The sequence below is a fragment of the Cohaesibacter celericrescens genome, assembly GCF_002866925.1.
Classification (GTDB): Bacteria; Pseudomonadota; Alphaproteobacteria; order Rhizobiales; family Cohaesibacteraceae; genus Cohaesibacter; species Cohaesibacter celericrescens.
The window spans coordinates 115344-346029 of sequence record NZ_PKUQ01000016.1 but is presented as its reverse complement, the minus strand read 5'-3'; the positions used below and the strand labels follow the sequence as shown (position 1 = coordinate 346029).

Sequence of the window (230686 nt, the reverse complement as noted above, 5' to 3'; positions counted from 1 at the left end):
TTTCAGCAATCAACATAGGCACATTTGAAAGCCCGCCACCGACGGGCACAATCGAGGCCCCTGTGGCGTTGGCCACCAAAGCCAAGGGCGAGGCAATCAGATCGACATAAACGTCAATCGTGCGGCTTGATGCCACTTCGCCCGCCAGCCAGCGAATCATAATATCCTCAGCCTGAGAGGTTTCACCATGCAGGTGCTTATGTAGTTTTTCCATGCCGCGTGCACTGCAGGTTGCATCAATACAGCCCTTAAGGCCACAGCCACATTGAATCCGCGGCAAATCAACCGGCGGCGACCCCGCTTGGGTGGCCGCGACGGGCCCATGGCCCCATTCTCCCGCATATCCACCATGTCGATTTAACAGCTGCCCATTGACAACAATCCCGCCACCGACCCCAGTGCCCAAGATGACACCAAACACGATGTCATGCCCTTTGGCCACGCCCAGCTCGGCCTCGGCAAGCGTAAAGCAGTCGGCATCATTGGTAATGATAACAGGCAGGCCCAAAGCCTCTTCCAAATCCTGCTGCATTGGTCTGCCATGCAGGCAAGGAATATTGGCAACAACAGCAAGCCCCGTAGCTGGGTTGATGATACCAGTGATCGAGATGGACACACATTTTGGCGTTTCTCGCGCCTGTTTTACCACACTGTCCAGAGCCGCAGTAAAGGCATCAAGATCATGTCCCGGCGTTGCGATGCGCGGCACCAACTCAATATCTTCAGGGCTATTGACCAGCGCACCCTTGATGGATGTGCCACCGATATCAAAACAAACATGCATACTTATGCCCCTTGAGGCTCGGTTTCATACCGGCGCTGTCCAGCAATCCATGTTGACTGCAGTGAAAGATCCTTGTTTAGCATCAAAAAGTCCGCATCACAGCCATCCCCAAGACGGCCTTTGGTCGGCACCCCGATAGCATCAGCAGGATAGGTAGAAGCCATACGCAGAGCTATCTCTAGCGGCAAATCCAAAACATTGACCGCGTGACGCACCATCGACATCATGTCGATATCCGCACCGGCTAATGTGCCATCAGCCAAGGTCAACCGACCATCTCGCCGGTATATGGTGCGACCACCCAGAATAAACTCTGTAACATCCGTCCCAGTCGGTGACATCGCATCGGTAACAAAGAAGATTTGCCCCGGATCGCGTTTGGCCCGAAGAGCCACCTTCATTGTCGCAATGTCAACGTGAATACCATCAGCGATCAAGCCGCAATAGACAGGGTCGGTGGCGAGCGCCGCCCCGACAAGCCCCGGTTCACGGTTGGTCAGCTGGCTCATTGCATTGAATAGATGGGTGACCATCGACGCACCGGCAGCAAAATATGCAAAGGCATCCGCTGCTTTGCAGTTGCTATGCCCCAAACTCACGTTCCATCCCGCCTTGGAGAGTGCCCTAACCTGCTCAGCTGAGACATTTTCTGGCGCAACAGTAATAAGACCGCATCCGATTTGGTCTCGTCCTGCGACCAGCGCCGACAGGTCTTCGGCATCCATCGGGCGAATAAAATCGCTCACATGAGCGCCCTTGCGGGCCACAGAAAGATGGGGACCTTCTAAATGGAGCCCAAGATAGCCCGCCACTTTGGCGGCCGACGCATCCCGTCCGGCAGCCAAGGCACGATCGCGAACGTTGGCACTGTCTGTAATCAGGGTTGGCAGCAACGCCGTGGTACCAAACCGCGCATGGGCGCTGCAAATGGTCTCAATGCCAGCAACCGTCGGCTCATCGTTGAATAAAACCCCTCCGCCACCGTTGACCTGCAGATCAACAAAGCCCGGTACGATCATGTCTCCGGTCGATTGCCATTGTCTGAAATGGGACGGCACTGACGATTGCGGCAAGATCTCGACAACCTGCTCGTCTCGCACCAGCAGGGCCGCCTGCTCATGCATGCTGTTTCCGTCAAAAATCTGATCAGCGCAAAAAGCGGTTGGCTGTGTCATCGTGTAACCGTCACTTTCTTGAGTGCTGCCGGCTTGTCCGGATCATACCCGCGCCGAACAGACAAAGCCTCGACAAATCCATAAAATGGCACAATCAGCGCCAATGCATCGGTCAGCGGGTGACCCGTTGCCACAAAGGGCAACCGAACTGCATCGCCCGCTTTGTCTGACGACACATAACAATGCGGATTCTTGGACGTCAGCGAAGCAACAGTCTCAATGACAGACACCTCCGCAGCATCCCGCGCGGCAAAGGCAATCACGGGAAAGTTCCGATCGACAAGGGAGACCGGACCATGCAGCATTTCGGCAGAAGAATAGGCTTCGGCATGCAGCTCACAGGTTTCTTTGCATTTGAGCGCAGCTTCCGCGGCAATCGCCATGGTGGGGCCACGCCCCAGCATATACAAAGACTGAGAATGTGCGATTGTCTCAATCATCGGCGACCAATCCACCGCCAATGATGCGTCCAGATGCTCTGGCAGTTTTTCCAGTGCGGCTTTCAAAGCCGCATCATCGGACCAATGAGCAATAAGAGCCAAGCCTGCGACAATAGAATTGACATAAGATTTGGTGGCAGCGACCGCATATTCGGCACCCGCAGCAATATCAATGGCAAACTCACTTGCTTGCGCCAGCGGTGACGGCACCGTGTTGAGCAAGGCTGCTGTGAGAGCGCCGCCTTTGCGCGCCCCTTGCGCCATTGCGACAATGTCAGCACTGGCGCCGGACTGTGAGACAGAAAGAGCAGCCGCACTGCCCAAATGCATCGGCGCACCATAGATCGAGGCGATAGACGGCCCGAGCGACGCAACGGGCAACCCCAACTGCAGCTCAATGGCATATTTGAGAAAATAAGCAGCGTGATCGGATGAGCCACGCGCAATTGTCACAACCACCTTGGGATCAAAAGCCCTAAACGCCACCGCGGCAGGAACGATCTGTTCCGGCACGGCTTTCAACAGGCGTTCCACAGCAGCAGGAATTTGATCAATTTCTTCGCGCATTATAGTCATGCAGGACAGCCTCTTTAATTTGAAAAACGCAACTCGGCCACAAAATCGTAAGCGTCGCCGCGATAGGTGGATTTGGTCAGTTCGATTGCCCGACCATTGTCCAAATAAGAAATACGCTGGATGCTCAGCCCTGCCATCCCCTCATCGACGCCAAGCAATTCTGCTTCGCGAATTTCAAGGTTAATGGCAGAAATCTTCTGCACCGCGCGTACGGGGCGCATGCCATTGCGCCCTAAAACTTCATAGAGAGAGCTTGATACGTCGTCGGGATTGGGCAAGACATCAACAGGCAATACGGCTCTCTCGATTGCCATGGGCAACCCGTTGGCCTCCCGAAGGCGATCCAGACAAGCAACCGACGCCCCGGCAGATACACCCAGCGTCAGAACTTCATCCGGCGACGGTCTGCGAATCGTGCGCTCAAGCCAAATCGCCGAGGTTTGATAGCCACGTGCCAGCATATCTTCTGAAAATGAGGTTAGATGCGTCAGGGACTGTTCAACTTTGCTCGGGCGATCTTTGACAAAAGACCCAGACCCGTGGCGCTGTTCAACCACTCCCTTATTTGCCAGTTCCTGAATAGCCTTGCGCACAGTCACCCGCGACAATGCGGTTAAATCGGCAATATCCCGTTCTGCTGGCAAGGATGTATTTGGCAGCAACAACCCCATTGAGATTCCCCGTTCAAGGCGCATACTCAATTGTCTATAAAGCGGCCCGGATTTTTTACTCAACCAGCTACCGGGACGGAGAAAATCTTCCACATTCATGGGCAAAGGTCCTGCTCGGTTCCGAGGGCATCAATCAACGAACGACGAATCACACATCCAGCACGAGCGACGACGTCAAGATCATCAACAACGCCGGTCTGGCGCATCAACAACGGCGAAATATCAACAACATCAAACAGCTCATCCCGACACCAGCCAGCGTCAACCAAGCAACCTGCCACACGATATGCAAAGCAATCTTCCATATGCCTACCATTACACCACCCGCCTGCACAAAGAAAGGCCAAAACAATACCAAAATCCTTGGCACTTATGAAACACCATGAGAAAAATCTTTGTATTCCGCCAATAATTGAGGTGGACACATGGTATTTAAAAGGTATTATATTGATACAGAACCAAGGGGACTGATTTTGGACAGCACCACAGAGAAACAGCATAAAAGCGCCAAGAATCTCGATTCTCGTCCATTGTCCGAGATTGCGGCTTTGCTTCTGGAAAATCAGATTATTGCGGCTTCATCCGTTAATGAGGCCCTCCCGCAAATTGAATCCGGCGCACGCATCATGGCCCATACCTTACAGTTGGGTGGGCGCTTGATTTATGCCGCAGCAGGGTCCTCTGCCTTGATGGCTTTGGCGGACGCACTCGAACTCGGTGGCACATTTGGCATCGAACCAAACAGCATTCAAATCCTCATGGCTGGCGGCGTCCCAAACAACGCCGAAATGCCCGGAGACACCGAGGACGATATAGCGCCGCTTGAACATGATTTGCAGGATATCAAGCCGTGCGACACATTGATCGCGATATCCGCGAGCGGCAACACGCCCTATACACTGGCAGCCGCCAAAATCGCCAATCATAAAGGCACCCGCGTTATCGCCATCACAAACAACCCGGATTCCGCAATAGAAGCCATCAGTGACTGTGGCATATGCCTTAAAACACCACCCGAGGTGGTGTCTGGCTCCACGCGCATGGGCGCTGCCACTGCTCAGAAACTCGCGCTCAACACGCTATCGACCTTAATGGCATTTGAACTGGGCCATATCCACGACGGCTTAATGGTCAACCTAAAGGCAGACAATGCGAAACTACGCATGCGCGCCAATAAGATGGTTCAATATATAGCTCAAGTGTCCCAACAAAAAGCCCAAGAGGCCCTTGATCTCTCGGGCAACAATGTAAAAATCGCAGCTCTTCTTTCTTCCGGCGTTGCCTCAAAAGACACTGCGGAGCAACTGCTCCAGCAAACCAAAGGTCATTTGAGACAGGCGTTGGAACAGTTAAAATCAAGCAATCACAAATAATAAAAACAATAGAGCCAAAGACGTTTCAACACACAACAGAGAGGTTCATCGTGAACAAAAAATTCGTATCCCTGGCAATTCTTGCATCAACACTGCTGAGCAGTGCTGCTTTTGCCGCAGACGTAACCCTGACCATCGAGAGCTGGCGGAACGACGACCTGAAACTTTGGCAGGAAAAAATCATTCCAGCCTTTGAAGCAAGCCACGACGGCATCAAAATCAAATTTTCTCCAACAGCCCCTGCAGAATATAACGCTATTCTAAACTCCAAACTGGATGCAGGCTCTGCTGGCGATATCATCACCTGCCGCCCGTTCGACGCCTCATTGGCGCTGTATGATGCTGGCCACCTGACAGATTTGAGCGACATGGAAGCCATGTCCAACTTCACAGACGTTGCCAAATCCGCATGGCAAACCGATGATGGCTCCGCTTCTTTCTGTGTTCCTATGGCGTCGGTTATTCACGGCTTCATTTACAACAAAGATGCCTTCAAAGAAGTCGGCGTTAAAGTACCAACCACCGAGGAAGAATTTTTCGCGGTACTGGAAGCATTCAAAGCTGACGGCAATTATATTCCAATGGCGATGGGCACCAACGACCAATGGGAAGCCGCCACGATGGGCTACCAGAATATTGGCCCAACCTATTGGAAAGGCGAAGAAGGCCGCCTTGCTCTGATCAAGGGCGATCAGAAATTGACCGATCCACAATGGGTTGCCCCTTATGCAACATTGGCAAAATGGGCTGCTTATCTGGGCGACGGCTTTGAAGCGCAAACCTATCCAGACAGCCAGAACCTGTTCACTCTTGGCCGTGCGGCCATCTATCCAGCCGGTTCATGGGAAATTTCTGGTTTCAACACACAGGCCGACTTCGAAATGGGTGCTTTCAAACCACCTGTATTGAAAGCAGGCGACACATGCTACATCTCCGATCACACAGACATCGGCATCGGCATGAACGCCAAGACAGCCAATCCTGAAGCAGCCAAAACCTTCCTGTCATGGGTGGCATCCCCTGAATTTGCTAGCATCTTCGGCAATGCTCTACCCGGCTTCTTCCCGCTTTCCAAGACACCGGTTGAAATGGCAGATCCATTGGCCAAGGAATTCATTAGCTGGCGCAGTGAGTGTGAACCCACAATCCGCTCCACCTATCAGATCCTTTCCCGTGGCACACCAAATCTCGAAAACGACACTTGGGGTGCATCTGCAGCGGCAATCAAAGGCACTTCCACTCCTGAAGAGCTGGGCAAAAAACTGCAAGAGGGTCTTGCAAGCTGGTATGCGCCACAGAAATAAGCAGGCATATTGCTTAAAGATCTAATCCTCTCGGACGGGCCATCAACGCCCGTCCGAACCTGGAACCCATCCCACAAAATACCCGTGCCATCAAACATGGTTTTGTGACAAGGATCGGTGTCAATCAAAAGCTTAGAGCACAGCGGCCCACCATGGATCGCCAGAGCAATGCTCTAAATTTGGAGATCCAGATGCAAGCCCATCGTTTTCGTTGGCATATTGTCGTTTTCCTCGCGCCCGCCGTGTTGGTCTATTCGGCAGTCATGATTTTCCCACTCGCCAATACCCTGCGCCTTGCTCTCTATAACGAGATCGACCAAGTGCGTGTGTTTGTCGGACTGGACAATTTCCGCACCCTGTTTTTCGATCCTCTCTGGTCTGACCAGTTTTGGAATGCATTGGGCAACAATTTCTGGTTTTTCTGCGTGCATATGCTGGTGCAGAATCCCATCGGCGTTGCGCTCGCGGCCATTCTAAGCCACCCAAAGCTCCGCTTTGCAGCGCTTTACCGGTCAGCGATATTCATCCCCACCATTCTGTCCTTCGTGATCGTTGGTTTTGCGTGGAAGCTTATTCTGTCGCCCATCTGGGGCATTGCACCATCGATGCTTGACTTCGTGGGGTTGAAATCCCTGTTCGCACCATGGCTCGGCAAAGAAGCCTATGCCCTGACGACACTCGCGCTTGTTTCGGTCTGGCAATTTGTCGGCATTCCAATGATGCTGATCTATGCTGCGCTGCTATCCATTCCAGAGGAAATTCTGGAAGCCGGCGAGATCGATGGCATAACGGGCATTTCGGCCTTCTGGAAAATTAAATTGCCGCTTATCCTGCCTTCGATCGGCATCATTTCTATCCTTACCTTCGTAGGCAATTTCAACGCCTTCGACCTGATCTATGCGGTGCAAGGGGCATTAGCCGGTCCGGACTTCTCAACCGATATTCTGGGCACCTTCCTATATCGCACCTTCTTCGGATTCCAGCTTCAATTGGGCGATCCGAGCATGGGGTCGACCATTGCTGGAGCAATGTTTGCCATCATCCTCATCGGCGTCTGCATCTATCTGTTCGCCATCCAGACGCGCATGCGCCGTTATCAGCTTTAGGAGCCAGAATATGAACAAAGCACGCTCCAGCCCAATCAGTGCCTTTGCGATGCATGGTGCGCTGATCCTTTACACGCTGATTGCCCTGTTTCCGGTGTTCGTCATCCTGATCAACAGCTTCAAAACGCGCAAAGCCATTTTCCGCGAACCATTGTCCATGCCAAACGCCGACAGCTTTTCGCTCATCGGCTATGAAACGGTGATGAAACAGGGGGATTTCTTCCTCTATTTTCAGAATTCGATGATTGTCACGGTCGGTTCGCTGTTTTTCATCCTGTTGTTTGGCGCCATGGCCGCCTATGCCCTCAGTGAATATCGCTTCAAAGGCAACACCCTGATGGGGCTTTATCTAGCGCTCGGCATTATGATCCCGATCCGCATCGGCACCGTTGCTATCCTGGAAATGATGGTCGCCACAGGGTTGGTCAACAATCTTTGGTCACTGATTTTGGTCTACACCGCCCAAGGACTGCCGCTTGCGATCTTCATATTAAGTGAATTCATGCGTCAGGTTTCGGACGACTTGAAAAACGCCGCCCGTGTTGACGGCCTCAGCGAATACACCATCTTTGGCCGCATCGTCCTGCCGTTGGTAAGGCCCGCTATGGCCACGGTTGCGGTGTTCAACATGATCCCCATCTGGAATGACTTGTGGTTCCCACTGATCCTGACACCGGCTGAAGAAACCAAAACCCTCACACTTGGCAGTCAGGTCTTCATCGGTCAGTTTGTCACGGATTGGAACGCTGTGCTTTCAGCCCTGTCCATGGCCATCCTGCCGGTTCTCATTCTGTATGTGATTTTCTCACGCCAGCTAATTCGCGGCATTACATCGGGAGCGGTGAAATGATCAAAACACTCGTTGCAGGACTTGGCAATATGGGCTTTGCTCATGCTTTGGCCCATCACAATCATCCGCAGTCGCAAATTGTTGGGCTCGTCAATCGCTCCAACACCATCGCAGAGTCTGAGCTGTCGGATTATCCGCTGTATAGTGATTTTTCCAAAGCTCTGGCCGAGACAAAACCGGATCTGGTGGTGATCGCCACCTATTCAGACAGTCATGCGGACTTTGCCTGTGAAGCCATGCAGGCCGGGGCCCATGTCTTTGTTGAAAAACCACTTTCCACCAATGTTTCGGATGCAAAACGGGTTGTAGACACCGCTATCGCGACCAACCGAAAACTGGTGGTGGGCTACATACTGAGACACCATCCCTCATGGATCCGGTTTGTTCAGGAAGCCCGCGCGCTAGGTGGTCCCTATGTCTTCCGCCTCAATCTCAATCAGCAATCCAGTGGCAAAGAATGGGAAACCCACAAAGCCTTGATGCAGACCACCAGTCCACTTGTTGACTGTGGTGTACATTATGTCGACGTGATGTGCCAGATCACCGATGCCAAACCCATTCGGGTCAACGGCATGGGACTGCGCCTTAGCGATGAGATCGCGCCAGATATGTATAATTATGGCCAACTGCAAGTCACCTTTGATGATGGCTCTATTGGCTGGTATGAAGCAGGCTGGGGCCCGATGATGTCCGAGACCGCCTTCTTCGTCAAAGACATCGTCTCGCCCAATGGCTCGGTTTCCATTGTCGATGGCAACAAAGGCGCTTCCGCAGATATAGATGGCCACACCAAAGTCGGCGGCATACTGGTTCACAAACCCCAAGGAGATCACCGTATCGATCTGGCGGGAGAACCGGGCCACAATGAGCTGTGCGCCGCCGAGCAGGATTACATCCTGCGCGCCATCAGCGAAGACATCGACCTTTCTCGCCATATGCAAGACGCAGTGCAGTCGCTGGCCATTTGTTTGGCTGCAGATCAAAGCATCCGCACCGGCCAACCCATTAATCTGCTGGAGACAACGCAATGACCGCGCTGGCCCTAAAAAAAATAAGCAAGTCCTTCGACAAGACACAAGTGCTCAAAGACATCGATATCGAGGTGAATGAGGGCGAATTTGTTGTCTTCGTCGGGCCCTCCGGCTGTGGCAAATCCACCCTATTGCGTGTTGTTGCTGGCTTGGAAGACGCCAGCGCTGGCGAGGTCTGGATCGGCGATCAATGTGTGAACCCCATTCCGCCGTCCAAACGCGGTATCGCCATGGTGTTTCAGAGCTATGCGCTCTATCCCCATCTCAATGTGTCAAAAAACATGTCCCTTGCCCTCAAGCAAGAGGGCATTCCCAAGGATGAGATAGCCGAACGCGTTGCTGAAGCCAGCCGCATGCTCAAACTGGATGGGTATCTTGAACGATACCCTTCCGAGCTATCCGGCGGCCAACGCCAGCGTGTTGCCATCGGGCGGGCCATCGTACGCAAACCCAAGCTGTTTTTGCTCGATGAACCCTTGTCCAATCTGGATGCCGCCCTGCGCATGAACACCCGCGTGGAGCTCGCCAATTTGCATAAGCAACTCAAAGCAACCATGATCTATGTGACCCACGACCAAACCGAAGCCATGACCTTGGCCGACAAGATCGTGGTCCTGCGTGACGGTCAGGTCGAGCAGATTGGTAGCCCGATGGAACTGTATAACAATCCGGTCAATCAGTTTGTCGCCGGCTTCCTTGGTTCACCCGCCATGAATTTCCTCCCTGCGGACATCATTGGCAAGGACGCTTCCCTTTCGGTTGGCATTCGCCCAGAGGATCTCTTTCTGGCAGACGACGGCCCGCTTCTCGCCGATGTGACACATGTTGAACATTTGGGTGGCGACACCAATTTGATCGCAACGGTGGGAGAGTACAATATGACAGTCCGCCTGTTCGGCCAGCATGACATTGAACCTGATCAACAGGTCAAACTCGGCTTTGATGCAGCAAAAGCCCTGTATTTCAGTGCAGACGGTCTCCGCGCATCTTCATAGCGGACTTCAGAATTACAATATACAAAATCAAAAGCCCGCCAATGGCGGGCTTTTTCGTTTCATATCAAATGCAATCATTCCAAATTCACAACGGCGATTTACACAGGTTTTAAGCCCCGCAACACGTTTCTGGTGGCCTGTACCAGGGGCTCATGTGTCTCACTGAGAATTTGCACCCTATCAAACCGCTCCGGATCGGCGTTGACCGCCTGCCGCAAAGCCTGACCAAACACCATGCGCAATTCAGTCCCGATGTTATATTTACAGATGCGCGATGTGCGGGCCAGATGACCACGTTGCTCAAGCGGTACACCAGACCCACCATGAATAACCAACGGCACATCCGTCACCGCTTCAATCGCCCGAATGCGCGCTTCATCTAACCTGCCTTCTCGGTCTTGTTGCAGGTGAACATTTCCGACTGATATAGCCATGGCATCAACGCCCGTCTCTCGCGCAAACTGCGCTGCTTCTACAGGATCTGTGCCCGCCGATGTTTCACCGCCTGAATAACCGACAAAGCCGATTTCACCTTCGCATGACACCCCCGCCCCATGCGCCATTGCAACGATGGCAGCGGTCTCTTCAATATTCTGGATCAGAGCTTTGCGGGACCCATCAAACATTACCGACGAAAATCCGCAGTCGATGGCTTGCTGACAATCTTCATAGCTATAACCATGATCAAGATGGGCCACGACAGGAACAGATGCTTCTTGGGCTAAATGACAAAACATTTTGCCCAAGATCGGCAGCGGCGTATGCTCACGGCAGGACGGCCCCGCTTGCAGAATGACCGGACAGCCTTCTGCTTCTGCTGCGGCCACATAGGCCCGCATATCCTCCCATCCCAATGTCACCAAACCAGCCACCGCATAGCCTTGTTCAAGCGCGGGCTGCAGCACGTCTTTTAGCGTCACCAAGGTCATTTGAACTTGGCCACCATATCCATAATACCGGGAATGGTATGCAATTGAGCGGCATGGGTCGGTTGGAAATATTGTTTCAACGACCGCTGCGACAAGCCACCAAGAATGGTGAAATAATACATTTCATATCCGGGAAGCACCACGCAGGGATGATAACCTTTATCGATACAAATGGTCGAGCCATCCATAATGTGATAGGCGTCTCCGGGTTTGTTATCCTCACGCTGGAGCATTTGCATACCCGAGCCATAGTTGGGCCGGAAGCGGAAATTATAGGTCTCGTCATGCCGGGTTTCATCGGGCAACCGGTCTGTGTCATGTTTGTGGGATGGAAAACCAGACCAGCCCCCCTGCCCAACAGTAAAGAGCTCACTCACGAGCAAACGGCCCACTTTGTCGCGATGACTGGCACCCAGAATATGTTTGATCTTGCGATGGGTCTTGGTGTCATCAGATCCATACTGCACTTTATCAAGCTCGGCAGAGCGTACATCGAAAGGCTCAAGAACCTTGTCATATTTGGCCCCAGCGATGAATATTTCAGCCTTGTCGGTCAAACATGTCAGGCGCACAGTCGCACCAACGGGCACATAGACCCCTTCCGGCTCCCCATCCCAGACATCAATGGTTCGGTTGCCCACTCGAGCAAATATGGCCCCCTCGACATCGACATCTATCGTACCGGTGGCCGGTACCACACAGGTCTCATATCCGGCAACAGCATAATCAAAACTCTCGCCCTTGGTCAGCTTGATAATATTGAAATAGTTCAGAGGCACCAGTTCATTTTCGACATCAACGATGGGTTTGTTGTGATTGTCATGAGGCGCAATATGCATGGGTCTTCCTTTCAGCTGTCTGTGGGGCCGGGATGCGAAGCAAGAAACGTCTCAAGCTCGGCCGTTGTGGGCATGGCCGGGGCGCAACCAGCCTTTGACACGACAATGGATGCACAGGCAGACCCGCGCAAAACCGAGTCGCGCATGTCTCGTCCATCCGCCAGAGCCGCAAGCAGACCAGCCATAAAGCTGTCTCCTGCACCATTGGGTTTGACGGCAGTTACGGGGAAAATGCCAGTCTTGATTTCCTCTCCGTCAGCAAATGTGACCGCCCCTTCAGATCCCTTTTTATAAATGACAACGCGGCCAGGCCTTAAAGCCAACTCACGGGCTTTGTCCAAGCCTTTTTCGAGGCCACCAGCCATAAACCCAAATTCTTCGTCGTTGCCAACGATCATATCCGCTTCTTCGCCGGCCCTTGATAACACCTCGGCTGCCACCTGTGGCGAAGGCCAGGAATAGGGCCGGTAATCAATATCAAACAGAACCGGCAATCCGGCTGCTCTGGCAATTTCAAAGGCGCGGAAAGTTGCCCCTCGAGACGGCTCGGCTGCAAACACAGTGCCAGCGGTAATCAAAGCACCAAAGGAAGAATAGTCCACCCGATCCACATCCTCTGGCGTCACTTGGAAATCCACAGCTCCATTGCGATATATGACATTCTGGAAGTCTTCCATGCAGCTCTCATAGACAGCCAAAGACATGCGATACTCGCCGCCGACCTTTTTGATATAGGCCGTATCGACACCATAATGTGCCAACCTATTGAGGCAAAAGCGACCAACAGCATCATCAGAGACAGACGTCACCAACGCGGACGCACTGCCCAACTTGCACAGACCCGCACAAATATTGGCCGAAGAGCCCCCCAGATCTGCGCGAAAGCTCTCCGCATGTTCGCTTTTGGTGCCAATGGGGTCGGCAAACATATCCATGCCTGCCCGCCCGAACACCACAAATCTATTCTTACCAATGCCGTGCATAAGGGTCATGATCTTCCCCCTGTGATGCCTTTTTGCCGGTAATTTATAAGCATCACACGCCCCTTCTTTGCTTGCTGCGCGAAGACTCCCAATCAAAATGGGCCCGTCTGACATTTTCATCATCGGTGGTATGAGGCGTACCAACCTCCCACCACGCATGCCCCTGTTGGGTCCAACCTTCAAAAGCGTCAACATTCATGACGATCACACAGGTCTTATCGCTGGCCTTTGCCCGCATGAATGCTTCACCCAACTCCGCGGGATGATTGACCCGTTCGGCTTGCGCACCCATCGAGGCTGCATGGGCAACAAAATCCACCCCGAACGGCTCCGGAATTGTCGGGCAGTCCTTCAGAAGGTTGTTAAAGCTCTCATTGCCCGTGTTGTTTTGCAGTTTGTTGATGACGGCAAACCCGCCGTTGTCCAGCAGAAGCACAATCAGTTTTTTCCGGCTCAAAACCGAAGAATAAATATCAGAATTCAACATAAGATAAGAGCCATCACCACAGAAGGTAATCGTGTCCTTATCAGGCTCCTGTTCGCTCTGAGCAATGCGCGCGCCCCACGCCCCGGCTATCTCATAACCCATGCAGGAAAAGCCGAATTCGACATCGACGGTACCAATATCCAATGTGCGCCAATTGGCGGTCACTTCAGCAGGTAAGCCACCGGCAGCGGCCACAACACGGTCTCGTTTGTCACACAGGGCATTGACCACACCGATTGCCTGCGCATAGGAGTTGGGGCCATTGCCATAGGCGACATTGTCAGCCACATAGGCGTCCCACATTTTCCGTTCGGCCTGCGCAAATTGCACCCATGACTGCGGTGTTTGGTAATCCAAAGCTGAAGATAGCGCCAAGAGCGACAGTCTCGCATCCCCTACGACGGGTAAAGACATATGCTTGCCAGCGTCATGACGGGCCGCATTGATCGAGATGAATTTTGCATCATGATCAAAAGCCGTCCACGATCCGGTGGTAAAATCTTGCAACCGAGTACCAACAGCCAGAATAACATCAGCCTTCTGCGCAATACGATTGGCGCTGTCCGATCCGGTCACGCCAATAGGACCGATATTGAGCGGATGGTCATTCAACAAATTGGCTCTGCCTGCGATGGTTTCAACCACAGGGATTTGATGGCTTTCTGCAAAGCGCGTCAGCTCATTGACCGCCTTTGAATATTGCACACCACCGCCGGCAATGATCATCGGACGCTCAGCCAATCTGAGCAGCGCGATCGCGTCCGCAATCTCCGCCTCATCAGGCGTTTGGCGACGAATGCGATGGATTTTCTTGTCAAAAAGCTTGGCAGGATAATCATAGGTCCACCCCTGAACATCTTGAGGCAAACCAAGAAAAGCCGGACCGCAATCCGCAGGGTCCAGCATGGTCGCAATGGCGTTAGGCAGCGATTGAATAATTTGAGCAGGGTGCGTAATGCGATCCCAATAGCGCACCACTGGCTTAAAAGCGTCATTCACACCGAGCGTCGGGTCGTCATAATGCTCCATTTGCTGCAACACCGGATCAGGCAAGCGCGTAATAAAAGTGTCGCCACACAACATCAACATCGGCAACCGATTGGCATGAGCCAGTCCCGCTGCAGTCAACAGATTGGCTGTTCCCGGCCCTGCAGACGCGGTGCAAAACATGAAACGTTGACGCAGCCATTGCTTGGCATAACCAGAGGCAGCAAAGCCCATGCTTTGTTCATTCTGCCCGCGATAAAGCGGCAATTCATCATGTACCTTGTTCAATGCCTCTCCCAAGCAGGTCACATTGCCATGCCCGAAAATGCCAAAACCGCCACCACACAGACGCAGCTCATCGCCATCAATTTCAATATATTGATTGGCAAGCCAGCGCACAATTGCTTGCGCGGTGGTCAGGCGAATGGTGTCCTGCGGTTTCATTCTGTCTCCCCCCTCTTCAATTCTCGTAAAAGCACGCATAATTTGGAATGGCGCTTGCGAAAACACAGATCTCATGATACATATTTTGCAACCGATTGCAAATGCTATTTCAAAGGGAGGGATGTCGTGACAAACATCGGAATAGGCATTCTCGGGGGAGGTTATATGGGGAAAGCGCACGCTGTTGCTATGTCATCAGTCGGCGCAATTTTCAACACAGGCTTGCGCCCAACACTGGAGATGGTTTGCGCTTCTTCAGCACAAAGCGCAGAAGGCTACCGCCGGGCTTATGGCTTCCAACGAGCAACAGATAACTGGCGAGAACTGGTCAATGACCCGAAGATACAAGCCGTCATCATTGCAACACCACAACAGACCCATCGCGACATAGCCTTGGCCGCCTTTGCGCTTGGAAAGCCTGTTTTTTGCGAAAAGCCTCTGGGTGCGAACATGGATGACAGCTTGGTCATGACTACAGCTGCCGAGGCTTCCGGTATCGTCAATATGGTTGGCTTCAACTATATCCGCACACCCGCAAGCCAGTATGCCCGCCAATTGATAGCATCTGGCGAAATTGGCGACATCACATGGTTTCGTGGGGAACATACCGAAGATTTCTATGCTGACCCTGAGGCACCGGCAAGCTGGCGCACATCCGGCGCGTCCAATGGCACAATGGGGGACCTTGCGCCGCACATGATCAACGCAGCGCTCGCTCTCATCGGGCCTGTGGCACGGGTTATGGCCGAAATTGAAACCGTTCACCACGAACGCCCCGGCGGATCGGTCACCAACGACGACCACGCCCAAATGATGTGCCGTTTTGAAAACGGCACCATGGGGCAATTCTATTTCAGCCGCATCGCCACCGGTCGCAAGATGGGATATGCCTATGAGATCACGGGCACAAAGGGAGCAATCCGCTTTGATCAGGAAGACCAAAACGCCTTATGGTTATACCGAATGGATGGCCCAGAAGCTAAGCGTGGCTTTACCAAGATCCTGACCGGCCCTGCCCATCCCGACTATGAACCTTTCTGCCAAGGACCAGGCCACGGCACCGGCTATCAAGATCAGATCATCATTGAGGCACGCGACTTTCTCAAAGCCATCGAAACGGGTCAGTCGATCTGGCCAACCTTTCGTGACGGACATGAGGTCAATTGCGTTGTAGACGCCGCCATGGCATCCGCACAAAGCGGTGCATGGCAAGATATATCTAAGCTCCAGGCACAGGAGAGCATCAAATGACAATAAGAATTGGGAATGCCCCTTGCTCGTGGGGTGTCGAATTTGCGGATGATCCGCGCAACCCCACATGGCAGTCTGTTTTGAAAGACTGCGCCGAAGCGGGATACAAGGGTATCGAGCTTGGCCCTGTTGGTTTTATGCCCGAAGATCCAGCCATTTTGGGCGAGGCTTTGTCCGAGTATAATCTGCATTTGATTGGCGGCGTCGTGTTTCGCGCCTATCACGACCCTAATGCCTGGGAAGATGTTTTGGATGCAACCCACCGCACAGCCAAAGCACTCAAAGCTCATGGCGCCCAACATCTGGTTTTGATTGACTCTATCTCCCCACGCCGTGCGCCCACCGCAGGCCGAGCGTCTGAAGCAGAGCAAATGGATTTGGCGGAATGGAAAGCCTACCGTGACCGCATCACAGAATCCGCGCGCATCGGAGCGGAAGAATACGGACTGACCGTCGGCATTCATGCCCACGCAGCCGGCTTTATGGACTTTGAACCCGAGCTGGAGCGCCTGCTAGACGAAGTGGACGAAAAAATCCTCAAAATCTGTTTTGATACCGGCCACCATTCTTATGCCGGCTTTGATCCTGTTGCCTTCATGAAGCGCCATATTGATCGCATATCCTATATGCATTTCAAAGACATAGATCCAAAGGTGAAAGCTGAGGTCGTTGAAAAGCGCACCGGTTTTTATGACGCCTGCGGCCAAGGCATTTTTTGCAATCTCGGTGATGGCGATGTGGACTTTCCGTCTGTCCGCCAGATCCTGATTGATAATGATTTCCGGGGCTGGTGCACAGTAGAGCAGGACTGCGACCCGACCCTGAACCCTGACCCAGTGGGAGACGCCCGCAAGAACCGTGAATATCTTGAATCCATTGGGTTCAAATAGGGAGCAATAACCATGGCAAAACTAAAATGGGGTATGATCGGTGGCGGCGAAGGCAGCCAAATCGGACCAGCCCACAGACTGGGCTCAGGACTTGACGGATTGTTCGAATTCACCGCAGGTGCGCTGGACCATCGCCCCGATGCCGGACGTGCTTATGGCCAACAGCTTGGCCTTGCTGCAGATCGTGCCTATGGCGATTGGCAGGAAATGCTGGCGGGCGAGAAAAACCGCGATGACCGCATCGACCTTGTTACGGTTGCAACACCCAATTCAACCCATTTCGAGATCACCAAACGGTTTCTGGAATCCGGTTTTCATGTGCTTTGCGAAAAACCCCTGACCATAACTGTTGAGGAAGCCGAAGAGATCGTTACCATCGCCAAAAATGCAAATCGCATTTGCGCCGTGAATTATGGCTACAGCGGCTACTCACTGGTCCGCCATATGCGAGCTATGGTGGCACGCGGCGATTTGGGGAAAATCCGTTTGGTAAAAGCCGAATTCGCACACGGTCACCATGCGGACGCTGCCGATGCAGACAATCCCCGCGTCCGTTGGCGCTATGATCCGGCACAAGCTGGCGTCAGCGCGCAATTTGCCGATTGTGGTATTCATGCGTTGCACATGGCATCCTTTGTACTGAATCAAGAAGTCACGCGCCTATCCGCAGATACGGTTAGCTGCATAGAGAGCCGCGAGCTGGAAGATGACGCAATGGTCAATTTCCGGATGGATGGCGGTGCCGTTGGACGGCTATGGACCAGTTCGATCGCTATTGGACGCCAACACGGCTTGACCCTACAGGTCTTTGGCGAAAAAGGCGGGTTACGTTGGGCGCAGGAACAACCCAACCAACTCTATTGGATGCCGCTCGGCGAGCGGCTTCAAACCATTGAACGCGGCGAAGCAGGCCTCAGCCCAGAAGCGGATCGTTCCTCTCGGGTGACAATTGGCCATGCAGAAGGCATGCCGTTGGCTTTTGCCAATATTTACAGTGACTTGTCCGAAGCCATCCATGCTCGAAAAGACAATCGACCAATGGATCCAGCCGCGAATTTATATCCACGCGCAGAAGATGGCTTGCGCTCCATGGCTGCCATCGCAGCCGTTGCAAAGAGTGGCAAAGCAGACGGCGCTTGGGTTGATGCCCGCCCGCCAATGTTCCGATAACCAAAGGGGAGACAGCAATCCTGTCTCTCTTTCAAATTGCCCACCCATACTCAAATTTTATAAGCTATTTTGGAAGAGATCTCAGCGTTCCGCGCTCAACAACAGAGCAAGGAAAAATCCGGGATTCCGGACATCTGTCAGGATCATTTAACATAGTCACCATCAACTCGATTGACGACGTCACAATCTGCTGAATGGGCTGATGAATGGTGGTGAGATTGATGTATTCCCACTGGGACATTTCCATATCATTCAGCCCCAAGATACCAATATCGTCCGGCACTGAAAGGCCATTTTCTCGTATCGCAGACAAAGCCCCGATGGACAAAACATCGTCCCCGCAAAAATAGGCCTCTGCCGGTTCACTCTCAAGAAGACGAAGCATTTCCCTGCGCCCTGCGGCAAAAGAATAAGCAGAAGCGAAGGAATAGCGCGCCTTGATCTCAGGATGGGCAGCCATTTCCGACATGAAGCCGGTATAGCGATCTTGCGTTGACGTCGCTCCTTCCGGCCCTCCCAAAAATGCAACATGCTTATATCCGCGCGCCAACAAGGTTTGAGCAGCCATCCTGCCGCATTCGACATTGTCGATACCCACCACATGCACCTCTGGCGTGCTGGACCGGCGACCGAATGAATGCACCACAGGCACCCCTGCATCGCGAAATGCCTTGGCAAATCGGGGCTGCAAGGTGGACGACGCCACCACCACACCATCGACCGAATATTGACGTAGCATACGCACCGAATTTTCAGGCTCGGTTTCATCTGTCAGATTGACCAAAAGCGGCCGCAACCCCCGATCCTGCAACCCTCGGGTAAACTGGTCAAAGATTTCAAGAAAAATCGGGTTCTGAAAGTTATTGGAAACAAGCCCGATAAGCTTGGTGCGTCCGGTGGTCAGAGAAGAGGCGAGAGCGTTGGGGCTATAACCAAGTTCGAATGCAGCCTTTTCCACCTTGCGGCGCATCTTGTCCGAAACGGATGCACCATCGGTAAAGGTGCGGGAAACAGCGGAACGAGAAACCCCTGCCCTAACTGCAACCTCTTTCAAAGTGATGGCCATATTCACATCTTCCTTGCTGGTTATCTGCCTTTTTTTATATGGAATTAGTAAGGAAGGCAACAAATAGCAGCTATATTAATGTTTTGCAATCGGTTGCAAATATGAATATGATATGCTTTAATCATTCTCGGAGGAACGAGCACATTTGCTCACTTACACTATCTAATTTGTGAATCTTGGGAGGAACACATGACTTCACTGGTAAAAAAACTAGCCCTTGCGACCGCGCTGATTGCAGCACCACTTATGGCTGCATCATCTGCATCCGCTGAAGGCGAAAAATACATTCTGGTCAGTCACGCTCCAGACAGCGATAGCTGGTGGAACACCATCAAAAACGGCATCGCACTTGCTGGTAAGCAAATGGATGTTGAAGTGGAATACCGCAACCCGCCAACAGGCGATCTGGCTGACATGGCTCGCATTATCGAGCAAGCCGCAGCCAGCGGCCCCAACGGCATCATCACAACATTGAGCGATTATGACGTCTTGGCTGGCCCAATCAAAGCAGCCGTCGATTCTGGCGTTGACGTGATCATCATGAATTCCGGCACACCAGAACAAGCCCGCGAAGTCGGTGCGCTGATGTATGTCGGCCAGCCTGAATATGATGCAGGCCATGCAGCAGGCATGCGCGCCAAAGGCGATGGCGTCAAAAGCTTCCTCTGTGTCAACCACTATATCAGCTCCCCCTCATCCACCGAACGCTGTCAGGGCTTTGCCGATGGTTTGGGCGTTGAACTGGGCAACCAGATGATTGATTCCGGTCAGGATCCCTCAGAAATCAAAAACAAGGTTCAGGCTTATCTATCTGCCAATCCAGAAACCGATGCAGTCTTGACACTTGGCCCAACCAGCGCCGATCCTACTTTGCTTGCGTTGGACGAAAATGGCATGGCCGGCGATATTTACTTCGGCACATTCGACCTTGGTGAAGACATCGTGAAAGGCATTAAAGCCGGAACGATCAACTGGGGTATCGACCAACAGCCATTCCTACAGGCCTATCTGCCCGTGGTCGTTATGACCAACTACCATCGTTATGGTGTTCTTCCCGGCAACAACATCAACTCTGGCCCAGGCTTTGTAACCAAAGACGGTTTGGAACTGGTTGAAAAATACGCAGGTGAATTCCGCTAGAATCCTCCCGACTGGGCGGCCAAACACACATTGGCCGCCCTTTTTGTATCTTATAAGGGATTTGAGAGCACACCATGTCTGACCCCTATATTGAAACTCTTGATGACGAACGGATCAAGTCCCGTTCCTCATTTCGCGAAGCGCTAATACGACCAGAACTGGGTGGGATTGTCGGCACCATCATTGTTTTTGCGCTCTTTTTATTGTTTGCGTCCGACAGCGGCATGTTCGGCAGCAGAGGCGTACTAAACTGGAGTCAGGTTTCTGCCCAGTTTATGATCATCGCTGTCGGCGCTTGTCTTTTGATGATCGCCGGTGAATTTGATCTCTCCGTCGGCTCGATGATTGGCTTTGCCGGAATGATGATTGCCATCTTTTCCGTCACTCTGGGCTGGCCGGTCTGGATCGCCATTCTGGTAACCTTTGCCATAACCCTCACAATTGGTGCGTTGAATGGCATTATTGTGGTGCGCACGGGCTTGCCCAGCTTTATTGTTACCTTGGCATTTTTGTTCATTTTGCGCGGCTTTACCATTTTTTTCCCGCAGTTAATCGAACGCAAAACAATCATTGGTGGCATCAAAGATGCCGCCCAAGGCGATTGGCTTGGAGCCGTATTTGGCGGCAAAATTCTGACCGGCCTGTTTATCTGGTTTGGAGATATCGGGCTGATCGAAACATTCTCCCGTGGCTCGCGCAAAGGGCAGCCTGTGGTGGATGGCGTCCCCATGCTCATTATATGGGCGATTGTCCTTGTCATCATTGGCCATATCGTCTTGACCAAAACAGCCTTTGGAAACTGGATTTTTGCTTCGGGAGGCGACGCTCAAGCAGCGCGCTATACCGGCGTCCCGGTCAATCGCGTTAAGATTGTTATGTTCATGTTCACGGCTTTTTGCGCAACCGTTTTTGCCACCTGTCAGGTGATGGAGTTTGGATCGGCCGGTGCGGATCGTGGATTGCTCAAAGAATTTGAAGCAATCATCGCGGTGGTTATCGGCGGCGCTCTTCTAACCGGCGGCTACGGCAGCGTTATTGGGGCGGCGCTTGGCGCATTGATCTTTGGCGTTGTACAGCAGGGCTTGTTTTTTGCTGGCGTGGAAAGTTCATTGTTTCGGGTGTTCTTGGGTTTAATCCTACTCTTTGCCGTCATCCTGAACACCTATATCCGTCGCATGATCACTGGGGAGAAATAACATGAATCCTGAACATGCTCCTCTCGTACAGATGAAAAAAATTGCGAAGCATTTCGGTTCGGTCATTGCTCTGGCCGGTGTATCTCTTGAGGTTTTCCCCGGTGAATGCCATTGCCTTTTAGGAGACAACGGTGCGGGCAAATCAACCTTCATCAAAACCATGTCCGGCGTGCACAAGCCAACGAAAGGGGAAATCCTTTTTGAAGGCAAACCGATGAATTTTGAGCGGCCCCGTGACGCAATCGACGCAGGCATTGCCACGGTTTATCAAGACCTTGCCATGATCCCGCTTATGTCAATCAGCCGCAATTTTTTCATGGGCAACGAACCCACACGCAAAGTCGGCCCGTTCAAATTTTTCGACCATGAATATGCTAATCAGGTGACCATGGAAGAAATGAACAAAATGGGCATTAGTTTGCGCGGACCGGATCAAGCCGTAGGAACCTTGTCGGGCGGTGAACGCCAGACAGTGGCCATCGCCCGTGCCGTTCACTTTGGTGCCAAACTGCTCATTCTCGATGAGCCGACGTCTGCCTTGGGTGTGCGCCAAACAGCCAACGTTCTGGCGACAATCGATAAGGTCCGCAAACAAGGCATCGCTGTCGTTTTCATCACCCACAATGTGCGCCACGCACTGGCGGTGGGTGATCGGTTTACCGTGCTCAACCGAGGAAAAACATTGGGAACGGCACAGCGCGGCCAGATCACGCCGGACGAACTACAGGATTTGATGGCTGGAGGACAAGAACTGGTGGCACTGGAAGGCAGTCTCGGCGGCACTGTGTAATCAATTCCACTCAGTTACAACGAACAGACTCAACACCGCCGCTTTTGTGGCGGTGTTTTGTAGTGAGCCCGTTTTTAACGGCGCGACATGACCACCAAAACCCGAAACGGTTGCAGATCTCACAAACACTACCACTTCATGCCGAAAAATCACCTAAATATCTGATGACAATACATCTATTTCCACCAAACAGACAATTTACGTTTGACGTCAGGCCCATATTTTCCTTCAATGCAGCAGACGTGGCGTTGCAGAGACGCACATTTATCTGGGAGGAAGACCATGAAAAAATTTATGATAGGTGCCATTTCGGCGCTTGTTCTTACTGCGTCCGGAGCGATGGCAGACGACTATCCTTCAAAAGAGATTCAGGGCATCATCCAATGGGGAGCTGGTGGCTCGACTGATACCGTGATGCGTTCTATCACGCCGCATGCCGAAAAAATCCTCGGTGGCACAGTGGTCATGCAAAACAAAACCGGTGCAGTGGGCGCAATCGCTCTGAACTATGTCGCCGACAGCAAGGCCGATGGCTATACGCTTCTGATGGGTGCTGAAAACCCCATGCTCTATAAAATCATGGGGCTGGGTGACAAAGACTATAGCGAATTTGTTCCGGTTAGCATTCTGGCGCGCGGCACACCCATTCTGGTGGCTGGCAAGGATGCTCCCTTTGATGATTATGCCGGTATGCTGGCCTACATCGAATCCAATCCGGGTGAGCTAAAAATTGGCGCGACGGGTCCCGGTGGTCTACCATCTGTCATCACCGCCATGATGAACACAGTCGAAGGCAAGCTGGACATGATTGCAGTGCCTTATGATGGTGACGGTCCGGCAATTACAGCGTTACAAGGTGGTGCCATTGACGTGATGCCTGCTGTATTGGGCGTCGCAATTGAAGGCATCCGCGCTGGAACGATCAAGCCATTGGCTGTTTTTGACGTTGTGAAAAACGAAAAACTACCTGATACCCCGCTCGTCACATCCTTCAACGATGGTTACAATGCCTATTTGCCGTGGGGCCCGTTCTTCGGCGTCTTCACTCCCAAAGGCACGCCGGATGACGTTGTTGCCAAACTCGGCACAGCCTATGCAGAAGCAGGCAAAAACGCTGACTTTGTCAAATTGATGGACAACCGTGGTTTCACTCTCATGGGCATCAGTGGCGACGAAGCACAATCATTCCTGACCAAATGGCAGCGTGGCACAGCTTGGTTGCTGCAGGATGCAGGCCTGACCAAAGCCTCCCCTGAAAAATTTGGCATCGAGAAACCAAGTAAGTAGCGATCCCAGATTGCGAACATCTGGCCTTTTGGCCCACACCAGCGTGCCGCCCACCTTTCGGTTGGGCGGCACTTTGCGGACTTCATAACCGCAAGAGAAACAGCAGCAGGAAAGTAGAATGGATAGAGAGTTCCGAGGTGACCAGGACCATCATAACTGGATGTCTGATGCCGTGCCGGGCGGATATGCGTTACAGCAACGACCGGGTGAAACCGTCTTTGCATTGCTCCTGTTGGCCGCAAGTCTGTTTTTGCTCTATAGCGCCTTTGGTATTTCTGGTTTTGAGGCCCTTTCCGCACCGGGCTCTGTGCCCATGGCCACGACCTTTGTGATGGTTGTCTCGGCAGCTTATATCGTCTATCGCACCCTTCCCCAGCCAGTCGTCAAGACAGAAAGCATCCGCCGACACATTCTTCCGACGGTGGTGGTGCTGTTCTTCGGATTTCTGATCGCATTCGGCATTCTACTCAAACCTTTGGGCTTTTTGCCAACTGCGGCCCTCTTTTTGGTCATCGCAATCAAAGTTTTGTCACGTCGGAGCTGGATCTTTTCCTTCAGCGTCGGGCTAGGCTCGTTGTTGGTTGTTTGGCTGCTCTTCCGCATCGTCTTTACCGTCCTGTTGCCCTCGGGCATTGTGCCTGAAGCCGAATTTATCCAGTTATTCCGCGAACTCTTTGCCGGGGTGCTCGCATAATGGACACCCTTCTCGCTTTCCTGACGATTTTCACCCATCCGCAATTGTTGATGCTCGTCGCCTTGGGCACATTTGCAGGCATCTATATCGGCGCGATTCCGGGCCTGTCGGTCACAATGGCCGTGTCGATCCTGATATCCTTCACTTTCTCGTGGGACGTTTATCCGGCGCTCTCTCTCATGGTGGGGATTTATATGGGTGGTGTTTATGGCGGTTCCCGTACGGCGATCCTTCTCAATATTCCGGGTGCACCGTCAGCGATAGCCACCGCATTGGATGGTTATCCCATGGCCCAGCGTGGTGAAGCAGGACAGGCCATTGGCGTCACCACGGTCATGTCCTTTTTCGGCGGGCTGATTGGCATCATCACGCTTGCAGTCGCCGCCCCCCTCGTATCCGACTTTGCCCTCGGGTTTCAGCCGCGCGATTATATGCTGCTGGCAATCATCGGCATTCTTCTTGTCGGGTCTCTATCGACCGGCAGTCTGGTCAAAGGCATCTTTTCAGGCGCTTTGGGCATTGCCCTTGGGGCCGTTGGACGCGATCCGCTGACCTTCGCTGAACGCTTCACCTTTGACTTGCCCATGATGCAAAGCGGCATTTCTTTCATCGCCGTGATGATTGGAATGTTCGGCGTCTCCGAAGCCTTGCTGCAATTGCACAATGTCAACTTGCCTGCGGTCAAACAGAAAATCACAAAAGTCGTACCGTCATTCAGCACCATCTGGAAATATCTACCCCTATCGCTCCAGACCTCGACCATAGGCGTCATCATTGGCGCTCTGCCCGGCACCGGTGGCGACATCGCAGCGCTCATGGCCTATGACCATGCAAAGCGCGTGACGAAAAACCCCGAAGAAGAATTCGGCAATGGCGCGATGGAGGGGCTCGTCGCCCCCGAAACAGCAAACAATGCCGCAGTGGGCGGCGCTTTCATCCCGATGATGACATTGGGCATTCCCGGTGATGCTGTTACTGCCATCATGATTGGCGCGCTCTACATTCACGGGCTGAACCCCGGACCAATGCTGATGATCGATAAGCCGGATATGTTCTGGTTCATCGTTGGTGCGTTGGTAACTGCCAATTTCTTCATGCTTTTGTTTGGCATGACCGGCATCAGAGTGTTTGCAAAAATCGTCGAAATGCCACGCTCAGTCATTATTCCACTGATCATGCTGCTGTCTATTGTTGGAGCTTATGCGGTCAACAATTCAATCAATGACGTTTACTGGATGCTGGGATTCGGGGTCTTTGGCTATTTTATGCGCCTGTATGGTTACCCATTGGGGCCAGTGATCCTTGGTGTGATCCTGTCGCGTCTTCTGGATGAAAACTGGCGCCGCGCTATTATTTCAGAGCGAGAAGATCTTGGTCGCTTTTTCGAAGGCATCATCAGCAGCCCTCTATCCCTCACCCTGTTTGTGGCAGTACTGTTTATTTTCTTCTCGCAAACACCATTCTGGCCAAAATTGAAGGCGCGGCTAAGACGCCGATAGCGCAAGAAATATGCGAGGGCAATCACTCGACGGTGGCCCTCGCCTTTTCAGATCTCAATCAATGATCTCGAACAAGCCTGCTGCGCCTTGTCCGCCCCCGACACACATGCTGACCACCCCAAGACGGGCACCCCTCCTGCGGCCTTCCAACATCAAATGTCCTGCCATGCGAGCGCCAGACATGCCATAGGGATGACCAATCGAAATAGCCCCGCCATTGACATTGAGTTTGTCGTCAGCAATGCCCAGTGTATCGCGGCAATATAACAGCTGAGCGGCAAAAGCCTCGTTGATTTCCCATAGATCAATATCGTCAACACTCAGCCCATGACGGGTCAGCAATTTGGGAATGGCAAGCACTGGACCGATGCCCATTTCTTCTGGCGCGCACCCCGCAACAGCAAACCCGCAAAACACGGCCAAAGGCTTCAAACCGCGGCGCTGCGCTTCCCCTGCCTCCATCAAAACACAGGCAGAAGCCCCATCTGACAATTGGCTAGCATTGCCGGCAGTGACACATTTTTCGGGGCCCATAACAGGCTTGAGAGTAGCAAGCCCTTCCAGGGTGGTACCGGGCCGGTTGCATTCATCACCGGTCAAAACAACCGTTTCCTCATGCACATCACCGGTCGCTTTGTCCTTGATCTGTTTGATCGCCTTAACAGGCACAATTTCATCAGCAAACAGGCCAGCAGCCTGCGCTGCCGCTGTGCGTTGCTGGCTTTGCAGGGCATAAGCATCTTGCTTGGCACGACTGACGCCATACCGCTCCGCGACAGTTTCTGCCGTTTCAATCATCGACATATAATAACGATCAGCGACAGTAGGGTCACGATAACGATGACCATTCCAATGGGCGTTTTGCACCAGAGAAATGCTGTCCAAGCCACCGGCGACGGCGACATCGACACCATCGGAGACGATCATATTGGCCGCAATAGCAATGGCATTGAGACCAGACGCGCATTGACGATCGATGGTCGAACCAGCAACGCTATCGGGCAACCCGGATGCCAACACGATGTGACGAGCCACATTGATGCCTGTGCTGCCTTGGGTCAATGCAGACCCGAACACCAACTCCTCAATTGCCCCAGCTTCAACACCAGCGCGTTCGACCGCCGCCCGAACCGCGTGAGCAGCAAGGCTGGGGCCTTCCAGATTGTTAAAAGCCCCACGATAGGCTTTACCAATGGGAGTACGGGCAGTTGAGACGATGACAGCTTGACGCACGATATTTTCCTTAAAGGGATTCTAGGCCACACCAGTTGGCAATAAACAGGGCCGTTGTTTGCGTAACGCGGCGAATGCTTTCCAGCGACACCCGTTCATTAAACCCATGAATAGATTCAGCACGAGGGCCATAAACCAATGCAGGCGTATTGGCGTATAGCCCAAAGAAACGGGCATCGGTTGTCGCGGTAATTGCGACATGATCAAGACGATTGCCAGTCACAGCTTCATGGGCCGTTTCCAGCGCGGAAATAGACCCCTTCGCCTCTTCGCTTTTATCTTCAGACAGCGCATAACCTTCAGCCTGAAAACCATGATAGACGATGGCGGGTTTGTTGTTTCTCAAGAAAGCATTGTCTTGTGCCGCGTCCGTCAACACCGCCTCAATCTCAGCGCGAGCCAACTCCAAATCCTGACCGGGGAACACGCCCATACGCACATCAAACACGCACCAAGCAGGTACAGAACTCGTCCAGTCACCGCCTTGAATTTTGCCAATGTTCAGATTGAGTGGATGATGCACATGAGCAAAATCGCCATGACGGTGCTCTGGCCCGTTCCATTTTTCTTCCAGCTTATGCAAGGCATTGATCAGCGGAATGGCCGCTTCAATGGCATTGGCCCCATCCCCTGCATAGGCCACATGTGTGGGCAAACCTTTGAGATGGACCTGAAACCAGATCACCCCGACCTGCGCGGTGATCAAATCTTCGGCGAAAGGCTCCGGTATCAAAACGGCCGCAGCCTTATAGCCGCGTTGCAAGCAAGCCAACGCGCCGTTGCCAGTGCATTCTTCTTCCACCACAGACTGAAAATAGACATCAGCAGCAGGCGCGAACCCAAGCGATCGCAACGCATCCAGTGCAAACAGATTACAGGCCAGACCGGCCTTCATATCGCCAACACCACGGCCATACATCCAGTCGCCATCCACATGAGGCTCATAGGGAGGCTGATCCCACATATCCAACGGGCCTTCCGGCACCACATCAATATGACCATTAAGGATCAGAGAGCCTTTTCCTTTGCTCCTGCTGTGATGGCTGCCCACAACATTGACTGCATCCTCGTAATTGCCAATCACAGGGGAAAAACCCGGCAGACCTTGGATATCGGCGACATCAATTTGCCAGCGATCCACATCAAAGCTGCGGTTGTTCAAAGCATCAGCCATAAAGCTCTGAGCCGATTGCTCGTTACCTCGGGTTGAGGGATGTTTGGTCAGTTCGGCAAGAAAACCGACTTCTTCGTCGAACAAATCATCAACGGCAGACATAATCTGGCTTTGTGCTGCTTTATCCATAGTCTCTGCCTCGTATACGCCTCAGAATTTGGGAATATCCCCATCAGGAACAATCAGAGTGGCCCCTGTCGCATCCTTGACCTCAGCGAGGCTGACGCCTTGCGCCAACTCACGCAGGACAAACCCCTCATGCGTCACATCAACCACTGCCATATCCGTAAAAATCCGTTTCACACGTCCCTTGGCAGTCAGCGGAAGACCGCAGTCAGCCAACAGTTTAGGACGCCCCTTACGATCGGTATGGGTAGTCAGGACGACAACCCGTTTGGCCTTTTGTGCCAGCTCAATGGCACCGCCAACGCCGGGGGAGAATTTGCCCGGTATCTTCCAGTTGGCCAAATCCCCATTCTGCGCCACTTCAAAGGCGCCAAGCAGAGTCAGATCCAACCGTCCGCCCCGAACCAGCGCGAACGAGGTGGCGCTGTCAAAAAAGGCACTGCCCGGCAGTGTTGATATATAGGCCCCACCCGCATCAATCAGATCGCGATTTGCTTGATCATAAGGCAAAGTCGGCCCGATGCCGGTCAATCCATTTTCGGTATGCAGACAGACGGGCATGTCTTTGGGCAGGTAATTCACCACTTTGGTTGGCAGCCCGATCCCAAGATTGACCACCATGCCAGAGGAAATCTCACGCGCAGCTCGCGCGACCATTCGGCTTTTAGCGTCTAACAACGGCATATTCCTCGCTCAATTGTGCAAGCGGCACAACATGGTCGACAAAAGGTCCAGGAACATGAACCTGATCAGCACCGACACCACCCAACGGAAGTAAAGTCTCGGTTTCTGCGATGACGCAACTGGCGGCCATGGCCATCAATGGATTGAAATTGCGCGCTGTTGCCGCAAAACAAAGATTGCCAAAGGGGTCTGCACTATTTGCATGGAGCAATGCCACATCGGCCCGCAAAGCTGGCTCAATCAGGCAAGACTTTCCATCGACAGTGACGACCGATTTGCCCTCGGCCAATTCGGTCCCCTCCCCAATATCGGTTAAAATGCCAATCAAACCCGCACCACCGGCGCGCACCCGCTCCGCCAAAATTCCCTGCGCGCAAAACTCGACAGCAAGCACGCCTTCATTCATCATTTCAATCGCTCGACCATTGAGCCCGATATGGGTGGTTATGAGACGACTGACCTGTCCATTGGCCAGCAGGTGATCAATGCCCATACCCATTTCGTTGGCATCATTTTTGATGATGGTGAGGTTTTTCTGCCCTTGACGAACCAACTCGGCAATAAGAGAAAAGGGCGTACCGGGAACGCCAAAGCCACCCACCATGACAGTGGCACCATCCGCAATCTGCGCAACCGCATCCTCGATCACCGCGGATTTATCAGACAAACTCATGATCCATTCACCGGCAGATTATTTTGCCGTGCAAAAGCATCTAGGCTGTCGATCAAAATCGCCATGATTTCTTCGATTTGTTCAGGAGTAATAATAAGCGGAGGGCAAACAAGGAAATGATCGCCTTCAACGCCCCCACGGGTCCGCCGCGAATAAATGATCAAGCCCCGCTCATAAGCCAATTCAACCAACGTCAAATAGGCATTCAATTCCTTGGGAAGCGGTGTCATGGTTTCGCGATCACTGACCAGTTCAAACGCCAACAACAAGCCTTTACCGCGAACATCACCAATGAAGGGATAGCGCTCCATAAGATCGGTCAGGCGCCCCTTTAAAATATCACCCATATTGGCCGCGTTGCTAACCAGTCCGAGTCGTTCGACTTCTTGCAAAACCGCCAATCCGGCAGAACAGGCAAGCGGGTTGCCGGCATAGGTATAGCCATGCAAGAAACCGCCAGCATCCAACAGCGCTTCAACCATCGAAGCTTTTGCAACCACCGCCCCCAGAGGCGCATAGCCAGCAGCGAAGCCTTTCGACATGGCCACAATATCGGGCACAATACCCCAGTGATCAGCTGCGATGAAGGCTCCTGTGCGACCAACGCCGGTCATCACTTCATCATAAATAAGCAGAATACCGAATTCGTCACAAATCTCGCGGATCCGCGCATAATAGCTATCTGGCGCCACAAGCGCCCCGGTTGACGCGCCCCCGATCGGCTCCATGATAAAAGCCAGCACACTTTCCGGCCCTTGCGCAATAATCTCCTCGCGCAACAAGTCGGCGTATTTCAAACCACGCGCTTCATCGCTCAAATTATCCCGATCCAGATAACAAGTCGGCGCAGCGATCTTGGGCATATCTCGCATCATCGGATCGAAAGGTCTGGCCAGCGGATCATAGCCTGTCAAAGCCAACGCACCCAACGTGCAGCCATGATAGGAGGGAAAACGGGAAATCACTTTCCATCGGCTCGCTTGGCCCTGTGTGATCGCATATTGCCGAGCCAGCTTGATCGCGCTCTCCACGGCTTCCGAACCACCGGATACAAAGAAAACCCGATCAAGACCTTCCGGCATCATACTCGCTGCCTTGGTGGCCAGAAATTCGGAGGCTTCCGTGCGAAAATGCAGCCGATACCCAAACGTCGACTTATCCATTTGCGCCTTCATTGCCGCCAACACATTTGGGTTGGAGTGGCCAATATTGGACACCATGGCGCCAGACGAGCCGTCAATATATCGTTTGCCCGACTGATCATACATGTAGATGCCTTCAGCCCGATCCAAAAACGGCCGGGGCTGGCGAGCCATGTAAAAAAGATTTGAAACTTCGCTGGTCATAGGACGCCTTCAAGATGCTTGCTTAGGAAATTTCGGGTGCGTTCTTGGGTCGGAGCTTTGAAGATGACTTCCGGTGGTCCTTCTTCGACCACCACGCCGCCATCCATGAACAGCACGCGGTCACAGACAGATTCAGCAAACCCCATTTCATGCGTTACAATAATCATCGTCATATGCTCTTCAGCGAGCATTTTCATAACCTGATTGACCTCTTCCACGAGCTCAGGATCCAAAGCAGATGTTGCCTCATCAAACAGCATAAGCTTGGGTTTCATGGCCAGCGCACGGGCAATAGCCACCCTCTGTTTCTGACCACCGGACAATTGCGACGGGTAATAATCGATACGATCCGACAGCCCCACATGCTCGAGCTGTTGTTCTGCCAAATGATTGGCCTCGTCCTCTGAAATGCCCTTGAGCAATTTGGGCGAGAGCGTCACATTCTGCCGCACCGTCAAATGCGGAAACAGATTAAAATGCTGGAACACCATGCCAATTTGCTGACGCATGGCATTGATGTGCAGCTCATATTGCCGGTGTGGCAACTGCTTGTTGACCTGCACTCCATCGAGCCACACTTCACCCGAAGTAAGAGGGTCCAGATCGTTGATCGCCCGCAAAAGCGTCGATTTACCGGACCCGCTGGGCCCGATGATCGCTACGATTTGACGTTGATCGACCTGTAAACTGATATCCTTGAGCACTTCAAGGTCGCCGAAGCATTTCTGCGCATGGCGGATTTCAACAAAGGGACGGTTGTCTGACATGATATTGTCCTTCCGGCACAGTTAACGGGCGGCGCGAACGCGGCGTTCGAGCCGGCGCAAGACGGCTTCCATACCCAAATTGATGATGTAGTAACAAACCGCTGCCACCACATAAAATTCGAAGGGGCGATAAGTCCGCCCAATGGCAAGCTGCGCTGACAGGGTCAACTCGGTCACACCGATGACGGACACCAACGCGGAATCTTTGAGCAATGCGATCATATTGTTGCCAATCGGCGGAATAACATCACGCACGGCCTGCGGAATAACCACATAACGCAGCGACTGCATTCGGCTAAGCCCCAGCGTGCGAGCGGCTTCGGCCTGCCCCTTATCCACGGCCAGAATAGCGGTCTGGATCAGCTCTGAATTATAGACGGCAAAATGCAGCCCCAAGCCCAAAACCCCCGCGACAAAAGCGGGTAAATCAATACCCACCTGAATGAGCCCGAAATAGATCAAAAACAACTGCAATAACAACGGCGTTCCCATAAACAACCATTCAAACAGACGCATCGGCCAACGAATGACTGCAGGAGCATAGAGCGCGATAACGCCGAAAAAAATACCACCGAAAAAGCTTAACAATGCTGCGCACACGGTGATGGCGATCGTCCAGACAACCCCCATCAAAATGACGTCATAGAATTGTGGAACGACGGAAAAATCAAGACCCATGCCAGCCTCCTCTCAATTCTTGAATCATCATGGTATCCGAACCTTGCGATCAAGCCAGTTGATGCCGCGCCCAGTGATAAAAATGATGATCATGTAAAGGACACCGGCGATAAAAAACATTTCAAACGGCTTATAGGTCGAACCGATGAAACGCTGAGCGGTGTAGGTCAGCTCAACAACAGAAATAGCTGCCACGAGAGCGGTTCCTTTGATCAATGCATTGATGTTGACGCCCAGAGGTCGGACCATCAAACGAAAGGCTTGTGGCAGAACGACTTTTCTCATCGCTTGCCAACGGCTCATACCCATCGTACGCGCCGCTTCGGTCTGGCCCTTATCGACGGCCACAATGGCCCCGCGAATGGTCTCGGTCATGTAGGCGCCAATATTGAGCCCCAAACCAATCACACCGGCCTCAAAAGCATCCAGCTGGATGCCAATCTGTGGCCCGCCAAAGTAAAGCAAAAACAGTTGAATCAGAGCGGGAGTGCCCCGAAACAGGCTCACATAAGCGGCGGCAACATACCTTATGACAGCAAATCGCGAAAGCCGCGCTGCGGCACCCAGAGCGCCGCAACTAAGTCCCAAGATGGTCGTCAGTATAGAAAGCTGAATGGTGACCCAAGCCGCTTCTACAAAAAAAGGATAAACCTTGAGGATGAGTTCGGTATCCATATGCGTTCCCGTTCTCAGTGGTGATCTTTTCGTTGCAACAATGGCAAGCGTCTGATCTCGCGCACCAGTTCGGTTGTCTCGTCAATGGCCGCTTCTAAAAACGCCTTGCCCGTCTCTGCATCTGCTAGCGTTGGATCTCCCATCGTGCCATCGGGAGTAACCTCGGACCACCAGCGCATCAACATGGCTTTGCCACCGCCAAGCGCGAGATCGAGATTGAAAAACTTGCTGTCCGGATTGTGCAAATTTTGGTCGACGGCCTTCTCCAGATGAACAAGATCAGGATGCAAATGTTTATACATCGCAGCCTCGAATTCACCGGCATGAGCGATCCCGCCAATCTCGGATTTACGCACTGCGTTGATTTTGTCGGCGCACAAATTCCAATAAGACGCTGAAACACAGATAATGCCTGTTTCGATCACTGTCTTACGGGCAGCCAGATCCAACACCGGATGGTTCGAGCCATGCGAGTTAAGCAGCAATATCCTGCGAAATCCGTGATGGGCGAGCGACTTGGTCACATCCGTAACAAACGCAATCAGTGTTTCGGGCTGTATCCAGATCACGCCTGGAAAATCTTTGTGATGCTCGTTAAAGCCATAAGAGATAGGCGGCATAATCAACACCTCGGCAGGTGCTTTTGATGCCACACCATTGGCCACTGCCATGCCCAGAACCGTATCGGTATCCAGCGGCATGTGAGGGCCATGGTCTTCTGTTGCTGAGACATTGAGGATCACAACACGATCTTTATCCGCGTCGCGCACCTCTTCCCAGCTCAATTTACCATAGTCGGTTTTCATGGGAGGGGTCTTTCAGGCCAGGAGAGCCCGCCAACGAGTGGCGGGCTGCATAGGATGGATTTTAGCGAATATCGCCACCAACCCATTCATTGGCAATCGTCAGATAGGTGTCGTCTGCCATCAAAGCATCGAGTGCTTTTTGCATGGCGTCTTTCAGTTCCGGATTGCCTTGACGGATGGCAATACCAGCACCAAAGGCTTCGGTTTCCAAATCCTGGATCGCGACAAAATCATAGCCATTTTTCTTCATCGCCAAAATAGCGGCGATAGAATCATTGGCAATGGCATCTACACGGCCATGTTCCAGCTCGAGCAACAATTCAGGCAAACCCTTGTATGTACGGATCTTATAACCCTGTTCGCGGGCCCAAGCTTCATGAGTTTCGCCAAGTGTTACACCCAGTGTTGCATCATCAAGCTGCTTGGTCGTGGTGATATCAGAACCGGCTTTTGTAAAGACAGCGCGCTTGGTGCTGTAATAAGGACCAACAAAATCAACAACTTTGGCACGTTCTTCTGTGATAGTCATGGAACCAACGATGGCGTCATATTTGTTGGCCAATAGACCGCCAATAATCCCATCCCATGCCGTTGTGATGATTTCGACTTCAAGGCCCATACGCTTGGCGATCTCTGTTCCAATAGCAGGATCAAAGCCAACCACTTTATTTTCTTCATTCACGAAGTTGAATGGAGGATAAGCACCACTCATTGCGATCCTGATCACGCCTTTTTCTTTAATCGTATCAAGCTCTTCTGCGCTGGCTGTATTGTTGATAGCAAGACCTGCCACAAATACGGCGGCAATGGTGAAAGCGCTTTTGAGTAGGCTTCTGCGATTGGTCATGGATGTCTCCGTTAGCTGCAAAACTGTTCCCTGGAAGAAATATCTTATTATCGATAACGACATTATCGCCGCTTTACAGAAAACTTGCACAGTGGCTATTATTAAGCAAATAGATATATTGAATTTTGAATATTGAGGAAATCTATCATGCGTCCCTATGAAATGCGTTTCCCATGGAATCTGGATTGGAACCTGTTGCGAACATTCATGGTGGTCGTGGAACAAAAAAGCATAACCAAAGCTGCAGATTTCCTTGGTCTGAAACAACCAACGATTAGCAGTGCTCTCAAGCGACTGGAGGACACCACAGGACACAAACTGATTGTTAGAAAGCCCAACCAGTTCAAGGTCACCCGCGTTGGTGAAATTCTATATTACGAATGTTCCACCATTTTTGGCAGCGTCTCCCAATTGCCTTCCCTGTTGAATAAAGGGGAAGAAGAATTACGCGGCCATATCAACATTGTCATGGCAAGCCATGTGGTCAGCCCGCATTTTGACGCTGTGCTCTACAAATTCTCTGAACGCCACAAAAGAGTGACATTCTCCATTACCATTGACGACAGCATGGAAATTGTCAGCCGTGTCGGGCAAAACCGTGCCAGCTTCGGCATCTGCTTGCTCAACGGAGCACCAGACCCCATGAAAGCAAAGGTGCTCTATAGGGAGTTTTTCGGGCTCTATTGCGGACCAAAACATCGGCTTTTCAATCGTGATTCAATCGACATTACAGAACTTGAAGGCGAAGAATCGGTCTCGTTTCAAACGGAAATGGAAGGTGGGCCCCTCGAACCTGTGGCGCATCTGCGCGCACGGGTGAAAGCGGCGTTGGGCTGGCGTGGCGTGTCATCCAATGTTCCCGAGATTAGACGGATGATAGTTGCAAATATCGGTATTGGCGCCCTGCCCGTCCATGTCGCTGACCGCGATGTGAAACTGGGTAATCTGCGCCAGCTGCCTCCCTACGACGATCTTCCCGCGGTCGATGTCTATCTATTGACGAACCCCAAACGCCGCCTTTCTGAGGCAGAGGCTGAATTGTTGCACATGTGTGAGCAGTCAATATTTGAACTGCCCATAGAAGAGCGGACCTATCACACAGCCTAACGCGCGACTGCATTGATGCATCAAAACTCATCCCGAAAGATCGTGTAATAAATCGCTATATATAGATGTCTAGCCTTCAGGTTGCAAAGCACCAGAAATAGCCACTTGCAGAACACAGCAAGAACATGTATTGTTTGTTCGTGATTTGTGCCACAGATGTTTCATCGAGATTCGGGGTGTGGTTGGAAAAGCGGGAAACTGGAGTGGGAAATGCTTACTAGAAAACAGCATGAATTGCTGATGTTCATCAATGAACGTATCAAAGAATCTGGCGTTCCTCCCTCCTTCGACGAAATGAAAGATGCACTTGATCTACGATCAAAATCAGGCATCCACCGCCTTATCACCGCTCTTGAGGAGCGTGGCTTCATCCGCCGTTTGCCCAATCGGGCCAGAGCGTTGGAAATATTGAAGCTACCAGAATCAAACTTACCCACCATGAACACGTCTACACGCGGGTTTTCACCCAGTGTTGTTGAAGGTGGTCTAGGCAAAAAACAGCGGTCAGAGCCCGAGAAAACTGAACCCGATCAAGAGATCAGCGGTGTTATGGTCCCGGTCATGGGGCGCATCGCCGCTGGGGTTCCTATCTCCGCCATTCAACACCAATCCCATTCCATTTCGGTTCCGATCGAAATGTTACGCGGCGGCGAGCATTTCGCCCTTGAAGTGCGTGGCGACTCCATGATTGAGGCTGGCATTTTGGACGGTGACACTGTGGTGATCAAAAAATCACAGGACGCCGTCTCTGGCGACATTGTAGTCGCCCTTGTTGATGATGAAGAAGCCACTCTCAAGCGCCTGCGCAAAAAGGGTGCCTCCATTGCGCTGGAAGCAGCCAATCCAGCCTATGAAACCCGCATTTTTGGCCCAGATCGAGTGAATGTACAGGGCAAACTGGTCGGTTTGCTAAGGCAGTATTGAGCCTTACGCCCGCTTTTCTGCGTTCCCGTCGTCAATTGATGACGGGATGCCAAGGCCTTTGGCCTGTCGGCAATGCCGTTGTTTGGTGCAAAGTCCATACAGCTTGTGATGCATTTGCCAATGGGTTTCTTTGGCCGTCACCACGATCGAGATTCGCTTCTTGGTGGCGCTTGAAATCGACAAACCGTGCGCCCTCTTGTTTCAAACGATCTGGCCCGACCACCAACAGAGGTGCAGTGCAGTTATTTGGAACGGGTAAAGACGTAACAAGAATGGACCGTTTATCACACTCTTCTTGAAATGCAGAAGCATGGCGAACAATAGCAACCGAGAGATCACTTTTCTCGCCGCGCATATTCATTAAACCTTGCGCATAACAAGCCTCCTTATCACACCCCTTCAAGACTGCATTTCCGTTTGTGCTCTCAAGCACCTCTGAGCTTTTGCTGATCGCACCAGACCGCAAGGCACGTGCATCACCGTCGGAACGCAACAATGCCGTAACTTCCAACGTCTTGCGGTTTGAGCCCAGCGTTTGCCAAGCATGATTGACATCCCGATAGGCCACGCGGTTGCCTTTTTCTGAGATCCACAAATCAGCGCTTGGGGCTGTCCACCACATCAAGAAGGCAGCACACAATGGGACCAACGCAGCGTAAGCCAGCTTACCACGGTGGATTGCGAAGATTGCCAGAGCCAAAATCACCAACGGAATAAAGTGCCCCGCACCTCGTATCACGAGATAGTCGGCGCCGGATCTGGCTGAAATCAAGCCAGCCAGCGTGATGACCCAATCCAGCCCCCACTCCACACCACTCAACGGCACAGATTGCAACCCCAACGGCGCCAACAAAACAGACAGCAGCCCCAGTGGCATCACAACCAGACTGACAATGGGCATCACCAACAGATTGGCAATCAACCCCAACGGTGCCATTTGTTGAAAATGCGCAATTGAAAATGGCAACACCGCCAATCCAGCAATCAATGATGTCGTGCCGATGCCCATAAACCAACGCCCAACACCACCCAAAGCCCTTCCCGTCAGGGTCGCCACACCAGCCCCGCGAGACTGTTTTTCAGGTTGATAGCCCCTTATTCGCATCCTCTGTAACCGGTCGTAGGATGCGATCAGGGCCGCTGTTGCGGCAAATGACATTTGCATCCCGGCTTCGACAACACCATAGGGCTGAAACAACACCAAGAACAAAAGTGCCAGCGCCAGGTTATGCATGGTCAATGCGGGCCTGCCGACAAAAATAGCCACCAAAAAAATGGCCGTCATAAAAAACGCGCGGATCGTCGCAACAGAACTTCCAGATAGGATGAGATAGCCTCCAGCACAGACAAGCGCGATGGCCGCGGCCCATTTTTTGATTGGGTAATGCAAGGCAAGATGGGGAATCAGCGCTAAGGCTGTGCGCGTGCCCCAAAACACAGACAAAGCCACCAAAGCCATATGCAGGCCGGAAATGGCCAGAATGTGAGCCAGACCACTTTGCCTAAGAGCATCCTCAGCTTGACTTGAAAGATAATTTCGTTTCCCCACTGAAAGAGCAATTGCGAGGCCTCCAGCCTCCCCGTCAACCCGCTTGGCAATATAACCCGCGATGCGCGTGCGCGCTCGCTCAACACGCACCTGCAGGTCATGGCTGAAGCCCGAAATCAAACCCACAGGCGCCAGAGGCAGTGTCTCGATGGAGCGACTGAGATATCCTTGCCCCCCAATGGCACGTGCCCAAAGATAGCGACCATAGTCAAATCCGCCAGGAAAGGCAGGCCGCTGCAAGGGAATAAGGTGGGCGCGAACACGGATCCTTTGCCCCGCTACAAACTGCGCACCATGGGACTTGCGAACCAACAACAAGCGCCGAGGCGTCTCCTCTGCAGCCAGCTTGTCAATTGTTTCCACTCTGACGGTCCAACGCTCATCAGGCCTACCATTGCCAGACCGCAGCTCCACACGTTCAATCACGCCTGTAATTTGTGCAGAGAAATTATCTTTTAGAACTGGTGTAGAAGAAAATGTGCCATGAAAACTGGCTGCAGTCAGGCCAATAAAAGCCATTGATACAACAACCAAAGCAAAGACGGAGTGCCCCTTGGTTGCCCGCCGAAAAACCAACAAACAGAGCGACAGGGACAAAGCCAAAAGCACATATATACTAGGCTCATCCGGCAGGAAATAATACCCCGCAGCTCCGAAGGTCATGGCCATTGTTGCCCAGAGAAACTGCGCATTCTGTTGCTCACAATCGGTAATCCAACGATCACTCACCCGTTGAACAATAGCCTCAAATGCGAAGCCAATCCGCCGCCCAAAGCTTGGTTGGCGAATAAACGGTTGCAGATGCTCGCGATCAGGATTGAAGCCGTATTGCTGCTGCACAAAAGGTTCAATTTGGCAATCGCGGTCCACTTGCGCCAGATTTTCTGACGCATGCACTTCTTTTACACCCTTTTCCTTGCGTCCCGAAGCCATGAGGCCTTTCACCCTGCGGTCAAGCTGTGCTAAATCCATGTCAAATCAAATTGCCGGATATTGAAACGACTGTATAAATCGTCTGCATCGACACAGCGACAACACAACCCGCTTCAATCTCAGGTTTACTATACCCCGAACAATAGGTCTCTGATAGCATTATGTGTTCACAGGTTGTAACGCGCTTTGCCCCCTCCCCAACTGGGTATCTCCACATCGGCGGGGCTCGCACCGCTTTGTTCAACTGGCTCTATGCCAAAGCCAACGGCGGCAAAATGCTGCTCCGCATTGAAGATACGGATCGGGAACGGTCTACCGATGCTGCGATTGATGCCATTGTAGCCGGGCTTGACTGGATGGGGCTGTCTTATGACGGCGATCCGATTTCTCAACATTCTCGGGTTGAGCGGCATCGCCAAGTGGTTGATCAGCTGTTGGCAGACGGCAACGCCTATCGGTGTTATTGCACACCTGATGAACTGACAGAAATGAGAGAAAAGGCGCGAGCCGAAAAACGCGCACCTCGCTATGACGGCACTTGGCGTGATCGTGACCCATCCGAAGCTCCAGCAGGGGTAAAACCAGCCATTCGTCTCAAAGCTCCACAACAGGGCGAAACCATACTGGAAGATCAGGTACAGGGCACCGTGCGGTTCCCCAATAAAGACCTGGACGATATGATCATCATGCGCTCGGACGGCAACCCAACCTATAATCTGGCTGTGGTTGTTGATGATCATGACATGGGTGTCACCGTTATCATGCGTGGCGACGATCACTTGACCAACGCCGCCCGCCAGTCGCTTGTTTATAAAGCAATGGGATGGGATATCCCAACGATGGCTCATATCCCGCTCATTCACGGCCCCGACGGAGCCAAGCTGTCAAAACGTCATGGTGCACTGGGCGTAGAAGCCTATCGCGATATGGGCTATTTGCCAGAAGCTATGCGGAACTATCTTGTTCGGCTGGGCTGGGCCCACGGCGACGACGAGGTCTTCTCAACAGAGCAGATGATCGAATGGTTCGGCTTTGACGGCATGAACAAAGCAGCCGCCCGCTTTGATTTCAAGAAGCTGGAAAATATCAACGGCATTCATATGCGCAATGCGGACGACAACGCATTATATGAGCAATTCATCGCTCTGCTGCCGTTTGTAGAAGATGGCCAATCAATGCTGGACCTAATTGACGATGCCAAAAAGAAACAGATCATGATGGCCATGCCCAGCGTCAAGGAACGGGCAAAAACGCTGCTCGATCTCAAAGCAGGACTTGCCTTCCTATTTGATACGCGCCCGCTGGCCCTAGAAGAAAAAGCGGCCAAATTGTTGAGCGATGATGCCCGCGCCATGCTCGGAGACCTGATCCCACGCTTCGAACAGCTCACCGATTGGACGATTGATAGCACAGACGCATTGGTTCGTACCTTCGCAGAAGAAAAAGAATTGAAACTGGGTAAAGTAGCTCAGCCTCTGCGCGCAGCACTGACCGGACGCTCAACATCACCGGGCATATTTGATGTTCTTCTGGTCCTTGGCAAAGACGAGTCCATCGCACGCCTGAAAGATCAGATCAGCTAACACCGATTAGCATATTCTGTCATCCAACAGGCCGCACCATAAGGGGCGGCCTTTTTTATAACCCCGATCTCGGCACCCCAATTAAACACACAAAAATGCGTAGTCAGAAAGCGAATCTCCACAAGGTAAAAATAGGTAAACCTACTTAATTCGTAGACCAAAATAATGTGAACTTAATCGGTATATAATACAGTCATCAGCTCATACTTTTGTAGGCATGGCGCTGAAACTGTTATATAATTCATCATCTTCTTTCTTTATTCAACTCTATGGGTGCTTGCAGTGCAGCAAAAAATCATATACCCAGAGTTCAGTTCCTTTGTTGCCTAGGAGGGTTCGCTGCGACCTAACGCACCCTTCCATTCCGACAGCAACAACAAATTGTTTTCAAAATTTGGGAGTAGCCGAATGAGTGACAACAAAGCAACACTGAAGGTTGGTGATAAATCTTGGGAGTTTCCGATTAAAAGCGGAAGCATTGGCCCGGACGTCATCGATATTGGTACTCTCTATAAAGAGACCGGTATGTTTACATTGGACCCAGGTTTTACTTCAACCGCGTCTTGTGAATCAGAAATCACCTATATCGACGGCGACGAAGGCATCTTGCTTTATCGTGGTTATCCGATCGAACAACTGGCAGAGCATGGCGACTTTTTGGAAACCTGCTATCTGCTTTTGTATGGCCACCTGCCTACACCTGAAGAAAAAATCGATTTTGACACCCGTGTGACTCGTCACACGATGGTTCATGAGCAGATGAGCAAATTCTACACTGGCTTCCGCCGTGATGCTCACCCTATGGCTGTTATGGTTGGCGTGATTGGGGCTCTATCTGCCTTCTATCATGACTCCACAGACATCTCAGATCCACATCAGCGCATGGTTGCATCCTTGCGCATGATCGCCAAAATGCCAACAATCGCGGCGATGGCTTACAAATATACCATTGGACAGCCATTTGTTCATCCACGCAACGAGCTCAGCTATGCGGCCAACTTCCTGCATATGTGCTTCTCTGTCCCTGCTGAACCTTATGAAGTGAATCCGGTTTTGGCACGCGCCATGGACCGAATTTTCATTCTTCATGCGGATCATGAACAAAATGCGTCCACCTCAACCGTTCGTTTGGCTGGTTCTTCTGGCGCCAACCCGTTCGGCTGTATCGCTGCGGGCATCGCTTGCTTGTGGGGCCCTGCACATGGCGGTGCCAACGAAGCAGCTCTCAACATGCTACATGAAATCGGCACAGTTGATCGTGTTGCAGAGTATGTTGCAAAAGCGAAAGACAAAAATGACCCATTCCGTCTTATGGGCTTTGGTCACCGCGTTTACAAAAACTATGATCCACGCGCTCGCATCATGCAGGCAACCTGTCATGAAGTTCTAAATGAACTGGGCGTCAAGGATGATCCAACCCTTGAAGTCGCGATGGAACTGGAAAAAATCGCTCTGAGCGATCCATATTTCATCGAGAAAAAACTCTATCCAAACATCGACTTCTATTCAGGGATCACTTTGCGTGCATTGGGCTTCCCTGCTGAAATGTTCACCGTGCTCTTTGCTCTGGCCCGTACCGTAGGCTGGATTGCACAGTGGAAGGAAATGGTTGAAGACCCATCCCAGCGCATTGGTCGTCCACGTCAGCTCTTCACTGGTGCTCCCAGCCGCGATTATATCGAAATGGAAGACCGGTAAGATCTAACAATTTCAAGATCTTGCCTATCAAACAAAAAAGGCTCCCTTATGGGAGCCTTTTTTATGACCATTCAATAAATCTGAGAGGTCAATATTCAGCGGGTTTTTGGCATATGTTCCAAAATATTAGCCGCCGCTTCTTGGCTTGGAGCGCCTTGCGGCAACCGCATTTTATCGTCCAGCAAACGCAACGCTTCTAACTGCTTTTCTCGCTGAGTGCTTTCTTCAAGCAACGGCAACACATGATCCGCAAGCGTACGCGCATTTGCATTCTCGTCGAGAAACTCAGGAATAGTATTATCCCCAAGCACCAGGTTCGTCAAAACGATGGAGTGTGCTTTTAGCAACCATTTAAATTGCCGCGTAAGCCAATCCACCTTATAGGCAACCACCATCGGAATAGCGGCAAGTCCAAGTTCTAACGTCACCGTACCAGACGCAGCCAGCGCGGCATGCGCCTGTCGGAATGCAGCAAATTTAGCCTCCTCGCCCTCAACCACTTCTGGCTGAACGGGCCAACTTTTTAGGCCCTCGTCAATCAAAGTGCGAAGATGACTAACGGCAGGCAAAATCACTCGCAGATTGGGATATTTGTCTTTTGCAAGCGCTACCACTTGCCCAAACTCAACCATCAGGCGTGACACCTCGCTACGACGCGACCCCGGCAAGACCAATAAAACAGGCGCGTCAAGCCCGGCACGCTCGCTTTTTGCGGGACGCAAGACATCCAAACGCTCAATTAAGGGATGGCCGACATAGCTACAAACTGGGCCAGATAAATCCTTATGGGCCTGAACTTCAAACGGCAACAGCGCTAAAACATGATCCACATAGCGTGCCATTTTTTTGGCACGCCCCGGACGCCACGCCCAAACGCTCGGAGACACATAATTGACAATCGGGATATCAGGACGCTGTTTGCGGACACGTTTGGCGACAGCATGAGTAAACTCGGGGCTATCAATGATCAAAAGCAAATCTGGATTTTTGTCCAAAATATCAGCGACCACATTCATGCCATGGCGATGAAGACTCGGATATTGCTTGATAATATTAACAACGCCCATGACTGCAATTTCAGACAATGGAAAAAGAGAAGCCAGCCCCAGACTCTGCATCCGTTCACCGGCTAGACCGGCAAACCGCAGCGTTCCTCCGGTTAATGCGTTGAGGGCCAGAACAACCCGCGCGCCCAACTGGTCGCCGGATTCTTCGCCAATCACGATATAGATGAGCGGTTCTTTTTGATCTGTCATTGCCGCCTCTTTGATCAATGAAACAAGCCAGACGATTGGCTTTCCTTGATCCGGTTTTAATCAGATGTCACGTCAGAGAGATAACGTGCCTGCAAAAACAATCCCGCCTCTTTTGCCAAATGGATGGTTTGATCCCGACAGGCGCACAAAACTTCTCCCTGAGCACATACAATGCCGGCAAGGCCGGCCTTTTGAACAAATTCCACGGTACGCGGGCCAATGGTTGGCATATCAAATCGCAAGTCCTGCCCCGGCCTTGCACGCTTTAAAAGCAACCCCGCTTTACCAAAATCCCAACGCGATCTTCGCTCGAGCCTTATTCTCTCGACCCGCTCTAGCATTTGGTCCGTCCCTTCCGGGCCTTCCATAGCCAGAACCCGACCGTTCGCCACAACAACACCCTGCCCGACATCCATCGCGCCGATCACAGCAGCCATTTTTGCAGCCAAACGAATATCTGCCTCGTTGGTAGCAGCCAATTTGTCACCCACAGACAAGGCCGCACCAACGACTAGAGATGGGGCAATATCCGGTACAGATACTAGCCGCAAACCACGTTTTTCAAAGAAATTGGCAACACCGTTTAAAAGGCTTTCATCACCCCCACCTGCCATTATTTTAAGAATATCCGGCAGGGCTTTGATGGCCCCGAAATCAAGACGAATAGACCGGAAATCGGGGCGAGCCTTGACGGAGCCGATGCACAAGAGTTCCTCAATGCCCTTTTGTTCAAGCGTGTTGAACAATAGGCCGATCTCACCCCACTTCAACCAGATGTGCGGATGCCCTTCGATACGCTTGTCTGCCTCACCAACAAGACCGAACAAAAAATAATCACGCCCAGCACCTTGCAGAGCATCTATGATTTCAAAGGGAAGGTCCTGACCACCGGCGATGATTCCCACCGGCCCACCACCGGAAAGCATCATGCCTAGTCCTTTTGCTTACGCGGGGTACATAGCGCTTTTTTAGCGTCCTTGCGAATAAAATCAACGATTTTCATCACATTCACATCGTCAGAATAGTCAGCAGCAACCTTCTCGACTTGCTCGATTACCGTGCCCTCATCAGAGAATAGTATTTTATAGGCATGGCGAAGATTGTGAATTTGATCCCTGCTGAAGCCGCGACGTTTGAGGCCGACAATATTGAGCCCCCCCAAATGGGCCCTGTTACCCAAAACCGAACCGAACGGGATAACATCATTTTCCACGCCAGTCATCCCACCAACGAAGGCATGTTCGCCAATACGTGCAAATTGAATGACAGCAGACATACCTGCGACCATTGCATGGTCACCCACTTCCACATGTCCGCCTAAGGTTGCGTGATTGACCAAAATAACATGATCGCCAACAAGACAGTCATGCGCCACATGCGCACTAACCATGATGTGGCAATGGTTGCCAATACGCGTGATCGACCCGCCACCTTTGGTTCCAGGATGAATTGTTACATATTCACGAATATTGACATGATTGCCAATCTCGCAACCAACATCTTCACCGCCAAACTTCAAGTCCTGAGGCACGAGCCCCACCGCCGCAAACGGGAAGATCTCAACGTTGGTGCCAATCTTGGTATTGCCGTCAATAACCACGTGAGAATGGATCTTGCCACCAGCACCAATGCTGACTTTTTCACCAATGATGCTATAGGCACCGACTTCAACATCATCAGCGAGACAAGCACCGTCAGCAACAATTGCGGTTGGATGAATCTGAGCCATTATATCTGATCGTCTCCCATAAGCATCGCACTGACTTCAGCCTCTGCGACCTTCACCCCGTCAACCTTCGCTTCGCAAGCAAATTTCCAGATATTGCGGCGATTGCGGACCTTTTGGACATGGATATAAACAACATCCCCCGGCACCACAGGCTTACGGAACTTGGCTTTATCAATTGTCATGAAATAAACGACACTTGGTGGACCAGATTCTTCACGGTTGTGAACACACAAAGCGCCAGCAGTTTGAGCCATCGCTTCAATAATCAAAACGCCAGGCATGACGGGCAATTGCGGAAAATGACCGATAAAATGTGGCTCGTTAATGGTCACATTCTTAACACCGATACCACTGTTATCACCATCCATTTCAATGATTCGATCAATCATTAGAAAAGGATAGCGATGAGGCAATAATTCCATGACTCGCATGATATCAGCAGTACCAAGGGTCGTCTTCTCGCTCATAACTTCTTCCCTTCATCGCCTTATTTCACCTGCGAAGACCAGACCCACCCGGCATTGCAGACATTATTTTTCAACGAACAACGGCCAGCCTTGTCACAATGGTATCTTTGACACCAGTGATGGCTAGTTCAAGATTTTTTTTCTGCCAGTTTTTTTAATGCAGACATTTCCCGGAACCATTGTTTTACCGGCTTGGCAGGCACACCACCATAACGCCCACCCGCAGGCACATCATCTTTAACAACACTGACAGCCGCGATTTGTGCACCCATACCAACCGTAATGTGACCAGCAACACCGGACTGTCCACCAATGGCGACAAAATCTTGTAACGTTGACGATCCTGACAAACCAACTTGCGAGACAAGCACGCAATGGCGTCCAACTTCAACATTATGACCAATCTGAACCTGATTGTCGATTTTAGTACCCTCTCCAATGATCGTATCGCGATTTGCTCCACGGTCTATTGTGCTATTGGCACCGATCTCAACATTGTCCTGAATGATAACACGGCCGATCTGGGGCACTTTTTGATGTCCCGTCGCACTCATGGAAAAGCCAAATCCATCCTGTCCACTGCAAACACCAGGATGCAAGATCACACGATCCCCCACCAAGGTATGCTGCAATACACAATTCGCTCCGATATGACAATCGCGCCCGACTCGAACGCCTTGTCCGATAACAGCATTCACACCGACTGTTGTACCTGACCCAATCTCAGCCAAAGCACCAACACTAGCGCCAGGTTCCACACAAACGCCGGCCTCAATTTTGGCCGATGGATGAATATGGGCAGCCTGTGAAATACCACCTTGAGAGTCAAAATACGCAAGTGGTTTTAAGGCCTCTGGATAGAAAGCCGCCGAGATTTGAGAAAAGGCAAGATAAGGATTTTTCACCTCAAGTGCGACAACGCCATCGGGAACCTTGTCGACATACCGTTTGGCACAAAGAACGGCACTGGCTTCAGTCTTCTCAAGATCTGCGACATACTTGGGGTTATCTAAAAAAGTAATCTGTCCACTTGCCGCAGCATTAATTGGAGCCACTGTATCAATGAGCATCGAACCGTCAGCATTGTCGGGCAACTGAGCATCAACGAGCTCAGCAAGATGCCCAAGACTGAGAGATTCGATTTTGGTAAAAAAAACTGGATCTGTCATGATAGCTTTCATAAAAAAAGCCGCCGCCCGAAAGAGCAGCGGCTTTTGATTTGTATGGTCAAAACCTTAGAACTGAGACGCAGCACCAAACCGGATAGCTTGGGTATCATCATAGCTTTCTTTGCTCAATGCGTACCCATAGTCAACCCGCAGCAATCCAAATGGGCTAGCCCAAACCAAACCGGCACCCACTGATGAACGAATACTCGTATCACTGTCGAACGTCCCCTTGGTCGCATCGGAGCCAAACAATGTACCTGCATCCGCAAACACAGCGCCACTCAAACCGACACTATCCAGATAAGGAATCGGGAATTGCAACTCTGCAGTCGCGTTGAAATATGTTTTACCACCGAGGGCTTCATTTGAAGCAGTATCACGCGGACCATAACCACTCGAAGCGAAACCACGAATGGTCTCTCCACCCTTATAAAAGGAATCGAGCAAACGCACATCATCACCGCCAATACCTTGAATGTGACCGGCACCAACTTTGACCATGCCAACAAGGCCCCAAGCAGAATACAGCTCATGATAATAACGTGCATCAATAGTGGACTGGATAAACCGCACATCCCCGCCAAGCCCGGCAAATTCCTGATTGAACTTCATATAAACACCATTGCTTGGATTCTGCATGTTATCGATGGTGTTATAAACCAGACTATAGCCAATTGCCGATTTAAGGGTTTTGCCTTCATCCTGCGCTTCTTCAATCGCAGGAGACGCAGACGCAAGTCCATAATTCTCGTAATTCGAGATCTGTTTCTGTTCGAGCGTATAGTAAGGATTGAAAGAAAGCTCATCGGTAATGGGAAGCCCAAAACGTATAGTTCCGCCAACCCGTTCATAATCATATTCGCGGGTATCAGTATCTTCATAAGAGTCTTTGAACAAATCAAAGCCAGCAGACATACGACGACCTAGGAAATAAGGCTCGGTGAAGGACAGATTGTAAGACCGCTTGGAAGTACCTCCGGATGCAGCGACTTTCAAATACTGCCCACGCCCCATGAAGTTGCGCTCTGATACCGAAACATCAGCAATGAAACCATCACCCGTGGAATAACCACCGCCCAGCGACAAAGACCCTGTGCCTTTTTCAACAACGTCAACATTAAGTACGACACGATCGGGCGAACTACCCGGAGCGGTATTGATGGCAACCTTCTCAAAGAATCCCAAATTATCCAAGCGACGCTTGGCACGATCCAAAAGAACCCGATTAAATGCATCGCCTTCGGCCATATCGAATTCACGACGGATAACAAAGTCGCGTGTACGAGTATTACCGCGCACATTGATACGCTCGATGTACGCACGCGCGCCTTCATCAACCTGATAAACTAGATTTATGGTCTTGTTTTCATAGTCACGGTCTGCGCGTGGTGTCACGCGGGCAAAAGCATAACCGGATTTGGAAATCTCAATCGTGATGTCTTCAAGCGACTCAGACACAGCGTCCATGCTATAAACATCGCCAGAATCTGTTTTAAGCTGACCGCGCAGGGATTCTGCATCAACGTCAGGAACAGCACTATCGATTTCGACATCACCAATACGATATTGCTCACCTTCATCAACCGTAATGGTGACGAAGAATACGTTACGCTCACGGTCAAGATCAGCGACGGAAGAAACAACACGGAAATCTGCATATCCGTTATTCAGATAAAACTTACGCAAACGCTCTTCATCAGCAGCCAAGCGCTCCGCATCATACACGTCATTGGAAGATAGCCAGCTCAACCAACCCGTTTCTTTGGTAGTAATGACTTTCTGCAACCGACCATCGCTGTAGGCTTTGTTGCCTAGGATAGCGACACGTGAAACAGATGTCTTTGCACCTTCGGTAACTTCAAAAACCAAGTCGGCGCGATTACGGCCAAGATCAATAACCTTAGGCTCAACACGGGCACCAAAACGACCGGCACGACGGTAAGCTTCCAAAATGCGCTGAGTATCTGTTTGAATACGGCTTTCACTTAGAATTCCGCGGCTTTTGGACGTAACAATACCCTCAAGCATCTTGTCTTTCAGGCGGTCATTGCCTTCAAAAGCAATTCTATTGATGACTGCATTTTCTTCAACACTGACAATCAGACTAGAACCACTGCGCTTGATCGAAACATCCTTAAAGAGCCCGGTCTGAAAGAGAGCTTTCAAAGACTCATCAATTTCATAGGCTGAAGACCGCTGCCCAGGCTTAATCAACACATACGAACGAATGGTGTCATCCGAAACGCGTGCATTGCCTTGAACGACAACTTTGCTGATCGTTTGCGCAAATGCAGGACTGGCAGCAAAAAGATCAACGGGTCCAAGAGGCACAACCACACTCATCACCGTAGCGACGGCCGCTCCCCAAGCGATTGTCTTTAAATTTTTCATCAGCCCAAACACTCTTTATATCTGTATCATCAATTCGTTTTGGGCACATGCATGCCCCCGAAATGGAATCTTTTTCTCTAATAAGGTTTTACCCTGAATCCAGAAAGGATCAACCCCTGAAGTCTCATAACAACGTCAATCATCACAATCAGTTGCTAGTAAGCCACATTTTTCTCACTGATTCATCGAACATTTTCCAAAACCAGCGACATCAACCCATCAATCAATCACTCAGGAAAATATGAGTGATGTCATTAAACGTTGCAAAAACCATCAGCGACAAGACCATTGCAAGGCCGATTTTGAATCCCAATTCCTGGCTTTTTTCCGACAGTGGTTTGCCTCGTATTGCTTCTGCAGCATAGAAAACCAGATGACCACCATCAAGCATCGGCACCGGAAACAAATTGATCAACCCGATACTCACAGACAGCATGCCAGCCAGATTAACAAGGGCAACAATACCAAGCGTCGCAACCTGACCAGAGACTTGGGCCACACGGATGGGGCCGCCCAACTGGTCTGCGTCTTCTTTGCCAACAAAGATGCGGCCGATATAGCCCAAAGTGCGTGTCGCGATGAAATAGGTTTCTTCCACCCCACCCCACAAGGCATCAACAGGCCCGAACTGTTTTCGAACAACATCGTCAGGGTTACTCTCATGCCGAATGCCAAGTACGCCTATCTTTTGTTTGTTGCCAAACTGGTCAGTCACTTCAGTCCGCCGAGGCGTCGTTTGCAACGTAATTAGGCTACCGCCGCGATCAACAACAACCTGCAGCACATCTTCAGAGCTCAAGGCGACCAAACGCTGCACATCTGAGAATGCTTCGATAACACCCCCGTCAATCGAAACCATAATATCGCCGGGCTCGAAGCCAGCTTCTTCTGCAGCACTACCAGCGACCACGGAATCGACACGGGCGGGCGTCATTGGCTTGCCATAAGCAAACAAGAGCATGCCAAAAATAACGATTGAAAGCAGGAAGTTTGCAACAGGACCCGCAGCCACAATTGCAGCGCGCGCCCAAAGCGGCTTGGCGTGCAAAGAGCCTTCACGCTCATCTGCACTCATTTTTTTCATCGCTTCTTCGTCTGGCACGCTGGCCGCATTTTCATCGCCTTCAAACTTAACATAGCCGCCAAGCGGAATGGCGCTGAACTTCCAGCGCGTGCCGTGCTTGTCATAAAAGCCAAAAAGCTCTGGTCCGAAGCCAATAGAGAATGCCTTGATCGTTACGCCACACCAGCGACCGACCATAAAATGGCCCAGCTCGTGAAAGAACACCACAATCGTCAGCACAAAAAGCGCCGGAATAGCATAGCTCAGCAAGCCTGAACCCGCAGAAAAGACGCTCTGAAGGAATTCCATTCATATCTCCAATTTCTCTCAACCGAGAGAGTAGCCGACAGTCTCTAAAGAAGGCTTAAATAGGGTGAAAGTATGGACAGATCAACCAACCATTGGCCCTGAAACCAACAACAAGGAAAAAAAGCCGCTTGATTAGTCTTTTAAAGCGGTTATTTCGACAAAACGAGCAGCCGCTTCAAGCGTTCGAAGGCTCGGTTTATAATGCGCACTATAGTGAATAAATCCGTGGATGGCCTGACTGTAAAAGTCATAAAAATGTGGCACGCCGGCCTCTACCAGCTTTGATGCCAACCATTTGGTATCGTCTGCAAGACAGTCACATTCCGCTTCGCACAAATAGCATGGTGGCAGGTCAGTCATATCTGCGTCTGTTAAGTCAGCATACACCGGATCTGCAGGGCCAGACGTATAGTCATTCCACATATCTTTCATCGCAGTGGTCATGAGCATATTGTCCTGATCGCCATAGGCGGCATGGGAACGGGTATCAAAAAATTGACGATAACAGCCATACCACAGCAAGAGCGCTGAAATTGGCAAGGTCTCGCCCTCGTCGCGCAATCGCAATGCCGTTGCCAAGGCGAGATTCGCACCTGCGCTGTCGCCCGCAAGAATAAGATCACAATCATATCGTCTGTGAATATCCTGCACCTTGGCAATGACCGCATCCAACGCCGCAGGATAAGGAGCCTCTGGCGCCAAAGGATAGCTAACACCAAGCACGTCACACCCTGTTTTTGCAGCCAAATCCGTCATGATGCTTGAATGAGTAATCACATCACAATTACGCCACCCTCCACCATGGATATAAACCACCACACGACGCGAGGCCGATGCTGATTTTATGGGGGTGAAACTACGGCCGAAATCCGTATCGGCAATGACCACATCATCAACATGCCTGCCAACCAATTGCTTGCGGATTTCCCTACCTTTTATGCGGATCTGTGATAAGGGCTCCGAGCCATCCGGATTGGGTTTGTAGGAATAACGGGCAGACAATTTCAAAAGATCGGCATCAGGGAACGAGGACATAACAAAACTCCAACCAAATAGCTAAAGATCAATAGAAGACAGACCAAACAGAATCAAAACCAGAACACCCAATAGTAAACTGAACCCGATGCGCCAACCTGGGCTAGAGTCCTGCAAACGTAAAAAATACCGCAAGATCAGTTCCGCTTTCAGCATGCTCAAGGCAAAAAGAACGGCAAGAGCAAGGATCGATAGCTCTTTTACATCGGTCCCCGCCTGCGCGTTGACCATGCTCATAACAGTCAGTCCGATCAATACAGCCCAGATTACTAACAGTCCATTCGGAGAAGATAGCAGTCTTTTCATTCCTTACCTCGCCAAATACACAAGTGGATACAACAGCACCCAGATCAAATCGACCATATGCCAGAATGCACAGACGGTCTCAATGGTTGCATGGCGGGGCCTCCAAATGCCAATTCCAAGCAGCACCATGCCAAACAGAACATGCATAAAGTGAAAACCGGTCATGAGAAAAAACAGGGTGAAGAAACTATTCGTCTCCACCCCAATGCCTTGTTCATACTTGTCGACATATTCCAGTATTTTGATGCAGCAAAAAATCCCGCCTAAAATAATGGCGGCGGAAAGCAGCATACGCGTTTTGGCAACCTTCCCGCCCTCAAGAGCAAGCAGTGCCAGAGCACACAAGAAACCGCTTGTGATTAATACGATGGTATTGATCCCGCCAAGAACCCCATCAAGAAGAGATTGAGATTGCGCGAAACTATCTGGTTCCATCACGCGTGAGACCGCGAAACTGAGGAAAAAAGCCCCAAACACCAAAAGCTCACTAACGATCAAAACCCACATCATCGGATCACCAGGAAGGCTATCCAACGCGCCCCAACCGCCGCTGTCTTCTTGCTCAGTTGTAACGCTATCACTCATTTCAAACACCAATCAAAAAGGAATGAAACCGATCTTTTTTAAACGACCCAAATTCCAACGATGTTAATTAGGTCATCAGGGCGATTATTGCACCATATCCTGTATGTCTGTTGCAACCCGACGAGCAGCAGCATCCATCGCTAAAACGTCACTTATAGAACCGGCATCCTTGATATCTCCGGTTTTGATGAAGTGCTTCATTGTGCCTTCAACTATTTTCGGAATACCGCCAAACATGATCTTGCGTTCAAGAAAAGCCGCAACAGCGATTTCGTTGGCAGCATTCATAATATTGGGCAGACTGCCCCCCGCTTCCAACGCTTCAAGCGCAAGCCTCAAACAAGGGAACCGCTCGACATCCGGCGCTTCGAACGTCAGCTTTGCAATATCAATCAATGAGATCCGACGCGTATCTGCTGGTGCGCGGTCCGGCCATGCCAAACAATGCGCAACCGGAATGCGCATATCGGCAGCCCCCAGATGAGCCAACATCGACCCATCGCTATAGGTCACCAGACCATGAATGATAGACTGCGGATGCACCACCACCGACAATTTGCTAGCAGGCAATTGATAGAGGTGATGCGCTTCAATGACCTCAAGCCCTTTATTCATAAGAGATGCCGAATCGATGGTAACCTTTGCCCCCATGGTCCAATTGGGATGGTTGAGCGCCTGCTCGGGGCTGGCTTGCTCGATTGCCTCTTTGTCCCACGTGCGAAACGGCCCACCTGAAGCGGTAATCGTAACGTCTTCAATCTGGTTCCGATTGTCCTGATCAAAAATCTGAAAAATAGCACTATGCTCAGAATCGACAGGCAGGATCGGTTGGCCTGAACGGGCCGCTTCCGCCATAACAAGATCTCCGGCACAAACCAAGGCTTCCTTGTTGGCCAACGCAACTTGATTGCCAGCTCTTAAGGCTGCCATGGTGGGGCGAATGCCAGCGGCACCGACAATGGCACCCACCACAATATCGGCAGGCATCGACGCAGCGTCTTCAACAGCGCTTGGGCCCGCACCGGATTCAATACCAGTGCCAGCCAATGCCTGTTTCAAAGCACCATATAAGGTCTCATTGGCCACCGCAGCAAAAGTGGCCCCTGTTTCAATCGCCACTTTGGCCAGTTTTTCAACATTGCTATTGGCAGTCAGGGCATGGGCCTTATAGCGCTCAGGTGACGATGCGATGATATCAAGCGTAGAGTCCCCGACAGAACCGGTTGCACCCAAAACAGATATGGTCTTTTGACTGATACCCGCGTCAGTGCGAGGCATTGCTTTTAACGGGGCCGATTGGGTCATACTTAGTGCCATTCATTTTGTCTTGCATTAAAGGGGCGCGTCACCAAATCAAAAAACCGGTCGCAACAGACCCGATATCACCAAATATCGAACCGAACAGGGCTGCAAATACCACTGCAACCAACAGCCCATCGACGCGGTCCATGACTCCCCCATGTCCGGGAATAAGGTTACTCGAGTCTTTTACATTGAACAGCCGTTTCATATGTGACTCCGCCAGATCTCCGGCTTGGGACAAGATCGATAAACCACCCAGCATCAACGTCAGTTTAACTGTCGGGTCGATACCCAAGACCTTAGCCACCAAAAGGGCAAGACCGGTGCCTAGCACCAAACCACCGACAGATCCGGACCAGGTTTTTTTGGGAGAAACGCGGGGCCACAATTTCGGCCCTCCAAGAGACTTACCGGTAAAATAAGCAGCGATATCAGTGCCCCAAACCAAAGCGAACAGGATAACAATTGCCGCAAAACCATAAACCGGATCACTGCGAAGGATGAGTATAGCCAACCCAAACGAGGCCGCATACAGAACACCAAATCCACACCAACGCGCAGAGGGATAAGAACAGCGCACAAGAAACAGAAATCCAGCACCAAAGAAGGGCACAACCAAAGCGGCTTGCCATGCACCAATCAACAGACCAATGAGCGAAGTAAGAAGGGCACCAAAGCCAAGAAGAGCCGGAATGCCGTAAGGTTGCTCACCAACAATGGCAACCCATTCCTTAAAGATCAGCAGCGTGACGATACCGAAAAACACCGCAAAGGCGACCCCACCCCACCAAGTGACGGCAGAAGCAGCGATGGCAAGAACAACACCGGACACAGCACGCAGAGCCAGATCTGACCACAATGTATTGTTTTTGCTTTTCTCATTTGTGTCTGAGACTGATTTATTGTCGTCGGTCAGAACAATGTCCCCCGTCAAAAGTGAAGGGCCAGTTCCGCCCAAAATCTCCAAAGATTAGCCTCTGGAAGCAACAGCCTTTGCGCGAACGCCGTCATCCTCGATCGACAAGCCACCAAATCGCCGATTGCGCCTTCCATATTCAACCAGCGCCAATTCTAACTGGGCTTTGTCAAAGTCCGGCCAATAACAATCGACAAAAACAAACTCGGAATAAGCAGCCTGCCACAAGAGAAAATTGCTCAGCCGTTGCTCGCCGCTTGTCCGAAGGATGACATCAGGGTCCGGCACGCCCGCCGAGTAGAGCGACGTCGCAATGAGATCTTCGGTGATCGCATCGGGATCAAGCCGCCCCTCTTTCACCTCTCGGGCGAGGTGGCGCACCATGTCTGTCATTTCTTGGCGTGACCCATAATTGAAAGCAATCACCAAGGTAAGGCCTGAATTATCGGCGGTCTTTTCTTCTGCTTGTTGCAACAAGGCAACGATATCAGAAGGAAGGCCAATCCGCCCGCCAATAACCAAAACGCGTACATTCTGTTTATGTAGCGTCGCAAGATCCTTGCGAATAAACATCTTGAGCAGACCCATAAGGTCTCGCACTTCGGTCTCGGGTCGCGACCAATTTTCTGAACTGAAACTGAAAAGAGTCAGGTAGCGGATACCAAACTGGCTTGCATTTGCCACAATTTCGCGGACTGCAACAACACCCTGCCGATGGCCTTGCGTCCGGGAAAGCTTTCGCTCCTGAGCCCAACGACCGTTGCCATCCATAATGACTGCCAAATGACGTGGGATAACCATATCACTCAGATCAGGGGCTTCGGCAATACTCGATTGGCCACCCATAAATACCAGTCCCTTCAAAATCAGTCAGAAAGAATGCTCTGTAAGGTTCTTGATCGAAGAATCCAAACACGGTCCGTAAGTCATCTGAGAATAAGCTCAAGCCCCATAAATGGAACCCAAAAAGCGCAACACTAAAAAATACGAGAGCACAATCGAGACGAAGCGGCCGGCCAACAAAAAAACCGGCCCAACTCCGACTCAAAAATAGCTTAGTTAAACCGTCATAATCTCGGCTTGTTTGGATTCAAGCATTTTATCAATTTCGATAATCCGGCTGTTGGTCAGCTCTTGAATCTCATCCTGATACACCCGCATATCATCTTCACTCATGCCGTCTTTTTCTGCCTTTTTACACATGTCCATGCCATCACGACGCACGTGACGGACCGAAACCTTGGCACTTTCGGAATAAGAATGCGCAATCTTGACCATCTCCTGACGGCGCTCTTCATTCAATTCAGGAATCGGCAAACGCAACAATTGACCATCAACGACCGGATTAATCCCGATATTCGACTCGCGGATCGCTTTTTCGACAGCCTTTACCATGCTCTTGTCCCAAACCTGAATGGACAGCATCCGTGGCTCGGGAACAGAAACCGTTCCGACCTGACTGATCGGCAAAGTTTGCCCGTAGGCTTCAACGGAAATTGGCTCCAATAAATTGACAGACGCGCGGCCGGTTCTCAGGCCAGACAATTCTGTTTTCAAGACGGAAATAGCGCCTTTCATGCGGCGCTCAAGGTCATCAAGATCCAGTTCTTCGGCAGACATGGCAAAGCCTCTTAATCGTTTCTATGTTAACAGTTATGGCCCGATCACCAGATCAAACCAAGGCAGCCCCAATCATGAGGCAGGCCAAGTGTTCGATCAACTCACCTACATTGAATCGCACCCCATGCAGGGTGTGTGATCGAAGTAAAATCACCTGATTGCCTTCAAAATACAATCAGTCGTGAAGACAGCCTAGTCAGAAACCACAGTCGCCCGACCACCACCTTGCAAAATAGCCACAAGGCCGTCTGGCTCATGGATTGAAAATACAATTATCGGTATATTGCTGTCCTGAGCAAGGGCTATTGCAGCGGCATCCATAACCTTAAGACCCTGTTTGAGCACTTCAGCATGGCTAATGGTATCATAACGCACAGCATCAGGCACCTTTTTGGGGTCAGCGGAATAAATTCCGTCCACTTGCGTGCCCTTCATCAAGGCATCGCAGCCCATTTCAGCGGCCCTCAAAGCAGCACCAGAATCAGTGGTAAAGAAGGGGTTCCCAGTTCCAGCGGCAAATAAGACAACCTTACCTTCTTCCAGATGCCTTTTAGCACCACGTTGCGTGAAGCTTTCGCAGATTTCAGGCATCGCAATGGCCGTCAACGGCACAGCAGCAACACCCATAGCATTCAGCGCATTGGACATGGCCAGACAGTTCATCACCGTGGCCAACATGCCCATATGATCGCCGACCACACGGTCGCCCCCTTGCGCAGCGACAGAAACACCACGGAAGATATTGCCACCGCCTATAACAACGCAAATTTCAGCGCCCAGAGCCTGAGCCTTTTGAATGTCCTGCGCAACCCGCGCCACGACTTTCTGATCAATCCCAAAAGACTGGTCGCCCATTAGAGCCTCGCCAGACACTTTTAGCAGAATGCGTTTGTATTTCAGGTTTTCCATATTGTCGGCTGCCCTACGAATTTAAAAACACAATCAACTCAGTCGCGGTGTCACGATGCCTCACCCTTACACGGTGACATCATCATGCCATCTCGGCGCCAACCACAGGGATGAACGCTGAAAAAACATACGCGCGTTGATAAACAGCCCTTGAATACACGAAGGGCGCTGGTTCGTCATCCCCAGCGCCCTCGGTTTTTTCAGTTTTTAACCCCACAGATCAAACGGGGGTGAAGATCAGACTAGGATTGACCACTAGCAGCCGCAACTTCAGCAGCAAAATCTTCTGATTTTTTCTCAATGCCTTCACCCAGCGCAAAGCGGGCAAAACCGGTAAGTTTGATAGGCGCGCCAACATCAGATTCGGCGTTTTTGATAGCCTGCTCGACAGTATTTTCACCGTCGATAACGAAGGTCTGTTTCAACAAGACAACTTCTTCGTAGAATTTACGCAGACGACCAACAACCATTTTTTCAATGATATTGTCAGGTTTACCAGAGGCACGAGCCTGCTCGGAGAACACAGCTTTTTCGCGTTCGATAGCAGCAGGATCAAGCTCTTCAGTGGTCGCAGCCAAAGGATTGGTCGCAGCCACATGCATTGCAATTTGTTTGCCCAATGCGTCCAATTTGGCCGCATCGCCGTCAGATTCCAGCGCAACCAAGACACCGAGACGACCAAGACCAGGAGCAGTCGCATTGTGCATGTAAGAAGCAACAACACCTTTTTCCACGCTCAACACAAGCCCACGACGCAGGTTCATATTCTCGCCAATGGTAGCAACCGCGCTTGTAATGGTGTCAGCAACAGTAGCGCCACCAGGATAAGCCGCAGCCAAAATATCGTCGAGATTGGAACCCGCAGAAACAACAACACCAGCAACATTGCGAGCCAGTTCCTGGAACTGTTCGTTGCGGGAAACAAAGTCGGTTTCCGCATTGAGCTCAACAACAGCCGCTTTGTTGCCTTTATCAGCAACAGCAATCAGTCCTTCAGCAGCAATACGACCGGATTTTTTAGCAGCCTTTGAAAGGCCTTTGGTGCGCAACCAATCAATAGCGGCTTCCATGTCGCCATTGTTTTCGGTCAGCGCCTTTTTGCAGTCCATCATGCCCGCGCCAGAAGTCTCACGGAGCTCTTTAACCATTGATGCAGTAATAGCCATTGCAGCCTCACATCCTTTATCAAACAAGCCAGAAGCCGCCCGGACAAACCCGGGCGGTCATATTCTATCTAACATGGGGACAAACCCCATAACCTTGCGGTCAAGCCTTAAGCTTCAGCAGGGGCTTCTTCAGTCGCAGCAGCAACGTCTTCCACAACCACTTCAGCTTCAGCCAATGCAGGCTCAATCAAGCCTTCTTCAGCTTCGCCCATATCGATGCCGGTTTCGCCAGCGGAGCGGGAAATACCATCAATGGCAGCAGCCACGATCAGGTCAGCATAAAGCGTGATAGCGCGTGAGGCGTCATCGTTGCCAGGAACCGGGAAATCGATACCATCAGGATCGCAGTTGGTATCAACAATCGCAGCCACAGGAATGCCCAGACGGCGCGCTTCGTTGATTGCGATGGTTTCTTTGTTGGTGTCGATCACGAAGATCAAATCAGGCACACCGCCCATGTCCTTGATACCACCAAGTGCGCGTTCCAATTTATCGCGCTCACGGGTCAGCGTCAGGCGTTCTTTCTTGGTGAAACCCTGAGCTTCGTTGCCCAGAAGATCATCAAGTTTACGCAGACGCTGGATGGACTGGGTGATGGTTTTCCAGTTGGTCAGCATGCCGCCGAGCCAGCGGGAGTTTACATAATACTGAGCGCAAGATTTAGCAGCTTCAGCAACAGGGCCAGACGCCTGACGCTTGGTGCCAACGATCAAAACGCGACCACCACGAGCCACTGTGTCAGAAACCTGTTTCAAGGCTTCAGTCATCAGAGGAACTGTCTGGGACAGATCAATCACGTGGATGTTGTTGCGGGCGCCAAAAATGAACTTACCCATTTTCGGGTTCCAGCGGTGGGTCTGGTGACCAAAGTGCACGCCAGCTTCAAGCAGAGCGCGCATGGAGACTTCAGGAAGAGCCATGTCTTTTTCCTTTACCGGTTTAACCTCTGCGGGATGTGGCCATACTGGGCACCGGATGGATATCAGAGCATTTCTCCGCTCTGCGACCCTATTCCCGCATGTGGATTCGAGGGGCCTTATAGGACGCATTCCAAGTGATTGCAAGCAGCAATATGCCGGAAAACCATAGCCATCAAGATGACGTCCATTTACGCACGTCTATTGATCCTCAAATCGCACTGGCCCGATAAGACGCCGGTGTCATTCCCATTCCAGACCTGAAACTCCGCGTAAAATGGCTCTGACTGCTGAAGCCACAAGAATCAGCCACTTGTACCAGCGAACCACCAGCACGGATCATCGCCTTGGCGCGCTCCAGCTTGCGATGGGCAATCCAGACATTGGGGGAGACACCACAGCTTTGTTTAAAACTGCGCTGAAGATGATATTCACTGAGGCCGGCAATCTGCGCCAGAGACCGCAAGCGAATGCTCTGGTCCAGATGGGCTTCGATATAGTCAACCAGCCTGCGCTTCACAGACGGAGCCAACCCACCGGCCAAACGCGCCATACGGTGCTCGCAAAAGCGGTCTTGGGCGATCACATGCCCGATCAGGTCAAGCATAGCTTCTTCTGCGCCAATCACATTGGTTGATCCAAGCGCGCGATGCAAATGTGCAAATGGCTGCGCCAAATCACCGGCAGGCGCATAGGTGATATCGGCCAAATCCAGCATGCGCCCATCCCTGTCGGTCCATTCGCTATACATGCGACGCAACTCTTGATCTGGCAAATACAAATGCACCATTTCCAGAGGCTGGGAAATCACCCACTCCGAGCTTTGACCATGTGGAAAGATACAAATAGCCCCCGGCCAGCCATGCACAGGCTTTTCATCAACCCGCCAAACACCCAGACCGCCTCGCACATAAAAGCTGAATGTATGCCCTTCAAGCTGTTCATAGAAAACATGATCATTCTGATTGACCCAGACCGCGCAGGATCGACCAAAGCCCAAATCAAGACTGGCTGTCTTACTGGCTGTCGGAGACGCATACAAAAAACTGGAAACAGAATTCGAGGGCTTTTTCATACTGAGCAGTCTGACAATATCGGTTTGTTGCAGGGAGGCACAATCTACCAACACGAAGACACAAGGAAAAGGCACTGAACGCGCCAATCGCATTTTTTACCGCAAGATCGTGCAAAACATAAAAGCAAAATGTGGCTACCAGCAGGGTTCGTTTATATGAGGTAACACTGATGATCCCGTTTCTGTTCTTATCTACCGTTCTGATCTGGGGCACCACTTGGATCGCGATTGCGATGCAGGTGGGTGCCGTCCCCGTTTTGGTATCGGTTTTTTATCGCTTTGCTTTGGCAAGCATTCTGTTTCTGATCATTCTCGCCATAAGCGGCCGCCTGAAGCTGCCAGAAAAGAAGCATCAAGTCGGCTTGATCTCTCAAGCCCTGTGCCTTTTTAGTCTCAATTTCATATGCTTTTATACCGCAGCAGCCTTCATTCCTTCAGGCCTTATCTCGATCATCTTCTCACTAGCAACCATCTTTAACGCAATCAATGCCCGCCTCATATTTGGCGACCGCATAACAAAACGCGTGCTTCTGGCCAGTCTACTGGGTGTTTCAGGGCTAGCCTTATTGTTTGGGAGAGATATCATTTCCAGTGAAACGACAGAAATATTCCAAGGTATTGCTCTGGCTGGCCTAGGCACTTTGTTTTTCTCACTGGGCAACATGGCCTCCCGTCGCAACTCACAAGCAGGCATTTCGCCCACCATCGCCAATGCGTGGGCGATGGGCTACGGAGCCGTGATCCTGCTTATGCTGATTGGCCTAACCGGCACCCCCGTTGTTGCACCACCCGATAAGACCTATTTTGGCGCCTTGGTTTACCTTGCGACCTTCGGTTCGATTGTCGGATTCACCACCTATTTGGTGCTCGTTGCAAAAATTGGATCAGCCAAGGCCGCCTACGCAACCGTTCTGTTCCCGATTGTCGCGCTGACGCTGTCCACAATCTATGAAGGATATATCTGGCATTGGAGCGGAATCCTTGGTCTGGTCTTAGCCCTATCAGGCAACGTCGTTATGTTTGCTCGCAAACAATCCCTGCAACCATCTCCAGCTCAAGAACCACTAACAACCAAATAAAGCCGCAGACAATGGGAGCATCCAATGGGGAAAACGGCCCAGAAAACGCCCTTAAGGCCGATATTTCAAACAGCCCATATCCTTCAAGGTCGCCCGCAGCGCATCATCCAGTTTTGTACGCGGCTCCGCACCCAACAATTGCACAAGGCGGCTATTGTCCAAACGCAAAGGATGATGCCAGTGAGGTGCAATCTCTGCCGCTTCCCTTGCAAAACCGCCAAATGGAGCTACTGCCTTAAGGGCCCACCACGGGAAACGACGCACTGGCAATGCACGCCCGACAACTCGGGACAGCCCATCAATTAAGTCTTGCCCCCTTTCATCATAAAGCCCCTCAAACTGAAGCACTTCAAAGTCCGAAAGCCTCTCTCGCTCTTCGAGAAGCAAAGCGAAGCTTTCCGCAAGGTCAGGCAAATAAGCCCAGCTATGCCCCCCGCCTCGGGCCGGATTGACCAACTTGGCAACCGGCTTACCAGATTTCACCATCAATTGAGAAAACCAACTAGACCGTGCTCCGGGACCAAAAAAATCACCGGCACGAAGAATGAGCGACGGAACCTCAGGTGCAGCATTCTTGAGCCTTTGTTCAAGAGCAATCCGTATCTTGCCTTTTGCGCTGTTTGCTCGTTGCTCTGTTTGCCCATCAACGACAGGTGTCGTAGCCGCATCGTAATTATAGATCGTGCCAGGCAAAACGACTCGGGCACTGCCCCCTGCCCCTCTCGTGTCGCGAGCAGCGGCAATAGAATTGTCGATCATCGGCAATACCAATCGATCCCAGTTGCGATAACCAGCAGGGTTAACCGCATGCACAAGCACAGACACACCGTCCGCGGCTCGGGCAACATCACCCGATCGCATTGCGTCACCCTCAATCCATTCAATAGCGTTCGGCCCTTTCCGGCTGGCTTTGCTAACATCCCTTGCCAACCCGCGCACATGCCAACCATGCCTCAACAATGCAGATGCAATTGCCCCACCGATTCCACCCGTCGCTCCCAATACAAGCGCCATTTTATGACAACTATTCTCTTTGATCATTTCTCATCTCCAAACGTTGACTGCTCACAATGTGCGCACCAGCGAGTTGAAAAGAAATTGCAATTAATCTTACAGCAGCTAGTATAAAAGTTATGAGCAAACATATTTCATGGGATGATCAACGCTGTTTTTTGGCGGTACTGGAAGAAGGTAGCCTTTCAGGAGCGGCACGGCGCTTGGCAGTGTCTCACCCCACGATCAGAGCCCGCATTGCCGCGCTAGAAGAAGGCCTTGGCACCGTCTTATTCACGAGATCGGCCAATGGCTTAACCCCGACAGAAAGCGCCCGTGCCTTGCATGAATCCGCAAGTGCTATGGCAATGGCCTCTGAGCAATTCATCAGAACCGCTTCCGCTCATCCGGGCGAAATAGCAGGGACTGTTCGGCTCAGCGTACCCGAATTCATGGGCGTAGAAACATTACCCAAAATGCTGGCCAAATTGCGTGTACAACACCCTGCGGTCCGGATTGAGCTGGAGTTAAGCAACCTGCCAGCCAACATTTTACACCAAGAGGTGGACATCGCCGTCCGAACAACAACACCGACGCAAGCGGCTTTGATTGCCAAGAAAGTCGCCAGCATTCCGCTTGGATTTTTCGCCAGCACCAGCTATCTCGACAATCACGGGACACCAGAAACTCTGTTAGATTTGCGTAGCCATGACGTGATCGGGCCAGACCGGAACGAAAGCGACTGTGCATTGTTTGACGCACTGGGGACTAAGCTACCCTTGTCAGACGCTGTTCTGCGCACCGATAGCCATCCCGCCCAGATAGCGGCCATGCGCGCTGGTGTGGGCATTGGCATTACACAACATCCCATTGGCAGGAATGTCCCCGACCTCCGGCAAATATTGTCACAAGTGAACCTGCCACAGTTGGATACCTGGATTGTCACCCACGAGGATTTAAGGCATGTCCCACGCGTGCGGGCCGTTTTTGACAGTTTGGTTTCAAGTTTTAAAGACTACCGTTAGCCCTGCGCGCCCGATCGCTTGCAAAGATCAATAGGCACCCACCTGCACATCAACAATGCCGGGTATCGCCTTGAGCGCGCGCCCCACTTCAGGCGAGACATAATATTTGCCATTCAGCCGCATCTCAACTTCACAATCGCCTTCATCAAGCATCACGATCACAGAAACATCCCCATCGCCACGATCATCAAGCTGTGCTTTCAAAGAATTGAGTGGCTTTGGATCACGCACAAAGACACGCATGGTCTTCTGCAAGCCATCCCCCTCCAACGGCCGCACATTGTTAATCCGCACGGACACCCCTTCAGGTCGCTCATCTGCACCGACTTCCAAAATGACAGTTTTACCGGGCGTCAACATATCGCGAAAACGGTGCAAGGCTTCTGAAAACAAGACCGCCTCATATTGCCCCGTGGGATCCGATATATTGATGATCCCCATCTGGTTACCTTTTTTGGTCTTGCGTTCTTGACGACCAGTGATGGTGCCGGCCAAGCGCCCCGCGCTGGCACCTTGCTTGACCGCAATTTCAAAGGGTTGCCACAGCTGGATGCGCATTTTTTCAAGCTGCGGGATATATTCGTCTAGCGGATGAGCTGAGAGATAAAAGCCAATGGCGCTATATTCTCGCTGCAGTTTTTCTTCGCTCGTCCAGGGACGCATATCCGGTAACGGAAGCGGAGCCGCTTCTTCCGCACCAAACAATCCACCCTGCCCCGACGAGGAATCTCGCGCATGACTGGCAGCTTCCCCCATGATGACATCAATCGACGCCACAACCTGAGCGCGGTTCGGATTAAGCACATCAAAGGTGCCTGCCGCCGCAAGATTTTCAACCGTACGCTTATTCAAAACACGCGGACTGATCCGTTTGGCAAAATCAGCCAGATCCTTGAAGGGGCGATCGCCGCGCACCTCCATGATATGTTCTGCGGCTGGTTGCCCAACCCCCTTAATGGCAGCCATTGAATAAACAATCGCACCATCTTTCACAACAAATTCGACGGCTGACTCATTGATTGACGGAGGCCGCACTTCAATGCCCAACCGGATGGCATCCCTGCGAAATTCGGACAATTTATCCGTATTGTTCATATCCAGCGTCATGATCGCTGCCAAAAACTCAACGGGATAGTTAGCCTTCATATAAGCGGTTTGATAGGCAACCAACGCATAAGCCGCAGCGTGTGATTTGTTAAAACCATAATCGGCAAATTTAGCAACGAGATCATAAATCTCGGATGCTTGTTCTCGGCGCACCCCACGCTCTTCAGCACCATCACAAAAACGGACCCGCTGCTTTTCCATTTCTTCGCGGATCTTTTTACCCATCGCGCGGCGCAGCATATCAGCTTCGCCAAGGGAGTAACCCGACAGGATCTGGGCGATCTGCATCACCTGTTCCTGATAAATGATAATGCCGTATGTTTCATTCAGCACAGGCTCTAGCAGCTCGTGCATATAATCAGGCTCTTCGTCCCCACGTTTACGAGCACAATAAGTGGGAATGTTGGCCATAGGACCGGGACGATATAACGCCACGATAGCGATGATATCTTCAAACCGGTCAGGGTTCATATCGAGCAGTGCTTTGCGCATGCCCATACTCTCAAGCTGGAACACCCCAACAGTCTCACCCTTGGCAAGGATGTCGTAGGACGGTTTGTCATCAATGGGAATTTCGGCCAAATTGATCTCAATACCGCGCTGCGCCACAAACCGAACGGCATATTCGAGTACGGTCAGGGTTTTTAGACCCAAAAAGTCGAACTTAACCAGCCCGGCTTGCTCAACCCACTTCATATTATACTGGGTAACAGGCATATCCGAGCGCGGGTCTCGATACATCGGAACAAGTTTATCAAGGGAACGGTCACCAATCACGATACCGGCAGCGTGTGTTGAAGCGTGACGGTACAGACCCTCCAGTTTGAGTGACATGGTGATCAACCGGTCAACGATTTCCTCTTCTTCTCGAGCAACCCGAAGGCGTCTCTCCTGTTCCAACGCTTCAGGGAGAGAAACCGATACGGCCCCCTTCATCGGCACCAGCTTACAAAGTGTATCAACTTGCCCAAACGGCATTTGCAACACGCGCCCCACATCGCGCAAAACAGCGCGCGCTTGCAGCGTACCATAAGTGATGATCTGGCCTACATTCTCGCGTCCATATTTGCGCTGAACATAATGAATAACCTCTTCACGCCGGTCCTGACAGAAGTCGATATCAAAGTCAGGCATCGAAACACGTTCAGGATTCAAAAAACGTTCGAACAGCAAAGCAAAGCGCAACGGGTCAAGGTCTGTAATGGTCAAGGACCACGCCACCAACGATCCCGCGCCAGATCCACGGCCCGGTCCGACAGGAATACCCTGATCTTTTGCCCATTTGATAAAATCAGCAACGATCAAAAAGTAACCCGGGAACTTCATCGACTGGATAATTCCCAATTCGAATTCAAGCCGATCCCAATAGTCTTTCTCTTCTTTGTCCGGCGCAAGACCATGCACATCCAGACGCTTTTGCAGCCCTTCTCGTGCCTGCCGTGCCAATTCATCAGACTCGTGTTTTTCCGCTTCGGCAGGGTCGGCATCAGCACCGGCAAAACGAGGCAGAATAGGCTGAATCGTTCGAGCCCGCGAAGAACATCGCCTAGCAATCTCGATGGTATTGTCCAAGGCTTCGGGTAAATCAGCAAACAGCTCTGCCATCTCATCCTGAGTCTTAAAATAATGTTCGGGCGTCAAATGCCTGCGATCATCCTGAACCAACACCTTACCCGCAGCAATTGCGATCAGCGCATCATGGGCTTCAAAATCATCACGCTCAGCAAAGTAAACATCATTTGTAGCAACCAAAGGAATATCGAGCCCATAGGCCAAATCCAATATCTGTGGTTCGACAATGGCCTCATGCGCCATACCGTGTCGCATGATCTCAATATAAAGGCGATCAGCGAACATTTCCTTGAGGCTTTTCAGTCTGTCAGACGCCAATTCTACATGATGGTTGAAAAGAACGCGATCAACAGGCCCATTGCCGCCACCGGTAAGGCAAATCACCCCTTCTGAAAATTCGGCCACATCAGCCATGGAAACATGGGGGTCCTGATCATCTTGCGGCGCCATGAAGGAACGCGAGACCAGTCGCACCAGATTAGACCAGCCAACATCCGTAGCGCCTATTAGAACGAGTGTCGGATAATCCGTGTGCCCGACCCCGGCCAGATCGCCATCCTGAAAATCAACCTCAACCTGACAACCAAGAATAGGCTGAATACCGTCACCGGTGGCTTTTTGAGAAAACTCCAATGCACCAAACAGGTTGCGCGTATCAGTCATCGCAACAGCGGGCATACTCGCGCCCTTGGTCTTTTTAAGAAGTTTACCGACGGGCAGCGCGCCCTCAAGAAGCGAATAGGCAGAATGAACATGCAGATGAATGAACTTAAGCTCTTTGGATATCTCGGCCATGGTTCATTCACCTTTCCAGCTCATCAAAATACAAAGAACCGCTCTTTACGACCAGTACAGTTTGAAGGCGACAGAATAGGTCACAGATCAGTGAGTCGCAAAGCCTCTCATTTTTCTTTCCCCGTTTATGCCAAACAACATTTGTTGCTTTGATTGTCCCAATCGACACGCAACCAAAAGCCCACAGCAGCAGAAACATATCCACAAAGCGGATAACGGCCCCACTTTCATTGTTAAACGAGAATTTGTGTCCACACACTGAGCATCGACATAAAGGTAATTAGGGAACCAAGGGCCAGAACATCACGAATAATCATTTTGAAATCCTCAGGTTTGTTCTATATTTGAACTTATTATGTATTTGTTTTGTTCTTTTAACAAGCTAAAAATTCCTAAGCAATATTTTTTTAATAGTATACTATTTACAATGACTTACAGGATTATGTTCACCTTTTATTCACAGGCGCCACACAATAACAGGCTTAGGGCCCACCCCCTTTGCAGCACCGAACCCCGTTCACATTGCTGCCATAAGCTTGCATGCTAGATCACACAGCTTATTCAGGACGCATTCACAAATAAAACGCAGAAAGGCGGGGAAAGCAGACAGTTATCCCCACCTGTCCAAAACTTTTCAACAGCCATAGCAAAGCCACCTGACCGGCCAGATCGGATCAGAATATTCGAAATGAAGAGAAAATTGATTGCTCGAACCTACAGCTCGACGATTTTGCCATCCACCAATGTAATCTGACGATCCATTCGTTCTGCAAGAAACAGATTATGCGTCGCCACCAAAGCAGCAATTCCGGACTGTTTAACCAGTGAGTTAAGCGCGCGAAACACATAATCAGACGTTGTGGGATCCAGGTTCCCCGTTGGCTCATCAGCCAACAAAACGCGCGGTGCATTGGCCATGGCACGGGCAATTGCTACGCGCTGCTGCTCCCCGCCAGACAATTCCGAAGGGCGGTGAGATGCTCGATGATCAACCTTCATATAGCGCAACAGTTCCAAAGCGCGGCTTTGGGCCTCCGCGACCTTTTCACCATGAATAAGCTGTGGCAACGCGACATTTTCCAATGCAGAAAATTCAGCCAACAAATGATGGAACTGATAAACGAACCCGATTTCATTGCGACGCATCAGTGTACGCTCCCGATCCGGCGCGTTGCCCTGCGGGTGCCCAGCAATATAAATTTCACCTGCACTGGGCCGCTCCAATAACCCTGCAATATGCAGGAGCGTCGACTTACCCGCCCCTGACGGCGCAACCAAAGCGACCATTTCACCAGCACGCACGGTCAAGTCGGCTCCATCCAATACAACCAGATGATTATCCGCCTGTTCATAGGAGCGTGTAATATTCTCCAGAACAAGCAACGCATCTCCTTCATGGATCACTTCATCTTCATACCCACGGCCTCCCCGTGCAGTCTCTGCCGATGGCATCACTGGCGACGATGGTGCGGCAGGAATGGATGACAGTGCCGACGGCATAACCGCTTCATGCGAAGTGGTGTAGGTTTGGTTCGGCATTTCACTCTGATAATAGTTTTCATCCGATGGCATCGCCGGTGCAGCAGGAGCATCTGAAGACGAGCCGTTAGAAGAAGACCCGCGATCAACATCCGAGGCACGCAGGCGTTTCTCTTCCTCGGATAAGACAGGCCAGAAAAAACTTTTCCTATTCATAACGTAGCGCCTCCACCGGATCGAGTGTAGCAGCACGCCACGCAGGATAGATGGTCGCAAGGAACGACAACACCAGGGCGATCAATAACACCGAAACCGTTTCGGTCATATCCATGTCTGCCGGCAATTTGGATAGGAAATACAATTCTGGCGAGAAGAGCTCGGTACTGGTCATCCAGGAAACAAACTGGCGAATGGATTCGATATTGAGACAGACAACAAGCCCCAATATGAAGCCTGCCATGGTGCCGATGAAACCGATCGCAGCACCCGTAATCATGAAGATTCGCATGATAGAAGCGCGTGTTGCCCCCATGGTGCGCAGAATAGCAATATCATTGCCCTTGTCTTTCACCAACATGATCAACCCGGAAATAATATTCAAAGCAGCAACCAGAATGATGAGCGTCAGGATGATAAACATCAGGTTTCGCTCGACCTCTAATGCAGAGAAGAAAGTGACATTGCGAAAACGCCAATCCGTAATAAACACCTGCTGGTTGACGGCTTCTTCGACCGGAGCACGCAGAACCCCGACTTCGTCAGGATCTTCCACATAAACCTCAATCGCCGAAACTTTGCCTTCCTGATTGAAATAGGCTTGGGCATATTCCAAGGGCATGAAAATGAAGGTGCTATCATATTCACTCATGCCGATTTCAAACACCGCCTTGACAGGATAGGCCTTGATCCGTGGCGCGACACCCATAGGCGTCACCGCTCCATTGGGCGAAATCAATTTGACTTTATCACCGACCACGACCCCCAAGGTTCGCGCCAAACGAGAGCCAAGCGCCACACCTTCTGAGGCATCAAAATCGCTAAACGTCCCCTGCAACACTTTGCTTGAGACTGCCTTGAGCTTTTTCAGGCTTTCTTCCGTCAAACCACGCACCAGTGCGCCGCTGGATCCCCCAGCCCCAGAAGCAAGGATCTGCCCCTCAACAAAGGGCACCACAAAGGTCACGCCATCCACGCCTTCAACGCGCTTGGTAATGGCATTATAATCTGTAAGGTCGGTATCTTGCGGCTGAACAACCAAATGTCCGTTGATGCCAAGTATTTTATCCAGAAGTTCCGTTCGGAACCCGTTCATCACGGCCATCACAATGATCAGCGTAGCCACGCCCAACATGATTCCGAAGAAAGATAACCAGGAAATAATGGAAATGAAAGCTTCCCGCCTGCGCGAGCGCAAATAGCGGAACGCCATCATCCACTCAAACAGCGCGAATGATGATTGGGCCTTTGACGCGGACATTCACTTCTCCAGACGGGGGCCACCAGATAGATGCAATCCACAGGGCGGCCCTTCAAGCAGTATTGTCGAATCAATTACTTGCGATGATACGATCAACCACTGCATCGAGGGAAACCAATTCGCGCTCTCCGGTGGCGCGATCTTTGATTTCCACTTCATTCGACTTCAAACCACGGGGTCCAACAATAAGCTGCGAGGGCAGGCCAATCAGATCCATAGTGGCAAACTTGGCACCAGCTTGGCCGGTGCGGTCGTCATAGAGAACATCAAATCCGGCATTTCCAAGGCGCTCATACAGCTGTTCACAGGCAGCATCAGTCTCTTCATTGCCAACCTTCATGTTGATCAGACCAACATCGAACGGACTGACCGATTTTGGCCAAATAATTCCGTTCTCGTCATGGCTGGCTTCAATGATACCGCCAAGAAGACGGGAAACACCGACACCATATGATCCCATATGAACGGGATAGTCCTTGCCATCAGCGGCCATTACTGTCGCGCCCATAGACTCAGAGTATTTTGTACCAAAATAGAATATGTGCCCCACTTCAATGCCACGTGCCGCAATCTGGTCTTCTGCCGGAATAGCATTGAACGCAGTTTCGTCATGCATCTCATCGGTAGCGGCATATTCTTTTGTCCAATCGGCAATATAGCCGGACAAATCACTATCAAAGTCAACATCATCACCGGGCACCGGTTTTGTGAGATAACTTTTATGGCAGAAAACCTCGCTCTCGCCGGTATCTGCCAGAATAATGAACTCATGGCTGAGATCACCACCAATTGGGCCTGTGTCTGCCTTCATGGGAATAGCCGTCATGCCAAGACGTTTGAAAGTGCGCAAATAGGCCACGAACATCCTGTGATAAGCCTCACGCGCCCGTGCCTCATCGATATCAAAGCTATAAGCGTCTTTCATCAGGAATTCTCGCCCCCGCATCACGCCAAAACGCGGGCGGATCTCATCGCGGAATTTCCACTGAATATGATACAGATTGAGCGGCAAATCTTTGTAGGATTTGACCGAAGAACGGAAAATGTCGGTGATCATTTCCTCGTTGGTCGGACCAAATAACATATCGCGATCATGGCGATCCACGATGCGCAGCATTTCCTTGCCATAGTCATCGTAACGCCCGCTCTCTTTCCACAATTCAGCAGGTTGCAGTGTCGGCATCAGCAATTCTGTTGCACCGGAGCGATTCTGTTCCTCGCGCACAATCTGCTCGACTTTGCGCAGCACTTTCAATCCCAATGGCAGCCAGCTGTAAATACCGGCCTGCTGCTGACGGATCATGCCAGCGCGCAGCATATAGCGATGCGAGACAATCTCTGCCTCTTTGGGATTTTCTTTAAGGATAGGCAGGAAATAGCGGGAAAGACGCATGTGACTTGGCTCTTTCTATCAGGATCAGAAACGAAAAGGTTGCACCGACTATGCGCAACACAAGGCGCGCGAGTCTTGGAACCGACAAGCGTTGTTGCCGTCTTTATAGACTGAGAATAACCATGCGACATCAAATATCGACAAAACCACCGCCCCATACTGTTTTTACACAGGATAAGCAGTATACCGCGCGCCAAATAGCGAGCAACAGCACCTTAAATATTCGACTTTATGCTTAGACGCTACACCCATACAATTGGTACAACCGAAAAGAGATCATGAAATTGCGAAAAACTACGCAAATGTCTAAAAATGAGGATGACAAAACTAATTATTGGGATTACTCTCCCGACATAATAATAAGAGATACGCTCACCACTGTTATCTCATCTCGCGCGAAAAATGTCTTGGGAGGATACAGATCTCGGGCGCGCTTCACGCTGCTGCCGCTCTCTACTAGCCAAAATAAGCAAGTTGAGTACAGAGATCACGTCGCGATTACTCTAAAAGCAAGGCTTTCGGGCCTTGTTTTTTTTATGTTCTTTTCCCTATATTTTTCATATGGTTACTGTTGGTTGCTTAGACAAGCATGCTTGTATGTCTTATTTGGGTTTCAATACATATTTATGACAATCATCCGATTTTAAGCACAACACCGTCCAAAAAAAGGGTCCATTGCACATAAGCAACAGACCCATTGTATTTTTGTAATCAGAACAGGTATTTAACGCAGATCATCGGGCATCGGCATGAAGGTCAGGTCATCCAGACCCAGTCCCATAATCTCAACGGCCCAATAGAATGCGCCGAACAAAAGACTTGCCAACACCGTTGTGGCCAAGATTTTACGCAGCATCATTGCTTTGGCCGGGGCGCTTGGCGCGGTGCCAAGACGCATGTCATCCCCTTCCGTCTCAGCTTGTGTTTTTACCCCAAAGGGAAGCACGAGAAAAAGCGAAATCCACCAAATAATGAAATAGACTGCGAGGCCACTAGCAAGCGTCATATAGTCTGTCCTGTTTTCGAGCGTAAACTTAAATTTGTTCCAGCTCGGTCAAAGTACCGCAAAAATCTTTAGGATGCAGAAACAAAACCGGCTTGCCGTGCGCACCAATTCTTGGTTCGCCATCTCCAAGCACCCGCAGCCCTGCCGCTTTGAGTTTATCACGCGCCGCAAGCAGATCTTCGACTTCGTAACATACGTGGTGAATGCCACCCATTGGGTTCTTTTCAAGGAATTTAGCAATCGGGCTGTTCTCACCCAAAGGCTCGAGCAATTCAACCTTGGAATTCGGCAATTCCACAAAGACCACACGCACGCCGTGATCTGGCTCGTCCTGCGGTTCTGACACTTTTGCACCCAGTGCGCCACCATATACAGCAACACCGGCTTTCAAATCAGAAACAGCAATAGCAACGTGGTTGAGACGACCAATCATTTCTTAGAATCCTTTCACTGTCTCGCCTTTATAGCCAGCAAGTCCCGTACGGGATCACATAGCTGGCGAGGAAAACGTCACGTATGTCATACAAGGTTGATCATGACGGCGACAACTGGCTTTTTAGACCAATATTGATGAACTTCTCCACGGACAGAACGTCGCACCGCTTCTCTCAGCAGGTCAACATCCTTACGCTTTTTGGCAGGCATGCCCTTTAGGGCACCAAAGATACCGGATTCAACAATGCTGATGAACAGGCGCCCTTTGGCGTCACGCTCGGGGATACCCGCAAGGCACATTTGTGGTTGCCCCAGCACCTCCCCTTGGCGATTGACCGTAATCGACACCGTGATATGCCCGACAAAAGACAATTTGCGGCGTTCCTGAATGCCCATATCTTCAAAGGTGCCAACCAGTGAGCCGTCTTTGTATAAGCGGCCACCGCGATTCGTATCCCAGCTTCTCACCTTGCCACCAGCAAGACGCGCCATCCAACCGTTACGCACATGCAAAACTTCACGCACACCCAATTCGCGCGCCAACTTGCCATGTGCTTTCAAATGCATTTCTTCCCCATGCACAGGAATGGCCATTTCGGGTTGTATCCACTCATAAAGTTTGCGCATATCACCACGCTTTGGATGCCCGGACACATGCACAGGGGCGTCTTTTACGGTAATAACGTCGACATCCTGTCGTGCAAGATTATTGATCACTTCACCAATCGCCCGCTCATTGCCAGGGATGGTCTTGGACGACATGATCACCTGATCCCCCTTGGAGAACTGCACCGACCGATGCTCCCCACTGGCAACACGCGCCAATGCTGCGCGTTTTTCGCCCTGTGAGCCGGTCAGGATCGCCACGACCTTGTCTCGAGGTAGGTAACCATATTCGTCATCGGACAAAAACTCCGGAACATCCGTCAAATAGCCTTGTTCCTGCGCCACTTCGATGAAACGCAAAAGCGCACGCCCCACCACCACACATTGGCGGTCATTGGCCCGCGCTGCGCGGGCAATAGCCTGCACCCGAGAAACATTGGATGCAAAGGTCGTCACCGCCACGCGATGCGGCGCTTTGGCAATCAGACGCTTGAGCTCTTCCTCAACATCACGTTCAGAAATAGAAGAGCCTTCCGTCGTCGCATTGGTGGAATCTCCCACCAGCGCCAACACACCTTCCTGCCCCAGTTCTTTCAAACGGGCAATATCCGTGCCCCGCCCGACACCGGGTGTCTCATCCAGTTTCCAGTCACCGGTATGCAGCACAAGCCCATGCTTGGTACGAATGGCCAAGGCATTGGCTTCCGGTATGGAGTGGGAAACGGGCACAAATTCAACATTAAAGGGACCAATCTGAACCGCCTCACCTTGCGCTACGCGGGTCACCGGAACATCCTCGGCATCATACTCGGCTTCGCCCTTGGCGGCCACCAAATCGGCCAAAAACCCAGTCGCATAAACAGGCGCACGCAACTTGGGCCAAAGAGAAAACAAAGCGCCAAAATGGTCTTCATGCCCATGGGTAATGACAATGCCTTCGATCCGATCCTTTTCATGCTCGAGAAAACGAATATCAGCAAAAATCAAATCAGCACCAGGGTGCGCCTCGTGGGCAAATGCAACACCAAAATCAACAATCAGCCAACGCCTGTCGTCTTTAGGGCCAACACCATACAGCGCCATATTCATGCCGATTTCGCCGACCCCGCCAAGGGGCATAAACACCAGTTCAGAAGCTTCCATACATCTCTCTCAGTTCGGCGCACCTACGCGCCATTATGTCAATGTGCCGGGCGAGAAAACGTCGCCAGCATAAATCACACGTCGCGTACCGTCGGGCAGCAGCATTATCAAGCCGCCTTTTTCGTCCAATTGTTCAAACACCCCGTGCACTTCTTCATTCGGAAGGCGCGCCACGATGGGCTTGCCCAAACCGCGTACGCGACTAAGCCAATCTTCGCGAATATCGGCCAATCCAAGACCACCATTCCAACAATCAAGCCGTTCCGCCATGTGGAATGCCAGTCGTTCAAACAAAGCGAGTGGATCAACGTCATATCCGCTCTGCGACAGGTTGGTGGCCGATAGACCGTCGGTTCTGTCTGGATGCGTGCGGCAATTGACGCCAATACCAACCACAACAGCCTGATGCCCCGACAACAGCCCACTGCTCTCAAGCAAAATTCCACATATTTTTTGATTATCCCAGAGCACATCATTGGGCCATTTGATGCTGATAGCTCCGCGCAGATGCGGCGGTACCACGTCACAAATCGCACGATGCACAGCAACGGCACTGACCAATGGCAATTGACCGATATCTTTTATGGGAGCGGGATCAATGAGCAACAAAGAGGCAAAGAGATTGCCTTCATTCGAACTCCATGGGCGTCCGCGACGGCCGCGCCCATCGCTTTGCTGGCCAGCTGTCACCCACAAATTGCCTGCGTCGCCCTCGGCGGCCACTTTCAAGGCATATTTATTGGTTGAATCAAGAGTATCAAACGAAACGTGACGATAGGAACCGGGTAACTTGGCCAAAAAAATCTCATATCAAAGGATTGAAAAACAACACTGCCCGAGGCAAGCCTCGGGCAGGCAACTCATATCACACGAAATGATATCTGTCTTGTGAAACTAGGTCCGTACTGATCCGCACCTAAAAGAAGCTCTTGGCCGCAGCTTCAGCCATCGCCCGTATGGGACCGATGAAAACCACCATCGAAAAGACAAACAAACCACACAGCACCAACACCAGCCGAAGCTCGACAGAGGTTTTCTCAAACACCGGCGCCGGATCATCAAAGAACATAATCTTGACGATACGCAGATAATAGTAAGCCCCCACAACAGAGGCCAAAACACCAATGATAGCCAGCGGGTAAAGCCCCGCTTCAACAGCAGCAAGAAACACAAAGAATTTACCGAAGAAACCACCCATCCATGGAATACCCGCAAGCGAGAACATGATCACGCTCAACAGAAACGCCATGGGCAGATCGGTTTTGGACAAACCGGATAGATCATCAATACTTTCCACCATGCCATCTTTGCGCCGCATCGACAAAATGGCCGCAAAAGCACCCAGCGTCATAACGACATAAATGATCATGTAAATGATCACGCCTTCAACGCCGGCCGCGCTGCCCGCAGCCAGACCAACCAACGCATATCCCATGTGACCAATGGAAGAATAAGCCATCAGTCGTTTGATATTCCGTTGTCCGATGGCAGCAAAAGATCCCAAAACCATCGAAAGCATAGAGACAAAGATGATCACTTGCTGCCATTGACTATCGAATGGCTCAAAGGCACCAAAGACAACCCGAACAATCAAACCCATTGCCGCCACTTTGGGCGCCGCGGCTAAAAATGCAGTGACAGGTGTCGGTGCACCTTCATAAACATCCGGTGTCCACATATGGAACGGAACAGCCGAAATCTTGAATGTCAGGCCAGCCAAAATGAAGACCAAGCCAAAGATCGCACCAATACCGGCTTCATCAGTATGCAGAGCCTCGGCAATACCAGCAAAAGACGTTTGTCCGGTAAAGCCGTATATCAGGCTCATGCCATACAGCAGCATACCCGACGACAATGCACCCAAAACAAAGTATTTTAGGCCCGCTTCTGTCGCCTTGGTACTGTCACGTTTGATCGACGCGACAACATACAGCGCAAGGGATTGCAGCTCCAACGCCAGATAAACAGCGATCATATCATTGGCCGAGAGCATCATCATCATGCCCAAAGTCGCCAGCAGGATCAGCACCGGAAACTCGATGGTCTCGAATTTTTCCACTCTGGAGAAACCGACTGACATGGCCAAAGCGACACCTGAGCCGACCAAAACGAGAATCTTCATCAAACGCGAAAACGGATCTTGAATGAAGGCACCATTGAATGTCACCACCGTGCCACCAGGACTTAACAGCAAGATAGCACCAGCAATGATCAAAAGCGCCACGGCAAGACCGGTCACCATCTGACTGGTGCGCGGGCCACCAAAGGCACCGATCATCAACAACACCATAGCGCCCACTGCCAGCAGAATTTCCGGCAATGCCGGCATCAGGTCCGGAAGCGCAGCCAACTCAGAGGTCATGTTTCACTCACTTCATTTTGCGATTGCCTACAAGCCTATTGGGCCAGAACAGCAACCTTGTCTGCAGCAGCCAGAGCTGCTTGATAATTGTTGATCAGATTTTCCACCGACGCCGCCGTCACATTCTGAATTGGGGCCGGATATAGCCCGAATAGAATGGTCAACACAGCCAGTGGAACGAGAATGAACTTTTCGCGCTGGTCCATATCAAGAATGCCCTTAAGGCTTTCTTTTTCCATCTTGCCAAAGACCACACGGCGATACAGCCACAAGGCATAGGCCGCGGACAGAATAACCCCTGTCGTCGCGAAAAAGGCCACCCAGTTATTGACTTGAAAAATGCCCACGATGGTCAGGAACTCACCGACAAAACCGGAGGTTCCGGGCAATCCGACATTGGCCATGGTAAAGATCATGAACAGGGTCGCGAACACCGGCATGCGATTGACCAACCCGCCATAGGCAGAAATTTCGCGTGTATGCATGCGGTCATAGACAACACCGACACACAGGAACAACGCCCCCGAAACCAACCCGTGTGACAGCATCTGGAATATGCCACCCTGCACACCTTGCGAGGTCACCGTGAACAACCCCATCGTCACATACCCCATATGAGCAACGGACGAATAGGCAATTAGCTTTTTGATATCCTTTTGCGCCAAAGCCACAAGAGATGTGTAGATGATGGCGATAACCGACAGAGTAAAGATCATCGGCGCAAACATGTCAGACGCCAGCGGGAACATCGGCAGCGAGAATCGCAAAAAACCGTAGCCTCCCATTTTCAACAAAATACCGGCAAGAATAACGGATCCAGCGGTTGGCGCCTGCACATGCGCATCGGGCAACCAAGTGTGAAATGGCCACATCGGCATTTTCACCGCAAAGGAGGTAAAGAATGCGATCCACAGCCAGAACTGCATCTGTTGCGAGAAAGGATGCGCCAGCAACAACACGATATCAGTCGTACCCGCTTCCCAATACATCGCCATGATCGCAAGCAGCATCAAAACCGAACCGACCAGCGTATATAGGAAAAACTTGAAGCTGGCATAGACCCTGTTCTGTCCACCCCACACGCCGATGATAATAAACATCGGAATGAGCCCTGCTTCAAAAAACACATAGAACAGCACCATATCAAGCGCGCAAAACACGCCGATCATCATGGTTTCGAGCACCAAAAAGGCGATCATATATTCTTTGACGCGCTTGTTGATTGAATTGCGACTGGCAAAGATGGCAGCAGGCATCAAAGCGGTTGTCAGAATGACAAACAGCATCGAAATGCCGTCGACGCCCATCCGGTAGGAAATGGTTGCGCTTAGCCAATCCGCCCTTTCCTGCATTTGAAAACCGGGGCTGGCATTGTCGAACTGGTTCCAGATCAACAATGAAATCAAAAACGTCACAATCGTTGTCCAGAGCGCGACATTGTTGATGTTTCGACGGGAAAGCTCGCTGTCGCCCTTGACCAAAAGGATCATCAAGGCACCCACCAGAGGCAGGAAAACGACGGTCGAAAGAAGTGGCCAATCGCTCATTAATGCGCCCCCCCGCTAAGCATGGTATAGGTGATAATCAGCGCAACACCGATCATCATGGCAAAGGCATAGTGATAGAGATAGCCGGTCTGCAAACGAACGATCCGATTGGTCATCCCCATGACCCGTGCCGCAATGCCGTTGGGGCCAAAACGATCAATCACCTGCTCATCGCCCCTCTTCCATAACAAGGCACCGAGTTTCTTGGCGGACTGTACGAACAAAACGTCATAGATTTCGTCGAAATACCATTTGTTGAGCAGAAACTTATACAACCATGTGTGACGTGCAGCCAGCCGCTTTGGCAGATTGGGTGCGCGAATATAGAATATATAAGCCGTCACAAGACCGATCAGCATCATAACGAACGGCGCCAGTTTCACCGCCCACGGCACATCATGGAAGGCGTGCAAAATGTGGTTTTCTTCACTTGTGAACAATGTGCCATTCCAGAAGGCATCATAATGCTCCCCGAAGAAGTAGCCAGAGAACACCATGCCCGCAAAGACCGCACCAACGGCCAGCAGCATCAAAGGCAGGATCATAACCTTGGGACTTTCGTGAATATGGGCTTTCACATCCGCGCTCATGCGTTCTTTGCCGTGGAAGGTCATGAAGATCAAACGCCAACTGTAGAAGCTGGTGAACAACGCAGCGATAACCACCATACCAAAGGCATAACCACTGACCGCATTGTGGGCCGCATAAGCTGACTCGATGATGGCGTCCTTGGAATTAAACCCAGCAAATCCGATAATCGTTCCGGGAATGCCAACACCCGTTAGCGCCAGCGTTCCAATCATCATCATCCAGTAGGTAACTTTGATATGTTTAGCCAAACCGCCCATGCGGCGCATGTCTTGCTCGTTTGACACAGAATGGATCACAGACCCGGCACCAAGGAACAACAGAGCCTTGAAGAAGGCATGCGTAAACAGGTGGAAAATTGCAGCGCCATAAGCACCAATACCCAACGCCACAAACATATACCCCAACTGGGAACAGGTCGAATAGGCGATCACACGCTTGATATCATTCTGAACCAAGCCGACGGTCGCAGCAAAGAAAGCTGTTGTCGCCCCGACAAAAGTAACCACTTCAAGCGCAGTGGGAGAAAGCTCGAACAAAGGAGACAGACGCGCGACCATAAAGACACCGGCGGTCACCATTGTTGCGGCATGAATGAGTGCGGAGACAGGCGTCGGGCCTTCCATCGCATCTGGCAACCATGTGTGCAGTAAAAACTGAGCTGATTTGCCCATCGCGCCCATAAACAACAACAGGCATACGGTGGTCATCGCGCTCCACTCATGCCCCAAAAACACAATCGTCTTATCTGCCATAGAAGGAGCCGCCGAAAAGATGTCGGCAAAGCTGGTGGTATCAAACAAAACATAGATACCACAGATACCCAGCAGGAAGCCGAAATCGCCAACACGGTTGACGATAAAGGCTTTCATGGCAGCCGCATTGGCGGACGGTTTTTGATACCAGAACCCAATCAACAAGTAAGACGCGAGGCCCACACCCTCCCAGCCAAAGAACATCTGAAGCAGGTTATCAGCCGTGACCAGCGACAACATCGTAAAGGTGAACAAAGACAGATACGCAAAGAAGCGTGCCCGATGCGGATCATCATGCATATAGCCGATGGAATAGACATGCACCACGGCAGAGACCGTATTGACCACCACCAGCATAACCGCGGTCAGTGCATCAACGCGGATCGTCCAGTCAATGGAGAGTGTACCGGAATGAATCCAGCTCATAACGGGCACAATTTGAGGTTCGGTTTGCCCGATTGCAATTGACAAAAAAGCGATCCATGACAATAGAGCGGCAAGAATAACCAATCCACTAGTAATGGTCTCCGCTGACCTATGCCCGATCGAGCGGCCAAAAAGACCGGCAATCAAAAACCCAAACAACGGTAAAAAGACGATGGCCGAATACATGGTTTCCTCAGCCCTTCATCATGTTGATGTCTTCAACCGCGATTGATCCGCGGTTGCGATAATAAACGACCAGAATGGCCAACCCGATGGCAGCCTCTGCCGCAGCGACAGTCAAGACAAACAGGCCAAAAATCTGGCCTGACAAATCGCCCAGATACGAAGAGAAGGCGACAAAATTGATATTCACCGCCAACAGGATCAACTCGATTGACATCAGGATGACAATGACATTCTTCCGATTGAGAAAAATGCCGAACATCCCGATCACAAAGAGGATCGCTGCAACGGTCAGATAATGGCTCAGTCCGACTTCCATCTCTCTGAGTATCCCTTCTTCGCACGTCCCGTCCTAAAACGGGTTAATTGGACAGAAGAATTGGCGGGCTATATGCCCTTGCCTGATTCAACCTGTTTGATTTCAATCGAATTCTCGACAGTACGGCCAACCTGACGCGTAATATCCTGCCGTTTGACGTCTTTGCGATGATGCAATGTCAGCACAATCGCGCCAATCATCGCCACCAAAAGGATCATCGCCGCGCTCTGGAAATAATAGATATATTTCGTATAAAGCAGCGCACCGATCGCTTCGATATTCGAGACAGTTGCCATATCCGGTATTGGCTCGCCCAAATGCCCGGTCAGCTCAGGGGTAATCGCCCAGCCGCTAAAGGCAATCAGCAATTCGGCCAACAGCACAACACCGACCACCAGTCCAATCGGCATATATTGAAGAAAACCGGACCGCAGTTCGGAAAAATCCACATCCAGCATCATGACGATAAACAAGAAAAGCACAGCAACGGCACCGACATACACAACAACCAGCAACATCGCGAGGAACTCAGCCCCCAACAATACGAACAACCCTGCCGCATTAAAGAATGCCAAAATAAGAAACAGCACCGAATGAACAGGATTGCGGGACCCGATGACCATAAGGCCCGACCCCAACAGCACCGCTGCAAACAGATAGAAGAAAAAGCTTTGAAGGATCATATCTTTCTCTCTTGGCTCCGCTAGAGAGCCTCCTTGTTATTATCGTTGCATTCGCATCCATCGCATCAGCGATAAGGTGCATCCATTGCAATGTTGCGTGCCAGTTCCAGCTCCCAACGATCACCATTTTCCAAGAGTTTATTCTTGTCATAGAACAGCTCTTCGCGCGTTTCGGTCGCAAACTCAAAATTGGGACCCTCAACGATAGCCTCTACTGGACACGCCTCCTGGCAAAGCCCGCAATAGATGCATTTGGTCATATCGAGGTCATACCGTGTGGTCCGGCGCGTACCATCGTTGCGGCGTGGGCCCGCTTCAATCGTGATTGCCTGAGCAGGGCAAATAGCTTCACACAATTTGCATGCAATGCAGCGCTCTTCCCCGTTTGGATAGCGACGCAACGCATGCTCGCCGCGAAAACGAGGCGAAACCGGCCCTTTTTCGAACGGATAGTTCACCGTCGCTTTGGGCGCAAAGAAATAGCGCATCGACAAGAAGAAGGCAGAAACGAACTCCTTCAACATCAGCGATTTTGCAGCTTGTGCAAGTGCCATAATTTGTCTCTCCAATGCGGCCTATCCGGCCCAAATAACCAGCCCCGACGAACCAGTTCCAACTAACCAGCCAGCGACGCTCCGGCCCAATAACCAATGAACGGAAACAGCAGTTGGGTTCCGCAAAAAACCCCGAATTGAATCCAGTCACCATATTTTTTTGTGTTCGGATGATTGGCCAAGCCCTTCTCCGAACGCATTTTCATCCACTTGGCGCCGATCAAGCCACCAAACATTTTAAAATCAACCCAACCGATCACGCCTCCGACGAGAGCACCAACCATTCCGGGTAAAGACAGGTCAAGCATAGGAACCCTCTCCGCTCATGGTGCCCAACCAGTAAACTGCAAGACACCGGCCACCAACACGACATAAAACAGCGAGACAGGCAGGAAGACTTTCCAACCAAGACGCATCAGTTGATCATAGCGATAGCGCGGCACAAAGGCTTTCACCATGGCAATCATAAAGAATACAGCACCGGATTTGAGGATGAACCAGACCACACCCGGGATCCATGTGAAGGGCGCGAAATCCAACGGAGCCAACCAGCCGCCCATAAACAGGATTGCCGTCAAGGAACACATCAGCGCAATCGCGACATATTCTCCCAGCATATACATCATGTAGGGCGTCGAGCCATATTCGACCATGAAACCGGCAACCAGCTCGGATTCAGCTTCGGGCAAATCAAACGGCGGACGGTTGGTCTCGGCAAGAGCCGAGATAAAGAAGATGACGAACATCGGAAACAGCGGTAACCAGTACCAATTCAAGAAGGTCAAAGACGGCAACCCCACCGCTGTTGCAAAACCGGTTTTCTGCGCCAAGACAATTTCGGTCAGATTAAGCGATCCAGCGCACAGCAGCACGGTCACGATCACAAATCCGATAGACACCTCATAGGACACCATTTGCGCAGCAGAGCGCAGCGCCGACAAGAATGGATATTTGGAGTTGGAAGCCCATCCACCCATAATGATGCCATACACACCAAGGCTTGAGACTGCCAGAATATAAAGCACCCCTACATTGATGTTGGCAATCGCCCAGCCTTCCGACACCGGCACCACGGCCCAAGCCGCCAAAGCGACAGTCACAGTGACCAATGGGCCAAGCAAGAAAATAACCTTATTAGAACCAGATGGAATGACCGGTTCCTTGAGTACAAATTTGAGCAAATCGGCAAAGGACTGGAACAGTCCCCAAGGCCCAACCACATTCGGCCCGCGCCGCATTTGCACCGCCGCCCAAATTTTGCGGTCAGCCAGCAGAATATAAGCAATCACGATCAATAGAACGACCAGCAGCAGTAGCGATTGCCCCACCATGATCGCACCCGGGATCAGCCAATTTGAGAGAAATTCACTCATTTATCAGTCCTCTCATTCCGCAGCCTCGGCCGCACGCCCTTTTGCCAAAGCGCTGCATTCCGCCATGACAGCAGAGGCGCGGGCAATAGGGTTGGTCAGATAATAATCAGAAATCGGCGATACCAGTGCCTGACCTTTAACGGCCTTAGCACCCTTTGCCAGCGCTTCAATCGCAGCAACCTCACCCACCAGACAGTCATCCAATCGGGTAAGATCGGGGTGTTCGGCAAACAGTTTTTCACGCAATTGCTGAAGGCTATCAAAAGGCAGTGTCTTGCCCAGAACCGCAGACAAAGCCCGTAAGATGGCCCAGTCCTCTTTGCCTTCACCCGGCGCGAAATTGGCCCGAACCGTCATTTGCACCCGACCTTCGGTGTTCAAATAGAGGCCGGACTTCTCGGTGTAGGTCGCAGCGGGCAAAATAACATCGGCCCCATGCGCACCAGCGTCTCCGTGGCTACCGATATAGATTTTAAAGGCCGTATCAAAGGCATCAAAAGCCAATTCATCAGCCCCCAAAAGGAACAACACATCTACGCCGCCTTTTTGCATGGTCGCAATATCTTTGCCACCCGCTTGAGGCTCAAAACCGATTTCCAAAGCACCAACAGCACTGGCTTCGGTATGCAACACTGAGAAACCATTCCATTCAGAACCAACCGCACCACAAGCAACCGCCAATTTGGCAGTCTGCCCAAGCACAGCCTCACCATCATCATGGTTGATTGCGCCCTGCCCGATCAGGATCAAAGGACGCTCGGCCTTTTTCAATACTGAGAAGAAGTCGCCTTTGCCTGCGGCCAAGTCAGCCAGCGCATCAGAGCCTGCTCCGAGATAGTCATAGGTATATTTCAAGTCGGCCTGTTCGCCGATCAAACCGATTTGGGTATTGCCATCCAACCAGCTTTTGCGGATGCGCGCATTGAGCACAGCCGCTTCTAGACGCGGATTGGCACCAACAATAAGGATCGCGTCGGCCTCTTCGATGCCTTCAATCGTAGCATTGAAGAGATAAGATGCACGGCCCATCGCAGATGTCAGAACCGACCCATCTTGACGTGCATCCATATTGCCCGAGCCCAACGCCCCCATCACAGATTTCAACGCGTACATTTCTTCGATTGATGCCATAGACCCGGCAATCGCGCCGATGTTGTCACCGGACACACCATCCAACTTGGCAGCAACGGCAGCAAATGCTTCATCCCAAGCCACAGCAACGAGTTTGCCATCCTTGCGAACATAAGGCCGATCCAGACGCTGAGATTTCAACCCATCCCATATGAAGCGGGTTTTGTCAGAAATCCACTCTTCATTCACCGCTTCATTGAGCCGAGGCTGAATGCGCATCACTTCCCGACCGCGGGTATCGACCCGAATGTTTGACCCCACCGCATCCATCACATCGATGGTTTCGGTTTTGGTCAATTCCCATGGTCGGGCAGCAAAAGCATAGGGCCGTGAGGTCAAAGCCCCAACAGGACACAAATCAATCACGTTGCCTTGCAACTCGGACGATAGCGCCGCTTCCAGATAGGTGGTGATTTCGGCGTCTTCGCCACGTCCAATCAACCCCAACTCCTGAATGCCAGCCACTTCAGTGGTGAAGCGCACGCAGCGGGTGCAGTGAATGCAGCGGGTCATCACGGTTTTAACCAAAGGCCCGATATATTTGTTCTCTACGGCGCGTTTGTTCTCGCCATAGCGAGAGCCACCCTTGCCATAAGCAACAGCCTGATCCTGAAGATCGCACTCGCCGGCCTGATCGCAAATCGGGCAATCCAGAGGGTGGTTGATGAGCAAAAATTCCATCACCCCTTCACGAGCCTTTTTGACCATTGGCGATTTCGTGAAAATTTCTGGCGGCTCACCGTCGCGACCGGGACGCAAATCGCCTACACGCATCGCGCAGCTGGCCGTCGGTTTAGGCGGTCCACCTTTAACTTCAACAAGGCACATACGGCAATTGCCCGCAACGGACAGACGTTCATGGAAACAGAAACGCGGAATCTCCGCCCCGGCCTCTTCAGCAGCCTGCAGAAGAGTATATTCGCCAGGAACCTCGATTTCATGTCCGTCAACGACCAGCTTTGCCATGATCAGCTTTCCTCACCGCTCGTTTGCTGCGCCTTCCAAGCGGTCATAAGCGCAGTCACTTCAATTCCGTCTATGGTCATGCCTTCCAAACGGCAGGCTTTGATCGATGCTCCCGCAAGGTTGGCATCTTTCAACTGCAGCCCCGACAGGTTGGCATCGCGAATTGAGCAGTCTGAGAAATCAACATCCGAATAGCGGCCGCCCGATAAATTCGCATCCTCGAATGAACAGCCGGACATGTTGACATCTTGGAACGACGAACCGGACAAATCGCAAGTCGCCGCTTGAATTTGATGTTTTTCCTGATGTAGCTTCATCACACCCTCACTCCGCAGCAACCAACGGGGCATCATCCGGTTTCGGATTGGCCGTATATTGATCAATTCTGTCCTCAATGACCGGACGGAAATGCCGGATCAACCCCTGAACCGGCCATGCGGCAGCATCCCCAAGAGCACAGATCGTGTGACCTTCCACCTGTTTGGAAACTTCAAACAGCATATCGATCTCTTTTTTCTGCGCTTCACCGCGGACCATACGTTCCATCACGCGCCACATCCAGCCGGTGCCCTCGCGACAAGGCGTACACTGTCCGCAACTTTCGTGTTTGTAAAAATAGGACAGCCGCGCAATGGCCTTGATGATATCCGTGGATTTATCCATCACGATCACCGCAGCTGTGCCGAGTCCGGACCCAAGGCCCTTGAGGCTGTCAAAATCCATCGGACAATCCATAATTTGATCCGCCGGCACACAAGGCACCGAAGAGCCACCGGGAATGACCGCGAGTAGATTGTCCCATCCACCACGAATACCGCCGCAATGTTTGTCGATGATTTCCTTGAAAGGCACAGACATTGCCTCTTCGAAGGTCGCCGGTTGATTGACGTGGCCAGACACACAAAACAGTTTGGTGCCATGATTATTCTCGGCACCAAAACCTTTGAACCAGCTAGCACCACGTCGCAAAATCGTCGGTGCAACAGCAATCGACTCCACGTTATTCACGGTCGTAGGGCAGCCATAAAGTCCGACATTGGCCGGGAAAGGCGGTTTGAGGCGCGGTTGCCCCTTTTTGCCTTCCAGAGACTCAAGCAATGCAGTTTCCTCGCCGCAAATATAAGCCCCCGCGCCATGATGCACATACACGTCAAAATCATAGCCGTGAATATTATTCTTTCCGATCAACCGCTTTTCATAAGCCTGATCAACCGCCGCCTGCAGCCGCTCGCGCTCGCGAATAAACTCACCGCGCACATAGATATAAGCAGCATCCGCATTCATGGCAAAACCGGCAATCAGGCAACCTTCCACCAAGTGATGGGGATCATGGCGCAAAATTTCACGATCTTTACACGTACCCGGCTCTGACTCATCGGCGTTGACCACCAGATATTGAGCACGGCCTTCCTGTTTTGGTGGCATGAAAGACCATTTAAGCCCAGTGGGGAAACCAGCGCCACCACGACCACGCAGGCCAGAGGCTTTCATCTCTTCAATGATCCAATCACGGCCCTTTTGAATAAGACCCTTAGTGCCGTCCCAACTTCCGCGTTTGAGCGCGCCTTCAAGACCCCAGTCATGAACACCATAGATATTGGTGAAAATCCTGTCTTTATCCTCAAGCATCGTGACCATTATTTGTCTTCCCCGCTCTTGGTGTCAAAAGTCTCACTGGCCTTTGCTTTGGCCTGTTCCACCCAATTCTCGCGGCCAATGCGGCCTTTAAATGCCAACTGTCCGTCAACATAGGCGCAATTCTCGGCATCCCAACTTGCGATCTGCGAGAAATGATAAACGCCCATGGCATTGAGTTTTCGTTCAATCACAGGGCCGATACCGCTGATTTCTTTGAGATTATCGGCTTTGCCATCGATTGGTTCAGCCAACAACGCCGGTGCAGGCTCACCCACTTTCAATTGATCTGGCTTGATAGCGGGCGCCGGTTTGGCTTCTGCTGCGACTTCTTTAGCGACGGACTTGGTTTTTGTTTTGGTCTTCGCTTTTGTCTCTGGTGCAATTTCCGCATCAAGGACGGCACCGACCGGTGCAACTTTTGGCTCATCAATGCCCGCGCCAAGGCCATATTTAACCATAGAGCCATCGTAAAGGGACGGATCTGTCAGCGTCGTCTGGCCTTGAGCAGCAGCCCCGTTGATACGGTCTTTTTGCTGGGTACCGGGAATGATCTCTTCACCGGCATCAATTTTGGCAATCAGCTCTTCAAGAATTTCAGGGGTCAAATCTTCATAAGTATCTTTGAAAATCTGAATCATCGGCGCGTTGACGCAGGTTCCGGCGCACTCGACCTCTTCCCAGGAAAAGTTTCCATCTTCGGACAAAGACAACGGCTTTTGCGCAATCTTGTTTTTACAAACACGGATCAGGTCCTCAGCGCCGCGCAACATGCAAGGGGTTGTGCCACAGACCTGGATATGGGCTTTTTTACCGACCGGCTGTAGCTGGAACTGAGTATAGAATGTCGCCACTTCCAAAACGCGTATATAGGGCATGTCCAGCATGTCAGCGACATATTCAATCGCCGGCTGCGTGACCCAACCTTCTTGCTCTTGTGCTCGCATCAACAAAGGAATCACCGCAGAAGCCTGACGGCCTTGCGGATATCGTGTGATCACATGCTTGGCCCAATCGAGATTTTCAGACGAAAACTCAAATGATTCTGGCTGTTCGCTATGAAGGCGACGGACACTCATGTCTGCCGTTCCCATCTTTGTCTCGACTTGTTTTGCAGAATTGGCAAAACAGGTCTCAGTTCAAATCTATTTCGACCAGCCAATTATTGGCAACTGGTCAAATCACAAATCTTTATCGGTCTATCTCGCCAAATACCACGTCGAGCGATCCGATAATGGCCGACACGTCAGCCAGTTGATATCCGCGCGACAAAAAGTCCATCGCGGACAAATGCGCATAACTCGGCGCACGAATCTTACACTTGTAAGGCTTATTGGTCCCATCAGAGACCAAATAGACACCAAATTCACCTTTGGGCGCTTCCACTGCGGTATAAACTTCACCGGCAGGAACGTGGAACCCTTCGGTATGCAGCTTGAAATGATTGATCAAGGCTTCCATCGAACGCTTCATCTCTGCGCGTTTTGGCGGCACGATTTTATCATTCTCAGCGCTAACTGGCCCCTGACCGTCAGGTTGACGCAGCTTGTCGATGCATTGACGCATAATGCGAACAGACTGCCGCATTTCTTCCATGCGCATCAGATAACGATCGTAATTGTCGCCATTCTTACCAACCGGAATATCAAATTCGATTTCTTCATAGCATTCATATGGCTGGCTTTTGCGCAGATCCCACGCAACACCGCAAGAACGCAACATGCAACCGGAGAAACCCCAAGCCCATGCATCATCCAACGCAACAACGCCAACATCGGCATTACGCTGCTTGAAAATCCGGTTGTCCGTTAGCAGCACGTCAATGTCATCAACGACTTGCAAAAACGGATCACACCATGCTTCGATGTCATCGATCAGGTCTTGCGGCAGATCCTGATGCACACCGCCAGCGCGGAAATAATTGGCATGCAAGCGGGCGCCACAGGCACGCTCATAAAACACCATCAGTTTTTCACGCTCTTCAAAGCCCCAAAGCGGCGGCGTCAGCGCCCCCACATCCAAGGCTTGTGTGGTGATGTTGAGCAGATGATTCAAAATGCGGCCGATTTCAGAATAGAGCACGCGGATCAACTGCCCCCGGCGCGGCACTTCCAACCCCAGCAGTTTTTCAACCGCCAGACAGAAAGCATGCTCCTGATTCATCGGTGCGACATAGTCCAGTCGATCAAAATATGGCGTCGCTTGAGCATAGATTTTATGTTCAATCAGTTTTTCGGTGCCGCGGTGCAACAATCCGATATGCGGATCGGCACGCTCGACGATTTCACCATTCAGCTCCAGAATCATGCGTAACACACCGTGCGCGGCAGGATGCTGCGGTCCGAAGTTGATATTGAAATTTCTTACATGTGCTTCAGCCATATCGCCTCAGTCCCTCTCAGCCCCAAACTTAACCATTGGCTTTTTCATCACCCGGGAGGGCATAATCGGCGCCTTCCCAAGGGCTGAGAAAATCAAAATTGCGAAATTCCTGTGCCAGCTTGACTGGCTCATAAACGACGCGTTTCTTTTCGTCGTCATAGCGTACTTCATAATACCCCGTGAGCGGAAAATCCTTGCGCAGCGGAAAGCCGTCAAACCCGTAATCCGTCAGCAGCCGGCGCAAATCGGGGTGCCCAGCGAACAAAATGCCATACATGTCATATGTCTCGCGCTCAAACCAGTTTGCACCAGGAAAGACACCGCAGATTGAGTCAATCTGGGTTTCTTCACCCGCCATAATCTTGATGCGCACCCGCGTATTTTGCGTGGGACTAAGCAAATGATAGACAACCTCGAACCGATCTTCCCGCTCAGGATAATCGACCGCCGTGACATCAATAAAGGAAACAAATTGCAAGCGCGGATCATCGCGCAAAAACCGAACGACTTCGACGATTTCGGTGCGACTGGCCGTCACGGTCAATTCACCAAACGCTACAGTCCAGCCGACAATCTTGCCATCCAAAGCCGAGGCAATATAGTCACCGAGATCATTGAGAGCCTCGTCCATAGTCGCATCCTCTTACGGGCCGGTCTGGCCCTAGTCCTGTCTTGTGGTCTGCTCAAGCTCGACGCTCAAAAGCCCACGCCTTTGGCCGATATCTTTACCGTTCAATCGTACCGGTACGCCGAATTTTCTTTTGCAGCATCATAACACCATAAAGCAGTGCTTCGGCTGTTGGCGGACAACCGGGCACATAAATATCCACCGGCACAACCCGATCACATCCACGCACAACACTATAAGAATAGTGATAGTAGCCGCCCCCATTGGCGCACGACCCCATCGAAATGACATAACGAGGCTCGGGCATCTGGTCATAAACCTTACGCAAAGCCGGAGCCATTTTATTGGTCAATGTGCCCGCAACGATCATCACATCCGACTGACGCGGCGATCCGCGCGGCGCAAACCCGAAGCGCTCACAGTCGTAACGCGGCATGGACATTTGGATCATTTCAACCGCACAACAGGCAAGGCCAAACGTCATCCACATCAGAGAGCCGGTCCGCGCCCAATTGATCAAATCATCGGTCGCCGTAACCAAAAAACCTTTGTCTGACAGCTCGTCATTCACTTGCATAAAGAATGGATCATCGTGACCAACAGGCAAGCCGGTACGCGGGTCTAGAATATTTTTAGGCTGCTGTGCAATCAGGGGTGCATTGTCGCCGCTCAATCCCATTCCAACGCTCCTTTTTTCCATTCATAGGCAAACCCAATCGTCAGGATTGCCAGGAAAATCATCATTGATACGAATCCATAAAGCCCCAGATCACCAAATGACACAGCCCAAGGGAACAAAAACGCCACTTCCAGATCGAAGATTATGAACAGAATCGCCACGAGATAGAATCGGATATCGAACGTCATGCGCGCATCATCAAAGGCATTAAAGCCGCACTCATAGGCCGAAAGCTTTTCAGGATCTGGGTTCCGAAATGCTAAAAGGAACGGCGAAATCAGCAAAGCCAGCCCGATTACGAGCGAAATACCGATAAAAATAACGATGGGAAGATATTCCCTGAGCAGGTCTTCCATGGTGAGCCGGTCCTCTTGGCCTGATGTCGTCGCGAAAGATTAAACCAGATCTCGGTCCCAAGTTGGCAATCTGTCAAGCGAAAACAGCTATAGCGGAAAAGCGCATTGTGCAATGCAATCCAGTCGATGCACGATTAACTCAGTGCATTCGCTTAAGCAAGACCACTTGTGATATTTTGTCACATTCCAATCCGAAAGAACGAAGAAACCAAAGGCAAAACTGTGACAAAAACCATTGCTTGAAAAATTTTCGCACAAAGTATCGCGATTGAGGGTACGATTTGGCAAGCCACAACCGAGACGATATGTCTCATGACGCAAAATCAAACAACGCCATCGGCATTATCAATAGGACGTCTCACACGAACCAAGCCCCACCCAGGCTTTGCTGATCCGCAATTTGCAAAGATTACGGACGACAGACAGCAGATTTCTGTGAAATACGCGCTTTAATGGACAGATTGCGTGCACCGTTTGATTTTTTTCAGAGCTCGAACAAAAAGCTCTCTATACACTAAAGGATAATGTGCGTAGTTTGTGCAGCGAAATGCCCCTATTATAAGCACCCAAGACGATCCAACAAAAAATGAGGCAAGTCTGATGAAAACAGCAACAATCGGCTCCGCAATGATCGATATCATCACCATTGTGGCCGACAATGACATTGAACGCATCAAAATGACGAATGCGCACAATTCATTTTTGCTGCTCGAGCAAGGTCGCAAAATCGACGCGTTGAATATTTCCACGCACGTGGGTGGCGGCGCGATCAATGCCGCGGTCGCCCTGTCTCGCTTGGGCCATGAAGTAACACCAAACGTCAAAATCGGCGAAGATATCGAAGCAGAGATGGTGCGCCAGCTTCTCGAGCGCGAGAAGCTTTCTGACAAAGGTTTGATGACAACAGACAAGGCTATCACCGGCTGCTCGGTCATCATTGCCTCACATGATCGCAATGCTTCCATCTTTACTGCTCGCGGCGCCAACTGCCGTGTTGTCGACGAAGACATTTATGAAGGCATCTTTGGCGATGCCAAACTCGTGCATATCGCACCGATGTCAAACGAGTCAGCCGAAGCCTTCCCTATGATCAGTAAGCGCGCACGCGAATCCGGTGCGTTTGTGGTTGCAAACCCCGGCGGTCGCCAGATAACGCGTCGCGGCAAGGAATTCCTTGAAACCGCCAAGAATATCGACCTGATCAACATCAACCGTTCCGAGGCAGAGAGTTTGCTGCCGATCCTGCTCGACAACACCAAACATTCAGACATGCGCTCCGTCAAAAAAGACCCATCCATCGCCAAAAGCCTGCTGACTCGCGGCTTGATCATGGATCACGTGCACTGCTCCCTGTCTGGCTTCATGTCTTTGTTGCGGTCCCTTGGTACCGACTATATTCTCGTCACCGACGGCACGGGCGGTTCTTATCTCGGTACGGATAAAGGCCTCTATCATTGTCCAATTCATAAAACCGATAAGGTCAAAGGCACAGCAGGCGCAGGCGACAGCTTCACGTCAACCTTTGGTGTCCTGCTAGCGGAAGGCGAGACCCCTGAAAAAGCGCTGCAAATGGCAGCAATCAACTCTTCCTCTGTGGTTGAGTATGTTGACACCCAAAGCGGCCTGCTCTCGCACAAAGAGCTGGACAAACGCTACGCAGAGAATGCGGACAATCTGAAAGTAGAATTCTGGCCCTGGCAGGAATAGATTTTCCCAACATTTGTTAGCCGAAAAATTTCATAACGCGCCATCACCCAGATGGCGCGTTTTTTGATTCCGCCTAAAGCCATAACGCGTCCGCCTCAAGGCGCTCATAACCATCACGACCCATCATAAGACCAACCACAGGCCGCATTCAGCCCAAGGGTAAACAACACAAGAAACGAACGCAGAGCCCCTACAGGCGCATTCTGACGCGATTGAGGATGGGTTGCCGTATACACCGGTCGCCATGCAAAGACCAGGCGGACACAATAAGCACAGCAAACGAAAAAGCTATGCGCTGCACAAACGACAACGTCATGCCGAGAACCGGCAACAAACATAAATATAAGTCAGGAAAGCCATTTGAAGAAAATGGCGAGAATGACGAGACTCGAACTCGCGACCTTCGGCGTGACAGGCCGACGCTCTAACCAACTGAGCTACATCCCCGCATTTCGCGGTCTTACATCATTGCTGATATAAGATTGCTAGGTTTGGGTGGCGAGAGTGACGAGACTCGAACTCGCGACCTTCGGCGTGACAGGCCGACGCTCTAACCAACTGAGCTACACCCCCAAAACCCGAACCACACTGCGTGACACCAAAGCGTCATGTTCGTGTGGAGTGGCGCTGAAATACGACGCGGGAGAGGGTAAGTCAAGCACCGTTCAAATTCTTTTTGTGCAAACTTCACAGGCAGTCCCCAGATCAGTCAAAGATCGGCTGAAGATCGGGCTTTATGGGCCCAATTTTTCTTGTGAGAAAGATAGACGCAATTTTCAACAAATGGACCCAGCCGCCAGATAATCCCATGCAAGTCGGTGATATTTATTTGAATCCACTCATCCATGCCCTGCATTTGATCAGCAAACGTGATTCACCAAATGCCGCCGCGATTGATTTCCCCAGAGAATGGACGACACTGTCATTTTTTTGTTGCATGCCCGCCACCCAGCCTCTAAAAGCAGCACACGCAACGGCGTTAGGGTGATTAGCTCAGCTGGTTAGAGCACCTCGTTTACACCGAGGGGGTCGGGAGTTCGAATCTCTCATCACCCACCATTCTCCGAAGCTTTTGCAAAGCAAAAGTGAGACCAATGTTTCCAAAACATCGGATCTCGCAGCGACAGGTGTATTTCCTACGGAAATCACCGAAAGCATGGCACATTTTGTTGCTATGGGTGATTAGCTCAGCTGGTTAGAGCACCTCGTTTACACCGAGGGGGTCGGGAGTTCGAATCTCTCATCACCCACCATTTTTTTCCCTGCAAAAAATGGAAAATCTTTCTCCATACTCTTGAATTCTCAGCGACAGGTGTATTTCTGCAAGAAATCACCGAGAGCAAACACATCAAACTGTCAATGACAGCTGTATTTTTCGCATTTCGAAAAATCACCGTGAGCAATAACTTGTGACTTGTAAATTCTCCATATCAGATCCGGCCAAGCAGTCGACGGACCGCAGAAATTCCGGTTGTAGAAAGGTGTGTTTTTCTACCTTGAATAAATCACTTTCAATGTCTAAGAAATATATATGTCATATCACAGCTACCACACTCCGCTTTTGTTGAATGAAAATGAGCAAATTGTCTTAGCTGTCGATGGTAGGATTCTGCCAAGCTTATCTGATGTGATATTTATTTTATGCTTTGATCCCCAACAGCTTTTGTTACCCCTACTGATACTTCACCGCATTTTCCGGTCAATTACATATGTCATCACAACTGAGCGAATTATCGCAGTTGAGCCGGACGGCAAGATTGACGAAATCTGGCTGGAGAAGATTGTCAGAATGAAGGGCACAAAAACATCATTGATGGTCCATTGCCTTGAAACGAAATTGTGGTTATCGCGATTGCCAGACGCTTGGTTTTTTGAGAGTGTCGTCTGGAAAGTCATCGACAAAGTCGGTCATTCCGCCCACAATGGCCACCAAGGCCCCAAAACAGTCCTTTGCCCCCCGACCATCAAGCCACATGATGCCTTAGGGACATCAAAAACGCTTTGACGCGCTTTTCTGCGCCACTTATCTGATACTGTTCAAGCAGCTCTTGGGTCCAGCCATCGGGGGGTGAAAGCTCGTGCGCGAACTGATCGTACAGGTCGCATTCCTCGGCTGTTAAAGGCAGTGCGCTGGCCGTGAGCAACAGGGCAATCTGTTCATGCACGCGCCGCATCACCACAAAAGCGTCCGTCATCTCAGCCAGTAGTGCCGGCTCATCGCGCCAGGAGCGACCACCAAACACCTCTTGCGTCACCTTCTGCCCTGCTCCCTGACAATCAAACGACATACAGCCGCTGTATCCCAACTCTTCTCTTTTGTCATAGGATTTGCACCGGTTGTTCGCGCCCAGTTGCGGACAAACAATACCGTTGGGTTTGTCGATGGGAAATGAATCCGAAACGTCAAATGCCAGTGCAAAGCAGCATAGTGCAGCACAGCGCTCGCAATCAGCCTGTAAAAGTGAAGCGTCCATAATGTGATCCCCTTAAAATAGGCCAACAAGCCAACGCGGCCATTATACACAAAGACCCCCGGTTCCAAAGAAACGGAGGTCTGATTTCGCAATACCTAAAAAGGATTTTGAAAAGCCTAGCTGTTAACAGCGTCTTTGAGGCCTTTACCAGCTTTAAACTTAGGTGTTTTGGACGCTGGAATCTGGATCGTTGCGCCAGTGCGAGGGTTACGACCTTCAGTCGCAGCGCGCTCGGTGACAGAAAAGTTGCCAAAACCAATGATCCGGACTTCATCGCCACCCTTCAGGGTGTCGGAAACAATTTCAAACAATGCATCTACAGCATCGCCAGCCTGTGCTTTTGTCAAATCAGATTTTTCAGCAACAGCAGAGATCAGTTCATTCTTGTTCATTTTATATTTCCTTCTCAGTTTAATCACGAAGCCTTTGGCGTACCGTGATCCTCCACCATTAAGAATCAACACACCTTGGGAAAATACCAGACGCGAGTGCCGACAATCTTGCGAATTGGGTTAGAAATCAAGTGATAAATTCGCAGAAATCAGCCATTTCGAGCGGTTTAAACAGGAAATAGTGCAAGAACAATGAAAAAAGGCCCTTCACCGATTGGAAGGGCCTTTTTGTTGATTTGTATAAGCGACCACTAATGCATATTTTTTGCAAATAAAGCACTGGCGAATCTGGTTATCACGACACACGAATACATCGTCAAACGGAGGTCTTCATGTAAAAAGACGTCCCGTTAATGCTGCAAAGTATGAGCCTCATCCGCATCCGTATCGAGTTTGGGTTCAGGCATTTTGCTTTCGTCCCACTCAATCGGCTCCGGCAATTCGACAAGCGCATGTTTTAGCACTTCGCCAACATTTGAAACCGGAATGATATCCATTTCATTCTTCACATTGTCCGGAATATCAGCCAAATCCTTGGCATTTTCTTCCGGAATGAGAACGGTTTTGATGCCACCACGCAGCGCCGCAAGCAGTTTTTCTTTCAGCCCGCCGATAGGAAGAACACGGCCACGCAAGGTGATCTCGCCAGTCATGGCAATATCCTTACGAACAGCGATGCCCGTCATGATCGAAACGATGGCTGTCGCCATGGCAATACCGGCAGACGGCCCATCCTTTGGCGTAGCGCCTTCAGGCACATGCACATGGATGTCCCTTTTGTCGAACAACGGAGGCTCGATACCGAAATCAACAGCACGGGACCGGACATAAGAGGCAGCTGCAGAAATGGATTCTTTCATCACATCACGCAGGTTACCAGTCACGGTCATCTTGCCCTTACCCGGCATCATGACACCTTCAATGGTCAGCAACTCACCGCCCACTTCGGTCCAAGCCAAGCCCGTGACAACACCAACCTGATCTTCAGAATCGATCTCGCCATAACGGAACCGCGTTACACCAAGATAGTCCTGAATATTAGCGGTTGTTACGTCGATCCGATCCAGCTTTTTCATAATCAGATCTTTGGTCACTTTACGCGCCAGTTTCATCAGCTCACGTTCAAGGTTACGAACCCCGGCTTCACGGGTGTAAAGCTGCACAATCATGCGCAAAGCATCATCATCCAAGCTGAATTCTTTTTCCTTGAGCGCATGATCTTCCATGGCTTTTGGAATCAGATGGCGTCTTGCGATTTCAACTTTTTCGTCTTCGGTGTAACCGGCAATGCGGATCACTTCCATACGGTCCATCAAAGGCGCAGGAATATTGAGCGTATTGGCCGTGGTGATGAACATCACGTTCGACAGATCATATTCCACTTCCAAATAGTGATCCATGAAAGCGTGGTTCTGTTCCGGATCCAAAACCTCCAGCAACGCAGAAGAGGGATCGCCACGGAAATCCATGCCCATTTTGTCGATCTCGTCGAGCAAGAACAGAGGATTTGCCTTTTTGGCTTTCTTCATGGACTGAACCACTTTGCCGGGCATGGAACCGATGTAGGTACGACGGTGACCACGAATTTCGGCCTCGTCACGCACACCACCCAATGCCATACGCACAAATTCACGACCCGTGGCCCGTGCGATGGATTTACCAAGCGATGTTTTACCAACACCCGGAGGGCCAACCAGACAAAGAATAGGACCTTTGAGCTTGTTGGTGCGCTTCTGCACGGCCAGATATTCGACAATACGTTCTTTGACTTTTTCCAAGCCATAGTGATCCGTATCAAGAATCTCCTCGGCCTTGTCCAGATCGACTTTCACACGAGACTTTTTGCCCCAAGGAATGCCAATCAGCCAGTCAAGATAGTTGCGCACAACAGTAGCTTCGGCAGACATAGGACTCATCTGCTTGAGCTTTTTCATCTCAGCATCGGCCTTTTCGCGCGCTTCTTTGGACAGTTTCGTGCCCTCGATAGCTTTTTCCAGCTCGCGAATTTCGTCAGCACCTTCTTCAGAATCACCCAGTTCTTTCTGAATGGCCTTCATCTGCTCATTCAGATAATACTCACGCTGGGTTTTCTCCATCTGGCGCTTCACACGACCACGAATGCGTTTTTCGACCTGAAGAACGGAAATTTCGCTCTCCATCAGCCCCAGAACCTGCTCGAGCCGCTCCGTCACGCTGACGATGGCTAGAATGTCCTGCTTTTCTTGAATTTTGATCGCCAGATGAGACGCAACGGTATCGGCAAGTTTGGAGTAATCATCAATTTGGGCAACCGCCCCGATCACCTCAGGTGAAACCTTTTTATTCAGCTTCACGTAATTTTCAAACTCGTTAGAAACAGAGCGCGCCAAAGCTTCGATTTCGACTTCGTCGCCTTCATCTTCATGCATAACGGTCGCTGTGGCTTCAAACAGATCGTCCCGCGTGGTGAAATCACCAAGCTTGGCGCGATCCATGCCTTCCACCAATACTTTTACGGTGCCATCAGGCAGCTTGAGCAGCTGCAACACAGTGGCCAACGTACCAATATTGTAAATGTCCTCGGGGGAAGGATCATCGTCGCCAGCATTCTTTTGGGTTGCCAACAGAATCATTTTGTCGGATTGCATCACTTCTTCAAGCGCGCGAATTGACTTCTCGCGGCCAACAAAAAGCGGCACAATCATATGAGGAAAGACAACAATGTCTCTCAGTGGCAAGACCGGATAAGTATCCGAAGCCTTGGGCGGGGCCTCATTGATATTGAGTTCTTCGGTCATGCTTTCTACCTTTCTTGGCTCTTTGGCCCTTCCCTTGGAGACAGGGCACACAATGCGGCCATTGGCCCGCAATTTTGCAAGCACCCTCCCCTTCGCTCATTAACGAGCCGTCAGGGAACAGTCGGTCACCTGCAGATAAAAGGGTGAGACTCAAACACAGCCTCTCCACGTTATCACTTAGTTGGGGCTTTGTGAGCGGCTTTTCAAGCCACTCCACAATCCAATGTCATCTTTGTGAATAAAGCTTCTTTTCGGACAAAGAACTCACAAAATCACACAAAAATTAGATTTTACAGAGAGTTACAATGAAGCGCACGACCAACTCGATCACACAGGCAGATGCTAGACAAAAAAAGAGGCGACCATGTGGCCGCCTTTTTAATCGTGCAAAAATCAGAACGCACATTTAAGCCGACGTTGATTCCGCTTCAGACTGAATGTCACCATAAATATAAAGCGGTCGGGCATCGCCATTAATAACATCGCCAGAAATGACCACTTCTTCTACGCCTTCAAGGCTCGGCAGTTCGTACATCGTATCCAGAAGAATGCCTTCCAAGATAGACCGCAAACCGCGGGCGCCTGTTTTGCGCTTGATCGCCTTTTTGGCAACAGCACGCAGCGCTTCTTCGTGGAATGTGAGGCGAACGCCCTCCATCTCGAACAAGGCTTGATACTGTTTTACAATCGCATTCTTTGGCTGGGACAGGATGGAGATGAGAGCATCTTCATCCAGATCTTCCAACGTCGCCAAAACAGGAAGACGGCCAACAAATTCGGGAATAAGCCCGAACTTCAGCAGATCTTCTGGTTCCAACTCCTTGAACAACTCACCAGTCCCGCGCTCATCAGGGTCTTCCACCTTGGCAGAAAAGCCAATCGAGGTGTCGTTGCCACGCGCAGAAATGATTTTATCCAGACCAGCAAAAGCACCGCCACAAATAAACAGGATATTGGAGGTATCCACCTGCAGGAATTCCTGCTGAGGATGCTTTCGCCCGCCTTGTGGAGGAACCGACGCAACGGTGCCTTCCATAATTTTCAACAACGCCTGCTGCACGCCCTCACCCGATACATCGCGTGTGATAGAGGGATTGTCAGATTTGCGAGAAATCTTGTCGATCTCATCGATATAAACAATTCCGCGCTGGGCCTGCTCAACATTATAGTCGGCAGATTGCAACAACTTGAGAATGATATTCTCGACATCTTCACCGACATAACCGGCTTCAGTCAGAGTTGTCGCGTCTGCCATTGTGAATGGCACATCAAGAATACGTGCCAATGTCTGAGCAAGGAAAGTTTTACCGCAACCGGTCGGTCCAATCAGCATAATGTTGGATTTGGCCAGTTCGATTTCATCGCTTTTCTTGCCGTGCGACAGGCGCTTATAGTGATTGTGTACAGCAACTGAAAGAACGCGTTTGGCGCGGCCTTGCCCAATAACATAATCGTCCAGCACGTCACAGATTTCCTGCGGTGTGGGAATGCCATCCTTGGACTTGACCATCGAAGATTTATTTTCTTCGCGGATGATGTCCATGCACAATTCAACGCATTCATCACAAATGAATACAGTTGGACCTGCGATCAGCTTGCGCACTTCATGCTGGCTTTTGCCACAGAAGGAGCAGTACAGCGTGTTTTTGTTGTCTCCACCACCGGCCTTGCTCATGTAGGTGCCTCTTCTTTCGTTACCATCGGACAAAACGAACAAATTGTCCGAGTGTCTAGTTTATGTCGCTGGGCATTCTCTGCAAGCAATATAAACCTATCACGCTGCGACCAAATGCATAATTTTGCCAAATTCTACACTCAGTCAGCAGTTTTATGAAAGCATGTACCCCAAAACATCAAAATAGGCTTAACAACAGCACTATCGGGATACGCGACCCATCGAGTCTTATAAAAGGACCGACGGGATTTTTAAAAGGACCTAGTCCTTGCTTTTTTCACCGTCGGCGTCGCTATCCGCAGCCAAAGACGACCGATTCTCGACAACTTTGTCAACAAGGCCCCAGTCTTTGGATTCTTCCGCAGTCATGAAGTGATCGCGATCCAGCGTCTTCTCTACGGTCTCATAGTCCTGACCGCAATGTTTGACATACACTTCATTGAGGCGACGCTTCATTTTCATAATGTCTTCAGCGTGGCGCTGAATGTCTGACGCCTGCCCCTGAAAACCGCCAGAAGGCTGATGCACCATAATGCGAGCATTCGGCAGTGCAAAGCGCATGTCTTTCTCGCCAGCACACAACAGCAAAGAGCCCATGGAAGCAGCCTGCCCCATGCAGAGTGTCGCAACGGGAGGTTTGATGAACTGCATGGTGTCATAAATTGACATACCGGCCGTCACAACGCCACCAGGAGAGTTGATATAGAGCGAGATTTCTTTTTTAGGATTGTCGGCTTCCAAAAACAGCAACTGCGCACAAACCAGTGCGGCCATATGGTCTTCCACCGGACCAGTGATGAAAATAATCCGCTCTTTCAAAAGGCGTGAATAGATGTCGTACGCACGTTCACCGCGGTTGGACTGTTCCACAACCATTGGAACCAGATTCATTGCAAGATCGAGTGGATCCTTCATTGCACTTTCCTTATCAAGACCAATCGGGCAATCGGCGTCTTATCCATCGCACCGTTCGCCACCCTATCACTGACCAACTTCCCCTCAGGTACAAAGACCCTTCAACAAAAGCCAATCGCTTATCTAACGTTAGACCATTTCATTTATTCTCCAACGAGCACAAATGAAAGGGTCCAACCGAACCGTTACCCATTGAACCAATTCCACTCAACGGGGGTCAAAGCACCAGCAACTCGCACAATACGAATCACACTGACGCAACAACCGATCCTGTCATAACACTGTGAGAGTGAATAATTTACTGACGACAATTCACAAGGACGACATCATCCTAGCAAAAACGGGTTCGCAGAACCTACCAACACAAGATAGGGAGTGACCAGCCAGTTTCAACCAACAAAGTGAATGGAATGGAAATACGCCAATCCCTCGACAAGCAGAACAGCCCAAACAACAAAACGCCCACCGAAACCGGCGGGCGCTTTTTTAAATCACGATAAAGAAGAAGAAACTTATTCTTCGTCGTCAGAAGCCAGTTTTTCCAGCTCTTCTTTGGTCACTGTTTTATCTTCTACTTTGACCAGCTCGAGCAGGTAATCAACGACTTTTTCTTCAAAGATTGGCGCACGAATGGAAGCCAAGGCTTCAGCATTCTGCGTGTAATATTCAAAGACCTGACGTTCTTGACCAGGGAACTGCTGTGCACGGGTCATAATGCCGCGCTGCACTTCTTCATCAGTCACCTGAATTTCGTTTTTCTCACCGATCTGAGAAAGAACCAGTCCAAGGCGAACACGACGTTCTGCAATGGTTTTATATTCTTCCTGCGCTTTTTCTTCGGTGGTATCTTCGTCTTCGAAGGTCTTACTCGCTTCATTCATTTCAGCGGTGACCTGCTTCCAGATATTGCTGAATTCTTGTTCCAGCAGTGTTGGCGGCACTTCAAACTTGTGCAACTCGTCCATTTTGTCGAGCAGCTGACGTTTGACGCGCTGACGGGTTAGGCCGCCATACTGGGAAACGATCTGGTCTTTGACAACTTCTTTGAGCTTATCAAGAGATTCAAGGCCAAGCTTGGTTGCAAATTCATCATCCAAAGTAAGCTCACCCGGAGCCTGAATTTCTTTTACAACAATATCAAATTCAGCGTCTTTGCCAGCCAGTGCTTCTGCACCATAATCAGCAGGGAAAGTCACTTTAACAACAGTTTCGTCGCCAGCTTTGGTGCCGATCAACTGTTCTTCAAAACCGGGAATGAACTGACCAGAACCGAGCACCAACTGAGCATTTTCGTCAGCACCACCTTCAAAAGGCTCGCCATCGATCTTACCCAAATAGGACATCGAAATGCGATCACCATCTTCAGCTTTGCCATCTTTTGCCTCAAAAGGACGAGAGCTTTCGGCGATCTGGCTCAAACGTTCGTCAACTTCGCTGTCTTCAACTTCGACAACTGGACGTTCGATTTCGATACCGGAAACATCAGCAACTTCGATAGCAGGAAGCACTTCATAAATGATATCGAACTCGAGGTCCGCTTTACCATCCATGATTTTGTTAGCTTCAGCTTCGTCTTCAGTCAGCTTATACTGTGGCTGCATAGCGGATTTTTCCGCACGCTCTTCCAGAGTGGTACGAGTTGTCTCGCCGATCAGTTCCTGAACGATTTCACCCATCAGGGCTTTACCGTGAACTTTGCGGACATGAGCTGCCGGCACCTTACCTGGGCGGAAGCCATTGATATTGATCTGACCTTTGATCTCATCAATTTTAGCAACCAGACGGCTTTCGAGGTCAGAAGCAGGAACCACGACTTTGAGTTCGCGTTTCAGACCTTCGGACAGGGTTTCAGTAACCTGCATATCAATCTGCCTTCGTTCTTTAAATTCATTACTGTTTGGGGTGCTCAAGACCACGCTAATTAACGTCAATCCAATGCACCCAATGTCGTTTCGTCATACTGTCATCAAACAGCGACTATGAAACAAAGACAGGCCGCCAAGGCAGCCTATCCTCCCTTCTTTTTCCCGAGCTTGCCCTGGAAAAAGAAGCAATTGGTACGGGTGGAGGGACTTGAACCCCCACGACTTTCGCCACCAGAACCTAAATCTGGCGTGTCTACCAATTCCACCACACCCGCACGTCACAGCGCTGTTCGCGCCAGTAGATCGAGCGGAGCCTCTATAACACCCGATCCGAAAAGCGCAAAGAAAAATTCACATTAAGAGCGATATTCCCCAATCTCTCTTGGGGGTATCCGGAAATTTGGGTCCAAAATCGCTATTTCCCTTAAAAAATGAACAATCGGGCACCCCAGTAAAATTTCACAAAACTGAGCCTCAATGCATCAATCGTCGCCGCCAGTCCAGTCAGACGCATGAAATCCTCCCGACAAATACCCCGCCACATCCATATAAAGCGACGGCAACAGCTCCGGTAGATCCTCAGCGATGAGCCCCGGACCAAAAGACCGACCAGCGCGGGAGTGCAACCAAACCCCGGCGCAGCAAGCATCCAGAGCCGAAACCCCTTGTGCCATCAAACCGGCAATTATACCAACCAACACATCACCGCTGCCGGCGGTTGCCAAATACGGCACACCATCTGAATGCACGACCGCACGCCCATCCGGTGTCGCGATCACGGTATCAGCCCCCTTCAAAACCAGCACAGCACCGCTGCGCTGGGCGGCGGTTATCGCACAATCAAGCTTTGAAAGCCGTTTTTCCTCGCGAACACGATGCGAAAGATCAGGAAAGAGCCGCGCAAACTCACCCTCATGCGGTGTCAGCACAAGGCGCTCAGAACGCGCAGCGGGGCTCTCACGCAGCAAACTGAGGTCCGCCTCCCCTGATTCGATTCCGTCTACCAAACAGGAAAGCGCGTCAGCATCCAGCAACAGCGCCACATCACGCTCCAGCGCATCATACACCAAGGCCCTTCGATCCTGAGTCTTTCCCAACGCAGGCCCGGCAACAAGCACATCATAAGTGCGCTTGGCCAAAACAGTTCCCAGCGAAGCAACATCTTGCACCGGCTCGACCATCACTGCAGTAACATGAGCCGCAACCAGACTAGCAGCATCACAAGGAGGAGCCAGCGTTACAAGACCAGCACCGGCACGCAAAGCCGACCGCGCAGCCAGACGTGCGGCGCCACTATGGGTCGCATCACCACAAAGCACCAGACAATGACCGCGATGAAATTTATGGTCTGCCAAACGCAGTGGGTCGATATCGGCAATCGGCTTGAGAGCTTCGGGCCAGCTATCAATCCACAGAACCGGTTGATTTTCGACAGCAATATGCCCCGTATCGTCAAGAACCTGCTCTTCAATACCAATATCGACACAAAAGATATCACCGCAAAATGCCTTACCCGGATACAGCAAATGCGCCGGTTTTTTGCGAAAAAAAGTAACTGTCTGATCTGCTTTGACACAAGCTCCGCCAGCAAGACCGCTCGTCCCGTCGACGCCACTGGGCAAATCCACAGACAACACAGGCAAGCCACTGAGATTCAATTCATCGATGAGATCTGCAAGTTCTCCGGATATCGGACGCGACAATCCCGCCCCGAACAAAGCATCAATCACCAAATCTGCATCTTGCCAAAGCCGAGGCGACAGAGAAAAAATTTCATCGCCCCAGTCTTCTGCTGCCAATAGAGCGTCGCCGGTCAGGTCATCGATTCCGACCGAACAGCCCAAGATGACGCTCCACCCCTCTTCTTCGAGTAACTGGGCAGCAACAAAGCCGTCCCCACCATTGTTGCCCGGTCCACAAAGAATACACACCATACCGGACGCGCCAGACCCTGTTCTGCGCTCCAAAAGATCAACAGCTGCATTTGCGACCGCCTGACCAGCCGACTGCATCAATTGATATCCCAGCACACCACTATCAATCGTTAGCTGGTCGGCCTGCGCCATTTGCGCTGGCGTCAAAATTTCGACCAGCATTTCTTTGGGTTCAGACATTGAGCACGCCCTCGCATTCACGCTGCAACAAAACCCGCTTCCGTTGCCAGCCAACATCGACAGACTAGCCCCGCCTCTTGCCTTGCACAATCATCTATAAACTTGAATGCACCTGTCCTTGCAAAACACACCTCGGACGACACACTTGAACGGCACATGCAACACAGGCCCCATGAAAACAGCAAAACCCAGTCATGCCATCATCACCGGCCAAACTTGCCCGCATATTATGCAAAAGCATGCACCAATCTTGTAAAATGCCACAAAAATAATCCGATATTCCGACACGGGACCCATCAGGCGCCAACCAATATTGCACAATTAATGACCTTTTGCCTAATATTGCATCACTCTATTTCCCCAAATTGCCTCATAATTCGACCATTAAACACTGGCAAAACCCCTATTTTCCTGCTTTTATTTGCAGCAACTGAATTGGCACATAGAATGCATTAATTTTACAAGTCAGGCGGTTGGATTTTTGGCTCACTCCATCGCGAGTTCAAATCTTCAGATTTATCTGATTTGTAAATCGACCTATCGCAAGACCTGTCGCGCGAGGATCAGCCTTGGTGCCACACCAACTAGGGCCCCAAAAGGGCAGCAATTATTTGGGAAGCAACTGCTATGAAAAAGATCGAGGCAATCATCAAACCCTTCAAACTTGATGAAGTCAAAGAAGCTCTGCAGGAAGTCGGCCTTCAGGGCATCACAGTGATCGAAGCCAAAGGTTTTGGCCGTCAAAAAGGTCACACGGAGCTGTACCGCGGCGCTGAATATGTCGTAGATTTTCTTCCCAAAGTGAAAGTCGAAGTCATCCTCGCAGACGAACAGGTCGACGACGCAATCGAAGCCATCCAAAAGGCGGCCCAGACCGGTCGTATTGGCGACGGCAAGATCTTTATCTCCACAATTGAGCAGGCCATTCGCATTCGTACCGGCGAGACCGGCAACGAAGCAATCTGATCAACCGGACCATTACGCCAAGATGCTTTCTTCGGACAGGCATCGAGAATTCAAAACAACCTTCTAGAGAACAGTCAATTTTTCGAAATATCTTTGAGGCCTAGCAATCAAATGCCTCAAATTTCCTTCGAGAACATAGGCCAAAAAGGACACTGGAATGAGCACTGCAGCTGAAATCGTCAAGATGATCGCAGACAATGACATTAAATATGTAGATATTCGCTTTACCGATCCGCGCGGCAAGCTGCAGCACGTGACCGTTATCGAGCATGAAGTCGATGAAGACTTCCTTGCTGACGGTTTCATGTTTGACGGCTCTTCGATCGCAGGCTGGAAGTCCATTGAAGCGTCAGACATGAAGCTGATGCCAGATTGCGACAGCGCATACATCGATCCATTCTACGCCGAAAGCACCCTGTGCATTCACTGCTCCGTTGTAGAGCCAGACACTGGCGCAGCGTATGCTCGCGATCCACGCGGCACCGCAGAGAAAGCCGAAGCCTACCTCAAGTTCACCGGTATTGGCGACGTTTCCTATTGGGGTCCAGAAGCTGAATTCTTCATCTTCGACAATGTCCGCTACTCCAACTCCATCAACAAAGTGTCTTACGAAGTTGATGCAATCGATGCTTCATGGAACACCGATTCTGAATATGAAATGGGCAACTCCGGTCATCGTCCAGGCGTCAAAGGTGGCTACTTCCCAGTAAACCCTGTGGATCATGGCCAGGACATCCGTTCTGAAATGCTGACCACCATGAAAAGCATCGGCATGAAAGTTGACAAACACCACCACGAAGTGGCGTCCTGTCAGCACGAACTGGGCTTGGTATTTGGCACATTGACGACACAGGCCGATGAGCTGCAGAAATACAAATATGTCGTCCACAATGTGGCACAGGCATATGGCAAATCTGCAACCTTCATGCCAAAGCCAATCTACGGCGATAACGGCACCGGCATGCACTGCAACATGTCCATCTGGAAAGACGGCAAACCTCTCTTTGCTGGCGACAAATATGCTGATCTGTCTCAGGAAGCCCTGTATTTCATCGGCGGTATTCTGAAGCACGCAAAAACGCTGAACGCTTTCACCAACCCGTCAACAAACTCCTACAAGCGCCTGATCCCGGGTTTTGAAGCCCCTGTGCTTCGTGCTTATTCGGCCAGCAACCGTTCCGGCTGCGTACGCATTCCTTGGACCGATAGCCCGAAAGCAAAACGCGTTGAAGCACGCTTCCCAGATCCTTCTGCAAACCCATATCTCTGCTTTGCAGCATTGCTGATGGCCGGTCTTGACGGCATCACCAACAAGATCGATCCGGGCCCAGCCATGGATAAAAACCTTTATGATCTGCCACCAGAAGAGCTGGAAGGCATTCCAACTGTCTGTGGTTCCCTGCGCGAAGCGCTGGATAGCCTTGCCGCTGATCATGATTTCTTGCTGGCTGGCGACGTATTCACCAAAGATCAGATCGAAGGTTACATCGACCTGAAAATGGAAGAAGTAGAAACCTACGAACACACACCTCATCCTGTTGAGTTCGGCATGTACTACTCTTGCTAATCAGCAAATACGATCAAGAATCGAAAAGGGCCGGTTTTTACCGGCCCTTTTTAGTGCAAACACACCCTGTTGGATCATAAATTCATCCGCAAAACCATATCTGCGTCCGCTTCGACATCATGCGTTCAGCCTTGCCTATAAATGCGCAGCTGTTCGGTATGATCTAGATTCAAATCAGAAAAACGTCAGAACGATTCTTCCATCGGCAACCATCCATGCAGCACTCTTTGATCGGTCCAGTCGATGGTTATGTAATTGCCTCCGCCCGGCGGTTGATCAAATTTACGATCAATATCAAGGCCAGCAAAATGGCAATAGAGCAAAGTCCCAACTCCGCCGTGGCCGACGAGAAGAATATCGCCCCTCAACGGCGCCAACCGCCTGTAATGTTTGACGGCCACCTCCACCTGCTCGACAATACGGGCCTGCGCATGGACAGCAGACTCCCACCCTCGGATAGAGCGATTGGGATGTTTCATAAATTCAGTGACCGTCCGCTCAAACGCCAGAGGAGGCAAATATCCGGTCGAAGATCTGTCATTTTCATGCATTTTGGCATTGATGCGCAAATCGAGCCCAAATTGCTTTGCAATAGGTTGGGCCGTTTCCATAGCCTTACGCTCTGGACTGGACATGACATAGCCAACATCCCGTATCCACTGCGTATTCAAAAGATTATAAACCCTTTGAATCCCCAGAGCACTCAAGCTCCAGTCTGGGACCGGAAACTGAGGTTCAATAAAAACCTGCGGATGGGAAAGATAGCGAACGAGCATAACATCAACCCTATGATAGCCGTCCGGCATACCAAATCGGGGTGCCTATAAAAGCAAGAAAAAAAGCGCAAGCGCGCACGTCGCACTCACATTGAGAAGCACAGGGAACCCGACAGGATTTTGGCTTCGAGTATGCGCACGATCAGCCCGATACAAACTTGATTTCAGCTCATATACAGACGCACGCAAATTATCGATGTCTGCCTCAACCTTATTCATAAATATCCCGCATTTCAGTGCCCCCAGCTATGGACCTACACTACAGGCCAAATAGTTAACAAACATTAACCATAATATCTTTCCAACATACTGCCCGTACTTTGCGCGCAGCTTAGCCGCAGTTTGAGCATCCTTGCCACTTACCCGTAAAAACGGCAGATTATGAGCCACAATGCCCAGATCTACACCCATTCCCTTGGCTATAAAGACAGACCAACCGGCCTAACTATGGCTTTCTCACCATTTCCATCCAATTTTATTCTACGCTCCCTTGACCCCTCCCCCGTTCATCAAGACATTGTGTGAACAAATCGGCGCCTGATTCGCGTCTGGATATTTGCCGGGAAAGACCGGTCACTTCGAAACAATGGGTAGTCAATGTCTGCATCTGACGATCTTTTCGCCGCAATGCCAACACCAAAGGGTGGCAAAGCCGCCGCCAAAGCGCCAAAACCGGCAGCCACAGCAAAGCCGCAGACCACGCCAGCCCCAGCGATACCGGAAGCCAAGGCAGACTATACCGCTGCGGATATCGAGGTTCTGGAAGGCTTGGAGCCGGTTCGTCGTCGCCCCGGCATGTATATCGGTGGAACAGACGAAAAGGCACTGCACCATTTGTTTGCCGAAGTCATCGACAACTCGATGGATGAAGCTGTCGCCGGCCATGCCTCATGGATTGAAGTGGAATTGCTGCCAGACAACACTTTGGTTGTCACAGACAACGGCCGCGGCATCCCGGTTGATCCGCATCCGAAATTCAAAGACAAATCCGCCCTTGAAGTAATCCTGACCACCTTGCACGCGGGCGGTAAGTTTGATTCCAAAGTGTATGAGACATCAGGCGGTCTTCATGGTGTGGGCGTTTCGGTCGTCAACGCTTTGTCAGAAACCCTCGTGGTGGAAGTGGCGCGCAACAAAAAGCTCTACAGCCAGAGTTTCTCGCGCGGCATCGCCCAAGGCCCGATCGCGCTTCTTGGCGACACCCACAATCGGCGCGGCACCAAAGTCACCTTCAAACCGGATCATGAGATATTCGGCAAAAAGTTGAGTTTCCGCCCCGAGCAACTGCTCGATATGGCGAGATCAAAAGCTTATCTGTTTGGTGGCGTTGAAATCCGCTGGATTTGTGCTCCGGAATTGCTCGAAAACAATCCGGAAATTCAGCCAAAAGCCACCTTCCATTTCCCCGGAGGCCTCAAAGACTATCTTGGCGAGACCTTGGGCAAGCAGAACTTTGTTACCCCAGAGATCTTTGCGGGCAAAAGTGAAAAAACAGGCGGTCATGGTGCCGTTGAATGGGCCGTATGTTGGTATGGGGGCGATGGTTTTTCCCATTCCTACTGTAACACGGTCCCCACACCAGAAGGCGGCACCCATGAGAGCGGCCTGCGCACAGCCCTCCTCCGCGGCCTTAAAAACTATGCAGAGTTGACCAACAACAAAAAGGGTGCGGTCATCACAGCGGATGATGTCATGACAAGCGCAGGAGCCCTTCTGTCGGTATTTATTCGTGAGCCCGAGTTTGTCGGCCAAACCAAAGATCGTCTTGCCAGCAATTCCGCCACACGCATTGTCGAACAAGCCATACGCGACCAATTTGACCACTGGCTAACCAACGCCCCACAGCAGGCCAATCGCTTGCTGGAATGGGTCATTGATCGCGCCGATGAACGCCTGCGCCGCCGTAAGGAACGCGACGTCAACCGCAAGTCCGCTGTTCGTAAGCTGCGGCTACCGGGCAAACTCGCAGACTGCTCGCAAAATGCCAAAGGCGACACTGAAATCTTTATTGTGGAAGGGGATTCCGCTGGCGGCTCGGCTAAACAGGCACGCAACCGTGCCACACAAGCCATTCTGCCTTTGCGCGGCAAAATCCTCAACGTGGCCAACGCCAGCCGTGACAAGCTCCAAGCAAACCAGCTGCTTGGCGATTTAGTGCAGGCTTTGGGCTGCGGCACTCGCAACTCCTACAGCGATGACGAACTACGCTATGATCGCGTCATCATCATGACCGATGCTGACGTTGACGGCGCGCACATCGCCTCACTGCTGCTAACCTATTTCCAAAGGGAAATGCCCCAACTCATTCAAAACGGTCATCTCTATTTGGCGATTCCACCGCTCTATCGCATTAGCCAAGGCGGCAAAACACTGTATGCTCGTGATGATCAGCACAAGGATGAATTGCTGGCGACAGAATTCAAAGGCAAAGCCAAGATTGATATCGGGCGCTTTAAAGGCTTGGGTGAAATGATGCCAGCCCAGCTCAAAGAAACAACGATGGATCCCAAAAAGCGCACATTGCTGAAAGTCCAGATCGTTGATATGGTGCTAGGCGAGACCAAAGACGCTGTCACGCGCCTAATGGGCAACAAACCAGAGGCCCGCTTTGAATTCATTCAGGAAAATGCTGAATTTGCGACCGATCTCGACATTTAGTAAGCGCACAGCCTTGCTTCTGATGCTGATGCTGTTCACAACGGGTCAGGCCCCAAGCACAGCCACAGCAGCAGACGGCAACTTGCCGCCCTACGAGCAAAGTCTCCGACGGCTCAGTTCAATCGTCGGTGCCTTGATGTATCTTGATCCGCTTTGCAACAACAGCCAAGCGGCGAGTTGGCATGATCAAATGGCCGCCTTGTTGGAGGCAGAAAATGCCGATGACTCGCGTCGGCGCCAACTGATAGATCGCTTCAATCGAAGCTACAGCTCCTATGCGCGCACCTATACCAGCTGCAACAGCCAAGCCGCAAAGATTACCGCGCTTTATCATACCGAAGCACAAGAGCTGCTGACCAACATGAAACTGCGCCACGCCCGTTAACCAATTGGGCCAAAAGCTTCGGATAAAATTAACACTTTCATTACCATTTCCCCACTCAGCTCCGCAAACATGCTAAATCTGTCCCAGAGCCGCCTTGATTCCATAGTCTAGTTGCCTGGAACACGGCGTTAAAAGGTTAATTTAAAGGGGCGAGTCCATGACCAATAAATCAAGCAATCAAGTGCCCTTTTCCAAAGAGCATGAAGCACTGGAAATTGACCGCCAGAAACAACAAGCGCTTTCCATTCTGGGTGACGTGTGGGATCAAGCCTCCGATGACGGCATGAATATCGACTGCCTGTCCCATGCAGCTTTGTTCCAAGCACTGAGCAGTCTTGTCTTGGCCTATGGCGAAGAATCTGTTGCAAAATTTTGCAACGACTTACCCAATCGCATCATGTGTGGTGATTACAGCCTTGAGCGCAAACTACAGTAGATTCAGCATAAAATCCGGCAGCATTCCTATAGGATTCAGTCACACGACAATAAGTTTCGTTTGGCAATTCCTTTGATTGTAGAGCATCCAGGGCCTTAAGACTTGCAAAGTATCCGCTTCCATAGGATCATCGCACTCCTCATGTCTCATATGCGAGATGCATCAATGCTAGCCTGCCTGAACACGCGTTTACCGACTCTTTTCCTGGCATCATTGATGTCTTTGTCTGCAGGGGCTTGCCTTGCCAGTCAAGTAACCACCGAACGCATCATAACCTTGCCTGACTATTCTGCCAGCAGCCCGGATACATCTCCAATTCTGGGGCCCAATGGCGAAGGATCAGGAGGGTCGAGAATCAGCATTGATGGTGAAATAACCTCAGAAACGCCTGACTCCGATGACACAGACTCCGATATTGATGACACTCCCGATATGTTATCAGACCAGCCCGTTTTTACCGGACCACTCCCAACGATCATGAGTGACATAGACGCCCTTCCCATGCCGGTTCAAAATATGCACAAAGCGCTATATAGAGCCGCTTTGTCAGGCACGATCGAAGCGCTTCGCACCCCCATTGAAATGAATGAAATGCCGCCGATCCTCGGACTTGAAGAAGGACAAGGTGACCCTATCGAGCAATTACGCCAGATGACAAGTGCTCCGGATGGTGCGGAAATTCTCGCTATCCTTGCCGAAATATTGGAAAGCAATTTTGTATTGATTGGGCAAGGCACCCCGCAGGAAATGTATGTCTGGCCCTATTTTGCGCACTACCCAGTGTCTGCCCTGACTGCGCCGCAGAGAGTGGAACTTTTCCGTCTCATTACATCCGGAGATTATGAGGAGATGGACGCACTGGGACAGTATATATTTTTCCGCGTCGGTATAGCCCCCGATGGAACGTGGCACTATTTTGTCGCAGGAGAGTAATTTTCCGAGACAGAAAGGCCACCTGTGCAGCAGGTATCCTTGCAAAAATCCCGTTAAAACCTCATATTGATAAACAAAATGACAGTATTGCAGCGATAGTGGGGATGGAAAATGGGACGCCGTGACAAAAAAAGGCGTAGCGCGCGTCGTTCGCTTGTGCAAACCGATCCCTTTGAAGAGCATCTGCTACAAATTTCTCGTAAGAAAAAAGATCATGGATACGGTTCGCTCGTGAGAAGAACTGTATTTTTCCAATTCCGTCTTGCAGCTGATGGGCTGCGCGATTTGTTGTTAAGTCCGATTTGTGTGATTGCGGCTTTATTGGGTTTGCTGCGACCAGACAATCCATCTTGGGCACTAGACCGGCTGATGAAATTTGGCCGATCTTCGGACCGCTGGATTAACTTGTTTGAGCAGGAAGATCATTGCATGAGCCAAGAGAAAAACCCGACGATTGACGACCTCTTCAATCACGTCGAACGCGAAGTCAAAACACGCATGGACCCACATGCCTCACCTGAAGACATCCGCTGGGCGAGCCAATTTTCAGCGGCGGCCCGTAATAAGCGACCCAACATTTAACTGATATCGATAGGACGGCAAGACGCCAAACCAACTAATCGGTAGCCATTTTGGGGAAAATTGGCTAAAACGAACGAAATACTCTTCAAATAAACCCTATTCAAGCCATTCGATTGACAAATCCTGACAAAATCGTATGGTTCGCCCATTCTTAAAACAACCACCGAACACCTTTTTGTATCCTTTCTAATCCGGACAACTTAAAGGGTCGGCGAAACAAGTGGTTCCATCATCGGATGAAATTTTCGGATCTAGGTCTGAGTGATAAAGTGCTAGCTGCCGTCGAGGCCGCTGGCTATGAAACGCCAACGCCAATTCAAGCAGAGGCAATCCCGCATGTTCTTCAACGCAAGGATGTGCTCGGTGTTGCACAGACTGGAACAGGTAAGACGGCGTCTTTCACGCTGCCTATGCTGTCCTTGCTGGAAAAGGGCCGCGCGCGCGCACGCATGCCGCGTACGCTGATTTTGGAGCCAACGAGGGAGTTGGCCGCTCAGGTTGAACAGAGCTTTGCAGTTTATGGCCAAAATCATCGCCTTACCGTTGCACTCTTGATCGGTGGTGTGTCATTTACTGAACAATTAAAAAAACTGGATCGTGGAGCGGATGTTCTCATCGCGACACCAGGCCGCTTGCTTGATCATTTTGAGCGCGGCAAACTGCTGCTCACAGGCGTTGAAACCTTTGTCGTGGATGAAGCAGACCGTATGCTCGATATGGGGTTCATTCCAGACATTGAACGCATTTGCAAATTGCTACCCTTCACACGTCAAACAGTCTTCTTTTCGGCAACGATGCCAAATGAAATCAAGTCATTGGTCGATCAGTTCCTACATAACCCTGTGCGCGTAGAAGTGACCAAAGCCGCATCAACAGCGAAGACCATCACCCAGCGTTTGATCTCTTCAGGAAGCAAGCCATGGGATAAGAGGTCCACATTGCGATCTCTCATCGAGGATGCAAAAGACTTGCAAAACGCCATCGTGTTTTGCAATCGCAAACGAGATGTTGCAACGGTTTGCCGGTCTCTTCAGAAGCATGGCTTTAATGCCGGTGCGTTGCATGGAGATATGGATCAGACGTCGCGCACGGCAACTCTGGACGGGTTCAAAGGCGGGGGCATTAGCATCCTTGTCGCCAGTGACGTAGCTGCTCGCGGTCTGGATATTCCAAGCGTTAGTCATGTCTTCAACTTCGACCTGCCAACACACGCAGAAGATTATGTTCACCGAATCGGTCGAACTGGACGAGCGGGCCGTGAAGGCATGGCAATCTCTATTGCCACGAAAGCAGACCGAAAATATATCGATGCGATTCAAGTTCTGACCGGCGACGGTGTTGAATGGATTGGTGAAATGGATTTCTCATCTCATTCAGAAGAGTCTGAGGATGAGAAACCACAGAGCAAGCGCCCGCGCCGCAATCGTGGTGGAAAATCCAAAAGTGAAAACAAATCTGGCGACGAACGTCAGTCAAAATCACGTCCGAAACGCCAAAGTTCAAGCGAAGAAACACCCAAACCTGAGGAAAAAGCTGTATCCATTCCGGAGCCTACACCTCAACCTCGTCAAGACGTGCAATCTGAACGACGCAGCGCACCAAAAGCTCCACAGCAGTCCAGACCGAGCCAACCCCGTAGTAGTGGCCGACGAAATCGGGACCGTGATGATCGTCAGGTCATTGGCATGGGCGATCATGTGCCGGCATTCTTGCTACAGCCAATCCGTCCAACCAAAAGCAAATCTCAAGATAGTGATTCTGCAGAATAAACGGCATCGCTTAAGCAAGGTATTTTTTTGAAAAGCGCCAGCTCTGTCTGGCGCTTTTTCTATTCGGAAACTGAATAGATCGCGCAGTTTAACGTCGCTTTAAGTCTTGATCGCCTAAACTGCTGATAATTGTTGGGGCGATTACAAGGGACTGCGCTCTTTGCGCGCATTATCTATAGCGATGGAAAATAGCGATTTTAAACGCACATATATTTACGGAGAGTCAGCGCTAGGTAATTTGAAAAAGAATCAAATGCCCGCTTATCCGCGAAATTATGAAATTTGGTACACATATGCGGCTGGGTTCAATAGGGGATTGAACAAAGCCATTAATGATGTACTTCGTACCAACGGCACAATTACGTTGGCGCAGCTTGATACGATATACGAAGAAATATTGTCGCCAAATCGATTGAGCGACCGAGTGGATGAAGTTGGTGTCAAGATATCGTCCGAATTGCGGACGATTGTGAATGAGGTCGAGCAGTATGTAAGTTCAACCAGTAATTATGGCAACTCACTACTCGGCGCGTCTCAAGATCTGTCTAAAACCGAAGATCGCCAGGTAATTCGGGAAATTGTTTCCCAATTGATTTCGGAAACGCGAGAAGCCGAAGAGAAAAACCGATCGTTAAATGATCAGCTAGCGGCGTCTCAAGCACAAGTGATGGAGCTGCGCGAGTCTCTGGATACAATCCGTTATGAATCATTGACGGACGATTTGACCACGCTGGCAAACCGCAAGCATTTTGATCGTACGCTCGAACATGCGATGCAGGACGCAAATGAAACCGGCGAACCTTTAACCCTGCTGATAACTGATATTGACCATTTCAAACAGTTTAACGACACCTTTGGTCATCAAACCGGCGATCAGGTTCTGCGCTTGGTGGCGGTCGCAGTGAAACAAAATGTCAAGGGTCAAGACATCCCTTGCCGTTATGGTGGCGAGGAATTTGCAGTCATCTTACCACGAACAAATCTGCGCCAAGCCGTGGCTGTTGCTGAGAATATTAGAAAAGCGGTCATGGCTAAGGAATTGATAAAGCGCTCAACAGGTGAAAACCTAGGCCGCATTACCATTTCAATTGGATGCTCTGTCTTTACGCCTGGCGATCACGCACAAGATCTAATCGAACGCGCAGATCAGTGCATGTATACGGCAAAGCGCCAGGGGCGTAATCTGGTCAAATGCGAAACTGATCCAGACGTTCCAGAGCTGTTGACAGAAACAGGCGCAGCCTAAAACGTTGTCTTATGAATATAAAAAAAGCGGCTTACGAAGCCGCTTTTTTTATATTTTGTTGGTACGAAAATACAGCAGTCTCAAAGACCATTCACTGCGCTGACTTCAAAGCCTCAAGAGCAGAAGGATCGACGGGCGTTAGCGCAACAGACTCACCACAGCCACATGCTGAAGATTGATTGGGATTATTGAAGGTGAAACCTGACCGAAATTTGGTTACTTCAAATCCCATCTCTGTACCGAGCAGAAACAAGACGGCCTTGGGATCGACATAGACAGAAACGCCTTTATCCTCGACCAAGTCATCTTTGGGATCCACCTCAAAAACCTTGTCCAGTACATATTCCATACCGGCACAACCACCATTCTTCACACCCACACGAATGCCCTGAACCGGCTCATCAGATCCTTCAACAATGTCTTTGATCCGTCCAGCCGCATCATCGGTAATAGTCAGAACCTGAAATTTGCCTACCATAGGATTTCTTCTCACATTCATCGTTGCCGAAAGGACACAAAACAGACCCACATACCATGCGCCTCATTTCCATCTCTTTATATGGGGTCAGTACCAGTTGATAGCAACCTTGGCTTCTTCACTCATCCGATCTGGCGTCCAAGGAGGGTCAAAAACCATATTGACCGTTACGACACCAACACCCGCCACTGAACTGACTGCATTTTCAACCCAACCAGGCATTTCACCAGCTACCGGACATCCTGGAGCAGTCAGGGTCATGTCGATATCAACATTACGATCGTCGTCGATATCAACGCGGTAGATCAAACCAATCTCATAGATATCAGCCGGAATTTCCGGATCATAGACGGATTTCAAAGCCGCGACGATATCACCCGTTAGAGCTTCCAATTGATGTGCCGGAATACCTGAACCAGGCTCCATGCTTGGAGCGTTGGGTTCTGGAGCCGCGCTTTCATTTTGAGTTTCAGTCATACATCTATTCCATTCAAAGTCTGCTTCGCAGATCAATCCAAATTGGCTTAAAGCCCTTAATCCTGCGCATAGTCATCAAAAAGCCCAATAACTTTTCAAAGAGATAGCTAGCTAAAAAAGGTCTGGGCCTTGATCAGGGCTTCCACCAGCACATCGACATCCTCTTTACGATTATACAGCCCAAACGAGGCCCGACACGTCGAGGTGACACCAAAGCGCGTCATGAGAGGTTGCGCGCAGTGTGTACCGGCCCGAACCGCGACACCGGAACGATCAATAACCATTGAAACATCATGAGCATGAACCCCATTCATTTCAAAAGAAACAATTGCACCCTTTTCTCTAGCATGACCAATGATACGCAAAGAATTGATCGTAGAAAGGCGTTCATGCGCATAGGAACGCAAGGTTTCCTCGTGAGCAGCGATTTTATCACGCCCGAGAGTTTCCATATAGTCAATCGCCGCACCCAAACCGATGGCTTGCGCAATTGGTGGTGTACCAGCCTCGAATTTATGCGGAACATCCCCATAGGTGACACCATCAAGGGTCACGTCCTTGATCATTTCACCACCACCCATGTAGGGCGGCATTGCCTCCAACAAGTCCATCTTGCCATAAAGGACACCAATGCCTGACGGGCCATACAGCTTGTGACCGGTCATCACAAAGAAGTCAGCGTCCATGTCCTGTACGTCAATAGGCATATGCACCGCACTTTGGCTTCCATCTACCAAAACCTTGGCACCGGCAGCATGCGCTTTGGCGATGACTTCTTTGACCGGCACAATGGTGCCCAAAGCATTGGACATTTGTGTGATGGCAACGATCCTGGTGCGATCGGTCAACAAGCCTTCGAATGCGTCCATCAGGAAGTTACCGTCATCATCGACGGGAGCCCACTTTATAACCACCCCGAGCCGTTCGCGGAAATAATTCCACGGCACGATATTAGAATGGTGCTCCATGATAGAGAGAATAATCTCATCCCCCTCTTTCAGCACCATACCGCCGTAAGAACTGGCGACCAGATTGATGGCCTCAGTGGAAGAGCGGGTAAAGATCACATTCTTTTCGGATGGCGCATTCAGAAAACTGCGAACCTTTTCACGCGCAGCTTCAAACCGGTCCGTTGCTGTGTTGGACAAATAATGCAGTCCACGATGCACATTCGCATATTCATTCGAATAACAATTGACCACCGCATCGATCACGGCTTGCGGCTTTTGCGCCGACGCACCATTATCCAGATAGACCAAAGGCTTGCCATAAACTTCCCGCGACAAAATTGGAAAATCCGCACGGATGGCATCAATGTCATAGTCGGCCACAGAGGCCATAGGCAGGGACTGCATAGCTTTCATCCCGTTCAAAAGGAGGGGCATAATAGCCCCTCTATCAGATCAGTGATCAACACCCAGTCGATCAGCAATATAAGCTTCCAAAGCTTCTACAAACTGATCGTTGGACACATTTTCGACGGCTTCGGCCAAAAATGCCAAGACAAGCATTTTTTTGGCCAGATCCATCGGAATGCCGCGCGCACGCAGATAGAAAAGCAAATCTTCGTCCAATTCACCGCACGTCGCGCCGTGAGCGCACTGCACATCATCGGCAAAGATTTCCAACTCGGGCTTATTGAAGAAAGCGGCGTCTTCTGAAAGAAGCAGCGCTTGACTCATCATCTGTCCGTCGGTCTTCTGTGCGATCGGTTGCACGATAATCTTGCCCTGAAAAACACTTTCAGCGCGATCATCCATCACGGTGCGATACTGCTCTTTCGAGTTACAGTTAGGTACGGCATGATCAACCGTCAGCGTTATATCGCTGTGCTGCTGACCGTCAAGAATTGTGGTGCCATACAGCTCGGCATCACTAAACTCTCCATTAAAGCGAACAAAGGCCTGTGACCGGACAAATTTTCCGCCCGTCGACATCGTGAAATGCTCAAGCTTGGTTTTCGCACCAAGTGTCGCAGTTGTTGTGCCAACATGTATAGCATCAGCACCATCACGCAAAAGCCGCAAAGCATGCAATGTGGCCTCATCACCAACCCGATAATCAATCGCGCTGTTGAGCTGATAGCTCGCATCATCGCCGATATAGCTCTCGATGATGGAAGCAGACGCCCCCTTCCCCAGAACCACGCGACTGCGAACCGTCGCCAATCCACCGCCAAGCATAATGTTACAAATCTCGATTGGCATTTTGATTGTCGCCCCTTGGGCAACGTCAATCATCACACCATCCTGAAGCAAAGCCGTATTCAGCGACAAAGCAATGTCGCCCTTGGCGATAGCAGGATCATCAAGAATAAAACTACCCGATTGCAGCGCTTCCGAAACGGACCGAATGGAAACTTGATCCGAAATCGCATCGAGATCTGACAAATCGGCACGGTATGTCCCATTGACCAGCACCAGCCGCGCACGATCCACATCGTTCAGCATACGAGCTTTTGCCAAACGCTCAGCAATCGCAGCTTCATCAACAGGACCAGCAAGGGCCAAATCCACAGGCATAATCCGCTTGAGGTCAGAGTATTTCCATTCCTCAACGCGTTTGTTTGGCAGACCGGCGCTTTCAAACTGGGCAATTGCACTTGCGCGCAAGGAAGCAAAGTCAGAATCACCAGGAAGATCAGACTGGGCGTTCTTAAGAACGATCTCCAGCGCCTCGTCAGAGGGCATTTTTACGACAGAAAGTGACATTCATCTCTCCAATCAAGCCGCAGCTTCGCCGGTGTATTCTGCATAGCCTTTTTCTTCCAGCTCAAGGGCAAGATCCTTATCACCGGTTTTCACGATCTGGCCTTTGTACATCACATGCACAACATCCGGCACGATATAGTCGAGCAGGCGCTGATAGTGGGTGATGATCAACATGGAGCGCTCAGGTGAACGCAGAGCGTTCACGCCATCAGACACAACCCGCAAGGCATCGATATCAAGACCGGAATCGGTCTCATCAAGGATGCAAAGCTTTGGTTCCAATAACGCCATTTGCAAAATTTCATTGCGCTTCTTCTCACCACCAGAGAAGCCCACATTCAACGGGCGACGCAGCATTTCTTGGCTAATATTAAGCTTGGCAGACAGATCTTTTATTTTCTTGATAAAGTCGGGCGTTTTAATTTCCCCTTCTTCCCGCGCAATCCGCTGAGCGTTGAGCGCCGTTTTCAAGAAAGTCATATTAGACACGCCGGGGATCTCGATTGGATATTGCATCGCAAGGAACATGCCCAGTGCAGCACGCTCTTCGGGATCCATTTCTAAAACATTTTCACCACGAAAGAGAATTTCTCCTTGTGTGATTTCATAATCGTCTTTGCCAGCAAGCACATAAGACAGCGTGGATTTTCCCGAACCGTTAGGTCCCATAATGGCATGGATCTCGCCAGCATTGATGGTCAGATTGATGCCATTGAGAATTTTGTTGCCCTCAACTTCGGCATGAAGATTTTTAATTTCCAACATTGTGTTTTTCCTTTGAGGCGCCGCTTCTTCAGCTTCGCCGTCCCAGTATATCGTATCAATCGTTTGCCCGGCTGATTGGCCGGAATGGAAAGGCCTTTGACGATTCAGGCTTGGCAAAAGCCAAATCAAGAAACTGACAAATTGGCTTGAATGCAGCATCATCAATAGAGAAAACCGAACGCACGGTTTCATTACCCATGATAAAAGACCACCTTAACCAACTGAACCTTCGAGCGAAATATTGATCAACTTTTGCGCCTCGACAGCAAACTCCATCGGCAACTGCTGAATCACATCCTTCACAAAACCATTCACAATCAGGGCAACAGCCTCTTCCTCGCCAATGCCACGCGCACGGCAATAGAACATTTGGTCATCCGAGATTTTCGAGGTTGTCGCTTCATGCTCAAAAATAGCAGAAGCGTTTTTGCTTTCGATGTAAGGCACCGTATGAGCACCACATTCATTGCCAATCAACAGGCTGTCACACTGGGTGAAGTTCCTAGCGTGTTTGGCTTTTTTGTGTGCAGAAACGAGGCCGCGATAGGTGTTCTGCGACTTGCCTGCTGAGATACCCTTGGAGATGATCCGAGAAGAGGTATTCTTGCCCAAATGGATCATCTTGGTGCCGCTATCAACCTGCTGATGACCATTTGAGATGGCAATAGAGTAAAACTCGCCAACGCTGTTGTCACCGCGCAGAATACAGCTTGGATATTTCCAAGTGATAGCAGATCCGGTTTCAACCTGCGTCCAAGAAATCTTGGCATTGTCTTCGCGGCAATCTCCGCGCTTGGTCACAAAGTTATAAATACCGCCTTTGCCTTCACTGTCACCGGGGTACCAGTTCTGTACGGTAGAATATTTGATCTCGGCATCTTCCAGCGCGACCAGTTCCACCACGGCAGCATGCAGCTGATTTTCATCGCGTTGCGGGGCTGTGCAGCCTTCCAAATAGGAAACATACGACCCTTTTTCCGCAATAATCAGCGTCCGCTCAAACTGACCGGTATTCTGTTCATTGATGCGGAAATAAGTCGACAACTCCATAGGACAACGCACGCCCTCGGGGATGTAGACAAACGAGCCGTCGGTGAACACAGCAGAATTGAGCGTAGCGTAATAATTGTCACTAACCGGCACAACCGAAGCCAGATATTTCTTAACCAACTCGGGATATTCACGAATAGCTTCAGAAATCGCGCAGAAAATGACACCAGCTTTTTTCAATTCAGCCTTGAAGGTTGTTGCAACCGAGACCGAGTCGAAAACCGCATCCACAGCAACTCTGGTACGATGCTCTTCCGCAACACCAGCCAAAATTTCCTGTTCTTGCAAAGGGATACCGAGTTTTTCATAGGTACGCAGCAACTCAGGATCAACTTCATCCAAGCTTTTCAAACCCTCAGAATTTTTGGGGGCAGAATAATAATAGATGTCGTTAAAGTCGATTTTCGGATAATCGACCCGCGCCCAAGTCGGCTCTTCCATCGTCAGCCAGCGCTTATAGGCATCCAGACGCCACTCCAACATCCATTCCGGCTCTTGCTTTTTTGCCGAAATGAAGCGAATGACTTCCTCGCTCAGCCCTTTTGGTGCTCTGTCTGACTCGATGTCGGTAACAAAGCCATATTTATATTGGTCTACGTCGATCTCTTTGACCTGAGCAACCGTTTCTTTAACAGCAGCCATGAGCAACTCCATCATAGCGGTTTCAAAGACCGCCGGTCATTGGGCTTAACGCCCATTTCCTGCTTCATCTAAGATCCAACGCTGGTCCGTTGGCAAAACAAAACCGTTCCGAAATGCTCGATTGCAGACTTTTGAAGCATCTCATTTTGTTTTGATGCCGCCTAAAAAGTAAAAAGGTCGGCACATCCAATTTCATATCTGGCCCCTTGGCATTGGGCTTCTAGCCTAGTGTATAGGCTATATATGCGAGCCAATCACGCATGCACAATGCCTCGGCTCGTCTTTTGTGAGTTTTTCGTACATATTTTAGCAAGTTGGGCAAGGAGTGCGTCAATATCACCCGACACACTGTTCCAACCAAGACTCATCCGAATTGCTGAATTGGCCAAATCCGCGTCATACCCCATCGCAACCAGCACATGGGATGCAGCAACCTTCCCCGACGAACAAGCAGAACCGGAACTAACTGCAACGCCAGCCAGATCCAGCTGGATAAGCGTCGTGTCACCCTTCAGTCCGGGAATCGCAAACTGGCACGTATTAGCCACCCGTGGTGCGGACTGACCAAAAATTTCTACACCCGGCGCAATCTGCAACAAACGTGCTTCAAAGTCATCTCGTAAGCTTTGAAGTCGGCCTATGCCTTGCCCTTCATCAAGTGAGGTAAGCGCACAGTCACAAACAGCGCCAAACGCTGCAATACCGGCAACATTCTCAGTGCCCGCGCGAATACGATTTTCTTGCGGACCACCAACGATCAGAGGCTCCGGTTCCAGACCGTCACGCGCCATAATCAGCGCGCCGACCCCTTTGGGGCCGCCCAGCTTGTGAGCAGACAAAGACAGACTGGAACACCCAATCCGGGCCATATCCAGCGGAATGCGACCAGCCGCCTGAACGGCATCGAGATGGAAATACGCATCATACTCTTGCGCCAAAGCTCCGATTTTCTCAATCGGTTGAATAACGCCGGTCTCACTATTGACCGCCATGATCGCAATCAAAGCACGCCCATCGGTATGATCGTGACTGGCAAGAATCGCTCTCATCGCATCCAAATCAACCAAGCCAGAAGGCAGCACGGGAAAATCGCTCCGGGCCTCAGACATAAAGCGCCCACCACTCAACACCGACGGATGCTCAATGGCGCTACAATAAAGATGTGATGCGGGCGCCGGTTGATAGGCCTCAACCATACGAGGTGTCAGTGCAAGCATATTCGCTTCGCTGGCTCCAGAGGTAAAGACCACCTGCGCAGCTTGCGCACCGACCAGTGCGGCAACTTTTTGACGCGCGGCCTCAATCAAAGCGCGCGCAGCCCGCCCTTCCCGATGCACCGACGACGGATTCCCAACCACATCCCAAGCCGCAATCATGCTATCGCGAGCTTCGGGCCGCAAAGGCGACGTTGCATTGTGATCAAGATAAACGCGTTGCATCAGACCATACTTTTCTTGCGTAACAGTTCGGCTTAGCCCCTTTGCCAACGAAGGCATAGGCACCCTGCAAACATAAATTCAGGCAAATAGTCCAAAAGACTTGAAATCAGACCAATTCTTTGTGCTATGAAGAGCGTACAAATGGATCATCGCGAACCCAGTTTTGAATAGTTCTAAATTGAAGTTATAAAACTTGTCTTTTCTAGTCAAGTTATATCCCTTTAGCGATCCAACGATAATATGCATTTACACATATTTGTCGTTCGGCAAAGCAGGGGCGCTGTGATTAATAGCAACAACCAAAAACAAGAGGACCGGGCGCTTTATGCCAGAGGTGATCTTTAACGGCCCTGCGGGGCGCTTGGAAGGCCGGCTCCATCCTGCGAAAAATCGCAAGGCCCCCATAGCAATTGTTCTCCACCCGCACCCCCGCTTCGGCGGCACTATGAACAACGAGATTATCTATAATCTCTATTATATGTTCGCGCGGCGTGGTTTCACTGTTCTGCGATTCAATTTCCGTGGTGTGGGACGCTCACAGGGCACGTTTGACCATGGTGTCGGCGAATTGTCAGATGCGGCAGCAGCTTTGGATTGGGTCCAGTCATTCCATTCTGAAGCCCCCGGAGTATGGATCGCCGGGTTCTCCTTTGGCGCTTGGATTGGCATGCAGCTGCTCATGCGCCGCCCGGAGGTAGAGGGCTTCATTTCGATTGCGCCACCAGCCAATCTCTATGACTTCTCTTTCCTTGCCCCCTGCCCGTCTTCAGGCCTGATCACTCATGGTGGCATGGATAAGGTCGTGCCGCACAAGGATGTTCAAGCGCTCGTTGACAAGCTCAAGACACAAAAGGGCATTATCATCGATCAGGAAATCATCCCTGGTGCAAACCATTTCTTCAAAGAAGAAACCGATCAGTTGCTGAATGTCTGCGCAAATTATCTTGACCAGCGCATCGGTTTTGATCCAACGACTCTTGAAGACGTGATTGAAAGCGATGATCGCGGTGAAGTGCCAATTCACCTCTAGGTTTTTCTCATTTTGAACATCAAAAAGCCGGGTCATCGAACCCGGCTTTTTCGTCTGCTCCAGCCAATAAAGCTGTCACATCAGCAAAGGCTCGACCAACACACCACCAGTCAGTGGTTCGGCCACCCCTGTGGTTTTTGGGAAAGTCAGCGGTAAGCCAAGCCTGGACCGTACAGCCAAATAGGCAAAGGCTTCGGCTTCCAGAGCATCTCCCTGCCAACCAATTTGATTGGCCAGCATGACTGGCGACCCCAACGCATCCGACAACAATCCCATCATGTGACCATTGTGTTGACCGCCGCCACACACCAGCACCAGATTGGCTGCCTGCTCTTCCTGTATTTCCATATGCTCCAAGCCCAGACAGATGCTCTCAACAGTAAAAGACGTCAACGTGGCTAAAGCATCCTCAAGAGCCAATTGCGAAATAGGAGCAAGATCAAACGCATTACGATCCAGAGATTTGGGCGCAGGAATTCTGAAATAGGGATTGCCAATCATCGTAATGAGAGCCATGAAATCCACCTGCCCGGCAGCCGCAATCCTGCCCCCCTCATCCATTGAGCGATCGGTGTGAGCTTGCACCAGATCATTGATCAGCGCATTTCCCGGACCACTATCAAAAGCCGTCAGATCGCCATCCTTGCCAATCCAGGTGATATTCGCAACCCCACCGATGTTGACCACCGCCATCGGCAAAGACAGATTGTGAACCTCTTGCAACGCCCTATGATAGATCGGCACCAAGGGAGCGCCTTGCCCACCGGCGGCAACATCGGCCGCCCGCATATCAAACACCACCGGCAATTGAATTTCATTGGCCAATGTCTGCCCGTTACCGATTTGTATCGTCACGCTATTTTGAGGATCATGCCAAACTGTCTGACCGTGAAACCCCACCACATCGGGCGTTATACCTTGCACCTCGGAGGTGGCCATAAGCTGTGTCACAGCTTGGCTATGGGCCTGCGTTACCAGCGCCTCTGCCTCACCGAGACAGCCGGGGCGTGCCTCTCTATCGGTCAGCCCTTGCGCATCCTCCATCGCCTGCCGCAACAAAGCCTGTTCCTGAGCATTGTAGGGCCTGAATGACGAAGCAATTGACCTGACAACAGACTCTCCATCCGTCTCGATCAGGGCGGCGTCCACACCATCACACGACGTTCCGCTCATCAATCCCAGCGCATGTGTCAGTTTTTGATCGTTTTTTGCCACTTTTGTCCCCTTCAAATCAGATGCAATGGTGATCTTGGCCTAGAACTCTGCCAATAATTTTGCTAGACAACCGGCCTGTAGTTGATGCGCGCCGCCTTACCAAGTGCATTTGACCAACTTTGCGGTAATATTTGTTTAATTAAGGAGAAAAGCGGCCATGACCGCCTTCAAATCCGAATTTCTTCACACTTTGAATGAACGTGGCTTCATTCATCAGTGCTCGGACCCGGAAGGGCTGGACCAACTCTTTTGCAATGAAACGGTTACCGCATATACCGGCTATGACTGCACAGCACCGTCTGTGCATGTCGGAAATCTGGTTTCCATGATGATGCTGCACTGGCTGCAAAAAACCGGCCATCGCCCCATTGCCTTGATGGGTGGTGGTACAACGATGGTAGGCGATCCGTCGGGCCGCGACGAGACACGCCAGTTGCTGACACCGGAAAAAATCCAGTCCAACAAAGAAAGCATCCGGGAGATTTTCTCCAACTTGCTGACCTTTGGCGATGGTGCAAAAGACGCCATTCAGGCAGACAATGCCGACTGGCTGCTGAAACTCAATTACATCGAAATGCTGCGTGATGTTGGCTCCAAATTCTCCATCAACCAGATGCTGGCCCGCGATGCGGTGCGTCTACGTCTGGAGCGAGAGCAGCCTTTATCCTTTATTGAATTCAACTATATGATCCTGCAAGCCTATGACTATACGGTTCTGAATAAGGAATATGGCTGTCGTCTGCAGATGGGCGGCTCGGACCAATGGGGCAATATTCTGTCCGGCATCGACCTCTGTCGCCGCATGAACGGCACCGAGACATTTGCGCTGACCACCCCCCTGATCACCAAATCCGATGGTTCCAAAATGGGAAAATCGGTTGATGGCGCGATCTGGCTGCGTGGTGATATGTACAGCCCTTACGACTATTGGCAGTTCTGGCGCAATACCGGCGACGCTGATGTTGGCCGCTTCCTTAAGCTCTACACCACTATGCCAATTGACGAGATCAAACGCCTTGAAGCACTAGAAGGCAATGAGCTGAACGAAGCCAAGAAAATACTGGCAACCGAAGCCACAGCCCTCATTCATGGCCGCGCTGCGGCTGAACAAGCGTCAGAGACAGCTCGCAAGACATTTGAAGAAGGCCAAGGATCAGCGGCCAATTTGCCGTCTGTGGACATTACCGCCAGCGATCTGGAAACAGGCATCGGCATTCTCAGTGCTTTCGTGACCGCCGGTCTAGCCAAATCCAATGGCGACGCTCGTCGCTCTATCAAAGGCGGCGCGCTGAAGCTCAATGACAAGCCCGTCAGCAGCGACAGCCTCACATTGACCCAAGCGGATCTGAATGATGACGGTGTCATAAAACTGTCGATGGGCAAGAAAAAACATGTGCTTCTGAAAGTGATCTGATTAAGAACCACAGACATTTGAAACCAATGCTCGACAGTTGGATAAAAGCTCAATCAGAGTGATCTCCCAAATGATACGAGATATCTGGTTCAATTTACAAAAAAGGCACCTATTCAGGTGCCTTTTTATTTGCCCAATCCGAACGAAGAAGCAAAGATCAATTGAACTCAAACATTTTGCGTAGCGCTCCAGGGGCAAGCAGAGAAGCCGGATTAATGACCACCCGAGGGTTGGACATATTGCCCTGAATTTTATAGGTGATGCCAAGCAATCCTTCATTCTTGCGATTGCCCAGCGCACGGCCCAGAAGCGGGATTCGACTGAAGAAATTATTCACCCCGTAAGCTGGAATATACGTCCCCGATAGCGCCAAACTCTTAGAGCCCATATCAACGGTACCCCCGACGGTTGCGCCTAGCACAGGGCCCTTCACCACACCATTGATGATGGAATAGACCCCCTTTTTCCCCGAGAAGGTCATGGTGAATTTATTGAAATTACCATTGACACGTTCGACCGATTTTTTCGTCAACTTCTGCTTTTCCACTTGGCCACTGATATTAAAGTCTTTAAAAAACACCGAGCCGGTCACATGGTCCCAGCCATTTTGCAAAACAATAGACAAAGCCAAACGGCCTCCTAACACACGATCTATCGCACCAAAGAAGCGCAACAACGCCCCTGCATCATCACTGTAGATATGCACCGTCGGCCGTTCACCCGCTTTTGTGGTCACATCAAGCTTGGCGCGCCCATCCAACAGCCCTTTGGCTCGAATGCTTTGGTCCTTGCCATTGATCACATGCTGGGTAGCAGTAAGATTGACAATCGAATGCCCCGACAGACCAATCACCTTTTTGATGTTGGCATTTAAAACATAGCTATCTTTGGATAGATTTTCATTCGTACCATTCAACGGGTTAGCCATCAGCTTACCGCGCAAATCCAACACTTCACCGGTCAAACGGATGGTGTAAAAATCCTTTTTGCTTTGAACGGCATCAATGCGTAGTCGATCACCCCGGCTCAAATGCAATTTGGAAATGGTAAGCTTTTGCAGGCCGTCGGCCTTGGAAAGATCTGCGCTTCCAGTCGCAGAGAACCCATCCCCCTCGACGCTCACAGACCTAACTTGATAGCTATCTCCCCTCTGGATCAGATCAAATGTCGCTTTTCCGCGCACATTTGGTTTTTTGCTCCAGCCGATTTCTCCGATTGCCAGCAGCGCCTTGGTCAAATCAACTTCCACTCGGGTCACGTCCTGTCTATCGCCCCCCTGTTTGACTTTCACCATGACCGGTCCGCGCAGCCATTGACTGATATCCAGCCCCATTTTCCTGCGATCATCATCCGAAAGCAAAAGCTCAAAGTTAGAAGCAAACGACAAGGAATCATCGGTGGAGGTGGTTAAATCGAGACGCGTGACCAGACCGTCGATAGTGCCCGCACCTGCGATATCAACACGGGTGCCGTCAGTGTTTATTGTGAGCTCGGCTTTTTCAATTTTACGACTGCGGATGGGCTTTGCACTGGAAAAATCTTTCAGATCGACCTTGGCGCTATAGTCGACATCTTCCTTCTTTAAATCTTTGATAAAGGGAAACCGGACCATTACCTTGGCGCTTGCTTTGCCTTTAAGGCCTGAAGCGGTTTGTTTTTCTGATCTGAGAACATGCAAAGGCTCGCTATCGACAATCTCACCCAACGCAGAGGCTGTGCCTTCAGCATCGATCACCACCACACCGGTGGCAGGCTTTTGTGAATGATCAGGAATTTCAAACTTGCCGGAATTGATGCCAAAATGCCGCCCCTGTTTTGTTACAAATCGGCCATCCTCAATATTGGCAACAAAAGTCCTGCCAGTAACGACGCCGCTGCCGTTCAACTTTTCAGCTGGAGGAAGATCGCCAAATCCTTTTATACGAAGGTCACGAACACCAAAATCCACCTGCACCGCATCATCCGGCAGAACCAAACGCCCTTCCTCATTGCGCTCAAACATGCTTTCCGAAAGAGCCACCTCGATGGTGCCGCCTGTGGTTTTCCCCGCCTCGACATTTTTGATGATCCATTCACGGGCCCCATTTGCAATACTGACGGGCCACATGTGAGAAATGAGATCATAAGGCATTTCTGAGAAAACAAATGTCATCCCGGCGGTCAACTCACCATTGACCAGAGCCATAGACCCTGCCCCTTGCAGCGACCCTTCATCGGCGAGCACACCAAACCGCTCGATTGTTCCGATGCCACTCTCCCTGCCGACTTTTGCCTGCAGGATCAGATTTTTCACTAATTTTGGTGGGTTCGGATTATCCCGCGCAGCGAGTTTAATATCCTCCCCCTCAATCGCTATGCGTATATCACCATCACGCTTTTCAGGCCAAACGGCGACACCCCGAAATTCGCCGCCCGTCTCGCCGAAATAAACCATCCCTTTCTCCAGACGAAGGGCCCGCAATTCAGGCTCCCAATCCAGACGAAAGCTGGCTTCATCCAGCAGCGCTATATCATCGTCGCCAAAGTCCAAACGACCTGCGCCAACATCCAGTGCAACCGACACGTCCACCAACGCCCCTTTGAGATCGAAATCCAACCGCGCCCCGCCAAAAACGGGGGAAGAAAACTGAAATCTCTGACTCTTGTCAGCAAAGCGAGGCGCAAGATCAGGCAAGGAAACATCAGCAAACCGGAACTCAATAGAGCGTCCCTCCACGCCCCTCTCTTCTTTTGAGAGCGGAAACTCCGCCATTGCAAACCCAATGCGCCCATGATGACCGTTCACCGCAAAATCGATACGCCAAAGGTCATCTTTCTCACCAGCGGGATTGTAAGAAAAAGCAACTTTTTCGAATTTCCGCGTCTCTTCCGCAATGTCATCTTGGAAGTGGATTTCGGTATCCTTGATAAGGATGCGGGGAGGCCGTTTACTCAAATCATCATCAGCCAACGGCTGAATGGCACGACGCATGGAATAGATAAAGGAAACGAACTCAGGTTCATCAGGATCATAAAATATGGCCTGCGAACGCACGGGAGGGCCCATAGGTTCACCAACCGAACCGGGGTCCTGCCCGGCAATCAGAAAGCGGCCATTTTTATCGCGCTGCACCCGCGCTATCATATTGGGAATAAAAACCATACTCGGGCGCAGTTGCTGCTTGAAAAGAGATAAAATATCCACTTCCAAATCAATCCGGGCTGCGGACAATAGCAGCTGCTCACCCTCTCGCAACTCAACCTCGGACAAGCGAAGCGCAAGCCCACCATTCTCGGCGAAGCTGATTTGTGCATCATCCAGCAGCAAAATCTGGCCCGGCGGCAAGGCCGCAGCAGCAGCTTCCTCAATTTCGCTAACAAAGGAACTAACAGACAGCGGCGAAACAAAAAGGCGCAGAGCGGTCAAACCGATCAATAGCAGCAAGACCAAAACAAGACCGGCGCTCGTCCATACGAACCAGCGTTTCCATGATGATTTCTTTTGGAAATTGTTTACACCATCCGACGATGAAGACGTGATCGAAGGTTCGAAGCCATCCGCTTCTATTCCTTGAGTGTCGGAGGGCTGGGCACTATCATGCGCCTTTGAACTGTCAGCCAATTCGATCAAGTCTCCGTATTCACTTTTCAACCCACACACACTGTTCCGAAATACAACGCTGCACTGTTCTGTTATGACAGATTCGACACGCTCACAAGAGGCATTCTAACGGGAAGTGAGCACACACACGCCAAAGTCGAACAAAACCACCCAATTAGTTAGAACGAGAAGTGGTCAGAATAATGACAAATCACGTATCAACAACGCTAATCAATATTTGACCAAGTCCACACAAGCACCTTCGCTACACGATCAAGTCGAAAAGGATAGGAAAATGATCAAACAAGAGCTCCCTTTGCAGGAAGGAAACGCAGCACCCGATTTTTGCCTCCCCACTGGTGGTGGCGGAGAAGTCACTCTCAGCGATCAACTTGGATCCCCAGTGATTGTCTATTTTTATCCCAAAGACAACACACCCGGATGCACCACAGAAGCGCTGGATTTTAGTGCGCTGGCACATGAGTTTTCCGAATTGGGTGCGAGAATCATCGGCATCTCTCCGGACAGCGTAAAAAAACACGACAATTTCATCGCAAAACATGACCTTTCGATCCTTTTGGCAGCCGATGTCGAAAAATCTGTTTGTGAGACCTATGGTGTTTGGGTTGAAAAAAAGATGTATGGCAAAACCTATATGGGGGTCGAACGAAGCACATTTTTAATCGATCAAAATGGCAAGCTTGCTCGCATCTGGGCCAAAGTGAAGGTGAAGGGACATGCAACAGAAGTGCTTGAGGCCACGCGGACCATCACCAAATAGACGGCATAGGCAGCTTTGCGTTTGTCAGAAGAGAGCAACCTGCCCTTTAGTGTATATTAGAGAGGAAAGTGGGACGGTATAAATTAGTGCTGTCACGCTATGCCCTTGATCAAGAGTCTGCATTCTGATTAACCGTTAACAAACCAATATTCGCAGATGCAAAGCTAACCCACGGTTTTTGCGCGACTTTAAGAGTCACATCCTCATCACCCAAATCCAGATGTAAACCAAATATTAACCATGCACACGCTCTAATGACACCAACCATAAGCCCGTATGTGAGTTGGGATATAGATGCTGTCTCAAGGTAGAAATCGAGAATTTGGGCGCCGCAAGGAGCCTCACCGGATCATTATCGCCCACGGCGAAGTGGTACAGGATTTTACCATCCGTCCATGGGTCATGTCGAGCGTACTCACGCTTGGCGCAATATTCAGCATTCTCTATCTGTCAGCGACCACATACTTAGTCTTTCGCGATGAAATCATTAGCTTTTCTCGCTCCGACAAGGCACTCATGCAAACCGCTTATGAAGACCGCATTGCCCAATTGCGCTCTCAATTGGATCGTGTTGCCAGTCGGCAAATGATCGATAAGCAAACAATTGAAAACCATGTTCAGGACTTGATGCGCAAGCAGGCTGACTATGAAGCCTATTCTTCCGTGTTGGAACCGATTCTCAAAAAAGCCCGCAAAGCCGGTATGGAGATTCGCTCCAATGTGACCGTGCCAATTCCACGCACCGCACCTTGGCGTCAAAAAAACAGCGCAGAGCAAGCGTTGGCGCCACAGCAAGCCATGCCAATGGCTTTGGCATCAGCCTCAAGTTTTGCTCCATCCCAATCGAGTATTTCCAACCGGTTCAAAGACCTCGCAAATCTCGGGTTCCGGTCTTCACAGCCAATTATTCGCGCAGAAGAACACACGGGCTCCATCGCTGTCGCTGCGGCTCAACCTCTCGATCTGGAACCATCTGAAGCATCAATTGTGGATGCACCCGAAGTGACATCAAGCGATCAGACCATCGTCAAACTGGCAGATGCCGCGAGCCGTCTGGAAACAGAAATGCTCGATAGCCAAGCCATCTTGCACAATCTACTCAAAGACTTGCGAAACAAAACTATGCGTGTTGAGCAACGTGTTGCTGCATTGGGTGTCACAATTGATTCTCCAAAACCGGCAGCAATGGGCGGTCCTTTCATCCCCCTAAGCGGGGATGTCAATCAAGATACAATTGCGGAAGATGCTGAAAAAGTAGAGGTAGCGCTGGATCATTTCATGCAACTCAAGCGCAGCGTCTATAGACTGCCTATTTCACACCCTCTGCCAACAGGCCGCTTAAGCAGCCGTTTCGGTATACGCAAAGATCCATTCCTCAACCGCATGTCAATGCATGCAGGTATCGATGTTGCAGACAAACATGGCACCCCCATCCGGGCAGCAGGATACGGAACCGTCACTCATGCCGGTCGCAAATCTGGCTACGGGTTGATGGTAGAAATTGATCATGGCAACGGCGTCATTAGTCGCTACGCCCATATGAGCAAAGTGCTGGCCAAAAAAGGGGAAAAGGCCAGCAAGGGCACCATTTTGGGTAAAGTAGGCACAACAGGGCGATCCACTGGCCCCCACCTGCACTTTGAGACCCGTGTGCACGGCAAGGCCGTCAATCCCTATTCATTCCTTGTTGCAGGACAAGAGCTACGCAAACTGATCTAATGAATAGAACCAAACTCTTGTAGCCTTCTTGCTTTTGAAATTTTACAATAAACCATTCAAATGCATTGGTAGTCCAATCCATATACTCGCGTCGCAGGCATCGGACACGTGCCCAAGCAAGAATACCCTTCATTCTTGCCATATATGCTGTCCGTCCAAAACAACCAATTTGATCATTTCATAAAGCATCAGCAGCTTGACCCAGTAAATACGATTGATAGAATAGTATTTTTACTTAAAGGCTGAGTGCAATGATTATGAAAACGACCAAATTTAGAGCCTCAGGAAGCGCCATAATTGTCGGGTTGGCAACCGCCCTGAGCACACTACCAATCCAAGCCAAAGCATTAAACGCCGGATTGTCCATAGAGGCACCCAAACAACAAGTCCGAACAAACGATGGTCGCATTGTTGTTGCCCAAAGCAGCGCGGTTAACGGACACAACGTCAACACGGTTTCCTATCCGGGGGGGATTTTTGCTCAACGATCACGCCGAAACTGGACCGAAACCAACGGCGATGGCACATTTCATTTCAAAGAAACCGGCAGAGATGACTGGTCTGTCTATCTTTATGATGCAAGCAGAAACACCGAAATTCAACTCGATCTGCACCGCAAACAGATTCTGTTCAGCGCCAGAGGCAAACGTAAAAAACCGCTGTATCGCATTTCCTCAAGCACAGCAAAAGCGACAAGCAGACCAAGACCTGTGCGCAATAACAGCTGCCAGACTCTCGGCAACCAAATATCAAGAAATTCCAATCGCCCTGTGACTGTAAAGTTTGTCAACCGCTCGGGTGAGTTTAGGAGCGTCATGTGGATCGACTTCAAAGGTCAACCAACCCATTACGCCGACCTCAACCCAGGCCAGTCATTCACCATCAACACCTTCGTCACCCACCCTTGGATGTTTACCGATGGTCCGGGCAATTGCATCGAAATGTTCATGCCAAAGCGCGGCTCTAGAACATTCAACATCAAAGCCCGAAGCCCTGGGTTTGGACCTGAGTAGGCCAGCGCACTTACTCACAAGAACCAAACCGCAGTCAAACAGGCAAGAAAAAGCCCGGAACAAACCGGGCTTTTTATTATCGAACCTCTCGAGCGAACCCGATCCAATCAGACCAAGTCATCGACCGCAGCATCTTCGTCGGTGCCATAGGCGCGTTGTGCGAGAGAAGCCTCCATATAGGGGGCCAGAGCACCGTCCAGAACATCTTGAGGGCTGGTGCTCTCGACGCCAGTGCGTAGATCTTTGACCAACTGATAAGGCTGCAGAACGTATGAGCGAATCTGATGCCCCCACCCAATATCGGTTTTGGAGGCCGCTTCAGCACTGGCTTTATCCTCACGGATTTGCAGCTCACGCTCATACAACCGCGCCTTGAGCATATCCCAAGCCTGTGCCCGGTTTTTATGCTGTGAACGCTGGTTTTGACATTGCACAACGATTCCCGTCGGCTGGTGGGTGATGCGCACTGCAGAGTCGGTGGTATTAACATGCTGTCCACCCGCACCTGACGCGCGATAGGTATCAATGCGGCAATCACTTTCATTGATTTCAATATCAATGGAGTCATCAATAACCGGATAAACCCAGATGGATGAAAAGGAAGTATGCCGCCGTGCCTGACTGTCAAAGGGAGAAATTCGAACCAGACGATGTACACCGGCTTCCGTTTTGGCCCAGCCGTAGGCATTTTCACCTTTGACCATAATGGTTGCGGCTTTAATGCCAGCTTCTTCGCCCGCGGTGATGTCCATCAATTCAACCTTGAACCCGGACTTTTCCCCCCAACGGGTATACATGCGCAGCAACATCGAGGCCCAGTCTTGGCTTTCTGTGCCACCTGCACCGGAATGCACTTCGATGTAACAATCCAAGCCATCTGCTTCGCCTGATAGCAGCGTTTCAATCTGTTGGCGATTGATCTCAGCTAGCAGGTTAATCAGAGTTGCTTCAGCATCCGCCACGATATCGGCATCGCCCTCCATTTCACCCATTTCGATGAGCTCGATGGAATCTTCAAGATCCTGATTGGCTTTGTTATATCCATTGATTGCGGTCTCCAGCTTCTGACGTTCTTGCATCAGTTTCTGTGCCTGCTGTGGATCATTCCAAAGATCGGGATCTTCTGCCAGATTGTTCAGTTCGAGAAGGCGTTTTTGAGACACATCCCAGTCAAAGATGCCTCCTCAGCAGAGCAAGACCCTGCTTGATTTCATCAACCACATTTTGAATTTCTGCGCGCATAATCTTCACTTTTTGCAAATCAGAGTGCATGTCTGGGTGATAAGATAACAAAACGGACGCGAGCATTGCCGCATCCGTTCTGTATCAAGAACCCTGTGACGCTTTAATACAGACCACCGGTTCCCTGCGTCAAGGCCTGTTCGGCCTCCTGCGCTGAAACGGGACGTCCCATATCTTCTGTAAAGCCAATAACGGAATAGCTATCTGGCGGAGTGGTGCCGGGCTTGAAAGCCTCCAAAATGACACCACCATCACTGCTGGCTGATGCCCTCAAACCGGTGCGACGGTCAATTGGAATAAGCTGCAGACCTTCCGGAACCGGGAACGGTTTCTTGGGATGATCTTTCAAGGCAACCTTCATGAACTCGGTGAAAATCGGCGCAGCCAAATGACCGCCTGACGCGGCTCGACCCATGGGGCGAGGACGGTCATAACCAACATAAACCCCAACCACTAGATCAGGGGAATAACCAACAAACCAAGCATCGCGTTCATCGTTGGTGGTACCAGTCTTACCAGCAATCGGTTTACCAACTTCCCGAACAATCGGTGCCGTGCCGCGCAAAACCACACCTTCCATCATAGACGTGATCTGATAGGCGGTCATCGGATCAAGCACCTGTTCGCGATTGTCGACAATTACAGGCACATCCTGATAGTTCCAACTTTGCACATTACAGTCTTGGCAAATGCGCGCGTCATGGCGATAAATGGTCTTGCCATAACGATCCTGAACTCGGTCAACAAATGTAGGGGTAATCCGGCGTCCGCCGTTGGCCAACATGGAATAGGCCGTCGCCATACGCATGACGGTCGTTTCCCCTGCCCCCAATGCCATTGAAAGCACGGGCATCAGATCGTCATATATGCCAAAGCGCTGCGCATATTCAGCAACAAGAGGCATTCCCATATCTTTGGCCAAACGAACTGTCATAACGTTACGTGACTTCTCGATACCTAGACGCAACGTCGAGGGGCCATAAAACTTTCCGCCATAGTTTTGTGGTTTCCACAAACCCTGGCCACCACCCTGCTGGATTTCAATCGGAGCGTCCATCACGACACTGGAAGGGGAATAGCCATTGTCCAGCGCAGTCGCATACACAAAAGGTTTGAAGGAAGATCCAGGTTGACGGTAGGCCTGCGTCGCTCGGTTAAACTGACTTTGTGCATAGGAGAAACCACCCGCAATGGCGAGCACACGCCCGGTAAAAGGGTCCATCGCGATCAAAGCACCAGACACTTCCGGCACCTGCTGCAAACTATAGACCCCACCTTTTTTCTCAGAGACATAAACAACGTCACCGGGTTTCAACACGGTAGAAACGTCTTTGACAGCCTTGCCTTTTAGGTCACCTTTAGCCCATTTGGCCCACTTCAAATCACTCAGAGGAATAACCCCTGTAGCCCGTTCCTCAGAAACGGCACCATTGCTGCCAACTTCAGGGCGAACACCGATAGCGGCATCCTTGCCAGCAGCAGACAAAACAACGGCCAATTTCCATTCAGGAATATCTGACAGCGGCTTGACCTTCGCCAGCGCACTGCCCCAATCACCTGAGATATCCGAAGTAGCCACAGGACCGCGCCAACCTTTGGTCCGATCAAATTTGATCAAACCGTCATTCAGTGCTTTGCGAGCTTCAACTTGGAGCGGAACATTCAGCGTGGTACGGACCGATAATCCGCCGTTATACAGCTTCTCTTCGCCAAATTCCTCATCTATCCAACGACGCACTTCTTCAGCGAAATAATCCGCTGCAAAGATGTGCGCTCCGCGTGTCCTGAATGTTACTTGCAGATCCGAAGCCTTGGCCTGATTTGCCTCTTCAACTGAGACATACCCATTGTTGACCATTTGATCGATGACCCAATTGCGTCGTTCGATGGCTTTTTCCGTTCGGCGAATTGGGTGGTAGTTATTTGGCGCTTTTGGCAGGGCAGCCAGATAGCCGATTTCAGCCAAGGTCAATTCATGCACGGATTTGTCAAAATAATGCAGCGCAGCAGACCCGATACCATAAGACCCAATGCCAAAGAAAATCTCGTTGAGATAGAGTTCGAGTATCTCATCTTTAGAGAAAGTCTGCTCGATACGCATCGACAGCAGCGCTTCTTTGATCTTGCGCTCGTAGGACTGCTCTGATGTCAGAAGGAAATTCTTGGCCACCTGTTGGGTGATTGTCGACGCACCAACCGGCCGACGATTGCTGCCGTAGTTTTTGATATTGGTAAAGACCGCACGCCCGATACCCAAAAAGTCGATACCGGCATGCTCGTAAAAATTCTTATCCTCAGCAGACAGAAACGCTTGTTTCACCTTGTCGGGAATTGCCTGAATAGGCAAAAACAATCGTCTTTGCCTGGCATATTCAGCCATCAACTGCCCGTCCGCCGCATGGATGCGTGTCATAACCGGAGGCTCATAGTTCCGCAACGCTGTGAAGTCAGGCAGCCCCTGCATCATCGAATTGAGGAAGACATAAACGGCCATCGCCACGACCACGAACATAACGGAACCCGCGGCAAACAAGAAGCCGAAGAAGCGCCAAATTATCATACTTGTTCCTATATTCTCACTACAGCGTATATCCGAAAAGCGACTTGGCTCTTCTGACAGAATTACGCGCGAAAACAAAATCCTTAAGCACTTCCCACGATTCAAAATCGATAAAAATGCCCCTGCTCAGCATTGCTTCATAGGCACGAAACGCCCTACTTTCGGCCACTGCACCCTGTTTACCGGCTGATTGAAATTCGAATCACGCCTTGCAAATCCACACCCCGTGTCGCAAGGGCAAGATTTATTCTGCCCGCCCTCATTTTGCAACAGTCACACGACATTGGGGCAGTAAAAGGGCCATGATAAGCAAATAATCTGTATCAAACGGCGCAAATCACCAACCAAACACCTCTGTACCAACCACATATTGGCCAATCGCGTTAAAGTTCTGAAGCCTTCTGATTCCGAGCCTGTTTTTCCAACATATCAGCCTTTGCCAGCACCCTGCTAAACGGGTGAGTAGACAAGCCATGCATAAAGACGCTCATCAAAATCGTGCAAAATACAACACCAGCAATATAATCGGCACCGGACACGCCCGCATCCGTGACAATCACAACAAAAACGATACTGGCCAAACCTCTCGGACCAAACCAACCCAAATAGATCTTGGCTGGAAGTGTTTCCCCTGAGCCTGCAAGAGAGAGAATGATCGCGGCGGTGCGGATCACAGTCAAGCTTAGAAAGCCGTAGAGCAGCATCGGCCACTCAAACACCGGCAAAATGGTGTCCAGCATTACGGTTCCAAAAAGCACCCAAACCAGCAGCGCCATCGTTTCGCCGGCTTCAGTTGCTGTGGCGGTCATTTTATGCGAGAGGCGTTTGGTCAATTGCCGGAACATCAGCCCACCACAAAAAGCCGCGATGTAGCCACTGCCGTGTAGTTCTTGCGCGATGGCAAAAGAACACACAGCAAGCGCAATCACAGGAATTTGGTTCCACACCGGATCGATCCAGCCAAATCGAGCAGCTTGTTGCATTAACAGAACGCCAATAGCAACCGTTGCAACACCAACCAATACGCCGATGCTGATTTCCCGCATTACAATCAGAATAACATCTGAAACCGCTAGACCTACCCCAGGAGCAGCAAGAGACAGACTGATCAAAACCAACAGGACAGGCACAGTCATGCCGTCGTTGAGGCCACTTTCTACATTCAAGCCTGTTCGCATATATGTGGGCACCGACTCATCATGTAAACACTCTTTGCCCAATGCCGCATCGGTCGCAGCCAAACAGGTCGCAACAATGGCTGCTTGATACAATCCCAATTGACCGAACATCACCCAGCCCAACAGCGTTCCCAAAAGCATAGCCAAAGGCAAACCCAACAACAGCATACGTTCGGAGATACCGATCTTACGCACCAAGGCAGACCGGTTGGCATCAGCCGCGTCGGTAAACAAAACAAGAGCAAGCGTCCAATCCGCCAATATACGAACCCCACTTGCGTCTACAGTGATATCGATGATCCTCAGCCCCCATGGCCCGACGAGCAACCCGAAGCCAATAAAAAACATAGGCCCGGTCAACAAAGTGCTTCGAATGCGCGCAGAAATCAGGGAAAAGAAAAAGGCAAATGCTGCAAGCACAGCGACATCGGCAATCATAGGGCAATCCTCTCCCGACGGACTAGACTATATGGACCAGAAGCCTCTGGCAGATAAAACCACTCATCACTTGGATCAGAACTCTATTGGAGATCAGCCTCCTATTTGGAATTCCCAATCCAAGGGTGTGCGTTTAGCCTGAGCCAGAGACGAAGAGACCACTCGAGTTGGCAGACTGCCGCTGAAAGAAAGTACGCAGCGACTTGGCGATGGAATCAATTGCTTTTTTGCGCCAAGCCTCAGACGTCAACGCGGATTGGTCGGCATCATTGGACAGATAGCCCAATTCCAACAAAATGCTTGGAATATCCGGCGCTTTGAGAACCTTGAAACCTGCGGACCGTTCAGGGGTCTTGGATAGTTTGATGGATGACTTCAGTGCCCCGACCAATGTACGCGAATAAAGAGAAGAATGATTGGCCGTCTCCCGACGCGTCAGATCAATCAGGATATCGGCGACCACATCGTCCTTTTCTTCAAGTTCCAATCCAGCCAAAAGATCAGACCTGTTTTCTTGCTGCGCGAGTTTGGCCGCCACTTGGTCTGATGCTCTGTCCGAAAGCGTATAAACGGTCGCCCCGCGGACATAGCTTTCACGCACCGTATCGGCGTGAATCGAGACAAAAAGATTGGCGTTATGTGCTTGTGCAAAAGCCACACGCTTGGAAAGGGATATGAACTCGTCTTTCTCCCTAGTCATAACAACACGCACATGCCCATCCGCCTCGAGCTTCTTTTTCAATGCTTTGGCAAAACTCAGCACCAGCTTGCTTTCCTTCAAGCCTCGCTTGGATGTAGCACCAGTATCAATTCCACCATGACCGGGATCCAAGACAACCAGAGGCCGCGCATCAGACCCTTTTTCATGCTCAGGAATCGGTTTCTCACGAACAGGAACAGTTTTTTCCAGTGATTTACCATCCGCTTTGATGCGAATGACATCACGCAAGGCCTGCTCGGAAAATTCTCGTTCACTAACATGCACCAATTCAATAACAGCGCGTGCCGCATTGCCATCCACAGCAGGTAGATTATAAGCCTTGCTCACCTTGGCCGGTCCAGACAAATCCAGCACCACACGAGAACGCGTTTCACCAAAAGATCCAAATCGGAAATTGCGCACCATCGCGCGCTCAACTTGCCCCATGCCATGTGCCATCTGGAATGAAAGGCTCGGCAAATCGATAACCAACCTATAAGGATCGGCAAGCGCAAACACACTGAAGGCAATTGGCTTGCTAACATCCAAAACAAAGCGGGACTCTTTGTTATCTCCCGAAGTCCTTACCGCTGTAACCGTCACGATATCGGAGGAAAGCTCTTGCGAGGAGGCAACAGAACTCACCCCAACCAACATGGCAGCAAACAGACAAAAGCGCACACTCCGTAAAACCGACAAAAAGGCACCTCGCCTCAAAGGAACGCCCTGGCGCACCCCACGACGGCAACTGACTAACAACTCGAACAACATATAAATGGCTCTGCTCAACTCCATAACGTTTGCTAAACCATAATAGGTATCAGGTTAACCCCTTCTTGACATAAACTATATATCTCTTACATCGCTTGGAAGGGAACGTGTAGAGCATCACGGCCGATAAGGCTGGCCAAATCCGTACCAACACTTGCATAATTCTGTAAGGAACCCTACAAAGAAGACAGGTCTATTGTTGCTAAGCAATGATCCGATTCGACATTCTGCATCTTTGAGGGGCAAGGATTTGCCGTACAAGGACAATGCAGAGCGGCGAAAAGCGCATGATGATCAATGCAAATTGATTCCCTAAAACTTATGCAGCGCCGGCGTATTGGACATGCCAAGCCTAAGGCAAATAGCCCTATCCAATCAGGATGTTATCCTGATCTTTAACATATTCGCCATGAGACGGGTCGCGTTGATTTTTTGCCCCTTCATATTGGCCATCTAACCCCATGCTTAGGATGTGTTGTTTTTCACATGCGAGGCGCACGTATTTTGTAACAAGAGGACCCAGCTTGGCTATGTGGACCAAGACGCGACCCAAACCCGGAGATAGCCATGCAGCACGTCTGCAGGCCCCGGAAGTTGGCCGTCTAAATATCCGTCCACAGCGAGAAGCAGGGTTGTCATTAAATAAAAGCGGTAAAGCGCGAACCTGCCGAGTGCCGGAAATTCCGGTCAGAACGGTTGTCGGCGCGCGATTCCGTGGAGACTATTCCCTATGGCAAATCAAATGCTCGTTGATGCGACGCATCCGGAGGAAACTCGGGTGGTTGTCGTACGCGGCAGTCGGGTTGAAGAATTCGACTTCGAGTCCGCCAATCGCAAGCAATTGCGTGGCAATATCTATCTTGCAAAAGTAACAAGGGTCGAGCCCTCTTTGCAGGCCGCCTTTGTTGACTATGGCGGAAACCGCCATGGCTTCCTTGCATTCAGCGAAATTCATCCAGATTATTATCAGATCCCTGTCGCTGATCGTCAGGCTCTTTTGGATGAAGAAAAAAGTCATCATACTGATGATGACGACAATGAAGTTGTTGCGGCAAAGCCAGCTAGAAAACGCAGATCACGCAAATCTGAAAAAGCCGCTCCCTCTGCAACACCTTCTGATGCATCTTCTTCTGAAGCGACTGAAGCCGTAGCAGCACCATCGGAAGACAGCCCTGTCGTCGATGACGCTACGAATACAGCATCCTCAGAACAGGCAGCAAGCCAAGACACCACATCGGATAGCACGACTTCGGAAGACACTGCGTCGAGCGATGATGGCAAAACGCCACCAGCTCAAGCGCACGCGGCCGCTGCAGAAGAAAGCGTTAGCGCCAATCCAGACGAGATCGCAGAAGCTGAAGAGCTCAGTGATAATGAAAAAGTTTCTTTTGTTTCATCCGATGATGATGATGAAGACGATGATGAAAACGGTGACGATGAGAGTGGCGATGTAGAACATGTCGGTGCTGAAGATGCGATGGAAGAAGTTCCAGAGCGCCGCACCCGCCGTCGGTCACGTCAGTATAAGATTCAGGAAGTCATCAAACGCCGCCAGATCCTTTTGGTTCAGGTCGTCAAAGAAGAACGTGGCAACAAGGGCGCAGCCCTGACCACTTATCTATCGTTAGCTGGTCGTTATTCTGTGCTTATGCCAAACACTGCTCGTGGTGGTGGTATTTCGCGTAAAATCACAAACATCGCCGATCGTAAGCGCCTCAAGCAGATTGCCGCTGAATTGGAAGTTGCTGACGGCATGGGCGTGATTCTGCGCACAGCAGGTGCCTCTCGCACCAAGACCGAAATCAAGCGCGATTTTGAATATCTGCTGCGGCTTTGGGAGAATGTTCGCGACCTGACGCTCCAGTCGGCAGCACCGCTGTTGGTCTATGAAGAGGGATCGCTGATAAAGCGATCTATTCGAGATCTATACAACAAGGACATTGATCAGGTTCTGGTCGCCGGTGATGAAGGCTACAAAGAAGCCAAGGGCTTCATGCGCATGCTAATGCCGAGCCATGCCCGCAATGTTCAGCCCTATCGTGAGCCGCAACCAATTTTCACGCGCATGGGCATAGAGCCCCAGCTTGATGCGATGTTTAGCCCACAGGTCACTCTGAAGTCTGGCGGCTATATCGTCATTGACCAGACCGAAGCGCTTGTTTCGATTGACGTCAACTCGGGCCGTTCAACACGCGAACACAACATCGAAGACACAGCCGTTTCCACAAACCTGGAAGCATCAGAAGAGATCTCCCGTCAGCTGCGCCTGCGCGACTTGGCAGGGCTTGTGGTGATCGATTTCATCGACATGGAAGAAAAGCGCAACAATCGGGCAGTTGAAAAGCGCCTGAAAGATTGCCTTAAATCCGACCGTGCTCGCATTCAAGTGGGACGTATTTCTCATTTTGGTCTTATGGAAATGTCCCGTCAGCGGATCCGCACTGGCGTTTTGGAAAGCACCATGGACCCCTGCCCGCATTGTCACGGAACGGGATATGTTCGGGCCTCTGAATCAGTAGCATTGCTTGTCCTGCGCACCATTGAGGATCACCTTCTCAAAGGCGTCACACATAATGTTGTGGTCAAAACCCGCACCAGTGTAGCGCTTTATATTCTCAATCAGAAACGCAACAACCTTAATGAGTTGGAAAGCCGCTTTGGCGCGCATATCTCCATCGAGGTTGACGATGATTTGGAAGGCAAACATTTGGAAATCGAGCGGGGCGATCCACTTGAGGTGCCGATTGCACCGACACCAACTGTTTCCATGTTGACCACTGACGATCTGGATGAAGAAGACGACGACGATCTAGAGATCAATGCTATTGAAGAAAAAGAGCGCGAAGAAGAAAGCAGCTCCAAAAAACGCCGTCGCCGCCGCCGCCGCAAAAAGAGCTCTCCATCTGATGTTCAGAATGCAACAGATGAATCCGAGACAAGCGAGCAGGATGCCGAATCCTCCGAGACTGCTGAAGACATTGAAGCCAAAAGCGATGATGAAGATGAGGACGGTAAACCGAAAAAAAGCCGCCGTCGCGGACGTCGTGGCGGTCGTCGCAATCGCCGCAATCGTCCTGAAGATGGTGAGGCAAATGAACTATCAGCCGAAGGCACTGAAGCTGGCAATAACGCAATTGAGGACGCCACAGATGGATCCTCAGATGACGTCATTGTTAAAAGCGATCAGGGCACTGTAGTGGCAGAAACGCAAGAAACCACTCAAACCGCTGAGGCCAAAGAGGTCAACACATCTTCGAATGAGACTTCTGACGCACCAGAAACATCCAGCCAAGCAGAACAGGCTTCTGATGGGTCACAAATTGAAACCAAGACAGCACCAGCTGCGTCCGAAGTGATTGAGACACCACCTGCTCAATCCGAAACAGTCGCGACTGAGGCAACTCCGGTTGAAACACCGGCCGAACCAGTAGCGTCCGTTGCACCAGCAACACCTCAAATGGAGACCGCTACCGCGGATAATTCCATTGGTGAAAGTGCCGCAGAACCAAAAGCTGAAGCGGATACCAAATCAGCTGCCGAACCTGAAGCCGCTCCTGTAGCTGAAAAGCCAGCAGCCGCAAAAGAGGAGGCACCGGAAGGAACCCGCCCAAAGCGCTCGGGCTGGTGGAATCGATCAGGCTTTCTCTAGGCTTCTTTAAAAGACGATAAAAAAAGCCACCCCAAGATTGATTGGGGTGGCTTTTTTTATAAAACAGTCTGATCTATTTAAGCCAGCCAGTCAGCCTATCAACGGCCTCGATCATATCATTCTGTGTGCCCGCAAAAGAAATGCGCACATAATGATGCCCCCGAGTTGTATCGAAATCAGCTCCCGGCGTGATCGCCACACGGGCCTCGGTCAGTGACCGCTTGGCAAAATCCATAGAATCATTGGTCAATTTGCTCACATCGCTATAGACGTAAAACGCACCATCCATCGGCATGAAATCGCCCAGCCCGATTGATGGCAATGCTTGGCTCAACAAGGCCCGATTGCGTCCATATCCTGCCTTGATCTCTTCCAGTTCCTCCTGTGCGTCAAATGCTGCAATAGCTGCAACCTGTGAAATCATTGGCGCGGAGATATAAAGGCTCTGACCAAGGCATTCGATAGAACGGCGAGCACTGGCAGGCAAAATCATCCAGCCTATACGCCAACCGGTCATACAATAATACTTTGAGAATGAATTGATGATCACCACGTTGGGGGAGTAGCGCAAGGCAGTCTCTGCCTTGAGCGTATATTCCAATCCATGGTATATTTCATCAGAAATGAACCAGATTCCCAGCTCTTCACAAACCTCTATAACCGACTGCAAGGCCTGCTCTTGCATGATCGTCCCGGACGGGTTTGCTGGACTGGCAATCAGCACACCTTTAACCGGAGCGGTGGCATGCGCTTGACGGATAGCCTCTGCGGTAAGACACCAGCGGTCTTCGCATCGGGTCTCCACTTCAACAACTTCTAAATCCAACGCCGACAGAATATTACGATAGGCTGGATATCCGGGGCTAGGCAGGATCACACGATCACCAGCCTCGAAAAGCGCAAGAAAAGCCAGATTGAACCCCGCACTGGAACCGGTTGTAATGGCCACTGCATCAGGTGAAACAGAAACACCATAATGCTGACTATAATGCTCCGCGATCCGCTCCCTCAAAGGCATAATCCCGAGCGCATCTGTATAACCTATTCGGCCATCGACAAGGGCACGCTGCGCAGCCTCCAAAACCACCTTGGGCGCAGGCGCTCCGGGCTGCCCTACTTCCATGTGGACGATATCGATCCCCTTTGCCGCCATGGCATTAGACCGCGCCATAACATCCATTGCATGAAAGGGCTGAACGGCACCGCGCTTGGATATCGTGAGCATTTTTCTTTTCCTTTTTGCTCTGTCGTCGACCTATGCCATATTTTCACCGTTGCCGGATGGCATAGAGTGTAAAACAGACAGACACTGGCCGTATCACCCTTGATTTAACGATAGATCTGGGGCTGGAAGCTTATGTAAGAAGATGAAGGTTGTAACTATGTTTAGACCATTTGGTACCAAGTCTTTGCAAAAACATCCAGCCGTACATTCACTTGTCGAAGCTGGAAGCAACAGCAGATACCCTCTGCAAAGAGCCACTTGCACATTTATGGCCGCCTGCATTGCAATTCTACCGATGCTGCAAATCAGTCCGGCCTCCGCGCAAAGTCGCAACTTGAAACTGGTCCGCGACGCAGAAACCGAAGAATTGATGCGCGATTATGCGCGCCCCATTTTCAAAGCTGCCGGACTCAAACCACGCAATATTCGCATTCACTTGGTGAATGACAGCCGCATGAACGCTTTTGTTGTTGATAGCAAACGTATGTTCATCAACACCGGTACCGTCATCCTTTCTAAAACGCCCAACGAGGTCATTGGCGTGCTCGCTCACGAAACCGGACACATCGCCGGCGGTCACTTGATCCGCTTGCGCCGCGCCATGGAAGAAGCACAAACGATCGCGGCCATCGGCATGCTGCTTGGTGCAGGGGCCGCCGCCGCAGGGGTCGCTTCTGGCAATTCCAATGCAGCTCAGGCAGGCGGAGCCATTATGTCAGCATCTCCGGGCATCGCACAACGCACGTTCCTCAGCTACGCCCGCACGGAAGAAATTGCAGCAGACCGAGCTGCTATTCGGTATTTGGAACGTACAGGACAGTCAGCCAATGGGATGCTCACAACCTTTAAACGGTTTGCCGATCAGTCCCTCTTTTCAAGCCGCCATGTTGACCCCTACATTCAGTCTCACCCTCTGCCGCGCGAACGCATTTCGCAAATTGAGCGATTGGCAAAAAAGAGCAAGTTCTTTGCTAAGAAAGACAGCAAATCCCTTCAGTTCAGGCATAATTTGGTGCGGGCAAAGCTGACCGCCTTCACTCAAAGCCCCAAGCGAGTTATGCGCACCTACAAAGGCAATGATCTGGCAAGCCAATATGCCCGCGCGATTACCACTTACCGATTGGGCAATCACAAAAAGGCAATCCGTCTGGTTGATGCCCTCATCAAAGCACAGCCCCAATATCCCTATTTCTGGGAGCTAAAAGGCCAAATCTATCTGGAAACCGGCTCTGGGGACAAAGCCATTGCCCCGCTGAACAAAGCCGTCTCGTTGCGCCCAAATGAAGGCATTCTCCGCGTCATGCTGGGGCAAGCAATTTTGTCATCCAAATCCAACCGAAGTTATTCTCAGGCAGTCTCACACCTGCGACGCGGGTTGCAAAATGACCCGGATATGGAGGTTGGCTATCGTTTCTTGGCACAGGCTTATGACAAACTCGGACAGCGAGCTCAGGCCGAGATGGCCACAGCCAACGGCTATTTTGCTTCCGGTGACATTCGCTCAGCCAAGGCCATGGCTGCTCGGGCCAAGAAAAAACTCAAACGCGGCAGTCCGGAATGGCTGCAGGCCGATGATATTTTGACCTACAAACAGCCAAAATTGTAAAGCCCCTGCCACCACTGTTGGACAGGTTACACAATCTACAAACCACAAACGCCTGTCACATTCAGGTGAATAATTTCAGATTTGTCACACACAGGCGACAAAACACCCTATTCTTGCAACCAGATTGAATGGCGTCAGATATCAATGACGTTACCAGTAAACCACAAGGACGCCCTCACCCATGCGCAAGCCTATGCATATGATCGCTTTCCTGATGTTCGTCATCACCTCGATTGGTTTTGTTAGTGCACCAGCAATCGCCGCGAATTTCGATGCCGACCAAAAAGAGGAAATCGAAAAAATTGTCACCGATTACCTACTCGAAAATCCGGATTTGATGCGCCAAGTCTTTGGCGTGCTGCGCCAGCAAGATGCGGAACGCGAAAAGCAAGCGCAGAATGAACGCTCCGAGCGCGCCAAAGAAGCTTTGCTCGCCAACAAAGACGCCCTCTTCAACGCCAAGGAAGATGTCGTTCTGGGCAATCCCGATGGCGACGTTACATTGGTCGAATTCCTCGATTACAATTGTGGCTACTGCAAGCAAGCGTTCGGCAACATGCTGGAACTGCTCGACTCTGATAAAAACCTGCGCTTTATCGTAAAGGAATGGCCGGTTCTAGGTCCACAATCCATGGAAGCCGCCTTGGTTGCTGTTGCAATCACCAAGGAAGCCCCTGAAAAATATCTGGACTTCCACAAAGCCATGATGACCCTGCGCGGCACTGCCAGCAAGGAAAGCGCCCTGCGTGTTGCGGAAAAAATCGGCATTTCCCGCGCAAAGCTCGAAGCACTGTATGAAGACCGCACTTTGGTGAAGACGATCGAAGAAAACTACAAAATGGCTGATGCTCTTCAGCTTACAGGAACCCCTGGATATGTCTTGGCCGATGAGGTTATTCCCGGCTTTGTTCCGGTCGATACCCTGAAAACCAAAATCAAAGACATCCGCAGCTGCGGCTCGACAAGCTGTTGAACCTTACGGTCTAAAAAGGTGCATGCAAACTTCCCCGTTCGCGTTAGACATTGCTTATCATGCTTGAGCAGAACCTGATGTGAACGGGCCAAGCTGTCCGAGTCATAAAATTGTCATCATTTGGCAAAATCATGACGATAATTCTTCCCCAAAAGGGGTGAGCAAGACTTTCAACCCTTTTCTCAGCTTCAGGGAAAGCCTATAAGAGACGGAATGTGCGAACAGGCGATTAGTCTTTGTTCCCCAAACTGTTTTTGAGCGGAAGTTGGTATGACCCAGACATTATTTGTTCTCAACGGTCCAAATCTGAACATGCTAGGGCAGAGAGAGCCCGGTATTTACGGCTCTCTTACGTTGAAAGACATAGAAAATCTGTGCCATTCAAAGGCATCAGAGCTGGGTATTTCGGTAGACTTCCGTCAAACAAATCATGAAGGCCAACTCGTTGATTGGATTCAAGAGGCCGGGCTCACCGCCAAGGGATTGGTGATCAATCCCGCCGCTTACACCCATACATCTGTTGCCCTTCAAGACGCCATACGTGCCGTTGGCCTGCCGGTTATTGAAGTCCATCTGTCCAATATCCATGCAAGAGAATCTTTCCGGCACACTTCATTCGTGTCACCGGTTGCCTTGGCTGTCCTGTGCGGACTGGGTGCCAATGGCTATCCAATGGCGATAGAGGCTCTTGCAAACCATCTTGATCAAGGCGACGCCTAACCGCGCCGCCAAGCAACATATTCGCAACAGCGGGACAAACCTGCATAGAAACAATGGAATGCGAACACATGACCAAAGAAAAAAACAAACTTGATGCCGATTTCATTCGCCAACTGGCTGAACTGGTCCAATCCAAAGACTTGACAGAAATCGAAATCGAGCAAGATGATCTGCGCATTCGGGTTGCTAGAGAAATGATCATCCAGCAATCAACGGTCGCTGCCCCTGCAGTCGCAGCAGCCCCCGTATCAGCGGCACCCGCAGCAGCAGCCCCGGTTGCCGAAGTCGTTGACCGCGACGCCAACGCGGTTCGCTCTCCAATGGTTGGCACCGCCTATATGTCACCAGAACCCGGAGCCGCTCCGTTTATCTCGGTTGGCGATCAGGTTCGCGAAGGTCAGACCCTGATGATCGTGGAAGCAATGAAAACCATGAACCACATTCCATCTACCAAATCTGGCAAGGTGACTGCGATTTTGGTCGAAGACTCCCAGCCTGTTGAATATGACGAGCCGCTTGTTGTCATCGAATAGATCAATCCGACTTCAGGTCCTTGGCCTGGAAGCAACAAGTTGACCGATCCCCATATGCTTTGAGCGCGTTTGTGCAACGGATCACGCACCACCTCTCAAAGTCAGGATTGTAGGAGAAATCTATGTTTTCAAAGGTTCTGATCGCAAACCGTGGTGAAATCGCTCTGCGCGTTCTGCGTGCCTGCAAAGAGCTAGGTATTCAGACCGTGGCTGTTCATTCCACTGCGGACGCAGAAGCGATGCATGTCAAACTGGCAGACGAAAGCGTCTGTATTGGCCCGCCTTCTGCCCGTGACAGCTATCTCAATATCCCGCAAATTTTGGCGGCTTGTGAGATCACAGGAGCGGACGCCGTGCATCCAGGCTATGGCTTTCTGTCAGAAAACGCCCGATTCGCCGAAGTTTTGGAAGACCATAAAATTCAGTTTATTGGCCCCAGTGCAGAGCATATCCGCACCATGGGCGATAAAATTGCTGCCAAACAAACAGCCAAGCGTCTCGGCATTCCCGTAGTGCCCGGATCAGACGGCGGAGTCTCCACCGTTGCTGACGCCAAACGTATCTCCGGTGATATGAGTTATCCGGTCATTATCAAAGCCGCCTCTGGCGGTGGAGGTAAGGGCATGCAGGTGGTCAATTCCGAAGAAGAAATTGAGCTGGCTTTCACCACCGCTCGTGCAGAAGCTCTGTCCAACTTCGGCGATGACACGGTCTATATCGAGAAGTATCTTTCCAAGCCACGTCACATCGAAGTGCAAGTGATGGGCGATGGCAAGGGCCATGCGATCCATTTGGGCGAGCGCGATTGCTCATTGCAGCGGCGACACCAGAAAGTCTGGGAAGAAGCCTGTTCTCCTGCGCTCAATGAAGAGCAGCAGAGCAGAATCGGCAACATTTGCGCTGATGCAATGAAGGGGCTCGGTTACGCTGGCGCAGGCACGATCGAATTCCTCTATGAGGATGGAGAGTTCTACTTCATCGAAATGAACACCCGATTGCAGGTCGAGCATCCAGTGACCGAGATGATCACGCGCATCGATCTGGTGAACGAACAGCTCAAAGTCGCATGTGGTGCCGGACTGGATATCAGACAAGAAGATGTTGTTTTCCAAGGCCATGCTATTGAGTGCCGCATCAACGCCGAAAATTCCGAAAATTTCCGGCCGTCCCCGGGTATGATCACCTATTATCATCCTCCCGGAGGACTTGGGGTTCGTGTCGATTCGGGGGTCTATCAGGGCTATACCATCCCGCCCTATTATGACAGTTTGATCGGAAAGCTCATCGTTCATGGACGCAATCGCGTCGAATGCATGATGCGCCTGCGTCGTGCACTGGACGAGTTTATTGTTGACGGTATCGACACCACCTTGCCGTTGTTCCGCAAGCTGGTAGACAATCCTGATGTTGCCAATGGCGCCTATGATATCCATTGGCTGGAGCGATATCTCGGCATGAAATGAGACAGCACGGTCTTTGTTGCCAAATAACCAACAGTCGATAGAAGACCGCGCTTTATGCGCGGTCTTTTTTCTTAAAGGTTCCATCGCATTTGCATGAATTTTTAAGCATGAAACCCTAGTATCCCGACCATGACAGACGATAGCTCCATATTCGAAATCACTCCGCGTATTTTGCTGCGCGCCTATGCTATTGGCATTTTTCCAATGGCTGATGGCGCAGACGATGAAAATATACACTGGATTGAACCAGAGATGCGCGGCATCATTCCGCTGGAAGATTTTCATCTCTCAAGGCGCATGCAGCGCACCATGCGCCAAAGTCCCTACACCATTACGGTCGACAAAGACTTTGGCGGTGTCATGGATGCCTGTGCAGCGGTCGCAGCAGACCGACCCTCCACATGGATTAACGCCCAAATCCATGACCTATATCGACAGCTTTTCAGCATGGGTCACTGTCATTCCGTCGAGGTCTGGGACGGTGACACACTCATCGGCGGGTTATATGGTGTCAGCTTGGGTGCAGGATTTTTTGGAGAGAGTATGTTCTCTCGTGCGCGTGACACCTCCAAGATGGCGCTGGTCCATCTGGTCGAGCGCCTGAAAGCCGGTGGTTACACCCTGCTCGACACCCAATTCATCACTGACCATCTCAAGCAATTCGGCGCGATCGAAATCCCCAAAACGGATTATCAAGTCCTACTGGAGCAGGCAATGCAGACCACGGCGGATTATTACGCCTTGGATCGACACCTGAAACCAAACACTGAACTGCCAGACTAAAACAGCTCGTGGCATTTATGGAGAATTATGACTGCGGTTTAGGCACTTCCGAACTTTGTTTACAGCCTTCAATCCAGACATCATAAACACCATGCTCGACCGCATTCAGGCCCGGACTTGAAGCAAACATCCAGCCGGTAAAAATACGACGAACCTTACGTTCCAGTGTGATTTCATCAACCTCAACAAATGCGGAGATTTGCTGGCGCTCTGTTTCAGGCCGTGTATAACAGGCGCGCGGCGTCACCTGTAGCGCTCCGAACTGGACGGTCTCGTCAATATAAACATCAAACTGTATGATCCGGCCCGTGATTTTATCAAGACCGGAGAAAATGGTCACACCATTTGTAATTTTCTCGGCATGAGACACTGATGGTATCAAAAGAGAAAAAGCCAGCACCGACCAAACCGCAAGAGACCGCCAATTCCGCAACCAGTTTGGGTTCACCATAGACAACATTAAACTCTCCGACCTCCGGGCACAGGGCCTCTTGATAAGACACAAGGCACATAGACTAGCAACAACGCCTTGGCCGCACCGCCCCGACACAATCTGTTTTTAGTTCCTATCGCCCTTTGGGGCCTAAAGGCAAGAGCGATTTGCCAAAACTCCGCGATCCCAGAAAACAAGCGCGCCTAACAGCTTCCAGAATCAAAAATCGCCACACAATCGGTGCGGCGATTATTAAATACGCTCAAAGCGGCGAATCTTTGTCAGATAGAAAACTAAAAAGCCAAAACCCTCAAGGCGTCCAGGCTTCGTAATCACCAGAAACATCGTCACGCGACTGTGGCGACAATATAGAACCAGCGGGACGATAGGCTTCGGGCGTCCCTGTCATATTGGGCTTGTGTTTGCGCTCCCAAGGCCAAGGCACATGCTCATCTTGGCTGGGCGGTACATCAGTACGGTAATGCATCCAACCATGCCAACCCACAGGAATAGCACTGGCTTCGGAATCATTAGCATACATCACCCACCGGCGCTCACCCTTGCGGCTTCCCGAATAAGCTTTGTTCTTTGACACATTCTGCTTGTAATATTTGTTGCCAAATTCATCCCGGCCAACCAGCACCCCATGACGCATGGTGTGGACCCATGTTCCAAATGTAGATGCGCCCCACCAAGTGAACAGCATAAGCAAATATTTTTTCATCTCGAACATATTCCAGCAGTTACAATCTGCGGCACTATGACTACAAATTCCAACGGATGTCCAGACTGCTTTGGTTACAACGGCTGGATTCCTATGAAGCCTTCACAGGGAGGCGTCTAGCCATAATGAGGCAATGAATCGCCAAATATCAATGCACAGCGGCCAAGGGAGACATAAACCAAGGAGAAGAGAGGCGGGATAAATTAGCCCCGACGCCTGCCCACACCGGCAAAGCGACTGCGTTGGGCACGCCCAACCGGTTTTGTATTGTCTTTTGCTTTTGCTGTGTCTTTGCCCACAAAATCCCCTTTGCGCAGATAGTCTCCAATACGCATACCCGGAGAGGCCAATCTGATTGTCCGACCCTTTTCTTCATCATATTCGACACGGCCTGTGATGATGTCATCAACATTACGCTGACTTTCAACCGCATTGGGCAACACTTCCTCATGGAACTGACGTGCTTTGTTTAGCGTTCTCATTTTGGATCGTTTTTCTTCCAACACTTCATGCATGCCATCAATCACATAGCGACCGCCAACAAGGCGCAACATGCGCGGATCCATAACAATCGACCGCAGTCGTTGTTGCAAAGCGGCCGATGACATTGGTTTGGACATCACATGATGGGCACCCAGTTCAAACAATTGAGCAACACGCCGCTCTGTTGCATGTGCCGTCAATACGATCACCGGAATAAAGCACAAAGGAGCCATCGTCTGCTGACGTACAAGCTGCAACAGTTGCATACCGGACATCGGAGACATCGCAAGATCAGTCAAAATAACATTGGGCGGTTCCTGCATAATGGCATGCAAAGCAAGATCGCCACGATCATAGGATCGGACCCGAGCAACCTTCAGGCCTGAGATCATAGACCGAATCATGGTCAAAACAGTCTTGGAGTCATCGACGATTACAATGTCGAGCGATTCGACATCCAGCCCATATGCTGCATGATGTTCCATAGTGCTACCAACCTGCTGATTTACTGTTATTTTTCATTTATTGGTAGCGATTATGCCAGACAGGCTTTAATTCAGCTTCAAATTTGCCGGTCGCATTTGAGCCCAATTTAATTTCAATTTTAACAGTTTTGTTGCAGCCGCCTGAATTTGATTTTCAACAGGTCCCACACAGGCACAAAGGCGGATTTTTCCCGTTCCCAATCGCCGTTAACCAAACACTAGATATAGATTGACACCAAATAGGCCACACCAGTGGTAGTTATCACCTTGCCTTTGCTGTCGCAAAATCTCATAATCGGGTTCTGTTACGGCAGTTGCGTTTCTGGTCTAACCTTCCAGACTTCCTGTTCCAGTTTCATAGTACAGAGATTTGATCGTGGTTTCCCTTTCATCGCCAGTTCAGTACGGCGGGGCAATGGATACCGGTCGGGGTTTTCTGTGTGCTGAAAAAAGACGGAAATCTGACAAGGACACAAGATGCAGGCCTGTAAGTGCTTATTGGACACCATATATAGATTCTGTTAACCTATTGACGATCTACTGGTGTTCGTAAACGAGCCCATTCTGTCACGATTCGTGGCGTTAGAGGACTCAGATTTGATGCAAGATTGCGCAGAGCACCAGGGCCATGGTTCTTCTGTCAAATCTTGCGAACCACCCCGTCGTCGGCCTTTGGCTGTCGGCATCAAGAACTTGTTAGGGACAATTAAATGCGTGTAGAGCGGCGCTATACTCAAGAAGGCAAATCGGCCTATGACGGCATCGAATTTCGCAAAACGACGAGCGAAATTCGCAATCCGGATGGGTCCGTTGTGTTCAAACTCGAAGATATCGATGTACCTGCATCTTGGTCCCAAGTTGCGGCGGACATTCTGGCGCAGAAATATTTCCGCAAAGCAGGCATCCCCGCGATCCTCAAGCGCTTCGAAGAAAATTCGGTTCCGTCTTGGTTGTGGCGTTCAGTCCCAGATGAAGACGCTCTGGCCCAATTGCCTGAAGATCGTCGTTATGGCCCTGAAATGTCGAGCCAGCAAGTCTTTGACCGACTTGCAGGCACATGGACCTATTGGGGCTGGAAAGGCGGCTATTTCGATACCGATTCAGACGCCCGAGCCTTCTTTGACGAACTGCGCTACATGCTCTGCACCCAGCGCGTCGCTCCTAACTCTCCACAATGGTTCAACACCGGTCTCCACTGGGCCTATGGCATCGACGGCCCAAGTCAGGGCCATCATTATGTAGACTTTGAAACAGGCCGCCTCACCCGCTCTACTGGCGCCTATGAGCACCCTCAGCCCCATGCTTGTTTCATTCAGTCTGTTTCTGACGATCTGGTCAATGACGGCGGTATCATGGACTTGTGGGTGCGTGAAGCGCGCTTGTTCAAATATGGTTCCGGCACAGGCACAAACTTTTCTTCTTTGCGCTCCGAGGGCGAAGCCCTTTCCGGTGGCGGCAAATCGTCTGGGCTGATGTCCTTCCTGAAAATCGGTGACCGCGCAGCCGGTGCGATCAAATCTGGCGGCACCACCCGCCGCGCGGCCAAAATGGTCGTTGTCGACATCGACCATCCCGATATCGAGAATTACATCACGTGGAAAGTCAAAGAGGAAGAGAAGGTAGCAGCCATCGTTACCGGCTCCAAAATCTGCGCCAAACACCTCAAAGCCATCATGAAGGCCTGCGTCAATTGCACAGGCTCCAATGATGAATGTTTTGACCCAAACAAAAACCCTGCCCTAAAGCGCGAAATCCGCGCTGCAAAAAAGGCACAGGTGCCCGAGAATTACATTCGCCGCGTGGTCCAGTTCGCCAAACAGGGCTACAAGGATATCGAATTTGATACCTATGATACCGATTGGGACAGCGGCGCCTATCTGACCGTATCCGGCCAGAATTCGAACAACTCGGTTCGTGTCACCGACGACTATCTTAATGCCGTCAATGAAGACCGCGACTGGAATCTGATCGGGCGCATCAAGGGCGATATTCGCAAAACCGTCAAGGCCCGCGATCTGTGGGACAATATTGGCTATGCTGCATGGGCATCTGCCGATCCGGGGCTGCAATATCATACAACCATCAATGACTGGCACACTTGTCGGACTGACGGCGATATCATTGCCTCCAATCCTTGTTCGGAATATATGTTCCTGGACAACACGGCCTGCAACCTTGCTTCCATCAACCTCTTGCAGTTCCGTCAAGAAGATGGTTCTTTTGATGTAGACCAGTTCGAGCATACAGTGCGTCTGTGGACCATGGTGCTGGAAGTCTCTGTGCTGATGGCCCAGTTCCCGTCACCCGAGATAGCCGAACGCTCTTATTTGTACCGCACCTTGGGTCTTGGATATGCCAACATCGGCGGACTGCTGATGACCTCAGGCATTCCCTATGACAGCGATGAAGGTCGCTCTATCTGTGGCGCAATTTCGGCTCTGATGACCGGTACGTCCTATGCCACATCTGCCGAGATGGCCAAAGAGCTGGGTCCCTTTGCCCGCTATGAAGACAATGCTGAACATATGCTGCGGGTCATCCGCAACCATCGCCGTGCGGCCCATGGCCACCAAGATGGGTATGAAGGTCTTCAAATTAAACCGGTTGCATTGGACCATAACAGCTGTAGCGATAAAAACCTGCTCAACCATGCGGTAGCCGCGTGGGATAAAGCTTTGGATTTGGGTCAACAATTTGGCTATCGCAATGCCCAGACCACAGTGGTTGCCCCAACCGGCACCATCGGCCTTGTCATGGACTGTGATACCACCGGTATTGAACCTGACTTTGCATTGGTCAAATTCAAAAAGCTGGCCGGCGGCGGTTACTTCAAAATCATCAACCGCGCAGTACCAAACGCCTTACGGATCATGGGCTACACCCCAGAGCAGATACAAGACATCGAAGCCTATGCTGTAGGCCGCGGAACCTTGAAAAACTGCAACGCGATCAGCCATAATGCCTTGATCGAAAAAGGCCTGACCCAAGAGAAACTCAACGAAGTAGAATCCGGCCTCGCAAGCGCATTTGACATCAAGTTCGCTTTCAATAAATGGAGCCTTGGTGAAGACTTCTGCAAAGAAACCCTCGGATTTAGCGATGAACAGCTGAACGACAGCAGCTTTGACATGCTGGCTGCTATGGGTTTTTCCAAGGAAGAAATCGACGTCGCCAATATCCACGTCTGTGGAGCCATGACACTTGAAGGGGCCCCACATCTAAAAGACGAGCATATTCCGGTCTTCGATTGCGCAAACCCTTGCGGCCGTATCGGCAAACGCTACCTCTCTGTCAACAGTCACATCCACATGATGGCAGCCTCCCAGCCCTTCATCTCTGGTGCAATCTCCAAAACGATCAACATGCCCAATGATGCAACGGTTGAGGATTGCAAAGAAGCCTACATGCTGTCTTGGAACCTCGCACTGAAAGCCAATGCGCTTTATCGCGACGGCTCCAAGCTATCCCAGCCTCTCAACAGCCAGTTGTTGGATGATGATGAGGACGAAGCAGAAGATTTGGCTGAAGCAATCGCTGCAACCGGTTCTCCAATGCAAGAACGCGCCACACTTGTGACCGAGAAAATTGTCGAGCGCATTGTCGAACGCCGCATTCACGAACGGGAAAAACTGCCTGCCCGCCGCAAAGGCTACACCCAGAAAGCCACAGTTGGTGGCCATAAAGTGTATCTGCGCACCGGTGAGTATGATGATGGCCAGATCGGCGAGATCTTCATCGATATGCACAAAGAAGGGGCTGCTTTCCGTAGTTTGATGAACAACTTCGCCATTGCCATCTCCCTCGGCCTGCAATATGGCGTACCGCTTGATGAATATGTCGACGCCTTCACCTTCACCCGTTTCGAACCTGCTGGCATGGTACAGGGCAACTCGGCGATCAAGAATGCCACCTCGATCCTCGACTATATTTTCCGTGAGTTGGCTGTTTCCTATTTGGATCGCCACGATCTGGCCCATGTCAATCCAGATGACATCGCAACAACAGCAATGGGCAAGGGCTCGGACGAAGGCAAAACCCTCGTGCCAATTTCCAAAGGCCTGCTGCGCGGCAAAACAGAACGCTTCAAACTGGTTGATGGCAACGAAGGCAATCACGACCACGATCATGCGCATGAGCAAGCAACCACAGCAAAGGCTCCCTCGGCCGTATTACCATCGCTTTCTGCAACAATGCTGAAGCCAGACACACAGGCTCAGCCAAGCACAAAGCCAGCAGGTAAAGTCGAGACCAAGGCCAACCAAATCGCTCTGGCTCGCATGAAAGGCTATGAGGGAGAGAACTGCTCTGAATGTGGTAACTTCACCATGGTCCGCAACGGCACCTGCCTGAAATGCGACACGTGTGGTTCCACATCCGGGTGTAGTTAACCCTTCGCCTTAAGGTCAATAACGAAAAAGCCCCGCTCAATCTGAGCGGGGCTTTTTGTTGACTTCAGTACCATCATTTCAAACGAAACAAGCATGATCGTTATTGCTCAGACAGTGCCAACCGTGCACCCAGGGCCACAAAGGTAGCCGCAAAGCCGCGTTTCAGCCAATTCATAACCGATGGCTGCGCTAGAACTTTGTCACGAACGGAAGCCGCGGCAACGCCGACAATGGCAAAAACACCGAAGGTCATCACCATAAAGACCCCACCCAGCATAGCCATATCGACCACCGGATTAGCGGCATTCACATCGACAAATTGGGGCAAGAAAGCAAGAAAGAATATCGATAACTTGGGATTGAGTAGGTTGAGCAAAATTCCATCGCGCACAATGATGAAATCTGAGCGTGGTTGCGCGTCATCATGGCCCAAAGCCTGCGCGTTGAGCTGGCTTTTGTCCCTAAGCATTTTGTAAGCCATATAAATGAGATAGGCGACACCAGCAAATTTGATCACCTGAAACGCCATAGCACTGGCGTGAAGCAAAGCAGCAAGCCCCAGAATCGCAGCTGTAATGTGAGAAATGATCGACAAAGTCCCACCCAAAGCCCCCAAAAGACCGGAGCGCAACCCGAATCCAAGAGTGCAAGCCAAAGTGTAAATCATTCCGGTCCCCGGCGTGATTACAACAAATAAAGACGTGAGAAAAAACTCCAAAGACATAGCAAACCAACCCCTTTGTGTCGCAGCAACGCAGAAACCAACGTATATTTTGAACGAGACTACCCCGAAAACGGGCCTTTTGTAGAAAAATATCGGTTGAACCCAATACAAAGGCAAGACGTTACGCTCAACGAGAAGATAAACCAGGCAATACAGGCATAAAGATGGAAATACCAAACCCGCCGCAGATTTGATACCCTTTGTAAAAAGTCAGGCTATATGATCAAAAATCAGAACAAAGTGATCAAAGGGTTTGGCTTTAGACCTTGGTCAGCGCTTATTCGCGCCATTATATAGACAGCTCTTACAATTCAAGGCAATCGATCACATATATGCACCAACTATTCGGCAATTGATGCCGAAAATACACTTTTCTCTTGACCTTTTTGCCGAACGGGCGGAAAAGGCCAGAGGAAAAGGAGAACGAAAAAGAATGAAAACACCCTTTTCCATTATGGCGCCCGACCAATTCAGTCACGAAAAATATCGCAATGCCAATGATGCGATCGATCGATTGATAGCGATCTATGAAGCGCACACTGAATTTTTACAGCAAGCATTCACCCGCGTCGCGCATGGCGATGTACCTAAATCGGGGCGGTATCGTGCCACCTATCCAGAAATTCGACTAACCACAGACACCCATGCACAAATTGATACACGCCTGTCATTTGGCCATGTGCCAGGGCCCGGAACCTATGCGTCGACCATCACACGCCCAGATTTGTTTCGCCATTATCTAACGACACAAATCGAATTGCTGTTGTCCAACCACAATGTCGCCATCGAAGTCGGCCCTTCACCGACACCGATTCCAGTGCATTTCGCATGGCCGAACGGCATGGATGTGGAAGGCGCCCTGCCCGAAACATGGTCTCGCCCCTTACGCGATATATTTGACGTGCCAGATTTGGCGATCACCGATGACGCCATTGTCAACGGCACTCGGCATTTCGGTCCCGATGATGTTGTTCCTCTAGCACCGTTTACCGGTCCACGGATCGACTATTCACTGCACCGCTTGGCACATTACACAGCAACCAAACCGGAGCATTTTCAAAATTTCGTGCTCTTTACCAACTATCAATTCTACATTGATGAATTTGTAGATTGGGCCAAGCAGCTGATGGCGGACGGCGATTCCGAATATGAGGAATTTGTCGAAGCTGGCAACTTGATAACGCCTTCTGGTGCGACAGAGCCTTCCGATGGCGCAGCAGCATCGCGCATTCCGCAAATGCCCGCCTATCACCTCAAACGCAAAGACCAAAATGGCATCACCATGGTCAACATTGGCGTCGGGCCTTCCAACGCCAAAACAATAACCGACCATATCGCCGTTCTGCGCCCCCATGCATGGCTGATGCTAGGACACTGCGCCGGATTGAGAAACACCCAGCGACTGGGTGATTATGTGCTGGCGCATGGCTATGTCCGCGAAGACCATGTCCTAGATGCAGACCTGCCCACATGGGTTCCAATTCCTCCGCTGGCCGAAATTCAGGTCGCACTGGAAGACTCCGTGGCGGAAATCACCGGTTTTACCGGCTACGACCTCAAACGCATCATGCGCACCGGTACCGTCGCTACCATCGACAACCGGAACTGGGAATTGCGGGACCACAAAGAACCTGTAGAGCGCCTGTCTCAATCTCGCGCAGTTGGTCTTGATATGGAATCAGCGACAATCGCAGCCAATGGGTTTCGCTTTCGTGTTCCCTATGGCACGCTGCTATGCGTCTCGGACAAGCCGCTGCACGGAGAACTAAAACTACCAGGCATGGCCAGCAGTTTCTACACACAGCAGGTCAAACAGCATTTGAAAATCGGCATCAAGGCACTAGAAAACTTGCGCGAAATGCCTGTTGAACGCATCCATTCTCGTAAATTGCGCAGCTTCGCCGAGACAGCGTTTCAATAAAAGAAAAAAACTGACTGATAAAAAAGGCGCTCTGCAACGGAGTGCCTTTTTATTCTTATCGACCCAATCCAGCCTAACCGTTTAGGCAGTCCAAATAACTCTGAGCATCAAAACGGGGCAAGGCGGTCATATTCGCCACACAGCGGGACATTACGGGGCATCAACGATGCCGTCAAAAGATGTGCAGCCATAGATGGCCCATCAAAATAAACCCACAATTCACTTAATATCAAAAATGGCAACAGTTCGACACTCGAGCAGCCACAAAACGCCTCACTTTGAGAATCACGCAGCCAGTTCAGATGGCACCTCAGGAGCCACAGCATCCGTTGTACTTTTGCGCGCCTTCGACGCCAAGAATAATTCAATAAAGGCTGAAGCCGGCATGGGTGGAGCAAATAAATATCCCTGCGCCGCGGACACACCCATTTTTCTCAGTTGCATCACTTGGTCTTCTGTTTCTATGCCTTCTGCGATCACACCAATATTAAGCCTGTCCGCCAAGCCAATTAGGCCACGGACCAGTTCTTGGCCGCCGACACTCTCATTCAGCGTATCAACAATCATTTTGTCTATTTTGAGTATATTCACCCCGAATGACGTCAGATTGTAAAGGCCACTATGGCCAGAGCCGACATCATCAAGCGCAATCTCTGACCCGAGCGCCTGAATCTGGCTAATAACATCCTGAGCCAAAGCAATATCGTCTATCGGCACGCGATCAGACACCTCGAAAATGAGATTTTCAAAGGATAATTTGCTGTCTTTAAAGACCTCACGAATGTCCGCGACGATTGTATCGTCAACCAATTGCCGTGAGAATATATTGAAGGCGACCTTGAAATCGGGTTTGCTCTCCATCAAAACATCAACCAAATCCCGGGTTTCTTCCATGATATGGAATGTCACTTCCCGCGTCATGCTATAGTTTTGAGCCAGCGGAATGAACTCATGGGGTGGCACGACGCTTCCATCTGGTTTGTTCCATCGCGACAAGATCTCGCAGCCGGAGATAGCCCCAGTATCCAAATCAACAATCGGCTGCATATATGGCACAAACTCGCCATTATCCAGCGCTTCAAGTATCTTGTCCCCTTCATCGGGGCGATAGCGTCCCATAAAATATGCACCCACAAGGGCGAATAACCCTAGCAGAACACCAAAGACGTTGATGATCTTGCGGGCACCTTGTGTCACTGCGTCTAAAGCCGTTTCTGTAAGAGAGATACTGACTTCATAAGGCATAAACTCTGACGCCTCGTGAACGCGCGAGACAATGTCTCCTCCCGTCTCGATTGGTTCCAGAAGATACCAAGGGACCCCTGACCCAAGGGACAACATTGCAATGCGAAAGCGTCTTAGATCATTGCGAACAGGATCTATTTTGATTAGCTCTCCCGGCACACGCGCCACAAGCCGTCGACCATTGTTCAGGTGTCTTACCACGAGCAAAGACAACACTTGATCGGGGTCAGCCCCACCAGACAACGACAAACTGATTTCTTTGCTGTCGGGTTGGTAAATTGGCAACAATCCGGATTGTCGCGCAGATTGACCCATATCGGTACACACCAGATTCCCGTTGCGGTCAACGAGCCCAATCGTATCCACCCACGCAGTCGAGCGCGTCGCTTTGCTGTAAAGATACCGATGATCACCCGTGCAGGACAAACCACTATTCTGAGCCAACTGGTTCAGCAAGTCGATCGCGGATTGGGTGGCATCAGAAGCCCGCTCCAGCATTAGATGAGCAGAAACCTTTAGGTCTTCTTCCACGCCCGTACGCGCTTGCCAATAAAGCACGGATTGGGCACCAGCCGTCAGAACATACGCACCCACCGCTCCAAGCAACATAAATCCTGCAATTTTTCTGGCGTTTTTGATCATGCATCCCCGCACATTTATTCAAATGCCATTTCACCATCAAAGCTGTGAAAAATCGGTTGATTTATTTCAATAAATCCGAAAGTCCACACATTTCTTACGTCAGTCTGCGGACTGAAGGTGATATGGAAAGACTAGGCCGTCTGAGTTTTGGGCATGGTTACTAGGCTGTCTGGGCTAATGATCAAAGGTGTCTCCTGATCATCCAACTGGTTGGCATCGCCACCCAATGCACCGACAAGCTCCAAATAGGCCCGCGCAGGCAGAGGCGGCGCAAAAATATATCCCTGAGCTTCGTCGATGCCCGTGCGCCGCAAGTAGTCGAGCTGTTCCTCGGTTTCAACGCCCTCTGCAACAACCACCATGTCCATCCCTTTAGCCATCTGGCGCAAGGAATCGACAATAGGAACGCTGTCGCAGCCTGAGGTGATAGCATCAACAAACAGCTTGTCAATTTTGATGATATTCATGCCCAATTTCTGCAGATATGCAAACCCGCCGTGTCCCGTACCGGCATCATCAAGGGCAACCCGAACACCAAGTTTCTGCATGCGCGCAATAATGGCTCTAGCACGATCAAGGTTTTCCAAAGGTTGCCGTTCCGTTATTTCAAAAACAAGCTGATTAAAACGAACCCCCGAATTACCAAAAGTCTGCTCGATCTCACTGACGATACCCAAATCATCAAAATGGCGATTGAACAGATTGATCGCGACTTTCAAATGCGGGTGGCGGCTGTAGGACACAGACAGATCCTGTGCCACTTTTTCCATCAGCAAACTGGTCATCGGACGGGCCAGACCTGACGCTTCGGCAATATCGATAAAGTGTCCGGGCGAAACAATCGATCCATCAGCCTTGCGCCAACGCACCAGCACTTCACAGCCCGCGAGCCGCCCGTTCTGAATATCGATAATCGGCTGATAATATGGGATAAATTCTTTCCGTTTAATCCCTTGTTCGATGCTGTCATATTGACCTGGTTTTCGCAAACTTATCCGCATGAAGAAGATAAGGATCAAGGCGCCAATCAGGATTCCAAGACCATTGATAACATTCATGGCGCCACTAAAAGCATCCCATACAGCTTGAAAGGGGACCCCGACAGACACAGTAATCGGATAGCGATCGCTTTCTTGCTGATAGGTAATCAAATTCTCGGTCCAAGCAGGATCAAGCTTGACCAGAGAGAACGGGGCTCGCTTGAGAAGCCTGCTTTCAGGCGACGTCTCGGCAATCTGCGCACTGTTCGTCAACGAAACCGTCATGCGAAACAAATCAGCAAACTCATTTTGCATAAATTCGAGATTGAACGCATCTACCAAAATAAAGCCACCAAGTGAAACGGCATCACTGATTGCCCATTTCACAAGAACGCCATTTTTGCCAGTCTCGCCATCGTTTACAGCAACATAGCTAAGATGAGGCACAGAGCCGATAACAACGTCAGAGGTCGGATAAAATCGCGTGCTTTCTTTTAGAGACGAGCAATACATGAATTCGCCGTTATAGACCAAGCCAACGTCATGCAGCGTTGTATGACGCAAAACCATCGCTCGGAATCGACTTTGCAGCTCATCACCGCATTCAAGAACCTGATAATGCGGCAGCGCGGAGAATACATCCACCGCCAGTTGAATGAGACCTTCTGAATGCTTCAGTGTTCTCTGGGCTGATTGCTCAAGATGTTGTTCGCCTTGTTTATAAACAAAGTCGCGCATAAATATGTTTGCGGCAAACAAAGGAATAACCCCCAGCACCACACCCAAAAACATCAACAAGATAGACCGAAATCGGTTCATCAAACGGTAAACTCCCTTGCGCCAAAAGAGAGAATAGGTATTGAGACCTAAGATAAGCTTAACCTTTGGAAAATATGCAGAAAATGATCCTGAAATTCGTAGTAATGGAAAGTTTGACGGAAACATCCAAGGCTCTACAGCACACAATGGAATAATTTGCTTAAAATTGGGCGATCTGGCTACACAAATGTCTTGAAATTTCGGACAGCGCCAATCAGACTCATTGCAACGACCATCTATGGCAAGGTCAGAACGGAACCAGATTACATGAGTTGCATAGACATATTCCGTCACCCGCGCTTAAATTGTGGCATGATGCAGCAAAACACCAAAAAGCCATCTATTTTGACGATCTAAGCAATTGATTTGATCTTTTTCTGTACTCGAAATTCATGAGGCATACTTGTTATGAAACGCCACGGTTTGACCCTTTCCTTTCTTCTCGTTTCCACAGCGCTGGTTCAAGCCCAGAGTGATGCCGAGCAGGCCTTTCAGGCAATGGTGGACGACATCAACTCATCTGGCTTGGTCACAATGCAAGTTGGTTCGACCCACTATCAAGCAGATGCCGATCAACTGACGGCTCAAAATGTTGTTTATGAATTAAACTGGGATTTGCCGAACAATAGGCCCAACGCAGATGGCTCCGAAGTGAGCTCACATTTAAAGGTCAACGCCACTTTCAAAATACCAACCCTCACAGCTCAAGGCCTATCCCTTGAGAACGACGGCATCTCCTATGAAGCATTGACCTATATTGGCAACAATTTTGCGATACACGTCGATCTTGATGGCACCAACAATGACATGAGCATCACGGGCAAAGCCACTGGGAACGACAGGGTTGTTCATGGCTTCCAACCCTTTATAGGCGAATTAAAAATAGCCCCATCGCGCCCCATCGGCAGCATAATGGACTATATCCGACCGCTCATTCTAAAACCCAAATATGAAAAATTTTCCTCTGACGGTTACACCACAACACAAACCGGCGGAAACGGCGTACAAACGGAAAAAAATGTCTGGGGTCCAACAACAGTCAATGGCTTATCTGAGGGAAAATTGACATCGTTGGTCATTGGCTCGCGCAAGGGCGAGGTATCATTTGAGCAGCCAATGGGTAGCGCCATGGGCGGCGACCATAAAACGGGGAAACCAATGCAGGATTTCCCAACCAAACTCACCTACGAGGTTGGAGAATCCCGCTATGAAGGCTATGATATTTCAGCTCTTTTGGCAACGATAGACCCTGCAATGCCGCCGTTGGAAGGCACAACAAATGTAATTAAGCTGATCGACATAGGACCAGTCAAAGCAAGCTTACCCGGATTGTTTGAATTCTCGGCCGAGCCCTCAATCCAGAAAGACTTTACAGTCAAGCAACCAGCGTCATTCATAGTGCCCCTCATTGACGAGCTACTTGCGCAGGATAAAGCTCCACAACAACTGCCTGTTGCAGATCAGGAGAAACTCATCAAAGCAGGCTTCGACTTCATCCGCAGCTTTGCGATGGGCTTAATCGAAACCGGCGAAATCAAAGCAGATATCATGCTTCCAAAGGGCCCATACGAAGGCCTGGCAGCAAAAATCAGCCTTGATAAAACGCGCCTCAGTAATCTGGATTCCAACGGCATTGAAGAAATATCGGTCTCTGGCCTCTCTTATGCAGGGCCTCCTGAAGTCACCTTTTCCTTGGGAAGATTTGCTATAGAGAAGCTTGAGTTTCCCGACTATTTGCACATTGAAAAAGTCATAAAAACCAGTTTGGCAGACAGAGAGATAACAGCCAGTGATGGCGCGAAACTCGCCCCCAACGCGTTCCAGCTATCGCTCTCGGATCTAAGCTACCAAGACAGCATCGCCAATGCAGTATCCGCGAAGGAAATTCGTACCGAATTGGACCGCAAAGGGTTGGCAATCCCCGCCTATCTCAATACTAAAATCGACAATCTGACCATTTCAAAATCGCTTATCGGACATCCTCTTGCGTCAGTATTGATGAGCCAATTGGGTATGGATAAGCTGACATTGAATGAAGAAATCACTCTCAAATGGGACGAAGCCGGCAACACCTTCATACTCGAACCAATGAATATTCAGCTAGCTGATATCATAGAACTGGATGCGTCCATCGGCTTTGGCGGCATCTTGCGCTCCTATATGGAAGATCCAGAATCAGCCCAGGCAGCCATGGCGACCGGGTCGGTGCTGCCATCATACCTAACCCTGTATGACTTGGGCGGCGTATCAGAGCTGATCAATCTTGCTGGAGGAATGACCGGCATGGGGCCGGATCAAGTGCGTGACTTTGCTGCAGGTCAGGTTCAATCGATGCTCTCTGCTTTCACCAAACCAGAGTTTGCCAGCGAAGTTGCTGAGCAAGTGAAAATCTTCCTCAAAGACCCGGAAAATCTGGAAATTTCCCTAGACCCTGAGGCCCCCGTTCCAGTAGCGCAAATACTGGGCGTTGCAGCAACAGCCCCTACCAGCATCCCAGACACCCTGGCAATTGAAATAATAGCAAACACCGACAAATAATAACTGACGTTCAGTTATTCATTCAAATAAGAAAACAGAAAGGGCAGCTCGATGAGCTGCCCTTTCTTTATTTATATCAACGCTCTGCAAGACTTTATTTCTGTGGGAGATTAAGACGCAGGTGCAAGTCACGCAATTGTTGGTTCGTGGCTTCGCTTGGCGCACCCATCAGCAAGTCTTCGGCCTGCTGGTTCATTGGGAACAAAGTAATCTCGCGCAAGTTTGGCGTACCACACAGAAGCATCACAATCCGATCCAGACCTGCGGCCATACCACCATGGGGAGGCGCGCCATACTGGAACGCACGATACATACCACCGAACCGCTCGATCAAGACATCTTCAGAATAACCGGCAATTTCGAAAGCCTTCTTCATGACTTCCGGTTTGTGGTTACGAATGGCGCCAGAGCCGATTTCGAAGCCATTGCAGACGATGTCATACTGAGCCGCATTCAACTCGAGAGGATCGGTATTCTCCAATCCTTCGAGCCCACCTTCTGGCATGGAAAACGGATTATGGCAGAAATCAACTTTTTCTTCGTCAGCATTCCACTCATACATCGGGAAGTCGACGATCCAGCACAATTCAAAGCGATCACGGTCAATCAAATTCAGTTCTTCACCGGCACGCACACGCGCTTTGCCAGCAAAGTCATAGAATTTTTTGGGATCACCTGCGACAAAGAAACAAGCATCTCCTGCATCCAGACCAAGCTGGGTGCGGACTGCTTCTGTGCGTTCTGGGCCAATATTCTTAGCAAGTGGACCTGCGCCTTCCAGAGTGCCGTCTTCTGCTTTGCGCCAGAAAATATAGCCCAGACCCGGCTGACCTTCGCCCTGCGCCCAGCTGTTCATCCGGTCACAGAATGTGCGCTGCCCACCGGTTTTTGCCGGTACGGCCCACACTTCATTCTGTTCGTCTTCGAGCATACGCGCAAAAATCTTGAAGCCAGAGCCTCGGAAATGATCTGAAACATCTTGCATCTCAATCGGAATACGCAGATCAGGTTTGTCTGAGCCATATTTACGCAGGGATTCCGCATAAGGGATGCGCGTGAAGGTCTGCGTAACGGGTTTGCCGTCAGCAAATTCTTCAAACAAGCCACGGATAACCGGTTCCATGGTTCTCAGCACATCTTCTTGCTCAACAAAGCTCATTTCCAAATCGAGCTGATAAAATTCACCAGGCAGGCGATCTGCGCGCGGATCTTCATCGCGGAAACACGGTGCGACCTGAAAATATTTATCGAAACCCGCAATCATCAACAGTTGCTTGAATTGTTGTGGTGCTTGCGGCAAAGCGTAGAATTTGCCCGGGTGGATGCGAGATGGCACGAGATAGTCCCGCGCACCTTCCGGAGACGACGCCGCCAAAATGGGGGTCTGAAACTCGTTAAACCCAATTTCATTCATGCGGCGACGCGCAGCAGTGATGATCTGGGTGCGCTTGATCATATTTGCGTGCATGGTTTCGCGGCGCAAATCAAGGAAGCGGTATTTTAGACGAATATCTTCAGGATAATCTGGTTCCCCAAACACCGGCATCGGCAATTCTTTAGAAGCGCCCAGAACATCCAGCTTGTTTATGAAGATTTCAATACGACCGGTAGGAAGCCCATCATTGATGGTCTCCTCTGTGCGGGCTTTTACCTCGCCTTCGATCATGATGCACCATTCGCCACGCACTTTTTCAGCATCGGCAAAAGCTGGAGAATCAGGATCGGCCACGACTTGGGTCAGGCCATATTGGTCGCGCAAATCGATAAAGAGAAGACCACCATGGTCACGAACCCGGTGTACCCAACCGGACAAACGAACCGTTTCGCCTACATGGCTTTCGCGAAGATCGCCACACGTATGGCTGCGATAAGGATGCATGAATAGAACCCTGATGCTTGAGAATGAACCCTGCGCTCCTATGAGATCGCAGCTATTTCATCCCGATTTGAAAACTTGGACCGAATGGTCGATTAGCCCTTAATAAAGGGCAATTCCTTCGGTTTCAACGACAAAAGGGCGCAGATTAAAAGCCCCTTCGATAATCTGGCCGGACCCTGCATCCACAATGCCCGATAGTCAAGCCGCACAGCAAAAATGTAGGCAATTTCCTTGCACATATGCTCAAAACACCAAGGTCTTGTCCCTTATTGACATCTGACAAAGCGAAAGGCCAAATTATCAAGTAATTATACCGGTACAAACAATAAAGTCCCCATCTATTATGCAATGTTATAAAGAGTGGGCGACAAGACGAGAATTGTTCTATATAAGCTTTTACGCAATGAAAACAATTACGACCACTGCCGAACTGGCAGAAGCCTGCACACATTTCGCCGACCATCCGTATGTAACCGTGGATACGGAATTCCTGCGCGAGACCACTTATTGGCCCAAGCTCTGCCTCATCCAAATGGCAGGGCCGGATGATGCCGTGTTGATTGATCCACTGGCAGAAGGGCTGGATTTAGCGCCCTTTTTTGCACTGATGGCCGATACAAGTATCGTCAAAGTGTTTCATGCCGGACGTCAAGACATCGAGATCATCTATCACTTGGGCAATCTTATTCCCGCCCCGATGTTTGACAGTCAAGTGGCTGCGATGGTCTGCGGCTTTGGTGATTCTATTTCCTATGACCAGCTGGTTATGCGCCTGACCGGTGCACGATTGGATAAGTCTCATCGATACACTGACTGGTCGCGCCGCCCGCTGACCGAAAAACAGCTGACCTATGCACTCGCCGATGTGACCCACTTGCGTGATGTCTATCATGCTTTGCGCGCCAATCTGGAAGAGCAAAAGCGCAGTGAATGGGTTCAAGAGGAAATGGAAATCCTGACCTCTCCGGAAACCTATTACACAGAGCCATCCAGAGCATGGAAGCGCATGAAACTGCGTATCCGTAAGCCAAAGGAATTTGCAGCTCTGAAAGAATTGGCAGCATGGCGCGAGAGCGAAGCACAGGCGCGCGATGTACCACGCAACCGCGTTTTGAAAGACGAAGCGATCTTTGAGCTGGCGATCCAGCAACCCCAGACGCAAGAGGCGCTAAGCGCTTTGCGGTCAACGTCAAAAGGCTATGAACGCTCAAAGTCTGGTCACGACCTGCTGCAAGTCATGCAAAAAGTGGCAAAAATTCCGGTGGAAGACCTGCCTGACGTGCCAAAAGGCAAAACTCAGCCAGAAGGTTCCGGTGCTGCAGTTGATCTCATGAAGGTCTTGCTGAAGCTAACATCAGAGCGTCACGGTGTCGCTGCCAAGGTCATCGCCACCGTTGATGATCTGGAGAAAATAGCGTGCGATGATGACGCGGATGTTGCAGCCCTCAAAGGCTGGCGCCGCGAGTTGTTTGGCCAATATGCGATCAAGGTAAAAACGGGCGAAATGGCTTTGCGCCTTGAGGGCAAGCGCGTCGCAACCATCGAATGCGAAGCACCCGAAATTCCGGAAAAAAAGCAAGCTGCCAAGCGTCGCAAAAAGCCGCGCGTCAGCCAAAACGGCACAAGTCAGGGCTGAGACTGCAGATCATTCAAGAGCTATAAATGGGGCAAACAACCGGTTGCCCCTTATAGGATGTGCGATCAATCCCTAGGCAATGCCTGCTTGGAGCCCATAATGACGAATGCTGTGTTAGCTCCAGCAGCAGCAATGCAAACCAAGCGACATTTCAGCAATCAGGCTTTAGCCGTGAATTCTTTGAGCACGTTGATCGCATCCATTTCTCTGCCATCAGGCACAAAAAGATGATCATGAAAAAAACCTGAAACAGGATTCACCCCCATATCATGTTTCGCGAGAGCCGATGTAATCCGCGCCAGAAACCCGACAGCCTCAAGTGATGAGTGGATATTTAAGGTGATCATGCGACAGGGAAACTCATAAGCGAGATTATTCGCTTCAGCTTCTTCTTTCAGCAAAATGAGTGTCATTCCTTCGGCTTCGTGAAAAAGCATTCTCGGACGAACCCCAACTGGCACCGAACCATCGGAAACAGTCGCAAACACATACACGCCGTCTACAAGTTCCGCCGCCATGCTGCCGAGGAGTTTGTCTAAATTTGTCTCACCTACCATTGGTTTTCTCTCTGTTCTTAATGAGTTTCAAGGCTAATCAGCACCATGCCGATGATGAGGCAGGCCACTCCAGCAATGCCCAAGACGCCGATATTTTGCTTGAATACAGTAATCCCGATGACAACGGATCCGACAGATCCAATGCCCGTCCAAATTGGATATGCGATCCCTAAAGGCAAGGTCCGCATCGACCAATACAATGCTCCAAGACTGGCGAGCATCAAAGCCACCGTGGCAATGATTAAACTAAATCTGAAGTTTTCGGAAAGGGACTTTAGCCCGGCAGCCCAGGCTGTTTCCAATAGACCTGCGATCAAAAGTGTGATCCACGCCATCTCGACCTCCATAGTATCGGGTCGTCCCGGCAAGCCCATGTAGTGTCAGGTCGTCCAGACTGGGCATTCTGTGATTATTACCGGTTATTCAATAGAAGTACAACGGGCTAGAAGCGGTCATTGACTACAGTGGAGTAAACGAAGGCACTGCCGCGCACGCTCGCCCTTACAACACATCCGGTAAGTTGGCTTGCGCTACAAACTGTGTCTTTCTTGATTAGGCCTCGCCTGCGACATCCCCGATCAGGTCGATATCAAACTCTTCCATATCAACATCAGGCTCAATTCGGTTGGCACCGGTGAGTTTCTCATAGGATAGGTTCTGGAAACGCATAACTAGCGCATTCCACATGTCTGACAGCACCCATACAGGCACATCAGGGTCCTTCAAAACGGCCTTGATTTCCAACAGTCGATCCTGTTCCACCCGACAAAATGTTAAAGCCATTTCAGTGGGTTGATGAGCTTCGACCCGGGTTACTTCCACCCAAGACGCGTGATCATCACTTACAGACAGCACGCTTCTAGCCATAACAAAATCTTGGTCAGGCGGGAAGATTGTATTGGCAACATCATTCAATGAGGCATCCTGCCAACTAGGCCAAATCTCTTTGACAAAGGCATCGCCCTGCTCTTCATGATCCTGAAGACACCAGCCAATATCACTGATGCCTTCCGCCACAAGATCGGGCTCAAAGGTCACCCGCACTTCCGCCAAATAGGCATAATTCAGAACCGAAATCTGCCCTTCGGAAACCGCTCCGCTATCACCGGCGGCATATAGAATATACTCTCCATATGGCTCACGGTCACTGTAGCATTGTTCAACAAGAGCCGACTGGAGACCCTCGCTGTTTTCACGCTGTGCGTCACCATGCACAACGATCCATTCATAATGGTTGTCCGCGCCAATTGTCATTCTTTGTTGGGCTCCATAAATGCGCCGATGGAAAGTCTTGCTTCAAATAATACGCGAATCATAGCCAAGCAATCGGACAAAATTAGAAAAACGGCGCTCAAATTTTGCATGTTTGAGCATCTTTAGATTGTCCGGAATGGCCATGGTCGCAACATCGTCTTCCAAGCTGACTTTCAAGCGCGGCAAGATACCGGGCAATTCCCCGACAGCCACATGCGCCAACCGTAAGGCGGCCCCTGTAATGCGCGCCAAAGAACGCAAATGCAAATTGCTGACATCGCGCATACGCAGACTCATATTGGCGCCCGACAACCCTTCATGCCGGAAATAATTGGCCATCGCCAAATAGGCCCGCCCCGGATGATCGATGCCGATAAAAGACCCATGCGCGATGATATTCAGACTTTGTGTTCCGCGATAGTCAGGGTGCGCACGCCAACCGATATCGGCCAACAAACAAGCGGCGCGTCTCAGCCGTTTTTCATAGGCGCTTTCCTGCACTTCCAACGCATTATAAACCCCATCGAGCCAATCGGCCAATTCATGGGCATAACGCGGAGAGCGAGAGCGCAAAATGCACAATTCCTCACAAGCGGAAATCAACGGATCTTCGGCACGAATGTCATCAGGCAAAAGGTCATACAGATGCCCTTCACGGACACCGAGTGAAGAAATCACCACTTGTTTGGGTTTGCCCCGCCTGATCACTTCATGCAGAACGGCTGCTCCAAAGGGGAGCAGCCCTCGGCGGGCTTTGGAAACAGCCCCGATGCCCGCAAAATCAGCAATATCGCCGCGCATACATTGACGACAAAATTCGAGCGCCTCTTCAGATTCAATCTCATAATGGTGCATCACATTGAGTGGATAGCCGATTGACGCCATATGCAGCTTGCCAAACGCACGCCATGTCCCACCCACGGCGTAGAATGCTTTGCCTTCCAATTGATCAAGCTGAACGGAAGATTCAAGTTCACTTTTGGCAATCTTCATCGCCTGTTTTACCGAGCCTTTAGAGCTATCCTGAATGCGCAGGCCACCCAGCGGATAGGTTGCCCCCTCACCCAGCTTCGCCCCATCGACAGAAATCAATTCGAGGCTTCCACCGCCCAGATCGCCAACGATCCCGTCAGGCTCCAGCATTGATGAGACAATGCCCATAGCCGACTTCTGGGCTTCTTGTTCGCCAGACAAAACCAGAGGCTTACAGCCGCAGATTTTTTCGACTTCCTCTAGGAAAATCGCCCCGTTGCTGGCCTCACGAGCGGCAGCGGTCGCGAGGATGTTCAGATTTCCGACACCAGCATGGTCGATTAGAAACCGAAATCGACGCAACGCCGAAAAGGCAGCATCCACGGCTCTTTTGTCCAGTTTTCCGGTGTTGGCAACGCCGCGCCCCAGACCACATAGATGCTTTTCGTTATACATTGGCACCGGAGCCCGCGCTTCGCGCTCATACATGACGAGGCGCACGGAATTTGACCCGATATCAATAACAGCTATAGGGGCGGACCCTTCGATCCGACCTTGATTCTTAAACTTATCCAACAAGTTTTTATCGTTGGACGCGGTCTGTGAATGCTCTTGGTGCGTCATTTTCTAGGGAGTCACCTCTACCCGAAAGACTCGGATTGGTCATAAAGAATTTATGGGCGTTGAACGGCTCCTCGCCCTCGGCGGCCCGAATCCTCCGTGAGGAACCATCGGGGAGAATTTCCCAACTTTGCTGATTATCCATCAGGTTGGCGACCATAATTTGATCGAGAATCTGAGCATGAACCGTTGGGTTTCTGATCGGAGTATATGTCTCACAACGGCGATCAAGATTGCGCGGCATCAAATCAGCCGAACCCATATAGATCACGGCACCCGGATTGGGCAATTCTTTGCCATTGCCGTAACAAATAATTCGCGAATGCTCAAGGAACCGGCCAACAATTGATTTAACGCGGATATTGCTGGAAAGGCCGGGCAATTGTGGCCGCAAGCAGCAAATACCACGAATCACCAAGTCGATTTTCACACCGGCCTGACTGGCGCGATAAAAAGCATCAATTAGCTGTGGGTCCACCAACGAGTTGGCCTTGCACCAGATCCGACCGGGACGCCCCTGCTTCACATGTTCGATTTCCCGTTCGATATAATCAATCATTGTGCTGCGCATGGTGTATGGCGATACAAGCAAATGCTTGAGATGATCTGGCTCGGCATAACCAGTGATGAAATTAAACACCCGAGCAACATCCATCGCCACTTCTTCATCAGCAGTAAAGAAGCTCAGATCGGTATAGATTTTGGCCGTGATAGGATGGTAATTACCCGTACCTATATGGCAATAAGTCACCAGTTTGCCATCTTCCCGACGCACCACCATTGATAGTTTTGCGTGTGTTTTCAACTCGATGAAACCGAATACCACCTGCACACCGGCCCGTTCCAAATCACGCGCCCAACCAATATTGGCCTCTTCGTCAAACCGTGCCTTGAGCTCAACCAGTGCGGTAACGGATTTGCCAGACTCAGCCGCTTCAACCAACGCCCGAATGATAGGTGAATTTTTTGATGTCCGATAAAGGGTCTGTTTGATGGCCATCACGTCAGGATCACGTGCTGCTTGGATCAGATACTGAGCCACCACATCAAAACTCTCATAAGGATGATGGACAATAAGATCCTTCTCCTTGATCGCTGCAAAACAATCCCCATTATGCTCACGAATACGCTCTGGGAATCGAGGCTTGTTGCGTTTGAATTTCAATTCTGGACGGTCGATATCGACCAATTCAGACAGATCATTCAATGCCAAGGGGCCATCAATCTCGACCATCTCATCATCTTCGACCTGAACCGCACCGACAACGAAATCGCGCAAGGCAGGTGCCGTACTGGCTTCGATTTCAAGGCGAATGACCGAGCCTCGACGCCTGCGCTTTAGGGCCGTTTCGAAGTGGCGCACCAGATCTTCTGCTTCCTCTTCGATCTCGATATCAGAATCGCGAATAACCCGAAAAGCACCCAAATCCAAAACGCGATAACTTGGAAAAATGCGGTCAATAAACAGGGCCACAACCTGCTCAAGGCGAATGCTACGATGACTACCTTCTTGACCTGGATTGTTTGGCAACGTGATGAACCGATCAAGCGTATGCGGCATGCGCACAATTGCTGTCAGATCATCGCGATCCCCGACACTTTTAAGATTAAGCGCCAGCGAGAAACCCAGATTTGGAATGAACGGGAACGGATGCGCAGGATCAACGGCCAAAGGTGTAAGAACGGGGAAAATACTTTCGAGGTATATGGTCTCCAGAACCTCCATATCCAGTTCCGTTAAATTCTCAGGCTCAATCAGGAAAATCTTCTTTTTTTCCAATTCAGTACGCAGCGCACGATAGCCTTGTTGTTGGCGGTCCACCAGCGCAGTCGCTTCGGCGTTGATTTTGACAAGCTGTTGACTGGGATCCAACCCATCGGCGCTCACAGACATAATGCCTGCTCGCTGTTGGCCTTTCAAACCGGCCACACGTACCATAAAAAATTCATTGAGATTGCTGGCCGAAATGGACAGAAAGCGCAGTCGCTCTAAAAGAGGGTGACCGGGATTTTCTGTCTCTTCCAAAACACGAGAATTAAACCCGAGCCAAGATAATTCCCGATTAACGAACCGCCCGGGGCTGCGCATCAACGCTTCGATTTCTTCTTCTGTGGGAATAAACTCATCCACATCGTCAATCATAGAGCTTACCTGCCCAGCGTCAGCATTATGATCGGAACCCTGTTGTTCTGGGTCGAAGGAAGAAGGAGTGTCGTTAGTATCAGACATTGAACATAGCCCGTTGCTGTGGCGAACAGAAAAGACGCCCAAGATGATCGGGCCCGAGCCTTCTGTTCTCAATTACCAAAATCCCGTCATTTCCCAAGGTTCAGACAATTGGGCACGAGAGAAAAGAGACAAACTGCGCTTTATCAGCAGTATTTCAAGGAGACTGAGATCAAACAGGCTAACCCGCACCAAGTATCAGGACAACGTCTTGTTCCTATGTCTCGCCTTGAACACTGCCCCCTTCGCAAAGTGAGTCGCAAAAGTCGCAGACATCCGCCAATATCCTTTTACCTTAGCATTCATGTGACGGACGTCACAAATTTGTTGGCAAAGAGCAAAAGATTTCAACATGTCACTCGTTTGTTGCCTGAACCACCATACGGTCCGGGCATTTCAACATGTCAATGAAGACCGTCATCCAACTCTTTTAAAATAGTGGACGCAAAAGGTCGGGTGATGGTGCGCCGCCTGGCCAATGCTTCCCGGTCAATCGCGTCGACAATTTTGATGGCAGCGGCAATCGATCGCTCCATCCGCATGACGATAAATTCAACAACATTGGGATCCGGAACCAACTGTCTATCGGCAAAAAGCTTGACGATAACCGAGCGAAGCAACTCTTCATCTGGTTCAAATATCTCGACGGGCGTAGTAAGCCGCAGACGGGACATCAGATCCGGCAGCTCCACCCCCCATGATTCAGGCCAAGCCCGCGCTGTGATCAAGACGTAAGACCCTATTTCTCGCGCCGCGTTAAGCAGGTGGAACAAGGCTGTATCGTTCCGTTCACGGCTATCGGCATCTTCAATCACAACAGCACCATCTGCAACAAGAACCATCGGGTCACTCCGGTTCAGTTCATCCAGTGTTATGATGCGGGCATTGGTCTTGTCGCGCCAAATACGCGCGAGATGGGATTTCCCCGCACCAACAGGTCCGGCCAAAAGCAACCATGTGGACGGCCAATCCGGCCAAAGCTCAATCATATCAAACGCAGCTTCATTGGAGGGGCCACGTAAAAAATCTTCGCGCCCCATTGCCGTCTCGTGGGGCAATCCCAATGACATTTGATCACCAACCATCAATGTTTCCCGTATCAAACCTAAAATGTTGCACACCGATATTACGCATCTGACGTATCGTCGTCCGGTGCACCTACAATAAGACCACCACTCCGGCCGTTATAAAGAGGTGAATGCAGATATTGCTGTAACCCATGGCGCACAATCACCCCAACGGCCGCCGCCGCGGGTACAGCAATCAGCATGCCGACAAAACCAAACAACGATCCAAAAGCCAAAAGCGCAAACATCAACCAAACCGGATGCAAACCCACCCGCTCCCCAACAAGGCGCGGTTGCAAAATATTGCCTTCAACAAATTGCCCGATCACAAAAATCCCAAATGCAAGACCGATTGGCACAGGATCGGGCCAGAATTGAACAATTGCCACACCGGTAGAAACCAACAATCCCAATGTTGCGCCAGCATAGGGAACAAAGCTGAGCAGTCCTGCGACAAGACCAATCAACAGACCGAAGTTGAGGCCCAAAAGCGACAGGCTGAGCGCATAAAACACACCCAGAATAAGGCCGACCATTATCTGACCGCGCACAAAGCCTGAAACACTGTTATCAATGTCACGAGCAAGACGTCGCACGGTATATTGATGGTCACGCGGCAGCCAACCATCAATCTTCTCTACCATACGATCCCAGTCATAAAGCAAATAGAAGGCGACAACGGGCGTGATGACAATCAATGCAAGCATATCAATCAATGCCTGACCACCATTCCACAAGGACTGGATTAGCTTACCGATCCAAGACGCCCCCTCACCGACCAAATCTTTGATACTATTTTGCAAATCGGTCGGATCAAAATCCGAAAGAAACTTTGGCAGATGGTCAGAGCTTGATTTAACAATCAACTCCTGCAGCGACGCGATATAGCCAGGCAAGTTTTCAGCAAATCCGTTCATCTGATGCGCAAGCGTTGGTACGATCAGCACCAGCAAAAAGAAAAAGATCAAGACAAACAGCATCAAAACCGAAATGGTCGCGAACATCCGGTTCATGCCCAGCCGTTCGAACCCGTCCGCGACCGGATCCAAAAGATAGGCCAGGGCCATACCCGCGATAAACGGCAACAGAACGCTGCGAAAGAGGAACAGGCACAGGATAAACACCCCGAGCACAACCATCCATACGGTAAACTGTTTTTGCAGAGACATTGGCTCTCCCTAAGTCAGTGTCTTGGGCCTGTTTTACGTGTCAGGCGTGATGAGTGGGTTTTATAACAGCTTTGCACGGAACCCAACCCCGGAATGATTTGATACCCATATGCAGGCCCGCCCACTCAGTCGGTTTTGGTCATATGGCCGATCCAGTCGACCAAATAGGCCACAGCAGAGGTAACGGTAAACAACACAACAATAACGCCCAGAATTTGTCGCTCACTGCTCACTTCAAGCGGCAACCCCAAATCGGCCATCACAAAGCCAGCAAAGAAAATCTGTGCAACAGTATTGGCCTTGGAAATCACCAAAGGCTTCATTGCCATAGGTTGCCCCATCATCCAGGACAACACGACCGCCCCGACAATGAGAATGTCGCGACTGACGACGGCAATGACGATATAGGCCGGTATCTCAAGCATGAACCCGAGCGTGACATAGATACTAACCAACAGAGCTTTGTCCGCCACAGGATCCAGATAAGCCCCCAAGAGAGATTGCATATTGAGTTTTCTGGCCAAGATCCCATCAACCGCATCAGAAAGCCCCGCAATAAGAAAGGTCCAAAAGGCAAGATCATATCGCCCATCCACCAGCAGCCAGACAACAAGCGGAACCATGAAAAGGCGTGCAATGGTGATAATATTGGGTAGGGTCAAAATTCCAAACTCGTCATAAAATCATTACAGGTCAGTTGGCGAAGCGTGTTCGACATCAGATGAGACTCACGGCTTGCAGTAAATACCATAACGCCAAGCGATATTGCTCTATTTGGTCTTTCACCCAGTTATTTCCAAATCTTTTCTCACCGTTGAAAGCCGCATCCTATGCTTTTTGTCATCAGGGCTTGCATTTTGAGCAATTTTCGTGTGTTTCAGGGCAAAATACCTTCGCTTCATTCATCCTATCAGGGATTTATCATGTCCGATCAGAGCCAAGCGCCCAAACCCTCCCATTCCAACAACTTGACCTACGCTGACGCAGGCGTGGATATTGATGCGGGCAACGCGCTGGTCAATGCCATCAAGCCGATTGTAAAATCCACCTCCCGCCCCGGTTCAGACACCGACATCGGCGGCTTTGGAGGCTTGTTCGATTTAAAAGCCGCAGGATTTAAAGACCCCGTGTTGGTCGCAGCCAATGATGGTGTGGGAACCAAGCTCAAAGTCGCGATCGAGACCGGAAAGCACGACACGGTCGGTATTGATCTGGTCGCCATGTGCGTCAACGATCTTATTGTGCAAGGCGCCGAACCGCTCTTTTTCCTTGATTATTTTGCCACGGGAAAACTGGAGGTTGAAGCCGCAACGGATGTGATTGCCGGTATCGCCGAAGGGTGCCGTCAATCCAACTGCGCATTGATCGGAGGCGAGACCGCCGAAATGCCGGGCATGTATGCTGCCAAGGATTATGATTTAGCAGGCTTCTCTGTTGGCGCAGCCGAACGCGGCACCCTGTTGCCCAAAGACATTCAGGAAGGTGACGTGCTCATCGGCCTTGCTTCATCTGGTGTCCATTCCAATGGCTTTTCGCTGGTCCGCCGGATTCTGGAAGCCAACAATCTTTCTTTCACCGACAGTGCGCCCTTCGCACCGGGGAAAAGCATCGGCGAAGCCTTGCTCGAACCCACACGCATTTATGTGCGCTCGGTGCTAAAAGCCATTAAAGAGACCTGTGCGATCAAAGCGTTGGCCCATATCACTGGCGGCGGTTTCCCCGAAAATATTCCTCGTGTGTTGCCTGATACGCTGGCAGCCCATCTGGATTTGGCGGCACTAACCCCGCCTGCCGTGTTTGGCTGGCTGCAAACGATGGGTGGCGTGCAAAACACAGAAATGCTGCGCACTTTCAACTGTGGTGTTGGTATGATGGTCGTAGTTGATCCGGACAAAGCTGATCAACTGATGGACATTTTCACTGAAGCGGGCGAAACACCAGTGCGTTTGGGCCATTTGGCCGCACGAGATCAAGATGCGGTTGTTTACGATACCATGATCAATTTCGGGGCTTAAAGATGGCTGAGAGAAAAAAACGCACAGCCATCCTGATCTCTGGCCGTGGCAGCAACATGACCGCCATTCTGGACGCGGCAAAAGACCCTGCCTATCCTGCCGATATCGCCTTGGTGCTATCCAACAAGCCTGAGGCAAAGGGGTTGGAAACCGCTGCGAATGAGGGCATCAAGACCGTTGTCGTCGATCACCGTGGCTATAAAGGCGACCGTGAGGCCTTCGACACAGAAATCCAGAAGGTCCTGCTGGCTCACGATATCGAGCTTGTGGTTCTGGCTGGGTTCATGCGCATTTTAACAGCGGAATTCGTTGGTCAGTGGGAAAACAAAATGATCAACATCCACCCTTCCCTGCTGCCCTCGTTCAAAGGTCTACACACCTATACCCGAGCCTTGGAAACCGGTTGTCGGCTAGCCGGATGCACCGTACATTTTGTTTGTGCGGATATGGATTCCGGACCGATTATCTGTCAAGCGGCGGTGCCCGTTCTGGACGATGATGACGAAGATACTTTGAGCGCACGCATATTGGTGGTCGAACATCAGATCTATCCCCGCGCAGTGGCGCTGGTCGCAGCGGATAAGGTCAGCGTGAATGGCCTGCGCGTCACCATAGATCAGGGTAATGACCCAATCGAAAATGAAAAAGCCCAGTTGGTATACTGAGCTTTTTCATTGGCGCTTCACTTACGACTAATTACTTTTTGCAAACGGCATAAGCTTTCAACACGTCTTTCTTTTGCGCGCGAGACAAAGAACCTTTTTTTAGCAAAGCGTTCAGTTCATCGTCTTCCAAACCCTTCACATAGGCCTTGGCAGCGCATTGGCATGTCTTCAGAATGCCCTTGGTCTCGTCTTCTTTGGCACGCGCCCATTCGTCAAACAGGCAATAATCCACCACGCGTGCACGGAATAGATCTTTGGTCAAATCTTCAGCCTGCGCTGGAGCGGAAAGACCTGCAAATGAACCCAGCAAAAAAGCTGTAACAATAAATTTGGAAGTTAATTTGGACATCTTTGTCTCCTTACGCCCATCAACAAAATATGATCTCATCACTTTAGTGATAGATTCGGACCTTTCAAGCAATGCTCGGCAACGCTTTAGAGGCCGAAAAGAATCACATTCCTTGCATTGTTTTTAAATTGGTCCTAATCAAAACAGGCTCTCCTGATTTTCCCGATACACCAATCCCTTCAAATCTTGAGTTACCCCTATGACAATCGAAATCTGGCTGCTCTTTGTTGCTTTGTCCATTTTACCAGCCTTCAGCCCCGGCCCAGGCCTTTTACTCACGCTATCAAATTCGATACGCTTTGGTAGCCGCATCACTCTTTGGTCGGCCTTTGGCAACACCTTGGGCATGGCTCTTATGGGGTTGATGGTCACATTCGGGTTGGCCGCATTGATGGCGGCCTCCACAACAGCCTTTTTCGGCCTCAAAATCATTGGCGGACTGTATCTAATCTGGCTTGGTGTAAAAACATGGCGAGATCGCACCAATCTGATCGAGAGCAATACAGAAATACGCCATCCGGGACAGGCACGCCTGTTCTTTACGGGAGTCGGAATTGCCCTGACCAACCCCAAAGCTCTTGCCGTGCAGTTGTCTATTATTCCGCCCTTCCTATCCCATCCGGATACAATTTATCAGGATGGCACCATTCTATCGTTCACTTATGCAGGGGTATGCTTAATAAGTCATGTCACCGTTGCTCTGTTGAGCGGGCGGTTGCGCGTCTTTTTCACCAGCCCACGCCGAATGCAATATCTGCGCCGAACACTCGGAGCGACCTTTATGGGCTTTGGTGTCGCACTGGCTGCAGCCACGCGCTAAAGACCACCACCAGAACAAACAAAAAAGGCCGTCTGCAATCACAGACGGCCTTTTGAATTTGTTATGCGCTTTTAACAGCAAGCTTAGCCAACCAGCTCAGCATCAGAGAAGAAGAATTTGATTTCTTCAGCTGCGGTTTCTGGAGCGTCAGAACCGTGAACAGAGTTTTCGCCGATGGAGAGTGCAAAATCCTTGCGTACCGTGCCTTCAGCAGCTTCTGCTGGATTGGTTGCGCCCATGACTTCGCGGTTTTTCGCGATGGCGTCTTCGCCTTCCAAAACCTGAACAACGACAGGCTCAGAAATCATGAAGTCAACCAGTTCTCCAAAGAATGGGCGGTCTTTGTGAACACCATAAAACGCTTCAGCCTGTTCTTTGCTCATATGGATGCGTTTAGACGCAACGATGCGCAGACCAGCATCTTCGAATTTAGCAATGATTTTGCCAGTCAGATTCCGCTTGGTTGCGTCTGGTTTGATGATAGAAAAAGTGCGTTCAATAGCCATGGAGCATATCCTTGTAAACTGAGCGAGGCAGCCTGTTCATCCAAAATTGACCAAGCAATCCCAACAAACAAAACCGAATTTTGCCGCTGTATAGCTTTCTGGAGAACGACCCGCAAGTTTAATTCTCAACTACGCAGCGCAGGCCAAAGTTAAGGTGTGAATTCTTGCTATAAAGCCGTTAAAACATCAACGAAACGCGACCATATTAGACTTTAGCATTACGACCCAAACCATCAAACAGATCAAGACAACGCTCGAACCACTTCGCCACAGGATCATCTGTTTCCAAAAAGGCAAAATCCGAAACCATTCTTCCCCATTGGAAAGACCCGAAAATGCAATAGTCAGCATAGATCGGAACATCTCCACCGATGAAATCCTGTTTACTGATCGTCAGACGCAATGGCAACAAGCTCTCGCGGAACCGGACAACCGCTTCTTCAGATCTATCCTGAACTTGCTCCAGCGGTCGCTTGAAACGCGTTTCCCGGCTTTGGCGGAAGTAGCTTTTGTCTTTCTCATCCAGACCATTATAGATGTCGAGGATACAGAACCGCGCGATCTGAGAATCCACGGTGGCATTGGTCCACCAATGCATAAATTGCGATGTACGAATACCGCCCTCGCCGCGAAAAAGAGACGGCAATTCCGGATAGGCACGTTCCAGAAAAACAGCAATGTCAAATGACTCCCGCATCACCGTGTCACCATCAGCGATAACCGGCACGGTTGTCTGTCCTCCGCCCTCAATGGATCTGATCTCGCTAAACAGCGTCGGTACGGTTTCGACTTCCAAGCCTTTATGCGCCAGCGCCATGCGCGTACGCCAGCAGGCCGGAGAAAAACGGGAGTTTTTGTCTGCACTACACAGATCATACAGTTTAATGGCCATGCTAGTTCCTCTTACTTTTTAGCGCACTCTGCAGCCCCCGCGGCCAGAATACCAGTGAAAATACAGACACAATTGCATCTTGCTCTGATAACCATCGCAACATTTGTATCGGTATAAACTCTCTTGATGATCTTGAATGATTGCCAAGCACTGCGAAATGAGGCAAAAGGCGCACATCATGTTGCATATAAACAATCTCACATATCGTGTCGCCGGTCGTATCCTCTTTGAGGACGCCACCCTTGTTGTACCTGAGGGTTCAAAAATAGGCCTTGTTGGCCGCAATGGAACCGGCAAGACCACGCTGTTCAAACTGTTGGTTGGCGAGCTTAGTCCAGAAAGTGGCACCACGACCATTCGCAAAGGTGCGCGCATCGGACAGGTGGCGCAGGAAGCGCCAGCGTCCGACGAGAGCTTGCTATCGTTTGTTCTGAAGGCAGACCTGGAACGCGCAGCGTTGCTGGCCGAGGCCGAAACGGCCACAGATCCGCATCGTATCGCAGATATCCATCTGCGCCTGACGGACATTGACGCCCATTCAGCCGAAAGTCGCGCCGCCACCATTCTGCATGGCTTGGGATTTGACACAGCCGCTCAGCAAAGGCCAACTAAGGATTTCTCCGGTGGTTGGCGCATGCGCGTTGCTCTGGCCGCAATTCTGTTTTCCGAACCAGACCTGCTGCTGCTTGATGAGCCGACCAACTATCTCGATTTGGAAGGTGCTCTCTGGCTTGAAAACTACATAGATCGTTATCCCTATACAGTGATGATGATCAGCCATGACCGCGACTTGCTCAACAAAGCCGTCAATCATATTGCCCACTTGGATCAACTCAAGCTAACGTCTTATCGCGGCGGCTATGACAATTTCGAACGCACCCGCCGTGAACAATTGGAACTTCAGCAGAAGATGCGGTCCAAACAATTGGACCAGCGCAAACATCTCGAAAGTTTCATCAATCGCTTCAAAGCCAAGGCAACCAAGGCAAAGCAGGCACAGAGCCGCGTCAAAGCCCTAGAAAAGATGAAACCCATCGCAGCGATGGTGGAAGATCATATCAAGCCGCTTACTTTTCCTAATCCTGAAAAGCTGATGGCCCCGCCCCTCATCCGCATGGAAAATGCGTCGGTAGGCTATGAACCTGGCAAACCGGTTCTGCGCAATCTCGATTTGCGCATTGACCCTGATGACCGTCTGGCGCTGCTGGGAGCCAACGGCAACGGCAAATCCACCTTCGCCAAGCTGATTTCAAATCGGCTCGACATCGACGACGGCCATATATTCCGCGCTGGAAAACTCAAAATCGCTTTCTTTGCCCAGCATCAACTGGATGAACTGAGGCCCGATCAAAATGCCTTTGAGCATGTCCGCCCTTTGATGCCCAATGCACCGGAATCTCGTGTTCGCGCCCGCGTCGCCCAAATGGGGTTGGGTACGGACAAAATGGATATCGCGGCCAAAAAATTATCAGGCGGCGAAAAAGCGCGCCTACTGCTCGGTCTGGCAACGTTTGATGGACCGCATCTGCTCATCCTCGATGAGCCGACCAACCACCTCGATATTGATAGCCGTGAAGCGCTGGTGCATGCCATCAATGATTATGAAGGCGCTGTGGTGCTGATTTCGCACGATCGCCATCTGATTGAAGCCTGCGTTGATCAGCTCTGGATCGTCCATGACGGCACCTGCAAGCCCTATGATGGCGATCTGGATGACTATCGCCGCCTGTTGCTTTCCAATAACAACAGCCCCGACAGCACAAAAAAAGCAAAAGCTGTCAAAAAGGAAGAAATTGCGGATCCGGAGGTCAAACAGGCCCCTGAAAAAAGGCGTTCTTCGGCAGAAAAGCGTAAGGAACAGGCACCGTTGCGCCGCAAGATTCAAATTGCCGAGCGCGATATGATCAAGATCCGCGTCCGCATTGAAAAGATCGACGAAATGCTGGCCAATCCCAATCTTTATGCAAGGTTCCCGGAAAAAGGCGCAAAACTTTCCAAAGATCGCGTCGACCTGATGGCTCTGCTGGGGAAAATCGAAGAAAAATGGCTAGAAATGTCCGAAGAAGTCGAAGATTAATGAGCAGTCAAAACCTACGTTTGGCAACGGATCAAATTTGACCAATCAGGCTTGAGACTGCTACTTTCATTGGGCTCATCAAAAGAGGAATCCAATGTCTCAATCCATGTCACTCATCGCCATTGTCGTCCGCGACTATGACGAAGCCATTGACTTCTATGTCAATAAACTAGGGTTTGACCTGGTTGACGATACCTATCAAGCAGAGCAAGACAAGCGGTGGGTCGTGGTGCGCCCCAAAGGCGCGGGGTCGACATCCCTTTTGTTGGCACGCGCCAGTACCGACCATCAGAAAAAATATATCGGGGACCAATGTGGTGGCAGAGTATTTTTATTCTTGCAAACCGATGATTTCTGGCGAGACTTCGCGCTATACAAAGAACGGAACATTACATTCGTTCGTCCTCCTCTGGAAGCGGACTATGGAACAGTGGCCGTTTTCGAAGATCTCTATGGAAATCTCTGGGATCTCGTCCAATACTCATAATACCGGCAACAACTACATTGGATTATCGACATGAAATTTGTACCGATTGGCCACGATGAAACCGTCCCTGCACTCGGTCAAGGCACATGGTTCATGGGAGATGTCGCAGATGGGCGCGCCGATGAAATAGCCGCCTTACGCCGCGGCGTCGAGCTGGGCATGAAGGTGATTGATACCGCTGAGATGTATGGCTCCGGCGCATCGGAGATTCTGGTTGGAGAGGCCATAGCCCCGATCCGCGACGATGTATTTCTGGTCTCCAAGGTTTTGCCCCACAATGCCAGCCAGACAGGCACGATCAAGGCATGCGAGCAGTCGTTAAAACGCCTCAAAACCGACCGAATTGACCTCTATCTATTGCATTGGCGTGGCCCTACCGATTTGGAAGAGACCATCGCAGCCTTCGAAGAGCTCAAACAGGCAGGCAAAATCCGCCATTGGGGCGTTTCCAATTTTGATGCTGAAGACATGGAAGAACTGTTGGACACCCCCGGTGGTGAAGAGGTGGTCACCAATCAGGTTCTGTATAATCTGACCCGTCGTGGCATCGAATGGGACCAGTTGCCACAGAGTGAAGGCGATGGCCTGTCGATCATGGCCTATTCCCCCATTGAGCAAGCCCGCTTATTGGCCATTGCACCGTTGCAAAACTTGGCAGAAGATCTCGACATCACACCTGCACAGCTGGCGCTAAGTTGGGTTCTGCGCAACCCGACTGTGATCGCCATTCCAAAAGCAGGCACTTTAAAGCATGTCGAAGAAAATGCCCGAGCGGCTGAAATTGTCCTGACACAGGATGTTCTTAACGAGCTGGATATGATTTTCCCCGCTCCGCTCGAAGCGACTTCGCTTGAAATGCTGTGAGAGATTTGAGAAGGCTTGCTTCAAGCCTTCTTTTCCCAACCACCACGATCGGTCTGTTGCCAGTAGGTCACAGGGTGCCCTGCTTGTTTGAGGATTTTCCAGCTTTGACGGGCTGAAGACAAAGCCTCTGCGCTATCACCATCAAACATCACGATGGCCCGCTCCAGACCATCCAGTAGCACCATATTCTCTTCTGGTCGCGCACCATCGACAAAAAACCGTACTTCAGCGCCATTGTCCGCTGCAATCCCCTGACTGCCAATCAAAACCGGTTGGCGGTCCGAGTGCTCGGCACTGGCCAAACCATGCGCCAGAAAGCTATCCTCGCGCCACGTCCAAAGATGGGTATCAAGCACATTGGCTCGCTCTTGCCCGCCCGTCTGCACAAAGGCCTTCCAGCCCTTCTGCAGACATTTGTCGAGCAAAAGCGGTAAAGTTGCTTCCAATGGCTGCATCTGAAGATGATAAAAGAAAATTTCGGCTGACATGGAACGGCCTTTTGTTGGTCTTTCAACCTTGTTTAGCATGACAGGCAATGCAAACAAAAGGGCCCACATGATATGCGAGCCCCAATCTTACAATTAGCGACAGAATAAGTCGGTCCGATCAAACTTCATAATTGTCTTTGACCATGCGATCCAACAGACGAACGCCATAGCCTGAAGCCCAGCCTTGGCTAGTGGCGGTCTTTGGAGAATCCATCGCGGTGCCTGCCACATCAATATGCACCCAGTCCACATCGCCCACAAAGCGTTTGAGGAACTGCGCAGCTGTAATTGAGCCTGCCCAACGCCCTCCAGTGTTTTTCATGTCGGCAAATTTGCTGTCAATAAGCTTGTCATATTCCTTGGCGAGCGGCAAACGCCAGACGGTTTCCCCAGTCACTTCACCAGCATCGCTCAACTGATCACACAGCGCATCATTATTTGAAAAAATGCCGGCATTCTGAGTGCCTAGTGCCACCAAAACCGCACCCGTCAGAGTGGCAAGATCAACCATAAAACGTGGTTTAAAGGTCTCTTTGGCATAATGCAGCAAATCGCACAGCACCAAACGCCCTTCAGCGTCTGTATTGATCACTTCAATCGTCTGACCTGACATGGATTTAACGATGTCGCCTGGCCGCATGGCGTTGCCATCAGGCATATTCTCAACAAGACCAATAATGCCGATAGCATTGACCTTTGCCTTGCGCGCAGAAAGCGCATGCATGAGACCGGTCACAGTAGCCGCGCCCCCCATATCGCCTTTCATGTCTTCCATGCCACCGGCTGGTTTGATGGAAATACCACCGGTATCGAAGACCACGCCTTTACCCACAAAAACCACAGGAGCGTCGTCTTTCTTACCGCCGTTCCACTTTATAATAGCAACACGAGGAGGACGCTCAGAGCCTTGCGCAACGCCTAACAGCGCCCGCATACCCAATTTTTCCAGTTCGGTTTGTTTGAAAATTTCGACCTTTGCACCCACCGCTTCAAGCGCCTTGGCCTTGGCTGCAAATTCTTTAGGGCCGAGGACATTGGCCGGTTCATTGACCAAATCGCGCGCGAGCAATGTGCCATCAGAGACAACGGAATCAGTCTCCCACGCTTTAGCAGCCCCTTCATGGTCGGCGCACAAGACAGTAGCAGCAAGCGCTGACTTTTGTTTCTTTGGTTTGCCCTTCTCGGTTTTGTATTTGTCAAAATCATAGGCACGCAGTTTCATACCCATCGCCACCAGCGATACGGATGCAGCATTGATATCAACGCCGTCAATCTCGGCAATGATTGAAGCTTTGTTCACCCCTTTATGCTGCCCCATGACCGTGCCGCCAAGGCGCAAAAAGTCACACTCAGAAAGCGTTTCTTCTCCGACACCCACAACAACAATCTGGTCCAGATCCAAACCAGCAGGTGCAAGAATCGTAATGCTCTTTGCAAGTTCGCCTTTGAAGTCGGCGGCTTTGATGGCGCGGTTTACAGCACCCGAACTTGCCTCATCCAAACCACGAGCGATAGAGCCAAGCACAAGGGACTTGCCAACGAACAAAGCAACAGAACCGTGGTTGGGAACAGTCAGGGGATGGAACTTGATCACAGGAAGCTTAGCCATTGGCAATCACATCTTTCATATCTTGGAAGCCTTCCAAACGGTCACACCGCTCAGGAAGAAGCAAAGGAGGAGAATGGTTTCCAATAATGTGGAGCCTTGAGCCGCCAAGTTCAAGTCGCAGCACCCCAACATGATCAAACACTTGTGATATATACATAAGAAAGATATACGCATGTCGGCAGCTGGCAGCAATGTGATCGAGCAAATAGCTAAAAAGGCTTGCTACTGATAAGCCTTCCGCGCCATAAAACCACCACATCCAAATCATAGTGAACGAGTCCAACCAAGTCGAAACACGGTTTATGAAGCTTATTGAACGTTACATATTCATGCGCACGGTCACGGCCTTTTTAATGACGGTCACAGCCCTGACTGCAATCGTCTGGCTAACGCAAGCCTTGAGCGACCTGGATTTGGTGACGGCGAAAGGCCAAACCATACTGATTTTCCTATCGATGACTTCGTTGGTGCTACCGACATTGGTGATGGTCATTGCGCCGTTTGCTGTGATGATTGCGGTCGCGCATACCTTGAACAGCCTCAACGCGGACAGTGAACTTGTGGTGATCAATGCAACCAGCGCACCTCCTTGGGTCGTCGTCAAACCGATTTTGATCATGGGTCTTGTTGCGACCCTGTTGGGCGCAAGTCTAAGCCTCTATGCAGCCCCCCGAGCGCTAGGGTCTTTGCGCGGGTTCATCACTCAAGTGCGGGCCGATTTGGTGGCCAGCATCGTCAAAGAAGGCATTTTCACCGAAATCGAAGAAGGAATGACCTTCCACATTCAAAAACGCGAGCCCAACGGCATCATGCGCGGTCTCTTTCTGTCTGATGAACGGGACCCTCAAAAACCCATCATCTATTCATCAGAATTTGCTCAAATCATTGAAACCACAGACGGTACATTCCTTAAAATGGAACGCGGCACCATCCAGCAGCAAATACCCAAACAGCAAGATGGTGAAAATGACCCGGAACAAAGCCCTGACTTTTCTTCCGTCAACATTATCAACTTTGATTCCTATGCAATCGACCTGACCAAATTTACAGGCGTGAGCGAAAGTAGCAGCCGATTCTTGAAACCGAGAGAAAGGACGACGCATTCCCTTCTCAACCCAGATATCAATGACAAACTGTATTTGAGTCAAAAGGACGGTTCCAGATCCGAATTGCATGATCGCTTTACCAACCCTCTGTACAATTTGGTGTTCGCCTGTGTGATAACCGCATTTTTGGCTCAGGTCCGCACCACACGCGAACGCCGTGGCAACGCCATCCTCATCGCAATTCTTCTGGCAGCAAGCTTGCGCTTGGCAGGGTTTGCAACCACAAGCCTAGCCATTCAAACCCCTTATGCCGTACCTTTTATGTATATCCTGCCGCTTTCGGCGATTGTTTTGAGTCTTTGGGTTGCCGTGACAGGCCGGCGTTTGGTTTTCATTGACAATCTGATCCGCAAAATGGAATTGTTAAACCCTCACATATTGAATAAACTCAACAAAATGCGTAGCAACCGTCAAACGCCAAACGCGATTTAGAGCCAGACCTCATGTTGCCAAACATCATATCCCTCTATATTGCCCGGCGTTTCTTATCGACGATCCTTGCCATGTTTTTTGGCTGTTTTCTGCTGGTGCTTCTTGTTGATTTTGTTGAATTGATTCGCCGTGGCGGCAACAAAGAAACTGCGGATATATTTAGCCTGTTTCTCATGTCATTGTATCGTGTACCGGAGCTAACCGAACGCATACTGCCCTTTGCAACTTTGTTTGGCTCGATCACTGCGTTCCTCAATCTCTCTCGTCGATTAGAACTGGTGATTGTACGCGCCTCTGGCATGTCTGCTTGGCAGTTTATGAGGCCTGCACTTTTGGTCGCAGCGGGTTTAGGCATCTTCGCCTTTGCCGTTTACAACCCGGCTTCTGCTTATTTAAAGGACCTCTCGCTTGAAATCGATGCACGTATTTTTGGCGCAAGTTTTTCAATGAGCGGACAAACCGCAAGTCAGGGGTGGGTTCGCCAAAAAGGTGAAGATGGCGACTCGATATTAAAAGCCATCACCAGCTTCGATAATGGGCGCCAACTGGGCGGCGTGACGGTTTTCTCCTATGACAAGGAGGGAAATTTTATTGAAAGGGTAGACGCCAGATCAGGCCGCCTTAGATCAGGATACTGGGCATTGACAGATGTTCTCGTCAGCTCCGCCAGCAATGCCCCTCGTCAATATGATTCCTATTTAGTGAGCACCCATCTCACTCCCGAAGAAGCCAATGAGACCATCGCCAACCCAAATTCAGTTCCGTTTTGGGAATTGCCTGCAATTATAAATCAAGCGAGTCGCTCGGGCCTCCCAGCACACAAATATCGCCTGCGTTATCAAACCCTATTGGCCCGTCCTCTCCTTCTGGCTGCAATGGTCCTGATCGCTGCAACCGTGTCTTTGAAAGTTTTTCGCTTCGGGAATGTGGGTAAAATGATTCTGGGTGGTGTTCTGGCAGGCTTCGTGCTTTATGTTGTGACAGAACTGGCAAAAGATTTGGGAAATACAGGACTGGTTAACCCAATTCTGTCAGCTTGGCTTCCAGCGATTGTTGCGTCCTTAATAGGATTCTCGATTTTGTTATATCAGGAGGACGGATAAAGTATGCGTGGTACCGTCCAGATCGCATGTTTGGGTAGAATGAATAAGTGCTCGGGGAGTGTGCCCCGACTGCGCACGTTTTTGCTCGCCTCGGTTTTTCTCGTTACTCCGGCCTCCTTCTCAAACGTTGTCGCCCAGAGCCTCCCATCCGAGCTGAAAATTTCCAAACCAGACGAAGACACACGCATGTTGGTCGAAGCTGATCAAATGGTCTATGATTATGACCGTGAGCGTGTGTCCGCCCTCGGAAATGTACAAATCTATTATGGCGTTTATGCCCTGCAAGCTGACAAGGTCGTCTACGACCAAAAGTCCGCACGCCTAGTGGCAGAAGGCAACGTCCGTATTACTGAGCCCAGTGGCAATGTCATTACGGCCAACTATATCGACATCACCGACGATTTTCGTACCGGTTTTGTCCGCTCCTTGCGCGTTCAAACGCCAGACAAAGCGCGTATCGCAGCAGATCGTGCTGAAAAGCAGGATGACGACATCACCGTCTTTGATAAAGCGGTTTACACCACATGCGAGCCCTGTCGCGAGAATCCTAAAAAATCCCCGCTGTGGCAGATCAAAGCATCGCGGATCATCTATAACACCAAAGACAAGATGGTCTATTACAAAGCAGCCAAGCTTGAGTTCCTCGGCGTACCACTGCTCTATACACCCTACTTTGCCCATCCGGATCCATCGCGTAAACGCAGTTCAGGTTTCCTGACGCCCAATGTCGGTTATGACAGCACGCTTGGCTACCACGCGAGCGCACCATATTTTTGGGCTCTGTCTGACAGCTACGATGTAACATTCTCGCCGACCTATTATTCCAAACAAGGCCTGCTGGCATCTACGACGTGGCGGCATCATCTGGGCACAGGACTTTATAACGTTCGCCTTTCCGGCATTTATCAAAACGATCCAGATGCCTTTTCAGGAGCAAGTGGCGACCAAGAATACCGTGGCGCCATTGATTCCGCTGGTGAATTCAATCTGTCCAAACAATGGAAGTTTGGTTGGGATGTCTCAATCATGTCCGACAAGCGCTTTGAGCGCGACTATGATTTGATCGATGATGATGAAGACAAGCGCTCCACCATCTATCTTGTTGGGCAGGGCGAGCGCAATTATTTTGACGCTCGGGCAAATTATTACAACATCATGACCGATAGCCTGAGCCAATCGGATCAAGCCATCATTCATCCTTCTATCGACTACAGCGCCTATGCTAAATCACCCATTCTGGGTGGAGAAGGTCGGTTGAAAGTCAACTCCACATCCATTACCCGCGATTCGACCAGTTCAACCACAGTTGGTGGCGTAACGCGAACTGACGGGGTACAAGGCACCTACAATCGCACCAGTGTTGAAGCCAGTTGGAAACGGAAAATAATTGCGCCAGGTGGCCAAGTAATCACACCATTTTCCTCTCTACGCGGCGATGCCTATTGGATGCCTAGTAAATCAGGTGCGCCAGCAGCTCTTGTCGATGAAGATTTCGCTTTCCGCGGCATACCGACCGTAGGCCTTGACTATCGTCTGCCAATCTTGGCGACGAGCGGCACTACGTCCCATATTTTTGAGCCTATAGCGCAAATTATCGTTCGGCCCAATGAAGCAAAAATAGGTGAAGTGCCAAATGACGACGCTCAGAGCCTAGTGTTCGACGACAGTATCCTGTTTGATCCGGACAAATTCTCAGGTTATGACCGAGTAGAAGGTGGAACCCGCGCCAATATTGGCTTCCAATATCGTATGCAGATGGCTTCAGGGTGGTCTGTCAATGCACTTGGTGGACGTTCATTCCAATTGGCCGGGCGCAATTCTTTTGCCACAGAAGACCTGACCAGTACCGGACTGGATAGTGGGCTAGACACAAAGGTATCGGACTATGTCGGACGCGTTGGCATTAGCTCCAACAAAGGCTTTTCGGCTATTGCCCGCGGTCGGTTAGACTCCAATAATGCAGAACTCAAATATGCGGCAGTGGAAGCAAGCCTTTCAAACGACCGCTATACAGGCTCTCTGAGTTATTCCTTCACAGACAAACGCCCGTCGGCAGGAGTCACCACAGTACGACAGCAAATTACGGCAAGCGCGTCTGCCAAATTTGCTGATTACTGGAGTTTGGAGGGATCAAGCCAGTATGACATCATCGAGCGCGGGCTTATTAGCGGTTCACTGGGATTGAAATATGATGATGAGTGCTTCGGGATCAGCCTAAAATATTCTCACGAACGCGATATTTATACAGATTCAGACAGCGAACAATCTATAAAGCTGCAAGTAGATTTCAAATCTCTTGGCGGTGGAACCGCGAGCCATTCATTTGACGATTAATATTTTTTAGGTCTTCAGATCGCCGCAATCCTGAGCTTAATTGCGTCCCCGTCTGGATTTTTTATCCTCTAGATGCAATGATCTTGGCGACATGCCCCTGCCTCATGCCTATGGGGCATTGAGCAACCAAAATGATAGCAGCATAATTGCGAGCCAATCCATGAAGCACAATAAACTGACAGAGACGTTTCTGATTCTTTCCCTGACCCTGTGCATGCTTATATTGCCTGGGCAAATTGATCATGCGCGTGCCAGCAGCATCGTCGCAATTGTCAACGGTGCCGTCATTACAGATTTTGACATCGGGCAACGCCAGAAGCTGGAGCGTCTGTTGTCCGGTGGCAAGAAACGTCTTGGTCGTACGTCAGCGATCAATGCTCTGATTGAAGACAAACTTAAACTCATCGAAGCACGCAACCGGAAGATGAGTGCAACCGACAAACAAGTTGACACTGCTCTGACCAACATGGCGCGCAATGTGCGAATGACTGAGAAGCGCTTAGTTGGCATTTTCAAACAGGCAGGGATCAACAAGGAAACCGTGAAAGACTGGCTTAAAGTCCAAATTTCTTGGCGCGCCTTGATTGATGCACGCTTCAATGCGCAGGTCCGCGTGGAAGAAGCCGATATTGTAAAGGCGCTCCGCAAAGATAATGCGAAAGACAGCAAAGACTCAGTCAAAAATTCAGTGGAATTTGACCTCATCAAGGTCCTTTTTGTTACCCGCGCCAAAGCGTCCAACCGAGAAACCAGCCAACGACTAACAGAAGCCAAACGTTTCCGCGCATCTTTTGCGTCCTGCACCAAAGATGTCGATACAGCGCGACGCCTAAAAGATGTTGCTGTAAGCCGCATTGGACGCCGTAATTCATCCGATCTACACCCAGAAATTGCAAAAACATTGCGTGACACACCACTCAATAAATTGACACCTCCGACGAAAGTCGATAACGGATATGAGATGTTAGCGGTTTGTGGGAAAAAAGACCTTGGAAAACAGGCAACACTTCGCAGCGAAGCAGAAACCAAACTCAAGGATGAGCAAGGCAAAACCTTGTCTCGAAAATATCTGCTGGAACTGCGTTCAAACGCGATCATTGAAAAACGCTAGCAATCGTTGGCTTTCACTACCATTCACTTTATCTCGCGCTGAAACCAGCGCGAACAAGGAGCGATAGATCAAGCCGCTTGGCTAAAGACATTCGCTTCACTTAACCATTTTAATCAGGATCCCGATATGCCCTCCAAATCCGACATCATTGCACTCTCCATGGGTGAACCCGCCGGTATTGGCCCCGAAATCGTACTCAAAGCATGGCTTGCCAGTGAAAAAGAGGGCATTAGCCCCTTTGCCGTCTTTGGTGACCCTGAACTCCTAGCCAGCCGTGCCAGAATGTTTGGCTTGTCTGTACCAATTCGCGTTTGCACTCTGGAAGAAGCGTTTGATGCTTTCCCGATGACATTACCTGTTATCCCTCTGGAAAACGCCATGACCGACAATCCCGGTGTGTTGGAAGTGTCCAATGCTGCTGGCGTTATTGAAGCCATTGAGAAAGCCACTGCTGCGGTTCTATCCGGTGATGCAAAAGCTGTGGTCACCTGCCCAATCCAGAAAAGCAACGTATATAAAGCAGGCTTTAAGCACCCCGGCCATACTGAATATCTTGGCTACTTGGTTGAAAAAATGACCGGCAAAAAGGCCAATCCGGTCATGATGCTTGCTGGCCCTGAATTGCGTACAGTACCTGTAACCGCCCATATGCCAATCAGCAAAGTGTCGGAGGCCTTAACAAAAGAGCGCATTGAAGAAGTGGCCCTCATTGCCGCCCATGATTTAAAAATGCGCTTTGGGATTGCCAACCCGCGGATTGCGGTCGCCGGTCTTAACCCACATGCAGGTGAAGAGGGTGCAATGGGCACAGAGGACGCAGAAATCATTGCTCCCGTCGTCAAAAAATTGCGTGACGCTGGACACCGCATTTCTGGCCCCTACCCTGGTGATACACTTTACCACAAGAAAGCCCGCGAAACGTATGATGCAGCTCTGGCGATGTATCATGATCAGGCGCTCATCCCAGTTAAAACCATTGGCTTTGACGAAACAGTCAACGTCACGCTGGGGCTTCCATTCATTCGCACATCACCGGACCACGGCACTGCGATTGATATTGCTGAAAAGGGCATCGCGAACCCATCCAGCTTGATCGCGGCTCTCAAGCTTGCAAGCAGTTTAAAATCTTAAGAAAAGCCAGAATCAAACCACTAGCGTTATCTGATGAGATTCTGATCATGGCATTTGGAGCTGACAGGCGAAATGGCACAAATAGACAATCTTCCGCCATTGCGGGATGTCATAGAGCGACATGACCTGCGCGCCAAGAAGAGCCTTGGACAGAATTTCCTGCTGGATCTCAACTTAACCTGTCGCATCGCGCGTGCGGCAGGCGATCTTTCCAACCATACCGTGATCGAAGTGGGGCCTGGACCGGGTGGGTTGACACGCGCCCTATTGCACGAAGGGGCAAAGAAAGTCATCGCTATCGAGATGGACCCACGCGCCATGGGAGCCCTACAAGAAATTGCAGACCATTATCCGGGTCGCCTCGATATCATTCAGGGTGACGCTTTAAAGGTTGATGTGACCGAGTTGGCACCTGAAGGGCCGGTGCGTATTGTTGCGAATCTTCCCTACAATGTTGGCACACAACTACTTCTTGGTTGGCTGGAACAAGACGCCTGGCCTCCCTTTTACGATTCACTCACATTGATGTTCCAGAAAGAAGTGGCCGAACGCATAACCGCAACTGAGCAAGACAAGGCCTATGGCCGCCTCGGAGTGATTGCAGGCTGGCGCACCCATGCGGATAAGCTTTTTGACGTTTCAAGAGAAGCCTTTAGTCCGCCACCAAAAGTGACATCTTCCATCGTCCACCTGACACCCAAATCCAATCCCTTGCCTTGCAAGTTGAGATATTTGGAAAAGATCACCGCAGCCGCTTTCGGCCAGCGCCGCAAAATGCTGCGCCAGAGTCTCAAGAGTTTGGGTGTGGATCATTTGGCGTTGCTAGAAGAAGCCGGTCTTTTGCCGACACAGCGCGCCGAAACTGTGCCGGTTGATCAATTCGTTTCAATGGCCAACATATTGGCGCGTATCAAGCCTGATTGAAACAATCAGAACTCAACCTATTTTAACATGCCATCCACAAATGCCCGCGCGCCTATGACGCGCTCGCGTTTATGACGCTCAGCTTCGACAATAGCAGAAACCGCACCGAAGGCTTTTTCAAGATCATCGTTGATGATGACATAGTCATATTCATCCCAGTGACTGATTTCGATGCGTGCATTCTCCAGACGCCGAGCAATGACATCTTCCGCATCCTCAGCCCGCCGCACCAAACGGCTTCTCAATTCGGCGATTGATGGCGGCAGAATAAAAATGGAAACAACATCTTTGCGGGCAGCTTTCTTGAGCTGCAAGGTCCCCTGCCAGTCGATATCAAACAGAACATCCTGTCCCTTTGACAAGGCTTCTTCGACTGGATCTCTCGGCGTGCCGTAAAAATTGGAATGAACTTCCGCCCATTCGAGCAAATCACCACGATCTCTCATCGCATGGAATTGGCGTTCGGAGGTAAATTGATAATGCACGCCATCAATCTCGCTACCGCGTTTGGTGCGTGTGGTGGCAGATACAGAAAGCTGAAGATTGCGATCACTGTCTAACAAATGACGACAAATGGTCGACTTCCCAGCCCCTGAGGGCGAAGAAAGGACCAGCATCAAGCCGCGGCGGATCATGGTGTCTTGCATCATATCTATATCACTCAACATTCTGAATTTGTTCGCGTAACTGCTCGATAGCTGCTTTGAGTTCAAGGCCAATCGCGGTCAGACTGGTATCATTGGATTTAGCACAAAGCGTATTGGCTTCACGGTTGAACTCCTGCGACAAAAAATCGAGCTTCCTGCCAACGGGCTTATCGTCAACCAGCAGCGTACGTACCGCAGCACAATGAGCATAAAGCCGATCCAGTTCTTCCCGAATATCTGCCTTGCCCGCAAGCAAAACAGCCTCTTGATAAAGCCGATCTTCATCAAAACCTTTGTCATTTTCTAGAATGCGCTCAATCTGCTGCCGCAATTTTGCTTGGATAGCGTCTGCAGACCGTGCGGGGCACTCCTCAGCCTGCCGTGTGAGCATTTCCAGTTCACTCACCCGTTGCAAAACAATTTTCTCAAGCGCAGCGCCTTCTTTGCTGCGCATCACTTCCAGATCGGAGACTGCTTCCTTAAAGTTATCCTGGATCGCTTTAAGAAGCCCCCTACGGACATCTTCGCTCTCTTCTTGTTCTACGGGCTCCATCACACCTTTGATCGACAATAAGCCATCAAGGCTGGGTTTTTTAACGTCGAGACGTCCTTCAACCATTGCCATCGCACTCAGCACTGCATCAAGAACATGCTCATTGACACGCAGAGTGTGGGTATTCGCATCCTGCTGCACAGTCAAATTCACAAAACAGGACCCGCGGGACAAGCGTTCGCTCATCAACGCACGCACAGGCCGATCCAATTCGTCATAGCCTGGAGGTAAACGAAAACGCAAATCCAGTCCCTTGCCATTCACCGTCTTGATCTCCCAAGTCCAGCGATAGGTCTCATAGGTCCCATTGGCGCGGGTGAAACCGGTCATGCTAACAAGCGTCATGATATTCAGTCCTTGGCAGACAGCCGAAACAAGTATCTCGTCCGTGCAGGTTAAATCGTTGGACTACAATCAGAAACCGGCAGCAAACTGTCAAGCATTCTACGACTAAAACCCCATTCTAACGCCGTCTTTAGAAAAGGTATCAACAATAGCTTGATGTAAACAGCCTATACCGACGGCTTGCTGTCGTCCCAAAAAAAAATGGGTACGAAGCCAAGCAACGCACCCAAATATAATCGTAAACAAGCACTGCCGAGACGGACATCCTATTTGCAAGCACAGGGGTGTTATAAACCATTCAGGCTTTTACTCGGACGGTTGCTCTTTTAAGTCCTTGATGCGTTGCTTTTCGATCTCGCGCCAGCGTTTAACGTTTAAATTATGCTGTTTCAGCGTTTCCGCAAAGACATGCCCTCCGGTGCCATCAGCAACAAAGAACAAATCATTGGTCCGGCTTGGGTTGGCAACCGCTTCCAAAGCCGCACGTCCGGGGTTGGCAATTGGTCCGGGCGTTAAACCGGGAATATGATAGGTATTGTAATCGGTCTTTTTATCCAGATCCGAGCGAAAAATCGGGCGCCCCTTCGGTTTACCCTTGCCACCAAAAACACCGTAAATAACAGTCGGATCTGATTGCAGCTTCATGCCTTGATTGAGCCGGTTGATAAAGACGCCAGCAACACGTGTGCGCTCGCTAGCCTGCCCTGTTTCCTTCTCGACGATGGAAGCCAGAGCAACCATTTCTTCTTTGTTGGCCAATGGCAGGTCCGGAGCACGCCGCTCCCAAATTTCGTTCACAGCGCGATTCCGAGCGTTCATCATGCGCTTGAGTATTTCAGCGCGGGACGTGCCACGCGAGAATTTATAGGTCTCAGGCAAGACCGAACCTTCAGCTGGTACCTCTTTCAGGTCCCCCACCAAAATTTCGTGGTCCTTAAGCACCTCAGCAACCTGATAAGACGTATATCCTTCAGGAATGGTCACCGAATGGAGGATCGACTTTCCTGATGTGAGAATATTCATAACCTGATGCATCGACAGGCCGGGGCTAAATAAATACTCGCCGGCTTTAAGCGCGGTTTCCTGACGATACAGCTTAACGCCATATTCAAAAACGGTCTTGTTGCTGATGACATTCTGACGCTCGAGAATGCTGGAGATGGTTCCAAGCCCAGTGCCACGGCTGACGAGAATCGTTCTTTCCTGCGTCAGAGGACCTTTTTCAATGAAGCTTTGTTTGCCAAAATACAGCACACCAGCGACAACGATCACACCAAGCAGCAACACCGAAAGCACAAAATTCATAAACACAACAACGGGATGTCGGACGGCCTTGGATCGGCTTGGTGGTGGTGGCGGAGTTTCTGGTTCGATTGCCTGTCTTGCGCTTTTGGGGCCTCTGACCTGAGCATTGTTAGCAACAGCTACAGGAGACGCATCACTCTCGTCTGACGCCGACAGCTCCTTCACATCATCTGCAGCTTCGACAACGTCTGAGCTATCTTCGCGTTCTGCTTTATCGTCCCGATCGACCATATCGTCAGAGACTTCCTTGGTCTCTTCGACCTCAAGACCGTTTTGAGCCGCGTCGTTCGCATCAGTCTGCTCGTCTGACGTTTGCGTCGGTCTTTTGTCTTTATCATTGGTCTCGTCAACCATGTCAGCCTCGAGTCAATTAAATTGATCTTACGCTAAGCTCGAATACAATCAGCCTTGCCTGAAATCGCAAAGCCTCAATCCAATAGCGGCCTTTAGAAATGACCAACAAAACAAGGCCATTTTGCAGCTAATGAACCATTCGGCCATTTAAGTATGTGTGATTTTGAACGGCTAAGCACCATTCATGGCAAAAAAGAGACGGCACAGATTCCGCCTCTCCTACGCTCTTATCTGTAAAGGCCTATTTGACTGACCGGAACATTAGGGATGCATTGGTACCCCCAAAGCCAAAAGAGTTGGACAAGACAAGGTCAATATCCATTTTTTTCGCTTTATGAGGGACCAGATCAATCTTCGTTTCAATGGACGGATTGTCTAGATTGAGTGTTGGTGGCGCGATTTGGTCGCGAATCGCCAACATCGAGAAAATGGCTTCGACCGCACCAGAAGCACCGAGCAAATGCCCAATGGCTGACTTGGTGGAAGACATTGTCAATCCTTCTGCACCATCTCCAACCAGACGTTCAACCGCCCGCAATTCAATCTCATCTCCCAATGGTGTCGAAGTCCCGTGTGCATTGACATAATCAATCTCATCGGGACCGACACCAGCCCGTTTCAAAGCTGCAGTCATGCAGCGGAAGGCACCATCACCATCTTCAGAAGGCGCTGTGATATGATGCGCATCCCCAGACATGCCATATCCAACCACTTCAGCATAGATTTTTGCACCGCGTGCGACCGCATGTTCATATTCTTCAACCACAACGACACCCGCACCTTCACCCATCACAAAGCCGTCACGATCTTTGTCGTAGGGTCGAGATGCTTTTTCCGGTTCATCGTTAAAGTGGGTCGACAGCGCACGGCAAGCCGCAAAACCAGCAAGCGAGAGACGGCCAAGGGGGGATTCGGTCCCTCCAGCAACCATAACATCAGCGTCGCCCAGTGCGACCAAACGCGCAGCATCACCAATTGCATGAGCGCCGGTAGAACAGGCTGTCACCACAGAATGGTTGGGTCCTTTGAGACCATGACGAATGGAGACATAACCAGACGCTAGGTTAATCAATCGACCGGGAATAAAAAATGGACTGATCCGACGAGGGCCTTTTTCCTGCAATTCATAGGCGCCCTTTTCGATACCAAGCAAACCACCGATACCAGATCCGATCATGACACCCGAAGTGATTTGATCTTCATAGCTTTCCGGATGCCAGTTTGCATCGGCCAAAGCCTGATCCGCAGCGGCCATAGCATAGAGAATGAACCCATCTACTTTACGCTGTTCCTTGGGGGACATGACGTCGTCGGGATTGAATGTACCATTTGATCCATCCCCGAAAGGCAATTGACAAGCAATCTGACAGGCAATGTCATCACATTTAAAGCCAGTTGCTTTCCCGGCTCCACTCTTGCTCGCCAGAATATTGGACCATGTCGTCTCAACCCCATTTCCAAGTGGGCTAACCATCCCTAGGCCGGTCACGACAACTCGTCTCATCCTAACTCTCCGATCATCCTTGTTCATAGTCTCGCCTCTACCAGCCACATACAGGGGGCGAGTGAGTTTTCAACTCTATAACCCGAAAAATCGGGAGGAGTAAGCATTATTCGACACTTATTCATTTCAGACTCGTTCTTTACACGCAAGCGAGGCCTGTACAAATTGCCCGAACAAAAAAATCCGGAAGGAGACATGCCCCATCCGGATCCAAATCGATCAATGATATCCCGAGTTGTCAGGATACATTGTAAACCAATTAGCTTGCTGCTTTGGTCAGGAAGGAGACAGCATCGCCAACAGTCTGAATGGTTTCAGCAGCATCATCAGGAATTTCGGTGCCGAATTCTTCTTCGAACGCCATAACCAGCTCAACAGTGTCAAGGCTGTCTGCGCCCAGATCGTCAATGAAGCTTGCTGTGTCGGTAACTTTTTCAGCGTCAACGCCGAGATGTTCGATCACGATTTTTTTTACGCGTTCAGCGATATCGCTCATGTTATTTCCTCAAATTTAGCATTCGATCAAGTTTGGAAAAACAGCTTGCTTTGGCCAATTGCCGCACAAATCACTTTCCCGATTATGTACATATCCAATTGGCCTGAAGGATCTAACCAAAGATCCGCTGTTTCAGGCACCAGGTTATTCAACCACTTCCAAATCAGCCAGAAACACGGCTTTCACAGGAATTCGCGCGGTTCGTAACACACTTTCTTGCGCTTGAGAAGATCAGGAATTGCGTTCGAAAGCAATTGTCTTTCTCATCCCAAGTCTTTTCCCTTGAAATACGACACAGTGCGCAGCAGAAAATAGAGCACATTCGTATCCCAAAAACACTAGATCATTGCCATGCCGCCATTGACGTGCAGGGTTTGACCCGTGACATAGGCCGCTTCATCGCTGGCCAGATAAACCGCAGCAGCGGCAATTTCGTCAGGCGTCCCCATGCGGGAAGCCGGAATAGAAGCATTGATCGCCTCCTGTTGAGCATCATTCAAGCGATCGGTCATGGCCGTTTTGATGAAGCCAGGAGCAATGCAGTTCGCGGTGATGCCACGCGAAGCAACTTCTTGCGCCAAAGACTTGGTCATGCCGATCATACCCGCTTTTGCAGCGGCATAATTACCCTGCCCGGGGTTTCCCGTCACACCGACAATCGATGTAATCCCGATGATTCGGCCATTCCGGCGCTTCATCATGCCACGAAGAACAGCACGAGAAAGACGCATAGCTGAGGTCAAATTAACGTTGATCACTTGATCCCAGTCTTCATCCTTCATCCGCATAAACAACCCATCACGCGTGATACCCGCATTGTTTACGAGAATATCCAGCTGCCCCATCGCCTTTTCAGCATCGCCAGCAAGTGCGGCAACTGATTCAGGATCAGACAAATTGGCTGGTGTAATGAAGACACGCTCTCCGCCGAGCTTATGCGCCACTTCTTCCAAGACTTCCACACGCGTACCAGACAGAGCGACCGTCGCACCCTGTTTGTGCAGAGCGGCTGCGATCGCTTCACCAATTCCGCCGCTAGCGCCAGTGACAAGGGCGCACTTTCCACTCAGATCAAACATAGCATTTCCCTCTTTGGATCAAATATCTCATGGTCCACGGCCTTGACCGCAACGAACCGAACATAGATAGACCCGTTTTTCTCGCTTTACAGGGTCATTCCCAAGCAAGATCATTTCCCGACGCGCCCCGAAGGGCTGTCTCTGGGCGGGAAATATAGTAGATTATTTTGGCGATGCAATCATAGATCAGACGAGTTTTTCCAGTGCAGCATCAATATCAGCGGGCTCGCCAACATTGACAGTTGCAATGCCCTTAACAATCCTACGCGCAAGTCCCGTCAAAACTTTACCCGTTCCGATTTCAAACAGACAATCAACACCGTTGTTCGCCAACCACATCACAGACTCAGACCAACGGACCATGCCAGTCACTTGCTCAACGAGATGTTTGCGGATTGCTTCTGGATCATCCACAGAGCTCGCCAAAACATTTGCCACCAGTGGAACACTAGGTTTGTTGATAGTTACGCCCGCGAGTGCCTCAGCCATGACGTCTGCTGCTGGGGCCATCAAAGCACAATGGAAAGGTGCACTAACAGGCAACAAAAGTGCGCGTTTAGCACCCTTTTCCTTGGCAAGAACGGCGGCCCTTTCAATCGCAGCCTTGGCACCGGAAATCACCACCTGCCCTGTCGCGTTATCATTGGCGACCTGACAGACCTCACCCTCGGCGGCAGCAGCTGCAACGGCGCGCGCATCTTCAATCGTCAAACCAAGGATAGCCGCCATTGCGCCTTCCCCAACCGGCACAGCCTTCTGCATCGCATCCCCACGGATACGCAACAAACGAGCTGTATCAGAAAGGCTCAAAGCGCCAGATGCAGCAAGCGCGGAATACTCACCAAGTGAATGGCCGGCGACAAATGACACTTTGTCTGCCAATACCAAGCCCTTTTCTTCCAAAACGCGCATAGCGGCAATCGACGCGGCCATAAGAGCAGGCTGGGCGTTGCTTGTGAGAATCAACTCGTCAGTTGGTCCGTTCCACATTACATCCGACAGTTTCTCACCCAACACATCGTCTACTTCTTCATATACGGCGCGGGCGACTGAAAACTCATCCGCCAATGCTTTGCCCATACCAACAGCTTGACTACCCTGACCGGGAAAAGTGAATGCAATACTCATTTCGTCTCCAACCTTATTCGGAAATGCATTTACGCACTCCGCTCGTTGACCCAGCCACATCTTATCTCGATATGATTCGGTTTTATTTTTGTTGCCTACAAAGTCAGCTGCTGTCCCTGCGCTGCGTTCATCGCTAAATAAACGCGCTCTTTGCTCGCTCGACTGCCATTTCTGACACTTTTGTGACATATCGCATCGCTATTGGCGGCATTGCCCACAAGAGTCAAGGCTTGCTGCTCGTTGCTGTTCGAAAAGTCGCTCTTTTATACTTTAATCTAACATTATGCACTTTCTCTCCCCTGCAAAGCAGATAAGCCTAGTGTTGAAATAAGAGCGTTTACGTTTGCTACAGGACAGCCCAGCAACCCACTATTGCAGAATAATATGGGCAAACACACGGTTTTTGGCCTTGCACATTGGCAGAATTCGTCTATAAAGCGCCAATCAGCTTGGCGAGGCCGAGGGCTGAACGAAAGACTGTTGCCTAAATTCTTGCGAAATCAAGACCGATGGCAGTGGAGGGAGCATAAAGCGACCGCCTTTCTGTGTCCTCGCTCTTTAAAGCGAGTAATTCTCAAAAGAGCCTTGTCTTGAGGCTTTTTGGAGGCTTTGCGCCTGCCAGTTGATATACTGTAACCAATAGACAAGGTAGGAACAATGGCGCTGTATGAGCACGTTTTCCTTGCTCGCCAGGATATTTCTCAGCAACAAGTTGAGTCTCTGGTAGAGCAATATAAAACCCTGATCACCGAAGCTGGCGGCACCGTCGGTAAGGTTGAATACTGGGGTTTGAAATCCATCGCGTACCGCATCAACAAAAACCGTAAAGCACATTATGTTCTTATGAACATCGATTCTGCTTACGACGCTGTTGCTGAAATGGAGCGTCTGATGCGTATCAACGAAGATGTCATGCGTTTCATGACCATTCGCGTTGAAGAGCTTGAAGAAGATCAGTCTGCAATGATGCAGAAACGTGATCGTGACGACCGTGGTGGTCGTGGTGATCGTGGCCCACGTGGTGATCGTAATGATCGCGGCCCACGTGGCGATCGTGGTGACCGTCGTCCGCGCCGTGAAGAAACACGCGACGAAGCACCTGCAACACCAGCACCTGCAGCTGAATAGAAGGAGCAAGAAATATGTCTGGAGCACGTCGTCCATTTTTCCGTCGTCGCAAAACTTGCCCTTTCTCTGGCGATAATGCACCTAAGATCGATTACAAAGACATCCGTCTTCTGCAGCGCTATGTTTCCGAGCGCGGCAAAATCGTTCCTTCACGGATTACGGCAGTTTCTGCCAAAAAACAGCGTGAATTGGCTCGTGCCATCAAACGCGCTCGTTTCCTTGGCCTTTTGCCATACGTCATCAGCTAGTCGCTGAAGACAAGCATTTTGGTAAAGGGCGGATTCATTTTCGCCCTTTACCGGCTCTCTAAATCGAGACAAAAAATCCGTTGGGGTATGGCATTGTGACCTGCCTCTAACCGCCAGACAAAAGCCCAAGCGGGCATGCGGGACAGCAAATCGTATGAACCATTTCCTGATCATAGGCATTGTGGCCGGTCTTTGCACCGCCTTGCTCAACCTATCCGGTTATGCCGGTGGGGTGTTTGGTATTGGCTTCATTCTCGTTATGATTTCCCCACTTCCCGTCATGATCGCATCTCTCGGCTGGGGATCTTTCACAGGCTTGATCGCCGCCCTCACCTCTGGTGTTGTCTTGGCGTTGATGATCAGCCCGCTTGCAGGATTTCTGTTTCTCCTGCTTACCAGCATTCCCGCATGGTGGTTTACCCATTTGCTCGGCCTTAACCGAGTTGACGAAACCACCGGTGAGGCGGAATGGTTCCCCCTTGGCCGCCTGCTTCTCTGGATAGCCGGACTAGCTGCAATTGCCAGTATGGCGATGTTTATCCCGTTTGGCTTCAGCCTTGAGACCTACAATGACAGCATTGCGGCATTGATGAACCAAGTCTATAGCGCCCAACAGTCGTCAACGCCGGCTGCTGCCGGTGTCAGCCTGGACGATCTAATTGCCATCATCAGCCGTCTCGCCCCAACAGTTTCCGCATTGATGCTGGTCATCAGCACCAGCGCGAACCTCTATCTGGCGGCAAAAATCGTTGAAAAATCAGGACGCCTTGCACGGCCTTGGCCAAATCTGCACGAACTCACCACACCGGTAAGCGCTGCTTACATATTCATGGCTAGCCTCGCTGCTATATTTCTACTCAGCGGCCTTGCCGGTGTTTTTGCACAAATTGTCGCCTCCAGCTTCGGCGGAACTCTGTTGCTGGTCGGGCTTTCCGTCCTTCACTATCTCACCCGATTCTCAAAGACACGAACTGCAGTTCTCTGGGGCACATATTCTATGCTCCTGATCTTTCAATGGATCGGGCTATTTCTGGTCATTCTGGGCACAAGCGAAGTGCTGATCAATATCCGCTCGCGTGCGCCCAAAGGTCCCAAAGGACCTTCGGAACCACAGGATGGACCAAACTAAACAAGGTCGAAAGACCACAACCAAACCTAAAGATCTGCCGCCCCGCTTGGTCGGCGGCAACAACAAATGGAGACTAAAATGGATGTAATTCTTCTAGAACGCGTTGCTAAACTCGGCCAGATGGGCGAAATGGTTACAGTTCGCACCGGTTATGCGCGCAACTTCTTGCTGCCACAAGGCAAAGCAATCCGCGCAACAGAAGCAAACAAAAAACGTTTTGAAACAGAACGCGCCCAGCTTGAAGCACGCAACCTTGAAGCCAAAAAAGAAGCTGAATCTCTTAAAGAAACCATCGGTGAAAAAACGGTTATCATCATCCGTGCGGCTTCAGAAACAGGCCAGATGTATGGTTCGGTTTCAACCCGCGATCTGGCTGATTCTTTGACGGAAGAAGGCGTCTCCATCAACCGGTCCCAGATTTCTTTGGCCCGCCCAATCAAATCAATCGGCCTGCATGAAGTGACCGTTGTCCTCCATCCTGAAGTCGAACTGACCGTTACCGCCAACGTTGCACGCTCTCAGGATGAAGCCGAGCGCCAGCAAGCAGGTGAAGACCTTTCCCTCACCGAACGCGATGATGCGTTTGAGTTTGAAGATGATCTGGAACTTGATGAAGATCTGCTGGAAGAAATCGAAGGTGAGGAAGTTTCCGAAGAGCCAGAAGTTTCTGAAGAAGAATTCACCAAAGAAGCTGAATAAGCCAAACTTCTTGCACCGCTTTGCCTAGAGACACCCTCGGCGCCCAAGCGGACATGACACACAGAGAAAAGCCCGGTCCCAAACCGGGCTTTTTTATGCCAATAACAAATTGCTTGTTGTCAGTCAGAAATCCCAAACAACATCATTCTTTAAAAAGATCCGCGCATCGTGATGTTTGAAAAAGATCTAAGAGCAACACACCACCCAACAGCAATGTCGATCTCACCACTCTTAAACCTGATTCTGAAGTTTAGGTTCGGGACAGAAACGATTCTTTTGACTCACCAATCTCCACCGACGAGTCCAGCAAAAAGCTGTATAAAAAAGTTATGTCTGTTGATTGCCGTGAATAGTAATTTGGACACTTCTAATTATGTGCGTCCTGTGGCTATTTAAAAAACGACTGGAAGAATGAGGACGAGAATGGAAATTGCCGCAAAGCGCGACACCGCCGAAACCATAAGCACGCGTCATGCTCCACACAATTTGGAAGCAGAGCAACAGCTTTTGGGTGCGATTCTGGTCAACAACCAAACGTATGACCGCGTCGAAGCATTTTTGAAGCCACAGCATTTTTTCGATCCCAACTTGCAAGAGATTTTTGAGAAAACATCCGCTCTCATTCGTGCCGGTAAAATAGCATCTCCCGTAACACTCAAGACATTCTTTCCTGCAGACCATCTGGTCGCAGACATGCCGATTGATATTTACTTGCTGCGTCTGGCCTCGCAAGCGACATCCATCATCAATGCCGAAGACTTTGGCTTGCTGATTATGGATCTGGCCACCCGGCGCAATCTGATTGAAATTGGTACCGACGTGGTCAATGTTGCGTTTGATGCACCGATTGACATGCCTCCGCGGGCTCAAATCGAGGACGCAGAGAAGCGCCTGTTCGAGCTGGCCGAAAAAGGCGGATCAGACGGCGGTTTCAAAACCTTTGCGACAGCAGCAACCGAAGCCATCGAAATGGCCGAAGCCGCGTATAAACGCGATGGTCAACTGTCCGGCATAGCAACTGGCCTCAATGATCTTGATGCCAAAATGGGTGGTTTGCAACATTCCGATTTGATCATTCTGGCGGCGCGACCTGCAATGGGCAAAACCTCGCTTGTCACCAACATTGCCTATAATGTGGCCAGCGTCTATCGCTCGGAAGAGCAACCCGATGGCTCACTGAAAACGACCAACGGAGGCGTTGTCGGCTTCTTCTCGCTCGAGATGTCAGCGGAACAGCTCGCAACGCGTGTGATCGCTGAACAGGCGATGGTGTCTTCGGAAAAGATTCGGCGTGGTAAGGTCGATCAAAACGAATTTGCCCGCATCGCCCACAAAGCACAGGAAATGCAGGTCACACCCCTGCATATTGACCAGACAGGTGGTATTTCCATCGCTCAATTGTCGGCGCGTGCCCGCAGACTGAAACGCCAAAGAGGGCTGGATCTGCTAATCGTCGACTATCTACAACTTTTGAGTGGGTCCTCTGCCAAATCCTCACAGGGCCGCGTGCAGGAAATCACCGAGATCACGACCGGTCTAAAAGCCTTGGCCAAGGAGCTGGCTGTCCCCATCATCGCATTGTCACAGCTCTCCCGTCAGGTTGAATCACGAGACGACAAACGCCCTCAGCTGTCTGACTTGCGCGAATCTGGTTCCATCGAGCAGGACGCCGACGTCGTTATGTTTATCTATCGTGAGGAATATTACAAAGAACGTGAAATGCCCAAGGAAGGCACCGAAGAATTTTTCACGTGGCAGGCAGAGATGGAACGTTGCATGGGTAAAGCAGAAATCATCATCGCCAAGCAGAGGCACGGACCCACAGGCATCGTGCCGGTTGCGTTCCAGCCAGAATTCACCCGCTTCTCCGATCTGGCGCAGGACGACTATATTCCCGAGGCCTACGAATAACGCTCGCCAGCCTCTAGGAAGAGTGGAAATAGCGACAATTTGGCACTGCGGGCGGCTGTTCAAGCAGACCATTTTGGAGGATGATCGAAAGAGATCTTCTATGCCCTAGGACCGAAAGCCAGATCATGACCCAAAGCATCATGCCCTCTCCTCATGTCACCTTCTTGTCAGCACCGGACGAAAGTGTCGCGGGAAACATCCTGAGCGTCGACCTTGCTGCCTTGGCAGACAATTATCAGCTCCTGGCAGAAAAAAGCGGCGCGGCAACGTGCGCGGCGGTGATCAAGGCCGATGCCTATGGGCTTGGGCTGGAACAAGCCGCCAAAGCCCTATGGGCAGCAGGGTGTCGCACTTTTTTTGTCGCGTTGCCTCAAGAAGGAGCCAGAGCGCGTTCCGTCCTGCCCGATGCGATGATCTATGTGCTGAATGGTTTGGTTGGCGATAGCAGCGCTGTCTGTGCAGACTATTACAACAGTTTTTCCCTAAGGCCGGTGCTGGGTAGCTATGAAGAGCTGGATTTGTGGGAAACCTATTGTGCCAGCATTGCCACACCATTGCCCTGTGCACTGCATTTTGATACCGGCATGAACAGATTGGGCCTCGGCCGCAAGTCTGCTTTCATGCTGTCCGAAAAATGGAAGCAAAATCCACCAAGCTTTATCATATGCCTGATCATGAGCCACTTGGTCTGTTCAGATCAGCCACACCACCCGCTCAACAGCCAACAACTGGACCGATTCCGCTCGATCAGGGCCTGTTTCCCCGATGTTCCCGCATCATTGGCCAATTCGGCAGGAATATTTCTTGGGCCGGACTATCACTTTGAGCTCACCCGCCCGGGCATTGCGCTGTATGGAGGCCTCGCGATTGGCGACCATCCCAATCCTATGAAGGTTGTTGCCACCGTAAAAAGCCGCATTCTAACCACGCGCAATGTCCCCAAGGGATGGTCAGTCAGCTACGGCGCACAAGAGATCACCAAACGAGACAGCCGGCTTGCGACATTATGTATTGGCTATGCCGATGGATATTTGCGTGCAGGCGGCAGTTCTGATGAGAAAAAAGGCGCCAAAGTCTGGATCAATGGCTATGAAGCGCCGATCATTGGCAGGATCACCATGGATCTGACCATCATCGACGTGACCGACATACCCCATGAAACTGTACGGCGAGGAAGCTGGGCAGAAATATTTGGTGAACACATCCCGTTAGATGACGTTGCCCACCATGCCGGCACCATCGGTTACGAGCTTCTGACAAGTCTTGGCTTGCGCGCCCTCCGTCGCTATCTATAACAGATATGGGCGTTTGATTCCCCTCAGCGCAAAACATCCAGCCACAGCCACCCTCAATGTCAGGAACACCGCCTATGGCCCGCCAAAAATCGACCTTTGTCTGCCAGTCCTGCGGTGCTGTGAGCAACCAGTGGGCTGGAAAATGCGAATCCTGCGGCGAGTGGAACTCCATAACACAAGAAACCGAGGGCTCTGGCGTTGGCGGCTCACCCAACACCATACGTGGTAAATCCGGACGCATCGTTGAGCTGGTGTCTCTATCTGGGCAGGAAAAGCCTGCTCCCAGAATTGTCACTGGCGTGGCCGAACTTGACCGGGTCACAGGCGGCGGCTTTGTTAAAGGCTCAGTGTTGCTACTTGGAGGAACCCCTGGCATCGGTAAATCGACCTTACTCATTCAGGCTTCTGCTGCATTGGCTCAAAATGACCATAGCGTTGTTTATATTTCGGGCGAGGAAGCCATTGATCAGGTTCGTTTGCGCGCTGCGCGCCTCGGCCTTTCGCAAGCCACTGTTCAATTGGCTGCGGAGACTAGTGTTGAAGACATTCTCACCACACTCACCGCAGGGCCTCCGCCGGATATGGTGGTGATTGATTCGATCCAAACCTTGTGGACCGACAGCGCCGACAGTGCCCCGGGAACAGTCACTCAAGTGCGGGCCTCAGCGCAAGCTATGATTCGCTACGCCAAACAAACCGGCGCGGCAGTGATTCTGGTCGGGCACGTCACAAAAGACGGCCAAATCGCAGGACCGCGCGTTGTGGAGCATATGGTTGACGGCGTGTTGCAATTCGAAGGCGACGCAGGCCATCAGTTCCGCCTGCTGCGCGCACTTAAAAACCGGTTTGGCCCCACAGATGAAATCGGCGTGTTCGAAATGACCGGCGGCGGATTAACCCAAGTGGCCAACCCTTCGGCAATGTTCTTGGGAGAGCGCAACATTTCCACCCCCGGAGCCGCAGTCTTTGCCGGAATGGAAGGCTCTCGCCCCTTGTTGGTTGAAATTCAAGCCTTGGTGGCCCAATCACCGCTCGGCACCCCGCGACGGGCCGTTGTCGGTTGGGACACAAGTCGCCTGTCTATGGTTCTTGCTGTTCTTGACGCCCATTGTGGCGTACGTCTTGCCGGACATGATGTCTATCTCAACGTCGCAGGTGGCCTTAAAATAACCGAGCCTGCAGCAGACCTTGCCGTCGCAGCGGCGCTGGTGTCCTCGCTTGCGGGGGTCGCGTTGCCATCAGAATGTGTCTATTTCGGCGAAGTCAGCCTATCGGGAGCCATCCGACCAGTCGCGCACGCACCGGCCCGAATCAAGGAAGCGGCCAAACTTGGGTTTGTAAGCGGCGTTATTCCTCAGGCATCGTTGAAATCAACAAAAACAGCAGAATTGGACCTTTCGAGCTTAGAAACACTCGCAGATTTGGTCGCTCGTATCGCTGTGGGTTCACAATTGACCACGGATGAGGCCAACGAGGATTGAGAAGTTGACCAAAAAGCCTTGCTCTTGCCCCCTTCATGGTCCTATAGAGACAATCAAACGCGTTCTTTGCCGAGATCTGTTGGCAGAACCACCCGCGCACCGCTAGATAACAGGATGAAATTCTAATGCCCATCACACTCCTTGACGGGATTTTTCTTATCGTCTTGCTGATTTCCGCCTTCCTTGCCATGATCCGCGGCTTTGTGCGCGAAGTCCTTTCCATCGGTGCTTGGTTGGCTGCAGCATATCTGACTGTCACCATGTTCGAGCATGTGCTGCCCTACGTCCAGACATACCTGCCTCAGCCTATCGTGGCACAAGGCGCGACAGCTCTGGGGATTTTCCTGATCACCTTGATCGTGGTATCCTTTATCACCATGCAAATTTCCGATTTTATATTGGACAGTCGCATCGGCGCCTTGGATCGCACGCTCGGTTTTGTATTTGGTGCCGCACGTGGTGCTGTTTTGATGGCCGTTGCGATGATCTTCTTCAACTGGTTCGTTCCTGAAGACAAACAACCGACTTGGGTTGCGCAGGCCAAAGCCAAACCCCTGTTGAACAGCGTTGGTGAACGTTTGATCAATCTGTTGCCGGATGATCCCGAAGAACAATTGCTGGAAAAGCTCAAGCAAAGACGTGAAGGCACGGCCGACACTGACGATACAAGCTACAAGAACGGTGAAGCCACTGAACTTGATAATCTGGTTGGCAATAGCAGCAATAACTAAGTTCGCCTTGGTAAAAATTGTCACGGCAACCAAAGCATTGCAGACGAAACAGCTTAGCTGTGGTAGAAAAGATTTCAATGGAATGGCGGGTACAACCCGCCATTCTCATTTTTACGGGTTAGTGCATCATATTTGCGCTCGATTGAGCGCTTGATGCTCTAGACATCAGATCATAGCGCCGCGGGATTAGTGCCCCGCACAACAAGGCAGTGTGATTTAGACGAGCAGCAAAAGGACCTCTCGCTCATGTCGGTTAAGGGACAAACCCCAGCGTCTCACTCTCTCCCACTGACTGAATCCAACAGTCAGATCACACCAACCAATCACACAGACGATGATTGGAACATGGAAGGCGACACTCTGCATGAGGAGTGCGGTGTTTTTGGCATCTATAAAACACCCGATGCAGCAGCTCTTACGGCATTAGGGCTGCATGCCCTGCAGCATCGTGGTCAAGAAGCAGCAGGCATCGCAACCTATGACGGCGAACACTTCCATTTAGAACGACGGTTTGGTCTCGTTGGGGATAATTTCTCCAATGCGCACACGTTGGAACGGCTGCCCGGCACGGCTTCCATCGGACACAATCGATACTCAACAGCTGGCGGCGCTGCCCTGCGCAACATTCAGCCGCTGTTTGCAGAACTTGAAGGTGGCGGCATCGCCGTTGCGCACAATGGCCAGTTCACCAACGCCATGACCCTGCGCAAATCGTTGATCAAACGCGGTGCAATCTTCCAGTCAACGTCCGACTCAGAAGTGGTATCACAGTTGATTGCCAAAAGCCGCGAGTCAAACATCGTAGACCGCTTCATTGACGCAATTCGCCAAATGGAAGGCGGATACGCATTGATAGCCCTCACCCGCAAAAAGCTCATTGGTGCACGCGACCCTATTGGTATTCGTCCTTTGGTTCTGGGCGATTTGAACGGCTCTCCCGTGCTTGCATCCGAGACATGCGCGCTGGATATGATCGGTGCAAAATTCGTGCGGGATATCAAAAATGGCGAAGTGGTTGTCTGCACCGACGAAGGCGTAGAGAGCTACCATCCCTTCCCCGATGTCCCCGCCCGCCTCGATATTTTTGAATATATCTATTTTTCACGCCCTGACTCGGTATTTGATGGTAGATCGGTTTATGACGTTCGCAAGGCTCTGGGCCGTGAGTTGGCCAAGGAATTGCCGCTAGATGTCGATGTGGTTGTTCCTGTCCCCGATTCGGGTGTTCCAGCCGCATTAGGCTATGCACAAGGCGTTGGCATACCATTTGAACTGGGCATCGTCCGCAATCACTATGTCGGCCGAACCTTCATCGAACCAACACAACAAATCCGCGCATTAGGTGTTCGCCTAAAACACTCCGCCAACCGCTCACAGGTTGAAGGAAAAAGGATCGTTTTGGTCGACGACAGTCTGGTTCGGGGCACAACCTCTTCGAAAATCGTACAGATGATGCGCGATGCAGGCGCGACAGAAGTGCATATGCTTCTGGCTAGCCCGCCAATCACCCACTCAGACTATTATGGAATCGATACACCTGATCGGGCCAATTTGCTTGCCGCACAATATGATCTTGAAGGCATGCGCAAATATATTGGCGCAGATTCACTTGGCTTTATTTCCCTTGATGGTGTCTATCGTGCCTGTGGTTATGCCAAGCGTAACAATAAATCACCGCAATTCACCGACCATTGCTTCACCGGCGACTATCCAACCGCTCTGGTAGACATTGAAGGGGCCGAGGACCATCGTGCAGGCGGGTTGCTGAAAGAATAAGCCCTGAATGTCAACAGACAGGGCGTGCCAAAAGAAAGACAGACGACATGACAGAAAAACGTCTTGAAGGACGTGTGGCTGTAGTGACAGGCGCATCACGGGGCATTGGCTGGCAAGCAGCAATCGCCCTCGCACGCGAAGGTGCGCATATCATTGCTGTTGCCAAAACAGTTGGCGCATTGGAAGAGCTTGATGATGCAATCAAGGCCTTTGGTGGCGCCACCACGCTCGTGCCGCTTGACCTGATGGATTATGAAGGCATAGATCGCCTTGGTGCCGCTATCTTTGAGCGGTGGGGCAAACTCGACATATTGTTTGCCAATGCCGGTTTGCTCGGTGCTGTCACGCCGTTGGGCCATGCAGATCCTGTAAAAGACTGGGACAAGGTTTTGGGTGTGAATCTGACGGCCAATTGGCGCCTTATTCGTTCATTCGACCCTTTACTACGACAGTCAGATGCAGGTCGCGCCCTGTTCATGACCTCCGGTTCTCCACACAAATGCAAACCATACTGGGGTGTTTATTCCGTATCCAAGGCTGGCCTTGAAGCCCTTGTACGCACCTACGCAGGTGAAACCGAACAAACCAATATGCGCGTAAATTGTTTCAATCCCGGCCCGACACGCACCGGTATGCGCGCCAAAGCCGTTCCAGGGGAAGATCCAAAAACCCTGCCCCACCCAAGCGAATTGGCTCCCTATATTGTTGATTGTCTGGTGCCCGCCTGTACAGGCCACGGCCGAATGTTCAATTACCCATCCAAAAGCTGGAAAGACTACGGAAGCCCGCTGATCGACTAACATAACGTCGTTCATGTCCCATCGTTATATTAGTTATCAATTACTTACATCGGTTTGTTTGCGCATTTCACCCAAAAGGCGCCACCGGAATCAAAAAATGAGAAAGCCGTGATAATCTTATGAATTATCACGGCTTTTTATTTATTATTCCATAATCTTGAATCGCCTAGTCAATCTTTTCAATCTCTCGATCATGGCTTGGCAAGAACCCGAATTCATCGCCCTGCATTGCCTGCCGCAAACGCTCTTGTGCTTCACTGGCTTCACGCTGACGATCCCACATAGACGCATATAACCCGCCTTGTTCCAGCAGATCCGCATGCCGACCACGTTCACGGATTTTGCCCGCTTCAAGAACAATGATCTCATCAGCACCGATGACAGTCGACAACCGGTGTGCAATCACAACCGTAGTCCGATTTTGCGATACTTCATCCAGAGCGGTTTGAATTTCTTGTTCTGTATGACTATCCAATGCAGACGTCGCCTCATCAAGCACCAGGATAGGTGGCGCTTTGAGAATGGTTCGCGCAATAGCCACACGCTGCTTTTCACCACCTGACAACTTCAAACCACGCTCCCCGACCTCGGTTTGGAAACCGGCTGGCAAGCTGGCGATGAAATCTGAGACTTGAGCCAGTCGAGCAGCTTCGACAATTTCACTTTGCTCCGCATCAGGACGTCCATAGCCGATATTATACAAAAGCGTGTCGTTAAACAGCACCGTGTCTTGTGGCACCATTCCAATATTATGCCGCAGGCTCTGCTGCTGCACGTCTCTCAGATCTTGCCCGTCGATGGTGATAGAGCCATCGGTTACATCATAAAAACGGAACAGCAACCTTGAGATGGTCGATTTACCCGCACCGGACGGCCCGACAATTGCAACAGTTTTCCCTGCAGGCACCTCAAAGCTAACCCCCTTCAGGATTGGCCTGTCAGCATCATAATGAAAAGACACATTGTCAAACCGCACAGCCCCACCAGACACAGCAAGGGGCGCAGCGTCAGTCTTATCGATCACTTCAGCAGGTTGGCGCATCAACTCAAACATGGCTTCCAAATCCACCAAACCTTGTTTGATCTCGCGATGCATGAAACCGAAAAAGTTGAGCGGAATGAACAGCTGCATCAAAAGCGCATTAATCAGTACAAAGTCGCCAACCGTTTGCGTGCCATCGATCACCGCCCGCGCCGAAAGCGCCATACACACGGCCATGCCAATAGAAAAGACCGTGATCTGGCCAAAGTTCAACCAAGCCAAAGAAACCCATGTACGAATGGCATTCTTCTCATAAACGGCCATAGATTTGTCAAACCGCGTTGCTTCACGCTCTTCGTTGCCGAAATACTTGACGGTCTCGAAATTCAACAAACTGTCGACCGCTTTAGAATGTGCATCATTGTCGGACTCGTTCATCTTGCGCCGGATATCAATCCGCCAAGAACTCACCTTCGCGGAAAAAACCACGAAGACCACCACCATTACCACGACAACCAGCAGATAAACGAAGTCGAATTCATAGGCGATGACGATTGCCATAAAGATGAATTGCAACAGTGTCGGAAATGCATTGAGGATCGTATGCCGCACAACAGACTCAATGCCCTTGGTGCCGCGCTCAATGATCCGAGACAAGCCCCCCGTGCGGCGCTGCAAGTGAAACCTCAATGACAGGTTATGCATATGCCGGAATGTTTCATTCGACAGATTGCGTACCGCATATTGCCCAACACGAGCAAACAAAGCATCGCGCATCTGATCAAAGCCGACATTCAAGATCCGCCCCACACCATAGGCGGCGACCAGCATGATTGGAATGCTCAACCATGCAATCATGCCAACGCCGTCAGCTGCATTGGGTTGCGTCAAGGAGTCAGTCGACCATTTGAACAAATAGGGTGTTAGCACATTGACGGCCTTGCCAAAAACCATGGCAATCATAGCGACCGCCACCCTTGTCTTTAAATCTGAACGATTTGTTGGCCAGATATAAGGCCACAGATTGCGTAGGGTTCCAAATGCGGACGCTTCTGCATCAACGCTTTTGGCCTTAGTGCCTGCCGGTTTAGCGATAGGGGGTGTTTGCACCATAAATACTTGGTCCTGAGGTTGGCGGCATGCAACCGCGCATTCTATTCGAAATTGGTCTGTCAGATATCGCCTTCAATCAGACGGCTCGTGAGAGCCAAATTGTGCGAAGAAAAGATCATTGGCTGAGGAGAGCCATTTGATTTTCTCTTGGTTGATCCGATAGTGAGACTGCTGTCCTGCCGTTTCCAATTCGATGAATCCACACTCTCGCAAAACCTTCAGATGTTGGGACACCGTCGATTGAGCCAAAGGCAACGCAGAGCAAATATCACCGCAACAACGGCTGCTTTGCTTACCTATCTTGGACAGAATCATCAACCGAACTGGATGCGACAAAGCTTTGTAGGCCAATGCCAAATCTTCCACATTCGAACAACACGCGTTCTGCGGCTCTGTTAGGTCCATTTCCAGAGGGATAGAACTGAGGCGCGTATCACGCATCATGTGTCCAATCGTTGAGATATTGGTTTTGAGGTGGGGCGTAAGAAACAGTCTTCATCGTAATTGTGCGATAAATAGACCAAATCATTGCACATAGCAAGAGTTCATCGAAAAAATACGATGAACTCGCACAAAAAAGCGGCCCGGATTTTTCCGAGCCGCTCCATATTTTGCTTCACCATTTCAGCGACCCAACCGAACGCAACGCGCCCTATTGGGCAACTTGTTCGCTGGCACCAGCAGATTGCTTCGTTTCCGGCGCATCTTCGATCGCATCAAAGTTTGTTTCCCAATCAGCCTCACCCTGCGGCAATTCAAAAACTTGCCCCGGATAGATCCAATGGGGATTGCGAATCTGAGACGCATTGCTGTCATAAATCGTGGAGTAGCGAATACCGGCACCATACACCCGACGGGCAATCTCCCACAGATTGTCGCCGCGACGAATAATGACTTTCTTGAGCTTCACCTCTTCAGAAACAGCATATGCCGCACCCTGATCCGGTTCGGGCGTTTCCGCCGCCCCTTCCCCGCTGACAGCAGCCAAAGGAGCTTGTTTTTTGGAGAATGTTACTTCAGCGCGTGTCGCGACAGAACCAGTTTTGGGATCAAACAAATCAACCCGCGCCTGATGTGTACCGGGCTCCAAACTCAACTTACCGTCAAACAAGAACCGACCAGTCTCTCCGCTTTTGCTATCGGAAATAGCGCGATTATTAACATAGAGACGAACGGCAGATCCGGCTGGCTCTGCAGCGCCAGCGACAAACAAGACATCCCCTTCCAATTCAACCGCTTCAATAGAAACGACCATTGATTTGGATGCTTCGGGCTTTTGCTCAGGAGCCTCGGCCTTATCAACCGGCTCTATGACGTCTGGCTTTATTGTCGGAACAACGGGCTCAGCCACTGTCTCGGCCTCATTGGAGGCAACAACAGGATCGGAAGCTGGCTCAACTGGTTCTGCCGCCAAAGGTTCAACCACTTCAACTGCGGGTGGGATGGCATCCTCGACCTTCGCGATTGTTTCAGCATTTTCTGACGGGCTAGCAACGTCTTTGACAGTTTTTTCGATGCTTTCTGCGACAGGTTCCACCACTTGCTCGACTTCAGCGACAACTGACTTGGTATCATCAACAGCTGCAACGACAGGAGTTTCAGCAACCGTTTCAACTTGAGACGTTGATTTGGCAATCTTGGCCAAAACCTTTGAGGCTTGACCCGGCTCGGTCTCGACAACAAGAAGCTCGCCTTTGCCATCTTCAGGCAATGCCACGGTCACATTGCTCGACGAAGTTAGTGTGTTTGAATTGTCCTTGGACACCGCTGACAATGAAAGGTCGGAAACACCTTCATTCAGCGCCTCCTCCAACACCATGACCCATTCACCGGTGTCATTTGCCACAGCGCTGGAAATCACGGCATCACCGTTCTTCAGTTCAACTTTCCAACCAGGACTGGCTTTGCCCGCCACCAATGTCTGACCATCTGGCTGAACGCGCACAATATCAAACGATGGCACTTTGCTTTCAGGAACGGGGTCATCAGCAGGCCCTGTTTCTGTTACATCGACGGCAACATCAGGCTTTATCTCAGTAATTTTGGGTGCCTCAACAGGCGCGGTCAGAACTGCAGCCGGTGGAGTGGACACTTTAGCTTCGTCCCCAAAACCGAGTTGATCACCAAACACGACAACTCCAGCAGTGACTGCGGCGATGCCACCGCCAACGGCGAGTAGTAGAACAAGTGGGTTCATTCTTTAATCACACTTCTTTTTTGCCATCCAGTGGCCTATGCCTATCACAATTTTCCGCAATAAAACGGCTGTTTATCGCGCATTTGCACCGCAAATGAGCAAGCTTGGGGAAATTGCCAAGACAAATCGCATTTTTTGCCGTCACCATCTCGTAAACGAGAGATTCTCTCAATACTTATGCTGAGAAATAGCCCTTTTTTGCGCTATGGGCAAGATATAGCCCTTATAGAGCACAATCGCGGCATTTCCGCGACTCACTTTTTGAGCAATAAAGAACAAAAACATTGTTCTGATTGCCCTCGTCTCCCCTCATGGAGCCGCCGACTCCCCGACGCTTCGGGGATAGGTTCGTATTTGCCTTGACGGAACTCGCAACCAATGCCACATAGATTTTATGGCTATTTTGAAAAAAATCTGCGTTTATTGCGGCTCTGGTCGCGGCAACGATACCGCTTATTCTGAAGCTGCGCGTCTTCTCGGCCGCGACATGGCGAACCAAGGCATAGACCTTGTTTATGGTGGCGGGTCTGTCGGCCTGATGGGCATCACCGCAAAAAGCGTCCTCGACAATGGTGGCAAGGTCACGGGAATCATACCCGGCTTCCTGCAAGAGCGGGAAGTCATGTTAGATGCAGTTCAGGAACTGATCGTTACCGAAGACATGCATGAGCGCAAACGCAAAATGTTTGAAAGCGCTCAGGCGTTCATTGCTCTTCCCGGCGGCATCGGAACATTGGAAGAGTTGGTTGAGATGCTCACATGGGCCCAGTTGGGCCGCCACAAAAAACCAGTACTTCTCGCCAATATCAATGGCTTTTGGGATCCCCTCATGCGGCTGCTGGATCATATGCGCGAAGAAGAGTTTATTCGTTCGGGAATGGAAGTCTCCTTCCTATCCACGTCTAAACCAGAAGAAATGGTCTCACTGTTGATTGATGCAGCCAAAGCGCTGCCTGACACGGCCTTCATTGATGAGAGTGAAGGGCACGATCTCAAACGTTTCTAGATGAGCAGACTTGCGGACAAACGATCTCGTATTGAGATCCTATCCACATGCATTGATGCCAAATTGACAACGAATTGATATGCCGCACGGCAAGTCGGATGCTTTGGGTATAGGGCTTCAATGTGGCTTATAGGATGGCAACAATGCCTTCATATGAGCCGACAGAACTCACAAGCACCCTTTGAGGCCCCGATGAACCAGATTGCCATTTACGGAATGATAACCGCTTTGATCGTTGGACTGGTCGTCGGATTCCAAGGGATTCTAGGGGCCCGTGTCAGCTTGGCAGACAATGCCATCAGTACCGGATTGGTGATGTATGTGGCAGGTGGCTTGCTGGCGGTACTGTTTCTCGCAATGCTTTTTCCCACGGGTCATCTAACCATCGCTCCGCTTGGCGGCATGCGCATCGTGCTAATGTTATTGGGTGGTCTGGCGGGCGTCATCATCGTAACAGGATCAGCCTTTGCCTTTGCAAAGATCAGCCCCGCTGCGGCCGTCGCATTGATCATATTCGGCCAAATGCTGCTTGCGCTTATCGCGGACTGTTTTGGTTTGACCGGTCAAGAACCTCAACCAATAGACTTGCGCCGCGTTGCAGGATTATTGCTTTTAGCCGGATCCATTTGGCTCCTCATCCCCCATCGGGACTAGGCGTGACGCACAATTAGGCTTGCAGTGCGCGTTCATTCCGACGCTGCCGCGACGATAAAATCGCATCGTAGGAATACACAAGCACAGACAGCCAGATAAGCGCAAACGTTGCCAGTTTGCTCATTGAGACATCTTCTTGCAGTACAAAAACAGCGATCAAAAATTGAATGGTCGGATTCATATATTGCATGATCCCAAGCGTTGAAAGTCTGAGGCGTTTGGCGCCAGCTGAAAACCACATCAAAGGCAAGTAGGTCACCACGCCCGTAAACAACAGCAACAAACTTGTCGTCGGGTCAGCAATGGATAAATGCCCCTCACCGGTCATTTGAACATAAATCACATAGCTGATCGCAAAGGGCGCAACAAACAGCAGCTCAATCAACAGCCCCAAATTGGGCCCCACTGGCACAATTTTGCGCAAATAGCCGTAAGTGCCAAATGTAAAAGCTACAACGAGTGACACCACCGGTAGCGTGCCCAGCAAAACCAGCTGCAACAATATGGCGGCCACCGCCAGAATAATCGCAGCGATTTGCAGCCGGGACAGGCGCTCTGACAGAAAAACATATCCCATCGCAACATTGAGAAGCGGTACAATAAAATATCCAAGGCTGGCTTCTGTCGCATGGCCGACACTTACGGCCCAGATATAGGTCAACCAATTGATGGAAATCAGTACACTGGTTGCCAGCAACACCCAAAATACTTTGGGGTTTATCAAGGCCAACCAGACTTCACCCCAGCGTTTGCGCACCAGAAAAAACAGCCCCAGCAGTAGCAGCGACCATGACACCCTGTTGGCCACCACCTCAATAGAAGGCACATGCGATAGCGCAGCATAATAGAGCGTCAGTGTACCCCAAGAGCCGTAGGCTGCAAAAGCGGCCAACACCCCAAGCCGGGCCTCTTTGTCCGACCGGTCGCCATAAGACGTAGGCCCATTAGCAGGCTGCTCACCTGAAAAATCAGAAGGTTGGCTCACATCGGCTCGATTCTGTTGTCGGGCAGGCACCACCTGCCAACACCTGAAATTTAGGGATATTTAAAAAGCTTGAAGGTGACGGAATCGACCAAAGCCTGAAAAGAAGCATCCACAATATTCTCGGAAACCCCGACTGTAAACCAGCGATGCCCTGCACCGTCACAGCTTTCAATCAAAACACGCGTTATCGCACCAGTACCACCATTTAGAATGCGCACTTTATAATCAACCAGCTCCAAACTGGCGATACTCTCCTGAAGATGCCCCAGATCCTTGCGCAGGGCGATATCCAGCGCATTTATCGGGCCTTTGCCTTCAGCCACCGACATCCGTGTCTCGCCATCAATGTTGATTTTGACCACCGCTTCGGACATGGAAACCAACTCACCCAAAGCGTTATAGCGTCGCTCGACCCCGACGCGGAAACTTTCAACAGTGAAATACTCAGGCACAGACCCCAAATGCCGACGCGCCAGAAGCTCAAGAGAAGCACCCGCACCTTCATAGGAATAGCCAACGGCTTCGCGCTCTTTAACTCTGGCAAGAAGGTCGACCAGACGCGGATCTTTTTTATCCGCTTCGATGCCCATCCGCTTCAGCTCTTCCATCAAGTTGGACAGTCCAGCCTGATCAGAAACCAATACTTTGCGTTGATTGCCCACAATGTCGGGGGCAACATGCTCATAGGTATGGGGGTCTTTCAAAATGGCCGATGCATGAATGCCTGCCTTGGTGGCGAAAGCGCTCGCCCCCACATAGGGCTGATGCCGGTCTGGCGATTGATTAAGCAACTCATCAAACTGGCGCGAAACCGATGTCAAATTGGCCAGACCTTCATCGGACACACCAATTTCAAAATGCTCTGCAAATTCATCTTTCAGTTTCAAGGTTGGAATGAGAGAAATCAGATTGGCATTGCCACAGCGCTCACCAATGCCATTCAACGTACCTTGAATCTGGCGAGCACCGGCCCGTACAGCGGCCAATGAATTGGCGACCGCTTGCTCGGTGTCATTATGTGCATGAATGCCAACGTGAGAGCCCGGCACCACGGTCATAACATCTTGAACAATGTCGTGGATTTCATGAGTCAATGTGCCACCATTGGTATCGCACAACACAACCCAACGGGCACCGGCATCATAAGCCGTTTTTGCGCATGACAGCGCATAGTCACGGTTAGCCTTATAACCATCAAAGAAATGCTCACAATCAACCAGTGCCACCTTGCCTGCATTGATCACGGCTTTAACCGATTCAGCAATGCCTTCAAGATTTTCTTCGTTGGTGCAGCCCAGCGCAACGTCGACGTGATAATCCCAGCTTTTGGCTACAAAGCAAACAGCATCCGAAGCAGAGTTGATCAACGCCTGTACGCCGGGATCATTCTCTACCGAACGTCCGGCTCTCTTGGTCATGCCAAAGGCAGTAAAGGCGGCTTTTTGCGTGCGTTTTTTCTCAAAAAACTGATCATCTGTTGGATTGGCACCAGGGTACCCCCCCTCAACAAAATCAACGCCCAATTCATCCAGAATACCGGCAATCACAATTTTGTCTTCAACGCTGAAATCTAGGCCGTTGGTCTGAGCACCATCCCGCAGGGTGGTATCGAACAGATAAAGACGTTCTTTTGTCATGCTAATGGATCCTGAATGCGATTTGATATGAAGCTTTGTCGGGGATAAATCGCACCCCCAACCATCGTGTGTGAAGGGTTTACTTTCCCATATTCCATTCTGTGGTGAACAGTCCGGTCTTTTTGTCCTTGCTGTCCATCAACACAACCCCCAAGGCAACCAACTGATCTCTCAGTTCGTCGGACTTGGCAAAGTCTTTGTTGTTGCGAGCATCCAGGCGTTCATCAATGAGCACCTGAATGGCGGCATAGTCGACAGTGCCGGCATTGGCAGCTCTCCAGTTCGCCCATTCTACGGGATCTTGAGCCAGAACCCCCATCAACTGCTGTAAAGATGCTTTGAGAGAGGCCGCAGCTTTCTTGTCACCCGCTTGAGCCCTAGTACGCAAACTATGCAATTCAGCAAAGGCCTTGGGCGTATTGAGATCATCCGCCAACGCAGCGACCACAGCAGCATCAGGCTCGGACGCATCGATATCGGCCGTCAGCGCATACCATTGATCAAGCATTTTTTTGGCTTCCCGGACACCGTCCGCTGTCCAGTTGAACGGCTTGGTGTAATGGGTCGCCAACAAGGCAAGACGAATTGCTTCGCCGGGCCATTGATCAATCAAGTCATGCACGGTGGTGAAATTGCCCAGAGATTTGGACATTTTCTCGCCCTCAACCTGAACAAAGCCATTGTGCATCCAAATGTTAGCCATCGTCTTGTTGCCATGGGCACAGCGAGACTGCGCGATTTCGTTCTCATGATGAGGGAACGCCAAATCAATCCCGCCGCCATGAATATCAAATGTCTCACCCAAATGCTTTTCACTCATGGCCGAACATTCAATATGCCAGCCCGGGCGTCCTTCACCCCATGGGCTTGGCCAGCTTGGCTCGCCTTCCTTAGAAGGTTTCCACAGGACAAAATCCATAGGATTGCGCTTATATGGGGCCACTTCAACGCGGGCGCCGGCGATCATGTCGTCAATGGAACGGCCGGACAACTTGCCATAGTCATCCATGCTATCGACAGCAAACAGCACATGGCCTTCAGCGGCGTAGGCATTGCCCTTCTCAACCAACGTGCCGATCATGGCCAACATGTCGTCGATATGCTCAGTCGCACGTGGCTCGATGGTTGGACGCAGGGCCCCCAAAGCATCCATATCGGCGTGATAAACCGCTGTGGTTTCATCCGTCAGTTCACGGATCGAAATACCACGCTCGGCAGCCCGTGCGTTGATCTTGTCATCCACATCAGTGATGTTGCGCACATAGGTGACATGGCTCTTTCCATAAACATGGTTGAGCAAGCGAAACAGCATGTCAAACACCACCACAGGACGGGCATTGCCGATGTGAGCGGTGTCGTAAACGGTCGGACCACAGACATACATGCGCACATTGTCAGGATCAATCGGCGAAAAGACTTCCTTCTGCTTTGTCATTGTATTGTAAAGCATCAAAGTCAGCGGTTCGGCATGTTTGGTCATAGACCCATTCCCAGTTATCATTCCCGCAAAATCTGCAGGTCATTTAAACGCATATACGGACGCACCAGCGCCACAACGGTATTCAGCCAGCATCATACACCCACATATCAGGCGTTGGCCGGAAATCGTTTCTAAGGTTTTGGGATGTGCGAAACGGCTCCAGCCAGCAAATGTGCTAGTGGATAATAATCAAACCAATAATAGAGCAGTTGGTAAGGCGGTCCGTTTTCATGGCGGCCACAATGGCGAAAATGATGAGTGTCGTCAACCGATCATTTGTTCGTCACAAGAGAAATACTCGGGCTTTCCACTTGCTTGGTAATGCTCGCACCCATGGAGCGCTTTATTCCCGCAGCGACTCCACCGGCAGCGTTGTCCCTACTCAGGCCTATTACCGGCACAGTCAAGGCGAACGACAAGCACAGCGCCATTCATCAATATGAATTGAAAATGAATGACAACCTCAGGTTCCATTCAGCCCAAAGTGTTTAAGTTAATTTCAACAAGCAGGACACCGAGCGCTTCGTTCAAACAGCAAACAGAGCATCGACCCTGAATTGACCCAAGATTGAGAATTCGGCAAAGAACCCATCCCATAGGCATTTATGTCTAAACCAGTCGCACCCACTCTTTGCCGCATGGAAGCTCCTGTCAGATTTCTGTCAGGAGCTTTTCCATTTTTAGCGCCGGTTTTATAGAACTCGCCCAAGCACCGGTATTGTTTTCTCAACGTGCGAATCTGTATAGCCACGTATAGAATGCGCACTTATCCCGCATTGAAGTCAGGCTAATACAAAAAATATTGATCAAATTTATTACCCAGATTTACCAATTTCCATCAATTTGCGAATAATACAGCGCCAATGAGCGATCAAGCCCCTGAAAAACACTTCACTATGCCCTATCATTCAGTATAGTGACTGACCTATAAGGATTAGGTGTTTCTAATAAACACGGTCTCTCTCACCGAGCAGACACATCCACCACAAGCGCATTATAGACCTTCCTGTTACAATGATTGCCCAAACCGACCGCGGAATTGACAATGAACATTCAAGATCTTGAAAAAAATTCTGAAGAAGCAGCAAACTTTCTCAAGCTTCTGGCTTCAGGTCCACGGCTTTTGATCCTCTGCCAACTTATTGAGGGTGAGCAGAATGTGGGTACTTTGGCAGAAAAAACTGGCTTGCGCATGACCACCGTGTCTCAACACATGGCTTTGATGCGTGCGCAAAGCATCGTCAGCACGCGACGGGATGGCACAACCATTTATTATTCGATCGCCAGCCCTATTGTTATCAACGTGCTTGAAGTCCTGCACAAAGGCTTCTGTCAACCCTGATGCCTTGAACAGCCCTGATTCTATGATGACAAAGATCAGCAAGACGCACCATGCGCAGCCTGTTTCATGCCCCCTTGTGGAAGAAGTGCCTTTCACTGATCCGGCAGCTTTGCTTCAACATTTACGGAATCACCAAGATTTGGCGTTTTTGGATAGCGTGGATCGCTCACCCAGCCTAGGGCGCTATTCTTACCTCGCCTATTCTGCTTTTGGCACATTCCGCGCAACAATGGGGCGCGCATTCTGGAACGGCAAAGCTTTTGAAGACCCGCCATTTGTCGCGCTTCAAAATCAATTAAAGCTCTACAGCCAGCCAACACTCAAAGAATCCTTGCCACCTTTCCAAGGTGGCGCCATAGGATATATTTCCTATGAAGCGGGGCGGCTGCTTGAGAAACTGCCTTCAACAGATTTTGAGCATGAGCGGATTGATGATATCCACCTGCCGTTCTATGACGTTATCCTCGCTGTAGATCACTTCCCCGACGGGGGAACAAACGCAAGCCCCGCCCGTGCATGGATAATTTCTACCGGTTGGCCTTGCACTGGAGAAAAACAGCAGACCCATGCCCGCGCGCGCCTAGACTGGTTTCGCTCTGAGCTGGCTGCCGCAGCCACCAAACCACCAACACCACACAATACGCCCCCCATCAAAGGCTGGCGATCCAATTTCTCACGCTCTGGCTATCAACAGGCGATAGAACGAACACGCCATCACATTTTAGAAGGCGATATCTTTCAGGCCAACATCACACAGAGGTTTTCGGCCTCGGTTCCAAAATATGAAACCGCGACACCGTTGGCCTATTATCTGCAATTGCGCAAAGAAAACCCCGCTCCATTCGCCGCCTATCTGGCCTGTGGCGACCATGTGATCGCCTCCAGCTCTCCCGAACGTTTCCTAACCCTAGACGCAACAGGCCACGCAGAGACCCGCCCGATCAAAGGCACCGCGCCACGAGATCTCACCAATCCAGTCAGAGATCAAGTCCTCTCTAAAAACCTGTTAAACAGTGACAAAGACCGCGCCGAAAATGTCATGATCACCGACCTTATGCGCAATGACTTATCCCGTGTTTGCAAACCGGATAGCGTCAAAGTGCCAGACTTATGCCGTCTTGAAAGCTATGCTCGTGTGCATCATTTGGTTTCTGTCGTTATCGGCCACTTGAAACAAGGCATGGGGCCGGTTGCCTTGTTGGGGGCTTGTTTCCCCGGAGGCTCGATCACCGGCGCTCCTAAAATCAGATCAATGGAAATCATCACCACATTGGAAAACCTGCCGCGCGGCGTCTATTGCGGCAGCATCGGTTATATCGGATTTGATGGTACGATGGACACCAACATCGCCATTCGCACCGTCACGTTCAAGGACGACTTGGTCCATTTCGGCGTTGGTGGCGGCATCACCGTCTTGTCCGATCCTGCTGCCGAATATGAAGAAACCCTGCACAAAGCAGCAGCGATCTTCAAGAGCTTGGGGACATCTGTGGAAGAAGAACGCGCTGGGCTGGAACGCGACAAAACCGAGAAAGATGAGGAAAGCCCAGACCGATGATCCTCATTCTCGATAATTATGATTCTTTTGTCTTCAATCTGTCGCGCTACTGCGAAGAGCTGGGCGAAACCATCGCCGTCTACCGAAACGACGCATTGAGCATTGACGACATCGCCCGCCTCAACCCCGACGCCATTCTTCTCTCACCCGGCCCTGGACGACCAGAAGACGCAGGCATCATGATCGAGCTGATAAAGGCCTTTTCAGGCACCATACCCATTCTGGGTATTTGTCTGGGTCATCAAGCCATCGGCAGCGCCTTTGGGGCACGGGTCACCCGAGCACTTGAGCCGATGCATGGGCGCGCAAGCCTAATCAACCATACCCAAAGTGCATTGTTTGAAAATATCGCTTCGCCATTGTCTGTCGGACGTTATCATTCTTTAATCATCTCGTCAGAAA

Annotated in this window: 196 protein-coding genes and 5 tRNA genes (2 of these 201 only partly in view); 77 read left to right on the top strand and 124 right to left on the bottom strand. The window is 50.7% G+C overall.

What is annotated here, in order from left to right; genetic code table 11:
- The 5 genes in view from C0081_RS09510 to C0081_RS09490 are tightly spaced (at most 14 nt apart) and all read right to left on the bottom strand, a layout consistent with a single transcriptional unit that may run on beyond the window.
- Positions 1-784, bottom strand: partial view of an ROK family protein gene (locus C0081_RS09510; protein ID WP_101533558.1) — the 5' portion only. 125 nt of this gene lie to the left of the window's left edge; the window shows 784 of its 909 coding nt (coding positions 1-784); the start codon lies at positions 782-784; the stop codon falls past the left edge of the window.
- Between the two features lie 2 nt (positions 785-786).
- Positions 787-1959 carry an N-acetylglucosamine-6-phosphate deacetylase gene (gene nagA / locus C0081_RS09505; protein WP_101533557.1) on the bottom strand — a complete coding sequence of 391 codons (1173 nt, stop codon included), beginning with the start codon at positions 1957-1959 and terminating at the stop codon, positions 787-789.
- Positions 1956-2975, bottom strand: coding sequence for an SIS domain-containing protein (locus C0081_RS09500; protein WP_101533556.1), 1020 nt, complete (start codon positions 2973-2975; stop codon positions 1956-1958). Before C0081_RS09500 ends, nagA begins: the two co-directional genes overlap by 4 nt.
- A gap of 14 nt (positions 2976-2989) precedes the next feature.
- The gene (locus tag C0081_RS09495; protein ID WP_101533555.1) at positions 2990-3745 is read right to left on the bottom strand and encodes a GntR family transcriptional regulator; all 756 of its coding nucleotides are present in this window, start codon (positions 3743-3745) and stop codon (positions 2990-2992) included.
- Complete coding sequence (locus C0081_RS09490) at positions 3742-3951, bottom strand: hypothetical protein (RefSeq protein ID WP_101533554.1); 210 nt, start codon at positions 3949-3951, stop codon at positions 3742-3744. The genes C0081_RS09495 and C0081_RS09490 overlap by 4 nt, the downstream gene beginning before the upstream one ends.
- Before the next feature lie 168 nt (positions 3952-4119).
- Here C0081_RS09490 and C0081_RS09485 point away from each other — a divergent pair, with 168 nt between their 5' ends.
- From C0081_RS09485 to C0081_RS09460, 6 genes are all read left to right on the top strand, one after another.
- Positions 4120-5019 carry an N-acetylmuramic acid 6-phosphate etherase gene (locus C0081_RS09485; protein ID WP_210200449.1) on the top strand — a complete coding sequence of 300 codons (900 nt, stop codon included), beginning with the start codon at positions 4120-4122 and terminating at the stop codon, positions 5017-5019.
- Between the two features lie 50 nt (positions 5020-5069).
- Positions 5070-6323, top strand: a complete 1254-nt coding sequence (locus C0081_RS09480) for an ABC transporter substrate-binding protein (RefSeq protein WP_101533552.1) — start codon at positions 5070-5072, stop codon at positions 6321-6323.
- A gap of 191 nt (positions 6324-6514) precedes the next feature.
- Positions 6515-7429 (top strand): carbohydrate ABC transporter permease, encoded by a 915-nt coding sequence (locus C0081_RS09475; RefSeq protein ID WP_101533747.1) that lies wholly within the window; start codon positions 6515-6517, stop codon positions 7427-7429.
- Between the two features lie 10 nt (positions 7430-7439).
- Positions 7440-8279, top strand: coding sequence for a carbohydrate ABC transporter permease (locus tag C0081_RS09470; RefSeq protein WP_101533551.1), 840 nt, complete (start codon positions 7440-7442; stop codon positions 8277-8279).
- On the top strand, positions 8276-9310 hold the full coding sequence (locus C0081_RS09465; protein ID WP_180966821.1) for a Gfo/Idh/MocA family protein: 1035 nt from the start codon (positions 8276-8278) through the stop codon (positions 9308-9310). The genes C0081_RS09470 and C0081_RS09465 overlap by 4 nt, the downstream gene beginning before the upstream one ends.
- Positions 9307-10305, top strand: coding sequence for an ABC transporter ATP-binding protein (locus C0081_RS09460; RefSeq protein ID WP_101533550.1), 999 nt, complete (start codon positions 9307-9309; stop codon positions 10303-10305). The genes C0081_RS09465 and C0081_RS09460 overlap by 4 nt, the downstream gene beginning before the upstream one ends.
- A 98-nt stretch (positions 10306-10403) precedes the next feature.
- On the opposite strand, the gene C0081_RS09455 is transcribed toward C0081_RS09460, so the two are convergent.
- Genes C0081_RS09455 through iolD form a run of 4 tightly spaced genes read right to left on the bottom strand, consistent with a single transcriptional unit; the run spans position 10404 to position 14974 of the window.
- Positions 10404-11234, bottom strand: coding sequence for a class II fructose-bisphosphate aldolase (locus C0081_RS09455; RefSeq protein WP_101533549.1), 831 nt, complete (start codon positions 11232-11234; stop codon positions 10404-10406).
- The gene (locus C0081_RS09450; protein WP_101533548.1) at positions 11231-12073 is read right to left on the bottom strand and encodes a 5-deoxy-glucuronate isomerase; all 843 of its coding nucleotides are present in this window, start codon (positions 12071-12073) and stop codon (positions 11231-11233) included. Before C0081_RS09450 ends, C0081_RS09455 begins: the two co-directional genes overlap by 4 nt.
- Positions 12074-12084: 11 nt before the next feature.
- Positions 12085-13065, bottom strand: a complete 981-nt coding sequence (gene iolC / locus C0081_RS09445; protein WP_101533547.1) for a 5-dehydro-2-deoxygluconokinase — start codon at positions 13063-13065, stop codon at positions 12085-12087.
- A gap of 43 nt (positions 13066-13108) precedes the next feature.
- Positions 13109-14974: a 3D-(3,5/4)-trihydroxycyclohexane-1,2-dione acylhydrolase (decyclizing) gene (gene iolD / locus C0081_RS09440; protein ID WP_101533546.1), complete on the bottom strand. Its 1866-nt coding sequence runs from the start codon at positions 14972-14974 to the stop codon at positions 13109-13111.
- A gap of 126 nt (positions 14975-15100) precedes the next feature.
- Here iolD and C0081_RS09435 point away from each other — a divergent pair, with 126 nt between their 5' ends.
- Genes C0081_RS09435 through C0081_RS09425 form a run of 3 tightly spaced genes read left to right on the top strand, consistent with a single transcriptional unit; the run spans position 15101 to position 18285 of the window.
- Positions 15101-16225, top strand: coding sequence for a Gfo/Idh/MocA family protein (locus C0081_RS09435; protein ID WP_101533545.1), 1125 nt, complete (start codon positions 15101-15103; stop codon positions 16223-16225).
- Positions 16222-17115 (top strand): TIM barrel protein, encoded by an 894-nt coding sequence (locus C0081_RS09430; protein ID WP_101533544.1) that lies wholly within the window; start codon positions 16222-16224, stop codon positions 17113-17115. Before C0081_RS09435 ends, C0081_RS09430 begins: the two co-directional genes overlap by 4 nt.
- 12 nt (positions 17116-17127) lie before the next feature.
- Positions 17128-18285: a Gfo/Idh/MocA family protein gene (locus tag C0081_RS09425; protein ID WP_101533543.1), complete on the top strand. Its 1158-nt coding sequence runs from the start codon at positions 17128-17130 to the stop codon at positions 18283-18285.
- Between the two features lie 64 nt (positions 18286-18349).
- Here C0081_RS09425 and C0081_RS09420 read toward each other — a convergent pair whose 3' ends face one another.
- Positions 18350-19351 carry a LacI family DNA-binding transcriptional regulator gene (locus C0081_RS09420; protein ID WP_101533542.1) on the bottom strand — a complete coding sequence of 334 codons (1002 nt, stop codon included), beginning with the start codon at positions 19349-19351 and terminating at the stop codon, positions 18350-18352.
- 189 nt (positions 19352-19540) lie between these two features.
- Here C0081_RS09420 and C0081_RS09415 point away from each other — a divergent pair, with 189 nt between their 5' ends.
- From C0081_RS09415 to C0081_RS09390, 6 genes are all read left to right on the top strand, one after another.
- Positions 19541-20491 carry a sugar ABC transporter substrate-binding protein gene (locus C0081_RS09415; protein WP_101533541.1) on the top strand — a complete coding sequence of 317 codons (951 nt, stop codon included), beginning with the start codon at positions 19541-19543 and terminating at the stop codon, positions 20489-20491.
- A gap of 74 nt (positions 20492-20565) precedes the next feature.
- Positions 20566-21687 carry an ABC transporter permease gene (locus tag C0081_RS09410; protein ID WP_101533540.1) on the top strand — a complete coding sequence of 374 codons (1122 nt, stop codon included), beginning with the start codon at positions 20566-20568 and terminating at the stop codon, positions 21685-21687.
- 31 nt (positions 21688-21718) lie between these two features.
- Positions 21719-22477: an ATP-binding cassette domain-containing protein gene (locus C0081_RS09405; RefSeq protein WP_245417916.1), complete on the top strand. Its 759-nt coding sequence runs from the start codon at positions 21719-21721 to the stop codon at positions 22475-22477.
- 282 nt (positions 22478-22759) lie between these two features.
- Positions 22760-23764 carry a Bug family tripartite tricarboxylate transporter substrate binding protein gene (locus tag C0081_RS09400; protein ID WP_101533538.1) on the top strand — a complete coding sequence of 335 codons (1005 nt, stop codon included), beginning with the start codon at positions 22760-22762 and terminating at the stop codon, positions 23762-23764.
- 118 nt (positions 23765-23882) lie between these two features.
- Positions 23883-24458 carry a tripartite tricarboxylate transporter TctB family protein gene (locus C0081_RS09395; RefSeq protein ID WP_101533537.1) on the top strand — a complete coding sequence of 192 codons (576 nt, stop codon included), beginning with the start codon at positions 23883-23885 and terminating at the stop codon, positions 24456-24458.
- Entirely contained in the window at positions 24458-25957 is a 1500-nt protein-coding gene (locus tag C0081_RS09390) for a tripartite tricarboxylate transporter permease (RefSeq protein WP_101533536.1), read from the top strand. The genes C0081_RS09395 and C0081_RS09390 overlap by 1 nt, the downstream gene beginning before the upstream one ends.
- A gap of 54 nt (positions 25958-26011) precedes the next feature.
- Here the strand turns inward: C0081_RS09390 and C0081_RS09385 are convergent, their stop codons facing one another.
- From C0081_RS09385 to C0081_RS09340, 10 genes are all read right to left on the bottom strand, one after another.
- A complete protein-coding gene (locus C0081_RS09385) occupies positions 26012-27190 on the bottom strand; it encodes an acetyl-CoA C-acyltransferase (RefSeq protein WP_101533535.1) in 1179 nt (392 codons plus the stop codon).
- Between the two features lie 10 nt (positions 27191-27200).
- Positions 27201-28493, bottom strand: coding sequence for an ArgE/DapE family deacylase (locus C0081_RS09380; RefSeq protein ID WP_101533534.1), 1293 nt, complete (start codon positions 28491-28493; stop codon positions 27201-27203).
- A gap of 21 nt (positions 28494-28514) precedes the next feature.
- Positions 28515-29147 (bottom strand): 3-oxoacid CoA-transferase subunit B, encoded by a 633-nt coding sequence (locus tag C0081_RS09375; RefSeq protein ID WP_101533533.1) that lies wholly within the window; start codon positions 29145-29147, stop codon positions 28515-28517.
- A 7-nt stretch (positions 29148-29154) separates the two neighbouring features.
- A complete protein-coding gene (locus tag C0081_RS09370; RefSeq protein WP_101533532.1) occupies positions 29155-29847 on the bottom strand; it encodes a CoA transferase subunit A in 693 nt (230 codons plus the stop codon).
- On the bottom strand, positions 29844-31193 hold the full coding sequence (locus tag C0081_RS09365; protein ID WP_101533531.1) for an aminotransferase family protein: 1350 nt from the start codon (positions 31191-31193) through the stop codon (positions 29844-29846). The genes C0081_RS09370 and C0081_RS09365 overlap by 4 nt, the downstream gene beginning before the upstream one ends.
- Complete coding sequence (locus C0081_RS09360) at positions 31190-31960, bottom strand: amino acid ABC transporter ATP-binding protein (RefSeq protein ID WP_101533530.1); 771 nt, start codon at positions 31958-31960, stop codon at positions 31190-31192. The genes C0081_RS09365 and C0081_RS09360 overlap by 4 nt, the downstream gene beginning before the upstream one ends.
- A gap of 21 nt (positions 31961-31981) precedes the next feature.
- Positions 31982-32638, bottom strand: coding sequence for an amino acid ABC transporter permease (locus C0081_RS09355; RefSeq protein ID WP_101533529.1), 657 nt, complete (start codon positions 32636-32638; stop codon positions 31982-31984).
- Between the two features lie 27 nt (positions 32639-32665).
- Positions 32666-33313 carry an amino acid ABC transporter permease gene (locus tag C0081_RS09350; protein ID WP_101533528.1) on the bottom strand — a complete coding sequence of 216 codons (648 nt, stop codon included), beginning with the start codon at positions 33311-33313 and terminating at the stop codon, positions 32666-32668.
- Between the two features lie 14 nt (positions 33314-33327).
- Positions 33328-34119 carry a creatininase family protein gene (locus C0081_RS09345; RefSeq protein WP_101533527.1) on the bottom strand — a complete coding sequence of 264 codons (792 nt, stop codon included), beginning with the start codon at positions 34117-34119 and terminating at the stop codon, positions 33328-33330.
- A 61-nt stretch (positions 34120-34180) separates the two neighbouring features.
- Entirely contained in the window at positions 34181-34966 is a 786-nt protein-coding gene (locus C0081_RS09340) for a transporter substrate-binding domain-containing protein (RefSeq protein ID WP_101533526.1), read from the bottom strand.
- Positions 34967-35113: 147 nt separating this feature from the next.
- Here C0081_RS09340 and C0081_RS09335 point away from each other — a divergent pair, with 147 nt between their 5' ends.
- Both C0081_RS09335 and lexA read left to right on the top strand, forming a co-directional pair.
- Positions 35114-36073 carry a LysR family transcriptional regulator gene (locus tag C0081_RS09335; protein ID WP_101533525.1) on the top strand — a complete coding sequence of 320 codons (960 nt, stop codon included), beginning with the start codon at positions 35114-35116 and terminating at the stop codon, positions 36071-36073.
- 210 nt (positions 36074-36283) lie between these two features.
- Positions 36284-36997, top strand: coding sequence for a transcriptional repressor LexA (lexA, locus tag C0081_RS09330; protein ID WP_101533524.1), 714 nt, complete (start codon positions 36284-36286; stop codon positions 36995-36997).
- Between the two features lie 31 nt (positions 36998-37028).
- Here lexA and C0081_RS09325 read toward each other — a convergent pair whose 3' ends face one another.
- Complete coding sequence (locus tag C0081_RS09325) at positions 37029-39479, bottom strand: ComEC/Rec2 family competence protein (RefSeq protein ID WP_180966820.1); 2451 nt, start codon at positions 39477-39479, stop codon at positions 37029-37031.
- A 161-nt stretch (positions 39480-39640) separates the two neighbouring features.
- On the opposite strand from C0081_RS09325, the gene gltX reads away from it, so the two are divergent.
- Both gltX and gltA read left to right on the top strand, forming a co-directional pair.
- Positions 39641-41062, top strand: a complete 1422-nt coding sequence (gene gltX, locus C0081_RS09320; RefSeq protein WP_101533522.1) for a glutamate--tRNA ligase — start codon at positions 39641-39643, stop codon at positions 41060-41062.
- 408 nt (positions 41063-41470) lie between these two features.
- The gene (gene gltA / locus C0081_RS09315; RefSeq protein WP_101533521.1) at positions 41471-42760 is read left to right on the top strand and encodes a citrate synthase; all 1290 of its coding nucleotides are present in this window, start codon (positions 41471-41473) and stop codon (positions 42758-42760) included.
- A gap of 95 nt (positions 42761-42855) precedes the next feature.
- On the opposite strand, the gene lpxB is transcribed toward gltA, so the two are convergent.
- The 18 genes from lpxB to C0081_RS09225 form a co-directional block, all read right to left on the bottom strand.
- Positions 42856-44016 (bottom strand): lipid-A-disaccharide synthase, encoded by a 1161-nt coding sequence (lpxB, locus tag C0081_RS09310; RefSeq protein WP_101533745.1) that lies wholly within the window; start codon positions 44014-44016, stop codon positions 42856-42858.
- A gap of 56 nt (positions 44017-44072) precedes the next feature.
- Positions 44073-44945: an LpxI family protein gene (locus C0081_RS09305; RefSeq protein ID WP_101533520.1), complete on the bottom strand. Its 873-nt coding sequence runs from the start codon at positions 44943-44945 to the stop codon at positions 44073-44075.
- A 2-nt stretch (positions 44946-44947) separates the two neighbouring features.
- Positions 44948-45745, bottom strand: coding sequence for an acyl-ACP--UDP-N-acetylglucosamine O-acyltransferase (gene lpxA, locus C0081_RS09300; protein ID WP_101533519.1), 798 nt, complete (start codon positions 45743-45745; stop codon positions 44948-44950).
- On the bottom strand, positions 45745-46212 hold the full coding sequence (fabZ, locus tag C0081_RS09295) for a 3-hydroxyacyl-ACP dehydratase FabZ (RefSeq protein ID WP_101533518.1): 468 nt from the start codon (positions 46210-46212) through the stop codon (positions 45745-45747). Before fabZ ends, lpxA begins: the two co-directional genes overlap by 1 nt.
- 128 nt (positions 46213-46340) lie before the next feature.
- Positions 46341-47381: a UDP-3-O-(3-hydroxymyristoyl)glucosamine N-acyltransferase gene (lpxD, locus tag C0081_RS09290; protein WP_101533517.1), complete on the bottom strand. Its 1041-nt coding sequence runs from the start codon at positions 47379-47381 to the stop codon at positions 46341-46343.
- A 66-nt stretch (positions 47382-47447) separates the two neighbouring features.
- Positions 47448-49772 (bottom strand): outer membrane protein assembly factor BamA, encoded by a 2325-nt coding sequence (bamA, locus tag C0081_RS09285; protein WP_210200448.1) that lies wholly within the window; start codon positions 49770-49772, stop codon positions 47448-47450.
- A 223-nt stretch (positions 49773-49995) separates the two neighbouring features.
- On the bottom strand, positions 49996-51144 hold the full coding sequence (gene rseP, locus C0081_RS09280; RefSeq protein ID WP_101533516.1) for an RIP metalloprotease RseP: 1149 nt from the start codon (positions 51142-51144) through the stop codon (positions 49996-49998).
- A 132-nt stretch (positions 51145-51276) separates the two neighbouring features.
- Entirely contained in the window at positions 51277-52179 is a 903-nt protein-coding gene (locus C0081_RS09275) for an alpha/beta hydrolase (protein ID WP_101533515.1), read from the bottom strand.
- 21 nt (positions 52180-52200) lie between these two features.
- Positions 52201-52485: a cytochrome C oxidase subunit IV family protein gene (locus C0081_RS09270; RefSeq protein ID WP_101533514.1), complete on the bottom strand. Its 285-nt coding sequence runs from the start codon at positions 52483-52485 to the stop codon at positions 52201-52203.
- Between the two features lie 3 nt (positions 52486-52488).
- Positions 52489-53070, bottom strand: coding sequence for a cytochrome c oxidase subunit 3 family protein (locus C0081_RS09265; protein WP_101533513.1), 582 nt, complete (start codon positions 53068-53070; stop codon positions 52489-52491).
- Between the two features lie 84 nt (positions 53071-53154).
- Positions 53155-54387 carry a 1-deoxy-D-xylulose-5-phosphate reductoisomerase gene (locus tag C0081_RS09260; RefSeq protein WP_425349457.1) on the bottom strand — a complete coding sequence of 411 codons (1233 nt, stop codon included), beginning with the start codon at positions 54385-54387 and terminating at the stop codon, positions 53155-53157.
- 28 nt (positions 54388-54415) lie between these two features.
- Positions 54416-55339 carry a phosphatidate cytidylyltransferase gene (locus tag C0081_RS09255; protein WP_101533512.1) on the bottom strand — a complete coding sequence of 308 codons (924 nt, stop codon included), beginning with the start codon at positions 55337-55339 and terminating at the stop codon, positions 54416-54418.
- Between the two features lie 3 nt (positions 55340-55342).
- A complete protein-coding gene (locus C0081_RS09250) occupies positions 55343-56134 on the bottom strand; it encodes an isoprenyl transferase (RefSeq protein WP_101533511.1) in 792 nt (263 codons plus the stop codon).
- Between the two features lie 213 nt (positions 56135-56347).
- Entirely contained in the window at positions 56348-56908 is a 561-nt protein-coding gene (gene frr / locus C0081_RS09245; protein ID WP_101533510.1) for a ribosome recycling factor, read from the bottom strand.
- A 192-nt stretch (positions 56909-57100) separates the two neighbouring features.
- Positions 57101-57817, bottom strand: coding sequence for a UMP kinase (gene pyrH, locus C0081_RS09240; RefSeq protein WP_101533509.1), 717 nt, complete (start codon positions 57815-57817; stop codon positions 57101-57103).
- Between the two features lie 242 nt (positions 57818-58059).
- Complete coding sequence (tsf, locus tag C0081_RS09235) at positions 58060-58983, bottom strand: translation elongation factor Ts (protein ID WP_101533508.1); 924 nt, start codon at positions 58981-58983, stop codon at positions 58060-58062.
- A gap of 107 nt (positions 58984-59090) precedes the next feature.
- Positions 59091-59903, bottom strand: a complete 813-nt coding sequence (rpsB, locus tag C0081_RS09230; protein WP_101533507.1) for a 30S ribosomal protein S2 — start codon at positions 59901-59903, stop codon at positions 59091-59093.
- A gap of 208 nt (positions 59904-60111) precedes the next feature.
- Entirely contained in the window at positions 60112-60975 is an 864-nt protein-coding gene (locus tag C0081_RS09225) for a helix-turn-helix transcriptional regulator (RefSeq protein WP_101533742.1), read from the bottom strand.
- A gap of 170 nt (positions 60976-61145) precedes the next feature.
- Here C0081_RS09225 and C0081_RS09220 point away from each other — a divergent pair, with 170 nt between their 5' ends.
- On the top strand, positions 61146-62054 hold the full coding sequence (locus C0081_RS09220) for a DMT family transporter (protein ID WP_101533506.1): 909 nt from the start codon (positions 61146-61148) through the stop codon (positions 62052-62054).
- A 51-nt stretch (positions 62055-62105) separates the two neighbouring features.
- Here C0081_RS09220 and C0081_RS09215 read toward each other — a convergent pair whose 3' ends face one another.
- Positions 62106-63095, bottom strand: a complete 990-nt coding sequence (locus tag C0081_RS09215; RefSeq protein WP_101533505.1) for an NAD-dependent epimerase/dehydratase family protein — start codon at positions 63093-63095, stop codon at positions 62106-62108.
- A gap of 92 nt (positions 63096-63187) precedes the next feature.
- On the opposite strand from C0081_RS09215, the gene C0081_RS09210 reads away from it, so the two are divergent.
- The gene (locus C0081_RS09210) at positions 63188-64072 is read left to right on the top strand and encodes a LysR family transcriptional regulator (protein WP_101533504.1); all 885 of its coding nucleotides are present in this window, start codon (positions 63188-63190) and stop codon (positions 64070-64072) included.
- Positions 64073-64099: 27 nt separating this feature from the next.
- On the opposite strand, the gene dnaE is transcribed toward C0081_RS09210, so the two are convergent.
- From dnaE to C0081_RS09080, 24 genes are all read right to left on the bottom strand, one after another.
- A complete protein-coding gene (gene dnaE / locus C0081_RS09205; protein ID WP_101533503.1) occupies positions 64100-67546 on the bottom strand; it encodes a DNA polymerase III subunit alpha in 3447 nt (1148 codons plus the stop codon).
- A 714-nt stretch (positions 67547-68260) separates the two neighbouring features.
- On the bottom strand, positions 68261-68998 hold the full coding sequence (locus C0081_RS09195; RefSeq protein WP_101533741.1) for an ABC transporter ATP-binding protein: 738 nt from the start codon (positions 68996-68998) through the stop codon (positions 68261-68263).
- Positions 68999-69233: 235 nt separating this feature from the next.
- Positions 69234-70502, bottom strand: a complete 1269-nt coding sequence (locus C0081_RS09190) for a lipoprotein-releasing ABC transporter permease subunit (protein ID WP_245417902.1) — start codon at positions 70500-70502, stop codon at positions 69234-69236.
- A 70-nt stretch (positions 70503-70572) separates the two neighbouring features.
- Positions 70573-71895: a proline--tRNA ligase gene (gene proS, locus C0081_RS09185; protein ID WP_101533501.1), complete on the bottom strand. Its 1323-nt coding sequence runs from the start codon at positions 71893-71895 to the stop codon at positions 70573-70575.
- A gap of 724 nt (positions 71896-72619) precedes the next feature.
- Complete coding sequence (locus C0081_RS09175) at positions 72620-72901, bottom strand: DUF1467 family protein (RefSeq protein ID WP_101533499.1); 282 nt, start codon at positions 72899-72901, stop codon at positions 72620-72622.
- Positions 72902-72929: 28 nt separating this feature from the next.
- Positions 72930-73334 carry a methylmalonyl-CoA epimerase gene (gene mce / locus C0081_RS09170; RefSeq protein WP_101533498.1) on the bottom strand — a complete coding sequence of 135 codons (405 nt, stop codon included), beginning with the start codon at positions 73332-73334 and terminating at the stop codon, positions 72930-72932.
- 86 nt (positions 73335-73420) lie between these two features.
- A complete protein-coding gene (locus C0081_RS09165) occupies positions 73421-75085 on the bottom strand; it encodes a ribonuclease J (protein ID WP_101533497.1) in 1665 nt (554 codons plus the stop codon).
- A 33-nt stretch (positions 75086-75118) separates the two neighbouring features.
- Positions 75119-75883 (bottom strand): biotin--[acetyl-CoA-carboxylase] ligase, encoded by a 765-nt coding sequence (locus tag C0081_RS09160; protein ID WP_180966819.1) that lies wholly within the window; start codon positions 75881-75883, stop codon positions 75119-75121.
- Positions 75884-76001: 118 nt separating this feature from the next.
- Positions 76002-77447, bottom strand: a complete 1446-nt coding sequence (gene nuoN, locus C0081_RS09155) for an NADH-quinone oxidoreductase subunit NuoN (protein ID WP_101533495.1) — start codon at positions 77445-77447, stop codon at positions 76002-76004.
- A 35-nt stretch (positions 77448-77482) separates the two neighbouring features.
- Entirely contained in the window at positions 77483-78994 is a 1512-nt protein-coding gene (locus tag C0081_RS09150) for an NADH-quinone oxidoreductase subunit M (RefSeq protein WP_101533494.1), read from the bottom strand.
- A complete protein-coding gene (nuoL, locus tag C0081_RS09145) occupies positions 78994-80949 on the bottom strand; it encodes an NADH-quinone oxidoreductase subunit L (RefSeq protein WP_101533493.1) in 1956 nt (651 codons plus the stop codon). Before nuoL ends, C0081_RS09150 begins: the two co-directional genes overlap by 1 nt.
- A 7-nt stretch (positions 80950-80956) precedes the next feature.
- Positions 80957-81265, bottom strand: coding sequence for an NADH-quinone oxidoreductase subunit NuoK (gene nuoK / locus C0081_RS09140; protein WP_101533492.1), 309 nt, complete (start codon positions 81263-81265; stop codon positions 80957-80959).
- A 68-nt stretch (positions 81266-81333) separates the two neighbouring features.
- Complete coding sequence (locus C0081_RS09135; protein WP_101533491.1) at positions 81334-81948, bottom strand: NADH-quinone oxidoreductase subunit J; 615 nt, start codon at positions 81946-81948, stop codon at positions 81334-81336.
- A gap of 65 nt (positions 81949-82013) precedes the next feature.
- Entirely contained in the window at positions 82014-82502 is a 489-nt protein-coding gene (gene nuoI / locus C0081_RS09130; protein ID WP_101533490.1) for an NADH-quinone oxidoreductase subunit NuoI, read from the bottom strand.
- Between the two features lie 62 nt (positions 82503-82564).
- Positions 82565-82810 carry a hypothetical protein gene (locus C0081_RS09125; RefSeq protein ID WP_101533489.1) on the bottom strand — a complete coding sequence of 82 codons (246 nt, stop codon included), beginning with the start codon at positions 82808-82810 and terminating at the stop codon, positions 82565-82567.
- A 15-nt stretch (positions 82811-82825) separates the two neighbouring features.
- Entirely contained in the window at positions 82826-83875 is a 1050-nt protein-coding gene (nuoH, locus tag C0081_RS09120) for an NADH-quinone oxidoreductase subunit NuoH (RefSeq protein WP_101533488.1), read from the bottom strand.
- A gap of 12 nt (positions 83876-83887) precedes the next feature.
- Entirely contained in the window at positions 83888-85972 is a 2085-nt protein-coding gene (gene nuoG, locus C0081_RS09115) for an NADH-quinone oxidoreductase subunit NuoG (RefSeq protein WP_101533487.1), read from the bottom strand.
- A 2-nt stretch (positions 85973-85974) separates the two neighbouring features.
- Complete coding sequence (locus C0081_RS09110) at positions 85975-86289, bottom strand: pentapeptide repeat-containing protein (protein ID WP_101533486.1); 315 nt, start codon at positions 86287-86289, stop codon at positions 85975-85977.
- Positions 86290-86296: 7 nt separating this feature from the next.
- Entirely contained in the window at positions 86297-87601 is a 1305-nt protein-coding gene (nuoF, locus tag C0081_RS09105) for an NADH-quinone oxidoreductase subunit NuoF (protein WP_101533739.1), read from the bottom strand.
- An 8-nt stretch (positions 87602-87609) separates the two neighbouring features.
- The gene (nuoE, locus tag C0081_RS09100) at positions 87610-88686 is read right to left on the bottom strand and encodes an NADH-quinone oxidoreductase subunit NuoE (RefSeq protein ID WP_101533738.1); all 1077 of its coding nucleotides are present in this window, start codon (positions 88684-88686) and stop codon (positions 87610-87612) included.
- A gap of 112 nt (positions 88687-88798) precedes the next feature.
- Complete coding sequence (locus tag C0081_RS09095) at positions 88799-89989, bottom strand: NADH-quinone oxidoreductase subunit D (RefSeq protein ID WP_101533485.1); 1191 nt, start codon at positions 89987-89989, stop codon at positions 88799-88801.
- A gap of 28 nt (positions 89990-90017) precedes the next feature.
- Complete coding sequence (locus C0081_RS09090) at positions 90018-90620, bottom strand: NADH-quinone oxidoreductase subunit C (protein ID WP_101533484.1); 603 nt, start codon at positions 90618-90620, stop codon at positions 90018-90020.
- A 94-nt stretch (positions 90621-90714) separates the two neighbouring features.
- Positions 90715-91296, bottom strand: a complete 582-nt coding sequence (locus C0081_RS09085) for a NuoB/complex I 20 kDa subunit family protein (protein WP_101533483.1) — start codon at positions 91294-91296, stop codon at positions 90715-90717.
- A complete protein-coding gene (locus C0081_RS09080; protein ID WP_101533482.1) occupies positions 91287-91652 on the bottom strand; it encodes an NADH-quinone oxidoreductase subunit A in 366 nt (121 codons plus the stop codon). The genes C0081_RS09085 and C0081_RS09080 overlap by 10 nt, the downstream gene beginning before the upstream one ends.
- A 600-nt stretch (positions 91653-92252) precedes the next feature.
- Between C0081_RS09080 and C0081_RS09075 the strand changes: the two genes are divergently transcribed.
- Complete coding sequence (locus C0081_RS09075; RefSeq protein ID WP_101533481.1) at positions 92253-93359, top strand: carbohydrate kinase family protein; 1107 nt, start codon at positions 92253-92255, stop codon at positions 93357-93359.
- A 370-nt stretch (positions 93360-93729) separates the two neighbouring features.
- On the opposite strand, the gene C0081_RS09065 is transcribed toward C0081_RS09075, so the two are convergent.
- Both C0081_RS09065 and C0081_RS09060 read right to left on the bottom strand, forming a co-directional pair.
- Positions 93730-93806, bottom strand: a tRNA-Asp gene (locus tag C0081_RS09065).
- 49 nt (positions 93807-93855) lie between these two features.
- A tRNA-Asp gene (locus C0081_RS09060) sits at positions 93856-93932 on the bottom strand.
- Between the two features lie 409 nt (positions 93933-94341).
- On the opposite strand from C0081_RS09060, the gene C0081_RS09050 reads away from it, so the two are divergent.
- From C0081_RS09050 to C0081_RS09040, 3 genes are all read left to right on the top strand, one after another.
- Positions 94342-94418 (top strand) — tRNA-Val (locus C0081_RS09050).
- 117 nt (positions 94419-94535) lie between these two features.
- Positions 94536-94612, top strand: a tRNA-Val gene (locus C0081_RS09045).
- A gap of 278 nt (positions 94613-94890) precedes the next feature.
- A complete protein-coding gene (locus C0081_RS09040; RefSeq protein ID WP_101533478.1) occupies positions 94891-95364 on the top strand; it encodes a hypothetical protein in 474 nt (157 codons plus the stop codon).
- Here C0081_RS09040 and C0081_RS09035 read toward each other — a convergent pair.
- The 8 genes from C0081_RS09035 to C0081_RS09000 all read right to left on the bottom strand — a co-directional run bounded on the left by C0081_RS09035 (position 95324) and on the right by C0081_RS09000 (position 105571).
- Positions 95324-95833 (bottom strand): hypothetical protein, encoded by a 510-nt coding sequence (locus C0081_RS09035; protein ID WP_101533477.1) that lies wholly within the window; start codon positions 95831-95833, stop codon positions 95324-95326. The two genes, C0081_RS09040 and C0081_RS09035, sit on opposite strands and share 41 nt — an antisense overlap.
- Positions 95834-95949: 116 nt before the next feature.
- Positions 95950-96252 carry an HU family DNA-binding protein gene (locus tag C0081_RS09030; protein WP_280952864.1) on the bottom strand — a complete coding sequence of 101 codons (303 nt, stop codon included), beginning with the start codon at positions 96250-96252 and terminating at the stop codon, positions 95950-95952.
- A 323-nt stretch (positions 96253-96575) separates the two neighbouring features.
- Positions 96576-99002, bottom strand: a complete 2427-nt coding sequence (gene lon / locus C0081_RS09025; RefSeq protein WP_101533737.1) for an endopeptidase La — start codon at positions 99000-99002, stop codon at positions 96576-96578.
- 406 nt (positions 99003-99408) lie between these two features.
- Positions 99409-100677 carry an ATP-dependent Clp protease ATP-binding subunit ClpX gene (gene clpX, locus C0081_RS09020; RefSeq protein ID WP_101533475.1) on the bottom strand — a complete coding sequence of 423 codons (1269 nt, stop codon included), beginning with the start codon at positions 100675-100677 and terminating at the stop codon, positions 99409-99411.
- A gap of 261 nt (positions 100678-100938) precedes the next feature.
- A complete protein-coding gene (locus tag C0081_RS09015) occupies positions 100939-101592 on the bottom strand; it encodes an ATP-dependent Clp protease proteolytic subunit (protein ID WP_101533474.1) in 654 nt (217 codons plus the stop codon).
- Positions 101593-102104: 512 nt separating this feature from the next.
- Positions 102105-103454: a trigger factor gene (gene tig / locus C0081_RS09010; protein WP_101533473.1), complete on the bottom strand. Its 1350-nt coding sequence runs from the start codon at positions 103452-103454 to the stop codon at positions 102105-102107.
- 193 nt (positions 103455-103647) lie between these two features.
- A tRNA-Leu gene (locus C0081_RS09005) sits at positions 103648-103732 on the bottom strand.
- 207 nt (positions 103733-103939) lie between these two features.
- On the bottom strand, positions 103940-105571 hold the full coding sequence (locus tag C0081_RS09000) for an NAD(P)H-hydrate dehydratase (RefSeq protein ID WP_245417901.1): 1632 nt from the start codon (positions 105569-105571) through the stop codon (positions 103940-103942).
- Positions 105572-106198: 627 nt separating this feature from the next.
- On the opposite strand from C0081_RS09000, the gene C0081_RS08995 reads away from it, so the two are divergent.
- Both C0081_RS08995 and glnA read left to right on the top strand, forming a co-directional pair.
- Positions 106199-106537 (top strand): P-II family nitrogen regulator, encoded by a 339-nt coding sequence (locus C0081_RS08995; RefSeq protein WP_101533472.1) that lies wholly within the window; start codon positions 106199-106201, stop codon positions 106535-106537.
- Between the two features lie 157 nt (positions 106538-106694).
- Positions 106695-108104, top strand: coding sequence for a type I glutamate--ammonia ligase (glnA, locus tag C0081_RS08990; RefSeq protein ID WP_101533471.1), 1410 nt, complete (start codon positions 106695-106697; stop codon positions 108102-108104).
- A 185-nt stretch (positions 108105-108289) separates the two neighbouring features.
- Here the strand turns inward: glnA and C0081_RS08985 are convergent, their stop codons facing one another.
- A complete protein-coding gene (locus C0081_RS08985) occupies positions 108290-108880 on the bottom strand; it encodes a histidine phosphatase family protein (protein WP_180966818.1) in 591 nt (196 codons plus the stop codon).
- 597 nt (positions 108881-109477) lie between these two features.
- Between C0081_RS08985 and parE the strand changes: the two genes are divergently transcribed.
- The 7 genes from parE to C0081_RS08950 all read left to right on the top strand — a co-directional run bounded on the left by parE (position 109478) and on the right by C0081_RS08950 (position 116889).
- The gene (gene parE / locus C0081_RS08980; protein WP_101533469.1) at positions 109478-111538 is read left to right on the top strand and encodes a DNA topoisomerase IV subunit B; all 2061 of its coding nucleotides are present in this window, start codon (positions 109478-109480) and stop codon (positions 111536-111538) included.
- Positions 111507-111923, top strand: a complete 417-nt coding sequence (locus C0081_RS08975; RefSeq protein WP_101533468.1) for a TIGR02301 family protein — start codon at positions 111507-111509, stop codon at positions 111921-111923. The genes parE and C0081_RS08975 overlap by 32 nt, the downstream gene beginning before the upstream one ends.
- Before the next feature lie 157 nt (positions 111924-112080).
- Positions 112081-112359, top strand: coding sequence for a hypothetical protein (locus C0081_RS08970; RefSeq protein WP_245417900.1), 279 nt, complete (start codon positions 112081-112083; stop codon positions 112357-112359).
- 216 nt (positions 112360-112575) lie between these two features.
- Positions 112576-113292, top strand: a complete 717-nt coding sequence (locus tag C0081_RS08965; protein WP_146006430.1) for a hypothetical protein — start codon at positions 112576-112578, stop codon at positions 113290-113292.
- A gap of 111 nt (positions 113293-113403) precedes the next feature.
- Complete coding sequence (locus C0081_RS08960; protein WP_101533466.1) at positions 113404-113874, top strand: hypothetical protein; 471 nt, start codon at positions 113404-113406, stop codon at positions 113872-113874.
- Between the two features lie 236 nt (positions 113875-114110).
- Entirely contained in the window at positions 114111-115643 is a 1533-nt protein-coding gene (locus tag C0081_RS08955; RefSeq protein WP_101533465.1) for a DEAD/DEAH box helicase, read from the top strand.
- Positions 115644-115824: 181 nt separating this feature from the next.
- Positions 115825-116889 carry a GGDEF domain-containing protein gene (locus C0081_RS08950; protein WP_101533464.1) on the top strand — a complete coding sequence of 355 codons (1065 nt, stop codon included), beginning with the start codon at positions 115825-115827 and terminating at the stop codon, positions 116887-116889.
- Between the two features lie 91 nt (positions 116890-116980).
- Here the strand turns inward: C0081_RS08950 and sufA are convergent, their stop codons facing one another.
- The 8 genes from sufA to C0081_RS08915 form a co-directional block, all read right to left on the bottom strand.
- On the bottom strand, positions 116981-117367 hold the full coding sequence (sufA, locus tag C0081_RS08945) for a Fe-S cluster assembly scaffold SufA (protein ID WP_101533463.1): 387 nt from the start codon (positions 117365-117367) through the stop codon (positions 116981-116983).
- 87 nt (positions 117368-117454) lie between these two features.
- Entirely contained in the window at positions 117455-117793 is a 339-nt protein-coding gene (locus C0081_RS08940) for an SUF system Fe-S cluster assembly protein (protein WP_245417915.1), read from the bottom strand.
- A gap of 158 nt (positions 117794-117951) precedes the next feature.
- Positions 117952-119199 (bottom strand): cysteine desulfurase, encoded by a 1248-nt coding sequence (locus tag C0081_RS08935; RefSeq protein WP_245417899.1) that lies wholly within the window; start codon positions 119197-119199, stop codon positions 117952-117954.
- 48 nt (positions 119200-119247) lie between these two features.
- Positions 119248-120555, bottom strand: a complete 1308-nt coding sequence (sufD, locus tag C0081_RS08930; protein ID WP_101533461.1) for a Fe-S cluster assembly protein SufD — start codon at positions 120553-120555, stop codon at positions 119248-119250.
- A gap of 12 nt (positions 120556-120567) precedes the next feature.
- Complete coding sequence (gene sufC / locus C0081_RS08925) at positions 120568-121320, bottom strand: Fe-S cluster assembly ATPase SufC (RefSeq protein WP_101533733.1); 753 nt, start codon at positions 121318-121320, stop codon at positions 120568-120570.
- A gap of 55 nt (positions 121321-121375) precedes the next feature.
- Positions 121376-121519 (bottom strand): hypothetical protein, encoded by a 144-nt coding sequence (locus C0081_RS23390; RefSeq protein ID WP_210200447.1) that lies wholly within the window; start codon positions 121517-121519, stop codon positions 121376-121378.
- Between the two features lie 14 nt (positions 121520-121533).
- Positions 121534-123012, bottom strand: coding sequence for a Fe-S cluster assembly protein SufB (gene sufB / locus C0081_RS08920; RefSeq protein WP_101533732.1), 1479 nt, complete (start codon positions 123010-123012; stop codon positions 121534-121536).
- Between the two features lie 254 nt (positions 123013-123266).
- Entirely contained in the window at positions 123267-124451 is a 1185-nt protein-coding gene (locus C0081_RS08915) for a cysteine desulfurase family protein (RefSeq protein WP_101533731.1), read from the bottom strand.
- 325 nt (positions 124452-124776) lie between these two features.
- Here C0081_RS08915 and C0081_RS08910 point away from each other — a divergent pair, with 325 nt between their 5' ends.
- Complete coding sequence (locus tag C0081_RS08910; protein WP_101533460.1) at positions 124777-125481, top strand: alpha/beta hydrolase; 705 nt, start codon at positions 124777-124779, stop codon at positions 125479-125481.
- A gap of 75 nt (positions 125482-125556) precedes the next feature.
- Here C0081_RS08910 and C0081_RS08905 read toward each other — a convergent pair whose 3' ends face one another.
- Positions 125557-126696, bottom strand: coding sequence for an anhydro-N-acetylmuramic acid kinase (locus C0081_RS08905; RefSeq protein WP_245417897.1), 1140 nt, complete (start codon positions 126694-126696; stop codon positions 125557-125559).
- A gap of 157 nt (positions 126697-126853) precedes the next feature.
- On the opposite strand from C0081_RS08905, the gene tyrS reads away from it, so the two are divergent.
- Positions 126854-128110 (top strand): tyrosine--tRNA ligase, encoded by a 1257-nt coding sequence (gene tyrS, locus C0081_RS08900; protein WP_101533459.1) that lies wholly within the window; start codon positions 126854-126856, stop codon positions 128108-128110.
- A gap of 157 nt (positions 128111-128267) precedes the next feature.
- Here tyrS and C0081_RS08895 read toward each other — a convergent pair whose 3' ends face one another.
- Positions 128268-131711: a YhdP family protein gene (locus C0081_RS08895; RefSeq protein WP_146006429.1), complete on the bottom strand. Its 3444-nt coding sequence runs from the start codon at positions 131709-131711 to the stop codon at positions 128268-128270.
- A 274-nt stretch (positions 131712-131985) separates the two neighbouring features.
- Between C0081_RS08895 and bcp the strand changes: the two genes are divergently transcribed.
- The 3 genes from bcp (at position 131986) to C0081_RS08880 (ending at position 135203) form a co-directional block, all read left to right on the top strand.
- On the top strand, positions 131986-132471 hold the full coding sequence (bcp, locus tag C0081_RS08890) for a thioredoxin-dependent thiol peroxidase (protein ID WP_101533457.1): 486 nt from the start codon (positions 131986-131988) through the stop codon (positions 132469-132471).
- 294 nt (positions 132472-132765) lie between these two features.
- Positions 132766-134190, top strand: coding sequence for a M23 family metallopeptidase (locus C0081_RS08885; RefSeq protein WP_101533456.1), 1425 nt, complete (start codon positions 132766-132768; stop codon positions 134188-134190).
- A 251-nt stretch (positions 134191-134441) separates the two neighbouring features.
- Positions 134442-135203 (top strand): VHL beta domain-containing protein, encoded by a 762-nt coding sequence (locus tag C0081_RS08880; protein ID WP_101533455.1) that lies wholly within the window; start codon positions 134442-134444, stop codon positions 135201-135203.
- Between the two features lie 107 nt (positions 135204-135310).
- Here the strand turns inward: C0081_RS08880 and prfB are convergent.
- From prfB to C0081_RS08860, 4 genes are all read right to left on the bottom strand, one after another.
- Positions 135311-136445 (bottom strand): peptide chain release factor 2 gene (gene prfB, locus C0081_RS08875; protein ID WP_101533729.1). Its coding sequence is split into 2 segments (ribosomal slippage): positions 135311-136375 and positions 136377-136445, totalling 1134 coding nucleotides; the frame shifts between segments, so codons are not numbered across the junction.
- Between the two features lie 103 nt (positions 136446-136548).
- Positions 136549-138999, bottom strand: a complete 2451-nt coding sequence (locus C0081_RS08870; RefSeq protein ID WP_101533728.1) for a penicillin-binding protein 1A — start codon at positions 138997-138999, stop codon at positions 136549-136551.
- A gap of 389 nt (positions 139000-139388) precedes the next feature.
- Positions 139389-140621, bottom strand: coding sequence for a cation:proton antiporter domain-containing protein (locus C0081_RS08865; protein WP_101533454.1), 1233 nt, complete (start codon positions 140619-140621; stop codon positions 139389-139391).
- Positions 140622-140754: 133 nt separating this feature from the next.
- Positions 140755-142116 (bottom strand): N-acetylmuramoyl-L-alanine amidase, encoded by a 1362-nt coding sequence (locus C0081_RS08860; RefSeq protein ID WP_101533453.1) that lies wholly within the window; start codon positions 142114-142116, stop codon positions 140755-140757.
- Positions 142117-142822: 706 nt separating this feature from the next.
- Between C0081_RS08860 and C0081_RS08855 the strand changes: the two genes are divergently transcribed.
- On the top strand, positions 142823-145741 hold the full coding sequence (locus tag C0081_RS08855; protein ID WP_101533452.1) for an Rne/Rng family ribonuclease: 2919 nt from the start codon (positions 142823-142825) through the stop codon (positions 145739-145741).
- A 73-nt stretch (positions 145742-145814) separates the two neighbouring features.
- Here C0081_RS08855 and C0081_RS08850 read toward each other — a convergent pair whose 3' ends face one another.
- Positions 145815-146966 carry a pyridoxal phosphate-dependent aminotransferase gene (locus tag C0081_RS08850; RefSeq protein ID WP_101533451.1) on the bottom strand — a complete coding sequence of 384 codons (1152 nt, stop codon included), beginning with the start codon at positions 146964-146966 and terminating at the stop codon, positions 145815-145817.
- A 157-nt stretch (positions 146967-147123) separates the two neighbouring features.
- Between C0081_RS08850 and C0081_RS08845 the strand changes: the two genes are divergently transcribed.
- The 6 genes from C0081_RS08845 (at position 147124) to aat (ending at position 153044) form a co-directional block, all read left to right on the top strand.
- Positions 147124-148572, top strand: coding sequence for a M48 family metalloprotease (locus C0081_RS08845; RefSeq protein WP_245417896.1), 1449 nt, complete (start codon positions 147124-147126; stop codon positions 148570-148572).
- Between the two features lie 181 nt (positions 148573-148753).
- Positions 148754-149545 carry a DsbA family protein gene (locus tag C0081_RS08840; RefSeq protein ID WP_101533450.1) on the top strand — a complete coding sequence of 264 codons (792 nt, stop codon included), beginning with the start codon at positions 148754-148756 and terminating at the stop codon, positions 149543-149545.
- A 270-nt stretch (positions 149546-149815) separates the two neighbouring features.
- Complete coding sequence (gene aroQ, locus C0081_RS08835; RefSeq protein ID WP_101533449.1) at positions 149816-150265, top strand: type II 3-dehydroquinate dehydratase; 450 nt, start codon at positions 149816-149818, stop codon at positions 150263-150265.
- A 68-nt stretch (positions 150266-150333) separates the two neighbouring features.
- Positions 150334-150798 (top strand): acetyl-CoA carboxylase biotin carboxyl carrier protein, encoded by a 465-nt coding sequence (gene accB, locus C0081_RS08830; RefSeq protein WP_101533448.1) that lies wholly within the window; start codon positions 150334-150336, stop codon positions 150796-150798.
- Between the two features lie 122 nt (positions 150799-150920).
- Positions 150921-152261 carry an acetyl-CoA carboxylase biotin carboxylase subunit gene (gene accC, locus C0081_RS08825; protein WP_101533447.1) on the top strand — a complete coding sequence of 447 codons (1341 nt, stop codon included), beginning with the start codon at positions 150921-150923 and terminating at the stop codon, positions 152259-152261.
- Positions 152262-152390: 129 nt separating this feature from the next.
- Positions 152391-153044 carry a leucyl/phenylalanyl-tRNA--protein transferase gene (gene aat / locus C0081_RS08820; RefSeq protein ID WP_101533446.1) on the top strand — a complete coding sequence of 218 codons (654 nt, stop codon included), beginning with the start codon at positions 152391-152393 and terminating at the stop codon, positions 153042-153044.
- A gap of 25 nt (positions 153045-153069) precedes the next feature.
- Here the strand turns inward: aat and C0081_RS08815 are convergent, their stop codons facing one another.
- The 3 genes from C0081_RS08815 to C0081_RS08805 all read right to left on the bottom strand — a co-directional run bounded on the left by C0081_RS08815 (position 153070) and on the right by C0081_RS08805 (position 155169).
- Positions 153070-153495 (bottom strand): DUF2155 domain-containing protein, encoded by a 426-nt coding sequence (locus tag C0081_RS08815; RefSeq protein ID WP_101533726.1) that lies wholly within the window; start codon positions 153493-153495, stop codon positions 153070-153072.
- Positions 153496-153787: 292 nt separating this feature from the next.
- Positions 153788-154201: an NADH:ubiquinone oxidoreductase subunit NDUFA12 gene (locus tag C0081_RS08810; protein ID WP_101533445.1), complete on the bottom strand. Its 414-nt coding sequence runs from the start codon at positions 154199-154201 to the stop codon at positions 153788-153790.
- A gap of 203 nt (positions 154202-154404) precedes the next feature.
- The gene (locus C0081_RS08805) at positions 154405-155169 is read right to left on the bottom strand and encodes a response regulator (RefSeq protein ID WP_101533444.1); all 765 of its coding nucleotides are present in this window, start codon (positions 155167-155169) and stop codon (positions 154405-154407) included.
- 710 nt (positions 155170-155879) lie between these two features.
- Here C0081_RS08805 and C0081_RS08800 point away from each other — a divergent pair.
- Entirely contained in the window at positions 155880-159557 is a 3678-nt protein-coding gene (locus tag C0081_RS08800; protein WP_101533443.1) for a vitamin B12-dependent ribonucleotide reductase, read from the top strand.
- Positions 159558-159657: 100 nt separating this feature from the next.
- On the opposite strand, the gene C0081_RS08795 is transcribed toward C0081_RS08800, so the two are convergent.
- On the bottom strand, positions 159658-160281 hold the full coding sequence (locus C0081_RS08795; RefSeq protein ID WP_101533442.1) for a LysE family translocator: 624 nt from the start codon (positions 160279-160281) through the stop codon (positions 159658-159660).
- 433 nt (positions 160282-160714) lie between these two features.
- Here C0081_RS08795 and C0081_RS08790 point away from each other — a divergent pair, with 433 nt between their 5' ends.
- Complete coding sequence (locus C0081_RS08790; protein WP_101533441.1) at positions 160715-162202, top strand: AMP nucleosidase; 1488 nt, start codon at positions 160715-160717, stop codon at positions 162200-162202.
- A gap of 285 nt (positions 162203-162487) precedes the next feature.
- Here C0081_RS08790 and C0081_RS08785 read toward each other — a convergent pair whose 3' ends face one another.
- Both C0081_RS08785 and C0081_RS08780 read right to left on the bottom strand, forming a co-directional pair.
- Complete coding sequence (locus tag C0081_RS08785; RefSeq protein ID WP_101533440.1) at positions 162488-164089, bottom strand: EAL domain-containing protein; 1602 nt, start codon at positions 164087-164089, stop codon at positions 162488-162490.
- Positions 164090-164220: 131 nt separating this feature from the next.
- Positions 164221-165888 (bottom strand): EAL domain-containing protein, encoded by a 1668-nt coding sequence (locus tag C0081_RS08780; RefSeq protein ID WP_180966817.1) that lies wholly within the window; start codon positions 165886-165888, stop codon positions 164221-164223.
- A gap of 408 nt (positions 165889-166296) precedes the next feature.
- Here C0081_RS08780 and C0081_RS08775 point away from each other — a divergent pair, with 408 nt between their 5' ends.
- Complete coding sequence (locus tag C0081_RS08775; protein ID WP_101533438.1) at positions 166297-168426, top strand: hypothetical protein; 2130 nt, start codon at positions 166297-166299, stop codon at positions 168424-168426.
- Positions 168427-168520: 94 nt separating this feature from the next.
- On the opposite strand, the gene aspS is transcribed toward C0081_RS08775, so the two are convergent.
- Complete coding sequence (gene aspS / locus C0081_RS08770) at positions 168521-170305, bottom strand: aspartate--tRNA ligase (RefSeq protein WP_101533437.1); 1785 nt, start codon at positions 170303-170305, stop codon at positions 168521-168523.
- A 403-nt stretch (positions 170306-170708) separates the two neighbouring features.
- Here aspS and rnd point away from each other — a divergent pair, with 403 nt between their 5' ends.
- Positions 170709-171941, top strand: coding sequence for a ribonuclease D (gene rnd, locus C0081_RS08765; protein ID WP_101533436.1), 1233 nt, complete (start codon positions 170709-170711; stop codon positions 171939-171941).
- Between the two features lie 158 nt (positions 171942-172099).
- Here rnd and C0081_RS08760 read toward each other — a convergent pair whose 3' ends face one another.
- The 8 genes from C0081_RS08760 to C0081_RS08725 all read right to left on the bottom strand — a co-directional run bounded on the left by C0081_RS08760 (position 172100) and on the right by C0081_RS08725 (position 180470).
- Positions 172100-172498 (bottom strand): ACT domain-containing protein, encoded by a 399-nt coding sequence (locus tag C0081_RS08760; RefSeq protein ID WP_101533435.1) that lies wholly within the window; start codon positions 172496-172498, stop codon positions 172100-172102.
- Positions 172499-172515: 17 nt separating this feature from the next.
- Positions 172516-172833, bottom strand: a complete 318-nt coding sequence (locus C0081_RS08755) for a DMT family transporter (RefSeq protein WP_180966816.1) — start codon at positions 172831-172833, stop codon at positions 172516-172518.
- Between the two features lie 217 nt (positions 172834-173050).
- Complete coding sequence (locus tag C0081_RS08750) at positions 173051-173752, bottom strand: hypothetical protein (RefSeq protein WP_101533433.1); 702 nt, start codon at positions 173750-173752, stop codon at positions 173051-173053.
- A gap of 42 nt (positions 173753-173794) precedes the next feature.
- Positions 173795-175348 carry a Ppx/GppA family phosphatase gene (locus C0081_RS08745; protein ID WP_245417895.1) on the bottom strand — a complete coding sequence of 518 codons (1554 nt, stop codon included), beginning with the start codon at positions 175346-175348 and terminating at the stop codon, positions 173795-173797.
- The gene (locus C0081_RS08740) at positions 175308-177488 is read right to left on the bottom strand and encodes an RNA degradosome polyphosphate kinase (protein ID WP_210200461.1); all 2181 of its coding nucleotides are present in this window, start codon (positions 177486-177488) and stop codon (positions 175308-175310) included. Before C0081_RS08740 ends, C0081_RS08745 begins: the two co-directional genes overlap by 41 nt.
- A 488-nt stretch (positions 177489-177976) precedes the next feature.
- Positions 177977-178657, bottom strand: a complete 681-nt coding sequence (locus C0081_RS08735) for an HdaA/DnaA family protein (protein WP_101533431.1) — start codon at positions 178655-178657, stop codon at positions 177977-177979.
- A gap of 41 nt (positions 178658-178698) precedes the next feature.
- Positions 178699-179808 (bottom strand): AI-2E family transporter, encoded by a 1110-nt coding sequence (locus C0081_RS08730; protein WP_101533430.1) that lies wholly within the window; start codon positions 179806-179808, stop codon positions 178699-178701.
- 125 nt (positions 179809-179933) lie between these two features.
- On the bottom strand, positions 179934-180470 hold the full coding sequence (locus C0081_RS08725; RefSeq protein WP_101533429.1) for a CDP-alcohol phosphatidyltransferase family protein: 537 nt from the start codon (positions 180468-180470) through the stop codon (positions 179934-179936).
- A 258-nt stretch (positions 180471-180728) separates the two neighbouring features.
- Between C0081_RS08725 and purM the strand changes: the two genes are divergently transcribed.
- Entirely contained in the window at positions 180729-181823 is a 1095-nt protein-coding gene (purM, locus tag C0081_RS08720; protein ID WP_425349460.1) for a phosphoribosylformylglycinamidine cyclo-ligase, read from the top strand.
- Between the two features lie 2 nt (positions 181824-181825).
- Positions 181826-182488, top strand: coding sequence for a phosphoribosylglycinamide formyltransferase (gene purN / locus C0081_RS08715; protein ID WP_101533428.1), 663 nt, complete (start codon positions 181826-181828; stop codon positions 182486-182488).
- Positions 182489-182519: 31 nt separating this feature from the next.
- Here purN and C0081_RS08710 read toward each other — a convergent pair whose 3' ends face one another.
- Positions 182520-182837, bottom strand: a complete 318-nt coding sequence (locus C0081_RS08710; protein WP_101533427.1) for a hypothetical protein — start codon at positions 182835-182837, stop codon at positions 182520-182522.
- Between the two features lie 199 nt (positions 182838-183036).
- Here C0081_RS08710 and C0081_RS08705 point away from each other — a divergent pair, with 199 nt between their 5' ends.
- Positions 183037-183657: a LysE family translocator gene (locus C0081_RS08705; RefSeq protein WP_101533426.1), complete on the top strand. Its 621-nt coding sequence runs from the start codon at positions 183037-183039 to the stop codon at positions 183655-183657.
- Positions 183658-183740: 83 nt separating this feature from the next.
- On the opposite strand, the gene ndk is transcribed toward C0081_RS08705, so the two are convergent.
- Positions 183741-184163: a nucleoside-diphosphate kinase gene (ndk, locus tag C0081_RS08700; protein WP_101533425.1), complete on the bottom strand. Its 423-nt coding sequence runs from the start codon at positions 184161-184163 to the stop codon at positions 183741-183743.
- Between the two features lie 205 nt (positions 184164-184368).
- Positions 184369-185055, bottom strand: a complete 687-nt coding sequence (locus tag C0081_RS08695; protein ID WP_101533424.1) for a glutathione S-transferase family protein — start codon at positions 185053-185055, stop codon at positions 184369-184371.
- 178 nt (positions 185056-185233) lie between these two features.
- Between C0081_RS08695 and C0081_RS08690 the strand changes: the two genes are divergently transcribed.
- From C0081_RS08690 to C0081_RS08680, 3 genes are all read left to right on the top strand, one after another.
- Positions 185234-187132, top strand: a complete 1899-nt coding sequence (locus tag C0081_RS08690; RefSeq protein WP_101533723.1) for an ABC-F family ATP-binding cassette domain-containing protein — start codon at positions 185234-185236, stop codon at positions 187130-187132.
- Positions 187133-187226: 94 nt separating this feature from the next.
- Complete coding sequence (locus C0081_RS08685; RefSeq protein WP_101533423.1) at positions 187227-187619, top strand: VOC family protein; 393 nt, start codon at positions 187227-187229, stop codon at positions 187617-187619.
- Between the two features lie 30 nt (positions 187620-187649).
- Complete coding sequence (locus tag C0081_RS08680; RefSeq protein WP_101533422.1) at positions 187650-188483, top strand: aldo/keto reductase; 834 nt, start codon at positions 187650-187652, stop codon at positions 188481-188483.
- A 20-nt stretch (positions 188484-188503) separates the two neighbouring features.
- On the opposite strand, the gene C0081_RS08675 is transcribed toward C0081_RS08680, so the two are convergent.
- From C0081_RS08675 to C0081_RS08665, 3 genes are all read right to left on the bottom strand, one after another.
- On the bottom strand, positions 188504-188971 hold the full coding sequence (locus tag C0081_RS08675; protein WP_101533722.1) for a DNA polymerase III subunit chi: 468 nt from the start codon (positions 188969-188971) through the stop codon (positions 188504-188506).
- 118 nt (positions 188972-189089) lie between these two features.
- Positions 189090-190580 (bottom strand): leucyl aminopeptidase, encoded by a 1491-nt coding sequence (locus C0081_RS08670; RefSeq protein ID WP_101533421.1) that lies wholly within the window; start codon positions 190578-190580, stop codon positions 189090-189092.
- Positions 190573-190848, bottom strand: coding sequence for a hypothetical protein (locus C0081_RS08665; RefSeq protein WP_101533420.1), 276 nt, complete (start codon positions 190846-190848; stop codon positions 190573-190575). The genes C0081_RS08670 and C0081_RS08665 overlap by 8 nt, the downstream gene beginning before the upstream one ends.
- A 34-nt stretch (positions 190849-190882) precedes the next feature.
- Between C0081_RS08665 and C0081_RS08660 the strand changes: the two genes are divergently transcribed.
- The 6 genes from C0081_RS08660 (at position 190883) to rsmA (ending at position 198721) form a co-directional block, all read left to right on the top strand.
- Positions 190883-192118 (top strand): LptF/LptG family permease, encoded by a 1236-nt coding sequence (locus tag C0081_RS08660; RefSeq protein WP_146006428.1) that lies wholly within the window; start codon positions 190883-190885, stop codon positions 192116-192118.
- Positions 192119-192129: 11 nt separating this feature from the next.
- Entirely contained in the window at positions 192130-193221 is a 1092-nt protein-coding gene (lptG, locus tag C0081_RS08655) for an LPS export ABC transporter permease LptG (protein WP_101533418.1), read from the top strand.
- Between the two features lie 3 nt (positions 193222-193224).
- Positions 193225-195555 (top strand): LPS-assembly protein LptD, encoded by a 2331-nt coding sequence (locus tag C0081_RS08650; RefSeq protein ID WP_101533417.1) that lies wholly within the window; start codon positions 193225-193227, stop codon positions 195553-195555.
- A 160-nt stretch (positions 195556-195715) separates the two neighbouring features.
- Entirely contained in the window at positions 195716-196666 is a 951-nt protein-coding gene (locus tag C0081_RS08645; RefSeq protein WP_180966815.1) for a peptidylprolyl isomerase, read from the top strand.
- A gap of 126 nt (positions 196667-196792) precedes the next feature.
- Positions 196793-197797: a 4-hydroxythreonine-4-phosphate dehydrogenase PdxA gene (gene pdxA / locus C0081_RS08640; RefSeq protein WP_101533415.1), complete on the top strand. Its 1005-nt coding sequence runs from the start codon at positions 196793-196795 to the stop codon at positions 197795-197797.
- Positions 197798-197869: 72 nt separating this feature from the next.
- A complete protein-coding gene (gene rsmA / locus C0081_RS08635) occupies positions 197870-198721 on the top strand; it encodes a 16S rRNA (adenine(1518)-N(6)/adenine(1519)-N(6))-dimethyltransferase RsmA (RefSeq protein WP_101533414.1) in 852 nt (283 codons plus the stop codon).
- A 17-nt stretch (positions 198722-198738) separates the two neighbouring features.
- Here rsmA and gmk read toward each other — a convergent pair whose 3' ends face one another.
- From gmk to fabD, 7 genes are all read right to left on the bottom strand, one after another.
- Entirely contained in the window at positions 198739-199371 is a 633-nt protein-coding gene (gene gmk, locus C0081_RS08630; RefSeq protein ID WP_245417894.1) for a guanylate kinase, read from the bottom strand.
- 7 nt (positions 199372-199378) lie between these two features.
- The gene (locus C0081_RS08625; protein ID WP_101533412.1) at positions 199379-200266 is read right to left on the bottom strand and encodes a YicC/YloC family endoribonuclease; all 888 of its coding nucleotides are present in this window, start codon (positions 200264-200266) and stop codon (positions 199379-199381) included.
- 306 nt (positions 200267-200572) lie between these two features.
- On the bottom strand, positions 200573-201802 hold the full coding sequence (gene mltG / locus C0081_RS08620; RefSeq protein ID WP_101533721.1) for an endolytic transglycosylase MltG: 1230 nt from the start codon (positions 201800-201802) through the stop codon (positions 200573-200575).
- Positions 201803-202166: 364 nt separating this feature from the next.
- Entirely contained in the window at positions 202167-203429 is a 1263-nt protein-coding gene (gene fabF / locus C0081_RS08615; protein WP_101533411.1) for a beta-ketoacyl-ACP synthase II, read from the bottom strand.
- Positions 203430-203688: 259 nt separating this feature from the next.
- Positions 203689-203925, bottom strand: a complete 237-nt coding sequence (locus C0081_RS08610; protein WP_101533410.1) for an acyl carrier protein — start codon at positions 203923-203925, stop codon at positions 203689-203691.
- Positions 203926-204263: 338 nt separating this feature from the next.
- Complete coding sequence (gene fabG / locus C0081_RS08605; protein WP_101533409.1) at positions 204264-205004, bottom strand: 3-oxoacyl-[acyl-carrier-protein] reductase; 741 nt, start codon at positions 205002-205004, stop codon at positions 204264-204266.
- Between the two features lie 186 nt (positions 205005-205190).
- Positions 205191-206132 carry an ACP S-malonyltransferase gene (gene fabD / locus C0081_RS08600; protein ID WP_101533408.1) on the bottom strand — a complete coding sequence of 314 codons (942 nt, stop codon included), beginning with the start codon at positions 206130-206132 and terminating at the stop codon, positions 205191-205193.
- A gap of 657 nt (positions 206133-206789) precedes the next feature.
- On the opposite strand from fabD, the gene rpsF reads away from it, so the two are divergent.
- The 10 genes from rpsF (at position 206790) to C0081_RS08550 (ending at position 217330) form a co-directional block, all read left to right on the top strand.
- A complete protein-coding gene (gene rpsF, locus C0081_RS08595) occupies positions 206790-207260 on the top strand; it encodes a 30S ribosomal protein S6 (protein WP_101533407.1) in 471 nt (156 codons plus the stop codon).
- Between the two features lie 14 nt (positions 207261-207274).
- Entirely contained in the window at positions 207275-207508 is a 234-nt protein-coding gene (rpsR, locus tag C0081_RS08590) for a 30S ribosomal protein S18 (RefSeq protein WP_096175597.1), read from the top strand.
- 154 nt (positions 207509-207662) lie between these two features.
- Entirely contained in the window at positions 207663-208637 is a 975-nt protein-coding gene (locus C0081_RS08585) for a DUF2232 domain-containing protein (protein WP_101533406.1), read from the top strand.
- Between the two features lie 78 nt (positions 208638-208715).
- Positions 208716-209336, top strand: a complete 621-nt coding sequence (gene rplI, locus C0081_RS08580) for a 50S ribosomal protein L9 (protein ID WP_101533405.1) — start codon at positions 208716-208718, stop codon at positions 209334-209336.
- A gap of 423 nt (positions 209337-209759) precedes the next feature.
- The gene (locus C0081_RS08575; RefSeq protein WP_210200446.1) at positions 209760-211247 is read left to right on the top strand and encodes a replicative DNA helicase; all 1488 of its coding nucleotides are present in this window, start codon (positions 209760-209762) and stop codon (positions 211245-211247) included.
- Positions 211248-211411: 164 nt separating this feature from the next.
- A complete protein-coding gene (gene alr / locus C0081_RS08570) occupies positions 211412-212542 on the top strand; it encodes an alanine racemase (RefSeq protein WP_180966829.1) in 1131 nt (376 codons plus the stop codon).
- A gap of 74 nt (positions 212543-212616) precedes the next feature.
- Positions 212617-214023, top strand: a complete 1407-nt coding sequence (gene radA / locus C0081_RS08565; RefSeq protein ID WP_101533403.1) for a DNA repair protein RadA — start codon at positions 212617-212619, stop codon at positions 214021-214023.
- Between the two features lie 125 nt (positions 214024-214148).
- Positions 214149-214754 (top strand): CvpA family protein, encoded by a 606-nt coding sequence (locus C0081_RS08560; protein WP_101533402.1) that lies wholly within the window; start codon positions 214149-214151, stop codon positions 214752-214754.
- Between the two features lie 345 nt (positions 214755-215099).
- Complete coding sequence (purF, locus tag C0081_RS08555) at positions 215100-216530, top strand: amidophosphoribosyltransferase (protein ID WP_245417914.1); 1431 nt, start codon at positions 215100-215102, stop codon at positions 216528-216530.
- 47 nt (positions 216531-216577) lie between these two features.
- Positions 216578-217330 carry an SDR family NAD(P)-dependent oxidoreductase gene (locus C0081_RS08550; RefSeq protein WP_101533400.1) on the top strand — a complete coding sequence of 251 codons (753 nt, stop codon included), beginning with the start codon at positions 216578-216580 and terminating at the stop codon, positions 217328-217330.
- A 166-nt stretch (positions 217331-217496) separates the two neighbouring features.
- On the opposite strand, the gene C0081_RS08545 is transcribed toward C0081_RS08550, so the two are convergent.
- The 3 genes from C0081_RS08545 to C0081_RS08535 form a co-directional block, all read right to left on the bottom strand.
- On the bottom strand, positions 217497-219425 hold the full coding sequence (locus tag C0081_RS08545; protein WP_101533399.1) for an ABCB family ABC transporter ATP-binding protein/permease: 1929 nt from the start codon (positions 219423-219425) through the stop codon (positions 217497-217499).
- Positions 219426-219497: 72 nt separating this feature from the next.
- The gene (locus C0081_RS08540; RefSeq protein ID WP_101533398.1) at positions 219498-219869 is read right to left on the bottom strand and encodes an ArsR/SmtB family transcription factor; all 372 of its coding nucleotides are present in this window, start codon (positions 219867-219869) and stop codon (positions 219498-219500) included.
- Positions 219870-220077: 208 nt separating this feature from the next.
- Complete coding sequence (locus C0081_RS08535; protein WP_101533397.1) at positions 220078-221622, bottom strand: LysM peptidoglycan-binding domain-containing protein; 1545 nt, start codon at positions 221620-221622, stop codon at positions 220078-220080.
- A 394-nt stretch (positions 221623-222016) separates the two neighbouring features.
- On the opposite strand from C0081_RS08535, the gene C0081_RS08530 reads away from it, so the two are divergent.
- Both C0081_RS08530 and C0081_RS08525 read left to right on the top strand, forming a co-directional pair.
- The gene (locus tag C0081_RS08530; RefSeq protein WP_101533396.1) at positions 222017-222628 is read left to right on the top strand and encodes an LOG family protein; all 612 of its coding nucleotides are present in this window, start codon (positions 222017-222019) and stop codon (positions 222626-222628) included.
- A 192-nt stretch (positions 222629-222820) separates the two neighbouring features.
- Complete coding sequence (locus C0081_RS08525) at positions 222821-223282, top strand: DMT family transporter (RefSeq protein ID WP_180966814.1); 462 nt, start codon at positions 222821-222823, stop codon at positions 223280-223282.
- A 13-nt stretch (positions 223283-223295) separates the two neighbouring features.
- On the opposite strand, the gene rarD is transcribed toward C0081_RS08525, so the two are convergent.
- The 3 genes from rarD to cysS form a co-directional block, all read right to left on the bottom strand.
- Complete coding sequence (rarD, locus tag C0081_RS08520; RefSeq protein WP_180966813.1) at positions 223296-224297, bottom strand: EamA family transporter RarD; 1002 nt, start codon at positions 224295-224297, stop codon at positions 223296-223298.
- A gap of 20 nt (positions 224298-224317) precedes the next feature.
- A complete protein-coding gene (cimA, locus tag C0081_RS08515) occupies positions 224318-225904 on the bottom strand; it encodes a citramalate synthase (RefSeq protein WP_101533393.1) in 1587 nt (528 codons plus the stop codon).
- A gap of 79 nt (positions 225905-225983) precedes the next feature.
- Positions 225984-227384, bottom strand: a complete 1401-nt coding sequence (gene cysS / locus C0081_RS08510) for a cysteine--tRNA ligase (protein ID WP_101533392.1) — start codon at positions 227382-227384, stop codon at positions 225984-225986.
- Between the two features lie 1045 nt (positions 227385-228429).
- On the opposite strand from cysS, the gene C0081_RS08505 reads away from it, so the two are divergent.
- The 3 genes in view from C0081_RS08505 to C0081_RS08495 are tightly spaced (at most 22 nt apart) and all read left to right on the top strand, a layout consistent with a single transcriptional unit that may run on beyond the window.
- Complete coding sequence (locus tag C0081_RS08505) at positions 228430-228726, top strand: ArsR/SmtB family transcription factor (RefSeq protein WP_101533391.1); 297 nt, start codon at positions 228430-228432, stop codon at positions 228724-228726.
- A 22-nt stretch (positions 228727-228748) separates the two neighbouring features.
- Positions 228749-230284 (top strand): aminodeoxychorismate synthase component I, encoded by a 1536-nt coding sequence (gene pabB, locus C0081_RS08500; RefSeq protein ID WP_245417892.1) that lies wholly within the window; start codon positions 228749-228751, stop codon positions 230282-230284.
- Positions 230281-230686, top strand: partial view of an anthranilate synthase component II gene (locus C0081_RS08495; RefSeq protein ID WP_101533390.1) — the 5' portion only. 179 nt of this gene lie beyond the right edge of the window; only the first 406 of its 585 coding nucleotides appear in the window; the start codon lies at positions 230281-230283; its stop codon lies off the right edge, out of view. Before pabB ends, C0081_RS08495 begins: the two co-directional genes overlap by 4 nt.

Coding starts and splice junctions, on each gene's coding strand:
- C0081_RS08760 (WP_101533435.1), bottom strand. CDS start 172,498: ATGGTAGGTGAGACAAATTTAGACAAACTCCTCGGCAGCATGGCGGCG.
- C0081_RS08865 (WP_101533454.1), bottom strand. CDS start 140,621: ATGATTGCCGATGTCGCTGTGCTTGCAGCATTTGCCTTTTTCTTTTCC.
- C0081_RS08795 (WP_101533442.1), bottom strand. CDS start 160,281: ATGTCTTTGGAGTTTTTTCTCACGTCTTTATTTGTTGTAATCACGCCG.
- fabZ (WP_101533518.1), bottom strand. CDS start 46,212: ATGAGCGAGAAGACGACCCTTGGTACTGCTGATATCATGCGAGTCATG.
- C0081_RS09415 (WP_101533541.1), top strand. CDS start 19,541: ATGACTTCACTGGTAAAAAAACTAGCCCTTGCGACCGCGCTGATTGCA.
- C0081_RS09110 (WP_101533486.1), bottom strand. CDS start 86,289: ATGAAGCTACATCAGGAAAAACATCAAATTCAAGCGGCGACTTGCGAT.
- radA (WP_101533403.1), top strand. CDS start 212,617: ATGGCCCGCCAAAAATCGACCTTTGTCTGCCAGTCCTGCGGTGCTGTG.
- C0081_RS09125 (WP_101533489.1), bottom strand. CDS start 82,810: ATGCTTGACCTGTCTTTACCCGGAATGGTTGGTGCTCTCGTCGGAGGC.
- C0081_RS08575 (WP_210200446.1), top strand. CDS start 209,760: ATGGAAATTGCCGCAAAGCGCGACACCGCCGAAACCATAAGCACGCGT.
- C0081_RS08540 (WP_101533398.1), bottom strand. CDS start 219,869: ATGATGCGTGATACGCGCCTCAGTTCTATCCCTCTGGAAATGGACCTA.
- C0081_RS09460 (WP_101533550.1), top strand. CDS start 9,307: ATGACCGCGCTGGCCCTAAAAAAAATAAGCAAGTCCTTCGACAAGACA.
- nuoE (WP_101533738.1), bottom strand. CDS start 88,686: ATGAGTGTCCGTCGCCTTCATAGCGAACAGCCAGAATCATTTGAGTTT.
- lpxD (WP_101533517.1), bottom strand. CDS start 47,381: ATGACAGATCCAGTTTTTTTTACCAAAATCGAATCTCTCAGTCTTGGG.
- C0081_RS08745 (WP_245417895.1), bottom strand. CDS start 175,348: ATGACGCACCAAGAGCATTCACAGACCGCGTCCAACGATAAAAACTTG.
- rpsB (WP_101533507.1), bottom strand. CDS start 59,903: ATGGCTCTTCCTGAAGTCTCCATGCGCGCTCTGCTTGAAGCTGGCGTG.
- gltX (WP_101533522.1), top strand. CDS start 39,641: ATGTGTTCACAGGTTGTAACGCGCTTTGCCCCCTCCCCAACTGGGTAT.
- C0081_RS09165 (WP_101533497.1), bottom strand. CDS start 75,085: ATGGAAGCTTCTGAACTGGTGTTTATGCCCCTTGGCGGGGTCGGCGAA.
- C0081_RS08880 (WP_101533455.1), top strand. CDS start 134,442: ATGATTATGAAAACGACCAAATTTAGAGCCTCAGGAAGCGCCATAATT.
- nuoF (WP_101533739.1), bottom strand. CDS start 87,601: ATGCTTGAGGATAAAGACAGGATTTTCACCAATATCTATGGTGTTCAT.
- lexA (WP_101533524.1), top strand. CDS start 36,284: ATGCTTACTAGAAAACAGCATGAATTGCTGATGTTCATCAATGAACGT.
- C0081_RS23390 (WP_210200447.1), bottom strand. CDS start 121,519: ATGGGTAATGAAACCGTGCGTTCGGTTTTCTCTATTGATGATGCTGCA.
- rpsF (WP_101533407.1), top strand. CDS start 206,790: ATGGCGCTGTATGAGCACGTTTTCCTTGCTCGCCAGGATATTTCTCAG.
- C0081_RS08675 (WP_101533722.1), bottom strand. CDS start 188,971: ATGTCAGCCGAAATTTTCTTTTATCATCTTCAGATGCAGCCATTGGAA.
- pyrH (WP_101533509.1), bottom strand. CDS start 57,817: ATGGAAAACCTGAAATACAAACGCATTCTGCTAAAAGTGTCTGGCGAG.
- C0081_RS09455 (WP_101533549.1), bottom strand. CDS start 11,234: ATGACCTTGGTGACGCTAAAAGACGTGCTGCAGCCCGCGCTTGAACAA.
- C0081_RS09370 (WP_101533532.1), bottom strand. CDS start 29,847: ATGAGTTTGTCTGATAAATCCGCGGTGATCGAGGATGCGGTTGCGCAG.
- rsmA (WP_101533414.1), top strand. CDS start 197,870: ATGGCACAAATAGACAATCTTCCGCCATTGCGGGATGTCATAGAGCGA.
- C0081_RS09450 (WP_101533548.1), bottom strand. CDS start 12,073: ATGCATATTGCGCCTCATGACAATCACAACAAACCCATCGTTGATGTC.
- C0081_RS08705 (WP_101533426.1), top strand. CDS start 183,037: ATGACAATCGAAATCTGGCTGCTCTTTGTTGCTTTGTCCATTTTACCA.
- C0081_RS08845 (WP_245417896.1), top strand. CDS start 147,124: ATGTTTAGACCATTTGGTACCAAGTCTTTGCAAAAACATCCAGCCGTA.
- sufC (WP_101533733.1), bottom strand. CDS start 121,320: ATGTTGGAAATTAAAAATCTTCATGCCGAAGTTGAGGGCAACAAAATT.
- C0081_RS09405 (WP_245417916.1), top strand. CDS start 21,719: ATGAAAAAAATTGCGAAGCATTTCGGTTCGGTCATTGCTCTGGCCGGT.
- cysS (WP_101533392.1), bottom strand. CDS start 227,384: ATGACCAAACATGCCGAACCGCTGACTTTGATGCTTTACAATACAATG.
- mltG (WP_101533721.1), bottom strand. CDS start 201,802: ATGGTCGATCGGGACGATAAAGCAGAACGCGAAGATAGCTCAGACGTT.
- C0081_RS09305 (WP_101533520.1), bottom strand. CDS start 44,945: ATGATGCTTTCCGGTGGTGGGCCGGTGGGAATCATCGCCGGTGGTCAG.
- nuoL (WP_101533493.1), bottom strand. CDS start 80,949: ATGTATTCGGCCATCGTCTTTTTACCGTTGTTTGGGTTTTTGATTGCC.
- C0081_RS08535 (WP_101533397.1), bottom strand. CDS start 221,622: ATGAACCCACTTGTTCTACTACTCGCCGTTGGCGGTGGCATCGCCGCA.
- C0081_RS09475 (WP_101533747.1), top strand. CDS start 6,515: ATGCAAGCCCATCGTTTTCGTTGGCATATTGTCGTTTTCCTCGCGCCC.
- C0081_RS09410 (WP_101533540.1), top strand. CDS start 20,566: ATGTCTGACCCCTATATTGAAACTCTTGATGACGAACGGATCAAGTCC.
- iolD (WP_101533546.1), bottom strand. CDS start 14,974: ATGAAACCGCAGGACACCATTCGCCTGACCACCGCGCAAGCAATTGTG.
- C0081_RS08695 (WP_101533424.1), bottom strand. CDS start 185,055: ATGGCCATTAAACTGTATGATCTGTGTAGTGCAGACAAAAACTCCCGT.
- C0081_RS09490 (WP_101533554.1), bottom strand. CDS start 3,951: ATGGAAGATTGCTTTGCATATCGTGTGGCAGGTTGCTTGGTTGACGCT.
- nuoK (WP_101533492.1), bottom strand. CDS start 81,265: ATGGAAGTCGGACTGAGCCATTATCTGACCGTTGCAGCGATCCTCTTT.
- C0081_RS09080 (WP_101533482.1), bottom strand. CDS start 91,652: ATGGAAGACCTGCTCAGGGAATATCTTCCCATCGTTATTTTTATCGGT.
- C0081_RS08685 (WP_101533423.1), top strand. CDS start 187,227: ATGTCTCAATCCATGTCACTCATCGCCATTGTCGTCCGCGACTATGAC.
- C0081_RS09195 (WP_101533741.1), bottom strand. CDS start 68,998: ATGCCATCGGCAGAGACTGCACGGGGAGGCCGTGGGTATGAAGATGAA.
- C0081_RS09000 (WP_245417901.1), bottom strand. CDS start 105,571: ATGTCTGAACCCAAAGAAATGCTGGTCGAAATTTTGACGCCAGCGCAA.
- C0081_RS09095 (WP_101533485.1), bottom strand. CDS start 89,989: ATGGCTGAAGCACATGTAAGAAATTTCAATATCAACTTCGGACCGCAG.
- C0081_RS09175 (WP_101533499.1), bottom strand. CDS start 72,901: ATGACGCTTGCTAGTGGCCTCGCAGTCTATTTCATTATTTGGTGGATT.
- C0081_RS09375 (WP_101533533.1), bottom strand. CDS start 29,147: ATGGTCGCGCGAGCTGCGCGTGAGATTTCCTCTGGCATGGTGGTCAAT.
- C0081_RS09270 (WP_101533514.1), bottom strand. CDS start 52,485: ATGAAAAGACTGCTATCTTCTCCGAATGGACTGTTAGTAATCTGGGCT.
- C0081_RS09035 (WP_101533477.1), bottom strand. CDS start 95,833: ATGGACGCTTCACTTTTACAGGCTGATTGCGAGCGCTGTGCTGCACTA.
- lon (WP_101533737.1), bottom strand. CDS start 99,002: ATGACCGAAGAACTCAATATCAATGAGGCCCCGCCCAAGGCTTCGGAT.
- C0081_RS08850 (WP_101533451.1), bottom strand. CDS start 146,966: ATGCTCACGATATCCAAGCGCGGTGCCGTTCAGCCCTTTCATGCAATG.
- bamA (WP_210200448.1), bottom strand. CDS start 49,772: ATGAAAAATTTAAAGACAATCGCTTGGGGAGCGGCCGTCGCTACGGTG.
- C0081_RS08505 (WP_101533391.1), top strand. CDS start 228,430: ATGAACATTCAAGATCTTGAAAAAAATTCTGAAGAAGCAGCAAACTTT.
- C0081_RS08855 (WP_101533452.1), top strand. CDS start 142,823: ATGGCAAATCAAATGCTCGTTGATGCGACGCATCCGGAGGAAACTCGG.
- C0081_RS09215 (WP_101533505.1), bottom strand. CDS start 63,095: ATGATCAAAGAGAATAGTTGTCATAAAATGGCGCTTGTATTGGGAGCG.
- cimA (WP_101533393.1), bottom strand. CDS start 225,904: ATGACAAAAGAACGTCTTTATCTGTTCGATACCACCCTGCGGGATGGT.
- C0081_RS09360 (WP_101533530.1), bottom strand. CDS start 31,960: ATGTCAGACAACCGTCCCTTTGTTGAAATCCGCCATGCGCAGAAATGC.
- iolC (WP_101533547.1), bottom strand. CDS start 13,065: ATGACCCTTATGCACGGCATTGGTAAGAATAGATTTGTGGTGTTCGGG.
- C0081_RS09470 (WP_101533551.1), top strand. CDS start 7,440: ATGAACAAAGCACGCTCCAGCCCAATCAGTGCCTTTGCGATGCATGGT.
- C0081_RS09260 (WP_425349457.1), bottom strand. CDS start 54,387: ATGGCACTAAGTATGACCCAATCGGCCCCGTTAAAAGCAATGCCTCGC.
- C0081_RS08955 (WP_101533465.1), top strand. CDS start 114,111: ATGAAATTTTCGGATCTAGGTCTGAGTGATAAAGTGCTAGCTGCCGTC.
- C0081_RS08610 (WP_101533410.1), bottom strand. CDS start 203,925: ATGAGCGATATCGCTGAACGCGTAAAAAAAATCGTGATCGAACATCTC.
- C0081_RS08530 (WP_101533396.1), top strand. CDS start 222,017: ATGGCTATTTTGAAAAAAATCTGCGTTTATTGCGGCTCTGGTCGCGGC.
- C0081_RS08885 (WP_101533456.1), top strand. CDS start 132,766: ATGCTGTCTCAAGGTAGAAATCGAGAATTTGGGCGCCGCAAGGAGCCT.
- C0081_RS08985 (WP_180966818.1), bottom strand. CDS start 108,880: ATGCTCGTTCGCTATCTTTCCCATCCGCAGGTTTTTATTGAACCTCAG.
- C0081_RS09380 (WP_101533534.1), bottom strand. CDS start 28,493: ATGGATAAAGCAGCACAAAGCCAGATTATGTCTGCCGTTGATGATTTG.
- C0081_RS08665 (WP_101533420.1), bottom strand. CDS start 190,848: ATGATTTGGATGTGGTGGTTTTATGGCGCGGAAGGCTTATCAGTAGCA.
- proS (WP_101533501.1), bottom strand. CDS start 71,895: ATGCGTCTTTCCCGCTATTTCCTGCCTATCCTTAAAGAAAATCCCAAA.
- C0081_RS09135 (WP_101533491.1), bottom strand. CDS start 81,948: ATGATCCTTCAAAGCTTTTTCTTCTATCTGTTTGCAGCGGTGCTGTTG.
- C0081_RS08810 (WP_101533445.1), bottom strand. CDS start 154,201: ATGAAAAAATATTTGCTTATGCTGTTCACTTGGTGGGGCGCATCTACA.
- purN (WP_101533428.1), top strand. CDS start 181,826: ATGGCTGAGAGAAAAAAACGCACAGCCATCCTGATCTCTGGCCGTGGC.
- sufD (WP_101533461.1), bottom strand. CDS start 120,555: ATGTCACTTTCTGTCGTAAAAATGCCCTCTGACGAGGCGCTGGAGATC.
- C0081_RS09390 (WP_101533536.1), top strand. CDS start 24,458: ATGGACACCCTTCTCGCTTTCCTGACGATTTTCACCCATCCGCAATTG.
- C0081_RS08660 (WP_146006428.1), top strand. CDS start 190,883: ATGAAGCTTATTGAACGTTACATATTCATGCGCACGGTCACGGCCTTT.
- C0081_RS09420 (WP_101533542.1), bottom strand. CDS start 19,351: ATGGCCATCACTTTGAAAGAGGTTGCAGTTAGGGCAGGGGTTTCTCGT.
- C0081_RS08775 (WP_101533438.1), top strand. CDS start 166,297: ATGAAACGCCACGGTTTGACCCTTTCCTTTCTTCTCGTTTCCACAGCG.
- C0081_RS08755 (WP_180966816.1), bottom strand. CDS start 172,833: ATGGCGTGGATCACACTTTTGATCGCAGGTCTATTGGAAACAGCCTGG.
- frr (WP_101533510.1), bottom strand. CDS start 56,908: ATGTCTGCCGAAGAACTGGATCTTGATGACCTTGAGCGCCGCATGAAA.
- mce (WP_101533498.1), bottom strand. CDS start 73,334: ATGATTGGTCGTCTCAACCACGTTGCTATTGCTGTTTCTGATTTGAAA.
- C0081_RS09090 (WP_101533484.1), bottom strand. CDS start 90,620: ATGGACGAGGCTCTCAATGATCTCGGTGACTATATTGCCTCGGCTTTG.
- C0081_RS09500 (WP_101533556.1), bottom strand. CDS start 2,975: ATGACTATAATGCGCGAAGAAATTGATCAAATTCCTGCTGCTGTGGAA.
- aspS (WP_101533437.1), bottom strand. CDS start 170,305: ATGCATCCTTATCGCAGCCATACGTGTGGCGATCTTCGCGAAAGCCAT.
- C0081_RS09190 (WP_245417902.1), bottom strand. CDS start 70,502: ATGTCCGCGTCAAAGGCCCAATCATCATTCGCGCTGTTTGAGTGGATG.
- rpsR (WP_096175597.1), top strand. CDS start 207,275: ATGTCTGGAGCACGTCGTCCATTTTTCCGTCGTCGCAAAACTTGCCCT.
- C0081_RS08735 (WP_101533431.1), bottom strand. CDS start 178,657: ATGGTTGGTGATCAAATGTCATTGGGATTGCCCCACGAGACGGCAATG.
- C0081_RS09225 (WP_101533742.1), bottom strand. CDS start 60,975: ATGAAAAAGCCCTCGAATTCTGTTTCCAGTTTTTTGTATGCGTCTCCG.
- rplI (WP_101533405.1), top strand. CDS start 208,716: ATGGATGTAATTCTTCTAGAACGCGTTGCTAAACTCGGCCAGATGGGC.
- nagA (WP_101533557.1), bottom strand. CDS start 1,959: ATGACACAGCCAACCGCTTTTTGCGCTGATCAGATTTTTGACGGAAAC.
- C0081_RS08585 (WP_101533406.1), top strand. CDS start 207,663: ATGAACCATTTCCTGATCATAGGCATTGTGGCCGGTCTTTGCACCGCC.
- rseP (WP_101533516.1), bottom strand. CDS start 51,144: ATGGAATTCCTTCAGAGCGTCTTTTCTGCGGGTTCAGGCTTGCTGAGC.
- C0081_RS08975 (WP_101533468.1), top strand. CDS start 111,507: ATGCTGAATTTGCGACCGATCTCGACATTTAGTAAGCGCACAGCCTTG.
- C0081_RS08625 (WP_101533412.1), bottom strand. CDS start 200,266: ATGACGCTTGTTAGCATGACCGGTTTCACCCGCGCCAATGGGACCTAT.
- aat (WP_101533446.1), top strand. CDS start 152,391: ATGACAGACGATAGCTCCATATTCGAAATCACTCCGCGTATTTTGCTG.
- C0081_RS09425 (WP_101533543.1), top strand. CDS start 17,128: ATGGCAAAACTAAAATGGGGTATGATCGGTGGCGGCGAAGGCAGCCAA.
- C0081_RS08915 (WP_101533731.1), bottom strand. CDS start 124,451: ATGCAACGCGTTTATCTTGATCACAATGCAACGTCGCCTTTGCGGCCC.
- C0081_RS08910 (WP_101533460.1), top strand. CDS start 124,777: ATGCCAGAGGTGATCTTTAACGGCCCTGCGGGGCGCTTGGAAGGCCGG.
- C0081_RS09400 (WP_101533538.1), top strand. CDS start 22,760: ATGAAAAAATTTATGATAGGTGCCATTTCGGCGCTTGTTCTTACTGCG.
- C0081_RS08545 (WP_101533399.1), bottom strand. CDS start 219,425: ATGGTGCAAACACCCCCTATCGCTAAACCGGCAGGCACTAAGGCCAAA.
- lpxA (WP_101533519.1), bottom strand. CDS start 45,745: ATGGCTCAGATTCATCCAACCGCAATTGTTGCTGACGGTGCTTGTCTC.
- C0081_RS08840 (WP_101533450.1), top strand. CDS start 148,754: ATGCGCAAGCCTATGCATATGATCGCTTTCCTGATGTTCGTCATCACC.
- accC (WP_101533447.1), top strand. CDS start 150,921: ATGTTTTCAAAGGTTCTGATCGCAAACCGTGGTGAAATCGCTCTGCGC.
- C0081_RS09365 (WP_101533531.1), bottom strand. CDS start 31,193: ATGACCAGCGAAGTTTCAAATCTTTTTTACATGGCTCGCCAGCCCCGG.
- C0081_RS09040 (WP_101533478.1), top strand. CDS start 94,891: ATGTCATATCACAGCTACCACACTCCGCTTTTGTTGAATGAAAATGAG.
- ndk (WP_101533425.1), bottom strand. CDS start 184,163: ATGGCTATTGAACGCACTTTTTCTATCATCAAACCAGACGCAACCAAG.
- C0081_RS09430 (WP_101533544.1), top strand. CDS start 16,222: ATGACAATAAGAATTGGGAATGCCCCTTGCTCGTGGGGTGTCGAATTT.
- gmk (WP_245417894.1), bottom strand. CDS start 199,371: ATGATGCAAGACACCATGATCCGCCGCGGCTTGATGCTGGTCCTTTCT.
- C0081_RS09210 (WP_101533504.1), top strand. CDS start 63,188: ATGAGCAAACATATTTCATGGGATGATCAACGCTGTTTTTTGGCGGTA.
- C0081_RS09325 (WP_180966820.1), bottom strand. CDS start 39,479: ATGGCTTCGGGACGCAAGGAAAAGGGTGTAAAAGAAGTGCATGCGTCA.
- C0081_RS08805 (WP_101533444.1), bottom strand. CDS start 155,169: ATGGAACATCATGCAGCATATGGGCTGGATGTCGAATCGCTCGACATT.
- C0081_RS09465 (WP_180966821.1), top strand. CDS start 8,276: ATGATCAAAACACTCGTTGCAGGACTTGGCAATATGGGCTTTGCTCAT.
- sufA (WP_101533463.1), bottom strand. CDS start 117,367: ATGGTAGGCAAATTTCAGGTTCTGACTATTACCGATGATGCGGCTGGA.
- C0081_RS08550 (WP_101533400.1), top strand. CDS start 216,578: ATGACAGAAAAACGTCTTGAAGGACGTGTGGCTGTAGTGACAGGCGCA.
- C0081_RS09495 (WP_101533555.1), bottom strand. CDS start 3,745: ATGAATGTGGAAGATTTTCTCCGTCCCGGTAGCTGGTTGAGTAAAAAA.
- C0081_RS08680 (WP_101533422.1), top strand. CDS start 187,650: ATGAAATTTGTACCGATTGGCCACGATGAAACCGTCCCTGCACTCGGT.
- C0081_RS08935 (WP_245417899.1), bottom strand. CDS start 119,199: ATGCAGTCCCTGCCTATGGCCTCTGTGGCCGACTATGACATTGATGCC.
- rnd (WP_101533436.1), top strand. CDS start 170,709: ATGAAAACAATTACGACCACTGCCGAACTGGCAGAAGCCTGCACACAT.
- C0081_RS09265 (WP_101533513.1), bottom strand. CDS start 53,070: ATGAGTGATAGCGTTACAACTGAGCAAGAAGACAGCGGCGGTTGGGGC.
- bcp (WP_101533457.1), top strand. CDS start 131,986: ATGATCAAACAAGAGCTCCCTTTGCAGGAAGGAAACGCAGCACCCGAT.
- accB (WP_101533448.1), top strand. CDS start 150,334: ATGACCAAAGAAAAAAACAAACTTGATGCCGATTTCATTCGCCAACTG.
- fabF (WP_101533411.1), bottom strand. CDS start 203,429: ATGAGACGAGTTGTCGTGACCGGCCTAGGGATGGTTAGCCCACTTGGA.
- aroQ (WP_101533449.1), top strand. CDS start 149,816: ATGACCCAGACATTATTTGTTCTCAACGGTCCAAATCTGAACATGCTA.
- fabG (WP_101533409.1), bottom strand. CDS start 205,004: ATGTTTGATCTGAGTGGAAAGTGCGCCCTTGTCACTGGCGCTAGCGGC.
- C0081_RS08815 (WP_101533726.1), bottom strand. CDS start 153,495: ATGGTGAACCCAAACTGGTTGCGGAATTGGCGGTCTCTTGCGGTTTGG.
- C0081_RS09345 (WP_101533527.1), bottom strand. CDS start 34,119: ATGAAAACCGACTATGGTAAATTGAGCTGGGAAGAGGTGCGCGACGCG.
- lptG (WP_101533418.1), top strand. CDS start 192,130: ATGTTGCCAAACATCATATCCCTCTATATTGCCCGGCGTTTCTTATCG.
- C0081_RS08785 (WP_101533440.1), bottom strand. CDS start 164,089: ATGATCAAAAACGCCAGAAAAATTGCAGGATTTATGTTGCTTGGAGCG.
- nuoN (WP_101533495.1), bottom strand. CDS start 77,447: ATGACCTCTGAGTTGGCTGCGCTTCCGGACCTGATGCCGGCATTGCCG.
- C0081_RS08950 (WP_101533464.1), top strand. CDS start 115,825: ATGGAAAATAGCGATTTTAAACGCACATATATTTACGGAGAGTCAGCG.
- nuoI (WP_101533490.1), bottom strand. CDS start 82,502: ATGGCACTTGCACAAGCTGCAAAATCGCTGATGTTGAAGGAGTTCGTT.
- C0081_RS08750 (WP_101533433.1), bottom strand. CDS start 173,752: ATGACAATTGGCGCGGACAACCATTATGAATGGATCGTTGTGCATGGT.
- C0081_RS09350 (WP_101533528.1), bottom strand. CDS start 33,313: ATGGATACCGAACTCATCCTCAAGGTTTATCCTTTTTTTGTAGAAGCG.
- C0081_RS08995 (WP_101533472.1), top strand. CDS start 106,199: ATGAAAAAGATCGAGGCAATCATCAAACCCTTCAAACTTGATGAAGTC.
- fabD (WP_101533408.1), bottom strand. CDS start 206,132: ATGAGTATTGCATTCACTTTTCCCGGTCAGGGTAGTCAAGCTGTTGGT.
- C0081_RS08780 (WP_180966817.1), bottom strand. CDS start 165,888: ATGAACCGATTTCGGTCTATCTTGTTGATGTTTTTGGGTGTGGTGCTG.
- C0081_RS08960 (WP_101533466.1), top strand. CDS start 113,404: ATGGGACGCCGTGACAAAAAAAGGCGTAGCGCGCGTCGTTCGCTTGTG.
- pdxA (WP_101533415.1), top strand. CDS start 196,793: ATGCCCTCCAAATCCGACATCATTGCACTCTCCATGGGTGAACCCGCC.
- C0081_RS08670 (WP_101533421.1), bottom strand. CDS start 190,580: ATGGCTAAGCTTCCTGTGATCAAGTTCCATCCCCTGACTGTTCCCAAC.
- C0081_RS08730 (WP_101533430.1), bottom strand. CDS start 179,808: ATGTCTCTGCAAAAACAGTTTACCGTATGGATGGTTGTGCTCGGGGTG.
- C0081_RS09075 (WP_101533481.1), top strand. CDS start 92,253: ATGAAAACAGCAACAATCGGCTCCGCAATGATCGATATCATCACCATT.
- dnaE (WP_101533503.1), bottom strand. CDS start 67,546: ATGGCCGAGATATCCAAAGAGCTTAAGTTCATTCATCTGCATGTTCAT.
- C0081_RS08560 (WP_101533402.1), top strand. CDS start 214,149: ATGCCCATCACACTCCTTGACGGGATTTTTCTTATCGTCTTGCTGATT.
- gltA (WP_101533521.1), top strand. CDS start 41,471: ATGAGTGACAACAAAGCAACACTGAAGGTTGGTGATAAATCTTGGGAG.
- C0081_RS09395 (WP_101533537.1), top strand. CDS start 23,883: ATGGATAGAGAGTTCCGAGGTGACCAGGACCATCATAACTGGATGTCT.
- C0081_RS08965 (WP_146006430.1), top strand. CDS start 112,576: ATGTCTTTGTCTGCAGGGGCTTGCCTTGCCAGTCAAGTAACCACCGAA.
- lpxB (WP_101533745.1), bottom strand. CDS start 44,016: ATGACAGATCAAAAAGAACCGCTCATCTATATCGTGATTGGCGAAGAA.
- C0081_RS09340 (WP_101533526.1), bottom strand. CDS start 34,966: ATGACCAATCGCAGAAGCCTACTCAAAAGCGCTTTCACCATTGCCGCC.
- C0081_RS08800 (WP_101533443.1), top strand. CDS start 155,880: ATGCGTGTAGAGCGGCGCTATACTCAAGAAGGCAAATCGGCCTATGAC.
- C0081_RS08740 (WP_210200461.1), bottom strand. CDS start 177,488: ATGATTGACGATGTGGATGAGTTTATTCCCACAGAAGAAGAAATCGAA.
- C0081_RS09250 (WP_101533511.1), bottom strand. CDS start 56,134: ATGGGTGGCCAATCGAGTATTGCCGAAGCCCCTGATCTGAGTGATATG.
- C0081_RS09355 (WP_101533529.1), bottom strand. CDS start 32,638: ATGGGTCTTGATTTTTCCGTCGTTCCACAATTCTATGACGTCATTTTG.
- nuoH (WP_101533488.1), bottom strand. CDS start 83,875: ATGAGTGAATTTCTCTCAAATTGGCTGATCCCGGGTGCGATCATGGTG.
- pabB (WP_245417892.1), top strand. CDS start 228,749: ATGATGACAAAGATCAGCAAGACGCACCATGCGCAGCCTGTTTCATGC.
- C0081_RS08710 (WP_101533427.1), bottom strand. CDS start 182,837: ATGTCCAAATTAACTTCCAAATTTATTGTTACAGCTTTTTTGCTGGGT.
- purF (WP_245417914.1), top strand. CDS start 215,100: ATGGAAGGCGACACTCTGCATGAGGAGTGCGGTGTTTTTGGCATCTAT.
- C0081_RS08790 (WP_101533441.1), top strand. CDS start 160,715: ATGAAAACACCCTTTTCCATTATGGCGCCCGACCAATTCAGTCACGAA.
- C0081_RS08525 (WP_180966814.1), top strand. CDS start 222,821: ATGAACCAGATTGCCATTTACGGAATGATAACCGCTTTGATCGTTGGA.
- C0081_RS09085 (WP_101533483.1), bottom strand. CDS start 91,296: ATGGGATTGAGCGGCGACAATGCACCCCTGATTGCACAGCAGCCTAAA.
- C0081_RS08940 (WP_245417915.1), bottom strand. CDS start 117,793: ATGGAGCCTGGTTCAGGTATTCCGGCACATCAATTGGAAGCTCTAACG.
- nuoG (WP_101533487.1), bottom strand. CDS start 85,972: ATGGCAAAGCTGGTCGTTGACGGACATGAAATCGAGGTTCCTGGCGAA.
- C0081_RS08860 (WP_101533453.1), bottom strand. CDS start 142,116: ATGGAGTTGAGCAGAGCCATTTATATGTTGTTCGAGTTGTTAGTCAGT.
- C0081_RS09015 (WP_101533474.1), bottom strand. CDS start 101,592: ATGAAGGATCCACTCGATCTTGCAATGAATCTGGTTCCAATGGTTGTG.
- C0081_RS09220 (WP_101533506.1), top strand. CDS start 61,146: ATGATCCCGTTTCTGTTCTTATCTACCGTTCTGATCTGGGGCACCACT.
- C0081_RS09275 (WP_101533515.1), bottom strand. CDS start 52,179: ATGTCCTCGTTCCCTGATGCCGATCTTTTGAAATTGTCTGCCCGTTAT.
- C0081_RS09150 (WP_101533494.1), bottom strand. CDS start 78,994: ATGAGCGATTGGCCACTTCTTTCGACCGTCGTTTTCCTGCCTCTGGTG.
- C0081_RS08970 (WP_245417900.1), top strand. CDS start 112,081: ATGACCAATAAATCAAGCAATCAAGTGCCCTTTTCCAAAGAGCATGAA.
- C0081_RS08650 (WP_101533417.1), top strand. CDS start 193,225: ATGCGTGGTACCGTCCAGATCGCATGTTTGGGTAGAATGAATAAGTGC.
- clpX (WP_101533475.1), bottom strand. CDS start 100,677: ATGAGCAAGGCCGGTGGTGGAGACAACAAAAACACGCTGTACTGCTCC.
- parE (WP_101533469.1), top strand. CDS start 109,478: ATGTCTGCATCTGACGATCTTTTCGCCGCAATGCCAACACCAAAGGGT.
- sufB (WP_101533732.1), bottom strand. CDS start 123,012: ATGGCTGCTGTTAAAGAAACGGTTGCTCAGGTCAAAGAGATCGACGTA.
- C0081_RS09335 (WP_101533525.1), top strand. CDS start 35,114: ATGCGTCCCTATGAAATGCGTTTCCCATGGAATCTGGATTGGAACCTG.
- C0081_RS08645 (WP_180966815.1), top strand. CDS start 195,716: ATGAAGCACAATAAACTGACAGAGACGTTTCTGATTCTTTCCCTGACC.
- tsf (WP_101533508.1), bottom strand. CDS start 58,983: ATGGCTATTACTGCATCAATGGTTAAAGAGCTCCGTGAGACTTCTGGC.
- C0081_RS08690 (WP_101533723.1), top strand. CDS start 185,234: ATGTTGCATATAAACAATCTCACATATCGTGTCGCCGGTCGTATCCTC.
- glnA (WP_101533471.1), top strand. CDS start 106,695: ATGAGCACTGCAGCTGAAATCGTCAAGATGATCGCAGACAATGACATT.
- tig (WP_101533473.1), bottom strand. CDS start 103,454: ATGCAGGTTACTGAAACCCTGTCCGAAGGTCTGAAACGCGAACTCAAA.
- tyrS (WP_101533459.1), top strand. CDS start 126,854: ATGACCGCCTTCAAATCCGAATTTCTTCACACTTTGAATGAACGTGGC.